The 208,477-nt window shown below is 40.0% G+C and carries 185 protein-coding genes, 2 pseudogenes and 3 riboswitches (1 of these 190 only partly in view); of the genes and pseudogenes, 137 read left to right on the top strand and 50 right to left on the bottom strand.

Features of this window, described 5'->3' with window-relative positions; genetic code table 11:
• Positions 1 to 105 precede the first annotated feature (105 nt).
• Positions 106 to 2,286: a YhgE/Pip domain-containing protein gene (locus LKW28_RS05655; protein ID WP_229139370.1), complete on the bottom strand. Its 2,181-nt coding sequence runs from the start codon at positions 2,284 to 2,286 to the stop codon at positions 106 to 108.
• A gap of 111 nt (positions 2,287 to 2,397) precedes the next feature.
• On the opposite strand from LKW28_RS05655, the gene LKW28_RS05650 reads away from it, so the two are divergent.
• From LKW28_RS05650 to LKW28_RS05640, 3 genes are all read left to right on the top strand, one after another.
• Positions 2,398 to 2,976 carry a uracil-DNA glycosylase gene (locus LKW28_RS05650; RefSeq protein ID WP_229139369.1) on the top strand — a complete coding sequence of 193 codons (579 nt, stop codon included), beginning with the start codon at positions 2,398 to 2,400 and terminating at the stop codon, positions 2,974 to 2,976.
• A gap of 249 nt (positions 2,977 to 3,225) precedes the next feature.
• Positions 3,226 to 4,479, top strand: a complete 1,254-nt coding sequence (codB, locus tag LKW28_RS05645; RefSeq protein ID WP_229139368.1) for a cytosine permease — start codon at positions 3,226 to 3,228, stop codon at positions 4,477 to 4,479.
• Positions 4,476 to 5,744: a cytosine deaminase gene (locus LKW28_RS05640; RefSeq protein ID WP_229139367.1), complete on the top strand. Its 1,269-nt coding sequence runs from the start codon at positions 4,476 to 4,478 to the stop codon at positions 5,742 to 5,744. The genes codB and LKW28_RS05640 overlap by 4 nt, the downstream gene beginning before the upstream one ends.
• A gap of 39 nt (positions 5,745 to 5,783) precedes the next feature.
• Here LKW28_RS05640 and LKW28_RS05635 read toward each other — a convergent pair whose 3' ends face one another.
• Both LKW28_RS05635 and LKW28_RS05630 read right to left on the bottom strand, forming a co-directional pair.
• Positions 5,784 to 6,644, bottom strand: a complete 861-nt coding sequence (locus LKW28_RS05635) for a mechanosensitive ion channel family protein (protein WP_324255010.1) — start codon at positions 6,642 to 6,644, stop codon at positions 5,784 to 5,786.
• 120 nt (positions 6,645 to 6,764) lie between these two features.
• Positions 6,765 to 7,955 (bottom strand): coenzyme F420-0:L-glutamate ligase, encoded by a 1,191-nt coding sequence (locus LKW28_RS05630; RefSeq protein WP_229139365.1) that lies wholly within the window; start codon positions 7,953 to 7,955, stop codon positions 6,765 to 6,767.
• 118 nt (positions 7,956 to 8,073) lie between these two features.
• On the opposite strand from LKW28_RS05630, the gene LKW28_RS05625 reads away from it, so the two are divergent.
• Positions 8,074 to 8,973, top strand: a complete 900-nt coding sequence (locus LKW28_RS05625) for a LysR family transcriptional regulator (protein WP_229139364.1) — start codon at positions 8,074 to 8,076, stop codon at positions 8,971 to 8,973.
• A 14-nt stretch (positions 8,974 to 8,987) separates the two neighbouring features.
• Here the strand turns inward: LKW28_RS05625 and LKW28_RS05620 are convergent, their stop codons facing one another.
• The 3 genes from LKW28_RS05620 to LKW28_RS05610 all read right to left on the bottom strand — a co-directional run bounded on the left by LKW28_RS05620 (position 8,988) and on the right by LKW28_RS05610 (position 11,456).
• The gene (locus tag LKW28_RS05620) at positions 8,988 to 9,689 is read right to left on the bottom strand and encodes a metallophosphoesterase family protein (protein WP_229139363.1); all 702 of its coding nucleotides are present in this window, start codon (positions 9,687 to 9,689) and stop codon (positions 8,988 to 8,990) included.
• A 372-nt stretch (positions 9,690 to 10,061) separates the two neighbouring features.
• Entirely contained in the window at positions 10,062 to 10,559 is a 498-nt protein-coding gene (locus tag LKW28_RS05615) for a hypothetical protein (RefSeq protein WP_229139362.1), read from the bottom strand.
• Between the two features lie 93 nt (positions 10,560 to 10,652).
• Positions 10,653 to 11,456 (bottom strand): metallophosphoesterase, encoded by an 804-nt coding sequence (locus LKW28_RS05610; protein WP_229139361.1) that lies wholly within the window; start codon positions 11,454 to 11,456, stop codon positions 10,653 to 10,655.
• Between the two features lie 334 nt (positions 11,457 to 11,790).
• On the opposite strand from LKW28_RS05610, the gene brnQ reads away from it, so the two are divergent.
• The 6 genes from brnQ (at position 11,791) to LKW28_RS05580 (ending at position 18,884) form a co-directional block, all read left to right on the top strand.
• The gene (gene brnQ, locus LKW28_RS05605; RefSeq protein ID WP_229139360.1) at positions 11,791 to 13,137 is read left to right on the top strand and encodes a branched-chain amino acid transport system II carrier protein; all 1,347 of its coding nucleotides are present in this window, start codon (positions 11,791 to 11,793) and stop codon (positions 13,135 to 13,137) included.
• A gap of 101 nt (positions 13,138 to 13,238) precedes the next feature.
• The gene (locus tag LKW28_RS05600; protein WP_420708818.1) at positions 13,239 to 14,543 is read left to right on the top strand and encodes an IS91 family transposase; all 1,305 of its coding nucleotides are present in this window, start codon (positions 13,239 to 13,241) and stop codon (positions 14,541 to 14,543) included.
• 356 nt (positions 14,544 to 14,899) lie between these two features.
• Positions 14,900 to 15,766, top strand: coding sequence for a Cof-type HAD-IIB family hydrolase (locus LKW28_RS05595; protein ID WP_229139358.1), 867 nt, complete (start codon positions 14,900 to 14,902; stop codon positions 15,764 to 15,766).
• A gap of 232 nt (positions 15,767 to 15,998) precedes the next feature.
• Positions 15,999 to 16,850, top strand: coding sequence for a BglG family transcription antiterminator LicT (licT, locus tag LKW28_RS05590; RefSeq protein WP_229139357.1), 852 nt, complete (start codon positions 15,999 to 16,001; stop codon positions 16,848 to 16,850).
• Positions 16,851 to 16,879: 29 nt separating this feature from the next.
• Positions 16,880 to 17,929: a lactonase family protein gene (locus LKW28_RS05585; protein WP_229139356.1), complete on the top strand. Its 1,050-nt coding sequence runs from the start codon at positions 16,880 to 16,882 to the stop codon at positions 17,927 to 17,929.
• A 244-nt stretch (positions 17,930 to 18,173) separates the two neighbouring features.
• Positions 18,174 to 18,884, top strand: coding sequence for a GntR family transcriptional regulator (locus LKW28_RS05580; RefSeq protein WP_229139355.1), 711 nt, complete (start codon positions 18,174 to 18,176; stop codon positions 18,882 to 18,884).
• Positions 18,885 to 18,924: 40 nt separating this feature from the next.
• Here LKW28_RS05580 and LKW28_RS05575 read toward each other — a convergent pair whose 3' ends face one another.
• Entirely contained in the window at positions 18,925 to 19,905 is a 981-nt protein-coding gene (locus LKW28_RS05575; protein WP_229139354.1) for a LysM peptidoglycan-binding domain-containing protein, read from the bottom strand.
• Between the two features lie 196 nt (positions 19,906 to 20,101).
• Here LKW28_RS05575 and ftsZ point away from each other — a divergent pair.
• A pseudogene (gene ftsZ / locus LKW28_RS05570) lies at positions 20,102 to 21,052 on the top strand (cell division protein FtsZ); the annotation flags it as partial.
• Between the two features lie 40 nt (positions 21,053 to 21,092).
• Here the strand turns inward: ftsZ and LKW28_RS05565 are convergent.
• The gene (locus LKW28_RS05565; RefSeq protein ID WP_229139353.1) at positions 21,093 to 22,010 is read right to left on the bottom strand and encodes an aldo/keto reductase; all 918 of its coding nucleotides are present in this window, start codon (positions 22,008 to 22,010) and stop codon (positions 21,093 to 21,095) included.
• Between the two features lie 102 nt (positions 22,011 to 22,112).
• On the opposite strand from LKW28_RS05565, the gene LKW28_RS05560 reads away from it, so the two are divergent.
• Complete coding sequence (locus tag LKW28_RS05560; protein ID WP_229139352.1) at positions 22,113 to 22,262, top strand: hypothetical protein; 150 nt, start codon at positions 22,113 to 22,115, stop codon at positions 22,260 to 22,262.
• A 46-nt stretch (positions 22,263 to 22,308) separates the two neighbouring features.
• On the opposite strand, the gene LKW28_RS05555 is transcribed toward LKW28_RS05560, so the two are convergent.
• A complete protein-coding gene (locus LKW28_RS05555; protein ID WP_229139351.1) occupies positions 22,309 to 22,815 on the bottom strand; it encodes a DoxX family membrane protein in 507 nt (168 codons plus the stop codon).
• 313 nt (positions 22,816 to 23,128) lie between these two features.
• A riboswitch (SAM riboswitch) is annotated at positions 23,129 to 23,238 on the top strand.
• A gap of 115 nt (positions 23,239 to 23,353) precedes the next feature.
• Between LKW28_RS05555 and LKW28_RS05550 the strand changes: the two genes are divergently transcribed.
• The 12 genes from LKW28_RS05550 to LKW28_RS05495 all read left to right on the top strand — a co-directional run bounded on the left by LKW28_RS05550 (position 23,354) and on the right by LKW28_RS05495 (position 38,682).
• Positions 23,354 to 25,153: a PLP-dependent aspartate aminotransferase family protein gene (locus LKW28_RS05550; RefSeq protein WP_229139350.1), complete on the top strand. Its 1,800-nt coding sequence runs from the start codon at positions 23,354 to 23,356 to the stop codon at positions 25,151 to 25,153.
• A 147-nt stretch (positions 25,154 to 25,300) separates the two neighbouring features.
• The gene (locus tag LKW28_RS05545) at positions 25,301 to 26,296 is read left to right on the top strand and encodes an aliphatic sulfonate ABC transporter substrate-binding protein (protein ID WP_229139349.1); all 996 of its coding nucleotides are present in this window, start codon (positions 25,301 to 25,303) and stop codon (positions 26,294 to 26,296) included.
• Between the two features lie 11 nt (positions 26,297 to 26,307).
• Positions 26,308 to 27,138 carry an ABC transporter permease gene (locus LKW28_RS05540; RefSeq protein WP_229139348.1) on the top strand — a complete coding sequence of 277 codons (831 nt, stop codon included), beginning with the start codon at positions 26,308 to 26,310 and terminating at the stop codon, positions 27,136 to 27,138.
• Positions 27,139 to 27,158: 20 nt separating this feature from the next.
• A complete protein-coding gene (locus tag LKW28_RS05535; RefSeq protein WP_229139347.1) occupies positions 27,159 to 27,872 on the top strand; it encodes an ABC transporter ATP-binding protein in 714 nt (237 codons plus the stop codon).
• Between the two features lie 18 nt (positions 27,873 to 27,890).
• Entirely contained in the window at positions 27,891 to 29,603 is a 1,713-nt protein-coding gene (acsA, locus tag LKW28_RS05530; RefSeq protein ID WP_229139346.1) for an acetate--CoA ligase, read from the top strand.
• Positions 29,604 to 29,760: 157 nt separating this feature from the next.
• The gene (locus LKW28_RS05525; RefSeq protein WP_229139345.1) at positions 29,761 to 30,516 is read left to right on the top strand and encodes an NRDE family protein; all 756 of its coding nucleotides are present in this window, start codon (positions 29,761 to 29,763) and stop codon (positions 30,514 to 30,516) included.
• A gap of 359 nt (positions 30,517 to 30,875) precedes the next feature.
• Positions 30,876 to 32,057, top strand: a complete 1,182-nt coding sequence (locus LKW28_RS05520; RefSeq protein ID WP_229139344.1) for a carboxylate--amine ligase — start codon at positions 30,876 to 30,878, stop codon at positions 32,055 to 32,057.
• 37 nt (positions 32,058 to 32,094) lie between these two features.
• Positions 32,095 to 33,615, top strand: coding sequence for a UDP-N-acetylmuramoyl-L-alanyl-D-glutamate--2,6-diaminopimelate ligase (locus LKW28_RS05515; protein ID WP_229139343.1), 1,521 nt, complete (start codon positions 32,095 to 32,097; stop codon positions 33,613 to 33,615).
• Positions 33,616 to 33,622: 7 nt separating this feature from the next.
• Positions 33,623 to 35,470: an asparagine synthase (glutamine-hydrolyzing) gene (gene asnB, locus LKW28_RS05510; RefSeq protein WP_229139342.1), complete on the top strand. Its 1,848-nt coding sequence runs from the start codon at positions 33,623 to 33,625 to the stop codon at positions 35,468 to 35,470.
• Between the two features lie 79 nt (positions 35,471 to 35,549).
• Positions 35,550 to 36,335 (top strand): C39 family peptidase, encoded by a 786-nt coding sequence (locus LKW28_RS05505; RefSeq protein WP_229139341.1) that lies wholly within the window; start codon positions 35,550 to 35,552, stop codon positions 36,333 to 36,335.
• 20 nt (positions 36,336 to 36,355) lie between these two features.
• Entirely contained in the window at positions 36,356 to 37,063 is a 708-nt protein-coding gene (locus LKW28_RS05500; protein WP_229139340.1) for an aspartate/glutamate racemase family protein, read from the top strand.
• A gap of 281 nt (positions 37,064 to 37,344) precedes the next feature.
• Positions 37,345 to 38,682 carry a murein hydrolase activator EnvC family protein gene (locus LKW28_RS05495; protein WP_229139339.1) on the top strand — a complete coding sequence of 446 codons (1,338 nt, stop codon included), beginning with the start codon at positions 37,345 to 37,347 and terminating at the stop codon, positions 38,680 to 38,682.
• A 337-nt stretch (positions 38,683 to 39,019) separates the two neighbouring features.
• Here LKW28_RS05495 and LKW28_RS05490 read toward each other — a convergent pair whose 3' ends face one another.
• Positions 39,020 to 39,742: a Crp/Fnr family transcriptional regulator gene (locus tag LKW28_RS05490; RefSeq protein WP_229139338.1), complete on the bottom strand. Its 723-nt coding sequence runs from the start codon at positions 39,740 to 39,742 to the stop codon at positions 39,020 to 39,022.
• A 450-nt stretch (positions 39,743 to 40,192) separates the two neighbouring features.
• Between LKW28_RS05490 and LKW28_RS05485 the strand changes: the two genes are divergently transcribed.
• The gene (locus LKW28_RS05485) at positions 40,193 to 43,042 is read left to right on the top strand and encodes a 2-oxoglutarate dehydrogenase E1 component (protein ID WP_229139337.1); all 2,850 of its coding nucleotides are present in this window, start codon (positions 40,193 to 40,195) and stop codon (positions 43,040 to 43,042) included.
• Entirely contained in the window at positions 43,029 to 44,282 is a 1,254-nt protein-coding gene (odhB, locus tag LKW28_RS05480; protein ID WP_229139336.1) for a 2-oxoglutarate dehydrogenase complex dihydrolipoyllysine-residue succinyltransferase, read from the top strand. The genes LKW28_RS05485 and odhB overlap by 14 nt, the downstream gene beginning before the upstream one ends.
• Before the next feature lie 109 nt (positions 44,283 to 44,391).
• On the opposite strand, the gene gdhA is transcribed toward odhB, so the two are convergent.
• The gene (gdhA, locus tag LKW28_RS05475) at positions 44,392 to 45,771 is read right to left on the bottom strand and encodes an NADP-specific glutamate dehydrogenase (RefSeq protein WP_420708819.1); all 1,380 of its coding nucleotides are present in this window, start codon (positions 45,769 to 45,771) and stop codon (positions 44,392 to 44,394) included.
• A gap of 334 nt (positions 45,772 to 46,105) precedes the next feature.
• Here gdhA and LKW28_RS05470 point away from each other — a divergent pair, with 334 nt between their 5' ends.
• A complete protein-coding gene (locus tag LKW28_RS05470) occupies positions 46,106 to 47,011 on the top strand; it encodes a LysR substrate-binding domain-containing protein (RefSeq protein WP_229139334.1) in 906 nt (301 codons plus the stop codon).
• A 66-nt stretch (positions 47,012 to 47,077) separates the two neighbouring features.
• Here the strand turns inward: LKW28_RS05470 and LKW28_RS05465 are convergent, their stop codons facing one another.
• On the bottom strand, positions 47,078 to 47,392 hold the full coding sequence (locus LKW28_RS05465) for a DMT family transporter (RefSeq protein WP_229139333.1): 315 nt from the start codon (positions 47,390 to 47,392) through the stop codon (positions 47,078 to 47,080).
• Positions 47,392 to 47,733 carry a multidrug efflux SMR transporter gene (locus tag LKW28_RS05460; protein WP_324255009.1) on the bottom strand — a complete coding sequence of 114 codons (342 nt, stop codon included), beginning with the start codon at positions 47,731 to 47,733 and terminating at the stop codon, positions 47,392 to 47,394. Before LKW28_RS05460 ends, LKW28_RS05465 begins: the two co-directional genes overlap by 1 nt.
• 66 nt (positions 47,734 to 47,799) lie before the next feature.
• Positions 47,800 to 47,899, bottom strand: a riboswitch (guanidine-I (ykkC/yxkD leader).
• 153 nt (positions 47,900 to 48,052) lie between these two features.
• Here LKW28_RS05460 and LKW28_RS05455 point away from each other — a divergent pair.
• The 3 genes from LKW28_RS05455 to LKW28_RS05445 are packed head-to-tail and all read left to right on the top strand — an operon-like array spanning position 48,053 to position 51,594.
• The gene (locus tag LKW28_RS05455) at positions 48,053 to 48,808 is read left to right on the top strand and encodes a DeoR/GlpR family DNA-binding transcription regulator (protein ID WP_229139332.1); all 756 of its coding nucleotides are present in this window, start codon (positions 48,053 to 48,055) and stop codon (positions 48,806 to 48,808) included.
• Positions 48,805 to 49,716 (top strand): 1-phosphofructokinase, encoded by a 912-nt coding sequence (gene pfkB, locus LKW28_RS05450; protein WP_229139331.1) that lies wholly within the window; start codon positions 48,805 to 48,807, stop codon positions 49,714 to 49,716. The genes LKW28_RS05455 and pfkB overlap by 4 nt, the downstream gene beginning before the upstream one ends.
• A gap of 15 nt (positions 49,717 to 49,731) precedes the next feature.
• On the top strand, positions 49,732 to 51,594 hold the full coding sequence (locus tag LKW28_RS05445; protein WP_229139330.1) for a PTS fructose transporter subunit IIABC: 1,863 nt from the start codon (positions 49,732 to 49,734) through the stop codon (positions 51,592 to 51,594).
• 39 nt (positions 51,595 to 51,633) lie between these two features.
• Here the strand turns inward: LKW28_RS05445 and LKW28_RS05440 are convergent, their stop codons facing one another.
• Positions 51,634 to 53,724, bottom strand: a complete 2,091-nt coding sequence (locus LKW28_RS05440; protein ID WP_229139329.1) for a hypothetical protein — start codon at positions 53,722 to 53,724, stop codon at positions 51,634 to 51,636.
• A 274-nt stretch (positions 53,725 to 53,998) separates the two neighbouring features.
• Between LKW28_RS05440 and LKW28_RS05435 the strand changes: the two genes are divergently transcribed.
• Positions 53,999 to 55,717 (top strand): ABC transporter ATP-binding protein, encoded by a 1,719-nt coding sequence (locus LKW28_RS05435; RefSeq protein ID WP_229139328.1) that lies wholly within the window; start codon positions 53,999 to 54,001, stop codon positions 55,715 to 55,717.
• A gap of 39 nt (positions 55,718 to 55,756) precedes the next feature.
• Here LKW28_RS05435 and LKW28_RS05430 read toward each other — a convergent pair whose 3' ends face one another.
• Positions 55,757 to 57,421 (bottom strand): glutamine--tRNA ligase/YqeY domain fusion protein, encoded by a 1,665-nt coding sequence (locus LKW28_RS05430; protein WP_267497881.1) that lies wholly within the window; start codon positions 57,419 to 57,421, stop codon positions 55,757 to 55,759.
• Between the two features lie 203 nt (positions 57,422 to 57,624).
• On the opposite strand from LKW28_RS05430, the gene LKW28_RS05425 reads away from it, so the two are divergent.
• The 4 genes from LKW28_RS05425 (at position 57,625) to LKW28_RS05410 (ending at position 60,349) form a co-directional block, all read left to right on the top strand.
• Positions 57,625 to 58,368, top strand: a complete 744-nt coding sequence (locus tag LKW28_RS05425; protein WP_229139326.1) for a threonine/serine exporter family protein — start codon at positions 57,625 to 57,627, stop codon at positions 58,366 to 58,368.
• 17 nt (positions 58,369 to 58,385) lie between these two features.
• Complete coding sequence (locus tag LKW28_RS05420; protein WP_229139325.1) at positions 58,386 to 58,817, top strand: threonine/serine exporter family protein; 432 nt, start codon at positions 58,386 to 58,388, stop codon at positions 58,815 to 58,817.
• Positions 58,818 to 59,022: 205 nt separating this feature from the next.
• Entirely contained in the window at positions 59,023 to 59,844 is an 822-nt protein-coding gene (gene kynA / locus LKW28_RS05415; protein WP_229139324.1) for a tryptophan 2,3-dioxygenase, read from the top strand.
• Positions 59,845 to 59,860: 16 nt separating this feature from the next.
• Entirely contained in the window at positions 59,861 to 60,349 is a 489-nt protein-coding gene (locus LKW28_RS05410; protein WP_229139323.1) for a GNAT family N-acetyltransferase, read from the top strand.
• 27 nt (positions 60,350 to 60,376) lie between these two features.
• Here the strand turns inward: LKW28_RS05410 and LKW28_RS05405 are convergent, their stop codons facing one another.
• Positions 60,377 to 61,213, bottom strand: a complete 837-nt coding sequence (locus LKW28_RS05405; protein WP_229139322.1) for a GNAT family N-acetyltransferase — start codon at positions 61,211 to 61,213, stop codon at positions 60,377 to 60,379.
• A gap of 156 nt (positions 61,214 to 61,369) precedes the next feature.
• On the opposite strand from LKW28_RS05405, the gene LKW28_RS05400 reads away from it, so the two are divergent.
• The 4 genes from LKW28_RS05400 to LKW28_RS05385 all read left to right on the top strand — a co-directional run bounded on the left by LKW28_RS05400 (position 61,370) and on the right by LKW28_RS05385 (position 66,488).
• Positions 61,370 to 62,356 carry a LacI family DNA-binding transcriptional regulator gene (locus LKW28_RS05400; RefSeq protein ID WP_229139321.1) on the top strand — a complete coding sequence of 329 codons (987 nt, stop codon included), beginning with the start codon at positions 61,370 to 61,372 and terminating at the stop codon, positions 62,354 to 62,356.
• A 129-nt stretch (positions 62,357 to 62,485) separates the two neighbouring features.
• Positions 62,486 to 63,880, top strand: a complete 1,395-nt coding sequence (locus tag LKW28_RS05395) for a sucrose-specific PTS transporter subunit IIBC (protein WP_229139320.1) — start codon at positions 62,486 to 62,488, stop codon at positions 63,878 to 63,880.
• 114 nt (positions 63,881 to 63,994) lie between these two features.
• On the top strand, positions 63,995 to 65,434 hold the full coding sequence (locus tag LKW28_RS05390; RefSeq protein ID WP_229139319.1) for a glycoside hydrolase family 32 protein: 1,440 nt from the start codon (positions 63,995 to 63,997) through the stop codon (positions 65,432 to 65,434).
• 103 nt (positions 65,435 to 65,537) lie between these two features.
• Positions 65,538 to 66,488, top strand: coding sequence for an aminoimidazole riboside kinase (locus LKW28_RS05385; protein ID WP_229139318.1), 951 nt, complete (start codon positions 65,538 to 65,540; stop codon positions 66,486 to 66,488).
• 182 nt (positions 66,489 to 66,670) lie between these two features.
• Here the strand turns inward: LKW28_RS05385 and LKW28_RS05380 are convergent, their stop codons facing one another.
• On the bottom strand, positions 66,671 to 68,044 hold the full coding sequence (locus LKW28_RS05380) for a dipeptidase (RefSeq protein ID WP_229139317.1): 1,374 nt from the start codon (positions 68,042 to 68,044) through the stop codon (positions 66,671 to 66,673).
• 353 nt (positions 68,045 to 68,397) lie between these two features.
• Here LKW28_RS05380 and LKW28_RS05375 point away from each other — a divergent pair, with 353 nt between their 5' ends.
• The 19 genes from LKW28_RS05375 (at position 68,398) to LKW28_RS05285 (ending at position 90,817) form a co-directional block, all read left to right on the top strand.
• Positions 68,398 to 70,164 carry a SpoIID/LytB domain-containing protein gene (locus LKW28_RS05375; protein ID WP_229139316.1) on the top strand — a complete coding sequence of 589 codons (1,767 nt, stop codon included), beginning with the start codon at positions 68,398 to 68,400 and terminating at the stop codon, positions 70,162 to 70,164.
• Positions 70,165 to 70,367: 203 nt separating this feature from the next.
• Complete coding sequence (locus LKW28_RS05370) at positions 70,368 to 71,537, top strand: anhydro-N-acetylmuramic acid kinase (protein WP_229139315.1); 1,170 nt, start codon at positions 70,368 to 70,370, stop codon at positions 71,535 to 71,537.
• A gap of 95 nt (positions 71,538 to 71,632) precedes the next feature.
• Positions 71,633 to 72,964, top strand: a complete 1,332-nt coding sequence (locus LKW28_RS05365; RefSeq protein WP_229139314.1) for an ABC transporter substrate-binding protein — start codon at positions 71,633 to 71,635, stop codon at positions 72,962 to 72,964.
• A gap of 68 nt (positions 72,965 to 73,032) precedes the next feature.
• Positions 73,033 to 73,953 (top strand): carbohydrate ABC transporter permease, encoded by a 921-nt coding sequence (locus tag LKW28_RS05360; RefSeq protein WP_229139313.1) that lies wholly within the window; start codon positions 73,033 to 73,035, stop codon positions 73,951 to 73,953.
• A 12-nt stretch (positions 73,954 to 73,965) separates the two neighbouring features.
• On the top strand, positions 73,966 to 74,934 hold the full coding sequence (locus LKW28_RS05355) for a carbohydrate ABC transporter permease (protein ID WP_229139312.1): 969 nt from the start codon (positions 73,966 to 73,968) through the stop codon (positions 74,932 to 74,934).
• A gap of 215 nt (positions 74,935 to 75,149) precedes the next feature.
• Positions 75,150 to 77,027 carry a beta-N-acetylhexosaminidase gene (locus LKW28_RS05350; protein WP_229139311.1) on the top strand — a complete coding sequence of 626 codons (1,878 nt, stop codon included), beginning with the start codon at positions 75,150 to 75,152 and terminating at the stop codon, positions 77,025 to 77,027.
• 15 nt (positions 77,028 to 77,042) lie between these two features.
• Positions 77,043 to 78,653 carry a beta-N-acetylhexosaminidase gene (gene nagZ, locus LKW28_RS05345; RefSeq protein ID WP_229139310.1) on the top strand — a complete coding sequence of 537 codons (1,611 nt, stop codon included), beginning with the start codon at positions 77,043 to 77,045 and terminating at the stop codon, positions 78,651 to 78,653.
• 23 nt (positions 78,654 to 78,676) lie between these two features.
• Positions 78,677 to 79,594: an N-acetylmuramic acid 6-phosphate etherase gene (gene murQ, locus LKW28_RS05340; protein WP_229139309.1), complete on the top strand. Its 918-nt coding sequence runs from the start codon at positions 78,677 to 78,679 to the stop codon at positions 79,592 to 79,594.
• Between the two features lie 286 nt (positions 79,595 to 79,880).
• A complete protein-coding gene (locus LKW28_RS05335) occupies positions 79,881 to 80,591 on the top strand; it encodes a PIG-L deacetylase family protein (protein ID WP_229139308.1) in 711 nt (236 codons plus the stop codon).
• 84 nt (positions 80,592 to 80,675) lie between these two features.
• Positions 80,676 to 82,040: an ABC transporter substrate-binding protein gene (locus tag LKW28_RS05330; protein WP_229139307.1), complete on the top strand. Its 1,365-nt coding sequence runs from the start codon at positions 80,676 to 80,678 to the stop codon at positions 82,038 to 82,040.
• A 120-nt stretch (positions 82,041 to 82,160) separates the two neighbouring features.
• Entirely contained in the window at positions 82,161 to 83,033 is an 873-nt protein-coding gene (locus tag LKW28_RS05325; protein WP_229139383.1) for a carbohydrate ABC transporter permease, read from the top strand.
• Between the two features lie 15 nt (positions 83,034 to 83,048).
• A complete protein-coding gene (locus tag LKW28_RS05320) occupies positions 83,049 to 83,945 on the top strand; it encodes a carbohydrate ABC transporter permease (protein WP_229139306.1) in 897 nt (298 codons plus the stop codon).
• A 13-nt stretch (positions 83,946 to 83,958) separates the two neighbouring features.
• Positions 83,959 to 85,062: an ABC transporter ATP-binding protein gene (locus tag LKW28_RS05315; protein ID WP_229139305.1), complete on the top strand. Its 1,104-nt coding sequence runs from the start codon at positions 83,959 to 83,961 to the stop codon at positions 85,060 to 85,062.
• A 16-nt stretch (positions 85,063 to 85,078) separates the two neighbouring features.
• Entirely contained in the window at positions 85,079 to 85,774 is a 696-nt protein-coding gene (locus tag LKW28_RS05310) for a DUF624 domain-containing protein (protein WP_229139304.1), read from the top strand.
• The gene (locus LKW28_RS05305) at positions 85,767 to 86,924 is read left to right on the top strand and encodes an exo-beta-N-acetylmuramidase NamZ domain-containing protein (RefSeq protein ID WP_229139303.1); all 1,158 of its coding nucleotides are present in this window, start codon (positions 85,767 to 85,769) and stop codon (positions 86,922 to 86,924) included. The genes LKW28_RS05310 and LKW28_RS05305 overlap by 8 nt, the downstream gene beginning before the upstream one ends.
• Before the next feature lie 12 nt (positions 86,925 to 86,936).
• Complete coding sequence (gene murQ / locus LKW28_RS05300) at positions 86,937 to 87,851, top strand: N-acetylmuramic acid 6-phosphate etherase (RefSeq protein ID WP_229139302.1); 915 nt, start codon at positions 86,937 to 86,939, stop codon at positions 87,849 to 87,851.
• 1 nt (position 87,852) lies between these two features.
• Positions 87,853 to 88,800: a GNAT family N-acetyltransferase gene (locus tag LKW28_RS05295; RefSeq protein ID WP_229139301.1), complete on the top strand. Its 948-nt coding sequence runs from the start codon at positions 87,853 to 87,855 to the stop codon at positions 88,798 to 88,800.
• Positions 88,801 to 88,916: 116 nt separating this feature from the next.
• Positions 88,917 to 89,783, top strand: a complete 867-nt coding sequence (locus tag LKW28_RS05290; protein ID WP_229139300.1) for a MurR/RpiR family transcriptional regulator — start codon at positions 88,917 to 88,919, stop codon at positions 89,781 to 89,783.
• 62 nt (positions 89,784 to 89,845) lie between these two features.
• On the top strand, positions 89,846 to 90,817 hold the full coding sequence (locus tag LKW28_RS05285) for an N-acetylglucosamine kinase (protein ID WP_229139299.1): 972 nt from the start codon (positions 89,846 to 89,848) through the stop codon (positions 90,815 to 90,817).
• A gap of 46 nt (positions 90,818 to 90,863) precedes the next feature.
• Here LKW28_RS05285 and LKW28_RS05280 read toward each other — a convergent pair whose 3' ends face one another.
• Entirely contained in the window at positions 90,864 to 93,491 is a 2,628-nt protein-coding gene (locus LKW28_RS05280; RefSeq protein ID WP_229139298.1) for a glycosyl hydrolase family 18 protein, read from the bottom strand.
• Positions 93,492 to 93,858: 367 nt separating this feature from the next.
• On the opposite strand from LKW28_RS05280, the gene LKW28_RS05275 reads away from it, so the two are divergent.
• The 5 genes from LKW28_RS05275 to LKW28_RS05255 all read left to right on the top strand — a co-directional run bounded on the left by LKW28_RS05275 (position 93,859) and on the right by LKW28_RS05255 (position 99,273).
• Positions 93,859 to 94,809 (top strand): GNAT family N-acetyltransferase, encoded by a 951-nt coding sequence (locus LKW28_RS05275; RefSeq protein WP_229139297.1) that lies wholly within the window; start codon positions 93,859 to 93,861, stop codon positions 94,807 to 94,809.
• A 14-nt stretch (positions 94,810 to 94,823) separates the two neighbouring features.
• Positions 94,824 to 95,870: a serine hydrolase domain-containing protein gene (locus LKW28_RS05270; RefSeq protein WP_229139296.1), complete on the top strand. Its 1,047-nt coding sequence runs from the start codon at positions 94,824 to 94,826 to the stop codon at positions 95,868 to 95,870.
• A 761-nt stretch (positions 95,871 to 96,631) separates the two neighbouring features.
• Positions 96,632 to 97,819, top strand: coding sequence for a glycine C-acetyltransferase (locus LKW28_RS05265; protein WP_229139295.1), 1,188 nt, complete (start codon positions 96,632 to 96,634; stop codon positions 97,817 to 97,819).
• A 33-nt stretch (positions 97,820 to 97,852) separates the two neighbouring features.
• Entirely contained in the window at positions 97,853 to 98,812 is a 960-nt protein-coding gene (locus LKW28_RS05260; RefSeq protein ID WP_229139294.1) for an L-threonine 3-dehydrogenase, read from the top strand.
• A 107-nt stretch (positions 98,813 to 98,919) separates the two neighbouring features.
• Positions 98,920 to 99,273, top strand: a complete 354-nt coding sequence (locus tag LKW28_RS05255) for a cupin (protein WP_229139293.1) — start codon at positions 98,920 to 98,922, stop codon at positions 99,271 to 99,273.
• A 34-nt stretch (positions 99,274 to 99,307) separates the two neighbouring features.
• Here LKW28_RS05255 and LKW28_RS05250 read toward each other — a convergent pair whose 3' ends face one another.
• On the bottom strand, positions 99,308 to 99,454 hold the full coding sequence (locus LKW28_RS05250; RefSeq protein WP_229139292.1) for a hypothetical protein: 147 nt from the start codon (positions 99,452 to 99,454) through the stop codon (positions 99,308 to 99,310).
• A gap of 211 nt (positions 99,455 to 99,665) precedes the next feature.
• Here LKW28_RS05250 and LKW28_RS05245 point away from each other — a divergent pair, with 211 nt between their 5' ends.
• Positions 99,666 to 100,463: a DUF817 domain-containing protein gene (locus tag LKW28_RS05245; RefSeq protein ID WP_229139291.1), complete on the top strand. Its 798-nt coding sequence runs from the start codon at positions 99,666 to 99,668 to the stop codon at positions 100,461 to 100,463.
• 94 nt (positions 100,464 to 100,557) lie between these two features.
• Here LKW28_RS05245 and LKW28_RS05240 read toward each other — a convergent pair whose 3' ends face one another.
• Together LKW28_RS05240 and LKW28_RS05235 are read right to left on the bottom strand one after the other, a co-directional pair.
• A complete protein-coding gene (locus LKW28_RS05240) occupies positions 100,558 to 102,780 on the bottom strand; it encodes a YhgE/Pip domain-containing protein (RefSeq protein ID WP_229139290.1) in 2,223 nt (740 codons plus the stop codon).
• Positions 102,781 to 102,871: 91 nt separating this feature from the next.
• A complete protein-coding gene (locus tag LKW28_RS05235; protein WP_229139289.1) occupies positions 102,872 to 103,444 on the bottom strand; it encodes a TetR/AcrR family transcriptional regulator in 573 nt (190 codons plus the stop codon).
• A 410-nt stretch (positions 103,445 to 103,854) separates the two neighbouring features.
• On the opposite strand from LKW28_RS05235, the gene LKW28_RS05230 reads away from it, so the two are divergent.
• From LKW28_RS05230 to LKW28_RS05205, 6 genes are all read left to right on the top strand, one after another.
• On the top strand, positions 103,855 to 105,159 hold the full coding sequence (locus LKW28_RS05230) for an ABC transporter substrate-binding protein (RefSeq protein ID WP_229139288.1): 1,305 nt from the start codon (positions 103,855 to 103,857) through the stop codon (positions 105,157 to 105,159).
• A gap of 114 nt (positions 105,160 to 105,273) precedes the next feature.
• The gene (locus LKW28_RS05225) at positions 105,274 to 106,134 is read left to right on the top strand and encodes a carbohydrate ABC transporter permease (protein ID WP_229139287.1); all 861 of its coding nucleotides are present in this window, start codon (positions 105,274 to 105,276) and stop codon (positions 106,132 to 106,134) included.
• Positions 106,134 to 106,955, top strand: a complete 822-nt coding sequence (locus tag LKW28_RS05220; protein ID WP_229139286.1) for a carbohydrate ABC transporter permease — start codon at positions 106,134 to 106,136, stop codon at positions 106,953 to 106,955. Before LKW28_RS05225 ends, LKW28_RS05220 begins: the two co-directional genes overlap by 1 nt.
• A 60-nt stretch (positions 106,956 to 107,015) precedes the next feature.
• Positions 107,016 to 108,035 carry a LacI family DNA-binding transcriptional regulator gene (locus LKW28_RS05215; protein WP_229139285.1) on the top strand — a complete coding sequence of 340 codons (1,020 nt, stop codon included), beginning with the start codon at positions 107,016 to 107,018 and terminating at the stop codon, positions 108,033 to 108,035.
• A gap of 16 nt (positions 108,036 to 108,051) precedes the next feature.
• Entirely contained in the window at positions 108,052 to 109,737 is a 1,686-nt protein-coding gene (locus LKW28_RS05210; protein ID WP_229139284.1) for a glycoside hydrolase family 13 protein, read from the top strand.
• Between the two features lie 11 nt (positions 109,738 to 109,748).
• Positions 109,749 to 111,431, top strand: a complete 1,683-nt coding sequence (locus LKW28_RS05205) for an alpha-glucosidase (protein ID WP_324255008.1) — start codon at positions 109,749 to 109,751, stop codon at positions 111,429 to 111,431.
• A 254-nt stretch (positions 111,432 to 111,685) separates the two neighbouring features.
• Here LKW28_RS05205 and LKW28_RS05200 read toward each other — a convergent pair whose 3' ends face one another.
• The 7 genes from LKW28_RS05200 to LKW28_RS05170 form a co-directional block, all read right to left on the bottom strand.
• Entirely contained in the window at positions 111,686 to 112,708 is a 1,023-nt protein-coding gene (locus tag LKW28_RS05200; protein ID WP_229139282.1) for a DUF3231 family protein, read from the bottom strand.
• A 102-nt stretch (positions 112,709 to 112,810) separates the two neighbouring features.
• On the bottom strand, positions 112,811 to 113,632 hold the full coding sequence (locus LKW28_RS05195) for a carbohydrate ABC transporter permease (RefSeq protein ID WP_229139281.1): 822 nt from the start codon (positions 113,630 to 113,632) through the stop codon (positions 112,811 to 112,813).
• Positions 113,632 to 114,609: a carbohydrate ABC transporter permease gene (locus tag LKW28_RS05190; protein ID WP_229139280.1), complete on the bottom strand. Its 978-nt coding sequence runs from the start codon at positions 114,607 to 114,609 to the stop codon at positions 113,632 to 113,634. Before LKW28_RS05190 ends, LKW28_RS05195 begins: the two co-directional genes overlap by 1 nt.
• 70 nt (positions 114,610 to 114,679) lie before the next feature.
• Complete coding sequence (locus LKW28_RS05185; RefSeq protein ID WP_229139382.1) at positions 114,680 to 115,903, bottom strand: ABC transporter substrate-binding protein; 1,224 nt, start codon at positions 115,901 to 115,903, stop codon at positions 114,680 to 114,682.
• Between the two features lie 222 nt (positions 115,904 to 116,125).
• A complete protein-coding gene (locus tag LKW28_RS05180; RefSeq protein WP_267497880.1) occupies positions 116,126 to 116,953 on the bottom strand; it encodes a response regulator in 828 nt (275 codons plus the stop codon).
• Between the two features lie 2 nt (positions 116,954 to 116,955).
• Positions 116,956 to 118,416, bottom strand: a complete 1,461-nt coding sequence (locus tag LKW28_RS05175; RefSeq protein WP_267497879.1) for a sensor histidine kinase — start codon at positions 118,414 to 118,416, stop codon at positions 116,956 to 116,958.
• Entirely contained in the window at positions 118,413 to 119,459 is a 1,047-nt protein-coding gene (locus tag LKW28_RS05170; protein ID WP_420708815.1) for a sugar-binding protein, read from the bottom strand. Before LKW28_RS05170 ends, LKW28_RS05175 begins: the two co-directional genes overlap by 4 nt.
• A gap of 146 nt (positions 119,460 to 119,605) precedes the next feature.
• Between LKW28_RS05170 and LKW28_RS05165 the strand changes: the two genes are divergently transcribed.
• Positions 119,606 to 119,935 (top strand): hypothetical protein, encoded by a 330-nt coding sequence (locus tag LKW28_RS05165; RefSeq protein WP_229139278.1) that lies wholly within the window; start codon positions 119,606 to 119,608, stop codon positions 119,933 to 119,935.
• Between the two features lie 64 nt (positions 119,936 to 119,999).
• Here LKW28_RS05165 and LKW28_RS05160 read toward each other — a convergent pair whose 3' ends face one another.
• Entirely contained in the window at positions 120,000 to 120,272 is a 273-nt protein-coding gene (locus tag LKW28_RS05160; protein ID WP_229139277.1) for an alpha/beta-type small acid-soluble spore protein, read from the bottom strand.
• A gap of 256 nt (positions 120,273 to 120,528) precedes the next feature.
• Between LKW28_RS05160 and LKW28_RS05155 the strand changes: the two genes are divergently transcribed.
• On the top strand, positions 120,529 to 120,807 hold the full coding sequence (locus LKW28_RS05155) for an HU family DNA-binding protein (RefSeq protein ID WP_010677267.1): 279 nt from the start codon (positions 120,529 to 120,531) through the stop codon (positions 120,805 to 120,807).
• A gap of 371 nt (positions 120,808 to 121,178) precedes the next feature.
• Positions 121,179 to 121,466, top strand: a complete 288-nt coding sequence (locus LKW28_RS05145) for a YwdI family protein (RefSeq protein WP_229139275.1) — start codon at positions 121,179 to 121,181, stop codon at positions 121,464 to 121,466.
• 190 nt (positions 121,467 to 121,656) lie between these two features.
• Here LKW28_RS05145 and LKW28_RS05140 read toward each other — a convergent pair whose 3' ends face one another.
• The 3 genes from LKW28_RS05140 to pxpB are packed head-to-tail and all read right to left on the bottom strand — an operon-like array spanning position 121,657 to position 124,056.
• The gene (locus tag LKW28_RS05140) at positions 121,657 to 122,583 is read right to left on the bottom strand and encodes a biotin-dependent carboxyltransferase family protein (protein ID WP_229139274.1); all 927 of its coding nucleotides are present in this window, start codon (positions 122,581 to 122,583) and stop codon (positions 121,657 to 121,659) included.
• Positions 122,584 to 122,588: 5 nt separating this feature from the next.
• Positions 122,589 to 123,347 carry a 5-oxoprolinase subunit PxpA gene (locus tag LKW28_RS05135; protein WP_229139273.1) on the bottom strand — a complete coding sequence of 253 codons (759 nt, stop codon included), beginning with the start codon at positions 123,345 to 123,347 and terminating at the stop codon, positions 122,589 to 122,591.
• Positions 123,334 to 124,056 (bottom strand): 5-oxoprolinase subunit PxpB, encoded by a 723-nt coding sequence (gene pxpB, locus LKW28_RS05130; protein WP_229139272.1) that lies wholly within the window; start codon positions 124,054 to 124,056, stop codon positions 123,334 to 123,336. The genes LKW28_RS05135 and pxpB overlap by 14 nt, the downstream gene beginning before the upstream one ends.
• Before the next feature lie 81 nt (positions 124,057 to 124,137).
• Between pxpB and LKW28_RS05125 the strand changes: the two genes are divergently transcribed.
• A complete protein-coding gene (locus tag LKW28_RS05125) occupies positions 124,138 to 124,509 on the top strand; it encodes a DUF423 domain-containing protein (protein WP_229139271.1) in 372 nt (123 codons plus the stop codon).
• A 49-nt stretch (positions 124,510 to 124,558) separates the two neighbouring features.
• Positions 124,559 to 124,696 carry a hypothetical protein gene (locus LKW28_RS05120; protein ID WP_229139270.1) on the top strand — a complete coding sequence of 46 codons (138 nt, stop codon included), beginning with the start codon at positions 124,559 to 124,561 and terminating at the stop codon, positions 124,694 to 124,696.
• 37 nt (positions 124,697 to 124,733) lie between these two features.
• Here LKW28_RS05120 and gerQ read toward each other — a convergent pair whose 3' ends face one another.
• The 3 genes from gerQ to hemQ form a co-directional block, all read right to left on the bottom strand.
• The gene (gene gerQ, locus LKW28_RS05115) at positions 124,734 to 125,225 is read right to left on the bottom strand and encodes a spore coat protein GerQ (protein WP_229139269.1); all 492 of its coding nucleotides are present in this window, start codon (positions 125,223 to 125,225) and stop codon (positions 124,734 to 124,736) included.
• A gap of 49 nt (positions 125,226 to 125,274) precedes the next feature.
• On the bottom strand, positions 125,275 to 125,697 hold the full coding sequence (locus LKW28_RS05110; protein ID WP_229139268.1) for a cell wall hydrolase: 423 nt from the start codon (positions 125,695 to 125,697) through the stop codon (positions 125,275 to 125,277).
• Between the two features lie 329 nt (positions 125,698 to 126,026).
• Positions 126,027 to 126,776 (bottom strand): hydrogen peroxide-dependent heme synthase, encoded by a 750-nt coding sequence (hemQ, locus tag LKW28_RS05105; protein WP_229139267.1) that lies wholly within the window; start codon positions 126,774 to 126,776, stop codon positions 126,027 to 126,029.
• Between the two features lie 281 nt (positions 126,777 to 127,057).
• Between hemQ and pta the strand changes: the two genes are divergently transcribed.
• Positions 127,058 to 128,029 (top strand): phosphate acetyltransferase, encoded by a 972-nt coding sequence (gene pta / locus LKW28_RS05100; protein ID WP_229139266.1) that lies wholly within the window; start codon positions 127,058 to 127,060, stop codon positions 128,027 to 128,029.
• Between the two features lie 116 nt (positions 128,030 to 128,145).
• Here pta and LKW28_RS05095 read toward each other — a convergent pair whose 3' ends face one another.
• Entirely contained in the window at positions 128,146 to 128,574 is a 429-nt protein-coding gene (locus LKW28_RS05095) for a MarR family winged helix-turn-helix transcriptional regulator (RefSeq protein WP_229139265.1), read from the bottom strand.
• Between the two features lie 141 nt (positions 128,575 to 128,715).
• Between LKW28_RS05095 and LKW28_RS05090 the strand changes: the two genes are divergently transcribed.
• The 8 genes from LKW28_RS05090 to LKW28_RS05055 all read left to right on the top strand — a co-directional run bounded on the left by LKW28_RS05090 (position 128,716) and on the right by LKW28_RS05055 (position 137,860).
• Positions 128,716 to 129,255, top strand: a complete 540-nt coding sequence (locus tag LKW28_RS05090; protein ID WP_229139264.1) for a CarD family transcriptional regulator — start codon at positions 128,716 to 128,718, stop codon at positions 129,253 to 129,255.
• A gap of 124 nt (positions 129,256 to 129,379) precedes the next feature.
• The gene (locus tag LKW28_RS05085) at positions 129,380 to 130,207 is read left to right on the top strand and encodes a lipoate--protein ligase family protein (protein ID WP_229139263.1); all 828 of its coding nucleotides are present in this window, start codon (positions 129,380 to 129,382) and stop codon (positions 130,205 to 130,207) included.
• 404 nt (positions 130,208 to 130,611) lie between these two features.
• Positions 130,612 to 130,768, top strand: a riboswitch (SAM riboswitch).
• Between the two features lie 158 nt (positions 130,769 to 130,926).
• Complete coding sequence (locus tag LKW28_RS05080; RefSeq protein WP_229139262.1) at positions 130,927 to 132,003, top strand: sugar ABC transporter substrate-binding protein; 1,077 nt, start codon at positions 130,927 to 130,929, stop codon at positions 132,001 to 132,003.
• 42 nt (positions 132,004 to 132,045) lie between these two features.
• On the top strand, positions 132,046 to 133,578 hold the full coding sequence (locus LKW28_RS05075; RefSeq protein ID WP_229139261.1) for a sugar ABC transporter ATP-binding protein: 1,533 nt from the start codon (positions 132,046 to 132,048) through the stop codon (positions 133,576 to 133,578).
• Positions 133,547 to 134,569: an ABC transporter permease gene (locus LKW28_RS05070; protein WP_229139260.1), complete on the top strand. Its 1,023-nt coding sequence runs from the start codon at positions 133,547 to 133,549 to the stop codon at positions 134,567 to 134,569. The genes LKW28_RS05075 and LKW28_RS05070 overlap by 32 nt, the downstream gene beginning before the upstream one ends.
• Positions 134,559 to 134,948 carry a VOC family protein gene (locus LKW28_RS05065; RefSeq protein WP_229139259.1) on the top strand — a complete coding sequence of 130 codons (390 nt, stop codon included), beginning with the start codon at positions 134,559 to 134,561 and terminating at the stop codon, positions 134,946 to 134,948. Before LKW28_RS05070 ends, LKW28_RS05065 begins: the two co-directional genes overlap by 11 nt.
• Positions 134,949 to 135,256: 308 nt before the next feature.
• Positions 135,257 to 136,276 carry an ABC transporter permease subunit gene (locus tag LKW28_RS05060; protein ID WP_229139258.1) on the top strand — a complete coding sequence of 340 codons (1,020 nt, stop codon included), beginning with the start codon at positions 135,257 to 135,259 and terminating at the stop codon, positions 136,274 to 136,276.
• 15 nt (positions 136,277 to 136,291) lie between these two features.
• Positions 136,292 to 137,860 (top strand): ABC transporter permease subunit, encoded by a 1,569-nt coding sequence (locus tag LKW28_RS05055; protein WP_229139257.1) that lies wholly within the window; start codon positions 136,292 to 136,294, stop codon positions 137,858 to 137,860.
• A 52-nt stretch (positions 137,861 to 137,912) separates the two neighbouring features.
• On the opposite strand, the gene LKW28_RS05050 is transcribed toward LKW28_RS05055, so the two are convergent.
• Positions 137,913 to 138,608, bottom strand: coding sequence for an RsfA family transcriptional regulator (locus LKW28_RS05050; protein ID WP_229139256.1), 696 nt, complete (start codon positions 138,606 to 138,608; stop codon positions 137,913 to 137,915).
• A gap of 491 nt (positions 138,609 to 139,099) precedes the next feature.
• Complete coding sequence (locus LKW28_RS05045) at positions 139,100 to 139,240, bottom strand: transposase (protein WP_229139255.1); 141 nt, start codon at positions 139,238 to 139,240, stop codon at positions 139,100 to 139,102.
• Between the two features lie 188 nt (positions 139,241 to 139,428).
• On the opposite strand from LKW28_RS05045, the gene LKW28_RS05040 reads away from it, so the two are divergent.
• The 4 genes from LKW28_RS05040 to LKW28_RS05025 all read left to right on the top strand — a co-directional run bounded on the left by LKW28_RS05040 (position 139,429) and on the right by LKW28_RS05025 (position 143,376).
• Positions 139,429 to 140,787, top strand: a complete 1,359-nt coding sequence (locus tag LKW28_RS05040; RefSeq protein ID WP_229139254.1) for a transposase — start codon at positions 139,429 to 139,431, stop codon at positions 140,785 to 140,787.
• 216 nt (positions 140,788 to 141,003) lie between these two features.
• The gene (locus LKW28_RS05035) at positions 141,004 to 141,231 is read left to right on the top strand and encodes a DUF1450 domain-containing protein (RefSeq protein ID WP_077619961.1); all 228 of its coding nucleotides are present in this window, start codon (positions 141,004 to 141,006) and stop codon (positions 141,229 to 141,231) included.
• A 321-nt stretch (positions 141,232 to 141,552) separates the two neighbouring features.
• Positions 141,553 to 142,845, top strand: coding sequence for an HD domain-containing protein (locus LKW28_RS05030; RefSeq protein WP_229139253.1), 1,293 nt, complete (start codon positions 141,553 to 141,555; stop codon positions 142,843 to 142,845).
• A 24-nt stretch (positions 142,846 to 142,869) separates the two neighbouring features.
• Positions 142,870 to 143,376: a YwgA family protein gene (locus LKW28_RS05025; RefSeq protein WP_229139252.1), complete on the top strand. Its 507-nt coding sequence runs from the start codon at positions 142,870 to 142,872 to the stop codon at positions 143,374 to 143,376.
• Between the two features lie 167 nt (positions 143,377 to 143,543).
• On the opposite strand, the gene LKW28_RS05020 is transcribed toward LKW28_RS05025, so the two are convergent.
• The 3 genes from LKW28_RS05020 to LKW28_RS05010 all read right to left on the bottom strand — a co-directional run bounded on the left by LKW28_RS05020 (position 143,544) and on the right by LKW28_RS05010 (position 146,010).
• Positions 143,544 to 144,845 carry an NCS2 family permease gene (locus tag LKW28_RS05020; protein ID WP_229139251.1) on the bottom strand — a complete coding sequence of 434 codons (1,302 nt, stop codon included), beginning with the start codon at positions 144,843 to 144,845 and terminating at the stop codon, positions 143,544 to 143,546.
• Positions 144,846 to 145,062: 217 nt separating this feature from the next.
• Positions 145,063 to 145,668 (bottom strand): LysE family translocator, encoded by a 606-nt coding sequence (locus LKW28_RS05015; RefSeq protein ID WP_229139379.1) that lies wholly within the window; start codon positions 145,666 to 145,668, stop codon positions 145,063 to 145,065.
• A 153-nt stretch (positions 145,669 to 145,821) separates the two neighbouring features.
• Entirely contained in the window at positions 145,822 to 146,010 is a 189-nt protein-coding gene (locus LKW28_RS05010; protein ID WP_229139250.1) for a 2-hydroxymuconate tautomerase, read from the bottom strand.
• 287 nt (positions 146,011 to 146,297) lie between these two features.
• Here LKW28_RS05010 and LKW28_RS05005 point away from each other — a divergent pair, with 287 nt between their 5' ends.
• The 3 genes from LKW28_RS05005 to LKW28_RS04995 all read left to right on the top strand — a co-directional run bounded on the left by LKW28_RS05005 (position 146,298) and on the right by LKW28_RS04995 (position 148,396).
• Positions 146,298 to 146,978, top strand: coding sequence for a site-2 protease family protein (locus LKW28_RS05005; protein WP_229139249.1), 681 nt, complete (start codon positions 146,298 to 146,300; stop codon positions 146,976 to 146,978).
• 219 nt (positions 146,979 to 147,197) lie between these two features.
• The gene (locus tag LKW28_RS05000; protein ID WP_229139248.1) at positions 147,198 to 147,707 is read left to right on the top strand and encodes a YwhD family protein; all 510 of its coding nucleotides are present in this window, start codon (positions 147,198 to 147,200) and stop codon (positions 147,705 to 147,707) included.
• Between the two features lie 377 nt (positions 147,708 to 148,084).
• Entirely contained in the window at positions 148,085 to 148,396 is a 312-nt protein-coding gene (locus tag LKW28_RS04995; RefSeq protein ID WP_229139247.1) for a hypothetical protein, read from the top strand.
• A 1,211-nt stretch (positions 148,397 to 149,607) separates the two neighbouring features.
• Here LKW28_RS04995 and LKW28_RS04990 read toward each other — a convergent pair.
• Positions 149,608 to 151,677 carry a transglycosylase domain-containing protein gene (locus LKW28_RS04990; RefSeq protein WP_229139246.1) on the bottom strand — a complete coding sequence of 690 codons (2,070 nt, stop codon included), beginning with the start codon at positions 151,675 to 151,677 and terminating at the stop codon, positions 149,608 to 149,610.
• A gap of 215 nt (positions 151,678 to 151,892) precedes the next feature.
• On the opposite strand from LKW28_RS04990, the gene speE reads away from it, so the two are divergent.
• The 4 genes from speE (at position 151,893) to LKW28_RS04970 (ending at position 155,954) form a co-directional block, all read left to right on the top strand.
• Positions 151,893 to 152,720 (top strand): spermidine synthase, encoded by an 828-nt coding sequence (speE, locus tag LKW28_RS04985; RefSeq protein WP_229139245.1) that lies wholly within the window; start codon positions 151,893 to 151,895, stop codon positions 152,718 to 152,720.
• A 13-nt stretch (positions 152,721 to 152,733) separates the two neighbouring features.
• Complete coding sequence (gene speB, locus LKW28_RS04980; RefSeq protein ID WP_229139244.1) at positions 152,734 to 153,609, top strand: agmatinase; 876 nt, start codon at positions 152,734 to 152,736, stop codon at positions 153,607 to 153,609.
• A gap of 162 nt (positions 153,610 to 153,771) precedes the next feature.
• Positions 153,772 to 155,667 carry a heavy metal translocating P-type ATPase gene (locus tag LKW28_RS04975; RefSeq protein ID WP_229139243.1) on the top strand — a complete coding sequence of 632 codons (1,896 nt, stop codon included), beginning with the start codon at positions 153,772 to 153,774 and terminating at the stop codon, positions 155,665 to 155,667.
• 77 nt (positions 155,668 to 155,744) lie between these two features.
• On the top strand, positions 155,745 to 155,954 hold the full coding sequence (locus tag LKW28_RS04970) for a heavy-metal-associated domain-containing protein (protein ID WP_229139242.1): 210 nt from the start codon (positions 155,745 to 155,747) through the stop codon (positions 155,952 to 155,954).
• 41 nt (positions 155,955 to 155,995) lie between these two features.
• Here LKW28_RS04970 and modB read toward each other — a convergent pair whose 3' ends face one another.
• Both modB and modA read right to left on the bottom strand, forming a co-directional pair.
• Positions 155,996 to 156,652: a molybdate ABC transporter permease subunit gene (gene modB / locus LKW28_RS04965; protein WP_229139241.1), complete on the bottom strand. Its 657-nt coding sequence runs from the start codon at positions 156,650 to 156,652 to the stop codon at positions 155,996 to 155,998.
• The gene (modA, locus tag LKW28_RS04960; protein ID WP_229139240.1) at positions 156,649 to 157,437 is read right to left on the bottom strand and encodes a molybdate ABC transporter substrate-binding protein; all 789 of its coding nucleotides are present in this window, start codon (positions 157,435 to 157,437) and stop codon (positions 156,649 to 156,651) included. The genes modB and modA overlap by 4 nt, the downstream gene beginning before the upstream one ends.
• Before the next feature lie 247 nt (positions 157,438 to 157,684).
• On the opposite strand from modA, the gene LKW28_RS04955 reads away from it, so the two are divergent.
• From LKW28_RS04955 to argS, 3 genes are all read left to right on the top strand, one after another.
• Complete coding sequence (locus LKW28_RS04955; protein ID WP_229139239.1) at positions 157,685 to 158,062, top strand: cbb3-type cytochrome c oxidase subunit I; 378 nt, start codon at positions 157,685 to 157,687, stop codon at positions 158,060 to 158,062.
• Between the two features lie 112 nt (positions 158,063 to 158,174).
• On the top strand, positions 158,175 to 158,612 hold the full coding sequence (locus tag LKW28_RS04950; protein ID WP_420708812.1) for a DUF1934 domain-containing protein: 438 nt from the start codon (positions 158,175 to 158,177) through the stop codon (positions 158,610 to 158,612).
• Positions 158,613 to 160,283 carry an arginine--tRNA ligase gene (gene argS / locus LKW28_RS04945; RefSeq protein ID WP_229139237.1) on the top strand — a complete coding sequence of 557 codons (1,671 nt, stop codon included), beginning with the start codon at positions 158,613 to 158,615 and terminating at the stop codon, positions 160,281 to 160,283.
• A 144-nt stretch (positions 160,284 to 160,427) separates the two neighbouring features.
• Here the strand turns inward: argS and cls are convergent, their stop codons facing one another.
• Entirely contained in the window at positions 160,428 to 161,630 is a 1,203-nt protein-coding gene (gene cls, locus LKW28_RS04940; RefSeq protein ID WP_229139236.1) for a cardiolipin synthase, read from the bottom strand.
• A 290-nt stretch (positions 161,631 to 161,920) separates the two neighbouring features.
• Here cls and LKW28_RS04935 point away from each other — a divergent pair, with 290 nt between their 5' ends.
• From LKW28_RS04935 to LKW28_RS04895, 9 genes are all read left to right on the top strand, one after another.
• Entirely contained in the window at positions 161,921 to 164,038 is a 2,118-nt protein-coding gene (locus tag LKW28_RS04935; protein WP_229139235.1) for a (Fe-S)-binding protein, read from the top strand.
• Positions 164,039 to 164,668: 630 nt separating this feature from the next.
• On the top strand, positions 164,669 to 165,847 hold the full coding sequence (locus LKW28_RS04930; protein WP_229139234.1) for an acetyl-CoA C-acetyltransferase: 1,179 nt from the start codon (positions 164,669 to 164,671) through the stop codon (positions 165,845 to 165,847).
• Between the two features lie 29 nt (positions 165,848 to 165,876).
• The gene (locus tag LKW28_RS04925) at positions 165,877 to 166,731 is read left to right on the top strand and encodes a 3-hydroxybutyryl-CoA dehydrogenase (RefSeq protein ID WP_229139233.1); all 855 of its coding nucleotides are present in this window, start codon (positions 165,877 to 165,879) and stop codon (positions 166,729 to 166,731) included.
• Positions 166,732 to 166,798: 67 nt separating this feature from the next.
• Entirely contained in the window at positions 166,799 to 167,932 is a 1,134-nt protein-coding gene (locus tag LKW28_RS04920; RefSeq protein WP_229139378.1) for an acyl-CoA dehydrogenase, read from the top strand.
• 197 nt (positions 167,933 to 168,129) lie between these two features.
• Positions 168,130 to 169,269, top strand: a complete 1,140-nt coding sequence (locus LKW28_RS04915) for an acyl-CoA dehydrogenase (protein WP_229139377.1) — start codon at positions 168,130 to 168,132, stop codon at positions 169,267 to 169,269.
• A gap of 186 nt (positions 169,270 to 169,455) precedes the next feature.
• Positions 169,456 to 170,076: a TetR/AcrR family transcriptional regulator gene (locus LKW28_RS04910; protein ID WP_229139232.1), complete on the top strand. Its 621-nt coding sequence runs from the start codon at positions 169,456 to 169,458 to the stop codon at positions 170,074 to 170,076.
• Between the two features lie 20 nt (positions 170,077 to 170,096).
• A complete protein-coding gene (icmF, locus tag LKW28_RS04905; RefSeq protein WP_229139231.1) occupies positions 170,097 to 173,357 on the top strand; it encodes a fused isobutyryl-CoA mutase/GTPase IcmF in 3,261 nt (1,086 codons plus the stop codon).
• A gap of 193 nt (positions 173,358 to 173,550) precedes the next feature.
• Complete coding sequence (rpoE, locus tag LKW28_RS04900) at positions 173,551 to 174,120, top strand: DNA-directed RNA polymerase subunit delta (RefSeq protein WP_229139230.1); 570 nt, start codon at positions 173,551 to 173,553, stop codon at positions 174,118 to 174,120.
• A gap of 266 nt (positions 174,121 to 174,386) precedes the next feature.
• Entirely contained in the window at positions 174,387 to 175,994 is a 1,608-nt protein-coding gene (locus LKW28_RS04895) for a CTP synthase (RefSeq protein ID WP_229139229.1), read from the top strand.
• Between the two features lie 935 nt (positions 175,995 to 176,929).
• On the opposite strand, the gene LKW28_RS04890 is transcribed toward LKW28_RS04895, so the two are convergent.
• Complete coding sequence (locus tag LKW28_RS04890) at positions 176,930 to 177,463, bottom strand: DUF2529 domain-containing protein (RefSeq protein ID WP_229139228.1); 534 nt, start codon at positions 177,461 to 177,463, stop codon at positions 176,930 to 176,932.
• Positions 177,464 to 177,921: 458 nt separating this feature from the next.
• Here LKW28_RS04890 and LKW28_RS04885 point away from each other — a divergent pair, with 458 nt between their 5' ends.
• The 8 genes from LKW28_RS04885 (at position 177,922) to LKW28_RS04855 (ending at position 185,839) form a co-directional block, all read left to right on the top strand.
• Positions 177,922 to 178,293, top strand: a complete 372-nt coding sequence (locus tag LKW28_RS04885) for a response regulator (protein WP_010677224.1) — start codon at positions 177,922 to 177,924, stop codon at positions 178,291 to 178,293.
• A gap of 338 nt (positions 178,294 to 178,631) precedes the next feature.
• Positions 178,632 to 179,489: a class II fructose-bisphosphate aldolase gene (locus LKW28_RS04880; RefSeq protein WP_229139227.1), complete on the top strand. Its 858-nt coding sequence runs from the start codon at positions 178,632 to 178,634 to the stop codon at positions 179,487 to 179,489.
• A gap of 246 nt (positions 179,490 to 179,735) precedes the next feature.
• Positions 179,736 to 179,870 (top strand): hypothetical protein, encoded by a 135-nt coding sequence (locus LKW28_RS22920; RefSeq protein ID WP_267497876.1) that lies wholly within the window; start codon positions 179,736 to 179,738, stop codon positions 179,868 to 179,870.
• Positions 179,871 to 180,388: 518 nt separating this feature from the next.
• Positions 180,389 to 181,675 carry a UDP-N-acetylglucosamine 1-carboxyvinyltransferase gene (locus LKW28_RS04875; protein ID WP_229139226.1) on the top strand — a complete coding sequence of 429 codons (1,287 nt, stop codon included), beginning with the start codon at positions 180,389 to 180,391 and terminating at the stop codon, positions 181,673 to 181,675.
• A gap of 332 nt (positions 181,676 to 182,007) precedes the next feature.
• On the top strand, positions 182,008 to 182,970 hold the full coding sequence (gene glpX, locus LKW28_RS04870) for a class II fructose-bisphosphatase (protein ID WP_229139225.1): 963 nt from the start codon (positions 182,008 to 182,010) through the stop codon (positions 182,968 to 182,970).
• Positions 182,971 to 183,334: 364 nt separating this feature from the next.
• Entirely contained in the window at positions 183,335 to 184,627 is a 1,293-nt protein-coding gene (rho, locus tag LKW28_RS04865; protein ID WP_229139224.1) for a transcription termination factor Rho, read from the top strand.
• Between the two features lie 212 nt (positions 184,628 to 184,839).
• Entirely contained in the window at positions 184,840 to 185,040 is a 201-nt protein-coding gene (gene rpmE / locus LKW28_RS04860; protein WP_057998188.1) for a 50S ribosomal protein L31, read from the top strand.
• 178 nt (positions 185,041 to 185,218) lie between these two features.
• Positions 185,219 to 185,839, top strand: coding sequence for a thymidine kinase (locus LKW28_RS04855; RefSeq protein ID WP_229139223.1), 621 nt, complete (start codon positions 185,219 to 185,221; stop codon positions 185,837 to 185,839).
• Between the two features lie 60 nt (positions 185,840 to 185,899).
• Here LKW28_RS04855 and LKW28_RS04850 read toward each other — a convergent pair whose 3' ends face one another.
• On the bottom strand, positions 185,900 to 186,472 hold the full coding sequence (locus LKW28_RS04850) for a MerR family transcriptional regulator (protein ID WP_229139222.1): 573 nt from the start codon (positions 186,470 to 186,472) through the stop codon (positions 185,900 to 185,902).
• Positions 186,473 to 186,906: 434 nt separating this feature from the next.
• Between LKW28_RS04850 and prfA the strand changes: the two genes are divergently transcribed.
• On the top strand, positions 186,907 to 187,974 hold the full coding sequence (gene prfA, locus LKW28_RS04845) for a peptide chain release factor 1 (protein WP_229139221.1): 1,068 nt from the start codon (positions 186,907 to 186,909) through the stop codon (positions 187,972 to 187,974).
• Positions 187,974 to 188,843, top strand: coding sequence for a peptide chain release factor N(5)-glutamine methyltransferase (prmC, locus tag LKW28_RS04840; protein WP_229139220.1), 870 nt, complete (start codon positions 187,974 to 187,976; stop codon positions 188,841 to 188,843). The genes prfA and prmC overlap by 1 nt, the downstream gene beginning before the upstream one ends.
• 175 nt (positions 188,844 to 189,018) lie before the next feature.
• Here the strand turns inward: prmC and LKW28_RS04835 are convergent, their stop codons facing one another.
• Together LKW28_RS04835 and LKW28_RS04830 are read right to left on the bottom strand one after the other, a co-directional pair.
• Entirely contained in the window at positions 189,019 to 189,492 is a 474-nt protein-coding gene (locus LKW28_RS04835; protein WP_229139219.1) for a hypothetical protein, read from the bottom strand.
• Positions 189,489 to 189,698, bottom strand: a complete 210-nt coding sequence (locus LKW28_RS04830) for a helix-turn-helix transcriptional regulator (RefSeq protein WP_229139218.1) — start codon at positions 189,696 to 189,698, stop codon at positions 189,489 to 189,491. Before LKW28_RS04830 ends, LKW28_RS04835 begins: the two co-directional genes overlap by 4 nt.
• 191 nt (positions 189,699 to 189,889) lie before the next feature.
• On the opposite strand from LKW28_RS04830, the gene spoIIR reads away from it, so the two are divergent.
• The 9 genes from spoIIR to glyA all read left to right on the top strand — a co-directional run bounded on the left by spoIIR (position 189,890) and on the right by glyA (position 198,165).
• The gene (gene spoIIR / locus LKW28_RS04825) at positions 189,890 to 190,609 is read left to right on the top strand and encodes a stage II sporulation protein R (protein ID WP_229139217.1); all 720 of its coding nucleotides are present in this window, start codon (positions 189,890 to 189,892) and stop codon (positions 190,607 to 190,609) included.
• A 77-nt stretch (positions 190,610 to 190,686) separates the two neighbouring features.
• Positions 190,687 to 191,133, top strand: coding sequence for a GNAT family N-acetyltransferase (locus LKW28_RS04820; RefSeq protein WP_229139216.1), 447 nt, complete (start codon positions 190,687 to 190,689; stop codon positions 191,131 to 191,133).
• Between the two features lie 340 nt (positions 191,134 to 191,473).
• On the top strand, positions 191,474 to 192,517 hold the full coding sequence (locus tag LKW28_RS04815) for an L-threonylcarbamoyladenylate synthase (protein WP_229139215.1): 1,044 nt from the start codon (positions 191,474 to 191,476) through the stop codon (positions 192,515 to 192,517).
• A gap of 230 nt (positions 192,518 to 192,747) precedes the next feature.
• Complete coding sequence (locus tag LKW28_RS04810; protein ID WP_229139214.1) at positions 192,748 to 193,311, top strand: manganese efflux pump MntP family protein; 564 nt, start codon at positions 192,748 to 192,750, stop codon at positions 193,309 to 193,311.
• 161 nt (positions 193,312 to 193,472) lie between these two features.
• The gene (locus LKW28_RS04805) at positions 193,473 to 193,907 is read left to right on the top strand and encodes a low molecular weight protein arginine phosphatase (protein ID WP_229139213.1); all 435 of its coding nucleotides are present in this window, start codon (positions 193,473 to 193,475) and stop codon (positions 193,905 to 193,907) included.
• Between the two features lie 18 nt (positions 193,908 to 193,925).
• Complete coding sequence (locus LKW28_RS04800; protein WP_229139212.1) at positions 193,926 to 195,212, top strand: methyl-accepting chemotaxis protein; 1,287 nt, start codon at positions 193,926 to 193,928, stop codon at positions 195,210 to 195,212.
• A gap of 308 nt (positions 195,213 to 195,520) precedes the next feature.
• Complete coding sequence (gene rpiB / locus LKW28_RS04795) at positions 195,521 to 195,970, top strand: ribose 5-phosphate isomerase B (protein WP_229139211.1); 450 nt, start codon at positions 195,521 to 195,523, stop codon at positions 195,968 to 195,970.
• A gap of 65 nt (positions 195,971 to 196,035) precedes the next feature.
• Positions 196,036 to 196,608: a TIGR01440 family protein gene (locus LKW28_RS04790; RefSeq protein WP_229139210.1), complete on the top strand. Its 573-nt coding sequence runs from the start codon at positions 196,036 to 196,038 to the stop codon at positions 196,606 to 196,608.
• Positions 196,609 to 196,923: 315 nt separating this feature from the next.
• Positions 196,924 to 198,165 carry a serine hydroxymethyltransferase gene (gene glyA, locus LKW28_RS04785; RefSeq protein WP_229139209.1) on the top strand — a complete coding sequence of 414 codons (1,242 nt, stop codon included), beginning with the start codon at positions 196,924 to 196,926 and terminating at the stop codon, positions 198,163 to 198,165.
• Positions 198,166 to 198,467: 302 nt separating this feature from the next.
• Here glyA and LKW28_RS04780 read toward each other — a convergent pair.
• Positions 198,468 to 198,554: pseudogene (locus LKW28_RS04780) on the bottom strand (SPFH domain-containing protein); the annotation flags it as partial.
• A gap of 245 nt (positions 198,555 to 198,799) precedes the next feature.
• On the opposite strand from LKW28_RS04780, the gene upp reads away from it, so the two are divergent.
• The 11 genes from upp to atpD form a co-directional block, all read left to right on the top strand.
• Entirely contained in the window at positions 198,800 to 199,429 is a 630-nt protein-coding gene (gene upp, locus LKW28_RS04775) for a uracil phosphoribosyltransferase (RefSeq protein WP_229139208.1), read from the top strand.
• An 82-nt stretch (positions 199,430 to 199,511) separates the two neighbouring features.
• Positions 199,512 to 201,743 carry a S8 family serine peptidase gene (locus tag LKW28_RS04770; RefSeq protein ID WP_324255011.1) on the top strand — a complete coding sequence of 744 codons (2,232 nt, stop codon included), beginning with the start codon at positions 199,512 to 199,514 and terminating at the stop codon, positions 201,741 to 201,743.
• 353 nt (positions 201,744 to 202,096) lie between these two features.
• Entirely contained in the window at positions 202,097 to 202,318 is a 222-nt protein-coding gene (locus LKW28_RS04765) for an AtpZ/AtpI family protein (RefSeq protein ID WP_229139207.1), read from the top strand.
• Positions 202,319 to 202,324: 6 nt separating this feature from the next.
• Positions 202,325 to 202,693: an ATP synthase subunit I gene (locus tag LKW28_RS04760; RefSeq protein ID WP_229139206.1), complete on the top strand. Its 369-nt coding sequence runs from the start codon at positions 202,325 to 202,327 to the stop codon at positions 202,691 to 202,693.
• A gap of 56 nt (positions 202,694 to 202,749) precedes the next feature.
• Entirely contained in the window at positions 202,750 to 203,484 is a 735-nt protein-coding gene (atpB, locus tag LKW28_RS04755) for a F0F1 ATP synthase subunit A (protein ID WP_229139205.1), read from the top strand.
• Positions 203,485 to 203,573: 89 nt separating this feature from the next.
• Positions 203,574 to 203,792 (top strand): F0F1 ATP synthase subunit C, encoded by a 219-nt coding sequence (gene atpE / locus LKW28_RS04750; protein ID WP_116352009.1) that lies wholly within the window; start codon positions 203,574 to 203,576, stop codon positions 203,790 to 203,792.
• A gap of 191 nt (positions 203,793 to 203,983) precedes the next feature.
• On the top strand, positions 203,984 to 204,508 hold the full coding sequence (gene atpF / locus LKW28_RS04745) for a F0F1 ATP synthase subunit B (RefSeq protein ID WP_229139204.1): 525 nt from the start codon (positions 203,984 to 203,986) through the stop codon (positions 204,506 to 204,508).
• Positions 204,505 to 205,047, top strand: coding sequence for a F0F1 ATP synthase subunit delta (locus tag LKW28_RS04740; RefSeq protein ID WP_229139203.1), 543 nt, complete (start codon positions 204,505 to 204,507; stop codon positions 205,045 to 205,047). The genes atpF and LKW28_RS04740 overlap by 4 nt, the downstream gene beginning before the upstream one ends.
• 11 nt (positions 205,048 to 205,058) lie before the next feature.
• Complete coding sequence (gene atpA, locus LKW28_RS04735; RefSeq protein WP_229139202.1) at positions 205,059 to 206,570, top strand: F0F1 ATP synthase subunit alpha; 1,512 nt, start codon at positions 205,059 to 205,061, stop codon at positions 206,568 to 206,570.
• A 110-nt stretch (positions 206,571 to 206,680) separates the two neighbouring features.
• Positions 206,681 to 207,538 (top strand): F0F1 ATP synthase subunit gamma, encoded by an 858-nt coding sequence (locus LKW28_RS04730; protein ID WP_229139201.1) that lies wholly within the window; start codon positions 206,681 to 206,683, stop codon positions 207,536 to 207,538.
• Between the two features lie 91 nt (positions 207,539 to 207,629).
• Positions 207,630 to 208,477: the 5' portion of a F0F1 ATP synthase subunit beta gene (gene atpD / locus LKW28_RS04725; RefSeq protein WP_229139200.1), read on the top strand. It continues 574 nt past the right edge of the window; only the first 848 of its 1,422 coding nucleotides appear in the window; the start codon lies at positions 207,630 to 207,632; its stop codon lies beyond the right edge, outside the window.

Below are 208,477 nucleotides of genomic sequence, written 5' to 3'. Positions count from 1 at the left end.
GCATAGTCATGGGACTTTTTTGTGTCTGAAAACATTATTTCATACACCAGGAAATTATAAAATTCAAGCTTGTTTCGCATATAATTTCAGCCTAAAAATCTGAGCTCAATGAAAAAGCCCAGATTTTTTTAGTTTTTGTTTAATTGGTGCACCAAGCTTATTTATCGGCTCTTTTAGCCATGCACCAATAATGATTGCTGCCGAACCAAAAATAGTGAGAATAAAGAGATCGTAGTAAACTGTTTCCCAGACAATTCCTCCTACGGCTTCCCGGGTTAGACTAATGGCATACGTAAATGGGAGGTATGGATGAATGTACTGAAAAAAGTTTGGCAATAGGACGACTGGGAAGGTGCCGCCAGAACTTGAGATTTGTAAAACCAGTAGCACAATCGCGAGTGCTTTTCCGACATTACCAAGGACAGATACAAGTGTGTAAATCATCACAACAAAAACAAGACTGATAAAAATGCTAAACAAAATAAAATAGAAAGGGGCGCTTACCTCAACCCCCAGTAGCCACATATCTCCAGCAGTTACGATAATCGTTTGCAGAACGCCAATCGTCAAAAAGGTTAATGCTTTTCCAAAATACTCATCTCTTCCTGCTATACCTTCATACCCATGTGCATCAATTGTAAGCAGGGAAATCATCAATAATCCGCCAACCCATAAGGATAAGACTGTATAAAATGGTGTCATCCCTGTTCCGTAATTTGGAATAGGAAAAAGTTTATGAGAATCCAAACCAACGGGTTCAGCGAAGAATCCTCGTTCTGCCTCCGGATCATTCCGGAGTAACTCGATAAGGTCATTTATATTGGCCTTTTGATTTAAATCGCGTATTTTATTGGCAAGTTCATTGACTTTTTGATTTAGATAAGGGTATTGATTCCTTGCGCTTGAAATGACATTTTTTCCTTCCTGGAGCTGACCGCCCGCGTTTTGCAGGATGGTTTCAATCCGTGGAATGATTTTTTGTATTTCAAGAATAATTTCCTTAGCACCACGAAGGGTATCTTTTGCATGTTGGAGCTGAGTCCGAATGTTCGTCTCAATTTCATTGTTGTATTGATTGATGAAAGTATCAACTTTAGTTCTAGTGTTATTAGAATTATTTTGGACCTCTTCCAGACTAGGGATATTATTTAACTGTTGCTGTAAGGCACCTATGTCTTGAATCGCAATATTAAGATTGTTAACTTGGTTTTGAGATTGGGTATTGTATTGTTCCTTTAGTTGATTTACTTCTGTTCGAATGTCATTAAGTTGTTCATTTTCTGGGTTTTGCAGGAGTGAATCCAATTGAGTGAAGCTTTTATGTATACCCTGATTTGTACTCTCATTTTTCAAATCCGAAAGTAATACTTTTAGTGACTCAAAATCTGTATTTGTTTTAGTTAAATCTTCAGGGTTTAGATTCACTGAATGGATAAAGTCATCTACTTCATGTGTTGCATTTTGTACTTTAACTAAATTTTGCTTAATAATTGGAGATATTTCCTTAAAGCGGGTTTCTGCCTTTGATAAGAAGGCGTCTGCATCGCCAATTGTTTGTAACGCTTGATTGGTTGTGTTTTGTGCCTTAGGAATCAACTCCTGTATGTCCCTGATTACCGAGTTAGCTTGGATTATTTCCCTGTAAGCATCATCAAGTGTCAATTTTATGGAAGGCATTTTTTCTTCCAATAAAAAGACATAGGTTTGAAATCGCTCGATATCAGGTAAATTTTGTTCGATTTCGATGCCAAGTTGATTAAATACTTCAAAAATAACCCCGTTCACGGTTGAAATGAACTGACTTGTGATTTTTTCAGTAATCACATTTGCGCCTTTTTCTGTGATTTTAGGTGATATGGCATTGACCTTTTCGTTGACATAATATTCTACTGTTGCTTTTGTTGGGTGATCACTAATGACTGTTCCCAGTTTTTTCGAAAAATCAGAGGGAATAACAATAACCGCGTATAGTTCCCCAGATTTTACCTCATCCATCGCCTGGTTGCGGTCAAGAAAATGCCATTCAAATGAGTTATTATCCTTTAATGTTTTAGTAAGATCGTCCCCTACATGAATTTCCTTATCGTCAACCATTGTCTCCTGATCCTCACTGACAATGCCAACTGGAATATGATTGGTATTTCCGTAAGGGTCCCACGAAGCTTTGATGTTGAACCAGGCATAGAGAGAGGGAAGCAGGATTAGGGCTAAGATGACAACAGCCGCAACCCAATTCGTTAATGTATTTTTAATATCATTTATAAAGATCATCCTGATATTTTTCATAGGGCAATTCCTTTCTAAAAAGACTCTTTTTATTAGTAATGCCATAATTCCTTCTGAATATCAGATTAATTCTGAGTGTTGGTTATCCTAATCTTGAGGAGTGTGAAGAATGTGAATTCATTTTGTCCGGTTATGTGGAATGAGGATCCAACGCCAGAGGATCAGAAGAATTGCAAGGAATGCGGGTTGTATCAGCAAGGGTCACGGATGATTTGGGGAGAGGGGGATCCGAAAGCACCGATCCTGATTATTTTGGATAATCCGGGTGCGCGTGAAGATCGTGAAGGAAATCCAATGATTTGTGGAACAAGGCAGACCTTACAGAAAGCTGCTCATGATGCAGGGATTGATAAAGAACAATTGTATGTGACCTATATTTTAAAAAGACAGCCGAAACGGGCCTATGATAAGGAAAAGACACGCGAAATCTGCATTAACCATCTATATGCCCAGCTCGAGCAGCAGAAACCAAAGCTAATTGTTTGTCTTGGTAATGTGGCTGTTCAATCCTTTTTTCAGAACCCTGAACTTGAAGTCAAAGGGCTTAGGGGAAACTTCTATCAGATGAATGGTTATCAAACGACTGTCGCGTACCATCCGCTTGCAGCTAGAAGAAGGCCAAATTTGTATCCGCTTCTCTTGGAGGATATGAAGCTGGTAGCTTCAGAGCTTGAAAAAATTGGTACATAAATATTTTTATTGACGTTTTAATAATTTTCTGTGATAATAAGTTTAATTTAATAACTGGTACCTTTAATTCAGTCCAGAGAGGCTGACAAGGACGGCGGATTTTATTAGAATGCGCGGGGACTTCGTGTGCGATTTTTCCTGTACATTCTAATAGATGAAGAGGCTAATTGTCAGGAAACCTGGTAATTAGTCTCTTTTTTTTCTGCTTGCTTCTGGTATCAGAAATGATAAAACAGGAGGAATCATTTTATGCAAAAAATGGATTCAGAGTTTTCATGGCAAGCAGTACCACAAACGAATCGAAACGGATTTTGGAAGACATTATCAGTCATGCTAGGCTTGACATTTTTTTCTGCGAGTATGCTTGCTGGTGGGGAAATTGGAATGGGCTTAACTTTTACTCAGTTTATCTTAATCGTGTTAGCGGGAAATCTTGCACTCGGGATCTACACAGGTACCCTTGCTTATATCGCTTCAAAGACGGGATTATCGACACATCTTTTAGCAAAGTATGCATTCGGTGAAAAGGGATCTTACCTGCCATCCTTTTTACTCGGATTTACTCAGGTAGGTTGGTTTGGAGTAGGGGTAGCGATGTTTGCGGTTCCGGTTGCAAATGCAATGGATTGGAACGTGTATGCATTAATTTTAGCCTTTGGATTAGCGATGACCGCAACTTCCATTTTTGGAATGAAAGCACTCATTGTTTTAGGCTTTGTTGCAGTACCAGCGATTGCGGTTCTTGGCAGCTATTCGGCAGTTGAAGCAACTCGCGACTTAGGTGGGTTCGCGGCTCTGCTGGAGTACAAGCCAACTGTATCAATAACTATTTCAGCAGCACTCACAATTTGTGTAGGTTCATTTATTAGTGCTGGAACGTTAACACCAGACTTCGCACGATTTGCAAAAACTTCACGCTCAGCAGTAACCGCAACCGTGATTGCCTTTTTCTTAGGTAACTCTTTAATGTTCTTATTCGGTGCGATCGGATCTATGACTTATAGCTTAGCGGATATCTCAGAGGTTATGTTCCTGCAAGGATTAATGATTCCTGCGATTATTGTACTAGGATTAAATATCTGGACAACAAATGATAATGCCCTATATGCATCAGGATTAGGGTTTGCGAATATCACGAAGATTTCTAAAAAAGTGTTTGTCGTAGTTAACGGCTTAGTAGGAACCTTACTTGCCATGTGGATGTACAACAATTTTGTTGGATTCCTAACACTTCTCGGTGCTGCAATTCCATCTATTGGTGCCATCATCATCACGGATTACTTCTTTATCAAAAAAAGAGAGTATGGCGCTTTTGAAAAAATGAAATTTAAATCAGTGAACTGGATCTCAATTGCGGCATGGGCTGTTGGTGTAGGGTTTGCGCAAGTAGCGCCTGGTATTACACCATTAAATGCACTACTTGGTACAGCGGTTATTTATTTCGTATTCATGAAACTAGCGGAAGTTAAAAAAGTTAAGGAAGCAAAGGTGATTTTAAGTTGATTATTAAAAATGCAACTTTAAGAGGAAAAACTGGACACTGGCATCTCGTTATCAAAGATGGACAGTTTGATAAAATTACACAAGAGCTTGGTGAAGTGAACGGAAATGAGGAAATTATTGATGTTGGTGGGGCGTTGGTTCTTCCTCCTTTCATTGAGCCCCATATTCATTTGGATACGACATTAACTGCGGGTGAACCTGAGTGGAATCAAAGCGGCACTCTGTTTGAAGGGATCCAGCGCTGGTCCCAGCGTAAAGAATCGTTAACTCATGAGGATGTAAAATTACGATCAAAAACAGCGCTAAAATGGCAAATTGCTCAAGGTATTCAGCATGTTCGTACACATGTTGATGTAACGGATCCAACTCTGACGGCATTAAAAGCCATGCTTGAAGTGAAAGAGGAATTAAAAGAATTTGTAGATATTCAACTAGTTGCATTTCCACAAGAAGGAATTCAATCCTATCCAAATGGAGCAGAGTTGCTGGAAGAGTCATTGAAAATGGGGGCAGACGTTGTTGGCGGGATTCCACATTTTGAATTCACGCGTGAATATGGCGTCGATTCAATGAAAACTGCTTTTGATTTAGCAGAAAAGTATGATCGTTTAATCGACATTCATTGTGATGAAATTGATGATGAACAATCAAGATTTGTTGAGGTGGTTGCGAAGGAAGCGTATGAACGCGGCCTTGGCAATCGCACAACGGCAAGCCATACAACAGCAATGGGCTCATACAATGATGCATACACGTACAAGCTTTTCCGTTTGCTAAAGCTTTCTAATATCAATTTTGTATCGAATCCACTGGTGAACATTCATTTACAAGGCCGTTTTGATACGTATCCAAAGCGCAGAGGGTTAACTCGTGTAAAAGAGTTGCTTGAAGCAGGTTTAAATGTATGCTTTGGCCACGATGATATATTTGACCCATGGTATCCACTAGGAACTGGCAATATGCTCCAGGTTCTTCATATGGGAATTCACGCATCACAATTGATGGGATATGAGCAAATCGTTAATTCTATCGATTTGATCACAGCCAATAGTGCAAAAACTTTACAAATCGAAGATCGTTATGGGATTGAAGCAGGAAAACCAGCAAACTTCATTGTGATGTCCGCTGAAAATGAATACGAAACAATCCGCAAACAAGCAAAGGTTCGCTATTCATTCAGAAATGGAAAGATCATTGCCGAAACAAAACCAAGTGAAACGATGATTACATTAGGTCAAACAGAAGTGATTGATTTTAATCGATAAAAGGAAGGGGCACCCTGTTGATTGGGTGCCCATTTCATTTTAACTTTGTCCCATTCTTTGCGGACCATCGCCATTTCGATGTATGGTGACCTGATGCGGGAGTGGAATTTCAATGCCTTTCGTTTCAAAGGCTTCTTTAATCGCTTTACGAAATGCGCGTTCAACCCCCCATTGCTCGCCATTAACTGTTTTCGCAATGACACGAAGCACAATATCTGATGTTCCAATTGCCTGAACACCAATGACATTCGGTCCTTCAACGATAACTGAATTGCCGGCAGCCACTTTGTCGCATGCCTCCTGCATCACGGTTATCGCTTGGTCAATGTCTTCACCATATGCAATCCCAATATCAACAAGGGCACGCATATTTCCGCGTGAATGATTGCTCACACTTGTAATGTCCCGGTTCGGAATATAGTGCAAGGTCCCATCAAAGCCACGAAGTTGAGTGGTTCGTAAACCAACAGCTTCCACAACCCCATCAATAGCTCCGATCGTGACATAATCATTCACATCAATTTGCTTTTCCAGCAATAGGAAAAAGCCTGTCACAACATCACTCACAAGTCCTTGTGCTCCGAATCCAACTGCCAGCCCCACAATTCCAGCACCGGCAATTAAACTTGCTACGGATATATTAAAAATACTAAAAATTGAAGCGACAAAAATAAAAATCAAGGCATAGGAGAGGACATTTTCCATTAATTTTTGTAATGTATGGGCACGGCCCAACGAAATATTTTGCTTTTCCTGTAATCTTGTAAAGGCTCGGTCAATGACTTTGTTCCCAATCTTTTTTACAATGATAAACGCAATGAAAATCCCAATTATTTTTAAGGCTTTGAATCCTACATCGATAAGTAGGGCCTCCCAATTGAAACTAAGTAAATCGAACAAACTATCATCCTTCCTCATGTCTTATCTTTTTTCCTAGTAAGAGAATACCACATAGAGCTAAAATGAAACATCCTTCCGATAAAAAAATCCCCTGAATGAATACAGGGGACTTGTTTCTACTTATTTAGTATAATTATCAAAATATCCTTGGATGAAGACGAATGGAGTACCTTTATCACCGCTTCCAGATGTTAAGTCAGAAAGTGAACCGATTAGGTCTGTTAGTCTTCTAGGTGTTGTACCTTGTGCTTCCATTTGACCCACAAGGTCACCTTCTTTGTTCGCAATAAACTCAGAGATTGCTTTTTTAAGTTCTTCACCTTTTAAATCAGCAAAATTGTTATCTGCAAGGTATTTTAATTTTACTTCATTTGGTGTTCCTTCAAGACCAGCAGTATAGGCAGGAGAAACAACTGGATCAGCGAGCTCCCAAATTTTTCCGACAGGATCTTTAAAAGCACCGTCTCCGTAAACCATAACCTCTACAATTTTACCAGTCTTCTCTTTTAGAAGCTCTTGAATTTTATCAACGATTGGTTGGCAATTACGAGGGAAAAGCTTCACGCTTTCCTCTGTTGCTTTGTTAGAGCCAAGTAGACCATATTGTTCATTAAAGCCGCTGCCATTGAACGATTCAGAAAGAATATTGTCAAGACTGTATACTTTTTCGCCGCCATTTGCTTTTAAAATTCTCTTAGTGCGGAATCTTGTGTGAATGTCACAAGTTAGCACGTTCTTTGTATAGTCTAGTATTGTTTTTGGATTGTTTGAGAAGATAACTTCACATTCAACCCCGTATTCTTCGATTAATGATTTATAGTAGTCAATATAATCAACACCAGTAAAAGGATGTTTATTGTGTCCGAACGCATCTCGGAATTGTTGTTCTGTTAAAACGTCTGTCCAAGGGTTTATGCCTTTTTCATCAAGCAGGTCAATATCCACTAAGTGGTTACCCACTTCATCTGAAGGATAGCTTAACATAAGGACAATCTTTTTCGCACCTTTCGCAATTCCGCGAAGACAGATCGCAAAACGGTTACGGCTTAGGATCGGGAAAATAACACCAACAGTGTCATCGCCAAACTTTGCCTCTACATCTTGCGCGATATCATTAATCGTGGCATAGTTTCCTTGAGCACGTGCAACAATAGACTCAGTTATAGTTACGATGTCTTTATCTTGTATAGTAAAGCCTTCAACCTCAGAAGCTGTTAATACAGTGTCAACAACGATTTGCTCAATGCTGTCCCCTTTATTGATGATCGGACCGCGTAAACCTCTTACAACTGTTCCTACTACTCTTTCCAAAACAATCACTCCTACATACTGATAAGATTAATGTAATTAGTATCCACTAGTACTATACATCTATTATGTGATATAAGTAAAATTAATATATCTAATAATGGGTATAAGGGTGATTTATATGATTGGAAAATTAGACTTATATAAAGTTTTTAGTGTGGTTGCTAAGAATGGAAGCTTTTCAAAAGCAGCAAAGGAACTTTTTATGACACAGCCAGCGGTCAGTCAGTCGATGATGCAATTGGAAAGGGAACTGGACATACGATTGTTTAATCGTACGCCCAAAGGAGTTACGTTAACAAATGAAGGAAAACGGTTATTTGAATATGTTCATTCCGCGATGAATCTCCTCAATGTTGGTGAGGAGATGATTTTAGAATTTAAAAATTTAACAAAGGGTGAATTAAGGATTGGTGTGGGAGATACAATTTCGAAGTACTTCTTGCTGACATACTTAGAAAACTTCCATAATGAATATCCAAATATCAAGTTTAAAATTGAAAACGGGACCACTCAGGAGCTTATTTCTTTATTGAAATTGGGTGAAGTGGACATAGCGATTTGTAACTTCCCAGTGGCTGACACTACCTTAGGACAAATCCCATGCATGGACATTCATGATATTTTTGTATGTGGGGATCATTACAAAAAGCTCTTACCAAAGCTAATGGGTGTAAATGAATTAGTGAAGCATCCACTCATTTTTCTTGAACCAAAATCAGTATCCAGAAAATATGTGGATGAATTCCTGATATCGAAGGGGTTAAGGATATCCCCCGAATTTGAATTGGGTTCACACGACCTACTTTTAGAGTTTGCAAAAATAAATCTGGGAATTGCCTGCGTCACCAAGGAATTCTCACAGGAATATTTAGAAAAGGGCATCTTACACGAGGTGCAGCTAGATGAAAAAATTCCAAATCGGAGCATTGGCATCTGTTACGTAAAAAACGTACCACTCTCACCAGCATCTACAAAGTTTGTGGAGATCATTAGGAACCATAAGGACGGTTTTAATTGAACCGTCCCATTGTACTAATCGATATAATATATTTCTGAATTAGTCGCATCATAGCAATACAGTCTTCCGCCATATGCACAGCCGCCATCAATGCCAATAATCTTATTTTTTCCGAAATACATTTCTTCACTTTTATGTAAGTATTTTGTTGGGGTATGGCCGAACACCACAGTCTTTTCACCTCCATAGCCATTGTGAAATTCCTCTCGAATCCAGACAAATAAATGGGGGTCTGTTGATTCCAATGGTGTTTCTGGGTGGACACCTGCATGAACAAAAATATGAGTATCCGTTTCATAGTAGTAAGGAAATTCCTTTAGGACTTCTAGGTGCGGGCAGATTTCTTCATTTGTTTCGAGAAGGTTTGGCATTTCTTCTGTTGTGTACCAATATTTGGCATCATCCTTTTCGATATGGTAGCCATAATTTTGCAAGGTTTTAATTCCACCGTTGTAAAACCATCTTTTGACGCTCATGGCATCTGCACGGAAAGCTTCTATCATCATTTTTTCATGGTTGCCAATTAACGCAATTGCTCCTTCATTTCGAAGTTGAATTACTTTATCTAGAACAGCCCTTGAGAGTGGTCCACGATCCACATAGTCCCCTAACAACAGAAGCTGATCGTATTGCTGATCATATTGTACAAGCTCCAACAGGCGCTCGAATTTGTCTAAATCGCCATGAATATCACTAATCGCAAGCATTTGCTTCACACATCACACAACCTTTATCAATGTAGGTTCTTCTATTTTATCACACCCGCCTTATCAGTGAGGAATTGCCCTTATTGAATAATTTCTTATAAGTCAAAAATAATAAAAAAATCTAAAGGAAAGAAAGTGGGGGAATGATGTATGTCGAAACTTGCTGAATTGTTTTTGTTGATAATGAAAGCGCTATCAATTATAATGAAGTCAGGTGGATGACACGTGTGGTCATCATGGTACTTGGCGAAGGTGGGGCCGGTACTGTAGTGGATTAACACATTAATGAATAACTTTCTGATGTATTATTTAAAAAGAGACCTTTTAATTCAAATGAGAATTAAACAGGTCTCTTTTGTTATGGTTTTTGAATTAATAAAGTTAAATTAAGTCAGCCTCGCTCGATTCCTGGAAATTCGAAGATTGCTTTGGAACAATGTATTTCTCGTAAAACTTATGAAATGCAAAGTTCATTAAAGCATCCGAAAAAATTAAAGTAAAAAACTTACTCGAACTAATCTTTAGTTTAAAGAAATTCAGCTTTCTAAGCAGGGAAACAATTGGGTAGGCGTAAATCCAATCTGCTACAAGATTGATAAGGGCATACGGGAGGAACTTCCCTTTTGATAGGGAGAACACCCAATAACTTGCAAAAAGATAGGGACCTAAAATGAGGATACAGGTGTCACACACCATCGAACTAACGCTGCCTTTTACCTTCCAAAGCTTATGCACCGTAAAATAGAAGATCTCAAACATTAGAATGCTAGTGGAAAATAAGGTAACAGGCAAATATTTTATGTACGATTTCTTTGGAAGCAGCACTGCCGCGGCTATCGAACAAATCACAATAAAGACCCTGATGCTATTTTTTAACATGCATAACAATCCTTTCGTATCGCTTTATCTTAATTTGTTCCAAGAAAAGGGTTCCTATTCGAAAAACAAAGCCTGCATTGCAATAATGCAGGCTTAAATTTCAATGACTTTAATGGTAGAAAATATTTCTTCTTCAGCATCCTTACTGTTCCATTCATGCGGGTAATAACCAAGCGGGTTGCAGATAATTTCAATCCCGTTATATTGTTCATGATATCTCGTATGAATATGTCCAAAAATATATTTTTTTACATGGTATTCTTCGGCTAACTCACCGAAATGCTTACTTCCCATCATGGCGTTGAAGAAATCCCAGCCGGGGTCATTTTTTATTTGAATATATCGTGAGAAAGGAACGACATGTGTGACCATTATGATATTTTTCCCCTTATAGGCCTCAAGCCAGTTCTCGAGTTTTTCAAGGTGTTGTTTCGTTTCAATTTGGTCTGAAGCCGGCCAGTGGGCGTTCATTTTATCGGGCCAAGTGAAATCATTAAACGTTCCTATTGAAAATTGTTCCTCTGTATAACCTTCAATTCCAAACGTATAGTCATACCAGCCCCCATCACCAATTACAACCCAACTGTCGTTCAATTCGACTGGCCCATTACCTAGATTGCCGGGAAATTCTAGCAGTATGTCATAAGCAGATTTAGAGTCTTCATGGTAAATATCATGATTTCCATGTACAAATAATAGCTTCATTTTTGGAAATTCCTCTTGTAACTGGTTTAGTAGGTTAAGGCTTTTTGCAGGACCAGCTGTCATGTCACCACTTATGATAAAAACCTCAGGAGAATTAGCTGCGATCCATTTGCTTAATTGTGAAATGATATCCATTCCTGTATTTTTTCGATTTAAGCCGGCATGAATATCGGATAAAACAGCAATCTTCATTTGATCATCCCCTTCTTTTCTTTTTGACCGTTACATACATAGTTCTATGTCCAGAGGTTTTTCCCTTCAATTAATATATTACGAATGGACCAATGGAATTTTCTTGTGGTTCTATGGAACTATATCCCAATAATTACATTTATTATTAAAATTATTTTGATATAATTCTATTTTCTGAAAAGTGTTGTTTTTTGGACTTTTGTGTGATATATTAGTTTCTATCAAGTTGGGATTTGTAAGCGAGTAAGTTTCTTAGTATAATTTTATGCTCTAGATATGTTATAGGAAAAGTTATTATTCATCAGATGTCTAGGGTGTTTTGGGAGGAATAGATATGTCATCATCAAGAGATTCATTTGGTAATATCATAGCGGTAGGATTTATGTTATTTGCATTATTCTTTGGAGCAGGGAATCTAATCTTCCCGGTACAATTAGGTCAATTAGCTGGAAGCAATGTTTTTTCAGCGAATCTAGGCTTTATTATCACAGGAGTAGGACTACCTGTACTTGGTATACTGGCTTTGGCTTTCTCAGGAAAAAGTGATTTGGAATCATTAGCAGGTCGAGTTAATCCGGTATATGGTATTTTCTTCACGGTTGCGCTTTATTTAACGATTGGTCCTTTATTTGCAATTCCTAGAACAAACACGGTTGCTTATGAAATTGGGATCGCACCATTTGTTGGAAACCAGGAGAGCCATCTTCCATTATTTATTTTTACAATTATCTTTTTCGGACTAACCCTATACTTTTCATTAAAATCCAGTAAGATCGTTGATATTGTAGGAAAGATTTTAACACCGATTTTATTAGTGGTTATTGCGATTCTTATTATAGCGGCATTTGTGCACCCAATTGGGGTAATTCAAGATCCGACTGAAACCTATATTTCAAATAGCTTTTTTAAAGGCTTCCAGGAAGGCTATAACACAATGGATGCACTTGCAGCTTTCGTATTTGGAATAATCATTATTAACATCATGAAAGATCGCGGTGCACGCACAAAAAAAGAAATTATGGTCTCAACAGGTAAGGTTGCTTTAGTTGCTGGAGTATTGTTAGCAGTAATCTATTCTTCACTCGCATTCTTAGGTGCAACAAGTGTAGAGGGTCTAGGGTATTTAGAAAATGGCGGCTCTGTTTTAGCGGCTGCATCTCAACATTTCTTTGGTTGGTATGGTAAATTGATTCTTGCTGTAATTGTTATTGCCGCTTGTTTAACAACTAGTATTGGACTTATCACATCATGTGCAGCTTATTTTAAAAAATTAGTTCCTGCTCTTTCTTATAAGCAATGGGCAGTTATCTTTACATTATTTAGTGCAGTTGTCTCAAACTTCGGCTTAAGTACAATTATAAGCTTTTCAATTCCAGTGTTAGTGGCACTTTATCCATTAGCTATGTGTTTAATGGTGTTAACTTTCTTACACCCTCTATTCCAGGGTCGCAAGGAAGTATACCAAGTTAGTATTTTAGTTACATTCATCCTAAGTATTAACGATGGATTGAACGCAGCAGGTGTAAAAATTGCCGCTGTTAATGAACTATTAGAATCCATTCTCCCTTTATATTCAGTAGGATTAGGTTGGATTGTTCCGGCTATTATCGGTGGAGTGATCGGATATTTAATTAGCATCATTAAACGTGGTGCTCTAAGTCCAGAGCCAATTGAGGAATAAGAAGAAGGGCTACTCGTGTCTGAGTAGCCTTTTTTAAAAAGATAAGAAAGTATAAAAATTTGGGTCTACCACAGTCATTTAAGCTGTGGTATTTTCATTTTATGGAGACCAATATATTGAGAAGAATATTTTTTGATAAACACCAACATTGGGAAGCTTTCAAAAGAAAACACGGTGCTAAAATCCGCCCTATCGTAATTAAGGAGGTTGAGAAATTTCGAGATTGTGGGGATATCAAAAATGGATTTAAGTTATTTGTGTGTGAAGGTTGTCATGATGTGCGAAAGGTTCCTTACCGATGTAAAGGTCGATTTTGTACCACGTGCTCTGTTGGAGAAAGTGAAGAATGGAGTAGGTTACTTACTGAAGATGTTCTTCAGGTTAATCATCGGCACGTAATTTTTACGATTGATGAAGGACTAAGAGATGTATTTCTCCTTCACCGACATCTATTAAAAGATTTAATGGATGCTTCTGCAAGACTACTTACTGACTTCTTCAAAAAGAAAGCAAAGGTAACACCTGGGATTATTGCTGGACTCCACACTTTTGGTTCAAGGGTCAACTTCAATCCTCACGTACATATGTTAGTTACAATGGGTGGATTAACAGAAAAAGGAGAATGGAAGCAGTATGATTTCTTGCCATTTACGATGCTTCGTAAACAATGGCAAACGGTCGTATTAAAATTAATTAGAAACGGAGTTTCACCAAGAGAAAAGAAAAGAATCCAACCAAGACTTCAAAAGGCGTTCACCAATAATGGCGAAGGCTTCTATGTGTATGCACCTAAACAGAGGGGAAAAATAAAAGAACAACTTCGTTATATTGGCCGTTATATTCGTCGACCAGCGATTGGAATCAATCGGATTGAGGCATATGATGGGCAATTCGTTACGTTCAAATATAAGGATAAAACTGACGGAAAAGACAAATCCGAAACCGTAAGTGTCGAAGAATTTATTTCACGTTTAATTCGCCATATCCCAGACGAGCAATTTAAAACTATTCGGCATTACGGTATGAATTCTAGAAGATCAAAAAACGTGTGTAAAAAAGTGTTGAGTACTTGGCAACAAAAAGCAAGACGTTGGGTTGTAAAAGTTAAGAAAACCTTACGTCGCCAGACGTGGCGTGAAAAAATAGTAGCTAGTGGCAAGAAAGACCCTCTCGTTTGTCAGAGGTGTGAATGTTACTATGAATACAAGGGAGAAGTCTGCCTTGAAAATGGTAAATTAGAAATAAAGGTAGCCTTATGCAAAACCACAAGAGCTTATTTAGAAAGGATGATTAACGATCTCACCGGTATCAAAAACCCGCAAAAAGGGAAAGAAAAAGAAGAAAAACATAAGCCTAAACCAGTCCAAGCAACAGAGCGTCAGCTATGTTTGTTTGGCGTGTCATGAGAAAGAAGAGATTCCTATTAACGTGGTAAGGGATTTCGATTTAATGGATGATGGAGATCCGACAACTCCTCCTATGTTTGCATGTGAAAAATGTGGGGGTGAAATGTATCCTGAGTATTATAAAGGGGTACATGGCATAGAGTACAAATTATCGGATATTCTCTAACCATGAAAAGGACCGGGCTATGCCCGGTTTTTCTTATGCAATAAGCATGAACTTTGTAATAAACGTTTATCTTGCTATAATTGAATCTAGGATTGTTACTGGTAAAACAGGCAAAACCTAAGTAAAGTGTTTCTTTTTTTGAGACAGTTTATTTAGGTTTTTTATTATTTATAAGAAAGAGGGATTTGGGATGAAACTGATTGCTTCTGATTTAGATGGGACACTATTAAATCAAGATAGTAAGGTAAGTGAGGCAAATGTGAAGGCGATTCAAAAGGCAATGGACAAAGGGATAAAATTTGTTGTTGTAACGGGAAGGTCCTATGATGCAGCAAATATGCCTATTAAAGAAGTAGGTATAACTTGTCCAATCATTACCTTAAACGGTGCTAGTTCATTTGATATAAATGGTAATACTTTGCGTGATATTCCAATGGAAGACTCGGTTTGTAAAAAGGTATACACTGCATGCCAGAATGGTGGGATGTATACCGAATTTTTTACAAACAAAGGTTTATTTTCATTTGGTAGAGAACAATTCATCGATAGAATGACAAGATGGTGGAAAACAGTAGATCCTGATTTAACCGAAGAGGATATTAATCAAAGAATTGAATTCCGTTTTCAGAATGAGTGTGTTCAGTTCGTGGAGAATTACGAGCAATTAGAATCAATAGAAGATCTAAAAATTTATAAGCTGTTAAGCTTTGCTGAAGATGAAGAAAGCCATAAGCAAGTGTTCGATGAGCTAAAAGATGAGCCTGGAACAGTGATTACGTCATCAGGATATTTAAATCTTGAATTTAACCATCCAGAGGCGAAAAAAGGCCTAGCACTTAAAGAATTGGCAAATAGCATGGGGATTGACATGGAAGATGTTATGTCAATGGGAGACAATTTAAATGATAAAAGCATGCTTGAAATGGCGGGACGTGGCGTTGCGATGGGAAACGCTGATCCGGAAATACTCGACCTATGTAAATTTAAGACGAAAACAAATGAGGAAGATGGGGTAGCGTTCGCAATCGAAGAGATGCTAAAAGAGTACAAACTTTAGTCTTTCAAAGTATGGGGAATTACCGACAACCGGCTTTTGGTGGCTAAGTGGATTTCGTTTATATGATATGTTTTCAAAAAAGTAGTACTGAACAATACCGTTGTTTGTACTACTTTTTTAGATTTGCTACTAGGTTTAGTTAATTGTTTGAGAAAGTGTATCAAAAAATGGTATTCTTAAACCAAATTTAGTTTTTTTTTGATGCTGCCTTGGATGAAAGTGTGGTGCTAATATGAAAATAGAGAAGGTTTTAAATAATAATGTAATTATGGCAAAGAATGAAACTAATCAGGAAGTTGTTGTAATGGGTAAGGGACTTGCCTTTCATAGAAAGGCTGGAGACACAATTGATCCTACAAAAATAGAGAAGGCTTTTATACTCCAAAAGTATGGAGTCTCAGATAAACTTGCCAAATTACTTAAAGACACATCTGAGCTCTATTTAAATATTTCATCGAACATCATAGATTATGCAAAGTTGCATTTAACACATAAATTAGATGATTATCTGTATGTTGCTTTAACCGATCATATAAGTTTTGCGGTATCTAGGTATAAACAAGGCATCCTTTTGAAAAATCCATTGTTATGGGAGATTAAAAGGTATTATAAGCCCGAGTTTCAGGTTGCACTAAAAGCTCTTGATATGATTGAAAAAGAAACCGGCTTTAGGTTTGATGATGATGAAGCTGCTTCAATAGCTCTTCACTTAGTTAATAGTCAACTTTCACAAGCAAATATGTCTGCTGTCTTTCAAATGACGGAGATTGTAAATGACATTTTAAAAATCGTCGAGGATCATTTTCAAATGGAATTGGATGAATCCTCTGTCAACTATGAACGATTTTTAATGCATCTACGTTTTGTTGCATCGGAGTTTGTTCGTAAGGAAAAAGTGACTAATACCCTTGATGAACTTTTTTACGAACAAATTCAACAAAAATTTCCTGAGGCATTTCAATGTATGCAAAAAGTAGTATCCTATTTGAAGGAAAAGGCAGATCAAGAAATATCAATTGATGATAAGGTCTATTTATCGGTTCATATTCATCGTGTTACAAATCGCCATCAAAATTCTGAATGAATGATAGTAAACAGAAAGGGGTTTATCAAATGAGCAAATTTATCGGATATGTTGGTACCTATACAAAAGGGGACAGCAAAGGGATTTATTCTTTTACATTAGATACAGATAGCAAAAAAATAGAGGATGTGAAGCTTGCAGCCGAATTGGGAAATCCTACATATGTAACAGTAAGCCAGGACAATCGTTTTCTTTACTCTGTGGTAAAAGACGGAGAATCAGGTGGCGTAGCCGCTTACTCTATTAACAGTAATACTGGTGATCTAAAGGCAATAAATCAAGATGTTACAGAAGGGGCATCCCCTTGTCATGTTAGTGTGAACGAAGCAAACAATCAAGTTGTTACGGGGAATTATCATAAAGGAACAATTGAACTTTATTCAGTAAACAGCGAAAGTGGTGGCATTGAATCTTCTCTATCAGTGGTTGCACATGAAGGGAAAGGACCACATGAAAGACAGGAAAAACCCCATACTCATTTTTCCGGTTTCACACCAGATGAAAAGTACGTTGTGGCGATTGATTTAGGAATCGACAAACTGATTACTTATGAAATCAACGAAGGTGCATTAAAAGAAGTAAGTAGTTTATCCGTAAGTCCAGGAAGCGGACCAAGACATATTGCCTTCCATCCAAATGGTACACATGCATACATCATGACAGAGATCAGCAATGAAGTCATTGCTTTATCTTATGACAGCAGTAATGGCAGTTTTACTGAGCTCCAAACTATTTCAACGATTCCTGCGGATTTTACTGAAAATAGTCAAGGAAGTGCCATCCATGTTTCAAAAGACGGGAAATTTGTCTATGCTGGAAACCGCGGACATAACAGCATTGCAGTCTTCCAGATAAATGAAGCAACAGGTGAGCTAACACTGGTAGAAATGGCTTCATCAGAGGGAGATTGGCCACGTGATTTTGTATTTGATCCAACTGAAAAATTCCTTGTGGGCTCCAACCAGGAATCAAGCAACCTTGTATTGTATGCAAGAGATGAAAAAACCGGTAAACTTTCATTAATTGACTCAGATATAACTGTACCGTTCCCAGTATGTGTGAAGTTTTTGCATGTTTAACTTTATTAAGGGACTTCAGGTACATGGTTGATGAAAACTATATTCAAATGTTTTCTTACAGGAAAATAAATAGAAAAGGTGTTAAATAAGACACGATTAAAAAGCAGCGGAATTCATTTTTCGCTGTTTTTTAATCCTTTTTCACTGAAATATAAAATTGATTAGTATATTAGTAATATGATACTATACTATTATAATAGGAAGCGTTTTCAATGGGCGGCGGAGTCACCGGGGGAGGATAAGGATGGAATACAGTCAAGTCAGAAAAAATGATAGGGGTACAAGAAGGGAGTTTGTATACTCTTTCTTATACGATAAAATTATTGAGTTTTTACTAAAGCCGGGGACTCCTATTTCGGAAAGTGAAATTGGGACCCAGCTTAATGTTAGTCGAACACCAATTAGAGAAGCATTGATGCAGCTTGCGAAGGAAAGTTTAATTGAAATACGTCCCCAAATTGGGACGTTTGTGTCATTAATTGATTCTAAAAATATAGAAGAATCACGTTTTGTGAGAAAAGCTGTTGAACTTGCGGTTATTCGCGAGGCTACTGAAAAACTAACTTCTCAAACCTTATATAAACTGGAAAAAAACTTAACCATGCAAGATATTGCTTTAAGAGAGGGAAATCATAGGGATTTTTTAGCATATGATGATGAGTTTCATGAGATCATCTATAAAGGGCTAGAATGGGACCGGATTTGGCAGGGGATTGACCAAATGAATGGACAATACAAGCGTGTTAGAATGCTTCGGTTGATAACAACAAGCGCCCCCGATTGGGAGAATGTATTGGATGAACACAGGGCTATTTATAATGCTTTAAAAAATAGGGATGTCATTGCAGCAGAATATGTTGTAAATGAACATATCACAAAAGGGATTTCCCATTTGTATGAATTTAAGAAGGAACAACCGGATTATTTTAAAAAAGAAGGCATTTCGATCTATTAGAAACATGAAAAACCACTCAATTTCGTTGAGTGGTTTTCTGTTAATCCAATTCTTTTTGAATTTCTTCCATTTTACGTGTAATGAGCGGGTAGAAGTATTTTTGTGCACTTGCAGTGGAATTTCCTCCGAAAAACCCAGTACCTGGGCAGGTCTTCACATTATAGTCAGGTCCTTTGTCCAATACTCTTTCTCCATTTCGTAAATCCCACCAATGATGGTATGTAATACTGTCAATCGAGGGAGTTAATCCAAATTTCAGGCTAAGAACAGCATTCACATAAATGATCGTGTCGTGTTGCTCTTTTGTCATGATATCATGCCCAATATCGAAATTTCCGAGATGTTCAATAGCAATCCCAACAGAGTTCGCCTTGCTCCCAATGGTGCCTTCTGGAGTTATATATAATGGCCTGGAAACTGCTACCTTACCATCTGGAAAAGTCGTAATGTTTTGAGCGATATGCTTCCATCCCATCGTATTTTTATGATAGTTTTCCATTCCGTTTAATAGCAAGAAATGGTTGGAGTGGTTAAATCGACTGTAGTCTGGGACCCATGTATGATGCTGTTGGATGAGGCTTACTTTTCGTTTGATCTTCTGATTCATGAGCCAATCCTTAAACTCTTCTTTCGTCATTAAAATATGTTCCCCTTGCATGTTCATTCGTTTCGGAACAATTTTTAGCACCTGCCCTGGAACGACCTGTTCAGATGAAAGCCCATTTACAGCTTTGATTTGCTCTAGTGATGAATGAAATTGTGCAGCAATTTTCTTTAAGGAATCTCCAGATGCTACTTCATATGTATAGGGAACCCAAAGCCTGTGCCCGACAACTAATAGATCTGATTGAAGCCCGTTGGTGATTTTTAAATCATCTACCGTCATTTCAAATTTTTTCGCGATTTCTGGTAATGTATCACCTGCTTGAATGACGTAGATATTGTCGTGGCTGTTTGCATTTGTGTTTATAGGCAAAAGTAAGATAAAGACTCCAAGTATCAAAGCAATTCTAGTTTTCATGAATGTATCCTTTCGTCACATATTGTTATTAGTTTGTAAAACAAAATTAATATTATGCGAATTAGGTACTAGGGTGTGGTTTATTTTCATTTTATAAAGGAAATCCATGACAAAAAGAGAAGTAGTATTACGAAGTATATAGTATTAATCCGACTTCTTTTAGGAAGAAGGCAATGGGCGTTTAGGAGGAAAAATTATGCTTGAGTTTGAACCATACATAGATCAATTTGCAAGGATAAAAGTAGTAGGTGTTGGCGGCGGTGGAAATAATGCGGTCAACCGAATGATTGAAGCAGGGGTAGAGGGTGTTGAATTCATTGCAGTGAATACAGATGGACAAGCCCTTAATCAATCAAAAGCAGAGGTCATCATTCAAATAGGTGCATCGTTAACACGCGGTCTGGGAGCAGGTGCGAATCCGCAAGTTGGGATGAGAGCTGTTGAAGAGAGTGAAAAAGAGATTGAGGACGCACTTAGAGGTGCGGATATGGTTTTTGTTACTGCCGGAATGGGCGGTGGCACTGGAACTGGGGCAGCCCCAGAAATTGCAAGAATTGCAAAGAAATTAGGTTCTTTAACAATCGGTGTTGTCACAAGACCATTTCGATTTGAAGGCCGGAAACGAGCCGTGAATGCTGATGCGGGTATTGATGCGATGAAGCAAGCGGTGGATACCTTAATCATTATTCCAAATGAAAAATTATTAGAGATTGTGGATAAGCGTACCCCGATGATTGAAGCGTTCCGAGAAGCGGATAATGTGCTTCTGCGTGGCGTTCAAGGGATTTCCGATTTAATTGCTGTCCCTGGGTTGATCAACCTTGATTTTGCAGATGTTAAAACTGTTATGTCTCACAGGGGAACAGCCTTAATGGGGATTGGAATGGCAAAAGGGGATGGTCGTGCAGTTGAAGCAGCGCATAAAGCGATCAATAGCCCACTTCTCGAAACGTCCATTAGTGGGGCGCGGGGTGTGATTTTAAATATCACAGGTGGAAGAAACTTAAGCCTCTTTGAAATTCAGGAAGCAGCCGAAGTGATTTCTTCTGCAACACATGAAGACTTAAATATGATTTTTGGTTCGGTCATTAATGACAATTTAAAAGACGAGATTATTGTAACCGTCATTGCAACAGGATTTACGGAAAACTAATGAGAGGCACCTATTGAGGGTGCCTCTTTGCTTTTTACGGAAGAAGATAACCGGCAGCTTGAAAAATGCTGTACCAATCTTCACGGCTTAATTGGACTTCACTTGCTTTCACGGAATCCTTTAAGCGCTGTACATTCATTGTTCCGATAATAGGTTGCATGTTTGCCGGGTGACGCAATAGCCATGCAATCGCAATCGTAGTATTGGAAACACCATATTTTTCGGCAATTTCATCAATTTTTTGATTTAATTCTGGGCATTTTTCATTTCCAAGAAATGGTCCTTCAAAATAACCATATTGGAATGGTGACCATGGCTGAATTGTAATGTCATTCAAGCGGCAAAAATCGAGCACATCTCCATCACGGTTAATGGATTGATCAATTTGCATATTTGAAGAAACTCCATTTGCAATCATATGAGCATTTGGGATGCTTAATTGAAGTTGATTCGCAACGATTGGCTGTTTGACATACTTTTTAAGTAACTGAATTTGCATAGGCTTTTGGTTGGATACCCCAAAGTGACGAACCTTTCCAGAAGATGCTAACTTATCAAATGCTTCTGCAACCTCTTCTGGTTCTACAAGGGCATCTGGACGATGTAAAAGTAAGACATCAAGATAATCAGTATTAAGCCGTTTTAATATACCATCAACAGAATTAAGGATATGCTCTTTTGAAAAATCAAACATCCCTTTCCGAATCCCACATTTGGATTGAAGAATAATATTTTCACGGACATCATCATTCATATGTATTGCATCTGCAAAGATTTCCTCGCAAGCACCACTTCCGTAAATATCAGCGTGATCAAAGAAGTTTGCGCCAATTTCTAACGCGGTTTGTACATACTTTTCCGCTTCAGCCTTTTCCAATGAATTAATTCTCATACAGCCGACTGCAACAACTGGCACCTCTAATGTACTAGTACCTAATTTAATTTTTCGCATGATTGTTTTACCTCCAATTTTAGAACTGTTATTACTGTAACCTCTTTCTAGTCTACATATTTTGATATTGATTGGAAAGTCTAGAAAAAAGGAGGTTATGTGATGAAACGGTTGTTTATGTTGTTATTATTATCATTCCCAATGTTTTTCTTAATAGGTTGTGGGGACGATGAAATGCCAGAAGAGGACGAGAAGATTGAGGAAATTGAAGAAGAGGATGAAATTGGCGATGGTGAGATTGATGATGAATAGACTATAAAAAAGTGTTCCCCCAGTTTAGGAGGAACACTTTCCTTCGTTACGCAACGTTTGCTGCTGTTTTAGTACCTTTTTTCTCGTTGATACGTTTTGTAAGGAATGGTACTGCGAATCTGTCTACACCGTAGTAGTAAGTTGCAGCGCCTGCGAATAAGAGAATGATTGCTACTGTATAAAGTGTTGGGTTAGTGCTTGTTGTACCAGCAAGTAAGAAGTTAAGGTTCATGAATGCACCTGCAAGTAATGCTGGGATTGTTGCAAAACCAACAATTAAACCAAGTCCTACTAGAACCTCACCCCAAGGAATGAGTACGTTGAATAACTCGATGTTTGGTACGGCAAACCCTTCAAGGAATGCAGCATACCAGCCTTGCACTGCTGGGTGCTCGCCACCTGCATTTGCGATTGCACCTTGGATAAATCCGCCTGCATCAAATCCGCCTGCTGTAACTTTGTGGAAACCAGCTTCTAGCCATTGAATTCCTAACCATACACGTAATACTGTCCAAATAACTGCCATTTTAGGTCCTTTTAAGAATGTTTTCATTCTAATCTCCCCTTATTATTTTATTTGTGAAACTCTTCACAAGTTGTTGTAAAAAAATATGAGTGCTTATTAGCTGCCAGCTTTGTTGTAGTTAGTTTGTGAAGTATTTCACTAACTTTCTACACTCTTAATATACAGCGGATTTGCAAATAAAGCAATAGGCTTCACAAATAAGACACAAATAATTTTTGGTCTAACATATATACAAAATTCATACAAGGTAAAATTTTCCGAAAAAGTATTTGACTTTGGATTAATCGCAGACTATAATCCTTTTATAAAGCTAAACAGGAATGTATTAATTTAATAAAGACTCTTATCCAGAGTGGTGGAGGGACATGGCCCTACGAAACCCGGCAACCTTCAAGATGATTCTTGAAAAGGTGCTAATTCCAACAGGTATGATTACCTGAGAGATAAGAGGAGGAAAAAACCCTCTTCTTATTGAAGAGGGTTTTTTATTGCTAAATAATAATGAAATTTAGTTTTGCATTAGTATAATCCTGAGTTTTCCTATAAAAATAGTGGAGGAATAAAAATGAGTAACCAATTAGAAAGCTATGATTTAGAAACAGTTTTATTACACGGAGGACAATCACCAGATCCGACAACTGGATCACGAGCAGTACCTATATATCAAACGAGCTCTTATGTTTTCCATAATTCTGAGCATGCGCGTAGTTTATTTGCGCTTGATGAACCGGGAAATATTTATTCGAGGATTGGAAATCCAACTGTAGATGTATTGGAAAAACGGATTGCGCTTTTGGAGGATGGGGTTGCGGCGGTTGCGACTTCTTCAGGAATGGCCGCGATTGCCTTAGCGGTTATGAATATCGCCGAAGCGGGTGACGAAATTGTTGCCGCTACAAATCTATATGGCGGTACATATAATTTGTTTTCTACAACACTGCCAAAGTACGGAATTAAGGTACATTTTGTAGATTCAAAAGATCCGGAGAATTTTAGAAAAGCCATTACTTCAAACACGAAGGCAGTATTTGCTGAAATTATCGGAAATCCAAGCCTGCAAGTTTTAGATGTGGAAGCAGTTGCAGCAATTGCACATGAAGCAGAAATTCCACTCATTATAGACAATACATTTGCTACTCCATATATATGTAAACCCATTACATGGGGCGCAGATATCGTCGTACATTCAGCAACGAAATGGATTGGCGGACATGGAACCACAATCGGCGGTCTTGTTGTAGATGGGGGTCGCTTTAATTGGAATAATCCTAAATTCCCTGGATTCACGGAACCTGATCGAAGCTATAACGGTGTAAGATATGCATTTGATTTTGGGACACTTGCATTTAGCCAAAAACTTCGCGTACAGCTTTTGCGTGATTTTGGATCCTGCTTGAGTCCGCAAAATGCATTTTATTTATTGCAGGGACTTGAAACTCTCCATTTACGAGTAGAAAAACATAATGAAAATGCGTTAAAACTAGCAAACTATTTAAAAAACCATCCAGCAGTTGAGTGGGTGTCTTATCCGGGGCAAGAAGATCATCCTTCCTATGAACTAGCGGAAAAATATTTAAACAATGGCTTTGGTTCAATTGTAAACTTCGGTATTAAAGGTGGGCGTGATGCAGGGAAAACGGTGATTGACAATATCGCACTCTGGTCACATGTTGCGAATGTGGGGGATGCGAAGTCCTTAATTATTCAACCAGCATCAACAACCCATCAGCAGTTAAGTGCGGAAGAGCTGGTTCAAACAGGGGTTACAGAAGACCTGATTCGACTTTCTGTTGGTATTGAGTCTGTCCGCGATCTGCAAAATGATCTTGATCGCGCGTTTTATGAAGCGACTGGTTTGTCTTTTAAGGGTGCTGAAAAGGGAGAAGTCGTCGTTAATGATGAAGGAGTAATCCGCTGGGCGTTGCAGTCACCGATTGTTCGTGAAGAGATTGATGGTGTTGAAACACAAAGACCAAAGACCTTGGCTGTTGTCGGCTTAAGTGGCAATCCTGCCCGTCCAAGCAACCGATTGGCAAGAAAAATGCAGCGCTTAGGCTATCAAATTGTACCAGTAAATCCGAGGGAAACAGAAGTCCTTGGGGAAAAGGCATACGCAAATCTAAAGGATGTTCCATTTGAAATTGATGTGGTTCAAGTGTTTAGAAGCCCTGAAGCGGCAATTGAAATTGCCAAGGAGGCAGTTGAGGTAAAACCAAGAATCTTCTGGCTCCAAGAGGGTGTCATTTCGCCGGTGGCAGCTCAAATTGCTGCTGAGGCTGGGATAGAAGTTGTTCACAACCGTTGTACGTATAAAGAGGCACAGCGATTACGAGGATCCATTGTCACATTTGCTTGTGAAATTTAATTTTTTCAGTGGGGTCCAAACCCCGACTGAATAAAGTTAAGCCTCCGGCGGATGCCACGATTTTTCAGAGGGAATTTTTCAAGCATGCTCGAAAAAAATCGGGCGCAAATACGCCAAGGCGCATTTGATTAAAAAGGGGAGAATGATATGAAAAAAATAAGTACCATTTTTATTGCTGTATTGCTGTTAGTTGGAATTGCAGGTTGTTCAAATAGCACGAGTAAAGCCAGCCAAGGAAATGAAAAACCAGAGAAAATTGTCTTGGATTATGCCTTTTACTCCCCAACAAGTCTGGTGTTAAAAGAGTTCGGTTGGGCAGAGGAAGCATTCAAAGAAGAAGGAATTAAGGTTGAGTTTGTTCTTAGCCAAGGAAGCAATAAAGCACTCGAATTCTTGAACAGTGGCAGTGCAGATTTCACTTCATCTGCAGGTGCAGCGGCTTTAATGGCGAAAGCAAACGGTGCACCGATTGAATCCGTTTATATTTACTCAAAGCCGGAATGGACAGCATTAGTGGCTAATAAAGATTCAAAGATTCAAAGTGTAAGTGACTTGAAAGGGAAAAAAGTTGCTGCAACCATCGGGACAGATCCTTATATTTTCCTATTGCGTGCCCTTGATGAGGAAGGTTTAAGTCCATCAGATGTTGAAATTGTCAATCTGCAGCACGGAGATGGTGCAGCAGCATTATCATCTGGTCAGGTAGATGCGTGGTCAGGATTGGATCCTCACATGGCAAGAGTCGAATTAGAAACAGATGCGAAGTTATTTTACAGGAATGCCGATTTTAATACGTATGGAGTCTTAAATGTCCGTCCTGAATTTGCGGAAAAATACCCGCAGTACGTAGAAATAGTAATTGAAGTTTACGAAAAAGCGCGTAAATGGACTTTAGAAAACCCGGAAGAAGCAGCAGACATCTTGGCAAAATTCGCAAATATTGATATTGAAGTGGCGAACAAGCAACTAAACGAACGAAATGATTTTTCTAATCCAGTCCCCGGGGATGCTCAAATTGAGGCATTAACGGAAGCAGGCAAGGTTCTTCAAGCACAGGAAATCATTAAAAAAGATATTGAAATAGATAAATTAGTTCAAGAATTGATTAATCCGACGTTTGCAGAAAAAGTAATCGAACAATAGGAGGAGGTCAAATGAATACAAAAAGTGAAACTTGGTCAAGGCAAGTAAAGGTCAAACCTAAACTAAAGTTTGTTGTATCTGGAAATGTAAAAATCGTTTTACTTGGGAGTATCATACCTGCCATTTTACTCGTGGTTTGGCAGTATTTGAGCTATATCGGTGTCCTAGAGGCACATCTAATGCCAGCACCGACGGTCATCCTCGCAAAAATAATTGAATTTGCCAGTGATGGAAGTCTATGGGGGCACATTGGGATTACCCTTTATCGAATCTTTTTTGGTTTTCTGATTGGAGTCGTTGCGGCTGTAGTTTTTGGTTCATTGGTCGGCTATTTTCGAATTGCAGAAGCATTATTAGATCCAATGCTTCAAGCCTTTCGTTCAATTCCATCCCTTGCATGGGTACCTCTTTTTATCCTTTGGATGGGGATTGCGGAACCTTCAAAAATTACCCTGATTGCGGTCGGTGTATTTTTCCCAGTGTATTTAAACATTGTGTCAGGCATTCAGGGTGTTGACCGTAAATTGATTGAGGTAGGTAAAATCTATAATTTTTCAGCGTTCGATTTAATTAGAAGGGTCATTTTGCCTGCTTCCCTTCCCTCTTTTTTAGTAGGAATCAGAAGTGGATTAGGACTAGGGTGGATGTTTGTTGTAGCGGCTGAATTGATGGGAGCCAGTCAAGGAATCGGGTATTTGCTCGTCGTTGGTCAAAACTCCTATTCTCCTGAAACGGTCATCGCGAGCATTGTTCTATTTGCGATTTTAGGTAAAATTACGGACTCCATTTTGAAGAAGACAGAAGAAAAAACACTTCATTGGCAGGACAGCTTTGTGAAGTAAGCCTGAAAGGATGAAAAAGGATGCTGGCAATTCAGAATGTTTCACGAACCTTTTCGAACGGTACGGCGGGGTTTCGAAATATCAGCTTTAAAACAAAACAAGGTGAAATCATTGGAGTTCTAGGTACGAGCGGATGTGGAAAAAGTACTTTATTGCGTGTCTTATCCGGATTGGACCCGGATTATTCAGGAACCGTGGAAATTAGCGGGGATACGATTAAGTCTGTTCATGAAAAGGTTGGAGTTATTTTTCAAGAATCTCGTTTAATGCCATGGTTAACAGTGTTAGAAAATATTTCGTTTGGTTTAAAAAACGATAAGCAAAAAAATGAAAAGGCAATCGAATATGTAAAGCTAGTCGGACTGCAAGGTTTTGAAAATCACTATCCAAAGGATATATCCGGAGGTATGGCGCAAAGGGTATCGATTGCGCGTGCTCTGATAACCAATCCAGAAGTACTGCTTTTAGATGAGCCATTTAGTGCGCTTGATGCATTTACGAAAATGCAGCTGCAAGATCTGCTTTTGACCATTTGGGATACATACAAATCTACCATGATTTTAGTCACACATGATATTGATGAAGCTCTTTATTTATGTGACCGGATTGTCATTTTAAAAGGGCAGCCGGGTGAAATCTATCAAACTATTCAAATTGAAGACCCGAAACCTAGGTCCCGAGGAGATGTAAAACTAGCACAATTGAAGGCAGAAATATTAACGCTACTAAGTTAACGAAAGGGGATAGGTGAATTGACAGCCACAGAATTGAATTTCATAAAACCTTTTGACGGAGACTATAATCTTCAAAACTATGATAAGGTTTTCCAGAATTTTTTCTGGGAGGATGTTGAAAAGGAATTTAGCTGGTACCAAACGGAGCAAGTAAACATGGCATATGAATGCATTGACCGCCATGTAGCAGATGGGTATGGTGACAAAGTCGCCCTTCACTATATTAATGAAGATGAAGAACAAGTTTTTACATTTAAAGATATCAAAGATAAATCAGACCATCTAGCAACCGTTTTGAAAAAAAACGGTGTTAAAAAGGGAGATATTGTGTTTATCTTTTTACCGAAAAACCCGGAAAATCATATTGCGATGATTGCTGCGATTAAGCTTGGGGCTGTTGTTGGGCCACTTTTTGAAGCATTCATGGAGGATGCGGTGAAGGACCGGATTTCAGACTGTGAAGGTCGCTTTCTCATCACTGACTCTGAGTTGGTAAAGAGGGTTCCGAAACAGGACTTACCTTCATTAGAAATAGTGTTTATTACAGAAGGGCCGGAAAAGTGTAAGGAAGCTGAAATCTCACTCGTAGAGGAATTAGCAAAAACAAAGCCCCAGACTGATATTATTGAATGGGTAGATCTTGAGCACCGCCTTAATATTCATTATACGAGCGGATCAACCGGGAAACCAAAGGGAATTGTACATGCACATCGAGCAATGATCCAGCAGTACCAAACAGGAAAATGGGTCCTTGATATAAAAGAGAATGATGTTTATTGGTGTACAGCACATCTTGGCTGGGTAACGGGAACCGTATACGGACTTTTTGCTCCTTGGCTAAATCGCGCAACAGTTGTCGTTAATGGCGGACGATTTAATGCTGATTCCTGGTATTCAACCATTGAAAAAACAGGGGTGACGGTTTGGTATAGTGCCCCTACTGCATTCAGAATGCTGAAGGCAGAGGGAGACGATGTGCTGGAAAAATACGATCTGAGTTCACTAAGACATCTTTTAAGTGTAGGAGAGCCGTTAAATCCTGAGGTCATCGTCTGGGGGATCGAGGCTTTACAGAAAAGAATCCATGATACGTGGTGGATGACTGAAACAGGAGCGCAATTAATCGTCAACTTGCCATCAGAGGTTATTAAGCCTGGCTCAATGGGAAGACCTTTTCCTGGAATTGAAGTTGCGATCCTTGATGATGATGGAAATATACTTCCCAATGGTCAGGTTGGACACCTTGGCATCAAGGCTTTCTGGCCAGCTATTATGAAAGAAGTATGGAAAAATCAAGAGAAGTTTAATTCCTATTTTGTAAATGGTTGGTATATATCAGGTGATTTAGCTGTATTAGATGAGGACGGATATGTGTTTTTCCAGGGGCGAAGTGATGATATGATCAATTCATCCGGAGAACGTATTGGTCCGTTTGAAGTTGAAAGCAAGCTAATTGAACATGAGGCAGTCGCTGAAGCAGGTGTGATTGGAAAGCCCGACACGATAAGAGGAGAAATTGTTAAGGCCTTTATCGTTTTAAAGAGGGGCTATAGTCCATCAGAGGACTTACTGGAAAATATTCGCGTGTTTGTTAAACAAAATCTGGCTGCCCATGCTGCACCAAGGGAAATTGAGGTATTGGATGAACTTCCAAAAACAAAGATCAGCGGGAAAATTTTAAGAAGAGAGCTAAAAGCACGTGAACTTCAAAATGCACATCAGGTTTCATAAGGATATATCTAGAAAGTGTAACCTAATAGAAATAAGTTTCGTCATATTAGCAGGGGTAATCGCCCTTGCTTTTTTGTATGGTGGTTTTTATCCAAGCCAAGATTTTTACGAAAATAGCAATCAAATGCTATAATTTGTGAAAAAGGCGGTGGGTAAAATGTGTTTAATTTTGTTCGCCTATAAGAAGCATCCGGTCTATAAACTCATTGTTGCAGCAAACCGGGATGAGTTCCTTCAACGACCGACGGCTCCGATTCACTTCTGGGAGGATGAGCCGAACCTATTGGCTGGAAGGGATCTCGAAAAAATGGGAACTTGGATGGGGGTCACGAAAGCTGGACGTTTTGCGGCGATCACGAACTATCGGGACCCAAGTGAAGTTTCAGAAGGAAAACAGTCGAGAGGAAAACTCGTAAAAGATGCTCTTACCTACGATGGACAGATTGCAGAATATATGAAACAGGCGGAGAAGACGAATTCACAGTATCCTGGTTACAATCTACTAGTAGGTGGCCCTGATGACCTTTATTATTATTCAAATGTCGGAAATAGCCTCGAAAAAGTAAAGCCGGGTATTCATGGGTTAAGCAACCATTTGCTCAATACGAACTGGCCCAAGGTCGAAAAAGGAAAAGAAGGGCTTTCAACCATTATTAAGGGAGAAAATTTAGTGGAGGACTTGTTCGAGTTATTGCAGAACACAGACCGGCCAAATGACAATCTACTGCCCAAAACTGGCGTGTCCCTTGAATGGGAACGAATACTATCTTCCTTATTTATTCAAACAAATGGGTATGGGACGAGAAGCTCAACCGTATTATTAATGTCGGATACCGAAATTCATTATGCGGAACGGAGTTTTTCCAGTTCAGGAACAAGCGATCAAAAATTTCACTTTCCGATTGAGCCTTAAAAGAGTGGAATTGTGGAATAGTATATAATAGAACTAAGTCGTAAAAGGGAAATGGAGTACGAAATCATATATTTACTGTACTCTATTTTTTGTTTTTATTTTTCAGTTTTGTTGTCTAGTTCAGGCGCCATCGGCTCTCTGGTCTAGCCAATCGCTTCTGAAGGCAAATTGCGCCTTCTGTCAGCGCTCGTCTTATGCTTGTCGCCTAAGGCTAAGCGCCTTGCACATTTCAATTGTTACAACCTGATAACAAGCGGGTATAAGCGGTATTTCATCTTGAAACACCCCTTATTCTGTGTCAATATTGTAATATTAGACAAAGAGTCAAATTAGGAAGCTAATCAAGGAGTCTGGTAGGAATGAACAATAAAGCTGTTGTTTTAGGAAACAACTATTATATAGGTTTAAGCACAATGAGATGTCTGGGTACAAAAGGGATCCATACAGTAGCCGTTGATTATTCTTACGAGGGTACATACGGTGCGGAATCCAAATATTGTTCGGAACGGGTAATCGCTCCCCATTATCGAAAAGAAACGGAACAATTTATATCCTTTTTAAAGGAATATGGAAGAAAACAAACGGCAAAGCCGGTGTTAATTCCATGTCATGACTCCTATGTAGAAGTGATAGATCAATATTTAGATGAGTTAAAAGAGTTCTATCTTATCCCTCAAACCGAGCAGGGCCTTTATACAAAAACGATGGATAAGGATGAATTACATAAGCTGGCCGTGGAACACGGAGTTGCGGTACCTGAAACCGTCCATCTTGGAGAAGAAAACTTTTATGAAAAAATTGAAGAAGATATTAAATTTCCATGTTTAGTAAAACCAACTGATTCACCTACCTTTGTTTCGATCTTTCGCAGGAAATTATTTAAGGTTCATAATCGTCAGGAATTAGACGAAGCCTTAAATAAAGCAAAAGAAGCGAATCAGGAAGTGATAGTCCAACGAATCATTCCAGGTTTCGATGACCATATGTATACATTTGACGCGTATTTAAATCAAGAAGCGAAGGTATCACACTGGATGACCTGTCAAAAATACCGCCAATACCCGATTAATTTTGGCGCGTCCGTATATACGGGGCAGAAATACGTTCCAGAGCTTTACGAAATTGGTTCTAAATTTTTGGAAGCGATTGGGTTCAAAGGCTTTGTAGAAATTGAGTTTAAAAAAGATGAAGAAACTGGGAAGTATTACTTAATCGAATTAAATGTAAGGATCACCAACCTGAACAGTTTGTTATATAAGGCAGGACTTAACTTTCCTTACATCACATATCGAGAATTAACAGGTAACCCGCTGCCCCCTAAGGCGATAGAACACGATACGAACCTGGTCTTTTGGTATGCATACGAAGACTTCTACGCAATCAAGGGCTATTTAAAAACAGGTCAATTAACAAAGGCACAGGTTATAAAATCCTTCTTTAAACCGAAAGCATATGCGATATGGGACTGGAAAGACCCGAAGCCTGCGTTATCCTATGCCGGTATGATTTCAAAAAAGCTGCTAAAAAAAATGAAAAGATAATGCAATAAAGTTAAGGTCATTAATTGGAGTGATAACAATGCATTTAAAATCAATTTTAAGGAATCTTGATTATACCGAAATAAAAGGAAGCCTTGAAGTAGATGTGACCTCAATCGCTTTTGATTCGAGAGAAGCAACGATGAACGGTGTTTTTGTTGCAATTTCCGGATTTACAGTGGATGGTCATAACTATATTGAAAAAGCGATTAAAAATGGTGCCTCTGTCATAATCGTTGAAAGAGATATATGGTTTGAGGACCCTGTAACAATCATTAAGGTTTCGGATACAAGATTAGCGTTAGCGCGGATTTCAGCAAACTTTTATGAAAATCCGACTGAAAAATTAAATCTGATAGGGATTACCGGGACAAATGGTAAAACATCTACAACCTATTTTGTAAAATCAATCTTTGAACAGGCAAAAAAATCCATTGGTCTGATAGGGACAATGGGTACTATAATAAACAATAGGCATTTTGAAACGAAAAATACGACTCCTGAATCATTACATTTGCAGGAGACTTTTTCAAAGATGGTAGATGAGGGCATTGAAGATTGCATTATGGAAGTTTCTTCGCATGCCTTGGATTTAAATCGTGTCGCCGATAGTAATTTTAATACAGCGATTTTTACGAATTTAACGCCCGACCACTTGGAGCTTCATAAAAATATGGAAGAGTATTTTAATGCCAAGGCTAAGCTTTTTGATCTTGCCCAGGATCATGTAGTCATCAATGTTGATGATCCATATGGAAGAAGGCTATTGGAAAAGGTAAAAGATTCGGGTAAATCGATTACGACGTATGGTATCAACCAGGAAGCGGATATATACCCAACTGATCTTCACTTTTATGCAGATTATAGTACATTTCAACTGAATACACCGACTGGTACAGCAGAAATTAAAGTAAATATTCCAGGTGTTATATTCGTCTATAATAGTCTAGCAGCCATCGCTTCAGCATACATCAATCAGATATCTTTGGAAGATATTCAAGAAGGAATAGACGCTGTAAAAGGAATAAAAGGAAGACTTGAGGTTATTTATCAGGATAAAAGTCGAAAAGTTGTCGTTGATTTTGCTCACACGGAAGATGGTTTAGAAAAAGCCCTCTCTACCTTAAGACCTTATACAAAAGGAAGACTCATTGTGGTCTTTGGTGTTTATGCTGCACCAGGAAAAGATGGCAGTGAAAAAAGAAGAGCGATGGGAAAAGTTGCAGCTACTTATGCTGATTTATCGATTGTTACTTCTGATAACCCTAAGGAGCAGGATCCAAATTTAATCGTGAAGGAAATAATAGAATCCATGAATGAAGTTGACGGTAAATATCATGTTGAAATTGATCGTAAAGAAGCGATTAAATATGCACTTGATAACAGTCAGGATGGGGATGTTATCCTTCTAGCAGGAAAAGGCCATGAAACAGCACAAGTAATTGGCAATGAGGAAATTCCGTTTAATGAAAAAGAGATTGTGCATGAACTACTAGAGAATAAACGGAAAAACAAACTTAAATTACAGACAACCAGAAAATTTATAAAACTAAAAAGGTGATAAAACTATGTGTGGCTTCGTTGGGTTTGCTGATTCAAAGCTTGAAATAGATAAAGTAAAAGTAATAAATGAGATGATGGACACAATCATTCATAGAGGTCCTGATAGTGGCAACTATTTTTCAGACGATCATACAACATTAGGCTTTCGTCGCCTAAGTATCATTGATTTATCTGATGAAGGAAGCCAGCCGATGCTCAATGAAGATGGTAGCTGTGTCTTAGTTTTCAATGGTGAAATCTACAACTATCAAGAGCTGCGGGAGGATTTGATTGAAAAAGGCCATATTTTCAAATCCGGTTCTGACAGTGAAGTTGTCGTCCATGCGTACGAGGAATATGGGGTGGACCTCTTACAAAAGGTTCGCGGAATGTTTGCTTTCGCGATTTGGGATAAAAACAATGAGTCCATGTTTTTAGCACGTGATTTCTTTGGGATTAAGCCTTTATACTATACCCAAAATACGACTGATAACTCACTGATTTTCGGCTCTGAAATCAAGTCGTTTTTAAAACAGCCAGCTTTTAAGAAAGAGTTAAATAAAGATGCGATTAAGCCTTATTTAACCTTCCAATATTCAGTGCTTGATGAGACCTTCTTTAAAGGTGTTTATAAATTAAAGCCTGGTCATTACATGCTCTATAAAAAAGGAAATATCGAAATCAAACCTTATTGGGATATTGACTTTAACGCTGAAGATAAAGGGCTTGACCACTATATCGAGGAAATTAACAATACCTTAAAGGAATCTGTGAACTACCACAAAATTAGTGACGTAAAGGTTGGTTCGTTCCTTTCAGGCGGGGTTGACTCTAGTTATATCACGGCTTTATTAATGCCTAATAAAACATTTTCCGTAGGATTCCAAGATCATGAGGGAATCTTCAATGAAACAAACTTAGCTAAGGATTTATCGGATATCCTTGAAATTGAGAACTACAAAGAACTGATGAACGCAGATCAGGCTTTTGAGATGCTGCCTACGATTCAATATCACATGGATGAGCCACAATCAAACCTATCATCGGTTCCATTGTACTTTTTATCGAAATTAGCCAGTGAGCATGTAACGGTTGTTCTTTCTGGTGAAGGGGCAGATGAAATCTTTGGCGGCTATGTCTGGTATCAAAAGTCTGGAAAGCTAGAAAAATACGAAAAGATTCCATTTGGGATCCGTCGTGCGATTTCAGGAATCAGCGCTGCACTGCCTAAAAATAAAATCACAAACTTCCTTATCAAGGGTGGTCAGCCGGTAGAAGAAAAATTCATCGGCCAAGCGAAGATATTTGAGGAAGAGGATGCTCGCAAAGTCTTAAAGGATGAATATCAAACTGGCCCTTCTATACAAAGTATTACAAAAAAAGTGTATGATAAGGTTAAAGGGAAAGATGATGTTTCGAAAATGCAGTATCTTGACCTCAAGCTTTGGCTGCCAGGGGATATCCTCTTAAAAGCAGACAAAATGAGTATGGCTCACTCGATTGAATTACGGGTACCATTTTTAGACAAAGAGGTCATGTCAATGGCTTCTCACATTCCGACGAATTTACGAGTAAATGATATTGATACAAAATATGCTCTTCGTGCTGCTTCCAAAAAGGTGCTCCCAGAGGAATGGGCAAAACGCGAAAAAGTCGGATTCCCTGTTCCAATGAGACATTGGCTTCGTGAAGAGAAATATTACAATATCGTAAAGGAAATGTTCGAATCTGATATTGCAAAAGAATTCTTTAATACAGATGAGCTTATGAAATACCTTGATGACCACTACCATGGAAGACATAACTATGCAAGATACATCTATACGGTCTATGTATTCCTTGTGTGGTATAAGAAGTTCTTTATCGAGTTATAAAATTACCTTTTTCACATATACATGATTTCTAGTGGTTTTCTAACAGTGTAAAATGGTGTTCGAAAAGGGGCAGATAGAAGTGAAAAAAATAGTAACAGCACTATTATTTTTGAATCTCATATGTGTCGTATATTTAATGCTTAATGTTGAAACCGTTAAGGGAATTGCTAGAAGTGTGCTCTCTGAAACAGATGGAGCGTTTTCTGGGCTCACAAAAGTGTATGCTCAGGAAACCAATCCATATCGTGAAGTATCGAACGGTGAAATTGAAGTGTTTATTCCAGTCGAGGAGGTACTCCAATTGCCGGAGTTACCAAACGGTTGTGAAATTACCTCCTTAACCTCGCTATTCAATTTTTTTGGCTATCGTGTTTCCAAATTGGACATGGCTGACCATTATTTGCCGAAGGAGCAGTTTAAAACAATCAACAATGTACTGTATGGGCCAGACCCACATAAGGCATATGCCGGAAACCCGCGACAAATGAGTGGATTCTTTACCTATGCCCCGCCAATTGTACAGGCAGCTAAAACGTATATTGAAGAGGTAGGGGCTCAATTAGAACCCGTCGACCTAAGCGGAAGTTCTCGTGAGGAAATCATGATGGAGCTTGAAGAGGGGAATCCAGTGGTTATTTGGGTAACCTTGGACTTGAGTAAGAAAAAAGTGAATTATTCTTGGAATATTAACGGTACCAACGAAAAGTTCGATGCGCCAACGAATTTACATGCAGTTGTCCTTAATGGCTATGTAGGCGACAAGGTACACGTTATGAATCCATTGCACGGACAAATCACATATGATGCAGATGCCTTCTTCGCAAGCTATGAAGATTTGGGAAGTCATGCAATGACAGTTAAGTAAAAGTGGAAACAGGTGTAGACATGGAACATAAAACATTAGGTGTTATCGGGGGTATGGGCCCAAAGGCAACCTCTGTTTTCTTTGATAAAATTGTCAACCGAACAGAGGCTCATAAGGACCAGGACCATCTCAATATGGTCATCCTTAATCACGCAACTCTTCCAGATCGAACCCATGCAATCCTTACAAACACAGGTGAAACGTTTATAGATGCTGTAAAAAATGATTTTAAGCTGCTAGAAGCGGCAGGGGTTGCAAACATTGCCATTCCTTGTAACACATCACATTATTTTTACGATGAGCTGCAAAAGCTGACAGAGATCCCGATCATCAACATGGTAGAAGAAACGATTAAAGAAATTCATGATATGTATGGTGAAGGCGCAAGGATTGGCATTCTTGCTACAAACGGGACGATTCGCAGCGGAATCTATGCTGATGTTTGTAAGAAGTATCAGCTGGAGCTTTTAGCTCCGAATGATCACTTACAAGAAAAGGTTATGGACATCATTTATAACAATGTTAAAAGTGATCTCGATGTTGATTCAAGTGAGCTTGAACAGTTAATTAAGCATCTTGTTGAAGAAGAAAATTGTAAAATGGTCATTTTGGCATGTACGGAATTATCCTGCATCAAATTAAATGATGAAGCCATGAAATATAGTATTGATGCGATGAATGTATTAGTGGAGAAATCCATTTTACGCTCAGGCAAGCGTCTCAAGTAAATATGTAGGGAACAATATGAAACTCGTCTAAAAAGGGGCGGGTTTTTTGTTTTTGTACGTATTCTATCTTTGTCGAAAAATCTTAACCAAAACCCAGTGTTTTCAATAGATGATGAAATGAAATTGTAATATTAGTTTGACGTTTTGAGACAATTTTTTATGTTATAATACAAAACATGAGAATATATAGCAAAATATGATAATTGTGGGTGGGAATGAATACTGTCCATGCCGATTTAAATGATAGATTGCTAGGTTGGTAGAAGGGGGATGCTATTTCGTTGAAGCGCAAACTTCTAATGGTTGGAATGGGTGTGTCAATAGGACTCGGAAGTTTATTGACAGCTATGCCCAACACTGCATTAGCGATTCAAACAAATGAAAAGCTAGAAAATGAGAAAAAAGAAGTCCAGGAAAAGAAATCAGAGCTAGAATCTGAAATCTCTCAAAAGGAAAATGCGATTGGTGAAATCAAACAACAAAAAGTTGGTGTCGAACAGGAGATTAAACGACTGGATTTTGCCGTAAATGATACACGCAGCAAAATTGAGAGTACAAAAGCGCAAATCCAAGAAACAAAAGAAGAAATTGAGCGCCTTGAGGCAGAAATGAAGGTACTTGAGGAACGGATTCAGAAGCGGGACGAGCTTATCAAAGAGCGGATGCGAAGCCTTCAGCAAAGCGGTGGAGTTGTAAGCTATGTGGATGTGTTACTCGGTGCGAAAAGCTTTAATGATTTTATTAACCGAATTAGCGCGGTATCTGCATTCGTACAAGCTGACCGTGAAATTATGAAAGAGCATGAAGCAGACATTAAACTGCTTGAGGCTAATAAAGCAGAGGTTCACTCCTTACTTGCACAGCAAGAAGACCAGCTGAAAGAGCTTGATCGGTTAGAAGTTCAGTTACAAGCCCAAATTAAAGAACAAAATAAAGTAATGGCTCAATTAGAGGCAGAAGAACAAAAGATGCATGAGGAGCTCCACTCATTAGAAGATGTCGGAGAATTATTAGCTGCACAGGAAAAAGCGATTCAGATGGAAATCAATGCATGGAACCAAAGGCAAGCAGAGCTTGAGGAACAACGAAGAAAAGCTGAAGAAGAACGGATAAGGAGCGAAGAGGAACGGAAAAAGGCTGAAGCGGAAGGAAAAACTCCACCTCCTCTACCTGATGCACCACCACCTGTCGTAAATAATGGATCATTTATGAATCCAACAACAGGACGTTTAACATCTGGTTTTGGAATGCGTTGGGGGAAAATGCATTTCGGAATTGATATAGGAAAAGGTGGTCGCGTAGGAAATGTTCTAATTTATGCAGCCGCTAGCGGCACGATTACACGTTCCCGTCTGGAAAGCAGTTACGGAAATGTCATCATGATTACCCACTATATCAATGGCCGTCAAATGACAACCGTTTATGCGCATTTAGATCAACGTTTTGTTAATCAATATGACCGAGTCGAACAAGGTCAATTGATTGGCTTCATGGGGAATACAGGAGACTCAACTGGCCCGCATCTTCACTTTGAAATCTATGATGGTCCATATAGTCCAACTCAATATAGTGGAGGACACTCAAACGCAGTGAACCCACTTCAATATGTGTCATTTTAATAATGGAGGCGCCCGACCAAGTGATGGTCGGGCGTTTTATTACTTTTTTCTAAATTTGAAAAATAAACGGAAAAATTCCACTTAAATTGGAAAATACTGGTGTTTTCTTAAAAATAAAGGTAGTTTATCCGTTTATATCATCTAAATCCTTAGATTCTGCCTTATTTTTAGCGGTTAGTCGGAATATCTACTCTTATATTAGCTTTTTAAGCTTACATATATACATTAGCAGGAAATTCTCCGCTTATACTTCTTTTACCAAAGCTAAACTTTACTAAGAATATAATAATAAAATCCTCCAACAAAAAACCCACATTTCGAATGTGGGCCACCTTTACTATGTTTTTGCCTTCTTTTTTAATCCTTCGAGGTCGAGGATGTGAATATCTCTTTGACCACTTACCTCAATCAGGTTATCTGAAATGAATTTGACAAACTTTCGGCTAATGGTTTCGGGTGTTGTACCAATAAGTGACGCTAACACCTTCTTGGTGATAGGAAGCTTAAAACGGCCATCCTTCGAGCGGACTCTGTCATTGAACAAGAGAAGTACACTTGCTAACCGTTGCTCGACTTCCATTAAGCTTAGTAAGCTCATCCACTCGTCGGCTTGATAAATCCTTTCATTTAAAGCCCGCATGAAGCGGAGTGCCATTTTATGGTTGCGCTCTAATGTTTCAAAGAAGTCCTGTTTTTGAATTATATAGATAACGGTATCGTTAATCGCAACCGCATTTGCATAATGGTTTTCCGATTGAAGCATAGCAGATTGACCAAAAAAGTCATTTGGAAATAAGAGGCGAACAATTTGTTCCTTTCCGTCTTCTGCAACTTTTGTGATTTTAATAATGCCCTCCCCGATAATATACAACGTGTCAGAAGGGTCACCCTCTCTAAAAATCACATCCCCTTTAGGGTAATCTCGAATTTGAATGACCTTTTGTAAAAGGTTCATTTCCCTCTCGATTAACCCTTGAAAAATAGGTACCAGACGAATACTGCTTGGATCATGTGGACTGCTAATCATACAGAACACTTTTTCTCCTTTCAAAATGCCCATAAAATGCGGACTCCTGTTGTACTTTAGTTTGTCTAACCTCTTGAAGACTAAACGGACTTTTGGTTCTAAAAGTGTAATGGATCAACTTTTCTAACAGTTCCTTTACTTTAAGTGGAAATTTGTACTACAATAGAGACTTCACTTTATGTTATTCCAAATCTTATTATTTTTCTTTAGCAAAAATCCTTCGAAAACTTGATTTATATCAAGGAAACTTTTTGCTTTCAATTATAAGATAAGAATAACATATTTAATCAGAATTATGACTATATAATGACTGTTATTTTGCCTATTTTTCCGGCTTTTTTCTGGAAATTTCAAATGTAAGCATTTTACTAGAAATTAACTGGAAATGGGGTATAGTATGGGGTAGACGTCATGGTTCTTTGAAACACAAATTTGTCTATATAAATATTACAACATGTAATGTAATATGGAGGCTAATTAAAAATGGATAATCAACAAAGGAAAAATGTGTGGGAGTCATTCTATGGACCGAACATGGGCTATATCTTTGACATGTATGAAAAATACAAGAATGATCCAAGTTCAGTAGACCCCTCAGTGAAAGCGCTTTTTGAGGAACTTGGGCCGCCACCGGCAGATGAGCAAGCAGCAACAGCAGAGCTAGTAAGTGGGGGTATCTCACCGAAGACAATCAAGATCATCACATCTGGAAGTAAATTAATTAAAAACATTCGTGCATACGGGCATTTAGCAGCTGATATCTATCCGCTTCGAACTAGACCGGAGCCAGATACAAGCTTTTTAGAGCCTGGTTACTATAATCTCACGAAAGCAGACTTAATGGAAATTCCAGCAACATATATTTGGGAGGAAGCTCCTCCATCCGTTCAAACAGGCTGGGATGCTTATGAACATTTAAAATCGGTATACACACAAACCATCGCTTATGAATTTGGACATGTTGATGCCGAAGATGAAAGACAATGGTTAAGACAGCAAGTTGAAATCAATGGAATAGGCTTAAAGCTTACAGCAGACGAAAAGAAAAAGCTTGCGGAACGACTTATGAATGTCGATGGCTTTGAGAAGTTCTTACACAAAACATTCGTTGGTCAAAAGCGTTTCTCAATCGAAGGATTAGATATGCTCGTTCCAATGCTTGAACGCTTAATTCAAGAAGGCAGTAATGACGGTACTGACAATATCATGATCGGTATGGCTCACCGCGGCCGTTTAAATGTATTGGCGCATGTTCTTCATAAGCCATATGAATTGATTTTCTCTGAGTTCCATCATTCACCAAACAAGGATTTAATTCCATCAGAAGGCTCAAGAGGAATTAACTATGGTTGGTCTGGAGATGTGAAGTATCACTTAGGTGCAGACCATAGTTTCAAAGGACCTAGGGAACATACCACCCATATCAATCTAGCAAACAACCCTAGTCACTTGGAATTCGTAAACCCTGTTGTATTAGGGATTACTCGTGCGGCGCAGGATAATACGAGAAAAGCTGGCTACCCTGTACAGGATAAGCAAAGCGCAATTAGTGTTCTTATCCATGGTGATGCTGCATTCCCTGGTGAGGGTGTTGTGGCTGAATCACTGAACCTAAGCAGATTAAAAGGATTTGATACCGGCGGATCGGTTCATATCATTGCTAATAATATGGTTGGTTTTACAACCAATAATACAGATTCCCGTTCAACTCGTTTTGCGAGTGACCTTGCGAAAGGGTATGAAATTCCTATCTTACGTGTAAATGCGGACGATCCGGAAAGCTGTTACGCTGCGATTCATTTTGCGTATGAGTACCGCAAACGTTTTGAAAAAGATATCTTAATTGACTTAGTTGGTTATAGACGTTTTGGTCATAATGAAATGGATGACCCAAGCGTAACACAGCCATTATTATATAAGAAGATTGCAAATCATCCTGTTATTGCTGATAAATACGGTCAAGAGCTTGTTGACCAAAATGTTATGACAGTTGAAGAACTTACCGCTAAACGTGATGAATTCATGCAAAGTCTTCAAGCGATTTATGATGATTTTGTGGAAAATGAAGAGCGTGTGAAGCCGCAGAAGCCAAAAGCTTTATCTGCTATTCCTGAGTTCGATACAACAGTATCAGCTGATCTATTACACAGTATGAATAAAGGATTATTACAATGGCCACAATCGTTAACCGTTTATCCTAAGCTTGAGCGTATTTTAAAACGCCGTGAAACTGCACTGGATGAAGAAAACAAAGTCGACTGGGCATTAGCTGAAACACTGGCATTTGGATCCGTTCTTGCAGAAGGAAAAACAGTTCGTTTAACTGGTCAAGATAGTGAGAGAGGAACATTTGCTCATCGTCATGTTGCTTTAAATGACTATGAAACTAATGAAAAATATGTTCCATTACACAATATTCCAGAGGCTAAAGCTTCATTCTCAATCTATAATAGCCCATTATCTGAAAGTGCTGTTCTTGGGTTTGAATATGGGTATAGTGTTCAAGAAGAGAATGCATTAGTCCTTTGGGAAGCACAGTTCGGAGACTTTGTGAACGTTGCACAGCCGATTATTGACCAATTCATTTCTTCAGGTCATGCGAAATGGGGACAAAAATCAGGTCTTGTGATGCTTTTACCGCATGGATATGAAGGGCAAGGTCCAGAGCACTCAAGTGGTAGAGTGGAACGTTTCTTAAATGCAGCCGGGGAAAATAACTGGATTGTTGCGAACGTAACAAGTGCTTCACAGTACTTCCATTTATTAAGAAGACAATCATTGCTTACTTCAACTGATCAAGCAAGACCATTGATTGTAATGACTCCAAAGAGTCTGCTTCGTCACCCGCAAACAGCTTCTTCACTAGCTGATTTAACAAACGGAAGCTTCAAGCCATTACTTGAGCAGCCAGGAATGGGAACGAAGAAAGAGAAAGTAACTCGCTTAGTCCTTTGTACGGGTAAAGTAGCCATTGACTTGGCAACTGAAGCTGCTAATTTACCTGCTGAACAAACAGATAGCTTGCATATTGCAAGAGTGGAACAAATGTATCCATTCCCTAAGAAGGAGTTAGAAGAATTAGTTAGTCAGTATCCAAACCTCAATGAGGTTGTTTGGGTTCAAGAAGAGCCTAAGAACATGGGTGCATGGCCAGCGCTGCAATCAGTATTAATGGACATTTTATCTGAAGAAATTAAATTAGATTATGTTGGCAGACCGAAGCGTTCAAGTCCAGCTACGGGCGACCCAGATATTCACAAACAAGAACAAGCTTGGATTATGCAAGACGCATTGTTTATAGACAAGGAGGGAATCAGCAATGATCGAAATTAAAGTACCGGAACTAGCTGAATCCATTACAGAAGGAACTATTGTTGAATGGTTAAAAAAAGAAGGCGAACTCGTTAACAAAGGTGAGTCAATCGCTGAACTAGAAACAGATAAAGTAAATGTTGAAATTAACAGTGAATATACAGGCGTTATTAAGGAATTTTTATTCCAACCAGGTGATAATGTTGAGGTAGGTCAAATTATTGCTAAACTTGATGAAAATGGTTCAGAATCAAGCGCGGCAGCACCAGAAGCTTCGCCAGCTGAGGAGCCAAAAGCTGAGGCACCGGCGCCAGAAGCAAATCAAGAGCCTGTTGCAGTTGAAACTGAAGTGAAAAAAGGAAGGCAAGCAATTGCTTCACCAGCAGCCAGAAAAAGAGCAAGAGAGCTTGGTATTGACTTAAATGAAGTTCCATACAAAGATCCACTTGGACGCGTTCGTGTTGAGGGAGTAGAGGCTTATAATCAGAAACCACCTGCTCCAGCACCAGTGCCTGCAGCAAAACAACCTGCTGCAGCACCAGCAGTAAATGACGACCCGCGTATAGAACGTATTAAAATGTCTAGACGTCGTCAAACAATCGCCAAAAAACTTGTAGAAGCACAGCACACAGCTGCTATGCTAACTACATTCAATGAAATTGATATGACAGCTGTTATGGATGTAAGAGCACGTCGCAAAGACGCTTTCTTCAAAAAACATGGTGTAAAACTTGGCTTCATGTCATTCTTCACAAAAGCAGTTATCGGGGCATTAAAGCAATATCCATTTGTTAATGCTGAGATTCAAGGAAATGAAATCCTGCTTAAGAACTTCTATGACATCGGAATTGCTGTTTCAGCAGAAGAAGGGTTAGTTGTACCTGTTGTGCGCAATGCTGACACTTTAAGCTTTGCTGGTATTGAAGCTGAAATTGGCCGACTTGCAGCTAAAGCAAGAGATAATAAATTAGGATTAAGCGACCTTCAAGGTGGTACATTCACCATCACAAATGGTGGTACATTCGGTTCTCTTAATTCAACACCAATTATTAACGCACCACAGGTTGGGATTCTAGGAATGCACAAAATTCAAAGACGCCCTGTTGTTGTTGATAATAATGATACTGTCGAAGTGCGACCAATGATGTATGTGGCACTGTCCTATGACCACAGAATCATCGATGGTAAGGATGCCGTTGGATTCCTTGTAAAAGTTAAAGAACTATTAGAAGACCCAGAAGATCTATTATTAGAGGGTTGATTATTATGGCACATGCTCCAATTTGAGGAGCATGTGCCTTTTTACTATATGGGGACATGAAAAAACGCTGTTTCCCATTTAAGGAAATACAGCGTTTGGTAGGTTTGGATTAAATTACACCGTGAACAATCATAGCGTCAGCTACTTTTAAGAAGCCAGCGATGTTAGCTCCATATACAAGGTTTCCTGGATGACCGTATTCTTCGGCAGCATCCATGCTGTGACGGTAAATGGATGCCATAATATCTTGTAGCTTGCTGTCCACTTCTTCAAATGACCAAGCAAGTCTCATACTGTTTTGAGACATTTCCAGAGCAGAAACAGCAACACCGCCAGCATTAACGGCTTTACCTGGACCGAATAGGACATGGCTTTCAAGGAATAAATCAACTGCTTCTAATGTAGAAGGCATATTAGCACCTTCACCGACCGCTTTAACTCCATTTGAGATAAGCATTTGAGCTGATTCGGAATCAATTTCGTTTTGTGTTGCGCATGGTAATGCGATATCACAAGGAAGCGACCAGATACCTGAACAGCCTTCTACATATTCTGCTCCTGGGTGCTCTTCCACATATTCCTTAATCCGTTTACGTTCAACCTCTTTGATACGTTTGATGGTTTCTAGATTTAAACCATTCTCATCGTAGATATAGCCGTTTGAATCACTACATGCCACGACTTTAGCACCAAGCTGTTGTGCTTTTTCAATTGCATAGATGGATACATTACCGGAACCTGATACGACAACTGTGCTTCCCTCGAAAGAAAGTCCTTGTTCTTTCAGCATTTCTTCTACAAAGTAGACAGTGCCATAGCCGGTTGCTTCTGTACGTACTAAACTTCCGCCATAGCCAAGGCCTTTACCAGTAAGTACGCCTGCTTCAAAGCTGCCCTGAAGCCTTTTGTATTGACCGAACATATAGCCAACTTCTCTTGCGCCAACACCGATATCTCCAGCCGGAACATCAATATCTGGTCCGATATGTCTGCTTAGTTCAGTCATAAAGCTTTGTGTAAAGCGCATGACTTCGTTTTCTGATTTTCCTTTCGGATCAAAATCAGATCCACCTTTACCGCCACCAATTGGAAGACCAGTTAAGGAGTTTTTAAGGATTTGCTCAAAGCCTAAGAACTTAATGATGCTAGAATTCACGGAAGGGTGGAAACGCAATCCTCCTTTGTATGGGCCAAGTGCACTGTTAAACTGAACACGATAGCCACGATTCACATGAATTTGGCCTTGATCATCAACCCAAGGTACTCTAAATGTAATCATTCTTTCCGGTTCAACAAGTCTTTCTAAAATGGCATGCTTCATATATTTTGGGTTTTTAGCAAATACAGGTACAAGCGAAAGGAAAATTTCTTTCACCGCCTGATGGAACTCAGGTTCATGAGGATTTCTCTTCTTAACCTCCTCATATACTTTGTTCATATAATCGGTTGCTTGTTTTAACTCAGGTACAGGAATAGACTGCTCGATCATAGCCATCGTGTATATTCACCCTTTCTTTGCTATATATTTTTAGAGGATGTTCAAAAAGTCGGCCAAAAATGACACATCGAATTTCCGGGTTGGCTTGCTCCTCCGTTCCTCACGTATTAACTACATACGCTCCGGTACTCGAAGCTGCGCCGCCTTGAAATTCTTGGTCCTTTTTAACCTCTTTTTGAACACAAATTTTCCAACCAAAATTAACGGACAATGAATTTTTTGTTAATTCTTGATATTAATTATTGTATAATGAATAATTAATCTAAACAATATAAATAAAAGATATAAACGATGCCGAAATTAGATGAATCGAGGGGGAAGCCTAGTGGAACTTAGACAACTGACCTATTTTATTGAAGTTGCAAAGCGAGAACATGTAACAGAAGCAGCAAATTCCATGCATATTGCACAATCTGCGGTTAGCCGGCAGTTATTCAATCTTGAATCCGAATTAGGTGTCGATTTATTTATACGGGATGGACGAAATGTGAAATTAACGCCGATCGGAAGAGTTTTCTTAGATCATGTCGAGCAGGCATTAAATGTAATAGATAATGCAAAACGTGAGATTGAAGAATATCTGGATCCTGAACGAGGGACGATTCGGATTGGATTTCCTAGTAGCCTAGCTGCTCATACACTGCCAACAGTTATATCTGCATTTCGAGACAAACATCCAGAAGTGAAGTTTTCCTTGTCACAAGGTAATTACTATTCATTAGTTGAGCGAGTGAAAACGGGTGAAATCGATATGGCCTTGCTTGGTCCTGTGCCAAACCAAGAAAAGAAATTGATTGGAACGACCTTGTTTACCGATAGAATGGTGGCGCTTTTGCATCGCTCTCATCCACTCTCATCCAATAAGTCATTGAGTCTAAGTCAGTTAAAGGATGAACAATTTGTATTATTTCCTAATGGCTTTGTGTTACGGGATATTATTGTAAAAGCTTGCAATCAGCTTGGGTTTCAGCCAACTGTTTCCTTTGAAGGGGAGGATATTGATGCAATCAAGGGACTAGTGTCCGCAGGACTTGGGATCACAATCATACCTGAAATAACCTTGATTGAAAATATTCCACATTCGACTGTGAAGCTTCCGGTAGTACACCCAGAGGTAACCCGTTCAGTAGGTGTTATAATTCCCAAAGAGCGAAAATTGCTCCCAACGGAACAAATCTTTTATGGCTTTTTAAAGGACTATTTCTCATTTTTAGACAAATTCCAATATTGAGGTTCGTTGTATTTCCTCGGAAATTGTCGATTAATAGGGAGCCAGATAAAAGGCTCCCTGATTGAGTTATCCCACTACTTTTAAACCAACAGCGGAACTAATGATAAGTGCAATAAAAACAAATCGTTTCCAGTCTTTTGGTTCGCCATAGAGGAGCATCCCCAAGATTGCCCCACCTGAGGCTCCAATTCCGGTCCATACAGCATATGCGGTGCCCATGGGCAGAGTTTCCATAGCGAAGCTAAGAAATAGGAAGCTTCCGCCGAAAGTGGCAAGGAGTAAGACAAGTGATTTCCAGTTTTTCTTTTTATGAAATTGGTTAATCATCATGACGCCTAACATTTCAAAAATTCCTGCAATAATAAGAGAAAACCATGCCATTATCCTTCAGCTCCTTCCGTATCCTTTTCTTTTGTAACAAGCTTAAGCCCAATGACTCCAATTAATAAAACTCCAATTAATAGAAGCTTTGTAATTTTGACTGGTTCATTAAAAAATAGAATTTCAGATATCACAGTGCCAGCTGTACCCAGCCCAACAAAAACAGCATAAGCCGTTCCGACCGGCAGTTTTTTACCAGCAGCGATTAACGCATAAAAGCTGATATAAATCGCAATAGCGGTTCCTGTCCATGTCCAAAAGCTATCTGCGTGTTTTAAACCTATCACCCAAAATACTTCAAAGAATGCAGCTAAAAAGACCTTTACCCATTCCAAGTTCATATATGATTTCCTCCTTTATTCTCTTGGATTAAAAGGAAAAGCCTAGGAGATTATAACAAATGTATAATCTCCCAGGCTTTTATCCCTCCGTGGCATAGCGAGCTCGCTATGAGTTTTCTCTTGGACCAGACTAGCTCTAAGCTACGGAACCCTAGAAAACCTTTGTATTCAATTATCCCTAGTATACAATAGAATCTTTTTTGAAGAAAGAGGGGAAAATTTTCAGGTGATTGGATTTGAATGGTAATGGATGTTTTTGATTGATTTATGAAAAAGGTTTCAATATAATGAGAGTACAATCCATTAAGGAAGTGACAGGATGTTAACTCCGGAAAGACATCAGCTTATTTTGTCGTTACTAAAGGAACAGGGTGTTGTGAAACTTCAGGAGCTGATGGATAGAGCGAATTCATCGGAATCAACAATCCGACGTGATCTCGTGCATCTTGAAAATGAAAATAAATTAAGACGGGTCCATGGCGGGGCTTCATTAGTCCACGGAAATCGAATGGAACCGACCTATATAGAAAAAGCCACAAAAAATATAAGAGAAAAACGGGCAATTGCAAAATATGCCTCAGAACTTATTCAAGAGGGTGACTCTATTTATCTGGATGCGGGGACAACAACGCAGGAACTGATTCCATTTCTTGATTATAGAGGATTAACAGTCGTGACAAATGGCGTGAATTTAATCGAACCTTTGCTTGAAAAAGGAATCACAACCTATCTAATAGGAGGAGTTGTGAAACCAGAAACGAAAGCCTTAATTGGGAGCCGCGCTTTATCAAGCTTGAACTTATATCGGTTTGATAAATGCTTTCTAGGAGTGAATGGGGTTGATGTGAAGTACGGCTTAACAACCCCCGATCCCGAAGAGGCACTGATTAAGCAAACCGCAATGGGATTAGCAAAGGAAAGTTTTATTTTAGCTGATCACACAAAATTCAACGAGGTTTCTTTTTCTAAAATCTCTTCATTAAAGGATGTATTTTTAATAACAGATGACGGTTTAACAAACAATGAACTTACATCCTATCAGGAACATATCAACATAAAGGTCGTGACAACATGATTTACACAGTTACATTAAATCCTTCTATCGATTATTTTATAGAATTAGATGATTTTAAGGTAGGAGAACTAAATCGCATCAAAAATGATCGAAAAAGTCCAGGTGGAAAAGGGATTAATGTTTCCACGGTCTTACAAAACGTCGGGGTAAGTAGTGTTGCTCTAGGGTTTATAGGCGGCTTCACAGGCAAATTTCTGGAGGATGCCTTAACTGAAAGGAACATTAAAACAGACTTTGTTTCGGTTGAAGGTGACACAAGGATTAATGTGAAGCTTCATTCAAATACTGAGACTGAAATCAATGGAGCTGGCCCTCAAATCACATCTGCTGAGCTTGAACAGCTTTTAGAGAAGTTTAATCAGTTTCAAAAAGGGGATGTATTGGTGCTTGCGGGAAGCATTCCGTCTTCATTACCATCCACCTTGTATCAACAAGTCGCCAAAAGTTTAAAAGACAAAGAAGTAAAAGTTGTCGTGGACGCTACAAAAGATTTATTAGTCGAGGTCCTTCCTTACCGACCATTTTTAATCAAACCCAATCATCATGAACTAGGAGAAATTTTCGGTGTTGAGATAAAAAGAGCAGAAGATGCGATTCCTTATGGAAAAAAACTGATTGACATGGGGGCAGAACATGTCATCGTTTCGATGGCAGACAAAGGGAGTTTGCTGTTTGTGGGAGACGAGGTCTATTTTGCTAATATTCCAGAAGGGAAGCTTGCTAACTCTGTAGGTGCTGGAGATTCTGTCGTAGCTGGTTTCATTGCTTCCTATTCAAAGAATCAGGATGTGACTCAAAGCTTTCGTTTTGGGGCGACAGCCGGCAGTGCAACAGCTTATTCAGAGGGACTTGCAACGAAAGAAAAAATAAACGAATTGATTTCACAGGTACAGGTGAAAAAAATATAGAAGGGAACATACAGCATGAGAATTACGGATTTGTTGAAGAAAGATACAGTCATTATCGAGCTTTCCTCTACTTCAAAGACTGATGTTATCAATGAGTTGGTCTCAAAGCTTGATGAAGCCGGAAGACTTCAAGATAAGGAACAATACAAACAAGCAATACTAACACGAGAACGCCAAAGCACGACTGGTATTGGTGAAGGAATTGCGATTCCGCATGCGAAGACCGCCGCGGTGAAAACACCCGCAATTGCATTTGGACGCTCAACGAACGGAATTGATTATGAATCATTAGATGGGCAACCAAGTCATTTATTTTTTATGATTGCCGCAAGTGAAGGAGCAAATAATGCCCATCTTGAAACATTATCTAGCTTGTCTTCACTATTAATGGATCCTGGTTTTCGTGAAAAGTTAATGAATGTCCAATCTCCAGATGAGCTTATGGAAGTCATTAATGAAAAAGAAAATGAGTCAAATCAAGAAGAGGCACCTGTTGAGAAAAAAGCAGGACAGAAAAAGGTTCTTGCGGTAACAGCTTGTCCAACTGGAATTGCCCATACGTATATGGCTGCTGATGCTCTAAAAGCAAAGGCAAAAGAGATGAACATTGATTTTAAGGTTGAAACCAACGGGTCGACAGGTGTGAAAAATGAACTAACCCAAGCAGAAATTGATGAAGCTGCGGCCATCATTGTGGCAGCAGATAAACAAGTAGAAATGGCGCGTTTTAATGGTAAAAAAGTAATTCAGGTCCCGGTTGCTCAAGGAATTCGCAAACCAGAAGAATTATTAACGAAGGCCATTAATCAGGATGCACCAACTTATCATGCCGAACAGACAACTAAGCAAAAAGCAGAAGGTGGAGAAAGAAGCGGCTTTTATAAGCACTTGATGAATGGTGTCTCCAACATGCTTCCATTTGTTGTTGGCGGCGGTTTGTTGATTGCGATTTCATTCGTTTTTGGAATTCATGCTTCTGACCCTGCGGATCCTTCCTATAATCCGATTGCAGGGGCATTGATGACGATCGGTAGCGCAAATGCTTTTCAATTGATGATACCTGTTCTAGCAGGGTTTATTGCCATGAGCATTGCTGACCGCCCTGGATTGGCTCCGGGTATGATTGGCGGCTTGATGGCAACAACTGGTGGAGCCGGATTTTTGGGTGGACTGATCGCCGGTTTTCTTGCAGGTTATGTTGTGCTTTTAGTGAAGAAAATATTTTCAGGTTTACCATCATCATTCGAAGGGCTAAAGCCTGTGTTGATTTATCCATTCTTCGGAATCTTGATTACAGGTGTAATTATGTATGTGCTTGTCGGGCCATTAAAGTCTGTAATGGACGGCTTGACTACTTGGCTTGAAAGCTTAGGAACAGGGAACTTGGTTGTCCTTGGCTTGATTTTAGGCGGAATGATGTCGATTGATATGGGTGGCCCCATTAATAAGGCCGCATTTACATTTGGTATCGCAATGATTGATGCAGGGAATTATGCGCCACATGCAGCGATTATGGCAGGCGGTATGACGCCGCCATTAGGTCTAGCATTAGCGACAACCCTCTTTAAAAATAAATTTACAAAACAAGAACACGAGGCTGGAAAAACAGCTTACTTCATGGGAGCATCGTTTATTACGGAAGGAGCGATCCCATTTGCGGCAGCTGATCCAGGACGTGTTATTCCATCGGCAGTGATCGGCTCTGCGGTTACGGGTGCTCTAACAATGTTGTTCGGAATCGGGTTGCCGGCACCACATGGCGGAATCTTTGTCATCCCATTCGTATCAGGCAGCTGGATGTTATATATACTTGCAATTATCATTGGAACGATTATAACTGCATTATTGGTCGGGTTCTTGAAGAAGCCAATTAAATAAAGAAGGAAACCCCGTGTGAAAGCTAGCACGGGGTTATTTTTATGAGAGTTGAATAGGAGCATAGGGGATCTCATTGTTGCTTTGCAGCAACTCATTTTGGACAGTGGTTGGAGTGAGAACGAGGTGTCCGATGTTATTGCCGGTTTCAATAATAGGACCTTGGTTTGTTGACAGATATCTGATCTTTTCTTTCCATGAAAAATTGGATGGACAAGGGTCATTTCTTTTTGGCTTCACAATATCATAGGTCTCATCACAATATCTATTTATTTCTTTATTTCTTCGTTTGGCCGCATTGATTGTAACAATCGCCTTCATCAACCCGCCTTGGAATCCAGAAAAACTCATATTGTTCATTGGACTGCTCGTAAATTGGTAGATGCGCAGCTTTTCTCCACCTTGGAATTCAATATTGGTTGTAACTGCCGATGCATAATGCACATCTCCGGATAAAATGAAACAATGTTTTGGGTTCCACTCCTTGATTTGGTAAAGAAGTTCCGTAAAGCCTTTCCCATCATACTTCCAAGATTCAAAATCAAATGCAGTCGTAACAGGCACTCCAATTGTTTTTAAGGGCTGGATATATTGTGTGAGAAAGGATTCGATTAGGCCAATCCCATATACAGGTGCCGGAGAAATAACAAGTAGCGGTTCCCCGCTTTTCCATCCACTGCTGTATAAACAATTTGTAGCCGTTTGCCAGCCTTGTTCGCCAATGAGCTGTGGAGGGCGTTCCTTTTCTTGGAAAATTCGTCCAAGAGAAACAGGAAGTGGAATGATGCCATATTTTCGCTGTGTCCTTGTATCGAGAAAAAGAGCTGTCGGATTAGTGGGTGCAACAAAATTCCATTCGTTAAAATTCCAAAGAAGCTCTTCCCAATCATGATGGGAGGATGAAGCTGAATCGTACGCTTTACTATATTTCCACATCTTACGTAAAAATGAATGATCAAATTGGCTAGGGTTATTGCCCCAGCCTTGAAACAACCAGTAAGCAAAAAGCCCGTTAGCAATCACATGTCTTCCAAGATTTGATTGGTATACGCTGTTCTTCCAATTGTGGCTAATATTCCAATCATCGGTAATATCATGGTCATCAAAAATCATATATGTTGGAATATTGGCAAGTAACCTTCGAACCTTTGAAAGAGTTTGATATGTTTTCCTTACATCTACAACATGCTCGTCATATTTTTTTTTATAAAGCCTTTCTTCCTTCTTCCGTTTATCTTTCTGTTCCTCTTCGTAAATGAAATAGATTTGTTTTTTCTTGGTGTAGTTTTCAAATGAGGGAAAATTCCCTTTATCGGCAAATGAATCCCAAAATTCTGGCGACCACGACAGTAAATATAAAGCAGCATATTCACCAAATGTCATCGCATGGTTTCGGGCATGCGAGGAGGTGAACTTGCAAAACCTTTCCATGATAAATTGTCTTCCCCGTATTTGGTAAAATGCTTCCTTAAACGGTTTCTCCTTAAGACGCGGCTCGATATCCTCTAGTTTTTCTTGTTTACCAATTAATTTGTTACCGGCCTTCGCCATTATTGGAAAAATCGGATCAGGCACATCGTCTGCATATATTTGATCCCCCATGAGAAACAAGGTGCTTGGGCGTTTCTCGCAGTCTAGGACATTCTTATCAAGTGTTTCGTCCCCTTGACTAAGAGCATCCGCACCTTTTCCATGGAGCTTTCGACATGACCCATACAGAAGATTGGTTTGTTTTTTGGAGGGGTCCGGTATAAAAAAACTCGGAAATGAAAGATCTCCGTATGTGATGGCATTTGGTTGATCCTTCCCAAGGAGACCGAAATCTTTCAGGTCAAGAATCTTAGAATTCTGTTGAAAAAGGAGATTATAGCCCAGGAGAGAATTTACTGGGAATTGATTTTCATGTGGGGTTAGTTTTATAAGACTGATATAAAGTTGTTTACCTGCACGAAAAGTGGTCGTTTCTGAATCACAATTAATTTCATGGTATATAAAATTTGCATCATCTGAATTCTCAATTTGGAAGAGCTTTGCCCCGAGTTTGAATCGTTTTCTTAATGCAATCCAAATATAGATCTGAGAAGGCTCAACACGACGCAGGATTGGCCCCGATAATATCGTCGGTATATCCATTTTGCTCACCATCCTACTTAGATTTCCTATATTCTATTCAGATACTGGGAGGACGTTCATGTGGGGGTTGGGCTGGTCTTGGGTGGCCGGGAAAAGGTGCTGGTCATGTACCGCAAGAGAGTACAGGGTATGAAATAGAATCTAGTGAGAATTTCATGATACATGAATAGGGGACACTTAAAAACAAACTATTTCGCGAGGCAAAATAATTTGTCAAATTCAGGTGATACAGCTTATAATTCCAAATAGGTAGATGTCATAAGGAGAGAGTAGAATGATTCAACGATTTTTTACATATTACAAGCCACATCGAAGGTTGTTCATAATTGATTTCAGCTGTGCGGTAATTGTAGCGCTTTTAGAGCTTTTCTTTCCGCTTGCGGTACAAAAGTTCATTGATGATCTCTTGCCAACCAATAACTGGTCCGCAATCGTTTGGGTGAGTATTGGATTGTTAGTCTTATATGTTGTCAGTTCAGGCCTGCAATTTATCGTTGGCTATTGGGGACATAAGCTTGGAATCAATATTGAGACCGATATGAGGCAGGAGTTGTTTCAGCATGTCCAACGACAATCATTTCGCTTTTTTGATAACACAAAAACGGGTCATGTAATGAGCAGGATAACGAATGACTTGTTTGATATCGGGGAGCTTGCCCACCATGGTCCTGAAGATTTATTCATTGCGATTATGACCTTTGTCGGGGCATTTTGGATTATGCTAACAATCAATGTGAAGCTCGCGTTAATTGCGATCATTGTTGTGCCATTTTTAATTTGGCTCATTGCTTTTTCAAATGTTCGTATGAACCGTGCCTGGAAGGCGATGTACAGCAACATTGCCGATGTCAATGCAAGGGTCGAGGACAGTGTGGCAGGGGCACGAGTGGTACAATCCTTCACAAATGAAGAATTCGAGATTTCCAGATTCAAGGTGGATAATCGCAAGTTTCGTCGCTCTAAGCTAGGTGCCTACAAGGTAATGGGATCAACATCCGCTGGGATTTACCTAATGACACGTTTGTTTGTGCTAATCGTTCTAGTTGTCGGAGCATGGCTAAGTTTTAACGACCAGCTGACGTACGGGGAACTAGTCGGATTTGTTCTTTACGTTAATGTTCTTTTTAAGCCAATTGATAAAATCAGTGCATTATTGGAGTTATATCCTAAGGGAATGGCAGGATTCAAACGTTTTACAGAGCTGCTCGATATGGAGCCAGAGGTGGAGGATATGAAGGATGCGGTGATAGTCCCGTATCTCCGTGGCGATATTGCATTTGACGATGTCACATTTGGTTATGATGAGAAGCAGGGTCCTGTTTTAAAGAATATTAATTTAAAGGTTCATGCAGGTGAAACAGTCGCATTTGTCGGACCATCTGGAGCGGGTAAAACGACGATTTGTTCATTAATTCCGCGTTTCTATGATGTAGATGCTGGTGCCATTTCAATTGATGGAATGGACATTCGAAAAATGACAAAGCATTCGTTACGTTCCCAAATTGGAATCGTGCAGCAGGATGTGTTCCTTTTTACAGGAACCCTTCGTGAAAATATTGCGTACGGGCTGTTAGGAGCAACAGATGATCAAATCGAGGAAGCCGCAAAGCGTGCCCATCTAGAGGAGTTCATTGCCGGACTTCCAGATGGCTATGAAACACAGGTTGGAGAAAGAGGGCTTAAGCTTTCAGGTGGTCAGAAGCAACGTATTGCGATTGCCCGGATGTTCCTGAAAAACCCGCCAATTTTAATTTTAGATGAAGCGACCTCAGCTTTAGATACCGAAACGGAACAAATCATTCAAAAAGCATTGACAGAGCTCGCCAAAAATCGCACTACACTTGTGATTGCGCATCGTTTAGCAACCATCCGGAATGCAGACCGTATTGTAGTGGTAACGGAGGATGGTATTGCCGAGCAAGGCGGACATGATGAACTGCTTGAAAAAGGCGGGATCTTCGCGAATCTGCATCAGGTTCAATATCAGTCCTAATATAAAAAAACTCGTGCCGATTATAAGGCACGAGTTTTTTTATAATTTGAATGAACTTTTCAAGGAAACAATTCGGTTAAAGACAAGATGGTCTTCTGTTGTGAGTTTAGGATCTACATTAAAGTAACCATGTCTAAAGAATTGGAACTTATCCTGTGGTTTTACATCCTTCATGTTTGGCTCAACGAATCCACTTAATATCTCAAGAGAGTTTGGATTAACATGATCAAGGAATGTTTTATCCTCTTCTTCCTCTTTTTCTTCTTCATCCAAAATAAGTGGCTCATAAAGACGGAATTCTGCAGGAACTGCTTGTGTAGCCTCAACCCAATGAATCGTACCTTTTACCTTACGGCCGGTAAATCCAGTACCACTCTTTGTTTCGGGGTCGTACGTACAACGAAGTTCGACTACATTGCCATCCTCATCTTTGATGACTTCTTCACATTTGATGAAGTATGCATGCTTTAGACGCACTTCATTACCAGGGAAGAGACGGAAATATTTTTTCGGAGGATCTTCCATGAAATCCTCTTGTTCGATATAAATTTCACGTGAAAACGGAATTTGTCTGATTCCCATTTCTGGATTTTCAGGATTAATTTCCGCATCAAGCATTTCAACTTGACCTTCTGGATAGTTCGTAATCACGACTTTAAGTGGATTGATGATTCCCATTGTACGTGGTGCTTTTAGCTTCAAATCCTCACGAACGAAATGCTCTAGCATTTGTGTATCAACCGTTCCGTTGTTTTTCGCAACCCCTAGTTCGCGACAGAAGGTGCGGATTGCTTCAGGTGTATACCCTTTTCGTCTTAATCCTGAAATGGTTGGCATACGAGGGTCGTCCCATCCGTCCACAAAGTTTTCCTCAACAAGCTGTTTCAGCTTTCGTTTACTCATAACAGTATTTGTTAAATTGATGCGGCCAAATTCAATTTGCTGTGGTGTATTTTCCATTTCACAATGCTCAACAACCCAATTGTAAAAAGGACGTTGATCCTCAAACTCAATCGTACAAATGGAATGGGTTACCCCTTCAATTGCATCTTCGACAGGGTGAGCAAAGGCGTACAATGGATAGATGCACCATTTATCACCGGTATTATGATGAGTGGTATGTGAAATTCGGTAAATAACAGGGTCACGTAAATTAATATTTGGCGACTTCATATCAATTTTTGCACGTAATACCTTTTCACCATTTTCGTACTTGCCGGCACGCATGTTTTCAAATAACTCAAGGTTTTCCTCAATCGAACGGTCACGATATGGACTTTCTTTACCTGGCTCTGTTAAGGTTCCGCGGTATTCACGGATTTCATCTGCACTTAAATCATCCACATACGCAAGACCTTTTTTAATTAATAAAACAGCACGGTTGTACATTTCCTCAAAATAATCCGAAGCAAAGAAGAGTCCGTCCCAATCATACCCAAGCCATTTTACATCCTCTTTAATCGAGTTCACAAATTCAATATCCTCTTTTAAAGGGTTCGTATCATCGAAGCGCAGGTTTGTTTTACCCTTGAATTCATCTGCTAAGTCGAAATTCAATACGATTGATTTTGCGTGTCCGATATGTAAGTATCCATTTGGTTCAGGCGGGAAGCGCGTAATGACATGATCGCGTTTACCTGTTTCTAAATCGTCGATTATGATATTTCTAATAAAATTTGAAACGTTATTATTTTCCACGGCCATAACCTCTTTCGTTATCCTGTACTGAAACTCAAAAAATCACGTTGATTCATGTCTTTTTGAAAGGTACTATAATGGATGAATATATCATAAATCCAGAATAATTTCCATTATTCCCATGTTTGCCGAAGTTTAAGTTGATTATTAGACTGTCTTTCATATAAGCTTTACTGTATGTGAATTTTTTAACCATGGAGCGGTGTATTATGGAAAAAAAGAGTGAAATTGTCGAGATTTGTTTGTTAGCGGGTAAAATTATGCTGGAAAGCGGGGCCGAGACATATCGTGTAGAGGATACGATGAACCGGATGGCCGCCGCATATGGGATTTTCACGTCCCATAGCTATGTCACGCCCACGGCGATTATGTTTTCAACAAATGGGACTGAACCTACAAATTTAATACGAATCAATGAGCGATCCACTGATTTAGAAAAAGTAACCCTTGTAAATGGCATTTCACGCAAAATTAGCAGCGGAGATTTAACGCTTCAAGCGGCAAAAGCTGAGCTAGATGAGCTTTCAAAAAAGAATCTATCATATCCCATCTGGATTCAGATTCTTGCAGCAGCCCTTGCTAGTGGCTGTTTTACAATCATGTTTCTTGGGACATGGACGGACTTTTTACCAGCGTGTATTGCTGGAGGGGTGGGATTTGCCTTTTTTATCTACCTTCACCGGTTGGTTCGAATCAAATTCTTTGCGGAGTTTTTAGCTTCCTTTTTAATTGGAATGATCGCCTATCTCTTTATCATTACAGGGGTTGGGGCTGAGCTTGATAAAATTATAATCGGCTCTGTGATGCCGCTTGTCCCTGGTTTGGTGATTACAAATGCAGTTCGTGATTTGATTGCAGGACATCTCGTGTCAGGAATTTCAAAGGGGGCAGAAGCGTTTTTAACAGCTTTTGCAATCGGAACGGGAGTAGCTGTGGTCCTTGCTATTTTTTAAGTTGAAAGGAGTTTACAATGCTTGCTCATTTGATTACAAGCTTAATTGCTTCAAGCACATTTGGCATCATCTTCAATGTTCCAAAAAAGTCACTTTTAAAATGTGGATTAGTTGGAATGATCGGGTGGATGTTATATATCTATTTATTCCTGGAGGGGGTTGATGCTGTTTATGCGACACTTGCAGCCTCCGTTTTGGTTGCGATTATCAGCCATATTTTTGCGAAAGTGTATAAAAACCCAGTCATTATCTACAGTATCGTCGGAATCATCCCGTTGGTGCCAGGTGGAATCTCATATGATGCGATGAGGAAATTTGTTGAAAATGACTATTCAACTGCATTACCACTTGCGGCAAGGGCTTTTATGATCTCTGGTGCCATTGCGTTCGGGCTCGTGATATCTGAGGTATTAAATCAGTTGATTATCAGAAGGAAAAAAAGAGTTTAACAGTAAGTTTCCGAAAACTGGCCTCCAGGAGGCTTTTTATTTTGGCTCAATTGGAATTTAGCAATTATCCTTATCGAAAATTCATGAAAGATAAAGGATTTTTTGCATATCCATAGAAAATAAGAAGTAGTACATAAACACCAACTTTCATTTTCGAAAGGAGACGTGTATGNACACCAACTTTCATTTTCGAAAGGAGACGTGTATGACCAAAAGCGACGGCATTTATGATGATTTGTCAAAGGACATGACATATGGTGATTATCTTCGGTTGGATACATTGCTTTCAAGCCAGCAACGACTTTCTGAGCATCATGACGAGATGCTGTTTATCATCATTCATCAAACAAGCGAGCTTTGGATGAAGCTCATTTTACATGAGGTCAATGCTGCCAAAGTGTCTATCTTAAAGAATGATCTTGAACCTGCTTTTAAAATGCTATCGAGGGTCTCCCGAATTCAGCAGCAATTGATTCAATCCTGGGATGTCCTTTCAACACTGACACCTTCTGAATATATGGAATTTAGAGGTAAGCTCGGAAAATCATCGGGCTTTCAATCCTATCAAAATCGGTTAATCGAATTTGCTCTGGGGCATAAAAAGCCAAACGTTCTTGGTGTCTACAAGCATCAACCTGATGTTTACAAACAGGTTGATACTGCACTTAAAGAAAAAAGTATCTATGATGCTTCTATTCTAGCCCTTTCAAAGAGAGGATTCAAAATTGATAATTCGTGCCTTGAGCGGGATTGGACCCGGGATTATAAAGCCAACGAAAGTGTCGAACAGGCATGGTTAGAAGTCTATCAAAATATCGCAAAGTATTGGGATCTGTATGAGCTGGCGGAGAAGCTGGTTGATATTGAATCCCACCAACAGAAATGGCGCTATAATCACATGATTACCGTCGAAAGAATTATCGGGCATAAGAGGGGGACAGGTGGCTCTGCCGGAGTTGAGTATTTGAAGCAGGTCATTAACCATCGTTTTTTCCCTGAACTGTGGGGTATCCGGACGAAATTATAGAGGAGTCTAGCTTATAATGGACATTCAAATTCAAGCTGTTTCAAAAGAGGAAGAAGAAGTTTTGCATAATCTCATGCAGTTTTATATTTACGAATTTACCAAGTATATGAGCAGTATAAGGATAGATGAAAATGGCTGTTTTGGAAGGTTTGATCTTGATGCCTATTGGAAGGATCGCAGCCATCATGCCTATTTTGTAAGAGTGGATGGTTTGCTTGCAGGCTTTGTATTAATGCAAAGCCAAACGGAGGAGGAGCCTAATTCGATCGAAGAATTTTTTATCATGAGGGGCCATGAGGGTAAAGGAATCGGGTCAAAAGTTGCTGAGCAAATCTTTTCTATGTTTCCTGGAAGGTGGTATGTGTGTCAGTCTGAAAAGAATGAGAGAGCACGTGCGTTTTGGAGAAACATCATTTCAAAGAGTACAGGAGGAAACTTTGCGGAACGATTTGACGAAAGAAACCGTTCCATACAGGAGTTTGTTATATATGAGAGATCGGTTTAAAAAGGAGCTCGTCATTAGGCGAACTCCTTATTTTAGGATAAACTCATCAAAAGGTAAGTAATAAACCGGATAATTCTCGAGCTGTTCAAAGCCCATTTTTCTTGCAATTACAATGGAATCTTTGCGAAAGGACTCTGTTGTCCAATGTGGGTTCCCGCCTCGACTTAAACATTCTTTGATAAAGGCTCTAGCCATTGCGGATGCAAGTCCTTTTCCCCGGTGGCTTGGATCATAAGTGTTAATTCCAATCTCGTATTCATTTTTCGATACAAAGACAGACAGACATGTTCCGATCACAGATGAACCCTGAACAGCTGCATATCCAAAGCCTTTTTGAAAAAATGAATCCAGGGATTCACCCCAAAACTTCATGATTTCATTTTTAATGACGTTGCTTTCATCCGATTCAATGAGTACTTGGTCAATCAATTTTATTTCATAGCCCTCAGGAATTTCCTTCGAACTATTCGGATTAAACCAATCTCTATGAAAAACAAAAGGGACACGTTCTCCTTTAAAGAGGGTAACTCGGGTAAAAATGGATTCGATCGTTCCATTCCATTCATGGTTTGGGTAAACTTCCAGATTTAATGTATCTTCCTCAGGGAGTGCCTCGTCGCGTATCACAGATGCAATATATTCCTCAAGCTCAAAATTAAACTTTTGATTATCAACCCTCCCGCAAAGATAGAACATCTCATTTTTCGCCCAAATAAAAGCTGTTTCGGGTTGGTTCCGATTGTCCACATAAATCTCCCCTGGATTGTTCCCATCGATCACACCATTTAATACTGGATGGTTCTCTAATCCTGGAATAAGTGGTTTTACTAGATTAAATTGAATCTGTATAAGCTTCTCGATCAATATCCCCACGACCTTTTCCTGATTCAAAAGTTTAATGTATACAAACCTATTATAATGGAACCCAACACCCTAGCAGAACAAATATTTAAAAATTCCTTTAGTCTTTGCAGGAATTGTGTAAAATAAAGAGGAATGAAATGTACGGGAGGAAATGTCATGGTGACGATGAAGGAAATTGCGAGATTGGCAAATGTGTCGAGTGCGACTGTTTCGCGTGTGCTGAACAATTCAGGTTATGTAAGTGATGACGTTCGCAAACGGATTTTAAAAATCATTAATGAAACAGGCTATATTCCAAGTGAGCACGCAAAAGCGTTGCGGACCAAGCAATCCAATGTCATTGGTGTCATTTTACCGAAGCTTAGCACTGAAACAGCAAGCAGGATTGTCAATGGAATCAGCGAAGAACTCGCAAAACATGGATATCAGATTTTACTGACTAATACAAACCTTGATCCAGAAAAAGAAATTGAGTATGTAAAGCTTTTAAAAAGTAAACAGGTAGATGGGATTATTCTTCTTGCGACCAATCGGGGCGAGGACCTGTTAAATGAAATTAAAAAACTGCGAATTCCGTTTGTCGCGACTGGTCAAGAGATGGAAGGAATACCTTCTGTTATCAACAATAATTTTCAAGCCGCAAAGGATATCACCAATCTGTTAATTGAAAAAGGCCATCGTAACATTGCCTTTATCGGAGTAGACGAGGTGGATTATGAGGTTGGATACAAGCGAAAAGCTGGGTACTTAGCAGCGCTGGAGGAAAACCAACTGCCAGTTTTCCACAAATGGATTGGAAAAGCAGATTTTTCCATTGAATCGGGTTATGCGACTGCAAAGCAGATTTTTAGTGTTTCTTCCGAAAGCCCAACTGCTATTGTTGCTGTTACAGATCGTTTGGCGATTGGGGCAATGGAATATCTGAAGGAACAGGGTCTGGAGGTTCCAAGTGATGTTGCCTTAGCCGGAATGGGTGCTTCTGTTTTATCAAAATATGTCGTTCCGAAACTAACGACTGTTGACTTGCTTAGTGAACATACAGGTGCTGAGGCAGCAAAGACATTGTTAGGAATCTTACAGGAAGGGATTTCCTTAGAAAAAAAACAAATCGAATATAGACTAATAATTAGAGATAGTATATAATCAGTTTTGTGATGGATGTGTAATCGATTACACACACTCCGTCTTTATTTTTTATTCAATGTGTAATCGATTACCTATGTATATGTAATCGGTACCATACAGACACTATATTTATAGGGGTGAAAGTAAATGTCAGAAAATCGTCGAATTGCTGAAGAAATTATCGAGGCAGTTGGTGGTAAAGAAAATATTCTTTCTGCTGCACACTGTGCAACAAGATTACGAATTATGGTTCAGGACAAAGAAAAAATCAATCAAGATAAGGTTGAAAATGTAGATAAGGTGAAAGGTGCCTTCTTTAACTCAGGTCAATTTCAGGTCATCCTGGGTACAGGAACAGTAAACAGAATTTATGAAGAGGTTGAAAAAATAGGGATTGAAACATCGACAAAAGCGGATCAGTCTAAGGAAGCAGCGAAAAGCGGAAATGTCTTGCAACGTGCCATTCGTTCATTCGGTGACGTGTTCGTCCCAATCATTCCAGCCCTAGTTGCAACAGGTCTTTTCATGGGTGTACGCGGATTGGTGATGCAGGAGCAGATTCTTGCGTGGTTTGGCTTGACACCCGCAGATATTTCACAAAACTTCATTTTATTCACACAAATATTAACAGATACAGCCTTTATTTTCTTACCGGCTCTAGTGGCATGGTCAACATTCCGTGTATTTGGCGGTAACCCTACGATCGGGCTTGTGCTCGGATTAATGCTTGTTAGCCCATCCTTGCCAAACGCATGGGGAGTTGCAGGCGGTGATGTGGATCCAATTAAATTCTTTGGATTCATTCCTGTGGTCGGTTATCAGGGTTCTGTTATTCCAGCATTTATCACTGGTATAGTTGGTGCAAAGCTTGAAAAATGGATTCGTAAACGCGTTCCAGAAGCACTGGATTTAATTGTTACTCCATTTTTAACACTACTCATTATGATTGCCTTAGCTCTTTTTGCAATCGGACCAGTGTTCCACACAGTTGAAAATATCATTTTAGATGCAACAGTGGCAGTTCTTGAGTGGCCATTCGGGTTAGCAGGATTAATTATTGGATTCCTTAACCAAATTATTGTGGTTACAGGTGTTCACCACGTCTTTAACCTTTTAGAAATTCAGCTTCTTGAGAAATTTGGCTTTAACCCATATAACGCAATTGTCACATGTGCGACCGCGGCACAGGGTGGAGCAGCTTTAGCAGTAGGTTTAAAAACAAAGTCAATCAAATTAAAAGCTTTGGCACTGCCATCTACACTATCAGCGTTTTTAGGTATCACAGAGCCTGCAATTTTCGGGGTTAACCTTCGTTATGTGAAACCATTTATCATGGGACTTATCGGTGGCGGCGTCGGAGGCTTCTTAGCTTCAATCCTTGGTCTTAAGGCAACAGGCATGGCAATCACCGTCATTCCAGGAACATTGCTTTATTTAAACGGACAAATTTTACTCTATATCCTCGTGAACGCAGTAGCCATTGCGGTTGCTTTCGTTCTTACATGGATGTTCGGGTACTCAGATAAAATGCAAGAGAAATAAGAATTGTTCAAGGTGCCCGTAAATCGGTCTATGACTTTCGAGTCGATGGCTTCTTGAACTAGACAAAAACAGAAGGCAAGTAATCACTTGCCTTCTTTACGTAAGGAGTTCATCATGAATCAGCAGGAATTAATCGTAAAAGCAAATCAGGAAGTAGCACGAAATAAGGAGAAGGTCGAAAACGATCCTTACCGCTTGAGATTTCACATAATGCCACCGGTTGGTTTGTTAAATGATCCAAATGGTTTTATTCAGTATAAGGGTATTTACCATCTGTTTTACCAATGGAATCCCTTTGAAACGGCACACGGCTCGAAATTTTGGGGGCATTATATGTCAAAAGATCTTGTCAATTGGGAACACCAGCCGATTGCGCTTGCACCAAGCGAGTGGTTTGAGAAAAATGGTTGTTATTCAGGAAGTGCGATTGAGCATGACGGAAAAATGATCTTATTTTATACCGGGAATGTAAAGGGTGAAAAGGGGGAACGTGAGACTTATCAGTGTATGGCAGTCTCAAACGATGGTTTAACTTTTGAGAAAAAGGGACCAGTCATCCATCTTCCAGATGGCTATACAGCACATTTTCGTGACCCAAAGGTTTGGGAAAAAGATGACACTTGGTTTATGGTGCTCGGTGCGCAAGATCTCCATGAACAAGGGAAGGTTGTTCTTTATTCCTCTCAGAACATAACAGATTGGGAATTTCACGGTGCAATAACAGGTTCAGAAATGAACGGATTAGGCCCATTTGGCTATATGTGGGAGTGTCCTGATTTATTCGAATTAGACGGAAAAGAGGTTTTACTCGTTTCGCCTCAGGGGCTTGAGCCGGAGGGTGATTTGTATCATAATTTATTCCAAGCGGGCTATTTTGTGGGTGAGTTCGATTATGAAACTCAAACTTACAGTCATGGCGATTTTACGGAACTCGATCGGGGCTTTGATTTCTATGCCCCACAAACTACCATTGATGAAAAAGGAAGACGACTTCTTTTTGCATGGATGGGAATTACGGATGACAATGAACAGTATCAGCCAACCATTGATAACGGCTGGATTCACGCAATGACATTGCCACGAGTTCTTTCACTTAAAGGTGGAAAAGTTGTTCAACAGCCTGTCGAGGAACTTAAGAAATTACGGAAAAATGAAATTTCGTACGAAAATGTTCAGGTTAATACAGAAATTCTTAATCTTGATAATATACAAGGAACATCAATGGAAATACTCATGGACGGAATTTCGTATCAGACTGATTCCTTTGAGATCACATTCAGAGGGGCTGCAAGCTTCTTTTATTCTGCAAAAGAAAATAAAATGAGCCTTCATCGAAAGAACTTTAAAGATGGGCTTATAGAATCGCGACATTGTCAAATGCATGGAATTAAGAAGCTGCACGTGTTTTTGGATACTTCCTCAATTGAGATATTTGTGAACGATGGAGAGGAAGTTTTTACAGCGCGATTTTTTCCAAGTTCGAATAATGAATCCGTTTCTTTTATTTCGGAAGGCAATCTTCAATTTAATATGAAGAAATGGAATTTAGGTTGAGGTCATGATCAGCATAAAGAGTCCCAAGCGTGTACCGTAAGAGTGATCTCACGGTACATTTCTGAAAAAAGCAGTCTTATTAATAACGAAAGGAAGTGAAACGATGAAACAGGGAGTTATCTGTTTAGGTGAAGGATTAATTGATTTCATTCCACTTGACGAAGAAAATATGCAATTTTTAAAAAGCCCTGGGGGAGCGCCGGCAAATGTAGCAGTTGGAGCAGCAAGGCTTGGTGTGAAGTCCTCTTTCATAGGTAAGGTTGGGGACGATGTTCTGGGCAACTTTTTAAAACAGACCTTAGGGAACTATAATGTTCAAACGGAAGCAATGTATCTTTCAAAGGAAGTACGTACAGGGCTAACGTTCGTGACACTTGGCGATGGCGGTGAGCGGGAGTTTTCATTTTACATTGAAAAAAGCGCGGATCGCTTTTTAACGCCTGAAGAGATTCCAGCATCACTTTTTGATGAGCACAATGTGTTCCACTTTGGTTCAATTTCATTAATTGATGACCCAGCAGAATCCGCGACGAAAAAGGCACTTCAATTAGCAAAGGAAAAAGGTTTAGTTGTTTCATATGATCCGAATTTACGGCCAATGCTATGGAAAAGTCTAGACATCGCGAAACAGAAAATCACATCCATGCTAAGTGAGGCGGATGTCGTTAAATTATCAGAGGTAGAATTAGAGTTCATTACGGGTGAAACGGACATTAACCGCGGTGTTGAAAAACTAGCAGAATACAAGATTCCGCTCCTATTCATCACACTTGGCAAGGACGGCGTGCATGCATTCTACAAGGGTGAGTCCATTTTTGTGAAAGCAAGAAAGGTAAAAAGCGTGGATACGACAGGTGCGGGAGATGCCTTTGTGTCCGGATTGTTGTACCAGTTCAGTGAACGAGATACACAAATTACAGACTATACACTTGATGAAATCAAAGAAATTACTACATTTGCAAGTGTTTCTGGTGCGCTGGCCGTCTCGCAGAAAGGCGCCATGAGCGCATTGCCGACAATTGAACAGGTTCGGGCATTTTTAGCTGAAAAATAAGTGGGACAATCGTTGGATTGCGCTTTATTTCTCGGAATTGCGTTTTATTCTTGAGATATGCGCTTTAGTTTGTGATAATTGCGCTTTAATCTCGGGAATTGCGCTTTAGTTAATGATAATTGCGCGATAGGGTGCCCTATAACAAAAAAGGTGGATCCCCAAGCGGGAATCCACCTTTCCTTTTACAACGACTTTTCCAATTCAAACCAATATGTACAAAGCGTTTCCAAGCCTTTATCGAAATTCTCAAGGTGGAAATGCTCGTTAGGTGCGTGGAAGTTTTCAGTCGGAAGTCCAAAGCCCATCAACACAATTGGAGCATGAAGAACTTCATCTAAGGTCGCAATAATCGGCAATGATCCACCTCCGCGAGTAAATGATGTTGGCACCTTGTACACTTCTTCATATGCGCGACCTGCTGCTTGAATCGCTGGATGGTCAAATGGTGTCACATATGGTGCACCTTTGTCAAAAATCTGAAGGCTAACGTCAACGCCAGTTGGTTTGTTTTTCTCAATATGCTGTTTTAACTGTTCAACAATCACATCAGGATCCTGGTTTGGTACAAGGCGACATGTGATTTTTGCATGAGCCTCTGAAGGGATAACTGTCTTAATCCCATCACCCTGGAACCCGCCATAAATCCCGTTAATATCAAGAGTCGGACGGACCCATGTTCGTTCAAGATAGCTAAATCCTTTTTCTCCATAAAGAGCGGGAACGCCAAGCTCTTGACGTTGTTTTTCCTCATCGAAGTTTAATGCCTCATAAGCCTGTTTTTCTTCATCCTTTAATGGAAGTACATCATCATAGAACCCTTCAACGGTTACTTTGCCGTCTTCGCTATGGAAGGAGTCCAATAATTGAACAAGTGCATTGATTGGATTATGTACACCGCCACCGTAAAGCCCAGAATGTAAGTCACTGTTTGATCCTTTTACATCAATTTGAAGACCTGCAAGTCCGCGTACACCATAGCAAATTGTAGGTTTTCCGCGTTCATTCATGCTTGTATCAGAAATTACAATGACATCAGCAGCAAGCAGCTCTTTATTTTCCTTAACAAAAGCAGGGAGGTTCGGGCTTCCAACTTCTTCTTCGCCTTCAATACAGAATTTGAAATTAAGCGGTAAGGTCCCTTCTGTCTTAAAAATGGCTTCCAATGCCTTTACATGCATAAAGGTTTGACCTTTGTCATCACTTGCTCCGCGGGCGAAAATTTTATCGTCACGAACTTCAGGTTCGAACGGAGGGCTGTCCCATAAATGAAGGGGATCAACTGGTTGGACATCATAATGCCCATAAATTAAGACTGTTGGCTTACCCTCTGCATGAAGCCAGTCCCCATAAACAACGGGATGGCCTTTAGTAGGATGAATGCTGACATTTTCCATGCCGATTTTACGGAGTGCTTCAGCTACCCATTCCGCAGTCTGCGTTACATCTCCTTTATGGTCGGGTAATGCACTAATGCTTGGGATTTTAAGAAATTCAAAGAGTTCTTGTAGATGAGATTCTTTATTTTCAGTTAAGTAGTTTTGAATATTTTGATTCAAAGTATGTTCCTCCTTATGTTGAATACACTATTTATTTCTATATTAATCGAAAAAATCCTTTATTAAAACCTTCCGACGCTTTGCAAGATCTGCTGCAATAACAATCATCCTTTCTTGTATTCCCAAAAGGGTAGATTTTATGTTCAAATCTTTTGTCCAAACATACTAGTATTGCCTTTTTCTTAACGAATCATGAAACGGGATTATAAAATTTTATTTTAAAAAATAGTAAAAAAGTATGAAGGGATATTTTGTTAGCCTAAAGAAATAAAGAATAGAGCAAAACTAGCAATTTTTTCAATTTACTAAGAAAACTTGCTGGTAATAAAAACACTATGGGAGTGGGGGATATTTTGCTGATTAGAATGGGACGTAATTTTGTAAGCGCTTTGGCAATGATTGTTCTTATTACTGGCCTTTTTTCACAAGGGGGACAGGCATCTGCTGCGAAGGATAACCGGTCATGGGTTGAATACAATGAAAAAATTATGGCGAAGGATAACGAAAATGGAACTTTGGAACTAGAGCTTCAGGGCACTATAAAACTTGCAAAGAATTACAAGGTCACCCAAAGAGGGGAAAACAGAGTGTACCAAAAATCTCTAGCTGATGTAAGAGTTGGTGCGGAAAATGTCACGGTTCGAGTTAATCACAAAAATGAAATTACGAAAGTTTTTATTGATGGTCCAACCCCGATTGAAACAATGCGGGTGGGGATAATGACAACGGGCTTTGCAGCTGTTGATCACGATACGATTGTACTAAGCTCTCAAGCTGGACTTGAAATCATTGATAAAGTTGCAGAAAAAACATTTACGGCTGGGGAGAAAGTTACTTTTTCATCATCTTCAAATGAAATCATTGTAACCAACGCTTCGGGTGAGGCGTTGTATACGACGCCAAACAGACTTTATGCATTTACTGATGAGGGTAGCAAAATTAAAGTCGAAAATATCACAAGGGCGAGTGGAGACTCGTCTTACCGTGGGTTTTTTGAAATTACGACATCTTCAACAGGAGACAAACTAAATTTAATTAATGAGGTTGATATGGAGCATTATCTATATCAGGTGGTTCCAAGTGAAATGCCAGCTTCCTTCGGCTTAAATGCACTAAAAGCACAGGCCGTAGCGGCTAGAACCTATGCATTAGGTGACTACTTAAGTGACCGTTTTGCTAAAGAAGGATTCTTTGTATTGGATAGTGTTATGAGTCAGGTGTATAACAATACCCCTGAAAATGCTATCACAACACAAGCTGTGAATCAAACAGCGGGAATCATCATGATAGGACAAGATGCTAGTTTAGTAGATGCAAGATATTATTCAACCTCAGGGGGCTATGGAGCGTCGAAGCACCAAGTATGGGCTGAAGGGGATGGCACATTCCCAAGCAACGTAGTACCATACTTAATTGCATTAAGTCATACGTTTGATCCAAATGATCCTAGTAAAATGCTAGAAATTGATACACAAAGTGAAGAGGAAATTCTTGAATTCTATAAAACATTATCTCATACAGGCTATGATGGAAATTCTCCATGGTTCAGATGGAAGGTGGGCCTATCAAAGGAGGAATTAGAGAATACAATCAATGCGAACCTTGCAGGTAGACAAGCCGCTGACCCTAAATTTGTGTTAAATCAAAATGAAGCCGGAGAGTTTGTAAGCCAGCCAATCCCTACTGAAGGTATTGGGGAGTTCGTTGATATGTACGTTGCGAAACGTGGTGATGGTGGAAACATTATGGAGCTTGTCATTGAAGGCACAACAGGAACATACAAAATCATAAAAGAATACAATATTCGTTTCACGATTAGGCCAAGTAATGCCTTTACACAAGGAGAAACGGTTGTTTTACACCGTGCTCCTGCAGGTAGCACAGAATACACAGGTACATTGGATAACTATACCATCTTGCCATCAGCTTTCTTTGGTTTTGAGTTTGATGAGGAGAATGGTGTTACTTTCTACGGGGGAGGAAATGGCCATGGTGTTGGTATGAGTCAATATGGTGCGTATTATCTCGGAACAACATTAGGGTATGGGTTTGAAAGAATTCTAACTTCCTATTATCCAAATATGTCATTACAGAAATCTTCCGTTTTAAACAAAGAATAAAATCCCGAAACTGCTGTTCAAAAAAAGGGCAGCAGTTTTGTTCTATATTTTACGTGAAATATTAATTTATCTACCGAAAAAAGTAATTAAAATTATATTTCTTCTATACCCACATAATAATGTATTAACTGTAGCTTTAGAACTATTTGGAAAATAGACCTTTTTAAAAAAGCATTGAACTTAAGATAAAAGGAGAGTTTGAAGTGGCTCAAAAGATAGTTGTGGGTTTAATGTCTGGAACATCACTTGATGGCATCGATGCTGCTGTTGTTAAGATTTCCGAAACCGATAATCAGGAAATCAAAATAAAATTAATTCGTTTTACAACACTTCCGTATTCAGAATCAATGAGGGAAAGAATTTTAGCATTGTGTGATCCAGACAGATCCCGGCTTGAGGATATTTCCTTATCAAATATGTTACTTGGCGAATTGTTTGCAAAAGCCACGAAAAAAGTCATTACGGAAGCGGGTCTTGAGATGAAGGACGTCGATCTAATTAGCTCGCACGGTCAAACGATTTTTCACCAGCCAGAAGGTAGACAGGTCGAAGGCTATAATCTTAGATCTACCCTACAAATTGGTGATATCGCAGTTATTGCGGAACGGACAGGTATCATGACAGTAGGAGACTTTCGAACACGTGATATGGCAGTTGGTGGCCAGGGTGCTCCGTTGGTTCCATATGCTGATGACCTATTATTTAGGGAGAATTCGAAAGGTAGAATCCTAGCTAATATTGGCGGAATTGCCAATCTAACCGTTTTACCTCCTGCCGAGAGTAATGAACAAGTGCACGCATTTGATACAGGTCCAGGGAATATGCTAATAGATGCTTTTACGACGTGGGCAACGAATGGGAAACAAACCTTTGATAAAAATGGGGAAATAGCTGCAAAGGGAAAAATCGATGAGAAATGGCTTGAAGAACTTTTAGATCATGACTATTATCGTTTACTAGCGCCAAAAAGTACTGGTCGGGAGCAGTTCGGACTTGATTATGCAAAAGACCTCTGGAATAAAAAAGCCGACTTGGCCCCAGAGGACAAGATTGCAACCATTACTGAACTAACAGCACGGACGATTGCAGACGAATGTAAGAGATTTGTAGATTCCTATAAAATCAATGAGGTTATTATTAGCGGTGGTGGCTGGTACAATCAAACACTGCGAAGGAAATTGCAGGCTCATCTGCCTCCATCCTACAAACTAGGTAGTACAGATGAATTAGGTATTCCAGCTGATGCCAAGGAGGCGATTGTTTTCGCTTTACTAGGATACCAATGCATTAACAAAAGACCTAATAATCTTCCATCAGCAACAGGAGCAAAATCTCCAGTAATTATGGGGAAAATCGCTCTAGCATATAAATGACGAAATTAGGAAGGGAGGCGAGAGCTACTTTTTAATGCTAATGCAGGGACTAGAATGAAAACAATGATGAAAGATACGTAAGGGGGAAAAGGAAGATGAAAAAATGGCTAAGTCTTTTTCTGATAGGTATTTTGGCGATTGGTTTGTTGGCGGCTTGTAGTAAGAAAGAAAACACTTCAAAAGACGAAAACGGCGGTAAAGAGTGGACAGGTACAATCACTGTGTGGGATGGACCACGTTGGCCAGATGATAAAGACAATAAATTTCACTGGATGGAAAGTAAAATTAAAGAATTCGAAGCAGCACATGAAGGGGTAAAAGTGGATTTAGTTCAAGTACCATGGGCAGAGCTTCCTGATAAATTAGGTGTTTCGATCGCTGGTCAATCATGGCCTGATGTTGCGCCTGTTGATATTAGCGGAAGTGCTATAAGTATTGACCATATTGAACAAGGTGTAATTGAGTCAGTCGATGATTTATTTACTGAAGAAGAGTTAAAAGATTTCTATGAAAATGCACTGGATGCTTACACATTTGATGGAAAATTATATGGTGTTCCAAACTCCTTAACCGTACATGCAATGCTTCTAAACTTAGACCTATTTGAAGAGCGTGGTGTTGAACCCCCTGCAAATGGTGAATGGACATGGGATGAATTCCTTGCAACAGCTGAAAAGTTAACATTTGACAGAGATAACGATGGTAAGACGGATGTATATGGTTTCTCAACCTATATCCTGCCGGGTTACTATGAAGCATGGCCATTCTTCTACATCAATGGTGGAAGTCCACTAAATGAAGATTTGACGAAGTTTACGTTTACAGAGCCAGAAGCAGTAGAAGCCATTCAACAGCTTGCAGATTTAAAATTTAAACATAACGTATCACCGGAAACATCGGGTGGTCAAGATGTTGGAGGCACATTCCAAGCATGGGCAAACGAAGAGCAACGTACAGTTGCAATGCAACCGTGGGCGACATGGGCTATTAGTTCGGCACAAACAAAATATCCAACTAACTTTGCAGTAGCAAACTATCCAACAGGTAAATCAGGTGAGGCTGTAACAATCGGTGGTGTTGGTGGCTGGACAATGTTCCATCAAAAGGATGAAGGAAAAAAAGAAATGGTTGGTGAATTTATCAAGTTTATATCCACAACAGATGAGCAGTATACAATGGCAACTGAGTATGGAACTTTCCCAGCACGTAAGAGCACCGCGGACATGGATCCATATAAGGACAATCCTGAAATGAAGCGTGCACAAGAAATGTCCTCACAAGTAGTTATGCTTCCACGTCACCCTGAATGGAAGAAGATTGATGAAGCCATTCAAACAGAGCTTCAGTTAGTATTCAATGGTGAAAAGACAGCTGAAGAAGCAATGAAAGCTGCTGAAAAGAAGGTCAATGAATTGTTAGGTGAGTAGAAATTAGTCAGGAAGGTAGTCCATGGCGGGTTGCCTTCCTTGCCAAATGAAAGATTGGGGGAATCGCGTTGAAACCCGTTCATCAAACTGCAGAGGCAGTAGTACTGACAAAAAAATCGACTATATGGCAACAAATAAAAAAGAACTATCCTGCATATTTATTTTTACTTCCAAAACTGATCCTGTTTACAGCATTTATTGCAATCCCGGTGGTGTGGGCATTTGTGATTTCCTTTCAAGAATACAAAATTTTCGGGAGTGAATGGGCTGGTCTGGATAACTATATAAAGGTATTTAAAAGTGATGCCTTTTATGATGCATTAGGGAATACATTCCTTTTTACCGTTGTAACGGTACCTTTTAACGTAATAAGTGCCCTTATCATTGCTTCCCTCATCCATCCTCTTGGAAAACTATCTCAAAGCTTCTTTCGAGGAGCTTTTTATTTACCGACTGTTACTTCGATGGTAATTGTGGCGATGGTCTGGCGCTGGATGTATAACTATGATTTTGGGTTATTCAACTATGTGTTAGGTTGGTTGGGTATGGAGCCGCTAAACTGGTTAGGGCAATCATCCTCAGCACTTTGGGCCTTAATCATCATGCAATGTTTAATTCCGTTTGGAGTCGGGATTATTCTCTACCTTGCTTCAATGGGTTCGATTTCAAATACATTATATGAAGCTGCAACAATTGATGGGGCAAATAGCTTTCAAAAATGGTTTCATATTACATTGCCGCTGTTAAAGCCGTCAACACTATATTTAGTTTTACTAAGTACGATTGGTTCGTTTCAGGTGTTTACACAAATCATTATGATGACAGGTGGAGGACCAGGAACGGCAACTGAAACCCTTGTTCACTTAATCTATAAAACAGGTTTTAGGGACTTTGAATTTGGGTTTGCAGCAGCACAATCTGTTATTTTGTTCTTTATCATTCTACTATTTTCTGTCATTCAATTTCGATTACTTCGATACGACGACTAGGAGGGAAGCAGTATGACAACAGGTATTCAAAAAGTAAACAAGCTTATTATTTATGTGCTCTTGTCGATTTTCGCGATAGTTTCCCTTTTACCGTTGTATTGGGTTTTTAGCACATCTCTGCAGCTAAGCAGCTACCAGGATGAAGAACTAGAACGTCAAGTTTCATATGTTGATTCAAATCCACCCAAAATGTACCCGATGGGAATCACAGAGTACTTTGAGCGCTGGGGAAAAGCCCGAGATGCTGAAAATTCAGGTGAGACTGAAGCAGCGGCCTACCACCGCGAAGTCATGGACCATATCATAGAAGACACATTTTCAGGGTTTACAACATTGTTTAAAAAAAATAATGTAGGAATCTGGTTTTTTAATAGTTTTTATATCGCAGTCGTCGTGACGATTGGTATTCTCCTCTTTGACTCGATGGCCGGTTACGTCCTCGCGAAAAAGCGATTCCCGGGGCGGAATCTTATTTTCTGGTCAATTATTGCCACGATGATGATACCTGGTCAGGTTACCTTAGTACCGTTGTTTATCATGGTTCGAAATTTTGGAATTATGGATACACACTGGGCTCTCATCTTCCCAGATCTAGCAATGGTTTTTGGGGTGTTTTTAATGAGACAATTTATGCACTCGATTCCAGATGAGCTTATAGATGCAGCGAAAATCGATGGTGCTAGTGAATGGAAAACGTATTGGAAAATCATCCTTCCACTAGCCAAACCCGGTCTAGCGGCACTTGGCATTTTTACGTTTATGAATGTCTGGAACTCCTTCCTATGGCCAATCATCGTATTAAATGATGCAAATCTTTATACATTGCCAGTCGGATTAAAAACATTACAGGACGCAAACTTGGCAAGCTTCAAGCTTTTAATGAGTGGAGCGGCAATCGCATCCATCCCGATGATTATCGTGTTTATGTTGTTCCAACGTCATTTTGTAAAAGGGCTGACACTTGGTGGTGTAAAGGAATAATTAGGGGGAAAATTGATGCTGCTGTTCAAAACGAACAGCGGCGTTTTTTTAGTTCAATGACTAATGATTGAAATAAATATACATAAATTAATTTAATTAATTAAAATAATATTTTAAAAATAACTCTTTTATGATATCTTTATTAGTAGAAACGATATTAGGAAAATATTGATTTGGAAACGTTGTCAAAAATGAACAAGGAGGATATTTTCAATATGAATATTAGGTTTACCGGTGATATCGAAAATATCAAATCTGGTATACAAATACTTTCCCATGAATTTTCATTTCAAGAGGCGAATGATGGCTACCATGTTCATATTGTTCAAAGAAAAGGCCCGATATTTGTTAAAAATGAATCAAATAAAGCAGAAATTCAATTTCAGGAAAATATTCATTTCTTTCGTGGGCTGGGTCTATGGCTCGAAAACATCAAAAAAGGTGGAGCCTTTGAAATAACAGAAGAACCACAGTTTGAAATGACGGGAGCGATGTTGGATGCTTCTAGAAATGGCGTTTTGACAGTTAATGAGATTAAGAGCCTGTTACGAAAGATGGCTGTAATGGGATTGAATGTTCTTATGGTGTATACAGAAGATACGTATGAAGTAAAGGAATTACCCTATTTTGGTTACATGAGAGGGCGTTATACAGAGGAAGAGCTTAAAGAATGTGATCAGTATGCTGGGGCATTAGGCATTGAAATGATTCCGTGTATCCAAACACTTGCACACTTAACTGAAGCCCTCAAATGGAATTACGCATCAAATATAAGAGACACAGCTGATATTTTATTAGTAGGGGAGCCTGAGACCTATCAATTCTTAGAAAAAATTATTACGGCTGCAACAAAGCCGTTCCAATCAAAAAGGATCCATATAGGAATGGACGAAGCACATCAGTTAGGACTAGGCCGATATTTAGATAAAAACGGCTATGAAGAGCGCTTTGAAATTATGAACAAACATCTTAAAAAAGTAGTAGAAATCACTGGGGAACTTGGATTAAAGTCAATGATTTGGAGTGATATGTACTTCCGCTTAGGTTCAAAATACGGTGGGTATTATGATCTGGAAGCGAAAATACCTCAGGATGTAATTGAGTCTATTCCTAACACTCAGCTTGTTTATTGGGACTATTATCATTCAGAAGAGGAGTTCTATCAGACTTTTATTCAGAAGCACAAAGAACTTGGCTCTGATCCCATTTTCGCTGGTGGGGTTTGGACATGGAATGGTATATCACCCAATTATGGAAAGGCGATAGCCACGACAGAGGCGGCTTTAAACGTCTGTAAAAAAGAAGGGGTAAAAGAAGTGTTTGCAACCATGTGGGGGGACAACGGTGCGGAGACGCCTTTAGCCACTTCATTACCCATACTACAGCTTTTTGCTGAGCACTCCTATCATAAAACCGTAACGGAACAAGAGGTTGCGGAACGATTTTATTTTTGTACAGGTGGAACTTACAGTGATTTCATGGTTTTAAATCTTTTTGATGAAACACCTGGTGTATCCAAGAATAATTTACACGAGTCGAACCCATCGAAAATTTTACTTTGGCAGGATGTGTTGATTGGTTTATACGATCGGAATATCCATGGTCTTCCAATGAATCAGCATTACGGAAAATTGATTCCTAGATTAGAAGAGGCGAGGAAAAACAATCAGGAATGGAAGGAAATGTTTGAGTTTTATTTGCAGTTGTCACGAGTACTAAGTGTGAAGTCCGAAATTGGAATTCAGCTTAAAGCGGCATATGATTCGGTAGATAAAAAGAAGATGGAATTAATTCATGAACGACTAGCTAGTTTAATAGAAAGTACACAAGAATTACGTATAAAGCATAGACATCTCTGGTTTTCGATGAATAAGCCTTTTGGCTGGGAGGTCATTGAACTCCGATATGGTGGATTGCTCGCACGTATAGAAACAGCACAATTCAGAATCAAAGAATGGCTAAAGGGAAATATCAGTCGAATTGAAGAGCTTGAAGAAGAACGTCTTTATTTTGAAGGTCCATATAAGATGCCTGAAGGGTCTGTCGGTCGAAATATTTATCGGAGAATCGTTACAGCAAACAATCTAAGCTAAGGGAGAGGTGTAGAAATGGAAAATACAACGCTAGCAAAAAAAGCAGGGCAATTACTTGTTATTGGGTTTAATGGAATTAAGGTGCCACAGGAGGTACGGGATTTAATCCACGACTATCATATTGGTGCAATAATTTTATTTGGTAGAAATATAGGAACTCCTAAGGAGGTATTAGCACTTACGACGGATCTCCAGCGTGAAGCAAAAAGAGCTGGGTATAAACACCCGTTATTAATATGTGTGGATCAGGAAAATGGAGTGGTCCGACGATTAGGTGAAGGAACTACGATCTTCCCGGGTGCAATGACACTAGGTGCCACAGGTAATCCTAATCATGCCTACAATGTGGGAGTTGCTACAGGTAAAGAATTAAAGGCATTAGGAATTAACTGGAACCTTGCTCCAGTTCTTGACGTTAATAATAACCCGGAAAACCCGGTTATAGGAGTACGTTCATTTGGAGAATCCGCCGAAAGTGTATCAAGCTTCGGCCGAGCATCCATGAAAGGAATGCAACAGGCTGGAATTGCTACAACATTAAAGCATTTTCCAGGTCACGGGGACACGAATGTCGATTCCCATTTGGATTTACCAGTCATCCCGCATGGGTTGGCACGCCTTGAGGAGATTGAATTAAAACCATTTAAGGATTGTATTGCCGAAGGTGCAGATACCATTATGTCTGCCCATGTTTATTTTCCATCAATTGAAACAGAACCAGGTGTACCTGCAACGATTTCCGGGAAGGTCATCACAGGATTATTACGTAAAAAACTAAAGTTCAATGGTGTTGTTACAACAGATTGTATGGAAATGAACGCAATTTTACACGGAATCGGAACCGAAAAGGGCGCTGTTGCAGCACTTAAAGCGGGGATAGACTATATCATGATTTCCCATACGCTTGAAAGGCAAGTAGGGGCGATTCAGGAGATTTTGAAGGCAGTTGAAAGTGGAGAGTTAAAAGAAGAGGAGATTGACCAATCAATTCAAAGAATCAATACACTTAAAGAAAAGTATCTAAGCTGGGATGACCTTTCCTTAGACGAAGAACTAGATGTACCTGAAACAGTAGGAAGTAAGCAGCATGAGGAAATTGCACACGAAGCATATAAAGATGGTGTGACCATTTTAAAAAATGATGGAATTCTTCCACTCTCTACGAATAGCTCACGCATTCTTGTGGTGCATCCTGATAATGGCACAACGATGCAAGTGGAGGATAAGCGATATGCCAATCTTTCATTAGGAGAAGCAATCAAAGAATATGAGCCCGATGCAGATATCTATCAGTTTTCAAGCTCGCTAAATGAAATAGAGGTTGAGGAAATTGTTGAAAAGGCGGGCCTCTATGACACGGTCATTGTAGGTACTCTCACCATTACGCCTAATAGTAAACAAATTACTTTGATTGAGAAGCTGATAAAAGAAAAGGATTCTATCATTGTGATTGCAATGAGAAGCCCATATGATTTTGGTTATTTGCCAGATGTTCCGGTTTATATGAATACCTATGAATTCACTTATCCCGCATTAAAGGTGGCGGCTGGTGCCATTTTTGGGAATGAAGAGGTTAAGGGGAACCTGCCGGTAACTGTTAAAAAGAGATCAGCGGGAGGCAAATAATCTCAAAAAGGGATGGATGATACATGTTAAAAATTGCAGCATTAACAACAGAATCGAGAAATGAAAATAGTACTACTATCGATAAAATGTCGACCGGAGAGATATTAAGGACGATTAACGACGAGGATAAGACGGTTGCCTATAGTGTAGAAGCAGTATTACCCGATATTGCGGCGACTGTCGATATAGTCCATACATCGCTTCTTAATGGTGGCAGATTATTTTATGTAGGAGCTGGGACAAGTGGGCGACTTGGTATTCTTGATGCAGTGGAATGTCCACCAACCTATAGCACTCCACCCGAGCTTGTTCAAGGAATAATGGCGGGGGGAATGATCGCTTTGGTGGAGGCTGTCGAAGGGGCAGAGGACGACACTCATCAAGGCGCAAAGGATTTAGCAGAAAAAAAGCTCACCCGCCTAGATGTAGTAGTCGGAATTGCAGCAAGTGGGAGAACACCGTATGTGATCGGCGTCCTTCAATATGCAAAAAAGATTGGGGCAAAAACAATCAGTTTATCGAGTAATCAGGATTCAATGATTAGTAAATACGCAGATGTTGTAATTGATGTAGCGACAGGCCCAGAAGTGGTCACAGGCTCAACACGTATGAAAGCGGCAACTGCCCATAAACTCATTTTGAACATGATCACAACCTCAACCATGATTAAACTCGGTAAGGTATATGAAAATTTAATGGTGGACGTGAATCCAAGTAATGTGAAATTAAAGGAACGTGCAAAGAACATTGTGTCTACAATTACGAATGAATCATATGAAAGGGTGGAAGAAGTATTAGAACATTCGAATTTTGAAGTAAAGCCAGCTATTGTGATGATCAAAGCGGGTGTCAATTTCGAAACTGCAAAAAGTTGTATTCAAATGTCAAATGGGTTTGTTCGAAATGCAATTGAAATAGCGAAACGCGGAGTTTTAGGTTAATAAAAAAGTTAAAAGTGGCTGACTCATTCACGAGTCAGCCATACGTTTGTAAGGTAAGTGAAAGTGATGGATTATTGAAATATAAAAACAAGGTAATATATTTTTTATTAAAATTTGATTTCATTTATATTATTTCCGTGATATACTATTGGTAGTTCTTAAGTTTAGTATAAAGCATTTTTATATTTTTTTATCTGCATTGAAAGCGTTATCTTTATGGTAATTTCTTCTTATCATTTTTAAAGAAGAATTTCATATTGGCAAAAAATAAGAGAGGTGTAACGAGATGGAAAAAAAGAAGCATTTAGTCCTGGTAGGGGCACACTGCGGGGATGTTGAAATTCAAGGTGGGGCAATTGCACATAAATATGCAAAAGCCGGATGGGATGTAACTTTTGTTCATTTAACAGCAGGAGAAAAAGGAAACCCTCCACATATTTCAGTTGAAGATTATCGCAAGCAGAAGATCAAAGAAGCTGAAAAAGTGGCTGAGATTTTAGGTGGAAAAAGTATAACACTAGATTATAAAGATGCAGAATTAAAAATGGACGATGAAATTGTTACGCGCGTTGCTACATTAATGCGTAAGCTTCGCCCAACTGTAGTAATCACTCACTGGGTAAACAGTATGCACCCTGATCATGCACTTTGCCCGCGAATTGTAGAAGCAGCTCAATTAAAGGCAGGTCTTCCCGGATTTGATCTAGAAGGTCTACCAGCTCATTTCTATCCATTCTATCATAGTGAAAACTGGGAAGACATGGAGGGGTATGTTCCTGATATTTTTGTAGACGTATCAGAAGAATTTGACACATATCTGGAAGCATTGTCACATTATTGGTTCATCATGAATTCAACTTCATTCCGTTACCATGATTATTACAAAGCGCTCGGAACGATAAGAGGCTGTGTGAGTCGAGCAAAATATGCACAGACCTTGAAATTCCCAACTGGCGGTAATGTAAGAAGGGGATTTATTCCAGGACACGAAATCTAATTGCATAAACCAGGTTTTACCTTTGACTCTATTAAAAAGGTCAAAGTAAACATATAAACTAACAAAAACAGGGGGAAAACAAGCATGAAGAAGTTATTAATTTTATGTATCGCACTACTTCTACTAGTAGCGGCTGGCTGCTCGTCAAAAGAAAGCGCTGGCGAGGGTGAGAAAAAAGATGCAAAAAAAGGCAAAGACGAAATAACAGTTTGGACATATCCTCACTACCAAGGAAATGAAGAAACAGGTGCAAATAGCTATGAACAAGACTTGCAGGCTTTAGTCGAGGATTTTGAAAAGGAAAATCCGGATATTAAAGTTAAATATGAAGTTTTATCATGGGCTGAAGGTGAAAAGAAATTTACAACTGCATTAAATGCTGGTAACCCACCAGATATCATGTTCTCATTGCTTAATGCAAAATTTATCAACACTGGATTAGCACTTCCTTTAGATGAATATATGAATGACGATGAATTAGCAGATATCGAGCAATATGGTAAAGATGTATACACATATGAGGGTAAACTATGGGGTATCCCGCATTACCTATCTGTCCACACTTGGGGTGGAAACCGTGCATTACTTGAAGCTGCAGGAGCAGACGTTGAAAAGATACAAAACGAAGGCTGGACTTGGGACGAGTTCTACGAAATCGCTAAGACCGCAACGCATGGGGATACGTATGGTTTTGTAACTCAAGGACAAAACGAAGAAACGTTTACACATCTATTAATGAACAATGGTGTTCGTAACCAAGTTGAAGAAGATGGTTCGTTCACATTAACAGGCGAAAAATCATTAGAAACTTTGAACTTCATAGCAAAGCTTAGAGATGAAGGGATCATGCCAAAAGAAACTGGTGGAATTGATGCGGCAAAAGCAGATGAAATGTTCAACAATCTTCAAGCAGCGATTTATGGACGTACAGGCCCATACAAAATCAATGAGGTTAACCAAAGAAATGCAGATATTGACGCTGGTAAAGTAAAAGGCGAAAAAATCGACTTTGTATTATTACCAATGCCACATAAAGATGGCGAAAAAGAGTCGGCTTACGGTGGTGCCGGTGGTTTAATGCTATTTAAACAAAAGAATTACCAAGGTGACGAGCACACTGCAAATGCGGCTAAAGTTTTAAAACACTTAACTGGTACTGAATCAAGTATTACTGCTGCAACAATGTTCTTACCACCTGCATTAAAAACAGGTCAAGAGAAATTCTCTGATATGCTTCAATTAGATACTCCAAACGGTAAATTTATTCAAAGATACCTTGGCAGTCTAACACCTGCAGCAAAATTAACTGAAGATCTACCAGATAAAGCATGGAAAGTTAGAATGGAAGTTGTTATTCCTAATTACCAATCATTCATTATCGGTGATGCTACAGCTGAAGAAACGATCGAAGCTTGGAAAAAAGGTGCAGACTCAATTGGTCTTAAGTAGGTAGTATTTCTGAGCTTCCGCAGGTATGTGGAAGCTCAGAAATGTAAAGGAGATGAAACAGTGGAAACATCAGCAAATCCTGGGAATGGAAACGCAAAAAAATATTCATGGTCAAACTTTATACAGTTCATCAAAGACTATGGTTGGTGTTACGCCTTTATTGCAGTTCCGCTACTATTATTTTTATTCTTCACAGTCTATCCAATCTTCATGTCCTTTATATACAGCTTTCAAAAGTACGGTGTTATGGGCTCCGAATGGATTGGGTTGGACAATTATAAAACATTATTAAACAACGATATTTTCTGGAAAGCGATGAAGAATACCGTTATTTACACAGTTGGTACAGTGCCAGTTAACATCATTATCACGCTTTTCTTAGCAATGATGATTTTCCCGCTAAATAGTAAATCGCAAACATTTTTTAAAGCTTCTTTTTACTTACCAGGTGTTACGTCTGGAATTACAATGTCATTAATTTGGTTGTGGATTTTTGATCCAACAGGCGCAGGATTATTTAATGCAATCTTAGGATTTTTTGGATTTGACTCACAAATGTGGTTGGCAAACCCAGACACTGCATTATTCTCTCTCATTCTAATGACGTATATTGGTGGTCATGGAACCGGAGTATTATTATATTTGGCAGCAATGGGCGGGATTCCAAAATCGTTATATGAGGCCGCAGATATTGACTCTGCCAGCTGGTGGTCTAAATTAAAAAATATTACATGGCCATTATTAAAGCCTACAACATTATACATGTTAGTCATGGGGATCATTGGATCATTCCAAGTGTTTGAACAGGCATATGTTATGACACAGGGTGGACCAAACTTTGCAACTACAACAATCGCATATTTAATATTCGACCATGCATTCCAAGCATTTGACTTTGGTTTAGCAGCGGCAGAATCATTTGTTCTTGGTTTTATTATCATTGTCATTTCTATACTACAATTTAAATTCATGTCTAGTGATGTGGAATACTAGGAGGAATTGATAGATATGAATACAAACCCCGTCACTAATTTTGAAAAACAATTATTAGAGGATGAGAGAAAAGATAGAAATAGAAAGACCGTCAAGCAAATTGGTAAAGTTTTAATCTATATTGTCCTAACCATTTGGGCAATCTTAACGTTTATCCCACTTTTATGGATGATCACTTCCTCTTTTAAGGATACAAGTGCGATTACACAAGTACCACCACAATTAATTCCAACACAGCCGACTCTTGATGCGTATAAGCGAGTATTTGAAGTTGGTGGTTTTGGTAGATGGTTTTTTAATAGTGTTGTAGTTTCTACAATTCTTACATTATCAAATGTTTTCTTTGCATCCCTTGCTGGTTATGCATTTGCCAAGCTGCGTTTTCCAGGGAGAAATACGATATTTTGGATTTTACTTGCATCTATGATGATACCGAGCCAAGTAACATTAATTCCGTTATATATTTTAGTTGTTAACACATTCCAAATTGCTGATACGTATACAGCTCTAATCGTTCCAACTTTGGTAACAACTGCAAACGTGTTTTTGGCGAGACAGTTTATGCAATCTTTACCGTCAACATTAATTGATGCTGCACGAATTGACGCTTGTTCAGAACCAATGATTTTCTGGAAGGTTATGCTGCCAATGGCAAAGCCGGGGCTAGCCGTTCTTGGGATTTTCACATTTGTTGCGAACTGGAATAGCTTCTTCTGGCCATTCCTAGTAACAAACTCAAATGCGATGAGAACGTTACAAGTTGGTTTAACTAGCTTTAGATATCAGTATACAGCCGATTATGGAGCAATGATGGCAGGTGCTGTTTTAACAGCACTACCGATGTTTATTATATTTTTAGCATTGCAAAAATACTTCTTACGTGGAATTACAATTGGTGCAGTGAAAGGATAGGAGGCTCTTACGTATGGCAGAAGTTAGGTTTGTCGATGTAGTGAAAGAATTTGAAGATGAAAGTAAAGGAAAAGTAAAGGCTGTTAATAATTCAACCTTTACTGTTAAAGATAAAGAGTTTCTCGTGTTTGTTGGGCCGTCTGGCTGTGGTAAAACAACATCATTACGTATGATTGCAGGGCTGGAAAGACAATCATCAGGAGATATATTCATCGGTGATCGCTTAGTCAATAAAGTCCACCCGAAAGAAAGAGATATTGCCATGGTGTTCCAGGATTATGCATTATATCCACATATGACAATTAGGGAGAATCTTTCCTTTGGATTGAAAAATTTAAAGGTTCCGAAACAAGAAATTGAGAAAAAAATCAAGGAAGCATCTGAAATATTAAACATCGAATCATTATTAGAAAGAAAGCCAAGGGAACTGAGCGGAGGTCAAAGACAACGTGTTGCAGTAGGCCGTGCGATTGTTCGAAATCCTAGTGTGTTCTTATTTGATGAACCATTAAGTAATCTGGATGCAAAATTACGTGTACAAATGCGTATTGAATTAGCAGAGCTTCATAAGAGGCTGGAAGCAACGATTGTCTATGTAACGCATGACCAAGTTGAGGCTATGACGTTAGGAGAGAGAATTGTTGTCATGAATCAAGGTGAAATTCAACAAATTTCTTCCCCTGAAGAACTATATAACAATCCAAAGAACATGTTTGTAGCTGGATTTATTGGATCACCTCCAATGAACTTCGCAAAGGCAAGACTATCAGGAAATCAAATTGTTACAGCTGATTATACATTTACAATCCCTGAGTCTTTAGTTAAGAAATACGATGCATACCAAGGTAAAGAGGTTGTCTTCGGTATTAGACCTGAGGATATTATTAATACAGACGCAATGCATACAAAGCCTGAAAAAAATATCATTGCACCAATCATAAAAGCAGTTGAACATTTAGGCTCAGAGCTATTGCTTTATTTCTCAATTGGTGAAGAAACGATTACAGCGAAGGTATCATCGGAATATAAAGTTGAATCACTTCAGAAGAAAGAATTGTATTTCAACCTTGAAAAAATGAGTTTGTTTGACCCCGCAACACAATTAAGAATCGTCTAAAAAAGGGAGTAATAAAATGTTAAGTATAAGTAAACTATTAGTCAAAACAGGTAATCAGATTTTTACGAACATCACAACGGTTTTAGGTGTTAGTGTTCTGTGGTCACTATTATTAGTTCCGGCTATCTTTATATTACCGCTTCCGAGTGCGATAGTTTATCTATTTTTAACATTATTTCCGGCAACAGTCGCAGTACTTGTAGTGATGAAGCAAGTTTTAGAGAAGAAAAGAATAAGAGTCATACCTGGATTTTTTTCTTCTTTCGGCCGCTTCTATAAAAGGTCATTAATTATTGGGTTCTTCTATTTAGTTGCACTTTTAATCCCAGTATCTACATGGTGGTACTATTTTGAAATAAATGGTGGGTATGGACTCTTTATTTTTAGCATCTTCCAAACCTATTTTTGTTTCATGTTCTTAGTCTCTCAAGTATATGCGATTCCACTTCTTGTTAACGAAGATAGCAAAATCTTTACTGTGATGAATAAGTCCATCCGAATATTTATGGCGAAACCGGTTTATTCATTTGGATTATTTATTCAAATTGCTTCGATTACTGTGTTATTATCGCTTACCATTATTGGCTTTCTATTGTTATATGTCGGTATCATGGCTGTCTTCACTCTTAATGCAGCAGCCAATATTCAGTTGGCCAACCGAAAGACAGATAGGGCAGTTGTTTCTGCCCCAATGAAGGATGTGAATGGATAAAATGAAGCTAGGACTTGATGTTTTTTTGGAAACGAGAGTACAAGAGTTTAAAGGAAAACGGATTGGACTTGTTACAAATATGACAGGTGTCAATCATCAGCTCATTCCTACCATCGATTTATTCCATGAACACCCAGACATTCAGTTAACGGCCCTTTTCGCTCCGGAGCATGGGATTCGAGGGGATGCTAAAGAAGGGGAAAAGGTAGAGTCGACAATAGATCCATATACAGGTTTACCTGTTTTTAGCCTATATGGGGAAAGCAGAAAGCCTAGTAAGGAAATGCTTGAGACTGTTGATGTTGTTGTTTTTGATCTCCAGGATATCGGCTCAAGGTATTATACCTTCATTTATACAATGGCCTATGTGATGGAGGCTTGTGCCGAGCAAGGTAAAGAATTTATCGTATTAGATCGGCCTAATCCTGTTTCAGGAGAAAAGCTTGAAGGGAATTTAGTTGAAGAAGATGTAAGGTCCTTTGTTGGTTTACTGCCAATTCCGAACAGACATGGGATGACTGTCGGGGAACTAGCTTTATTGTATAAGCATGAATTTGGGTATGATTGTGAGTTAACGGTGGTTCCAATGCAAGGCTGGAAAAGGGATATGTATTATGACGAAACAGATCTTTTTTGGGTTCCGCCTTCACCGAACACCACGAACATTGATATGAATATCTTATATCCTGGAATATGTCTAGTGGAAGGAACGAATCTTTCGGAAGGAAGAGGAACAACTAGGCCCTTTGAATATATTGGTGCCCCATTTATTGATGGGCACAGGTTAGCAAAGACATTTAACCAAAATAAGGTTTCAGGTGTGCTAGCACGCCCTACATCGTTTATTCCTACTTACCAAAAGCATAAAGACGAGGTTTGCGGAGGAATACAACTGCATGTAGTAGATCGACGAAAATTAAATTCTTTAGAAGCGGGAATTTTACTTATAGAAACGATAGCTGAAATGTATCCAAATGATTTCAGTTTCATTAGTAATCATAATGGAAAATACTTTTTTGATTTATTAGCAGGAACGAAAAAATTAAAAAAACATATTTTAAATGGGACTTCAAGTGACTTTTTGGAGACATGCAATAAGCAGGTCGCTTCTTTCAAAAAACAAAGAGAACCATATCTTTTGTATAAATAGGATGGTAAACATATGACTAATATATCAGCTTTAACAACTGAGATGAGGAATAAGCATTCTGGACATATTGATAATATGTCCACAATGGATATCTTAAAAACAATTAATAATGAGGACAAAACGGTTGCTTATCGAGTAGAAGATGTCCTGCCTGAAGTAGAAGCAGCAGTGGAATTAGTTTATCAATCTTTAAGTCAGGGTGGCAAATTATTTTATATTGGGGCAGGAACAAGTGGAAGAATTGGTATTTTGGATGCGGTTGAATGTCCACCAACCTACAGTACTCCTCCTGACCTTGTGCAAGCAATTATTGCGGGCGGAAACAATGCTTTTATTCAAGCGGTAGAAGGTGCAGAAGATAATATTCATTTAGGTGCGACGGATTTAGAAGAGCGAAATCTGACACACATTGATGTCGTTATTGGGATTGCAGCTAGCGGAAGAACGCCTTACGTAATTGGTGCCCTTCAGTATGCAAAGCAAATTGGTGCAAAGACTGTTAGTCTATCTAGCAATAAAAATTCCAAAATCAGTCAGCATGCTGACATTGCCATCGAGGTTGAAACAGGACCTGAGGTCGTAACGGGTTCAACTCGAATGAAGGCTGCGACTGCCCATAAACTAATTTTAAATATGATTACGACTTCAACGATGATCAAAGTTGGAAAAGTCTATGAAAATCTAATGGTCGATTTAAAAGTAAGTAATATTAAGCTGCAGGAACGAGCTAAAAATATCGTCTCAACAATCACGAATGTGCCTTATAGTAAAGCGGAGGAAGTATTGGAGATAACAAATTATGAGGTTAAGCCAGCTATCGTCATGATTAGAGCAGGTGTTTCCTTTGAAGAGGCAAAAAAGCATATTCATTCAGCTAATGGATTTGTTCGAAAGGCAATCGATTTAGCAACTAAGGGAGTGAATTAGTATGGTGGAATATAGACATTATCAATCAGGTGATGAAAAACAAATTGTAGAACTATGGAATCAATCTTTATGGAAGGACCCGATTACATCAAAGCGTTTCCGTAATCTTGTTTTATTAGATGCAAACTTTGATCCAGCTGGAATGCGGCTCGCTTTTGAGAATAATAAATTAGTAGGCTGTGTATACGCGGTTAGAAGGCTGTTGCCAATGTTTGGTACAGATCTAGAACCAGATAATGGGTGGATTCCATTCTTTTTCGTTGATAAAAATCACCAAAGATCTGGTGTTGGTGCGCAATTAATGTTAGAGGCGGTTGAATTTTTAAAAGAGAATAATAGAAAGCATGTCTTTTTCTCTTCATATGCGCCAAATTATATCATGCCCGGTATTGATGAGGATGCTTATCCGGAAGCCTTTCAATTCTTACAGGCACAAGGATTTACAAAGCTATATTCTCCAATCGCGATGGATCGTAATTTAGTAGATTTTAAGCTTTCAGATGAAATAAAAGAGCTTGTGAAACAAAGGGAAGAAGAGGGATATACCTTTACAAAAGCTGAGGATAAAGATCTTTACGAGGTCATTCAATTTGCGAATTTGAAGTTTAACCCTGATTGGGGTAGAGCTATCCGTGAAGGAGTTTTACAAGGGTTGCCGATGGAGCGAATTCTTGTTGCAAGACAAGGTGATAAAGTTGTGGGATTCTGTATTTATGGTGGCTATGAGCAGGTACCAGACCGATTCGGTCCTTTTGGGGTTGACCCTGAACAGCAAGGAAAAGGATTAGGAAAAATTTTATTGCATTTATGCTTACAAAATATGAAATCAGAAAGCTTACATGGTGCCTGGTTCCTCTGGACAGGAGAAAAAACATCTGCGGGGTATCTTTATAAAAAGACAGGATTCGAAATCACTCGTACATTTCACGTGATGAAGAAGGACCTATAATTTCATTGAAAGATTTGCCCTCTTTCAGTTAAAATTAAAGATTAGAATAAACTATTTATAAATGGGATTGTTTTTCAAAATCCAGTTTAGATAAAAAGAAATGAGCTGATACATGTATGTCTACAAATGGAGGACTTGTCATTCTTACCGAAATGCTTCCAAGCTTACCGCCTTCTGAGAAGAAAATTGCTTCTTATATTATTGAAAACCCACAGGAGTCTATTTCCTTGACTGCAAACGAATTAGGAAAAAGAAGCTCAACAAGTGGTGCAGCCGTTATTAGGCTTTGTAAATCTCTTAATCTAAAAGGATTTCAGGATTTAAAACTGCGCATCGCAGGGGATCTTCAGAAAACAAATGATTCGGGATTTAGTGATATTGAGCCAAATGAGTCGATTGTTTCTGTTGTAGAAAAAATGACAAATAATAGCATACAAACGATTCGTGAAACGGCTGAACTACTAAGTGTGGATGAGCTGGAAAAGGCGATTGAGGTAGTACGAAATGCAAGAAAAATCCATTTTATTGGTGTAGGGGCATCTAGTATTATCGCTCAGGATGCACAGCAAAAATTTCTTAGAATAAATAAAATAGCTTATGCTTTTGCAGACATGCATATGGCGGCAACACAGGTTGCCAATGCAGAAGAAGAAGATGTGGTGGTAGGAATTTCGTTTTCAGGGGAAACAAAAGAGGTTGCAAGGGTATTACAGTTGGCGAAGGAGAAAAATGCCACAACTATCAGCTTAACAAAGTATGGCAGTTCAATTGTTACCGATTTCGCAGATATAAAGCTATATACTTCCGTAACCAAGGAAACTACTTTTCGAAGTGGGGCTACATCTTCTCGTATTGCACAACTACAAGTAATTGATATTCTATTTATGTGTGTAGCCTCATTACAATACGATGACACGCTTATGCATTTAAATGCTACTCGTGAAGCAGTAGAATTTTTAATGGATAAGAAAAAGCACAATTGAAATCAAGGGCTAACTCGAAAATGGGTTAGTCTTTTTTATAACAAATAATGGGGGAATCATGAATGTATATCCTAGGCATTGATGGTGGTGGAACAAAAACAAAAGGGGTTATTGCCACTGAAACGGGAAAAATCATCGCTGAAGCTACGGTAGGGGCGTCGAACCCAAATAACGTGAAAAAGGAAGACTTAAAAATAGAGCTTGGCAAGTTAATAGAAAGATTAAAAACCGAGAGCAAGGATGCCTTTTTAGAGGTGAAAAGAGTGTATGCAGGGATGTCCGGAGTTGATCATCCATCAGCGCGGAAAGAGATGAAGCAACTACTAGAATCCTTATTGCCTGGGTCCATTCCAGTAACGGTTAATAACGACGCAATCACAGCCCTATATTCAGGTACTTTAGGAAAACCAGGGGTTGTTCAAATTGCAGGTACTGGCTCGATTACCTTTGGTTTAAACAGTGAAGGTGTTCTTGACCGTGTGGGTGGCTGGGGTTACTTGCTGGGTGAGGGTGGAAGTGGTTTTGCTGTGGGCAGTGAAGGATTACAAGCAGCTTTTCGGGCACATGATGGATTAGGAGAAAGGACAGAGTTAACTACATTAATATGTGACCATTTTCATGCGCTGGCCCTTCCGGATATCATCCATACCATCTATAACGCAGTAAATCCAAAGGAATTGATCGCTTCTTTAAGCAGATATGTTTTTACAGCAGCTGACCATGGAGACCCGGTTGCCCAAGCAATCATACGAAAAAATGCAATTCATATCGGAGAAGCAGTGAGCTGTTTAACAATCAAACAATTTTCCGGATCGGAAAGAGCGGATGAAATACCTGTCGTCCTTGCGGGAGGGCTTTTTAACCGACTTGATTTATTTAAGGGGCCAATGGAAGAGATTTTTGGAAAGTATTCAATCCATGCCAAGCTTATTAGACCAGGGATTGAACCAGTTGGTGGAGCGGTAATTGCTGGGCTGCTTGAGGAAAAAGTAGAGGTCGAAGAGGTTTTTATAGGGAATTTTAGTAAAGAGTGAATATAAAAAGGTTTTCTAGTCGCCTAGAAAACCTTTTTTAATGTGATTACTTCATAAACGATTGTTCAATCGATTTGACATTAGTCTCCAGCATCGCTTTTACTTCAGCCGATACATCACTATTATTTAGATGTTTTACAAAATCAGCAAGATGTTTAATTGCTTGTTTGCTGTCACCTTTTTGATAATGGTGTTCTGCCTGCTTTAATCGATTTGTTAGTTGTTTAGATAAGGAATGTTTAATCTCACCATTTTCTTCTAGGCTAGTGATTTGTTCAGTTAGTGTTTCAACTGTTGACTCAACCGTGATGGTAATGATGTTCGATTTAACCTCTTTTCCTTTGTAAGAAACAATTGCGTAAATCTCTGTTGTTCCTGCATTATTTGCAGTTAATTTGCCATCTTCAATGGCTGCTACATTAGAATCGGAGCTAAACCATTCAATTCCCGCATCTGTCAGGTCAGCCTCTTGGTTGTTAGCTAAGATGCCTTCAAGACTAAACTCCTCATTTTGGTTTTGTTGCAAGGTTTTATTCGTGATAGATATATTAACTGTGTCTAAATCAATTTGAATTGGATCCTTTAACACTTGATATAAAGAGTCTAGTAGATCGATACCATGGTCTTGGCTGATCTCCCAGATCATCGCTCCACCAAGTCCTCTTTCACGGATATAGTTAGCTTTAATTTGTAAAGACTCTGGATCATCATATGTGATAAAAATGGATTGTTCTGCATTAAATAAATATGGTGTTTGAGTTCCTTCATCCCAGAAGCGCTCATATCCGTTATTTACATAATCTTCACGCATAATTTTTCCGTATGTTGCTGAACCACTGCCTTGGTATGGTTGACGAAGCCCGTTATTTTCACTGGATGTAACATTGTAACGATATCCGTAGAATGGAACTCCCATTACGATTTTTTCAGCAGGAACACCCGCATCTAAGTAGGCCGTTATCGCCTTATCAACACTCCATGTTTTACCGTTGTCATCATATAGTGGTGCGTTCAGGTCCGCAAGCGGTTCCCAAGTACCATGGATGTCGTAAGTCATGACCTGTACATAGTCTAAATATTGTTGGGATAGCCCAATTGTTGTATTTTTTACAAAGCCTGTATTAGCGGCACCAGCAATGGAAAGCGAATAATGCCTGCCATCTTTTTCTCCTTGTTCATCAAGCTTTTCACGAATCTTTTCTAAAAGAAGCGGGTAGTTATCCTTATCAGCAGGGTTCGGATATGTGCCAGGACCTCCGCCACTAACCGGATACTCCCAATCCAAGTCAACACCATCAAAGCCATGTTCAGTAATAAAATCTACTACACTATCAGCAAATATTGTACGTGCTTCATCGGTTGCGGATGCTTCAGAAAAACCTCCGGAACCACCCCAACCGCCGACAGCGATAGTAGTTTTTAAATGTGGATACTTTTCCTTCAATTTGCGAAGTTCCGCAAAATTAAGGAGGTCATTTGTTGGATTTTCCATTTTGATTTTATGGTCTTGTCCAACAAGTCCGAATGCGTAATTGACATGTGTAAGACGGCTAGCATCTAAATCATGCATGATACTAAATCCGCTTAATGTTGCCCAGCCAGCTAAATAGGCAATGATGTAATTCCCGGGTGGTGTATCGGCAGGATCCCACTCAGGCGGAATATACCCTTCAATCACATTGTCTACTAAGAATACTCTTGAAACCGTTGTCTTTTGCCCGTTGGAATCTGTAGCAACTGCTTTTATAATCGCGGTCCCTTCAGGAGCAGATGTTGTAACCCAATCAACGCTATAAGTTTCCCCATCTTTTTTCGTAATAGGAAACTTCCAATAATCACTTTCTGGTGCAGCTGTTGTTTTTACAAAAAGCTCCACATTTTCTACACTTGGGTCTTCAACAGTCACTGAAACAGTAATCGTTCCAGAGTATCCTTCACTTCTAGGTGAAGCCCCATTAGGCTCAGGCGCCTGGATTTCACTAATAAATGGTTGGGATGTAACTGTTTCATTCGTTAATACAGTAATCGAATTATCATCAATGGCTACATTATTATAGATATCTTTTGCCTTCACCCTAAATTGGTATAAAGTATCGGCATCAAGACCTTCGATCACATAAGACGTATCTTTTGTCTCAGCAATTTTTACGCCATCTTGATAGACTTCGTAATTAAATAGTTTTGTAGAAGTAGAGGTAGTCCAGGCTAAATCAACACTTGAGGCTGTTCGTGATGTTACCTGTAAATCTTTTGGTGATTCAGGAGATGTTGGCTCCGCGTAGTTTTGAACAAAGACGTTCCTTTCTACAGTTTCAACCTCTCCAGAAGTGTAAGTAATATCAACTCGTAAGCTATATTCACCATCTGGAACCCAAGGGTCACCTGTAGCCCAACTCCATGAAAAAGGAGCTTTCGATAATGGAGCATACGGGTAATACACAGAATCAGGCTCATTTACAGCCTTTGCAAAAAATTGTACTTTCTGAACTAGCTTTGATGGATCAGGTACAACTGTAACTAATGGACTTCCTTTTACAGCATTTCCACCTGGTTCAATAGTAGTAACATCAATATAGGATGCGGAATTAGAATTTCCTTCTTGTGCAAACGCACTAGGGAAAACGCTTCCAAAAAGAATGATAGAAAGGCAAAATATTCGGAAAAATTTTGACAAACTCCTTCAGCTCCTTAGCGATAAGTACAAACGTTAATAACATTAAAATGAATGCATGATGTTTAATCTTGAGGAAGGTGGTAGATAATGTCGTGGTGTGAAATCATGGTGTGCATATTGCTATTTAGTGACCTTTATTAAATCACCTCCTACTGATTCTATCAACCTAGGAAAAAAGGATTGAATTAAATCTAGTTTATCATCGTTGATTTTTTGTTTCAATAATACTTACGTAGGATTAAACTAATATTTTAAAGCTATCATCTATAAAATGTGGTAACATATAATTTATAATTAAATGAAATTATATTTTATTACTGTAAACCGCAATATCCTTACAAAAACCTAAAGTAAAGGAGATAAATGTATGGAATACAGGAGTTGGAATATTGATAGGTTAGAAGAGTTGGTAGGTCTTTGGAATCGGGAGATAGGTCATGACTTTCCGATGGGAAATGATTTATTCAAGCAAAATAGTTTTGTCGATTGTAATGTTTTTACAGAAGGGTCCCTTATGGCTGTAAATGAGGACAATCAAGTAGTAGGATTTGTTGTGGCAAAAAGATGGCAGGATGAAATCAATGTAGGGATTAGTAAGGAAACAGGATGGATCCAGGTATTGCTGGTGGACCGAAATTACCGTAACCAAGGAATTGGTAAAAAGCTGCTTGACCATGCTGAGAGGAAATTAAAAGAGAGTGGAGTCAATCATATATGGCTTGGTAAGGATACATGGCATTACTTTCCGGGAATTCCATCCCAATTTGGTGAAGTCGCTGAATGGTTTGAAAAGCATGGGTACATCCAAGGTACAAAGGAACATGACTTAGATTGTCATTTTGAAGATAATGAAATGGTGGCTCCTTCTCTAGATGGAGTTGAGCATGGCCTCCTTAAAATCGAGGAAAAGGACGAGTTTTTATCGTTTATGCATCGTTGTTTTCCAGGAAGATGGGAGTACGAAGCGGTTCAATATTTTCAAAAGGGCGGTCACGGCAGGGAGTTTGTCGTCCTCAAAAAGGATAATCGGATAATCGGTTTTTGCAGGATAAATGATTCGAAATCACCTGTGATTGCTCAAAATGTCTATTGGTCACCATTATATCAACAGGAACTGGGCGGGATTGGTCCCTTGGGTATTGATTCGAATGAACGAAATCATGGATATGGATTGTTCATTGTCAAAGCTGCCGTTTTGTACCTGCATAAGCGCCATATTCGCTCGATGCTAATCGATTGGACGGGATTAGTGAAGTTTTATAATAAACTGGGGTTTGAGGTTTGTAAAAGCTATGATTCCTATTTTAAAAAGGTTTAAGGGGGCAAATTTGAATGAAGGATAAGATTCTGGCATTTCTTCAGAAAGAAATTGACTTACAACATATTCCGGGAGCCGTTATTAGTGTTTCACATAATGGAAAAGTCCTTTTGGAGGAGGCTATTGGAAATCGTGCAGTTTATCCGGGAAGAGCACCAATGAAAAGCGATACAGTATTTGATCTCGCATCTTTAACAAAGGTAGTTGCAACTTTACCGGTTGTGTTAAAGTTAATCGACAATGGGGAAATTCGATTAGATGATACAGCGGCTTTTTTCCTTCCGGAGTTTGCGCAAAATGGTAAAGAGCATATAACATTAAGAAACTTGTTAACGCATACATCAGGATTGCCAGCGCATAAGCAATATTATTTAGAAGATCTATCCACCGAACAAATTCTTGAAAGAATAGTTGAAGAGTCGCTTGAAGTACCAACTGGTAGCAAAGTTATTTATAGTGATTTGGGATTAATTACACTTTATAAAATAATCGAGATGGTTACAGGGCAACCATTTGAAAGATTTGTAGAAAAAGAGATTTTTACTCCACTTGAAATGGTGGAGACAGGATTTAACCCGACCTTTGAAAAAGAAAGATATGCTGCAACGGAATATAGTGAGAAGCTGAAAGCATACAAAAACGGAATCGTCCATGACGATAACACAGAATCAATGGGTGGAATTAGCGGCCATGCTGGATTATTTTCTACTATACAGGACCTGCAGAAGTATGCTGAAATGATTGAGAACAACGGGGTGTATAAGGGAAGGAGGATACTGTCAGCGGCATCTCTTCGGTTGTCCAGACAAAACCACACCTCATTTGATAGCGAATATCGTGGATTAGGGTGGATTTTAAAAAGCCCAGTCTTGTCATCCTGTGGTGATTTATTTTCTGAAGGGTCATATGGACATACCGGATTCACAGGTACAAGTATTTGGTTTGATCCTTCGGTAAACCTTAACGTCATTCTTTTAACAAATCGTGTTCATTTTGGAAGACAGCCGCATATTTTACGACTAAGACCAAGGTTGCATAATATGATTCGGGCGTATTTTTAGGTAACTTAAAATGATAAAAAGACCAGAAATGGTCTTTTTTGTGTTTTAGATAGTTTGTTAAAAATGCGGGGGTGCTGGCCTCCTCGTTTTATCCAGTTGGTGATAGTCCAGAGGCTCTGGAAAGATACCAACCTCCTAGAAATAACCAGATGATTGTGCTTCAGCGGGTTTAGAGTGCCATCACGCTCCTAAAAAAATCCATTTAGTGGTAGCCAGAGACTCTGGAGAGTAACCAACCTCCCAAAAAAAACCAAATGGAGGCACTCCACAAGCTTATTATATAGTTTTCTCCAAATTGTCCAAAAGCAGTAACATATTACGCCTATATATGATGGGTTTTTCCTCAAATATCCAAAAGTGGAGTAATATTATACTTTTATACGAAGGGTATATCCATAAATGCCCAAAAGTGAAGTCTTATTTTGCTTTTATATGATAGGTATTTCCATAAATGCCCAAAAGCGAAATCAAATTATGCTCTTTTACTATAACCTTTTCCTAAATTCTCCAAAAGCGTACCCAAAATCCCATTATCCAAGAAACCAGAATAATAACGATAAAAGCAATCCTTTGAATCACAAATCCCAAACAAACAAATAATATAATAATAATAAGAAAAAGTGTCCACTTGGTATAAACATTTGATGAATAATGTGGTAAAGTATGAAGTATAAATGTTGATATAAAAGGGTTTGTAAAAATGATTTTGTATTTATGGAAAATACACTTGTGTTTTACAAACATACAAAGGAGGATTTCCGATGTCGAAAGTTTTGGACTCATTTTTGCATGAAAATCTGGAGGATTTAAAGAGTAAAGGTCTTTATAATGTGATCGATCCTCTTCAAGGTGCAAACGGACCGATGATTAAAATCAATGGGAAAGAGCTAATTAACCTTTCCTCTAACAACTACTTAGGCTTGGCTACTGATGAACGCCTAAAACAGGTTGCGAAGGAGGCAATCGACAAGTACGGGGTTGGTGCAGGTGCGGTTCGAACTATCAACGGGACACTTGATCTTCATCTAATATTAGAAGAAAAGCTTGCAGAGTTTAAGCATACTGAAGCAGCGATTTCATATCAATCTGGCTTTAACTGTAACATGGCAGCAATTTCTGCCGTGATGGATAAAAATGATGCCATTCTATCTGATGAGCTAAATCATGCTTCAATCATTGATGGATGCCGTCTTTCAAAAGCAAAAATCATTCGTGTGAATCACTCTGATATGGATGATTTGCGTAAAAAAGCGAAGGAAGCAACTGAATCAGGATTATATAACAAAGTCATGGTCATTACTGATGGTGTTTTCTCCATGGATGGCGACATTGCAAAGCTACCTGAAATCGTACAAATCGCAGAAGAATTTGATCTCATTACATATGTAGATGATGCACACGGTTCAGGTGTTTTAGGAAAAGGAGCGGGTACGGTTAAGCATTTTGGCCTTTCCGATAAGGTTGATTTCCAAATTGGAACTCTCTCTAAAGCGATTGGTGTTGTTGGCGGTTATGTAGCGGGTAAAAAGGAATTAATTGACTGGCTTAAGGTTCGAAGCAGACCATTCCTATTCTCAACTGCAGTGACACCGGCCGACGTTACTGCAGCAACAAAAGCTATTGAAATTCTAATGGAAAGTACTGAGCTTCACGATAAGCTATGGAATAATGCTAACTATTTTAAGCAACAGCTAAAAGAACTTGGGTTTGATATTGGTCACAGTGAAACACCGATTACACCAGTTATTGTTGGGGAAGAAGTGAAAACACAGGAATTCAGTAAGAGGCTAATTGAAGAAGGCGTTTATGCAAAATCAATCGTATTCCCAACTGTCCCACAAGGAACAGGAAGGGTGCGTAATATGCCGACTGCTGCTCATACGAAGGAAATGCTTGATGAAGCCGTTGCGATATACGAAAAAGTAGGCAAGGAAATGAACATTATCTAAAAGAGGTCGGTTGACCACTTGGGGGAATGAATAATGGAGAAAATCGTTGTAACCGGAGCCCTTGGCCAAATTGGGTCAGAGCTTGTCACAAAGCTTCGCAAGGTATATGGTGCCGAAAATGTTGTTGCGACAGATATTCGTAAAACGGATTGTGAGATTGTTCAATCTGGTCCGTTTGAGCTATTAGATGTAACGGATGGCAAAGCAATGTATGACATTGCGAGAAAGTATGATGCGGATACGTTAATTCATTTAGCTGCATTGTTATCAGCAACGGCTGAAGCAAAGCCGCTTTTAGCTTGGAATTTAAATATGGGCGGACTTGTCAATGCATTAGAGGTTGCTCGTGAATTGCGCTGTCAATTGTTCACGCCTAGTTCAATTGGTGCATTTGGTCCATCTACGCCAAAGGATGGAACACCGCAGGATACCATACAGCGCCCAACGACAATGTACGGGGTGAACAAGGTTTCGGGTGAATTGCTCTGTGATTATTATAATCATAAGTATTGTGTGGATACGAGAGGGCTTCGCTTTCCTGGACTTATTTCGTATGTGACCCCTCCTGGTGGCGGTACAACGGATTATGCAGTGGAAATTTATTATGAAGCTCTTAAAAATAAAAGCTATACTTCTTATATCGCAGAAGGAACATATATGGATATGATGTATATGCCAGATGCGCTTCAAGCCATTATTGATTTGATGGAGGCAGACGAGTGCAAGTTGAAACACCGGAATGCTTTCAATGTAACAGCGATGAGCTTCGCGCCTGAGCAAATTGCGGCAGAAATCAAAAAGCATATTCCTGAATTTGCGATGAAGTATAAGGTTGAACCAGTTCGCCAAGCTATCGCCGAGAGTTGGCCAAATTCAATCGATGCCACAGCTGCAAAGGAAGAATGGGGCTTTAAGGCACAGTACAATCTTGAAACAATGACAAAAGATATGCTTGATCAATTAAATATGAAACTTATAAAAAACGCAGGATGATTAATAGGGGTATGAATCTAAGAGAGGATTCATACCCCTTTTTGATGGAAAAAAAGAGGGAATTCAATATGTAGTACTGAATAATAATGAGTAAAGGGGGTCATAACATGGAATTTTATAAATTTGATAAAAATTGCGGTAAACATATATCACAGTTTAATTCTGATTTTATGATGTCTCGTATTATTCAGATGGATAAACCAGCACATATTAGTTGTATGCACCTTGGTGAAAATGGGATTGTGGGGTATCACCAAGCTGTTACACCACAGCTGCTTTTAGTGGTGAACGGTGAAGGATATGTTCGTAATGAAAAAGAAGAGTACGTAAAAGTATCGTCCGGTGATGCTGTTTTTTGGGAAAAGGATGAATGGCACGAAACAAAAACGAAGACTGGATTAACAGCAATTGTCGTTGAAAGTGAAGAACTATATCTGTCATTGTTCATGCCTGTAAAATAGTACTAAGAAAGAAAAAACCACTTTAAGTGGTTTTTTAATCACGCAATGCTCCAGCTTCGCGGGAGGTGATGTCACCTTGTCCTTGGCTTACATCACTTTGTATTTCTTGTTTCACTTTTTGTGGATCGGTTCCAGAGACATTCGTCCGCGTTGTGTTCTTATTGGGTTGTTCCTTAGGCACAAGGACCCTCCTCCATATCAATTTTTACATTCTTATTATTTACAAAATGTCCCGTAAGATTCAGTTAAATAGTTTGTGAAAATAAGCATTTCTCTAATGAGGAATGCTTATTTTAATTTATATCAATAATACTTTATTGCAAAACGATAAATTTTATATTAGAATCAATATAAAAATGATCAGCAAACCACAAAGAAAGGAGACACAATTGATGAAAGCAGTAAAACAGTTAATTCAGTTTGGTTGGGAGCAGGCCCTATCGTGTTTGTTTCCTGTTGTTATTTTTGCCTCATTGGCTTTAACTCAAATAATCCCACTTCCTTTCCTGCCTCGTTATGACTGGTTGCTCATTATCTGTCTTCTCATGCAGTGGATGATGGTGCGGTCTGGACTTGAAACACGGGATGAATTGAAGGTCATAACATTGTTCCACTTGATTGGTCTAGCTTTAGAGATCTTCAAGACACATATGGGGTCCTGGTCCTATCCGGAGGAAGGATTTTTCAAAGTGTTTGGAGTGCCTATGTATAGTGGATTTATGTACGCGAGTGTAGCAAGTTATCTCTGTCAGGCGTGGAGGAGGCTTGATGTCGAGCTAGTGAAGTGGCCGCCATTTTTGATAGTGGTACCTCTTGCAGCTTCGATATATTTAAACTTTTTCACACATCATTTTTGGATTGATGTCCGTTGGTGGTTATCGGCTCTTGTGATTATTGTTTTTTGGAAATCATGGGTCACGTACGAGGTCGGTGGAACACGCTACCGGATGCCGCTAGCGCTTTCTTTTGTACTCATCGGATTTTTTATATGGGTAGCTGAAAATATCGCAACTTTCTTTGGGGCATGGCAGTATCCAAATCAAACTCAAGCGTGGAGTCTCGTCCATCTTGGAAAAGTGAGTTCGTGGCTTCTGTTAGTAATTGTAAGCTTTCTGGTCGTTGCGACGTTAAAACTAGTTAAAGGGAAGGACTTGGAAAGTATTGACACTAGCAATTTTTTTAAGGGGTAGGTTGGATTAACACCTGAGAAGGTTAGGAAAATAAAATCTGAAAATAATACAAAGAAAAGCTAGGGACCAGCATCCCTAGCTTTTCGCATACCCTTTAATTCATTTCAACCTGAACATTTTCCTTTTTCATCTTAACTGCAAAATACCCAATTGTAATTGCCATGAAAGCTACCATATAGGTTAAGAGAATCAAGTTGTTGTGCCACATGTAGGCAAAATCACCGCTTGATATTACCGCCTTAAAGGACTGAACGGAATAGGTCATTGGCAACAATGCGTTGAGTGGTTGTAATACATTTGGAATTAACTCAAGCGGGAAGGTTCCAGCACTTGTTGTTAATTGTAAAATTAAGACCACAATTGCAATGAAGCGTCCAGGGTCACCCATCATGGAAACAAGCATTTGAACTAACGTTAAGAAAACAAAGCTTGTAATCACGGATGTGACAAAGAATAATGGCAAACTTGCGACCTCAATTTTTAAACCCGTTAGTAAAATGACATCGACCAGTGCTGCTTGAACGACCCCAATAATGGCCAATACACCAAATTTACTAAAGAACCAGCGGAATGCATTTTTAGGTTGAATCACAGGTTCTTTAAGTTTGAACACAATAGACATTAGCAATGCGCCAACAAATAAACCAAGTGAGATAAAATAAGGTGCGAATCCTGTTCCATAGTTAGGCACGGTGTTAATTTCCTGCTTTTTAACCGTAACAGGATCACCCATCATGTCATACGTTTCGTCGTTAGCTTCAACCGAATTTGCCTGCTCTGCACCTTCTGACAATTTTTCAGCAAGTTCAGTCGAACCATCAGCTAGTTGAACGGTACCTTCTTCTAATTGCTTCGATCCGTCTGCAAGCTGTCCGGCACCATTTTGTAATTGACCAGCGCCGTTTGTTAATTGGCCCATACCAGTTGTTAAATCATGGGCACCGTTATTAAGTGCAACAGACCCATTATACAGTTGGCCAATTCCTTGTTGTAAACTGATTTGACCATTATTCACCTTTTGAAGTCCGGCTAATAACTGGTTAAAAGAAGGACTTGTTTGTGTTTTTAATTGGTCTTCTAAACCAGCTGTTGCAGCACCGAATTGTTGATGAAGACCCGTTTTGAATTGGCTAAAACCTTGATCTAATCCACTTGCAACTCCAGATGAGATGCCTGGTTTAAGTTGCCCCGCTAATTGTTGTTCCAGCTGTTGTTGTAATTGTTCTTTCGTCGGCTGTCCTTGAGCCATTTGGGCCATAATTGCAGAAGCCTGCTCGTTGCCTAATGAACTTTCAAGTGCAGCTTTTAACTGTTCCATTTGCCCAGTTTGTGAAGCGATCATTTGGTCAGCTAACTTTTCAGACAGGTTAGCCGCAATTCCATTTGTAAGCTGTTCAGATAGTCCAGTGCCAAGCTTTGTTTCTAGCTCATCAAGACCAACGTCTATTTGGTTAACACTTTCGTTAAGCTGAGCAGAAACACCCGCAGCAATTTGTTTGGGAAGTTCTTCCTTCATAAGGGCAACTCCGTCTTGAACTTGGTTTGTACCATCTACTAAAGTTGGAAGTTTCCCGTTGATTTCCTCAAGCCCAGCTTTTACTTGATCTGTTCCAGAAGCAAGGTCAGTTGCGCCGGAAGAGGCCTTTTCCACACCGTCAGTGAATTCAATAGATTTTGAAGCTAATAAGGCTAAATTTTCTTCCAATGTTTTCGAGCCGTCATTTACTTTTGCTATACCTTCAGCAAGTTGCTCGGACCCATCACTTGCTTGAGTTAACCCGTCTGCTAAAACTTGAACCTTATCAAACATTGTCTCAGCATAGGTAGCTGTGACATTCTTTGAAATTTCAGCTTTGATTTTTTCAATCGCTGTTTCTCCAATTTGTGAAGATAAAAAGTTTGTGCTTTCGTTTGGCACATATTTAAGTTCTAATTTTTGCGGTTGGCTATCTAACAAAGTCGTTGCATTCGTTGAAAAGTCTTCAGGAATCTCAACGAGCAAATAATAATCTCTGTTTTCAAGCCCTTTATAACCTTCTTCCTTTGATACCATATGAAAATCAAAGGTGGCATTATCAGAAAGCTTATCGGTCAGCTCTTGTCCAAGCTGTAATTCGTCCCCTTCAAAATCAGCTCCAGCATCCTGATTTACAATCGCAACCGGTAAATCCTTCATATGGTCATACGGATCCCAAAAGGCCCAAAGGAACATTCCGGCATATAGGACCGGTACAAAGGCCACTGCTAAAATCGGAATAAGGATTTTTCGATTGGAAAGGATGTTTTTTAATTCAGCAAAAAAGGATGATCCCTTCATATAAAATTCCTCCTAAATAATTGACTGTTTTGTTCGAATGGTCATTTTTGACCAAATAAATGGGTCCTCAAATTGAGTACCCTTGATATGGCTATTTTTCTAATCCATTGAAGAAATACAGCTTAAATAAATGTGATATTTCTTCTTTTTCAAGCGGTTTGTGATTTCGTTCCCAGTCAAAAATTAACGAAACATACAGCTTTAACATGACAAAAGCAGTGATTTCAGGGTTGCATGGCTTAATCTCATCACGGTCGATCGCTTCTTGAATGATGCCCTTCATATAGTTGATGATTGCTTCCTCAACACGTTGTACGACTTCAACAACAGCTTGCGTCCCGATATCCCTTTCTTCTTGAAAAAGCTTAATTGTTAACTGATGGGATTTACGAAATTCGAGCAATCGAAAGAGCACCCGGTGTGCATTATCATAAAAGGTACTGTTTTTATCCATCGCTTCCTCGGCTACGATCTTCATGTCCTGAATGAGCGTACTGGTGATCTCGTCGAATAATTCCTCCTTATTTTTAAAAAAGGTATAGATTGTGCCTTTTCCGACATTTGCAAGCTTTGCAACTTGATCCATTGTCGTTGCCTTGTACCCGAATAAAGAGAATGATTTTGTAGCAGCTTCAATGATGAGTTGTTTTCTATCAATCGCCAACGTAGATCACCCCATTCTTAGCAATTTGACCAAATGAGGAAATTGGTCATTTGGTTTACAACGAAAAATATATCACAACAAAAACTATATTGCAAGTATCCATTCAAAAGGAATGATCATGGAAATTATGAAAACGATTAAACTTTTTTGTTGTAATTCAATTTGCCCCATGCTAATATAAATCTTGTAAGAGGGATGCAACCGTTTGCGCAAAGTTGCGCAAAGCAATGAAATGATGGAAAGTGTAGTGTTATCAACAAAGTCTGCTTTTTGTACACAATGATAGTTTATAAAAAGTAGAGGGTTATATTCATAATTTCGACAAAATTGTCTAAAATTATGCAAGCGATTGCCGAAATCCGGTGCAACGGTTCCTTCCTTTTAAAAAATAAACAAATGGGGGTTTTACCATGAAGGCAAAGAAACTAATTCCTACAGTAATGACACTCTTATTACTCTTAAGTGTTGCTTTAGTAGGATGTTCTTCAAAAGAAGAAGGCTCAAGCGGAAATAAAAGCGATTCAAAAGCAACAACAGTGGATATCTTCCAATTCAAAGTAGAGTTTAAAGATCAATTTGAAGCAGTTGCAAAGCAATATGAAGAATCACATGAGGGTGTTAAGATCAACATCACAACTGTTGGTGGCGGAGAAGATTACGGAGCAGCACTTCGTTCAAAGTTTGCTTCTGGTGAAGAACCAACTATTTATAATATTGGCGGTCCTCAAGACGTTGCGGACTGGGCGGATAGTTTAGCAGATCTTTCTGACACAGCAGCTGCTGGTGTTGCATTAGAAGGAACCCTTGAAGGTGTTACAAAAGAAGACAAAGTATTAGGACTTCCTTTTAACCAAGAAGGGTATGGCTTAATTTACAATACTGCAGTATTTGAAAAAGCTGGAATCAATCCAGACAAAATTACAACTTACGCTGCTTTAGAAGAAGCGGTTAAGACATTAGACAGCAAGAAAGATGAACTAGGTTTAGATGCTGTGTTTGCCTTACCTGGTAAAGAAAAATGGGTGACAGGCTTACATTTATCAAATGCATTCTTATCACCTGAATTTGAAGGAAATGTATTAGGAACATTTGATGCTAAATCTGTAGACTTTAAATATGGTGATGCATTTAAGAAAGTATTAGATTTACAAAATGAGTATTCTGTTCAACCGACAGTAAGCTTAGATTATGCAATGCAAGTAGAAGAGTTATTCTCTACTGGACGTGTGGCAATGATTCAACAAGGTAACTGGGTATATGGTTCAATCGCAGGTATCGATGAAGAGCTTGCAAACAGTGGCGTTAGCATCCTGCCAATTCCTGTTGAAGGCTACAAAGAAGATTCAATCCCAGTTGGTATCCCAATGTACTGGGCTGTCAACAGCAACAAAGATGATGCAGAAGTGAAGGCTGCAAAAGATTTCCTAGACTGGTTATATACGTCTGAAGATGGAAAAACAGCTGTGTTAGAAGACTTTAAATTTATCCCTGCTTATGAAGGATTTGACGCTTCAAAAGTATCTGATCCACTAGGTAAAGCAGTATATGAGTATGCAACTGAAGGAAGAACAATTCCTTGGGTATTCATGGGCTACCCTACTGGTTGGGGAGAGCAACAGCTTGGTGTTAATATTCAAAAATACATCAGCGATGAAATGAGCTGGGATGACCTTGTGAAGGAATCTCAAAAATCTTGGGAAGACCTAAGAAAATAATAGATTGACCTAACAATAGAAAACAAGGCAGCATGGGGTTGCTTTGTTTTCTATTTTTAAAAGAACGTAAATAAAAAATGTTTCGGGACTTCGGGCAATTGGAGGAATTAAACTATGCGAAACCGGAATCTATGGTATTGGTTATTTTTAGCCCCAACGCTAGTAGCACTTGGTGTGGTCGTAATCTTACCATTAATTTTTGGAACCTATTACTCTTTTACAGATTGGAATGGAATCAAGATTACCGAGTTTGTCGGTCTTGAACACTATCAAAAGCTAATTCATGATAAGGAATTCATTAACTCTTTATGGTTTACCGTGAAATTTTCGGTGGTATCCATTTTCCTCATTAACTTTTTTGGACTTTCATTAGCTTTACTTGTTACGCAAAAGCTTAAAACAAATAATCTTTTACGAACAATCTTTTTCATGCCGAACTTAATTGGGGGACTAATCCTCGGATTCATTTGGCAGTTTATTTTCATGAAGGTATTTGCGAGCATTGGAGATTTAACGGGTATTGCGGCTTTCAAAGGCTGGTTATCAACGGATACAACTGGTTTTTGGGCATTGGTTATTCTCATGAGTTGGCAAATGGCAGGATATATCATGATCATCTATATTTCCTACCTTGAAAGTGTTCCACAGGAATTATTAGAAGCAGCGGAAATAGACGGAGCAAGCAGCTTCCAGCGTTTTAAAAATATCACGTTCCCACTTGTGGCACCGGCTTTTACAGTAAGTTTATTCTTAACCTTATCAAATACGTTTAAGCTGTACGACCAAAACCTAAGTTTAACAGGTGGCGGACCTTATAATTCAACACAAATGGTGGCAATGGAGATTTTTAAAACAGCCTTTTCGGTAAATCAATATGCATACGGACAGGCAAAAGCCATTATTTTCTTTATCATCGTAGCGGCTATTTCATTAACGCAAGTGTACATCAATAAGAAACGGGAGGTCGAGATGTGATGAAAAGTAAAAAAAGAAAATTATATTTGCTTGAAATTCTAGGCATTGTACTTGGCCTGATTTGGCTCTCCCCTTTCTACTTGATGGTTGTAAACTCGTTCAAAACAAAACGTGAAATTTTTACAGATACCCTAAAGCTGCCGGATGTTTTTACATTCGATAACTATGTTCAAGCCTTTGAAGAACTTGACTTTATCCGCACCTTCTTTAACTCGGTACTTATTACGGTTTTAGGTGTTGCGGTCATTATTCTTTTTTCATCGATGGCAGCATATGCTTTAAATCGTCGCAAAGGAAAAGTCAGTGGTCTGGTTTTCTTCCTATTTATCGCAGCGATGCTGATTCCATTCCAATCAGTTATGATTCCTTTAGTGTCTTTGTTTGGTAAAATGGATTTATTAAACCGATTTGGAATTGTTTTTATGTATCTTGGCTTTGGCAGCAGTTTATCAATTTTCTTATATCACGGATCTTTACAAGGAATTTCAAAATCATTGGATGAAGCAGCCACAATTGATGGCGCGAACAGATGGCAAATTTTCTGGCACATCATATTCCCGATGTTAAAGCCAATTTCAGTAACAGTCGCGATTTTGAATATTATTTGGATTTGGAATGATTATTTATTACCATCCCTTGTCATCAACCAAGAGGGAATGCACACAATCCCATTGAAAATGTTCTTCTTCTTTGGTCAATATACGAAACAATGGCATTTAGCCCTTGCAGGTTTAACGATTGCGATTATTCCGGTGATTCTTGTGTATTTCTTCATGCAAAAACACATTATCAAGGGAATCGCGGAAGGCTCTGTAAAATAAACATGGAAAACCAAGGGGCCAGGCTCCTTTTATATAGTACTTAGTTTTCGGAGGGTATGTATGGCTATCACTATTAAAGATGTAGCAAAAGAGGCAAATGTATCGCCTTCCACTGTCTCAAGGGTCATTGCAGATAACCCTCGAATTAGTGAAGAAACGAAAATACGTGTACGGGAAGCGATGGAAAAGCTTGGGTATCACCCTAATTTTACAGCACGCAGCTTAGCAGTAAAAAGCACGGCAACCATTGGGGTTGTGATGCCATTCTCGGCGTCCCATGTACTCCAAGACCCCTTCTTCCCGGAAGTCATTAGAGGAATCAGTGTTCAAGCGCGTGAGCATAAGTATGGGTTATATCTTTCAACCGCTGGGACTGAGGACGAAATATTTGAGGAAGTCGTAGGAATGGTACAGGGCCGACGTGTGGATGGATTAATCTTACTCTATTCTCGTACAGATGATCGTCTCATTACCTATTTACAGAAAATTGATTTTCCGTTTACAGTCATTGGTCGCCCGGTACTTGGTGCAGAACGTGTGATACATGTGGACAATGACAATATTTACATTACGAAGGTCGTAACAGATCACTTGATTGAATTAGGACACAAGAAAATTGCTTTTGTCGGGTTTGATGGTGACTTTGTGTTTATGCTCGACCGCCTTAAGGGCTATAAGCAAGCACTAAGTGAAGCTGGAATTGCTTTTCGTGAAGACTATATCATTCACAAAAGCACACTTAATGAGGGAAAAGAGGCAATCAAATCTTTTATCAGATCGGTTGAGCCACCTACTGCATTAGTTTGTACGGACGATTTTATCGCGATTGAGCTGATGAGTCATTTTGAAGAAATAAATATACGAGTGCCAGAGGATGTTTCGATTGTAAGCTTCAACAATGTGCTCCTTGCCGAATACTCTAAGCCTCCCCTCACTTCAGTGGATATTGATATTTTTCAACTCGGGATGGAAGGCGCTAGCTGTTTGATTGAAAAGATTAAAAATCCGAATGTCCTGCCGAAACGGATTACGATACCGGCGAAGTTAATCGAACGAAAGTCGTGTACGAGAATTAAGTAGAAAGTGGGGTAATGGAATGCAAAACAAAACGTGGTGGAAAGAAAGTGTTGTCTATCAAATTTACCCAAGAAGCTTTAAGGATACAAATGGGGACGGAATTGGAGATTTAAAAGGAATTACGGAAAAACTGGATTATTTAAAGGAACTTGGTGTTGATGTGATCTGGCTATCTCCTGTGTATGAATCCCCGAATGATGACAATGGCTATGATATTAGCAATTATCGTGAAATCATGAACGAATTTGGAACTATGGCGGATTGGGAAGAGCTACTTTCAGAAATGCATAGCCGTGGGATGAAGCTCATGATGGACTTGGTCGTCAATCACTCCTCCGATGAGCATGAGTGGTTCGAACAGTCACGAATCTCCAAGGATAACCCATATCGCGATTACTATATTTGGCGCCCTGCTAAGGATGGGAAGGAACCGAATAATTGGGAGTCCTTCTTTAGTGGATCTGCTTGGCAATATGATGAACAAACCGATGAATATTTTTTACATCTATTTAGTAAAAAACAGCCTGACTTAAATTGGGAGAATCCGAAGGTTCGTCAGGAAATCTATGACCTAATGACCTTTTGGCTTTCCAAGGGAATTGACGGTTTTCGCATGGATGTGATCAATTTTATTTCAAAGGTTGATGGTTTGCCTGATGGGGAGTTTCCGGAAGGTAAAAAATATGCATCTGGTGCTCCGTTTTATATGAACGGACCGCGAATCCATGAATTTTTACAGGAAATGAACCAACAGGTTTTATCGAAATACGACATTATGACCGTTGGTGAAATGCCAGGTGTTGATGTCGCTGAGGCGAAAGCTTATACCGGCGAAGATCGCAATGAACTCAACATGGTCTTCCAATTTGAGCATATGGATTTGGACTCAGGACCAACCGGAAAATGGGATTTGCGTCCATTAAATTTACTAGATTTGAAACAAAGTTTTACGAAATGGCAAAAAGGTCTCGAAGACAATGGCTGGAATAGCTTGTATTTAAACAATCATGACCAGCCACGGATGGTATCACGGTTTGCAGATGATGGAAAGTATTGGCTCGAGTCTGCGAAAATGCTCGGAACGTTCCTTCATATGTTGCAAGGAACTCCATATATATATCAAGGTGAAGAACTTGGGATGACGAATGTTCAGTTTGATACCATTGATGATTACAAGGACATTGAAACCCTTAATATGTATAGGGAAAAAGTTGAAGCGGGGATTGATCCGGAAGAAATCATGCAATCCATCTATGCAAAAGGAAGAGACAATGCGCGTACCCCGATGCAGTGGGATGAAAGCGAAAATGCTGGTTTTACAACAGGAACACCTTGGCTTTCAGTGAATCCGAATTATCGGGAAATTAACGCGGCAAAGCAAGTTGAAGATCCGAATTCAGTATTTAGCTATTATAAAAAATTAATTGAACTTCGAAATCAGCATGAGATTATTGTGTATGGCACCTATGATTTGCTGTTGCCGGAGCATCCAACGATTTATGCGTATACTAGAATATTAGGTAGAGTAAAATTGCTTGTGGTATTGAATTTTTCAAGTGAGAATTCGTTATTCGAGCTGCCGGATGGGTTTGGCTATCAAACACAGGAATTATTAATTGGAAATTATGAAGTAGACCGAAACGATTCAATTGAAACAATAGAATTAAAGCCTTATGAGGCAAGAGTGTATAAGTTAACGATCTAAAGGTGCAGAACATGAGAAAAGAGGATACAAATATGACGCAAGTATGGTGGAAGGAAGCTGTCGCCTATCAGATTTATCCTAGAAGCTTTATGGATTCAAATGGTGATGGAATCGGTGATATACAGGGGATCATTTCAAAATTAGATTATGTAAAAGACCTAGGCATTGATGTCATTTGGATTTGCCCTGTTTATAAATCACCCAATGATGATAATGGATATGACATCAGTGATTATCAGGACATCATGGCTGACTTTGGAAATATGGCTGATTTTGATGCACTTCTTGAAGAAACCCATAAGCGTGGGATGAAGCTGATTATTGATTTGGTCATCAATCACACAAGTGATGAACACCCTTGGTTTGTTGAATCACGTTCTTCAAAGGACAATCCGAAACGCGATTGGTACATATGGCGTGACGGAAAAGACGGAAAAGAACCAAATAACTGGGAAAGCATTTTTAGTGGTCCAGCTTGGGAATTTGACGAGGAAACTGGGCAATATTATATGCATATTTTCTCAACCAAGCAGCCTGATTTGAATTGGGAAAATAAAGAGGTTCGTGATGAGCTGTTCAAAATGGTCAATTGGTGGCTAGACAAAGGGATTGACGGTTTCCGCGTCGATGCCATTAGTCATATTAAAAAGGTTCCGGGCTTTCCAGACATGCCAAACCCAAATGGCTTAAAGTATGTTTCTTCTTTTGACGGTCACATGAATCGTCCAGGGATTCAGGAATTTTTACAAGAATTGAAGGAAGAAACATTTAGTAAATATGACATTATGACCGTTGGTGAAGCAAATGGTGTAAGTGTTGAAGATGCAGAGGAATGGGTTGGCGAGGAAATCGGAAAATTCAATATGGTGTTCCAGTTTGAACATTTGGGACTTTGGGATGAAGAGAAACAGGAACTTGATGTGGTTGGTCTCAAGAAGGTCCTTACAAAATGGCAAAAAGGATTAGAAACCAAGGGCTGGAATGCATTATTCATCGAGAATCATGATCAAACACGTGTCGTTTCCAGGTGGGGCAATGATCAGGAATATTGGAAGGAAAGTGCAACGGCTCTAGGTGCAATGTACTTTTTTATGCAAGGAACTCCTTTTATTTACCAAGGACAAGAAATTGCGATGACCAATGTTCAATTCCACTCCATTGAAGAATATGATGATGTGGCAACAAGGAATTTGTATCATGAAAAGCGTTCCGAAGGTGTCCCGCATGAGAAAATCATGGAGAACATTTGGGCGACAAGCCGTGACAACTCACGTACACCAATGCAATGGTCTGATACGGAGAATGCCGGTTTTACAATAGGTAAGCCATGGATGGGCGTAAATCCGAATTTTATGGAAATTAATGTTGAAAAACAACTGGCTGACGAGGATTCCGTGCTCCACTTTTATAAAAAAATGATTGCGTTGAAAAAGAGCAACAAGGTGTTCACATATGGAGTGTATGATTTGCTATTGGAAGAAGATCCACAGTTGTTTGTGTACACCAGAACCCTTGGCGACGAAAAGGTGGTCGTTGTTGCGAACTTGTCTTCGGCGAATGCGGTTTGTCATTTGCACGAGGGTGAGTTTAAACATGACGATCTGATGCTAGCTAATTACCCTGTTGAGGCGCATGAGGCATCTGATGAGATTGAATTAAGCCCGTATGAAGCGAGAGTGTATCGTTTAGCTTGATTTCGGTTGGTGAACCTCTGTCGTTAAGGTGAACAGAGGTACCTGTATGGTGATTAATGTCATCTTAGGGTAGTGCAAAAGATTTTTCAAATTGATCTTACATTATAAATCCCTTTCAGGGGCTTAGAGTCATAAATACTCTAAGTCCTGCTTTTTACAATAACCAAATCTGTCTTTTCGTATACCCCTTCAAGAGAATAAACACATTAAAAAAAGTCCTTATGCTTTTATGCAAAAGGACTTTAACAGGGTATCTATAAATGATTCATCTTTCTTATTAATTTATCTCGATCGGATGCCATTGGAGGTTGTTCCATCCATCCATTTTTTATCAGAATATTAGCTCCATCTTCAGAATACAACTGGACTTCCAAGGATAGCCTGTTATACATGGCAGCAATATCACCTCTCGGACTTTGGCTGATGGCTGTACCGTAATAGCCAATGCTTAAAGAAATCAAACCAGAAGTCATGAACATCATCAGTTTATCCGAAAATGTATGCGTGGTACTATTGGTTATTTCGGAATCCCACCCCATCGGCGAAGGGAGTTTGCTTTCCTCTAGCTTACCTCGAAATAATTTTATATGTTTATTTCCAATTTCTAAACCTTTTAAAAAGAATTGTTTAACATCTTTATTTTGTGCAACCTGACTAAATCCTGTAAGTGTGGCAACTCCCAAAGCGTTTCTTTGAAGGTTACCAAATAAATTAGTGACTTCAGCTGCTGTTAATGGTCTTTTCTCACCAATCACATCTAACATAAACCATTGTTTTTTCACAAATTCAACCTTTTCCAAATTAGGTAAGTTGGGTGTCCTGGCTAACAATCCTTTAGACAGTAATAGGTCCGTTGAATTGTTATATAAGTTCATGGTTTCAGTAAGGCATTCCATGTAATAGGTTCTAATATCATCTCTTACAGAGGCTGCTACACTGCCTGCATATGATGTAAGTCCAATCTTAGCCATTTGGTTAATAAAATTTAGTACAAAAACATCTGAATAAAGCCTAGGTGCCGTTAAATCTACATCCTCTTTAAGACTGAAACCATATGGAACAACATTCTTTTCTTCCTGTAAAATATCTGTAATTTTTTGAATATGTGATTGAGATAAATCTAAAGCGTATTTGATGATCGACTTAATTTCTTCATCCTCTGCTTTTTCAAAAAAATACGAAAGAACACAGATGCTCCCACTATCATTTAAGTACTGAATCCAAAGTTGAGCAATTTCACTTGCTGTAAGCCTAATTTGGCTTCCCTTACCCTCCATAATTACCCTCCAAAAAGATATACTATAATCTACATTTCCCACAAAATGCTTATAGTATGTATGGAGAAGCTTTTGGGGGTCAGGATTTTTTCTGCTTCATTACTACCCCTTCACCGATCCAGCTAGAAGACCGCGTACAAAGTATTTGCCGAGGAAGATGTAGACGAGCAAGGTAGGAAGAGCGGCAAGTAAGGCTCCTGCCATTTGGACGTTCCATTGGACAATTTGACTGCCTGATAAGTTTTGTAAAGCAACCATGATTGGTTGTTGGTCTGATGTTGTAATCGTAACCGCAAATAGGAACTCATTCCAAATGTTTGTGAATTGCCAAATGGCCACAACAACAAATCCTGAAATAGAGAGAGGTACCATAATGTATCTGAAAATGCGAAGGAAGCCCGCTCCGTCTATTTTTGCCGATTCAATCATCTCATCCGGAATATTCGCGTAAAAGTTCCGAAACATTAGTGTGGTAATTGGAATCCCATACACGACGTGGACAAAAACAAGTCCTGTAATGGAGTTATAAAGTCCGACCTCACGTAAAAACTGAATCATCGGTATTAAAATACTTTGGTATGGAATAAACATTCCGAATAAAATCAAGGTAAATAACGTATTAGCCCCTTTAAATCGCCATTTTGATAGGACATATCCGTTCAGTGCCCCTAATAAAGCGGACAATATAGTAGCGGGTACGACTAAATAGATGGAGTTAAGAAAATTAGGGACAAGCTTTTCAAAAGCGACCTGGTAACTGCTAAAGTCAAGGGTAGCAGGTATTTTCCACATCTCGCTTAATGAGATTTGATCAAGCGGCTTCAGGCTAGTTACGATAATCACGTAAACAGGCATCAAATAAAAAAGGCTGAGGCCAATTAAAACAAGGTATAGGAATGGTCTGGTCACTGTTTTAATTGTCATTAGGCTTCACCCTTTCTGCTTGAAATCAAATAAGGAACAATAAAGATGGCAACTGATAAAAGCATAATAATCGCAATTGCCGCTCCGTTGGCATAGTAATTACCGCGGAATGTTGTCTCAAACATATATACACCAGGAACGTCCGTAACAAAGTTTGCCCCTGGACCGGTCATCGCATAAATTAAATCAAATATCTTAAGTGAGATATGGGCCATAATAATCACGACACTCACTGTAATTGGACGCAGCATTGGAAGAATAATCTTTGTGTAGATTTGAAACTCTTTTGCACCGTCCATACGTGCTGCTTCTCTAACTTCATCAGGTATTCCGCGAAGCCCCGCAAGATACATTGCAAGTGAGAATCCAGTCATTTGCCAAACTGCGGCAATGATGACAGCGATGATAGCAAATGGAATCCCAAACTCAATTTTTCCCCAATTAAATCCAAATAGGATATCGGTATTGGTATACCATTTGGAATCAAGCCCGATTTTTTCTAAAAATAAGTTCACACCTGTGGATGGATTTAACAACCATTGCCACACAACTCCCGTTACAACAAAGGATAAGGCCATTGGAAAAAAGAAAATGTTACGGAAGATTGACTCCCCTTTTAATAGACTTTGATCTAGTAATATGGCTAAAATCTGTCCAATTACAATTACTGCTCCTATAAATAAAACAGTAAAGACAAGCGTATTTCGCAAATCCGCTTGGAAGCGGAAGTCTCCAAATAAATAAATATAGTTTTTTAGTCCGGCAAAAGACATATCAGGAACAAGTGAATTCCAATTACTAAGGGAAACGTATCCAGTCCATCCAATAAACCCATAAACAAAAATGACAATTAGGAGAATAGAGGGTAAAAGGAAGCCAATTGCAAGCAACTGATCAGCATTGAATACATGTTTCTTTTTCGGAAGGATTTCGGCTTGTTTTTGAGTGGATTTCTTCGACTGTTTCGCTAGTTCCATAGATAATCCTCTCCTCTTGTATTTTAATAGTGAAAAAGGGGGTGAGAGAGCTCTCATCCCCTGAATTGGCTTATTTCAACTCAGCAGCAGCTGAAGTAAGTGAATCTGTAAATTGAGCGACATCCTGTTGTGTAACGAAGATGTTAATAGCTTGGTTTACCTTTGTTAAGAAGCCTTCCGCGGCAGCAGATCCATGTGCCAAGCTTGGTGCAAGTTTCGCAGATTTGAAGTCTTCCATTGTGTCTTTTCCGTATTCATCATATTTGGATACATCAGCATCCACACGTGCTGGGATAGACCCTTTTAATGGGTTAAATGCATCCTGACCTTCCGTCGAACCCAATACTGACAAGAATTTCTTTACATCTTCAGAATTTGAGAGTCCCTTTGGTAAGCCAAATGTATCTGTAATAACCATGAACATCCCATTTGTTTCAGGAGTTGGGATATAGCCAAAGTCCTCATTGACGCCAAGCTTTAAGTCGTTAACGAAGTAACCCTTCGCCCAGTCACCCATGACGTTCATAGCAGCCTCACCATTTGCAACTAACTGTGAAGCATCCTGCCAGTTACGAGAAGCATGGTCTTCGTTAATATAACTAAGCATTTTCTTGAAAATCTCGGTAGCTTCAACAACCTTTGCATCATCAAAAGCTAATTCGCCAGTCCAAAGCTTGTTATAATCATCTGTTCCAAGGACGCCTAATAGAACTGTTTCATAGAGATGTGTAGCTGTCCAAGGTTCTTTATCTCCTAACGCTAATGGTGTTATTCCTTTTGCTTTTAAAGCATCTGCAACCTCAAAGAATTCATCAAAGGTAGTTGGTGCTTCAAGACCATTTTCTTCAAACACATGCTTGTTGTACCAGAGCACGTTTCCACGATGAATATTCACTGGTACAGAATAAATACTTCCGTCTTTACTAACCATTTCAATTAAATCTTGCGGGAATTTATCATTCCAGCCTTCCGCGTCATAAAGATCGTTTAGCGGTTCCATTTTTCCAGCGGCAACCCAACCCTCATTAAGTTCAGCCCCACCATGGACCTGGAATGTGGCTGGAGGATCATCCCCTTGCATCCGGCTAGCAAGAACAGCCTTTGCGTTTGTTCCAGCCCCACCTGCAACAGCGGCATTTTCAATAGGGACATCTGGATATTTTTCTTTAAACAATGCGATTAAAGCCTTTAATCCATCTTCTTCACCAGCACCCGTCCACCAGCTGAAGATATCGAGCTTTGCTTTGTCTCCATCACTTTCCTTTGTGCCGGTATCAGAGCTGCATGCAGTCATTGCAAAAACAAATACAAGTAACAGTGACATGAGAAAACCTTTTTTCATGTAAAATCCCCCTTGTTTTTTGTTGGAAGCGTTAACAAATTAAATGTAACATGGATAAAAGAGACAGAGAGAAATTACTATCTGCACTTTTTTGCGAATACCTTCACTTTTTTGTGCTAGTTTTTTAAGGGCATAAAAAAATCAGCTTAGCTTAAGCTGATTTTAAGGTTATTTTCATGTTATACTTCGATATTCTGACGGGGACATACCTGTGTATTTTTTAAACACCCGGCTAAAATAATTGGGGTCCTTGTAGCCAACGGAGAAACAGATTTCCTTGAAGCTTTTGCTTGGGTCATCCATTTCCCTTTTTGCATGGTTGACCCTTATGGTTGTGACATAGTCGATGAATGTGACACCCATTTTTTCTTTAAAGAGCTTACTAAAATGATGCGGGCTCAGCTCCACATACTCCGCTACTTCCTCGAGTGTTACAGATTCACGGTAACGCAAATCTATATACTTTTTGGCTTTTGCTAACAACCCGTGGATTTGTTTGTTTTTCCAAAGCTCGGTTGAATGCGGGTGCTCCTCACTGATTGATGTGATACCTTCCTTTTGAGCGAGAGCCAGTAATTCCTTCATTCGACTTTTAAGCTCGGTTTGCGCTTCTTCCTCACGTCGTTCTTCCTCAATCTCCGCCTTCACTCGACCGATTGCTGCTAAAATATCTGCTTTGCTACTTGGCTTTAAAATGTATTCCTTTACACCCTGCTGCATCACTTCTTTTGCATATTCGAAGGTATTAAAGGCGGATACCATAATGAATTTTATGTGAGGGTGTAATTGTTTAATTCGCCGCACAGCCTCAACACCATCAATCCCTGGCATTTTGATGTCCATAAGCATTATGTCTGGCTCGTGCTGTGTTGCCTTTTCAATCGCAATTCTTCCATTTGAAGCCTCATCGATGACCTCTACATCTGCACATTCAGTCTTAATAATTTTTGTAATCGCCTTTCGTTCAAATAATTCGTCATCAACTACAATCACTTTAATCATAATCAGTTCCCCCCTTTATGATCATAAGGAAGCAAAAGTCGAAAAGTGGTTCCACTCTCTTTTATTGACTCAATTTCGATGATGTCGGTTTGCTTGTAAAATAGCTGAAGTCGTTGAATGACATTTTTTACCCCAATCCCAGTTGAATGCCCGGTTGATTTTTCAAGCTGGACACTATCCTCAGGTGAGGTTCCTTTTGCTATTTGTCTAAGCTTCATTAACGTGTTCTCATCCATCCCGGCCCCATTGTCCGTAATCTCCACAATGATCCGGTCATGTTTCTTAAAAACCTTTAGCTTAATAACTCCACCCTCCTCTTTCGATTCAATCCCATGAATGAAGGCATTTTCGATGATGGGCTGGAGGGAAAGTGACGGTATCTCGATATTCAAGCAATCAGGATCAACCTCTGTTTTAAAATCAATCCGTTCGCCAAAGCGGGTACGTTGAATATAAAAGTACTCTTTGACAATCTTGACTTCGTTTAAGAGAGTTGAAGATTTATGTAAATAACCCAAATTATAACGAAGCAAGGCAGCAATGGCTTCGATTAACCGAGACGTATTTTGAGCCTCTTCTATGTAAGCCATTTTGGAAACCGTATTAAGTGTATTGAACAGGAAGTGAGGATTAATTTGGTTTTGCAGGCTTTTTAACTCCATTTCCTTCAGCAGCTTGTCAAGCTCGGATTGTTGCTTGATTTCGCTTACCAATTGACGAATGTTAAGTCTCATTTGATTAAAGGTGTTTGTTAAAAGCTTCAACTCATCATTGGTTGTAACCTTGATTTCATCCCCCGAAAAATTCCCTTCTGAGATTTCAGTAGCAGCCTCAGATAATTGGCGAATCGGTTTTGTAATTCCGCCCGATAACAACAGGGCTAAAAGCAAACTCAATAAAAAGGTTGAACTAAATAAAGACATCCCCATTAATGTGAAATTTCGATTCTGATTTTCGATTTCTTCGTAAAATAATTGATAGTCAGTTAGCTCATTATTGACTAGGGACAGTGTTGTTTCTTGAATAAACCCAGCAAACTTTGTAACCTCATTTAAGTGTGAGGAGTACTGATTAATCTCTTTTTGTTGGAAGGTGCCAACCGTTAAATCAGTAGCCTCAATGTAGCTGCTAATCATATTTTTATAATTCGATAGAGTAATGGCGTTATTTTCGTTTGAAAGCTCATTGGTTAATTGTCCTTGGTAGGTTAACAGCTGTTTTCTGGCTCGAAAATAATCTTTTAGAAAGCCGTCTTCTTCTTCCACGATATAGGATTGCAATTTTTCATTGACGAGATTGACCTGCTGTGAAATATCATTCAATAATAGAAATTTTTCAAAGCTATCATCATATTCCGACACAATTTTCTCACTGCTTTTATAAAACAAAAAAGCAACTGCATTCAAAATAATAAAGACAATCATAAAATAGAGGAGTAATTTCGTCCGAATTTGAATGATCATGATGGATCCATCCTTATTATGCTCCTTGAATCCAGGGGCAGATCTTGAACCCGAATGACCCTAGTCTTTGTATGTACTGTATTAGGAACGCTTCGTCTTTCGATTAAGTCAATCATCATTTGGACGGATTGATACCCCATTTTATAAGGCTCTTGCATGACAGTAGCGTCTATTGTGCCTCTTCTCATATATTGAATCGTATCCTCAATGGTGTCGAAGGCTAGAATATAGACTTGATCTTGTTTTTGATAATGTTCTACAACCTGCGCAATTCCTATGCCATCTAAGGCACTTGTTCCATAAAAGGCCGTGATTTCTGGATGTTCTTTAAGGATTCTATTAGCCGCCTCCGCAGCGCGAACCCTTGTGATATTTGACTCCTCAATCGCAATAATATCGATCCCTTCCGCATGCTGAATCGCATCTTTAAAGCCTTGAACACGAAGCTGCTGATGAGAAGCGTTGAAGTTTCCGGTAATAATCGCAACATTTGCGTTCCCGCCTGTATCTTCAATCAATGCCTGACCCGCAATAAAGCCCGAATAGTAATTGTCAGTGCCAACATAGGATAATCGCTTACTTGTTATTGCATCGGTATCTACAGTAATTACCGGAATTCCCTTTTCGACAATCTGGTTAATCAGCGGAGTAAATTGTTCTTCCTGAAGACCTTGTGTTAAAATACCATCCACCCTTGAGACGGCGGCCATTTCGAGAGTCCTAATATGTTCTTCTGTATTTGCTTGTTTTGGACCAATATATTCAAGAACGACATTCAGATCCTTGGCTGCCTCTTTCGCTCCATTTTCAACAAGTCGCCAATAATCATTATCGAGCTCCTCGGGTACGAGCACAAAATGATAGCGGGGCTTACTGGCTGTTGCTGTTTCCGCTTTGTTGCCGAAATTGAAAATTTGATAGGCATAATAACAGGTGATGGAAAAGGAAAGTAGAAATAACACTGCTCCAATGCTATATAAGAATTTAGAAAATGAAGACACCGTAAAATTCCACCTCCATAGTGAAAGCGTTTGTATACCCATTTTATCGATAATTGATTGGGCTGTATATGAAATTCTTGGTAATAGGAAAAACTGCCCATTTCCTAATATTTCAAGTGATGTAATTAACAGAAAAGAGAGTAAGGTGTGTGTTATACTAAATTTATTATAATCGGGAGCTGATAATTATGGAGGAAATCCTAAAACAAATTTTATCAGAGATTAAAGGCTTAAAAGAGGATGTATCGGGCTTAAAAGAAGACGTAATAGGCTTAAAAGAAGGGCAAGGGCGTATTGAAATAAAAGTCGATAATCTTGAGACAAGAATTGATAGTCTTTCATCAGAACTGCGTAGCAATTCCAAATATACCAACGACAAATTAGATGAGCAACGCAAAGTTTTTGACGTTGTATCTTCGGAAATAAAAGGTGTGAAAATTGATATTGAATATCTGAGTTCTAAAACGGGCAGGCATGATACGGAACTCAACCAAATTATAACCAGCCTTCGGGGCTAGCTTTTTAGAAGCGATAAAATATAAAGCTGCGCCATCCTTTTTTTGGATGAAGCAGCTTTTTTATCTATTTATTTAAGTTTTCTTGAGCCATGCGAACCATTTCTTTGACCATATTCCCACCAATGTTACCGCCTACTTTGCCGGCTTGTTTGGAAGTGAGGTTGCCATTGTAGTCATCATTTAATGGGATTCCCAATTCCCTTGCTACCTCATATTTTACCTTGTCTGGATTGGCTGGGTCTGTTTTATACCCTTGTTTTCTCATGACATTCGCTTTTAGCTGGTCAAGTCCTTCTCGTGCCTCTGGAATGAGTGGCCGGCGTTTTCTTCGAGCCATGTTGGGCCCTCCTTTCATCCTGTATTTTTTTTAGTATTTCCAAGTATAAAAACAAGAGGTTCGGTAAAACTTGGTAGTAACAAAGTTTTTTTAAATATTTATGGAAATTTAGTTTGAAATGCTTGTTTTTTGGCTAATCTAGTGATGTAATAGCTTATACGCAAGTTTAATAGGACGAATTTAGCCGAAAATCTTGCGAACCTATGAAAAAAGTGGTAAAAAGAATATGTGCTTATTTGGAGAGGAGAATTGAACAATGAACAAAACAGAACTAATCAGTGCAGTTGCTGAAAGTGCAGAGCTTTCTAAAAAGGATGCAACAAAAGCTGTTGACGCAGTATTTGAAGCTGTTCAAAATGCATTAAGTAGCGGAGATAAAGTACAATTAATCGGATTCGGTAACTTCGAAGTTCGTGAGCGTGCAGCTCGTAAAGGCCGCAACCCACAAACTGGTGAAGAAATTGAAATCGCAGCTAGCAAAGTACCTGCATTCAAACCAGGTAAAGCTCTTAAAGACGCAGTTGCTGGTAAGTAATTTTACATAAATCCTGCGTGAATCCCCTCAGAGACGAGTCTCGAGGGGGTTTTTTCGTATTATTGCTAGAATGTAAAAATGTGAGTTTGACGCTTATCCTTGCTCGTGGGAAAATGGAGGTATCGATTTTACAAAGGTAGTGAAGGGATGCAAAAGAAAGTCAATTGTTTAAAGTGCAAGCATTTTTACACGACATGGGACCCAAAATATCCACGTGGCTGCCGCGCGTTTAATTTCAAGACGCAGGCAATGCCCTCCATCACGGTATTCAGATCCTCTGGGGCACATTGTATGAAATTTGAAGAAAAGCAGCTAAAGACGACGCAGAAGCCTTCCTACAACGTAGATATCCGAGCTTAGGAGTGAAATTTGTGAATATATCTGTGGATAAGATTTTAGATAAAATGCAGCAGGAATTACAGACGGCAAAGAGTCAGGCGAGTGAACAAAAGGTGAGAGAGCGGTTAATGGCCATTCGAACGCTATGTGACCTCGTTTTGGAAGAATCGCCAGCCGAGGTAAGGCACGTTCCGGCTATGCCGGTGCAGCCGGTGCAACAGGTTATACAACCTATTCCAGCGATGCAGCCAACAACGATTCAACATACCGCAAAATTAAAAGAAGACGATGCAAACGGAGACTCTCTATTTGATTTTTAGAGGGTCTTTTTTTGTGGGAATTTTGACTTTGTCCTATATACCTTGATTAATGTCCGATATAATTCGCATTTCGTCCGATATCCAAGATTCTTCGTCCGATAAAATATGATTAATGTCCGATATATTCAAAAGTTTGTCCGATATCCAATAAAAAGAACTCGGCAGCAAAGAAAAAACCTCCAGGACACCGTTATCCCTGAAGGCTTTGGAGAAAGATTTCTCTTTTTTTATAAAGTTCGTGGGCGATTTCAATGCTGCAACGTTCAAATCGAATCTTCCCGCCGGGCGGAAGCTGGGCAATTTTATAAATATCAACCGAAATGACCGTTGCGATTCGAGGATAGCCTCCAGTTGTTTGTCGATCAGCTAACAGGACGATTGGTTCACCATTACTTGGCACCTGAATGCCGCCAAGCGGGATGGCGTCTGATGCAATTTCGGCCTTGTCTTTATGCTGTAACGGCTTTGTCCCTTTTAATCGGTAGCCCATTCGGTCACCTTGGACAGTCTGGTAAGTATCTGAAAAAAATTGCTTAACAGCATCCTCTGTAAAATAATTTACATGTGGCCCTGGGATGGCACGTACTTTTACTTCCTTATCGAAGCTAGGAATAAGGTGATGCGAAAGCCCTGTATTTTTTCGAAAAATACTAACCTGCCCAAAAAGAATATCCCCGTCTTTGATTTCTGTTCCAAGCTTTGCCTTCGCGTAATACGATTTACTTCCAAGTACTGCCTCTGCATTAAAACCGCCAGCAACTGCTAAGTATGTGCGAGTACCTGATACGGGTTTGCCAAATTGAATCATATCCCCTTTTTTCACAACAAAGGATTTCCAAAGTGGTGCTATGTTTCCGTTCACGGTCATGCTCAGATCGGCACCACAAACAGCGATTGATATCGCATCTGCCTCTACTCGTAATGCTGGACCAAGCATGGTGATTTCAAGCACAGTCTCATCTCTCGCATTACCGACAAGAATATTTGCAAGCTGACTTGAATATGAATCCATCGCACCGCTCGTGACAACTCCAAATTGCTGATAGCCGTAACGGCCTAAGTCCTGAAAAGTAGTATAGAGCCCTTTTTTAAGAACAGTAAAAAGTGGTTGTCCCATTAAAATCACCTGATTGCCTTTATTGTGATGCCTTCTTTGGTTAGTGCGTGACGCAGTTCTTGCACAAATTGAAGAGCATGGCTGTTGTCGCCGTGAACGCAAATCGACTCTGCCTTGATTGGAATCACTTCGCCAGTAATAGCTTGAACAGTTTGTTCTTTTACCATTTGCAGGACTTGCCTGATGGCATCATTACTGTCATGAATGATGGCGTTTGGCTGGTTCCTCGGTGTCAAGGTTCCGTCAGGTTGATAGGTTCGGTCAGCAAAAACTTCCGAAACCGTTTTTAGTCCGTATTTTTCCCCTGCCTCGATAAGCTTGCTGCCGGCAAGGCCATACAGAGCCAAAGAACGGTCGAAATTGACTGTTGCCCTAGCGATAGCTTCGGCAAGGTTACTATCAACCGCAGCCATGTTATAAAGGGCACCGTGTGGCTTTACGTGTGAGAGCTTTACATCATGCACCTGAGTAAAGGCAGTAAGTGCGCCAATTTGATAGAGAACGAGATCATAGACATCAGTTGGTGAAACGGCTATCGCTCGCCTGCCGAATCCAGCAAGGTCCTGGAAACCTGGGTGAGCCCCAATAGCCACGCCATATTTTTTCGCAAGCTGGACGGTTTGATTCATCACATGAGGGTCCCCAGCGTGAAATCCGCATGCAATGTTGGCACTCGAAATATGCAGGAGAACCTGCTTGTCGTTGCCAATTTTATAGCCGCCAAAGCTTTCCCCTAAATCACAATTCAGATCAATTGTTTTCAACTTTTTTCACCTCGACCATGTATTTATGTTTTTTTACGAGACTTTCAATTTCCTTATATTCAGCGGAAGTGATCGGCTTAAAACGCAAGTAATCCCCTGCTTTGAGTAAAAATGGTTCTGGTTTTTCAGGGTCAAATAAGGGTACGGGGGTTCTGCCGATGAGATTCCACCCACCCGGTGACTCGAGTGGGTAAATCCCAGTTTGGTCACCGCCGATGCCCACGGCACCTTTAGGAACCTTTAGCCGTGGGTTGGCTAGACGTGGTGTGGCAAGTCTCATTGGAAGCCCCTTTAAATAAGGGAAACCCGGTAGAAAACCAATCATATAGACGAGATAATCGACACTGCTATGCAGGGAAATGACTTCTTCGTTAGACAGGCCATTCCCGCGGGCAACACCGCTAAGATCTTCACCATCGTAACAGGTTGGAATTACAATAACCTGTTTTAGCAGGGATGTTGTTTCCGCGGCAATCCCTTTGCAAATCTCAGAAACCTGTGTTGAAAGATTTTTATAAGATATGAGAATCGGATTATAGTAAATCGTAATGGATTGATACGCGGGGACGAGCTCGATGATCCCTAGTACATTCGTTTTTTCAATTTGTTTGGTAGTTTGCTGGATTTGGCGCTGTAAGGCATCGGAAGCAGGATCTTTATAAAAAATCTGCAATGCCGTGTCTCCAACAGGTAAAATGTCAAAGTTCATCGCAATAACACCTCTTACTACTATCTTATATTGAATATGGTAAAATAAAAATGGAATTTCGAAAAAGGATGGAGAATACGAATGAAACTATTTTTAATATTGGGAGCGGTTAACGCCTTTTTGGCGGTTGCGCTTGGTGCCTTTGGTGCACATGGATTAGAGGGAAAGATTACGGAAAAATATTTAAAAACATGGAACACAGCGGTACAATATCAAATGTTTCATGCGCTTGGCTTATTTGTGGTGGCGTTTTTAGCAGATAAGTTTTCACAAGTGAGTCTGATTACCACAGCTGGCTGGAGCTTGTTCGTCGGGATTATTTTATTCTCAGGAAGCTTGTACATTTTAAGTGTGTCAGGTATTAAAATTCTGGGTGCTATTACACCACTTGGCGGTGTGGCCTTTTTACTGGGCTGGGTTTTATTGATGGTGGCTGCAGTTAAACATTTATAATGAGAAAAGTGCAAGGCGCCCCAATTCCAGCTAAAGGCGGGCACGTCCTGTGCCCAACGCTGGAATCCTAGCCATCCTGGCATGGGCGACAAGCATAAGACGAGCGCTGACAGAAGGTGCACTTTACCTTCCGAAGCGATTGGCTTATGACCTCGATCCGATGGCGCCTGGAACTAGACAGCGTTAATCGAAAAAAGGAGCGTCTGCGGACACTCCTTTCTTTTTTAGCGTGGTGGGTAGTTTACAAGTCCAGGACCAGCGGCACCTGAGAATGGATATTCATAATCAATTTCTTCATCAAATGTAATATATTGCAAGTAGACCATTAACAATAGGTAGCGCATGCCTGATTGCGGGTCACTCAAAATAATATGGTCACGACCTGCCGCCTCAATGAGACCTTTGAACACTTTTTGTTGGTTGGTGTTATCAAATCCCATGTATACAGTGGCAAGTTTACCTTTGTTTAAGCGTAGAATGTTTTCAATATAGGATTCTTGTAGTGGAAGCATACCTGGTACATTTTCCGCGATACCCCCAGCAGGGAATTGTGATGGCATTTGCGGTACCTGAAAGCCCCCTTGTTGCTGCTGAACGGGATACGTATATCCTCCGAATTGCCTAGGGTCCATATAGCTGCCATACTGTTCATAGCTTTGGGGGATATACCCGTACGCTGCATATGGATTTTGCATTTGTTGATTGTCTTTACTCAATGTAAGCCCTCCTCAGAATGTTTTAATCTCTTTCTATAAGGCGAATTCCTTAGAATACGCCAGGACAATCTTCCTGTGTAGGCTGGTAGAAGCAATGCGCTTTAAACCTTCCCACGTTCCACTGGTTATACCATTGTGCCGGACAGTTTCCTGATGGTTCAAAAAACCATAAAGAAAACCTTGCAGGGTGGAATCTTTCCCCTTTTAGTACTCTTCGTGCAAGTGCAATTTCAGTTGGTCGAGCTGCCTGGTAAAAATAGCCTTTTTGGGTTGCTTCAAAGCCCCCGGGACTTTGAAAGACCATTTTTCGAATGGTGGTAATGTCTTTAAAATCAAGACAACGAGATCTCGCGCGATTTACCCCGACATTCCCTACTAACAGCATGCCTTGCTTGCCTTCGCCTTCAGCCTCTGCGCGCAACAGTCTTGCTAACAGCTTTACATCTTGCTCCGTGTGCGCAACTACTGCCATCTTTTCACCTCACTTACAAAAGAAAAAAGTCTCTTTACTAACGTATTGTTGAGGTGAAAAATGGGTTCCTGCTTTTTGAGTATTTTTGGGATTTTTCATTAGACTTCTGGTGGATATGTTTTGCGGATTCATCATTGCATTGTATGAAAGAGGAAAAAGGATTATGAATGTGGACGAAAAAAAAAGAGAGGATGCCCTCTCTTTTTTCATTGTCTAGTTCCTGTCGCCATCGGCTCTATGGTCTAGCCAATCGCTTCGGAAGGTAAAGTACACCTTCTGTCAGCGCTAGTCTTATGCCTGTCGCCGATAAGCAGGCGCCTTGCACTTTTCTAATTAATATGTAAAAACTGTGGAACTTTTTCTTCTGTTAAAATGTTTCCTACGAAGAATGCCCCGAATTCACCGTAACGTGCACTTGCTTCATCAAAGCGCATTTCGTACACGAGCTTCTTAAATTGAAGTACATCGTCTGAGAATAGGGTTACGCCCCATTCATAATCATCAAAACCGACAGAGCCAGTGATGATTTGTTTTACGATTCCAGCATATTGGCGACCGATCATACCGTGGCTTCGCATAAGCTCCTTGCGCTCATCCATTGAAAGCATGTACCAGTTGTCATTGCCCTCACGGCGCTTGTCCATCGGATAGAAGCACACATATTTGTTCTTCGGCAAGGTTGGATAAAGCCGCCCGCGTACATAAGGATTTTGGTATGGATCCTCACCACTTTCATTCACATAGTTACTTAATTCAACAACAGATACATAAGAATATGTAGGGATTGTGTATTCAGCAAGCGTTGTTTTGTTGAATTCATTTTCGATTTCATTCAATTCTTCCATTGTTGGTCGAAGAATCATCATCATAAAATCGGCTTTTTGACCAACAACAGTGTATAATGCATGACTACCTTGGCTCTCGCTCTGTGTCTTATTCCATTTCTCCACTAAACCAAGAAATTCATGAATTGCTGCTTGGCGCTCATCACTTGAAAGAGTCTTCCAAGAGGTCCAATCGATAGATCGGAAATCATGAAGGCAATACCAGCCATCAAGCGTTTTTGCTGCTTCAGCCATAATTATCACTCCTTGTATGTGTTTACAAACATTACTATATCATAGTTTCCCCTACAACCATGTGAATAAACCTGAGACAATTTTGTGAACGGAAGCAAGTATGAGTAATTTGTCAGGTTGTTGGGAAAATTGAAGTTAGTGTCATAATACTGTCACAGGACTTCTGAGGCTTTTTGGTTTTCAAATTGTGAAAAAAGCCGTATCCTTATGGTTGGCAGTTTTTAAGGGTATAGAACCCATTTTACATAAAAGCATTTTTGATTTACAAGGAGGATATTAACGTGAGCGATTTATTCACAGAATTAAAACAAAAAGTAGCTGGGAAGAACATGAAAATTGTATTTCCTGAAGGACTGGACGACCGAATTTTAACAGCAGTAAGCCGTTTAGCAAGTGAGAAAGTGCTAATACCAGTCGTAATTGGTGAAAAGTCTGCGGTTGAAACGAAAGCAAATGAGCTTGGGGTTTCTCTTGAAGGTGTAGAAATCTATGATGCAAGCACATACCCAGAGTTCGAGCAGCTGGTAGCTTCGTTTGTTGAAAGACGTAAAGGAAAGGCAACAGAAGAGGATGCGCGAAAGATCCTTAAGGACGAAAACTATTTTGGAACAATGCTTGTATATACGGGCAAAGCACACGGACTTGTTAGTGGTGCTGCACATTCCACTGCGGATACAGTTCGCCCTGCTCTTCAAATCATCAAAACAAAGCAAGGCGTGAAAAAGACTTCAGGTGTGTTCATCATGGTTCGTGATGATGAGAAATATGTATTTGCTGATTGTGCGATTAACATTAATCCAGACAGCCAGGATTTAGCGGAAATCGCAGTTGAGAGTGCAAATACTGCCGATATGTTCGATATTGAACCAAGAGTGGCTATGCTTAGCTTCTCAACAAAGGGTTCTGCAAAGTCTCCTGAAACAGAAAAAGTTGTAGACGCGGTTAAGCTTGCAAAAGAAATGAATCCTACACTGGTATTGGACGGAGAATTCCAATTTGATGCGGCATTTGTTCCATCTGTAGCGAAGAAAAAAGCGCCGGATTCCGTTATCAAAGGTGACGCAAATGTATTTGTCTTCCCAAGCCTTGAAGCGGGTAATATCGGGTACAAAATCGCCCAACGCCTAGGAAACTTTGAAGCAGTGGGTCCGATTTTACAAGGCTTAAATCAGCCAGTAAACGATCTTTCACGCGGATGTAATGAGGAAGATGTATATAAGCTTGCTTTAATCACAGCAGCGCAAGCTTTATAAGAATGTAAAATGGCCATGTCGTAGGACATGGCCATTTTGTATGGGTATATCTGTTAGTGACAGTAAATCCAGTTTAGTGGCAGTAATCCACCTGCGCATGCCCAACAAAACCAAATTTATATGCCCCACTCCATTTTTAGTACGCTTTTAAGAAGTTCAATTTGTTCTTCTCCTATTTTTTCAGCAAGTTGCTTTTCAATCTTTGCTTTAAGAGCCTCATTTTTTTCGTAGCATTCTTCCCCAAGAGGAGTTAATTGAATTGATTTTACCTTTTTGTTGTTTTCGACGTTCATAACATCGACTAAGCCCTTTGATTTTAAACCCTTAATGAATTTATGGGTTGCTTGCCTAGTTATATCCACATTTTTAGAAACATACGCAATGGTAGGTTGTTTTTTATAGATGCGGGACATGATGTACCATTCGGAATTAGAAATGGCGATATCACTATGATTGTTCCATAACTCTTCGGAGAGCTTTCGAAGTTGGTTATGTCGTTCGCTTATAGAGTCTAGTAAGTCTAGTTTATCTAGTTTTTGATCCATACGGTTCACTTCCAAAGTAGTAATCGCAATTACTATACAATTAGCCTCTCAAAATGTCAACTAAGTTGACGTTTTCTGGAATATGGGGTATAATGAGTATAGTCAACTAAGTTGACAATCCATTGATAGGAGACTGGTATTATGTATAATATTGGGGATTTAGTTATTTATTCAACAATGGGAATTTGCCGAATAGATGACATATGTGAGAAAACATATGCTGGCACGACTCGTAATTATTATGTGATGCACCCAATTGAAGATGACACTTTGATTATCCAAAACCCAGTGGATAATAATCGAATCATGATGAAAAAAATTATCGGTCGAAGCGAGGCTGAAGAGGTTTTAGAATCCTTCAAACTGCCAGGAATTCAGTGGATTGAAAACGGAAATGAACGCAATAAAAGTTATTCTGATATAGTTTCATCTGGTGATAGAAGGGGAATTTCAAACATTATCAATACTTTGATGAGTAAAAAGTATGAACTTGAATTGGAAGGTAAGAAAATAAGTGAACATGACCGTAAACTTCTCCTTCATAATCAAAAAATATTGTTTAAAGAATTAGCCATCACGTTGGATACATCAGTTGATGCCATTTCGAAAAAGATAAATCGAATGATTGGTCATAAAATGAGTAAATCGTCACCACATGAAATCGCGAAATTTATAAACTAAGAAAACATCGAAACTGAGCTATAATGGCTCTTTTTTTGTTTGTTTCACAGTGTAGGGTCGTATATAGAAGAATCACCGATATATGTTATAATAAGGTGATTTTTACATATTAGGAGTATGCCTTATGACCGAAAGTCTTTTACACCAGCCAAGCTGGCGGATTATAGATCAATCTAGTCTGGGCTATCAATTTGATGCCTTACAATCATTTGCGATAGATGATACACTTTGTGCATTTGTTGGAAAAGGGGAGTCGCCAGCTACTGCACGTTCATGGGTTCACCACCAGACCATTGTACTTGGGATTCAGGACACGAAACTGCCTTTTCTTGAAGAAGGGATAGAGCTCCTTAAGTCAAAGGGCTATCGTACAATCGTACGGAATTCCGGTGGACTAGCCGTGGTGCTTGATGAAGGAGTGTTAAACATATCACTCATTTTTCCTGAGACTGAAAAAGGTATTGATATCAATCGCGGCTACGATACAATGCTAGAGTTGATTCGAAAAATGTTTGAGGGATATGAAGTCGACATTGTGGCACGGGAAGTTGTCGGTTCGTATTGTCCAGGCAGCTATGATTTAAGTATAGATGGGAAAAAATTTGCGGGTATCTCCCAGCGTCGCCTCCGGAACGGGGTAGCGGTGCAAATTTATTTAGGCGTGACCGGAAGCGGATCAGAGCGGGCAGAAACCATTCGCCAATTTTACGAGGTGGGGCTGCAAGGAGCAGATACAAAATTTGTCTTTCCGGATGTGAAGCCGGAAACAATGGCGTCTTTAGCAGAATTAATAGACCCAAACATCACTGTTCAAACCGTCATGCTGCTACTTCTTCAAACATTAAAAAAAGAAAGTGAGCATATCTTCTCATCACAGCTTTCGGCAGAAGAAATGCCGTTATTTGAACAGAATTTTTTGCGAGTGCTTAACCGAAATGAGAAGGCATTATAAGAATCCAGGATTCCCTGGCCTTTTTTTTATGGAAAAATAACAGGTGTATATGTAATTGCGCGATAGCCGGCAGGAAATGCGCGTTATTTTTGATAATTGCGCTTTAGCATGTGGGAATTGCGCTTTAGATTTGATAATTGCGCGATAGCCGGCCATATTTGCGTTATCGTAAGTTTTCACTATTCTAATATTTTTTATAATAAAAATATTGAATTTTGTTTTTGGGCATGATATGATTCTCGTCAAGTAACAAAAATCGAACTTCATTTAGCCGGGATTTATATCCCGACCAAATAAAGTTAGCCTCCGGCGGATGCCTCGATTTTTTTAAGGAAATTTCGAGCATGCTCGAAAAAATCGGGCGCAATTACGCCAAGGCATAATTGAATATAATGCTGTATTTTCTCTTATCAAGAGTAGGCGGAGGGATTTGGCCCGATGACGCCCAGCAACCGACCGTAATACCATTGTGAAATGGGGCGAATTTTTTCGCCGGGTAAATGACCCGCAAGGCACGGTGCTAATTCCAACAGAAGGATTATTCCTTCTGGCAGATAAGAGGTGAGAAGACTTTTGCATGCTTCAAGCCTCTTTCTGATAAGAAAGAGGCTTTTTTATTTTTTTAAAAGAAAGCCTCATAAAAACAGGAGTGTGATTGTCTCAACTTGAGTAAACAGATTTGAAAAATAAGATTACATACAAAATAAGGGGAGAAAACAATGAAACTAACAAAACTAGTATTCACTATCTTTTTAATTATCGCGGTATTGGTTGGTTGCCAACCGAAAGTGGCTGATGAATCAACGAAAACAGACAGCACAGAAGTAAAGAATTCTAATCATCCGTTAGCAGGTAAAAAAATTGCTTTAATCATGCAACAAAACTTAGGAACTTTCTCAGCGCAGTATATTGAGGGTGTAGAGGAGCAAGTGAAAAAGTTCGCAGGCGAAACAACGGTTTTTACATCTGATGGTGACCTTGCAAAAATGGCATCAAACGTTGATGCAGCGGTAAACCAAGGCTTTGATGCGATTTTAATCGACCATGGAACAAAGGAAGCACTTCAAAGCTCCGTTCAAAAAGCAGTCGAAAAAGGAATTCCTGTCGTTGTATTTGATGCAGAAGTGGAAGTTGAGGGTGTAACGGTTCTTGAACAAGGTGACCAGCAGATGGCACAGATGACACTTGAAAAATTAGCAGAAGATGCTGGTAATGAAGCAAATATCGTAAAAATTTGGGTAGCGGGCTTCGCTCCAATGGAACGTCGTCAGGTTGCCTATCAAGAGTTTCTTGACAATAACGAAGGCATTAAAGAAATTGCAACATTTGGTGCTGCAACAGCTAACACGGCTCTTGATACACAAGCACAGATGGAAGCTCTTTTAAAGCAATATCCTGAAGAAGGTCAAATTACAGCGGTTTGGGCTGCATGGGATGAGTTTGCAAAAGGTGCTGTTCGTGCGATTCAACAAGCAGGACGTACTGATATCAAGGTATATGGAATTGATATGAGTGATGAAGACTTACAAATGATTCAAGCGGACAACAGCCCATGGGTTGCATCGGCAGCGGTTGATCCAAAGGATATCGGACGCATCCAAGTTCGTTTTGCTTATCAACAATTAAACGGTGACGAAACACCTGAACGCGTAAAATTAGAGCCAGTTTTCGTAACGAAGGATGCACTTCCAACGGAACAAATTACAACAGCAGATCTTGACCAGTACATTGAAGGCTGGGGTAAAAGCGAACAGGGCTACACAGACGAGTTGAAAAAGCTTGAAGCTGGTGAGTAAAACAGAGGGCCATTAAGGTCCTCCGTAAAGGAGAAGATGTAGATGCCTTTACTTGAAATGAAGGAGATAACAAAAAGCTTTGGAAGGGTAGTTGCGCTTGAGCAAGCTTCTTTTGAATTAAAAAGTGGCGAGGTTCACGCACTGCTAGGAGCAAATGGAGCGGGCAAAAGCACGCTGATGAAAATTCTATCAGGTGCTTATGAGCTTGACACAGGGGTGATTACCCTCGAAGAAGAGACAATAGAAATCCGTTCTCCGAAGGATGCGAAATTATACGGTATTCACTGCGTCTATCAAGAAGTCGACACTGTGATCGTGCCACAGCTCACGGTAGCCGAGAATATTTTACTTGATACCTTCTCGACTGAAAAAAGCTTATTCATCAATAAAAGAAAGCTTCGTGAAAAAGCGGCATCAATCTTAAAGCTTTTGAATGTAACAGATATACCAATGACAAAACAAGCATTGGAGCTGTCACTAGCCGAAAAACAATTGGTGCTAATCGCAAGAGCTCTTGCTCATGAGGCGAAGGTCATCATCTTTGACGAACCAACAGCTCCTTTATCAATTGAAGAGACAAAGCATCTGTTTGAAATCGTAAAAACGCTGAAGGAAAAGGGAGTCGGCTGTATTTTTATCTCACATCGACTACCTGAAGTGTTTGAAATCTGTGATCGGTTAACAATTATGCGTGATGGAAAGACGATCACCACATTTTCTACCAAAGAGGTTACCCAGAAAACAGTTGTTGAAACGATGCTTGGTAACAGCTTTACTGAACAATCCGTGAAACGGAAGGCGGTGAGAGGTGACCTGCTTTTAGAAGTGAACGGGCTTAATGATGGGGAAAAGCTAAACGATGTATCATTTACTGTTTCTGAGGGAGAAATCGTAGGGGTTGTCGGATTAGTTGGTGCCGGAAAAACGGAGCTTGCGAAAACATTATTTGGCCTTCGTTCCTACGAACAAGGTGAAGTAAAAATAAAGGGAAAATCGTATCATTTTACCCATTCACAGCAGGCAATTGAAGCAGGGATGGCACTTATTTCAGAGGAGCGTCGTAAGGAAGGCTTATTCATTCACGAGTCAATCTCTACGAATCTATCCTTTGCCAATTTGAAGAAATTCTCACCGCTTTTAGTCATGAATCGCAAGACTGAAAAAAGCTACGCCAGCTCTATCATCGAACTGCTTGGAATCAAGGCGAATGACACGGAAGTTTTGGCAGAGCATTTAAGCGGAGGAAACCAGCAAAAAGTTGCGATTGGTAAATGGGTATCACGCAATGCAAGTCTCTACTTGTTTGATGAACCGACAAAGGGAGTGGATGTCGGTGCAAAGCAGGATATTTTCAAGCTTATCTATTCCCTTGCCGATGAGGGGAAAGGGATCCTGTATTTTTCCTCTGAGATTGATGAAATCATCCGGATCTCGGACCGGATTCTCGTCATGTATGACGGGGAAATTGTGAAGGAACTTTCAGGGGAAGAGGCAACACAGGATAAAATCCTCTTATATGCGAGCGGTGGAAAGGAAGACGTACATGAAAGGAAATATCATCAGCTTCCTGTTTAAATACGGGGCAATTGTATTAATGGGCTTTATCTTAATTTATTTTAGTTTTATTAATGATGCATTTTTTTCATATGGGAATCTATCCGATATCCTAAGATCAATCTCGATTGTGACACTTCTTGCATTGGGGGTTACCTTCACACTTGTTGTCGATGGCTTTGACTTATCAGTTGGGTCAACAATGTCATTGTCGGTTGTAATCACGGCATCATTAATGGTATGGTATGAGCTCCCGCTTTGGGTGGTCCTGCTTTTGCCACTATTAGTCGGAGTTGCAGTAGGGCTTGTAAATACCCTTTTAATCGTAAAAATAGGAATACCAGATTTACTCGCAACACTTGGCATGATGTATATCGTGTCAGGCTTACACCGGACGTATACGGAAGGGTACTCCATCTACAATCACATGCCCTTAACAAGTGGCGGGACCGCACCTGGTGAATTTAGTTCCGCGTTTTTATGGATTGGGCAAGGGGAGATGCTTGGACTGCCAGTTCCGGTTTGGATTATGTTCGTTTTCGTACTACTTGCGTATGTAATTCTTAACCATACAAGATGGGGACGGATTTTATATATGACAGGTGGAAATGCAGAGGCTGCTAGATTATCAGGAATTAACACAAATAAGGTGAAGCTGATTGCCTATACAGTATCGGGAGTGTTTGCATCCATGGCCGGGATTTTGTTTACTGCACGTGTAGGTTCAGGTCAAATTGACGCAGGTGCTTCTTTGCTAATGGAATCTGTTGCCGCCGTGTTTGTTGGATTTTCTGTACTTGGTGCCGGAAAACCAAACGCACTTGGAACATTCTTTGGAGCAGCCCTTATCGGGGTTCTTTTAAATGGACTAACAATGCTCAATCTACCATACTATGCATTTGAAATTGTAAAAGGCGCAGTGCTTGTCTTAGCACTAGCTGTGACGTACATCGGAGTGAAATATCGGCCAAAGGTCATTCGAAAAAGGAGGGAGCAAAAGAATGCCGCTTAAAAAACTAGAACATGTTGGAATTCAAGTAAAGGATTTAGATACAACGATAGAATTTTATACAAGAGTGCTAGGATTGGAATTGCTAGAAAAGCAGGACCATGTCGATCCGTCATTGAAACTGGCTTTCTTAGGATTCAGTCATTCAGACGAAACCGTAATTGAGTTAATTTCAGGCTACAACCCAAACCTTCCAACAGAAGGAAAGGTTCACCACATCGCGTTTACTGTTGATAATATTGAAGAAGAAATTGCAAGGGTGAAGGAACATGGCGTTCAGTTTGTTGATGAAAACATTACAACCCTTCCAAGTGGAGCGAAGTATGTATTTTTCAACGGACCAGACGGCGAATGGATTGAGTTGTTTCAAAAACAAAAATAATAGAGTTGATTTATGACCAGGGGAGATTCCTCTGGTTTTTTTTATGTTCCGGGGCCTTTGATTGCGTCAGGATGCGGGGTTTTGCGTCGAATTCAGGATTTATGCACCGGATCCCAGAAATATGCGTCGGATTCAGGATTTATGCGTCATCCCTAAAATAATTGTACAACCCAATTCCAGTGAGAAATGAAACCTTTTATAGTCCCTCCCGTCTTATATTATGGGTATTTTCTGAAAATAGCATATATGGTAGACTGGTGGTATGTATTCCTATTTTTTACAATTAATACTGGTAAGGGGAGATTTGGTTGCTTAAAAGATTAAGAGTGTTTAATGGACGAGATTTGATATCGATTTTATATTTCGGCCTTGTGGTCCTTGGCATTGCTTACTTTTTAGGGAATGGGGATATCTCAAAATTTTTCTCAACGATAAAAACAATGCTGCCAGTTTCTGAAAGCGTGGATACGATCAAGCAATTTATTAGCAATATTCAGGCTGAGGGCAGCTTAGGGGCAACGAAAAATAAGGAACCCTATGAACAGATTGTCCTTGAATATTTTCCGAGAAGTTTATCCGTAATTGCGACATCTTTTACGTTAGCGATTTCCCTGGGGATAACAAAGGGGATTTTTGACTATCGAAATCGGTATACATACCTGAACTTCTTAGGAACAGGGGTAACCTCTATCCTCAATTCTTTACCAGATTTTTTCATGATCATTGTGCTGCAATGGGTGATTTTGATTCACTTTAATTTTATTGATTTTTTTGGTCATGATCAGTGGTTTAACTTCATTTTACCGGGGATTCTTGTGTCTCTGTACCCGATGATGTATTTCGCGAGAATCACCTTTGCAGCCCTTGCTAGTGAAGATGGGGAGATGTATATCCAATATGCTCGTGCAAAGGGCTTGGCAGAAAGGTTTGTTATACAAAAGCATATTCTGAAAAAATGCTTCCGTTCGATCTTACAGCATCTTGGAGTGGTTATGACATATGTCGTTTCGAATCTATTCATTGTGGAGTGGCTGATGGAGTATAAGGGTGCAGCCTGGCGAATGATGGTGTCAATCAAACGGTTAGATTTAAAAATTCCGCAAAGCCAACCATTTGTTGATTTTCCGGAAATCGGTTTAATCGTAGAAATTTCTTTCTGTTTTGTTGTACTCCTATTAATCACTCAAATCGTGTCTGTAATTTGGCAAAATAAATACGTGGTTGAAAAAAGAAATATTTGGACCCAAATCACAAAAGTATTTTTTCAATATATATTTATCTGGTTCTTTGTGCTGTTTATTATTTCGTACTTAAAGCCAGGATACTAGGAAGGAGGGGGGCTAATGAAAAATTGGTCGCTTTGGACAGGTTTAGTTCTTTTCGGATTGATGTTATTTATAAGCTTTGTGGGACCACTTTTACCATTTGTTGATGACACCATCCCCGAACACCGAATGAGATTCTACGAGGATGGATCAATTGGAAGAGCGCCATTTCCTCCTTCACTGGAAGACCCATTAGGAACGGACCGTGAAGCTGGAGATCTATTAAGTATGCTTGTGAATGGTGCGAAGGACACGTTAAAAATTATCGTGTTGATTACGTTGATCCGGTATATGATTGCGATTCCGATGGCATTCTTGGCCTCTACGAAAAAGGGAATTGCTTATATGGTGTCAAATGGTTGGTATTCCTTATTTGGAAGTATTCCTACAATTATTGCAGCCATTTTGCTGTTGGAGATTATACCTTCGAATGGCTTGGATAATGGTGTGTATTGGAAGGTCCTCTTAATTGCGCTAATTGAAGTTGGACGGGTTAGCTATATTTTTGCACATGAAATCTATGAAGTATCTCAAAAAGAGTTTGTACAGGCGAGTGTGACGGTGGGAAGTACTCCCTTCCAGCTAGCGGTAATGCACTATCTCCCATCTGTTTCCCAAAGCTTAGTCGTGAACTTTTTTAATGATTTGGCACGTGTCACTTTACTATTGGGGCAGCTTGCGTTATTCCAGTATTTTATAGAGCATACCATTATCTATATTCCTGGTGGTGGGGCTTTTCAAGATGAATCCGGTTATTACTCTGTAACAGGTTTGTTTGACTGGCCAGGGTTATTGTCAGCAGCGCGGTATGAGGTTATGAAAGCTGTGTGGATTCCGTTGGCTCCAGCGATTGGGTTAACTTTGCTCCTGCTAACATTTCAATTATTGAGTGAGGGCTTTAGGAAGTTGTTTGAAAGACGGACGTCGAGTGAAGAACATCGAGCAGTGAGACGCTTGACTGAACGAGTAAGTGAGATGTTTGTTACTAGTAAAATGGCGGGAACCGTGACCCTAGTTTTGTTTGTGGTTGTAGTTGGAACGGTTATTGTGACTGGGGTAGATAGAAAGGCAACGGATGTAACTGCACCAGCAGAAGAAGAGGCTGAGGAAGAAGCAGTCGAGGAAGTCAATGAAGGATTACCGTTTGATGAAGATAAATATGTGTATGAAAAGGGAAAACTTGTAGCGACAACGGTAGCAACCACTGCAAAAGGCGGGTTTTACGATAAATTAGAGCATCTTGAACTCAATATGGAGAAGAAATCAGATCGGGATTACGAGACTGATACCTTAATGCTAAAATGTAGAACAATCGGAGCGGGTCGTTGTGAACTGCCCGTGATTACATTTAAAGAACCTATTGCCAATATGGAGGAAGCTTATCAACTATTGGTGGATCATTTGCCAGTAGATGCAGTGAAAGACGGTGAGTTTCAAGACAACGGAAGATATGCTTACACTGTACAAAGTTCCCTATTGGAAGAGAGCTATGTAGAGGTTGATATTCAGTCGATATTTGTTATGTTCTATTTCACACCAGAAAAAACGATTGAAAAAGTAGAACTTGTAGGAGTAGGCCCTTGGTAAAACAAAACCCCTGTGCCATTTGTAAAAACAAACAGCCAGGGGTTTATCTAAATTATTCCGCCATCTTCTCCAAATTTCCATTTCGATCCATTTTAAAAGAAGTAGCTGGGCGCTCTTCTTCTTCAAATAAGACGAGTTTTCGTGCCCTGTTCATGATCTTCATTAATGTTTCGTAGTCCTCTTGGATGTTCACAGCGCTTTGTTCAATCTGTGTAATTTTCTTTTCAAGCTCTTGATTTTTAAGAAGTATCTCATTCTTTTCTTTTTTCAATCTCTCATTCTCAGATTTAAGTGCTTCCATTCCAAGATTGTTGCTGCCCATGGATTGAAGATAGGAGATCACAGATTCCATCGTCAATGTTGGTCTAGCAGCAGAATACTGCGGTGTCCGAACGACTTCCTTACGAACACTGGTAGATTCAGATGGAAATAGCGGGAACTCATCTGCAAATTCTTCGAGATTTGGAGTAGGTGGTGTATACAAAAGCTGTTTTTTCACAGGTTGGGTTTTACCAAGCGCACGCTGGCGTTGTTTGCGGTGCTTTTTCGCAAGTTGTAAATCCTTCTCATAACTATGGCGCACAACCGCGTTCCAGCGGAATCCACATGCTGCAGACGTTCGGTTTAATTTGTCACCAACCTCTTCAAATGCATTTAATTGCGTACTCCCTTCTCTTACGTGTTTTAATACAGTTTCTGCTAATAAGAGGTCATTTTCCTCTGTCCAAGCGTCTTGTCTTTCCTTCATATTTATTCATCTCCCAATATATATGTTTATATTTGCGTTAGGTTATTACATATATTGGTCAATTAATGAAAGTTTTATACCACTTACATAAAAGGATAATAGATTAATTTTATTCAGCATGGAGCTGAATAAAATTAAAGCTTCCGGCGGATGCCACAGATTTTTAAAGGTAACTTTTCGCGCTAACGCGAAAAAATCTGGGCGCAAATACGCATTGGCGTATTTGATTCTAAAAATATTTCAATATCGCAAACTCGTACTTGTGGAGATTTTTTGAACAAAAATTAGCGGCGCATTCCCCTTCAAAATCTTTGATTTAGTGGGGGTTAGGCGCTAAGGTCTTAATGACCTTGATTTTCAATCTCCTTTTTTATTACTTCTATGGTCACTCCTCCAGTAGTAAAGATCATATTACTGTAGGCTCCAAAAATATGGTTTCTAATAAAAATTTGAGAGTCCTTTCTGGGCCATTTTTTCAATATATCAAGATGTCACTGTTTAATAGTTATTTCTTGTATGGGGTTAATTTGTGGTGACTCATCAAATAAAATATGGATGTGGTCTTTCTCTCCATTCATTTCAATAAGCGTGAAATTCCATCTTTCAAAAAGATTATTTGTTATTTCAATCAACCTAGACGTGATATCATCCTGAATACATCAATGCTTATATTTTGTAACTACGACAGATAATATGACAATTTATAATGAGCATGTCTAATCTTGTTATAATCAATCATAATTTTTTTCCAAATTTACAAACAAATCAACATATAGTATAATTTAAAGCAGAACATGTGTTTCGGAGAGGAGGGTTTGATATGAAAGTAGCTAAAACTTTGAGCCATAAAATTATGAATCACTCAGGCATCTTTGATGCGACATTAAATGTTTATAACAAAGCAATGACTTATATCATTAAAGTAATTGATAAGGAAATTGGTGACTTAGAAACATTTTCTTCAAGTTCAATAGTCGCCCCGGTCGAAAAGCTAATTCATACAACTAAATCAAATCCTTCACCTAAATATAAGGAATTTAATCGAAATTTTTATAAATTTCCTTCGTACTTTAGAAGAAACGCAATTGCTACTGCATTTGGTAAAGTAAAGAGTTATCGTTCTAACTATCAGAATTGGGAAAAAGAAAAGGTAATCGCTGTTTCTGAAGGAAAGAAATTTAGAAAAAATCCACCTAGACTACAACACGAACATAAAGAATTCCCTGTTTTTTATAGGGGAAATATGTTTGTAAGGACATCTGGAACTACTGCTCAAATTAAGGTGTTTCATAACAATGATTGGGTATGGGTAGATATCGAATTTAAGGGTCAAGATTTATACAAACGTGATGTTTGGAATTGGAAAGAACACAATCCCAAACTTGTTAAAGTTGGGAAGAAATATTTTCTAAATATCAGTTATTCAAACAAAGTTAGATTAAGCAAAACGGATATAAAGAATCAAAAAATATGTGCAGTAGATCTGGGGATCACCAACTCTGCGGTTTGTTCTATTGTCGACGCAAAGGGAACTGTCTTGGCTCGTAGATTTATTAACCAAGCCAAAGAAAAAGACCGATTGTATCGATTGACAAATAAACTTCGTAAAGTTCAACGTGTTTCAGGTTGGGTATCGGCACCGAACTACTGGCGACAAATAAACGGATTACAAAAACACATTGTAAATAATACTTCTCATGAAATTGTGGAGTTCGCGAAAGAACATAGTTGTGATGCGATTGTGTTCGAATACCTCAATAAAATGAGGGTACCAAAAGGTTTTTGGGGAGCAAAGAAACTTCGTTTCAAATTAAGGTACTGGCGGAAAACTGCTATCCAAAACAAAGTAACGGAAATGGCTCACTATGTAGGGATGCGAATTACTAGAATAAATGCACGCAACACTAGTGCGTTAGCATATGACGGTTCTGGGGTTGTGGAACGTAACAGGAAAAAAGACCTTGCAACATTTACTACAGGCAAGGTGTATCATGCAGACCTATCAGCCAGTTACAATATAGCGGCTCGATATTTTATTCGAGCATACCAAAAATCCATGTCTGAAAAGTCATGGTTGTCCTTACAGGCAAAAGTTCCTGTATTGGCAAAACGAACATTTCAAACCTTGTCTTCACTCATTAGTCTTATTCAGGCACTAGAGGCACAGAGGGTGGCTTAATTGCTTGGTTTGTACTGTATTTAAGATAAGGGATGATCCATCAAATTGCATTTGCAATTAGTTGGAGAGGTTCACACTTATTTTCGTTCCCTTGCAAAACGAATAGGGGAAGAGTAAAATACCGTGTAGTGTAAGTAAACAGGTAAATCGGCATGTTATACATGAACGATCATATAGAACGACCTAGAATTACAAGATGAAGGGATTGTACGCAAAATGGCAAACGAATTTCGCATTTGTGATGATTGCCAGGCAACGAATATTCAAACCTTAGTGCCACGCCTAAAAGAAGTGGATGGAGACGCAACAATTGACATTCGCTGCCAGTCATACTGTGGCCCAGGCCGAAAAAAATCATTCGCATTTGTCAACAATCGCCCTGTTTCAGCTCCAACAGAAGACGAATTAATTGAAAAGATTGAAAAAAAGCTGAAAAAGGACTAATATCGCCTTTCTCTCTCAAGAGAAAAGGTGTTTTTTTATTTTTTAGGGGAAAATTATTTCCGCTGTTTCGATGTCTAGCTCAAGAAGCCATCGGCTCGAGGTCTTAAGCCAATCGCTTCGGAAGGTAAAAGGCACCTTCTGTCAGCGCTCGTCTTAAGCTTGTCGCCGATTAGCGGGCGCCCTGCGCTTTTCTTTTTTGTCGAAAAATTTTCCAACCGTTGATATGACTCGGTTCAATGAGAATGATGAAGAATTTTAGGTTTTTTTGTCATAGATAAATATATATAATAGTAGCATGCCAGTATGGAAGAGGTTGAATACATGACAAATTCCAATGGAAAATTAAGTGAAGAAAAGGTGTTTAAAGACCCTGTACATCGATATGTCCATGTTCAGGATCGAGTGATTTGGGACCTCGTCGCAACATCAGAGTTTCAACGGCTGCGACGAATTCGTCAATTAGGGACAACCTATTTTACCTTTCATGGGGCGGAGCATAGTCGTTTCAACCATTCATTAGGTGTGTATGAAATCGTTCGAAGGATTATTGACGATGTGTTTCGTGATCGGCCATTGTTTGATGAAGAGGAACGGCTCTTAGCCTTAAGTGCGGCACTTCTTCATGACCTAGGCCACGGACCATTTTCACATTCCTTTGAAAAAGTATTCCATTATGATCATGAGGAATTTACACAGGCAATCATCGTCGGGGACACGGAGGTCAATCAAGTCCTGAAACATGTAGGGGCAGATTTTCCGAAAAAAGTGGCAGAAGTGATTGCAAAAACATATAAAAATAAATTAGTTGTGAGTCTCATCTCCAGTCAAATTGATGCAGACCGTATGGATTATTTACTGCGGGATGCATATTACACGGGCGTTAGCTACGGAAACTTTGACATGGAGCGGATTTTGCGTGTGATAAGGCCACAGGAAGACCAGGTTGTTTTTAAAAGCAGCGGGATGCATGCGGTTGAAGATTACATTATGAGTCGCTACCAAATGTATTGGCAGATTTATTTCCATCCTGTTACACGAAGTGCAGAAGTCATTTTAACGAAAATTCTCCATCGTGCAAAACAGCTGTACAAGGAAAACTACGAATTTCAAACGGCCCCTGTTCATTTTGTTTCCATTTTTGAAGATACGTTAACACTTGAGGATTATGTGAGACTTGATGAAGGGATTTTTTCCTTTTATTTTCAAGTTTGGCAGGATGAGAATGATCCGATTTTAAGTGATCTATGCCGTCGTTTTCTTAATCGCAATCTGTTTAAATATGTGGAGTTTGATCCAAGTACACAGTTGATGAAGATGATGGAGCTAAGGACGCTTTTTGAGAATGCGGGGATAGACCCGACATATTATTTAGTGGTCGATTCATCATCCGATTTGCCATATGACTTTTACCGGCCGGGAGAGGAAGAGGAACGGCTTCCTATTAACCTGTTGATGCCAAATGGCGAAATTCGTGAACTGTCAAGACAGTCCGAAATCGTAGAGGCCATTTCCGGAAAAAGGCGTACCGATCACAAGCTTTATTTTCCACAAGATATGATTGAAAAACTACCAGAAAAAGACAGACAAAATATAAAAGAAGTACTAGGTCTATAAGTTTGGTGAGGAGATGAAGGGGTTTTGTTAACAGAACACGCAAAAGTAATGAAGGCATTTGCTGCTGCCGGGGAAATTACAGGTCGAAAAAAATTGCAAAAAATGATTTATATCGCGAAAAAAATTGATTTTCCCTTTTACGAAAAATACAACTTTCATTTTTACGGACCATACTCAGAGGAGTTAACGATACGAGTAGAGGAGCTTTGCAACCTCGGATTTTTAGATGAGGTTAAAGAGAAAAAGGGCGGCTATTACCAATATCGGTACTCCTTAACTGAAAAGGGCGAGCAGTTTTTGGGTCATTATCAGTTGGACATGCCTCCATTAGATGACTGCATGCAAGCCTTAAACAACGAGTCCGCACGCTTTTTGGAGCTTGTGTCTACTGTATTATATTTTGAGGGGCTTGAAAAAGAAGAGGTTAAAGAAAAGGTATTTACATTAAAAGCAAAGCAGCGCTACACAGACGAAGAGGTAGAAGAGGCTTATCAATATATTGATTCACTTCGTAATCAAGTCAAACATTAAAAAGAAACTCGGCAGATACACGTCTGCCGAGTTTTTTGGCATAGTCCAGTTCCAGCGCCTAGCCCCTCGAGGTCATAAGCCAATCCTTCAAGAAGGATAAACTACATCCTTCTCGCCGGCTTTTCTTATGCTTGTCGGGGCTGAACAAGGCGCTTGCACATTCTGTATCAATGCGGTAAATATGCAAGCTGGTAGAAAAACAGGACTGCAAAGAGATAAACGAGCGGGTGAACCTCTCTCCATTTTCCTTTAACAACTTTCATAATCGGGTATGAAATAAAGCCTAGTGCAATCCCTGTTGCGATGCTTGAAGTTAGCGGCATGCTTAGGATGATTAAAAAGGCAGGAAAAGCTTCATCAATCTCATTCCATCTAATATCCTTAATGCTTCCCATCATCAGGGAGCCTACAATAATTAAGGTAGGTGCTGTAATCGCGGCAATACCAGAAACGGCACTCACTAAAGGTCCGAAGAAAGCAGCTAGAACAAAAAGGACCGCAACCGTAACTGAGGTTAGACCAGTTCTTCCTCCAGCAGCAACTCCTGTTGACGATTCAATATATGCACTTGTAGGGCTTGTTCCAAACATAGCTCCAACCGTTGTACCAACTGAATCGGCAAGTAAGGCTTGTCTTGCGCGTGGCATGACATTTCCCTTCATAAGCCCGGCTTGCTCAGCAACCCCAATCATCGTTCCAGTCGTGTCAAAAATAGTCACAAGTAAAAACGAGAAAACAACTGCATATAGACCGTACTGAATGACATCGCCTATTGCAGCAAATGGATTGGCAATTATTAACCCTTCAGGAAGGGAGGGAGTATTCACGAATCCTTCTTTAAACTCAAGCTGACCAGTAAAATAAGCAATAATGGCGGTGATGATCATCCCGAAAAATAAGGCGCCATTTACATTTCGTGACATGAGTATAAGGGTGATGGCTAGCCCAACCAGCGCTAAAAGGACCGATGGCGAGTGTAAATCACCTAAAGTCACTAAATTGGTTGGGTGTGCAGTTATAATTCCAGTTAGTCGCAGACCGATAAATGCAATAAATAATCCAATTCCAGCAGTGATTCCGTGCTTAAGGTTTGGTGGAATGGCCTCAATTAATTTTTCCCGAAACGGTGTTAATGACAAAATTACAAAAATGATACCTGCTACAAATACAGCAGCAAATGCAGTATGGTAGGTGATATTTTCATTTGCTCCAACAACCGAATACGCAAAAAAGGCATTTAAGCCCATTCCAGGGGCAATCGCAATCGGATAATTTGCAAATAGTGCCATCCAAAGCGTTCCAACGACAGTTGCGATAATCGTTGCTAAAAATACTTGCTGAAAGGGCACTCCTGCATCAGATAGTATAACGGGGTTGACGACAACTACATAGACCATTGTTAGAAAGGTCGTAATCCCTGCGAGTACTTCCTTTTTAACACTAGTATTAAGCTCTGATAATTTAAACATAGTTTGTGTACCTCCAAAAGACGAACAATTTAAAAATCCTTTTCTATAATATTCGTTTGTAATGAAGACTGCAAGACTTATTTGAAAATGTTTTAGGTTAGTTTTCCCCAGAAAGGGGTTTAATCATGTGGAAAACAAATAGGAAGAAACGAATGTAATTCGATAGGGGATAAAAAAAGGATTGTTCCAACTTCGAAACAATCCCCCTTTTGAATATTTAATGATGCGCTTTTTCTAGGGCTAGTTTAATACCAAAACCGATCAGGATTGCACCTGTAATACCTTCAATCATATTTTGTGCTTTTGGTTTTTTCATAAAAGTACTAATTTGATTGAGTAAATACACATAAAGGAAAAACCAGATGGCAGTCAATACAGTATACGTGAAGCCCATTATAAGAAACGGTAGAAAGGTATTGCTCCCAGCGTCCACAAATTGAGGTAAAAACGTTAAGAAAAAGACTGCAACCTTGGGGTTAAGGAGATTGGTTAGAAATCCTTGTTTAAAGCAAGATTTGTTTTCAAACTGGCTTGCTGTGTTCACCTCAACACTTGCGGCTACTTCCTTTTTCCGCAATGCTGCTAGTGTCTTAATCCCTAGATAAATTAAGTAAATAGTACCAACGTATTTGAAAATGGAAAATAATAATGCTGATTTCACAATGATGGCTGATAGTCCTAATACGGCAGCCGAAGTATGGATAAGCAGGGCGCAACAAGTCCCTAGGGCTGTTTTGAGACCGCCAATTCTCCCAACAGTGAGAGTGTTTTTCGTAGCGATAGCAGTATCGGGACCAGGTAAAATAATCAGTAAAATACACATAAAGACAAACAAATAAAAGTTTTCCACTTTATGCACCCCTCGGCTTTTAATATGTTTTTCTTATTATATATAAATGGAGTTACGAATTGTACAAATTTTTTAATAAAAATGAAAACCCGCAGTTCATATCCCGCGGGTTGGTTTTCCAGCTTATTATTCTTGATCGATTAAACGTTTGCCGGCTACTGCATAATGATTTTTTGTCATTTCCTCAATGAAAACAACAATTTTCTCTTCTGCTGCCCCAGTTGTTTCAGATACAGCTGCTGTCACTTTTTCAACGAGCGCCTTTTTTTGTTCCTCAGTGCGTCCTTCTAGCATTTTAACTGTTACGTATGGCACAATTGATCTCTCCAATCTGTGTTTTCTAAAGCTTTAAAGGATGTCAAAAAAGTCGGACGAATATGACACATCGAATTTCTTTGTTGGCTTGTTTCTCCGTTCCTTGGAAAAGAAAGCCACTTTTCCGGCGTGCAAGATCGTCTGCTCACGTATTAACTGCATACGTTCCGCTACTCAAAACTGCGCCGCCTTGAAATTCTTGGTCCTCTTCATCCTCCTTTTTGAACAATGGTTTAAATGTATTGTATACTGAAAATAGTAACTTTTCTAGGAAAAGGAGAAATTCGGTGGAACAATTAAGTAGATATTTACATTATGACCTAAGCTTGATTCCGTATGTTGTCATCTCACTTTTAGTTGCTTTTACGGTGCATGAATTTGCGCATGCCTATGTTGCATACAAGTTTGGCGATGATACGGCGAAACGGCAAGGGAGATTGACCTTAAATCCCATTGCTCATCTAGATCCATTTGGGACGATTCTTATTTTTCTTGCCGGGTTTGGCTGGGCGCGTCCTGTACCAGTAAATCGATTTCACTTTAAAAAGCCACGGCTTGCAGGAATCCTTGTTTCAGTTGCAGGTCCATTAAGCAACTTGGTTGTTGCAGCATTAGCTTTGCTTATGTACATCATCCTTATACGGATCGGTGCTTTTGCTGTTATTCCGGAGGCTGTTGGGGAAGGTCTTGAAACATTCTTTAACCTATTTGTACGCCTTAACATTGTGCTGTTCATTTTTAATCTATTGCCGTTTCCGCCACTTGACGGTTATCGCATCATTGAAGACCTTGTGCCGGCACGGATTCGACCAAGATTAACACAATATGAAGGTCTTGGAATTGTACTCTTTTTAGTATTGGTGATTACACCACTTGGAGATCGGTTTTTATTTCCGATATTATATGGTGGGGTCTATGCTATCACAGATATCTTGGTCGCGATTTTCAGGCCAATCCTTCAATTATAAAATTAGACATTCATATGATAAACTAGTTGGTAATGATTAGAAGTGTGAGTTCTAAAGGAGGGTGAAAAGGACCGAGAATTTCAAGGCGGTGCAGCTTTGAGTACCGGAGCGTATGCAGTTAATACGTGAGGACCGGAGAAGCAAGCCAACGCAGAAATTCGATGCGTCATTTTCGGCTGACTATTAGAACATCCTCTAAAAGGGAAAGGTGGATGTACGGTGGATCAAAATAAGAAAAAAGTAGCCTTCAATATCATTAAAAATGATCCAACAGATGGACACAAAGGATATGGGATCGGAGCACTTAGCCTCGAAAATATTTCACCCGTATTCGTCGATATAGAAGATGAAGATGTTTTCGTTGATGTGGGTGCGATGCATGCAAGAAGCGTCGTCGAAAAAGGGATTAAGTTTCTTCCGAATAAAGAAGACGTTCCAAACGGCAAGCCTTATTGGCTTGTTTGGGTAACGATTGATCGGAAGGAAGAGGGGCCATATTATGCAGGTGTAACGGCTTGCTACATGACAGTCGACCGCTCAATTCGCCGCGGCTACAAATCATTACCAGAGCATGTGAACAGAATGGATAAATCATTAAAACGTCACATTATGGTTGATTTTATGGACGACAAATCCAAGAAGCTGTTGACCGACTTCTTAATAAACCATAATAAAGAGATTTGGGATAATTCGGGTGATGAGTTAAAAGAGGGATTAAAGGTAGAATAAAGCATTCTATTTGTGACATTTTGGTGAACAAACGCACTAATGCTTGAGCTTTTTTGGCAAAATAAAGTACACTAAATTTACAATGTACACACATTGAAACTAGGACATAGAAACCCCCAGGACCTATCCAGCCTGGGGGTTTCGCTTTTTTTGTTGTCCAGCTATGACTCGATTGTTCGGACGCGCCGATCGCCCAAAATGACAGATGAAGACCATTCAGAGCAAAAATTACGCTCGAAAAGTCCTTCATGGACGGTATGAAGACCATTCTGAGAGAAAAACATGCTCGAAAAGTCCTTCATGGACGGTATGAAGACCATTCTGAGAGAAAAACATGCTCGAAAAGTCCTTCATGGACGGTATGAAGACCATTCAGAGTGAAAATTAAGCTCGAAAAGTCTTTCATAGGCGGTATGAAGACCATTCTGAGAGAAAAACATGCTCGAAAAGTCCTTCATGGACGGTATGAAGACCATTCAGAGGAAAATTACGCTCGAAAAGTCATTCATAGACGGTATGAAGACCATTCAGAGGAAAATTACGCTCGAAAAGTCATTCATAGACGGTATGAAGACCATTCAGAGGAAAATTACGCTCGAAAAGTCATTCATAGACGGTATGAAGACCATTCAGAGGAAAATTACGCTCGAAAAGTCCTTCATAGGCGGCATGAAGACCATTCTGAGTGAAAATTAAGCTCGAAAAGTCCTTCATGGACGGTATGAAGACCATTCTGAGAGAAAAACATGCTCGAAAAGTCCTTCATGGACGGTATGAAGACCATTCAGAGTGAAAATTAAGCTCGAAAAGTCTTTCATAGGCGGTATGAAGACCATTCTGAGAGAAAAACATGCTCGAAAAGTCCTTCATGGACGGTATGAAGACCATTCAGAGGAAAATTACGCTCGAAAAGTCCTTCATAGGCGGCATGAAGACCATTCAGAGTGAAAATTAAGCTCGAAAAGTCCTTCATGGACGGTATGAAGACCATTCTGAGAGAAAAACATGCTCGAAAAGTCCTTCATAGGCGCATGAAGACCATTCAGAGGAAAATTATGCTCGAAAAGTCCTTCATAAGTGATATGAAGACCATTCAGAGTGAAAATTAAGCTCGAAAAGTCCTTCATAGGCGGTATGAAGACCATTCTGAGAGAAAAACATGCTCGAAAAGTCCTTCATAGGCGCATGAAGACCATTCAGAGGAAAATTAAGCTCGAAAAGTCCTTCATGGACGGTATGAAGACCATTCAAAGGAAAATTACGCTTGAAAAGTCCTTCATAGGCGGCATGAAGACCATTCAGAGTGAAAATTAAGCTCGAAAAGTCCTTCATGGACGGTATGAAGACCATTCTGAGAGAAAAACATGCTCGAAAAGTCCTTCATAGGCGCATGAAGACCATTCAGAGGAAAATTATGCTCGAAAAGTCCTTCATAAGTGATATGAAGACCATTCAGAGTGAAAATTAAGCTCGAAAAGTCCTTCATAGGCGGTATGAAGACCATTCTGAGAGAAAAACATGCTCGAAAAGTCCTTCATAGGCGCATGAAGACCATTCAGAGGAAAATTAAGCTCGAAAAGTCCTTCATGGACGGTATGAAGACCATTCAAAGGAAAATTACGCTTGAAAAGTCCTTCATAGGTAGTATGAAGACCATTCAGAGTGAAAATGAAGCTCGAAAAGTCCTTCATGGACGGTATGAAGACCATTCAAAGGAAAATTACGCTTGAAAAGTCCTTCATAGGTAGTATGAAGACCATTCAGAGTGAAAAACACGCTTGAAAAGTCCTTCATAGGTGGGTTGAAGACCATTCAGAGTGAAAATCACACCCAAAAAGTCCTTCATAAGGTAACTGTATAGCACAAATGGGACAAGGAACCTGTCCCTGCCCCATCCAAATTAAAACCAATCAAACATCTTCTTAAAGAAGCCTTTCTGCTCTTTTTCTTCGTCTTTCTTTGATTTATCCTTTTTCACATCTTCCACATTCTTCGAGCAGTATTCCGTTGGCTCAGTTCCTGCTTTATAATACGTGAGCCTTGAAACAGGGCAATCCTTTGTTGGGAGCAAGCCTGTGTCTGGATTTACATACACACCGACAACACCTTCTGTCGGTTTGAATGGTTTTGGCGCACTATCCTGATGGGCTTCCTCCATGAACCCGGCCCAAATATTTTTTGCATATTGTTTATCTGCGACAAGTGTCAGTGGTTCATTATTGTCATATCCAGTCCAAATGCCAGCGACGAGCTGTGGAGAGTATCCAATCATCCAGCTATCAGTGTCAGTTGAACCTGATTTCCCAGCGTAATAGCGGGTCAGCCTATCACTAATTGTTGATCCTGTTACAGCTGTGTAGTCATTTAGTTTTTCATCAAACATCCCTGTCATGAGCTGAGTTGTCACAAAAGCCAGGTCCTCATCAAGCACCTTTTTTGGCTTAGGTTTATTTTCATAGATGACTTCACCTTTGTAATTTTCTACTCTCGTAATAAAAATTGGCTTATGAAGCGTTCCGCCATTATCAATCGTGGCATACGCATTTACCATTTCAAGTACGCTAACCCCGGAAGTACCTAACGCAAGTGAAGGCACATCCTTAAGTTTGCTTGAAATTCCAAGCTTTTTCGCCGTATCGACAAGCTCACCATCACCAAGGAAGAGGTGTGTTTTCACAGCATACACATTGTCGGACAAAGCAATTGCTTGAGCCAACGTAATTGAGTCATTTGCATAGTAATTTTTATAATTTCGTGGTGTATATTTAGAGCGATCATCGTCATATGAAAACGTTGTGAGCTCACTCCGGATTTGAGTCGAAGGCGTGTAGCCCTTTTCTAGTGCTGCATAATATAAAAATGGTTTGAAGGTTGAACCAGGTTGACGTTTTGCTTGGGTTGCCCTGTTATATGGACTTTCCTCAAAATTCCGTCCGCCAATTAACGCCCGTACTTCACCATTTTTTGGATCAATCGCAGCAAACCCAAGTTGAATCTTAGAATCTTCCTTTATAAAGTTTACGACTTTTTCCTCAGCTATTTTTTGCAGGTCTGGATTAAGAGTGGTGTAAACGCGCAAGCCGCCTGTTTCGATTGTTTTTTGATCAAGCTTCAATTTTGAATAAAGCTCTTTTTTAACAACATCCTGGAAATAAGGTGCAATATCCTCACGTCCAATGACTTTGTTGCCAGTAAAAATTAATTTTTCCGCACGTGCTTGTTCAGCAGCTTGCCTTGAAATAGCGCCATTTTCTACCATCGAATTGAGGACGACATTTTGCCGTTGTTTTGCTTTTACCTCGTTTACTAATGGTGAATAATGGGTTGGACCCTTTGGAATCCCAGCTAGCATTGAGGCTTCCGCAAGTGACAGCTCGCTCGCTCTTTTTCCGAAATAGTAATTTGCTGCCGCTTCAACTCCATAGACGCCATGTCCATAATAAATGGTATTTAAATAGCCTTCTAAAATTTCTTTTTTGGAATAGTTTAGCTCAAGTCGAATCGTATATAAGGCCTCAGTGAGTTTTCGATTCCATGTTTTTTCATGCTCCAAAAACAGATTTCTGGCATATTGCTGGGTAATCGTACTTGCCCCTTGAACCTTTGCCATTGCTTTAATGTCGGCAATGATCGCACCGCCAATTCGTTTGTAGTCAAAGCCATGATGGTCAAAATAGTTACGATCCTCAATGGATACTGTCGCATCAACTACCGCCTCTGACATATCATCAAGCGATACCCAATAGCGGGTCTCCCCCTGATGGCGTTCTTCTCCAATTAAAGTCCCATCATCCGCGTAGAATAAGGTTGAGAGTGGTACGGCAAGAGGAGGCGCTCCCTGAGTTTTCGCATAGGCAAGCACGCCTAAAATACCGACTGCCACAAGGACACAGCCAATTAAGCTAATAAAAAGACATGCACGCAATATTTTCATTGTAATTTTAAACCGATCATTTCTAATAAGCTCCACCAGGGTTCACCTCCATTTATCGTAGGCATATATCAACCAGTATGAAAAGATTTCTCCTGTTTTAAACGTTTATTTTCTAAATGGTGAAAAAATTTCTTGCAATTTTGGCAGGTTGCCTTATACTTTTTGAAGTTGACACCGATTTTTTTATGGAAATAGGGAACGATAAAGGGATAAAATCCCTGAATTTTTTAGGTAGAAAGGATGTTATGAACATGGAATTATGGTTTACGGAGAAACAAACAAAAAGCTTTGGTATTACAGCAAAAATTAAACAAACCTTACATACAGAACAAACGGAGTTTCAAAAGCTCGATATGATCGAAACTGAGGAATTTGGCAACATGCTCGTTCTTGATGGCATGGTGATGACCACTCAAGTGGACGAGTTCGTGTACCACGAGATGGTTGCGCATGTACCATTATTTACACACCCAAATCCTGAAAACGTACTAGTCGTTGGCGGCGGTGACGGTGGGGTAATCCGTGAAGTGTTAAAACACCCAAGTGTGAAAAAAGCGACTTTAGTTGATATTGACGGAAAAGTAATTGAGTATTCAAAGAAGTACCTTCCTGAAATTGCAGGTAAGCTTGAGGACCCGCGCGTGGAAGTAAAGGTTGGCGATGGCTTTATGCATATTGCCGAAAGTGAGAACGAATATGACGTCATCCTGGTCGACTCCACTGAGCCTGTTGGTCCAGCAGTTAATCTGTTCACAAAAGGCTTTTATGCGGGCATTTCGAAGGCATTAAAAGAAGACGGCGTATTTGTTGCACAAACGGACAACCCTTGGTTCACACCAGACTTAATCCGTAACGTGCAACGTGATGTGAAGGAAATCTTCCCAATCACACGCCTATATCTTGCGAATATCCCAACATACCCAAGTGGTCTATGGACATTCACAATTGGTTCGAAAAAATATGATCCATTAGAGGTAAGCGAAGATCGCTTCCATGAGATCGAAACAAAATACTATACAAAAGAAATCCACAAAGCAGCGTTTGTATTGCCTAAATTTGTTGCGGACTTAACGAAGTAATGGGGGATTTTCGATGAGATTTGATGAAGCTTATTCAGGAAATGTGTTTATCAAAAGCCATCCGAATTTTGAGGAGAGCGAAGCGGTCATTTATGGCATGCCGATGGACTGGACAGTAAGCTACCGTCCAGGCTCACGTTTTGGTCCTAGCCGAATTCGCGAAGTATCAATTGGCCTTGAGGAATATAGCCCATATCTTAATAAAGAATTGGATGAAGTGAAGTACTATGATGCGGGCGATATTCCGTTGCCATTTGGAAATCCACAGCGCAGCATTGAAATGATTGAGGATTTTGTCGATCAGGTATTAGCTGCTGGAAAGTATCCACTTGGCATGGGAGGCGAGCATCTCGTTTCTTGGCCAGTAATGAAGGCTGTTTATAAAAAATATCCAGATCTAGTGATCATTCATATGGATGCCCATACCGATTTGCGTGAAAATTACGAGGGAGAGGCGCTTTCTCATTCAACACCCATTCGTAAAATTGCAGAGTTGATTGGACCAGAAAATGTCTTTTCATTCGGAATCCGTTCAGGGATGAAGGAAGAATTCCGATGGGCAAAGGAAAACGGCATGCATATTTCAAAATTTGAAGTGCTTGAACCGTTGAAGAAGATTCTTCCAAAGCTAGCGGGTCGCCCTGTATATGTAACGATTGATATTGATGTATTGGATCCTGCACATGCGCCTGGAACAGGTACAGTGGATGCTGGTGGAATTACGTCGAAGGAATTACTAGGAGCCATTCACGAAATTGCGAAATCTGATATTCGAGTGGTTGGATCTGACTTGGTGGAGGTTGCACCAATTTATGATGTGTCTGAGCAAACAGCGAATACTGCAAGTAAGCTGATTCGTGAGATGATTTTAGGGTGGATTCAAAAATAATGCAAAGGTCATGGATTCAGGAAGAGTCCATGACCTTTTTTAGTACTCCTCAAAGGTTTGGGGAGTTTTTTATTTGAAATAGTCAATTTTGACTGCGGTCAAATAAAAGTTCCCGACTTCCCTTTATTATAAAGATATAGAAGGAAAGGGGAGAAAATTAAAATGATCAATTGGATAAATAAACAAAAAACGAAAATAACAGCTGTTTCAGGATCCTTGCTTGTTCTCACATTGATTTTTCATTTAACAGGATATGAATTTTTAAAAGCAGCTTCCCTTATCATTGTGACAGTCATCGCGGGAATCCCGATCTTCATTAAAGCATTTCAGGCCTTAAAAATGAAGACATTCAGCATTGAATTGCTCGTCACGATCGCCGTGATTGGTGCACTGTTTATCGGTGAATTTGTCGAGTCAGCGGTCGTTACCTTCCTATTTTTATTCGGCGATTATTTAGAAGCACGTACATTGGAAAAAACACGTTCATCTCTTAAAAACCTAGTCGAAATGGCACCACAGGAAGCGGTTGTTGTCCGAGATGGCAATCAAGTCACAATCCCAGTTGAAGAAGTTCTCGTTGGCGACCGTGTGATTATCCGCTCCGGTGGAAAGGTTCCGGTTGATGGCAAGATCGTTTCAGGTCAAGCTTCTCTAAATGAAGCAGCTATTACGGGTGAGTCTGTACCAGCATCAAAGAGATTAGAAGACAAAGTATTCAGTGGAACCATCGTCGACAATGGCTATATCGAAATGATCGCGGAAAAAGTGGGAGATGATACGACTTTTGCCAAAATTATTGAGCTAGTGGAGGAAGCGCAGGAATCCAAATCAAAAACAGAAAAATTCCTGAATAAATTTGCGAATATCTATACGCCAGCAGTCGTTGTTTTATCTGTACTTGTCTATCTTTTCACTAGAGATCTCCATATCGCGATTACCTTCCTTGTGATTGCTTGTCCTGGTGCACTTGTGATTGGGGCCCCGGTGTCGAACGTTGCCGGAATCGGAAATGGGGCGAAAAACGGTGTTTTAGTGAAGGGTGGAGAAGTCATGGATGTATTCTCTAAAGTAGACACACTCGTTTTCGATAAAACAGGAACACTGACAAAAGGGAAACCAGAAGTAACAGATATCAAGACATTTGGCAGCTTCGAACCAAATGAATTATTGCTGCTCGTAGCACAGGCAGAAACTATTTCTGAGCATCATCTGGGACAAACGATCGTAAAAGAAGCAAATGCAAGAAAACTAGCTTTAGAGATTGAACCAGAAGACGGCGAGGTCATTAAAGGAAATGGGATTCGTGCAAAGGTTGCAGGTCATATACTTGCAATCGGAAATCGCAAACTGATGGATTCAGAGGGCATCGAAATTCCAGGTGCTGTTGGTGCCTATGCGATTGACCGAGAAAAAGCGGGTAACACCGCAGTCTTTGCTAGTGTTGATGGGGAAGTTGCTGGTATTTTCTCAATCGCGGACCAAATTCGGGAAGATGCGCAAAGAGCTCTTGCGGCAATGCGAAAAAACGGCATTAAGAAAATTGTCATGCTGACCGGTGATAATAAGCATACAGCGGAGCTTGTCGCAACCACCTTAGGCTTGGATGAATTCCATGCAGAGTTACTTCCAGAAGATAAAGTAGATTACGTAAAAAAATTAAAAGCTGCGGGTCATGTCGTTGCCATGGCAGGAGACGGAATCAACGATGCACCCGCAATCGCAACAGCAGATATCGGTCTTGCAATGGGTGAGGGCGGTACAGATATTTCAATGGAAACAGCAGACATCGTCTTAATGGCGGATAAGCTCATGCAGTTCTCACATGCTTACTCACTATCAAAAGCAACCATCCGCAATATGAAGCAAAACACATACTTTGCAGTTGGAATTGCCTTCGTCCTCTTAACGGGGGTACTCATGGGAACCGTTCACCTCGCATCAGGAATGTTCATCCATGAAGCAAGTGTCCTTCTTGTGATCCTGAACGCTATGAGATTAATGAGCTTCAATCGCAAAACAATGAAGAAAGAACATGGATTGCGATTCGCAACTGCCTAAAATTTGACCAAGGTCAAAGAAGGTCATGAAAAATCAGCTTACAATAATAATAGAAAAAGAAAAAAGGAGAGATTAATATGGAAACCATTAAACTACAATTAGAACCTCTTACTTGCCCATCTTGTATTAAAAAGATCGAAACAAAGCTTGGAAAAATGGAAGGGGTAGAAGAAGCAAAAGTATTATTTAATTCTAGTAAAGTGAAGGCAACATTTGATACAGACCGAGTTACAAAAGCACAAATCGCAGAAACGATTGAAAAGCTTGGTTACCAAGTGATGCATTAATGAAAAGGTCATGGATTCGATAAGAGTCCATGGCCTTTTTGCTAAGCTTTTATAAAATGCACAAGAAACAGCATAATAAATGAAATCCCAATCATACAGGCGACCCACAACCAGGCTAATTGCATATTCCCTGTATCAATTGCCAAATAAATGGCGACTGAGGTAGTTTGAGTTTTTCCAGGGATATTGCCGGCGAACATGAGTGTCGCTCCAAATTCACCTAAGCCTCTTGCAAAGCTTAGGATTCCGCCCGAAATAATCGATTTCATAGCAAGTGGAATGGATACGAAAAGAAACAGCTTCCATTTCCCAGCACCGTCTACACGTGCTGCATTCTCAATGTCCACATCAATACTTTCAAAGCCGACCTTCGCTGAGTTGTACATAAGCGGAAAGGAAACAACAATGGAGGCAATTGCCGCAGCCCACCATGTAAACATGATCGGTTGACCAAAGAACCACTCGATTCCTTGACCAATCACACTGTTTCTCCCAAAAATAATAATTAATAAGAACCCAACAACAGTTGGGGGTAAAACTAATGGTAATAGAAAAAGAGTTTCTATAATAGCCTTCCCCTTGAATTTTGTATGGGCCATTACTCTTGCTAAAAGGAGCCCTGTGATTAACACAATAATGCTAGAAAATGCAGCTATTTCAAGTGAAAGTTTAATCGGTGACCAAAAATCGGTAGTCATTTTGCTTCAATCAGTCCTTTGAATCCAAATTCTTCAAATGTCTTGATGGTGTTTTTAGTTTGAAGAAATTCATAGAATTTTAGTGCTTCATTTCGATGTTTGCTATCTTTAATGACACCAACCGGGTAAATAATCGGTGGGTGGCTATCAGCATCCGCTGACGCAACAATTTCCACTTTATTAGAAGAAACAGCATCGGTTTTATAGACAATTCCTGCATCTATATTATTTGTTTCTACATATGTAAGCACTTGGCGCACATCTTTCGCATAGACAATTTTATCCTCAATCTCATTCCAGATCTCCATGTTTTCTAATGCTTCTTTCCCATATTGTCCAGCAGGTACAGATTCGGGTGTGCCGATGGAAATTTTGGATGCATTTGAAAGGTCATCAAAAGATGTGACTCCATTTTTATGATCCTTAGGAATGACTAGTACAATTTCATTTCCTAATAATTGTACACCATCTTCTTCGTTAATAAGACCTTCATTTATTAATGTATCGAACTTATCTGTGGCAGCTGAGAAAAAGAGATCAGCCGGAGCCCCTTGTGAAATTTGTTGTTGAAGAGCACCAGAGCCTCCAAAGTTAAATACTAGTTTAATAGTTGGATATTTTTCCTCAAACTCTTTTTGAATCGGGACGAAAGCATCCTGTAAGCTTGCGGCAGCAGAGATGATCAACTCGACTTCTTCAGGAGTTTGATCCTTCATTTCATTTGAGCATGCCGTTACAACAAAGAATATCATCAAAAGAAGGAGGAAATGAATTGTTTTTTTCATTTCAATGTTCTCCTTTGCATAATTGGTTATTACCAATTATAGCTAGATATAATTAGAAAATAAATAAGAGTAATTTGGAGATGACGATATTTCGGAAACTAGTAAGGTTCTTTTTGAAAGCTAATATGGGTCCATTTTCTCAGCGAAATCCCAATGGAAAATAAATTTCACGATTATGACAAATCTTTCGGTTTAGGTGAATATAATACATTTGAACTACATTTTCACCTAATAAAGGGGGAGTTCGATGGTTGGGGTTCGCTTTTTGAAAATGGCGGCATTGTATTTTGTGATTGGTGTTTTAATCGGGATGGGGATGTCGATGTCACACAATTACACGCTAACGGGTGTCCATGTTCATATTAACTTATTAGGCTGGGCTTCCATGGGGCTAGCAGGAATTGTGTACTATTTATTCCCGCAGGCAGGAGAATCAAAGCTTGGAAAGATCCATTTTTGGCTTCATAACATCGGGTTGCCAGTCATGATGATCGGACTGACGATGTTACTACTTGGCAATGCAGCAGTTGAACCCGCAATCGCAGTTGGCGGAACGGTTACAACCCTCGCAATTATCCTTTTTGCAATCAATATCTTCTTGAACGTCAAAGTTACTAAGCAATAATACCTTCATATAACTTTACCTCTTACTCGGCCTAAGCCGGGTTTTCTTTTTTAATTTGAAATCCCCTCATAAAATGCCGTATACTAGTAAAGTTAAAGACTTATAAGGAAGTGTGGAAATGAGTCAAGAAGGAGTACCTATTGATCTCAAATTTGTAACTGAAATTAAAGATGGCCGTCGGAAAGAAAATGTTGCTTTTGACGCAAATGGTCTATACTACATAAAGGGTAACAACACATACTTGCAGTTTGATGAAAAACAAGAAACGGGAACGGTTAAAACGGTCATTAAAATCTCAGAAAAAGAGGTTCTCATCCTTCGATCGGGACAGGTGAAAATGAGGCAGGTTTACCGAAAAAATGAAACCACGGACGGTTCATTTCAAAACCAGCTTGGAACGTTTAACCTCACAACAAAAACAAATAATATCGAATACAAATGGTACAAAAACTCTCGAAAAGGGACGTTGTTTTTAGCATATGAGCTTTCACTTCACGGTGAAAAGTCTGGATTACATAAAATAACCATTACATTTAAGGAGCGAAACTAGATGAACGTTGTTGATCAGGTAAAAGAACGCTTAAAAGCGGAAATTAAAGAAGCAGTACAAAAAGCTGGACTGGCTACTAAAGACCAGATTCCTGAGGTTGTATTAGAGCTGCCAAAGGATAAGGCGCACGGGGACTATGCGACAAACATGGCAATGCAGCTGGCACGTGTAGCAAAAAAGGCGCCTCGAATGATTGCTGAGGAACTCGTTGCGAACTTCGATAAATCAAAAGCATCGATTGAAAAAATTGAAATAGCGGGCCCAGGGTTTATCAACTTTTATATGAACAATTCCTATTTAACAGACTTAATCCCAACAATATTAACAGCTGGTGATGGGTACGGCGAAACAACCGTAGGCAATAAGCAAAAAGTGCAGGTTGAGTTTGTTTCCGCAAACCCAACAGGTGACCTGCACCTTGGACATGCTCGCGGGGCAGCTGTTGGTGATTCATTAAGTAATATTTTAGCTAAAGCAGGCTACGAAGTTTCCCGTGAGTATTACATCAATGATGCTGGAAACCAAATTAATAACCTGGCGAAATCCGTTGAGGCTCGTTACATGCAGGCGCTTGGTAAGGATGCAGAAATGCCAGAGGACGGCTATCATGGCCAAGATATAATTGGAATTGGAAAGCGACTTGCTGAAGAGTTTGGCGATAAATATGTCACTGTCGATGAGCAAGAACGCTTTAACTTTTTCCGTGAATATGGCTTGAAATATGAGATGGCCAAGCTTCAAAGGGATCTAGAGGAGTATCGCGTTCGTTTTGATGTATGGTATTCTGAAACATCTCTCTACCATAATGGAAAAATTGATCGTGCCCTTGGTGCGCTTCGCGAAGCGGGTCATATTTACGAAGAAGACGGTGCGACATGGTTCCGTTCAACTGCATTTGGTGACGACAAAGACCGTGTATTAATTAAAAATGACGGATCGTATACGTATTTAACACCGGATATTGCTTACCACCAGGACAAGCTTGAGCGGGGCTTCGAAAAATTAATCAATGTATGGGGAGCAGACCATCATGGCTATATCCCTCGTATGAAAGCAGCAATTCAAGCATTGGGCTATGATGAAGATACGCTAGAAGTTGAGATCATTCAGCTTGTTCACCTCTTTAAAAATGGTGAAAAAATGAAGATGAGTAAGCGTACCGGTAAGGCTGTTACGATGCGTGATCTGATTGAAGAGGTTGGTCTGGATGCCGTTCGTTACTTCTTCGCAATGAGAAGCTCAGATACTCATCTAGATTTTGACCTTGATTTAGCGGTTTCACAATCAAATGAAAACCCTGTGTACTATGCGCAATATGCACACGCAAGAATTTGCAGCATGCTGCGCTCTGGCGATGAAATGAATATTGTTCTAGACGGAGATTACGCTCTTGAACATATTAGTTCAGAAAAAGAAGTAGACCTATTGAAAAAGCTTGGTGAATTCCCAGCCGCAGTCACAGAGGCAGCTGAAAAACGAATTCCGCATCGAATCACAAATTACATCAATGAACTGGCATCTGCCCTTCATAGCTTCTACAATGCAGAAAAAGTGCTTGACCAAGACAATCGAGAGAAAACAAAAGCCCGTCTTGCGTTAATGAAGGCAACTCAAATCACATTGCAAAACTCATTAAAATTAATTGGTGTATCTGCACCTGAGAAAATGTAAATATGAAAAGGCACCCTTTGCCAGGGTGCCTCATTTTGTTAGTGGCAGTATTTTTCGAATAGTGGCAGTAAATCTGAATTAGTGACAGTATTTTTCAAATAGTGGCCGTATTTCTAAATTAGTGGCAGAATTTTGTGCCAGCCCCTATAAAAAAAACGAAATCCATGTCGCTATTTTAATTTTGAACTTCTTCTCTGCCTTTAGTTCATCGATACGGTCACGGGTGAGCCGATTAGATGTTGTAAAATCCTCTTCCACGACTTTTTTCACTTCATTCATCACGTCTATATCATGGATATAACAGTTAATTTCATAATTCGAATAAAGACTTCTTTTATCAAAATTGGCAGTACCGATATCGCAGAGCTTGTCGTCGATACAAATGACTTTTGCATGATAAAAACCTCTTGAGTACATATAAAATTGAATTCCAATCTTTGAAAGTTCGTCCATATATGGAATGGCGGCTTCTTTTACAAACGGGTGGTCCGGTTTTTTCGGTAAAAGGACTCGTATCTTTACATTTCGTTTTGCTGCATTAATTAATTCCTCTTTCAATTGATTGCTCGGTACAAAATAAGGCGAACCAATAATAATTTCTTTTTCTGCCTGCTTAATCATACTGACAAAATCATCTTCAAGATCAACCCCATTTGTTGCAATAAACCTTGTTGGGGATTTGCCTTTTGGAAGAGGCGGAAAATAAGAATTTCGGTTTTCGATGGCTTCCTCTGTGGAATCATGCCAATCCGTCAAAAACTGTGTCTGCAGGTCTGTGACTCCTTCACCTGTCAGTTTTAAATGGTAATCGCGCCAGAAGCCAAATTTCGGGTCCTCGCCGAGATATTCTTTTCCAATATTGAAGCCGCCTATATACCCCGTTTTTCCATCAATAACGGAGATTTTTCTGTGATTACGCTCATTTAGCTTGTAAAACAGGTAAGGAAAATTGGGCTTGTTAGCATAGGCAAATGAAACACCTGAGCGGGACAAGTCTTTTTCCATTTCCTTTGTGACCTTGTGGGCTCCAACCCAATCAAGAAGCAACCGTACTTTCACACCTTGTTCCGCTTTTTTCTTTAAAAGGGAAACAAAATCCTTGCTGATGTCATCGTCCTTCAAAATATAAAATTGGACATGGATATGTTCGGTTGCATTTTCAATGTCTGCAAAAAGATCGGAGAAGAGGGATTCCCCTGTGTCATAAAAGGAAATATCACTGTTCCGCAATGGAAACTCTTCATCAACTTGTTTTTTTAAGTGATTTTTTCTCCCGAGACTGTAATCAAGGCGGAGTAACAGTAATAGAATAATGATAATAAGGACAATCCAGAAGATAGCTCGCAAATATACCCCTCCTTATGTTGTGAACTTAGTGTATACGAAAATTGGAATGTTTATTTGAGATTTTAAAATAAAAAGCATTGACTGAATGCTCATTCATTATATAATGGTGATATGGACATTATATTCAGAAAGTAAACTTAATTCAGGCAGTATTGCTGGATTTAGTAGTTTAGCCCCGGCGGATGCCACAGATTTTTTAGATGAAATTATCGAGCAAACTCGATGAAAATCTGGGCGCCGTTCGCTTTGCGAATTGATCTTATTATAAATGTTAAGAAAGGAGTTTAAACATGAATACCCTCTTATTTATTAATCTTCTAGCATTCCTAGCTGTAACCGCTTACGCAATTTATCTTTTTGTTTACCTAATTAAAACAAGAGTTGCTTATATCAAGCTTGGCAAAAAGGTCGAGTTTGATGGGAAAGTAAAGGAACGTCTTGAACGAATTTGGGTTAATGTATTCGGACAGAAAAAACTTTTAAAGGATAAAAAGAGTGGAGCCATTCACGTCATGTTCTTTTATGGGTTTCTGCTTGTTCAATTTGGTGCAATCGATTTTATTTGGAAAGGCCTAAAGCCGGGTTCCCATCTTCCACTGGGACCATTATATCCAGGCTTTACCTTTTTCCAAGAGATTGTCACATTTACCATTTTAGTTGCTGTGGTATGGGCATTCCATCGTCGTTATGTGGAAAAGCTGGTGCGTCTAAAAAGAGGCTTTAAATCAGGACTTGTTCTCTTATTTATTGGTGGTTTGATGCTTTCTGTTTTACTTGGAAATGGAGCTGGAATCGTTTGGCATGGTCACGATCCATCATGGACTGAGCCAATTGCATCCCTGATTTCACTTGCTTTAGGCGGGCTAAACGAAACTGCCGCAATTGTGATTTTTTATATCGCATGGTGGATTCACTTAATCTTCCTGTTAAGCTTCCTCGTCTATGTGCCGCAATCCAAGCATGCGCATTTAATTGCTGGACCTGCGAATGTGTATTTAAGCAGACAAACAAGCCCAGGAAAGATTGAGAAAATTGATTTTGAAGATGAAACACAAGAAACCTTTGGTGTTGGAAAAATTGAAGATTTTAAGCAAACACAATTAGTTGATCTGTATGCATGTGTTGAATGCGGTCGCTGTACGAATATGTGTCCGGCAACAGGCACTGGTAAAATGCTTTCTCCAATGGATTTGATTGTAAAACTACGCGATCATTTAACAGAAACAGGTGCAGTCGTGACTTCACGCGTACCTTGGGTGCCAGCTGTTGCATTTTCACATACAAAAGGAAATCAGCTTGCTCTTGCGTCTGCTAGCCAGAGTGCAAATGAAACAGCCGCAACGGCTGAATTAGCATATAGTCCAAGCCTAATTGGCGATGTTATCACAGAGGAAGAGATTTGGGCATGTACAACCTGCCGTAACTGTGAGGACCAATGTCCAGTAATGAACGAGCATGTTGATAAAATCATTGATTTACGCCGTTATTTAGTTCTTACCGAAGGAAAAATGGATGCGGATGCTCAGCGTGCCATGACGAATATTGAGCGTCAAGGAAATCCATGGGGCCTTAACCGTAAGGAAAAAGAAAACTGGCGTGACGTACGTGACGATGTCCATGTACCAACTGTAAAAGAAATGAAAAAAGCTGGCGAAGAGTTCGAATACCTATTCTGGGTTAGTTCAATGGGTGCATTTGATAACCGAAGCCAAAAAATCGCGCTTTCCTTTGCGAAGCTGATGAACGAAGCAGGCGTGAAGTTTGCGATTTTAGGAAACAAGGAGAAAAACTCTGGTGACACACCGCGCCGTCTTGGAAATGAATTTTTATTCCAAGAGCTTGCAACAAACAATATCGCTGAATTTGAAAAGGCAGAAGTGAAGAAGATTGTGACAATCGACCCGCACGCCTACAATATTTTTAAAAATGAGTATCCGGATATGGGTCTTGAAGATGTCGAGGTTCTCCACCATACAGAGCTCCTGTATGACCTTGTAAAAGAGGGCAGATTGGTTCCGAAACATGCGGTGAATGAGGTCATTACATGGCATGATTCCTGTTACTTAGGACGCTACAATGATGTGTATGACCCGCCACGTGAAATTTTAAAACAAATTCCAGGTGTGCAGCTCGTTGAGATGGAACGTAACCGTGAAAAAGGGATGTGCTGTGGCGCTGGTGGCGGTCTGATGTGGATGGAAGAGGATACTGGAACTCGCATTAACGTAGCTAGAACAGAGCAAGCAATTGCTGTTAGCCCAACCACGATTGGTTCTGGTTGCCCGTACTGCTTAACCATGCTTAGTGATGGCACGAAAGCGAAGGAAGTCGAGGATCAAATTGGCACATATGATATTGCTGAAATCCTGGAAAGATCAGTTATCGGTGAACAACAAGTTGCATCTTAACGGAAATTAAGTATTTATTTTCCATTATTGACATTGTAAAATAGGAATATAGGAAACAAATAAAATGTTTTTAATAGTATAAGAGAAATAGGCGAGGTGTACATTGGTACGCCTCCCTCTTTCAGACAAGATTGAGCGAGCGTTCAGTCGAAAAAATGTAAGCGATTTCCTTTATTTGAAGAAACGTGCCCGATTCAGGGTGTTTCCAACGAACAAAGTAACGCAAGCATGGGAATCGTACCGATTAGTGGCAAGTTGCAAAGAAAAGGGTAAAGCAAACGAGGGAATCGTGCCCAATTCGAGGTAGTTGCAGAGAAAAAGGTAAAGCAAACGAGGGAATCGCGCCCGATTCGAGGTAGTTGCAAAGAAAAGGGTAAAGCAAACGAGGGAATCGTACCCAATTCGAGGTAGTTGCAGAGAAAAGGGTAACGCAAATGAAGGAATCGTGCCCGATTCGAGGTAGTTGGAAAGAAAAGGGTAACGCAAACGAGGGAATCGTACCCAATTCGAGGTAGTTGGAAAGAAAAAGGTAAAGCAAACGAGGGAATCGCGCCCGATTCGAGGTAGTTGCAAAGAAAAAGTAACGTAAATGAAGGAATTGTACTCGATAAAAATCAAGGAGGTTGGAGCATGGGGAAAACAGTCATTGTCAGTGGTGTTCGTACTCCATTTGGAAAATTAGGGGGGAGTCTTAGTTCATTAACTGCATCTGAACTTGGCGGAATTGCTATTAAGGAGGCCTTACAGCGTGCAGGCATTGAAGGAAACGCAGTAGACGAAGTGATTTTCGGAACTGTTTTGCAGGGAGGCCAGGGCCAAATTCCTTCACGTCAGGCAGCACGTAACGCGGAAATCCCGTGGGAAGTTAAAACAGAAACCATTAATAAAGTATGCGCATCAGGACTTCGCAGTGTCACGCTCGCCGATCAAATCATTCGTGCTGGAGACGAGGAAGTGATTGTTGCTGGTGGCATGGAATCAATGAGCAATGCACCATACTTTTTGCCAAAAGCGCGCTTTGGACTCCGAATGGGAGATGCAAGCTTAAAGGACTTAATGGTACATGATGGCTTAACCTGTAGTTTCCAAGGTGTGCACATGGGGACTTACGGAAATGAAGTTGCATCGGAATTGGACATTTCACGTGAGGAACAGGACGAGTGGGCACTGCGCAGCCACCAACGTGCGGTTAAAGCCATTGAGTCAGGCAAGTTTACGGAAGAAATTGTTGCAGTTGAAATAAAAGGACGTAAAGGCGCAGTTACAGTTGTAGACCAAGACGAAGCACCGCGAGCAGATACAACACTTGAAAAATTAGCAACGCTAAAATCAGTGTTCAATGCAGACGGAACAATCACGGCAGGAAACGCACCTGGAGTGAATGACGGCGCAGCTGCACTTGTCCTCATGAGTGAGGAACGGGCAAAGCAAGAAGGAAAAGAGCCATTTGCGACAATTCTTGCTCATGCTGCAATTTCTGTTGAAGCAAAGGATTTTCCAAAAACTCCCGGGCTCGTAATCAATGAACTTTTAAAGAAAACAGGCAAAACAGTTGAGGAAATAGATTTGTTTGAAATCAATGAAGCCTTTGCAGCAGTCGCATTAACGAGTGGAAAGATTGCCAATCTTGATCCTGAAAAAGTGAATGTCAATGGTGGGGCGGTGGCACTTGGCCATCCAATCGGAGCAAGTGGAGCAAGAATTATCATTACACTGATCCATGAATTAAAACGTCGCGGCGGCGGCATCGGGATTGCGGCCATCTGCAGTGGCGGAGGCCAGGGAGACGCGATAATGGTTGAAGTATAAATTTCGAGTAAACATTGGAGGTATGTTGAATGAACGTACAAAAAGTAATGGTAATTGGTGCGGGGCAAATGGGATCAGGGATTGCACAGGTTTGTGCGATGGCCGGCTATGACGTGCTGCTCCATGATATAAAGCAGGAATACCTTGATCGCGGATTCGCGACAATCACGAAAAATCTTACTCGCCAAGTGGATAAAGGGCGAATGAGCGCCGAAGACAAGGCAGCAACATTAGAAAGACTCACACCATCTCTGGATCTGCAAAATGCAAGTGATGTTGACCTTGTAATTGAGGCAGCCGTTGAAAATATGGACATCAAAACAAAGCTTTTCTCACAACTAGATGAAATTGCACCTCAGAACGCTATTTTAGCAACAAATACTTCCTCACTCCCAATTACGGAAATTGCGGCAGCAACAAAGCGCCCGGAAAAAGTAATTGGTATGCATTTTATGAATCCAGTTCCAGTTATGAAATTAGTTGAAATTATTCGCGGCTTAGCGACAGCCGATGAAGTCTATCAAGTGATTGAAGATATGACAAAAACGCTCAACAAGGTTCCAGTTGAAGTGAATGACTTTCCAGGGTTTGTGTCAAACCGCATTTTAATGCCAATGATCAATGAAGCCATTTACACCCTATACGAAGGTGTTGCCACAAAAGAAGCGATTGACGAAGTAATGAAGCTTGGGATGAATCACCCGATGGGACCGCTGACACTAGCTGATTTTATTGGACTTGATACATGTCTGTATATTATGGAAACCTTGCACGAAGGCTTTGGGGACGACAAATACAGACCATGTCCATTGCTTCGTAAATACGTGAAGGCAGGTTGGTTAGGTAAAAAATCAGGTCAAGGATTTTACACTTACGAAGGATAGGGGTGAGAATTGCATGACAACTCTTACAAACCCACATCATCTAGATCCCGCATTGGAGGGAAGCAGCATGAATTTTCATTTTACAGAAGAACAAGAAATGATGCGAAAAATGGTCCGTGATTTTGCGAAAGAGGAAATCGCGCCTTTTGTAGAACGCATGGAGAATGGGGAGTTCCCACGAGAAATTCTCACAATGATGGGAACGCTTGGACTCATGGGCATTACAACCCCTGAAAAATATGCTGGAGCCGGAATGGATTTTACGTCTTATATTATTGCGATCAATGAACTGTCTAAGGTGAGCGCAACAATCGGGGTTATTTTATCAGTGCATACCTCTGTTGGGACACACCCCATTTTATATTTCGGAACAGAAGAGCAAAAGCAGAAATACATTCCGAAGCTCGCAAGTGGAGAATATCTGGGGGCTTTTTGTCTCACAGAACCGAGCGCTGGCTCAGATGCCGCAAGCTTAAAAACAAGGGCCGTAAAGCAGGGTGACCATTATGTGCTGAATGGTTCAAAGGTCTTCGTCACAAATGGCGGGGAAGCCGATGTGTATATAGTGTTTGCACGTACAAATCCTGCTGTGACTGGTAGCAAGGGGATCACGGCATTTATTGTAGAAAAAAACACTCCGGGCTTCGTGTTCGGTAAAGATGAGCATAAAATGGGCCTTCTCGGTTCTCGGACCCTCCAAATTACGCTTGAGGATGTAAAGGTCCCGGCTGAAAATATTCTAGGAGTCGAAGGAGAAGGCTTTAAGGTTGCGATGGCAAATCTAAGTGTTGGTCGAATCGGCATCGCTGCCCAGGCCCTTGGAATTGCGGAGGCAGCTTTAGACCACGCAGTGGATTATTCAAAGAGTCGTTATCAATTCGGCAAACCCATTGCCTCGTTGCAGGGTGTCGGCTTTAAGCTTGCCGATATGGCGACCGCTGTGGAAGCGGCGAGGCTCCTCGTCTATCGCGCGGCATTTTTACGAGAACAAGGATTGCCTTGTACCAATGAATCCTCGATGGCAAAGCTGTTTGCATCTAAAACGGCGGTGGAGGTCACCACAGAGGCGATTCAGGTCTATGGTGGCTACGGCTATACGAAGGATTATCCGGTTGAACGATTTTTCCGGGATGCGAAAATCACGGAAATTTACGAGGGCACCAGCGAAATTCAAAGGATTGTCATAAGTAAGCATTTGTAATGATTGGTGGAAATTGATAAAGCGCAATTATGGCTTGGTATCGCGCAATTGCAGCATGCTATCGCGCAATTCCCATCCAAGATCGCGCAATTCAACTCAAGAATCCACACTTTCAGCCAAGAACGACACAATTAGAACACGGAGACACGTTACTCATCATACAAATTATCATTCTACTAAAAACGGAGGTACCATCAATGTACTTTAAATTATCAGAAGAGCATGAAATGATTCGTAAAATGGTTCGTGATTTTGCCAAAAATGAAGTGGCACCAACTGCGGCAGAGCGTGACGAAGAGGAACGTTTTGACCGTGAAATTTTCGATAAAATGGCAGAGCTAGGCTTAACCGGAATTCCGTGGCCAGAGGAATATGGCGGCATTGGCAGTGACTATCTAGCGTATTGTATCGCCGTTGAGGAGCTGTCAAGAGTGTGTGCATCAACTGGTGTAACCCTTTCTGCCCATACGTCTCTTGCAGGCTGGCCAATCTACAAGTTTGGCAGTGAAGAGCAAAAGCAAAAATTTTTACGACCGATGGCACAGGGAGAAAAAATCGGTGCGTACGGCTTAACTGAGCCTGGATCCGGTTCTGATGCAGGTGGAATGAGAACAACTGCTAGATTAGAAGGCGACCATTATGTCTTAAACGGTTCTAAAATCTTCATCACAAATGGTGGGATTGCCGACATCTATGTCGTGTTTGCACTAACAGATCCAACCTCTAAGCATAAAGGAACGAGCGCGTTTATCATCGAAAGCGATTTCCCTGGTTTCTCAGTTGGAAAAAAAGAAAAGAAAATGGGCATTCGTTCGTCACCGACAACTGAAATTATGTTTGAAGAGTGCCGTGTACCTAAGGAAAACTTGCTTGGCGAAGAAGGAGAAGGCTTTAAAATCGCAATGATGACACTTGATGGCGGCCGTAATGGAATTGCCGCCCAAGCAGTTGGTATTGCTCAAGGTGCGCTTGATGCTGCAACTGAATATGCGAAGGAACGTGTCCAGTTTGGAAAACCAATTGCTGCGCAACAAGGTGTTGGCTTTAAGCTTGCGGATATGGCAACAAATGTTGAGGCAGCCCGTCTATTAACCTATCAAGCGGCATGGCTAGAATCAGAAGGGCTTCCATATGGAAAAGAATCGGCAATGTCGAAATTATTTGCTGGGGACACTGCGATGAAGGTGACAACAGAAGCTGTTCAAGTCTTTGGCGGATATGGCTATACAAAGGATTACCCGGTTGAGCGTTACATGCGTGACGCAAAAATCACTCAAATCTATGAAGGCACCCAAGAAATCCAACGACTAGTAATCTCTAGAATGTTAACGAAGTAGGTCTCGACAAAACTTGGTAGGTCACTGTGCGACCATCGATAATACCTTAGATTACGTTGGAAATATATGGGGGAACAGAAGAACCGTCCCCATGTTTCCACATGTTTCCAGACCTTAAATTACATTGGAAATAAATAGGGAAACGGAGGAACCGTCCCCATGTTTCCCTGTGATAGGGGTGATGAGATGCGAAGGAATGATGTGCCGGCTTCGGTGAAGGATGAGCGGCTGATTAAGAAACGGCGGGATCAGATGATAAAGGGGGCGGTGACTCTTTTTAAGGAAAAAGGGTTTCATCGCTCGACGACGAGAGAGATTGCGAAAGCAGCTGGTTTTAGCATCGGTACGCTTTATGAATATATCCGTAAGAAGGAGGATGTTCTCTACTTGGTTGTAGACAGCATTTATGATCAGGTTCAGGAACGCCTCCAGCAAGCAATCAACACGAAGGAAGGCAGTATTGAAAGCTTGAAGCTTGCGATACGTAATTACTTTCTTGTTATGGATGAGATGCAGGATGAGGTTTTAGTTCTCTATCAGGAGGCGAAGTCCCTTTCGAAGGATGCACTCCCATATGTGCTGAACAAGGAAGTAGAAATGGTCGGCATGTTTGAAACGGCAATTGAAGACTGTATCGCAAAAGGAGAGTTCCAGTTACCGAAAAAGCAGGTCGAGCTTGTTGCTCATAATATTTTTGTGCAAGGCCAGATGTGGGGCTTTCGCCGTTGGGCGATGCGCAAGCTTTTCACGCTTGAGGAATATATTGAGATGCAAACAGAGCTTTTATTGAAGGGAATCGAAAAATAAGCACGACTGGGGGAGTAAAAATGAGCACGGTGGAAATATATCGTCCAAAGCATCATGTACGGTTTGTGACGGCTTCGAGCTTATTTGATGGGCATGATGCATCGATTAATATTATGCGCCGCATCTTGCAGGCGAGCGGTGCTGAGGTTATTCACCTTGGGCATAATCGCTCGGTTGAGGAAGTGGTCAACGCGGCGATTCAGGAGGATGCGCAAGGGATCGCGATTTCCTCCTATCAGGGTGGCCATGTGGAATATTTTAAATATATGTATGACCTATTAAAAGAGCGCGGCTCATCCCATATCCGCATTTATGGCGGGGGTGGCGGTGTCATCATCCCTCGTGAAATTAAGGAGCTTCAGGAATACGGGATTGCAGGTATTTTTTCGCCTGAAGATGGCCGAATTCTTGGGCTTCAGGGAATGATCAATAAAATGCTGCAGCAATGTGATTATCCAACAAGAACCGAGCTTACAGATGAGCTTGAGCTTCTTCAAACAGGGGATTACAAAACGATTGCAAAGCTAATCACGATTGCTGAACATCAAATTGGCAATACGGATGAAACGGCAGCAGCAGCGGAAACAATCATTCAAAAAATAAAAGACCTTGAGAAAAAGGTTCCCGTTGTTGGAATTACAGGTACAGGCGGAGCGGGAAAAAGCTCGCTCACAGATGAACTCATTCGCCGTTTTATTAATGAATTTGATGATAAAAAGGTAGCAATTCTATCCGTTGATCCTACAAAGCAAAAAACGGGTGGTGCCTTACTTGGTGACCGAATCCGGATGAATGCAATCTTTAATCCGCGGGTTTATATGCGAAGTCTGGCAACGAGGGGATCAAAAACGGAGTTATCACTTGCAATTAAGGATGCGATTGCGGTTGTAAAAGCAGGCGGCTTTGACTTAATCATTGTTGAAACGAGCGGAATTGGGCAAGGGGATGCTGAAATTACTGAGGTCTGTGATGTATCCATGTACGTCATGACGAGTGAATTCGGTGCACCTTCACAGCTCGAAAAAATTGACATGATTGATTATGCTGACCTGATTGTGATTAATAAATTTGAGCGCAAGGGTTCAGAGGATGCAAAGCGTCAGGTTCAAAAGCAATACCAGCGCAGCCATCTTTTATTTGAAAAAGACTATGAAGAAATGCCGGTATTTGGTACGATTGCGAGTCAATTCAATGACCCTGGAACGAACGCCCTTTTCGCTAATCTAGTCGATCGAATCAATGTAAAAATGGGCTCTGATTGGGAAACATCCTTTGAAAAAACCGCAGATGTTCAAAAGCAAAACGTAATTATCCCGAATGACCGCCGTTATTATTTGCGTGAGATCTCGGATACGGTTCGGAACTATCATAAAAAAGCAGCTGAACAGGTGGAGATTGCTCGAAAGCTTTTCCAAATTACTGGCACTATTGAAAGTGTGCAGGAGCTTGGAAATGTGGATGTCATCCCAACCCTGGAAGCCTTAAAAACTCAATACGAAGCAAAGCTTTCAGATGAATCGAAAAAGATTCTTGCAGACTGGGAAACGACAAAGGAAACCTATAAGGGTGAGAAGTTCATTACGAAAATCCGTGATCGGGAAATTGTGACAATTTTAAAGACGAAAAGCCTATCTGGTTTATCCATACCGAAAATTTCACTACCAGGCTTTAAGGACTTTGGGGAAATTTTACGATGGGTGTATAAAGAAAATGTTCCGGGTGCATTCCCGTATACGGCAGGTGTTTTTCCATTCAAACGAGAAGGGGAAGATCCGAAGCGCCAGTTTGCTGGAGAAGGGACGCCTGAACGAACAAACCGCCGTTTCCACTACTTATCAAAGGATGATGATGCGAAACGCTTAAGTACAGCATTTGATTCCGTAACTTTATATGGGGAAGACCCAGCTTATCGCCCGGATATTTACGGGAAAGTTGGAGAAAGTGGCGTCAACATTTGTACCTTAGATGATATGAAAAAGCTGTACAACGGCTTCGATCTATGCGCGCCGTCAACATCCGTTTCGATGACAATCAATGGTCCAGCACCGATTATTCTTGCAATGTTTATGAATACGGCGATCCACCAGCAGGTTGAAAAGCGCGAGCAGGAGCTCGGTCGTATTTTAACAGTAGAGGAATTTCAAGAGGTCCGTAGGAAAACGCTCCAAACGGTACGTGGAACTGTTCAGGCTGATATTTTAAAAGAAGACCAAGGTCAAAATACATGTATTTTCTCAACCGAGTTTGCCCTAAGAATGATGGGGGACATTCAAGAATATTTCATCGACAACAAAGTACGTAACTATTATTCCGTTTCGATCTCGGGCTACCATATCGCTGAAGCGGGTGCAAATCCGATTTCCCAGCTTGCCTTTACATTATCAAATGGATTCACATATGTGGAGTACTACCTAAGTCGCGGCATGAATATTGATGATTTTGCTCCAAACCTTTCCTTCTTCTTCAGTAATGGATTGGACCCGGAATATACAGTGATTGGCCGCGTAGCGCGCCGCATTTGGGCAACGGTTATGAGAGAGAAGTATGGTGCAAATGAGCGCAGTCAAAAATTGAAATATCATGTTCAAACTTCAGGTCGCTCCCTGCATGCCCAGGAAATTGATTTTAATGATATTCGTACGACCTTACAGGCGCTTATGGCCCTTCAGGATAACTGTAATTCGCTCCATACAAACGCATATGATGAAGCGATTACAACACCGACAGAGGAATCTGTAAGACGTGCAATGGCAATTCAGATGATCATTACGAAAGAGCATGGCTTAACGAAAAATGAAAATCCGCTGCAAGGTTCCTTTATTATTGAGGAACTTACGGATTTAGTCGAGGAAGCCGTCCTTCAGGAATTTGACCGGCTGAATGACCGCGGTGGGGTACTTGGGGCGATGGAAACACAGTACCAGCGCGGAAAAATTCAAGATGAGTCCATGTATTATGAAATGAAAAAGCATACGGGTGAGCTTCCGATTATTGGGGTAAACACGTACCTCAATCCAAATCCGCCAAAAGAGGAGGATTTAAATAATATCGAGCTTGCACGTGCAACAAAAGAAGAAAAAGAACTCCAGATTCATAATTTAAAGGAATTTCAAACCCTAAATAAGGATAAAGTAGACGAAGCATTGAAAAATTTAAAACAGGTTGCCATTAATAATGGAAATATTTTTGCGGAGCTTATGGAAACAGTAAAGGTTGCAAGTCTTGGCCAAATCACTCAGGCACTTTATGAAGTGGGCGGACAATATCGGAGAAATATGTAGAAAAAGCACGAGGCTGGGTCAAAAACAGATGACCCAGCCTTAAAAAATGATTAGATTGGCATAAAGTGGTTGATTTTGTTTATAATGAATGATATGTATTTTACAGAACTCTTTTTTATTTTTTATCTAGCAGTTCAAAGCTTAAAATATTATCCACCACATTTATCAGGATACATAGAAAGGGAGTGCCTTGATGAGTCTTGATCAATACTCACCAGAGCAAATAAAAGAAATGTCAATGCTTGAAGTAGCGTATGAGATTTTTTTAGGGAGAAAAGATGCGATTACATTTAACGAGCTAGTTGACGAAATTGCAAAAACATTAGAGCTATCAGAAGATGAAATTCGCAGAAAAGTTTCTCAGTTTTATACAGACCTAAATATCGATGGTCGTTTTATTACATTAGGTGATAACCGTTGGGGACTTCGTACATGGTATCCATACGAGCAAATCGATGAAGAGGTCATTCATACCGAAAAACCGAAGAAGAAGAAAAAGAGCAAGAAGAAGAAGGACGAGGATGAAGATCTTATCGACTTTGATGATCTTGATGATGATGATCTTGATTTCGAAGAAGATTATGATGAAGAGGACGAAGATCTTGATGATGTCGATGATGAAGACGAAGAAGATGAAGATTTCGATGACATCGATGACGAGGATGAAGATTTCGAAGAAGACGATGAAGAGATATTAGACGACGAAGAATATGAGTTAGATGAAGAAGACGAAGAACTAGAGGAAGAAGAGGAAGAAGACTAATACATTTGGGTCGAATTCACACAATTCGACCTAAATTTCGTATTGACTTTTTAATCCTAACTCGGTAGAATACTTTTTGGGCTCTAAAAAAGAGTATCTACGAAACAAAATGACAAGTTTCGCTCCCTTACATATTGTAAGAGGAGCTTTTTTATTTTTAAAGGGTTAATAAAAAAGATAAACCCCCGCATCGAGAAGATTTCTTTATACAATTTAATATATTTGCACAAACTTTAACTAATTACATGAATGGGGGAAAAAGAAAGATGACTAAATATATTTTCGTAACAGGTGGGGTTGTATCGTCCTTAGGAAAAGGGATTGTTGCCGCATCTTTAGGGCGTTTATTGAAAAACCGTGGAATGAATGTAACAATTCAAAAATTCGATCCATACATAAATGTGGATCCAGGAACAATGAGCCCGTACCAGCATGGGGAAGTGTTCGTTACGGATGACGGCGCTGAAACTGACCTGGACTTAGGTCACTATGAACGTTTTATTGATATTAACCTTAATAAATATAGCAATGTAACTACAGGTAAAATCTATTCAACGGTGTTAAAGAAAGAGCGTCGCGGTGATTATTTAGGTGCAACCGTACAAGTTATCCCGCACATTACGAATGAAATCAAGGAAAGAGTATTCCGTTCAGGCCATGAAACAAATGCAGACGTCGTTATCACTGAAATCGGTGGTACGGTAGGTGACATCGAGTCACTTCCATTCTTGGAGGCAGTTCGTCAAATCAAGAGTGATGTGGGCTCCCGCAATGTGATGTATGTGCATTGTACACTTGTTCCATATATTAAAGCTGCTGGAGAAATGAAGACAAAGCCAACTCAGCACAGTGTAAAAGAGCTTCGTAGCCTTGGAATTCAGCCAAATATCATCGTGGTTCGTACAGAAATGCCAATCTCAGAGGATATGAAGGAAAAAATTGCGCTATTCTGTGACATCGATCCTAAAGCGGTTATTGAGAGCCGTGATGCGGAAACACTATATTCAATCCCGTTATCGCTTCAAGAACAAGGCATAGACCAAATTGCATGTGAGCATCTTCAACTAGATTGCCATGAAGCTGACATGACAGATTGGATCAATCTCGTTGAGAAAGTGACACACCTAACTAAAACGACAAATATTGCGTTAGTTGGAAAATATGTTGAGCTTCAAGATGCGTATCTATCTGTTGCTGAAGCATTAAAGCATGCCGGCTACGCATTTGATTCAGATATCAATATCAACTGGGTTAATTCTGAAGAAGTTACAAATGAAAATGTGGCGGAGTTACTTGCAGGCTCAGATGGAATTCTTGTTCCTGGCGGCTTCGGTGACCGCGGCGTGGACGGAAAAATTGAAGCCTTAAAATATGCGAGAGAGACAAAAACGCCATTACTAGGGATTTGCCTAGGTATGCAGCTAGCATCTGTTGAGTTTGCACGAAATGTACTAGGTTTAGAAGGTGCACATTCTGCTGAACTAAACCCAGATACGCCTCATCCAATTATTGACCTGTTACCAGAGCAAAAGGATGTTGAGGATTTAGGCGGAACATTACGTCTTGGACTATTCCCTTGTAAAATTGAAGAAGGAACTAAGGCATATGAGGCATACAATGATGAAGTAGTATATGAGCGCCATCGTCATCGTTATGAATTTAACAACCATTATCGTCAAGCAATGGAAGAAGCAGGCTTTGTCTTCTCAGGGACAAGCCCAGATGGACGTCTAGTGGAAATCATTGAGCTGAAAGACCACCCATGGTTTGTGGCATCACAATTCCACCCGGAATTCAAATCAAGACCAAACCGTCCACAACCATTGTTCAGAGAATTTATTAAAGCATCTTTAACAAATGCTGAAAAAATGTAAGATATGTGAAATGGCGAGTGAATGCACACTCGCCATTTTTTTTGATCGATGAAAGGGTTTTGGTCCGAGAAACTGATGTGAAATCCACTTCATCCGGGTTATGAAGGGGAATTGGTCCGAGAAACTCATGCGAAATCCTCTACATGCTGGTTATGAAGACCATTCCGATCGAAAGAAATCACATTCAGTCCTTCATCAAGGTTATGAAGACCATTCCGACCCAAAGAAATCCTCGTTTAGTCCTTCATCAGTGCTATGAAGACCATTCCAATCGAAAAAAATCCTCGTTTGGTTCTTCATCAAGGCAATGAAGACCATTCCGATCAAAAGAAATCCTCATTCAGTCCTTCATCAAGGTTATGAAGATCATTCCGACCCAAAGAAATGCTCGTTCAGTCCTTCATCAGTGCTATGAAGACCATTCCGCACGAAAGAAATACTTGTTTAGTCCTTCATCAGTGCTATGAAGACCATTCCAATCGAAAAAAATCCTCGTTTGGTTCTTCATCAAGGCAATGAAGACCATTCCGATCAAAAGAAATCCTCATTCAGTCCTTCATCAAGGTTATGAAGACCATTCCGACCCAAAGAAATCCTCGTTTAGTCCTTCATCAGTGCTATGAAGACCATTCCAATCGAAAAAAATCCTCGTTTGGTTCTCATCAAGGCAATGAAGACCATTCCGCACGAAAGAAATACTTGTTTAGTCCTTCATCAGTGCTATGAAGACCTTTCCGATCGAAAGAAATCACATTTGGTACTTCATCAGTGCTATGAAGACCTTTCTGATCGAAAGAAATACTCGTTCAGTCCTTCATCAGTGTTATGAAGACCATTCCGATCAAAGAAATCCTCATTTGGTCCTTCATCAGAACTATAAAGACCATTCCGATCAAAAGAAATCCCCATACAGTCCTTCATCACATTCCATTTCCTTATTCAAATTCCTCGACCATTTCTTTGATTGTAAATTTTAGTCCGAAATAGGCATATAAAGCTGTCATCACGCTTGGAAAACCAAAGCGGGTGCCGACATCGTCTGGAATGAGCGGTTTTGTGAGCTTGCTATCAATATGGATATCAACGATCTCATCAAGCGTGCGTACCCCTTCCTTTTTTTCAATCGCTGAAATTGCAACCGTTTGGATGCCTTTATCATGAAGTTCTTCCGCAAGCTTGATAGCTTCTTCATCAGTTGAAAATCGAGTGATTAACAACACGGAGTCAACATCCTCCACCTCCTCCATATTTCCATTCGTATATAAGGACTTAGCAGAATTTAATGGTTCAGCGCCAAACAATGCCTCGGTAACAACGGCAGCCATTTCACCGAAACCATGAATGAGAATGGAACCGTCGCTAATCACGGACTGGGCAAGGATTCTAGCGCCATCCTCCATATTCATTTCCTCTTGTTCCATAATCCGTTTAAACTGTCCTTGAAGCTGTGTAGTAAAAATTTTCAACATAAATGTCAAATTCCTTTCTAATTTTAATCAAATGCGCCCTTGGCGTATTTGCGCCCAGATTTTAGGCTCACAGGAAGTGGGTCATAAAGACGTTGCCACAGGATGTGGCGTTTTTAGTCTTTGATCTTACTGCTCGAAAAGCTTCATTTGAAAATCTGTGGCATCCGCCGGAGGCAGTAAATTCATTCAGCAGAATGAATTACGTTTTTCCATATATTATCATTATAACGTTATACAAAAAAAATAAGAAATCATGTCGAATATTGTTGATATAAATACTTCGAGCTTGGAAATAAAAGTTTTCTGCGTAAAAAGAAGGAATCTTGTAACATATGGTAGAATTAAAAATGAATAACGATATAATAATATTCGAAAAAACGAACGTAGCAAAAACGATCGTAAAAAACAAAGTAATTGATTTTTTATTTTTAACTATTTTAAGGGGGGTTTTAAACAGAATGTCAGAAAAAATCTTAATTGTGGATGACCAATACGGAATACGAATACTGTTAAATGAAGTTTTTCAAAAGGAAGGTTACAAGACATTCCAGGCAGCTAATGGAGTACAAGCAATCGATATTGTTCAAAAACACTCTCCAGATTTAGTTTTACTAGATATGAAAATCCCAGGGATGGACGGGATTGAAATTTTAAAGAGACTCAAAAAAATCAATCAGGATATTCGGGTCATAATTATGACGGCTTATGGTGAGCTTGATATGATACAGGAAGCCAAGGATTTAGGAGCAATTACCCATTTTGCGAAACCTTTTGACATCGACGAGTTACGTGAAGCCGTTAGAGCGAATATCCCATTAAAATCTGAATAAAAATCGTAAAAAATACAAAACCGCATTGTTATTAGAATGTAACCGCTTCAAGGGGAAAAACGCGAAACAATGATGTATTGCGAAATCAAAATCTTGTGATATGCTTAGTACTGTATTGTTGCTATTCCTTCGTGCAAGAGGCATTTTTGTGTGCTTTTTGTCTGTTGTTTCTATCTTGTTTTACATATTATGATTTGTTTCGGTCATTCTATTTAATGATACGAAATCTCAGGAATAGGTTAACAATAAGCCCCGGCGTTTCATAGCCGTGGTTCTGTGCGTATAGGGACTAAATCCTTACATTCACAATAAAAACGGTACAAAAGGAGGAAATTCACATGCCTTTGGTTTCAATGAAAGAAATGCTTGAAAAAGCAAAAGCAGAAGGTTATGCAGTAGGGCAATTTAACTTAAACAATCTTGAGTTTACACAAGCTATTTTACAAGCTGCACAAGAGGAAAATTCACCAGTTATTCTAGGTGTTTCTGAAGGTGCTGGCCGATATATGGGTGGATTCAAAGTTGTCGTTGCAATGGTAAAAGCGATCATGGAAGAATCAAACATTACGGTTCCAGTAGCAATCCATCTTGATCACGGTTCTTCATTCGAGAATTGTGCAAAAGCGATTCATGCTGGATTCACATCTGTTATGATCGATGCTTCTCATCACCCATTTGAAGAAAACATTGCGATTACATCTAAAGTTGTTGAACTTGCACACTTCCACGGAGTTTCAGTAGAAGCTGAGCTTGGTACTGTTGGTGGACAAGAAGACGACGTTATTGCTGAAGGTGTTATCTATGCGGATGTTAATGAGTGTGTTGAGCTTGTAAACCGCACAGGTATTGATTGCTTAGCGCCTGCTTTAGGTTCTGTTCACGGTCCTTACAAAGGTGAACCAAACCTAGGATTTAAGGAAATGGAAGAAATCGGACAGAAAACTGGTCTGCCACTCGTACTTCACGGTGGAACTGGTATTCCAACAAAAGATATTCAAAGATCCGTTTCTCTAGGAACAGCTAAAATCAATGTAAACACAGAAAACCAAATTTCTTCAGCGAAAGCAGTTCGAGAAAGCTTAGCTGCTAAGCCAGAAGAGTATGATCCGCGTAAATACTTAGGTCCTGCTCGTGAAGCAATTCGTGAAACTGTAAAAGGCAAAATGCGTGAATTCGGTTCTTCTGGAAGAGCGTAAGAAACTTTTTTAACTTTTGAACGTCTAATTAAATAGATTGGAGATTCGTCTCCAAACCATATAGAAAAGCCGCTTATTTCCTGTTATTTATAACGTGATTTGGAGATAGCGGTTTTCTTGCGTTATAATAAGAAAAGCGCAAGGCGCCCGCCTATCGGTGACAGGCATAAGACGAGCGCTGACAGAAGGTGCAGTTTACCTTCCGAAGCGCTTGGCGTATGACCCCGAACCGATGGCGCCTGGAGCTTGACATTAAGAAAAGCGCAAGGCGCCCGCCTAGCGGTGACAGGCATAAGACGAGCGCTGACAGAAGGTGCAGTTTGCCTTCCGAAGCGATTGGCTTATGACCCCGAACCGATGGCGCCTGGAGCTAGACATTAAGAAAAGCGCAAGGCAGATTTAAAAAACCTTGCCAACGAAATGGGAGTCTAGGGGTAATTGCAGATCAACAACACATAAAAAAGTGGAAGGAGCTGATTTGTATACCTACCCAATGATTTTTATTACTTAGACGAACCTTGCAATGAATATGACAAAGACCTTCAACCAGAATCACTTCCAACATACTAAAAGCAGTAGTGTAACTTTAGTCCTATGGAATTTTCCTTAAAGAATTATCCTCAGTTAGGCGAATTTGATTGTTTTGATGAAAAAGGATAAAATGATACATGATTTTCATTTTTTCTTGTAAACTAAGAATTAATACTTGTACAATCATGCTGTAAAATTGTGTTAAAATATACCAATTCAAGTGAAGTGCTGTTACATCGCGTAACGTAATAAGGGAATAGAATGCTGCCAAAGATTTTATTAAGTCAACGATCGCCGGACAGGTTGTATCCGTGGCAAGTCAAAGTTTCCCTTACAAAACCGTCATCTTCGCTAGAAGGGAGCCACATATGGAAAAACTAAAAATAGCAGGCGGTTATCCACTAAAAGGATCAGTAAAAATTAGTGGGGCAAAGAATAGTGCAGTTGCCCTTATCCCAGCAACAATCCTAGCAGAATCGCCAGTTACAATTGAAGGTCTGCCGGATATTTCGGACGTGCAAATTTTAGGTGATTTGCTTGAAGAAATCGGAGGCCATGTTGAGATAAATAAAGAAGAAATCTTTGTTGACCCTAGTAATATTGTGTCAATGCCATTGCCGAACGGAAAAGTGAAAAAGCTTCGTGCATCCTACTACCTAATGGGTGCGATGCTCGGTCGTTTTAAAAAGGCTGTCATTGGCTTGCCTGGAGGCTGTCACCTTGGCCCAAGACCAATTGATCAACATATTAAGGGCTTCGAAGCACTGGGTGCAAAGGTAACGAACGAACAAGGTGCAATCTACCTTCGTGCAGATGAGCTAAGAGGCGCTCGTATTTATCTGGATGTTGTAAGTGTGGGAGCCACCATTAATATCATGTTGGCAGCCGTACGTGCAAAAGGGCGTACAGTTATTGAAAATGCCGCGAAAGAACCGGAAATTATTGATGTTGCAACATTATTAACAAGTATGGGTGCAAAAATTAAAGGTGCCGGAACAGATGTCATCCGCATCGATGGCGTCGATTCCTTACAGGGCTGCCGTCATACTATTATTCCTGACCGCATTGAAGCAGGTACATATATGATTATAGGTGCTGCTATGGGTGAAGGTGTATTAATTGATAATGTCATCCCACTCCACTTGGAATCTTTGATAGCTAAATTTCGTGAAATGGGTGTAATCGTTGAAACAAGCGACGACCAAATTTGGGTTGCTGGAAATAAGGATTTAAAAGCTGTTGATATTAAAACACTTGTGTATCCTGGTTTTCCAACCGATCTTCAACAGCCTTTTACATCCCTGCTCACTAAAGCAAATGGAACGGGTGTTGTTACGGATACGATTTATGGTGCACGATTTAAGCATATTGACGAGCTCCGCCGCATGAATGCACAAATTAAAGTTGAAGGGCGTTCTGCAATTGTTACTGGACCTGTTCAGCTTCAAGGTGCAAAAGTAAAAGCAAGTGACTTACGCGCAGGTGCAGCACTTGTGGTTGCGGGCCTTATGGCAGAAGGAGTAACGGAAATTACGGGCCTTGAGCATATCGACCGCGGGTATAGCCATTTAGAAGAAAAACTGACAGGCTTAGGTGCAACGATTTGGAGAGAAAGCCTGACAGAAGAAGAAATCGAACAGGTGCAAAATTCATAGAAAAGTGCAGGCGGCTTGCCCGGAAACTGGAAAACTGGCCGACTAGAAACGCCACGTCCTTATGTCTTCGTCGGAACTAGCACTTCCTGTGCGTCGGAGACTCCGACAACAGAGACGTATTTTGTCTCTGCAGGCGGAGTAGAAGTTTCTCAAGTTTCTAGCCGTCGGAACTAGACAAATTAAAATAAAAAGTTCCTAACTCCCACTACAAATAGTGGGAGTTTTCATGTATTCTTAAAAGGAAAAGTAGAGAGAAAGCGTTTTTATGTTATGTATGAAAAGATAAAGGTTTTAACTTTAAAAGAGACTGCTATCAGCAAGGGGGAAGGATCATGGAAAGAAGCTTATCAATGGAGCTTGTACGTGTAACAGAAGCAGCCGCATTGGCATCAGCCCGTTGGATGGGTCGCGGGAAGAAAGACGATGCAGATGGTGCGGCAACCTCTGCTATGAGGGATGTATTCGATACAATCCCAATGAAGGGACAAGTTGTCATCGGAGAAGGGGAAATGGACGAAGCGCCAATGCTCTACATTGGGGAAAAGCTTGGAAATGGTTATGGACCAAGAGTCGACGTTGCAGTTGACCCACTTGAAGGAACAAATATTTTAGCGTCCGGCGGTTGGAATGCGCTTTCCGTATTGGCAGTGGCGGATAATGGAAATTTGCTGCATGCTCCAGACATGTATATGGAAAAAATCGCTGTTGGCCCGGAAGCAGTCGGACTAATCGACATCAACGCACCAATTATCGATAATTTAAAAGCGGTCGCAAAAGCGAAGAATAAGGATATTGAAGATGTTGTGGCTACTGTATTAAATCGCCCAAGACATGAGCATATCATTACACAGCTGCGTGAAGCAGGTGCTCGGATTAAATTAATTAATGACGGTGATGTAGCTGGAGCAATTAATACAGCATTCGATCATACAGGTGTAGACATTTTGTTCGGTTCTGGGGGAGCGCCTGAGGGTGTCCTTTCAGCGGTTGCGTTAAAGTGCTTAGGAGGAGAAATCCAAGGAAAGCTACTGCCGCAAACGGATGAAGAGTTAGCTCGCTGTATCAAAATGGGACTCGATGTTTCAAAAGTTTTTGGAATGGAAGACTTAGTCCGCGGTGATGACGCCATTTTTGCAGCAACAGGTGTTACAGATGGAGAGCTTTTACGAGGTGTTCAATTTAAAGGTTCAATCGGGACAACTCATTCTCTAGTTATGCGTGCGAAATCCGGAACTGTAAGATTCATAGATGGTAGACATAGCTTGAAGAAAAAGCCAAATTTAGTAATTAAATAGAGTAGAGGCAAGCTTTTGTGCTTGCTTCTCCTGATTTTATAAGCAGTTTGACATCGAAACGTCATAACTCTATCAAAGAAGCTATTGATTAATAACATGAGAATAGGGTAAAATAAAGAAGACTAATCAGACTAATCATAGTCTGTTTACTTCTCACTAATTCCAATTAACAAGAAAACTTCTATTGATTCCTCATAATGCATCTACATCATTCCATCCATGACGTTTCATCTATCTCCATATTTTCAAGGAGAGAAAATACGAAACCGCTTTTTTTAATGGACGAATGAACCAAATTCAAAACCGCAGTTAGAGAGCATTTACGAGAAATAGAAAATAACAAAAAACAAAGAGTGGTGTACGAATGAGTATTACAATTTCTAGCCTGGAAAACATGAAGCTAAAAGAGTTATATGAATTAGCACGTGAATTTAAGGTTTCCTACTATAGCAAATTAACGAAGAAAGAGTTAATTTTTGCAATCCTTAAGGCACGCGCTGAGCAGGATGGTCTTTTATTTATGGAGGGTGTTCTTGAGATTATCCAATCAGAAGGATTCGGATTCCTACGACCTATTAACTATTCTCCATCCTCAGAGGATATCTACATTTCTGCCTCCCAAATCCGTCGTTTTGACCTGCGAAATGGGGATAAGGTATCTGGTAAGGTACGTCCTCCAAAAGAAAACGAACGTTATTATGGTCTTCTTCACGTAGAAGCTGTAAACGGCGATGACCCAGAATCTGCGAAGGAACGAGTTCATTTCCCTGGTTTAACACCTCTTTATCCAGATCGTCAAGTGATTTTAGAAACAAAGCCGAATCATATTTCCACACGAATCATGGACATTTTGGCACCAGTTGGTTTCGGTCAGCGTGGTCTAATTGTGGCGCCTCCAAAGGCTGGTAAAACAATGCTAATTAAGGAAATCGCAAACAGCATTACAACAAACCACCCTGAGGCAGAATTAATTGTTCTGCTTATTGATGAGCGTCCAGAAGAGGTTACAGATATTGAACGTTCTGTCGCTGGAGATGTCGTAAGTTCAACTTTTGACGAGGTGCCAGAAAACCATATTAAGGTTGCTGAATTAGTGCTTGAAAGAGCGATGCGCCTTGTTGAACATAAACGTGATGTCATCATCCTTATGGATAGTATCACACGTCTTGCAAGAGCTTATAACCTTGTTATTCCACCAAGTGGTCGTACATTATCTGGGGGGATTGACCCAGCAGCATTCCACCGTCCAAAGCGCTTCTTCGGGGCAGCGAGAAACATTGAAGAGGGCGGAAGCTTAACAATCCTTGCGACTGCACTTGTTGATACAGGTTCACGTATGGATGATGTCATCTATGAGGAATTTAAAGGTACAGGTAACATGGAGCTACACTTAGATCGCTCATTAGCAGAACGTCGTATTTTCCCTGCCATTGATATTCGTCGCTCTGGTACACGTAAAGAAGAGCTGCTTATTGAAAAAGACAAGCTTGATAAAATCTGGGCAATCCGTAAAGCTATGTCAGATTCACCAGATTTTGCAGAGAAATTTTTACGCAAACTTAAGCAAACTAAAACAAATGCAGAGTTCTTTGAAATGCTTGAAGCAGAAAAGAAAGCGGCAGCCGCAAGAAGAAATAACAGCAGATCTGATTCGTAAGAATTGTGCAGTGTCCGTGAGTCCACGCTGAAATAACTGTTGGAAAAATTAACGATTTTTAACAACAGGATTAAGTTGCAATTCACGGCTTCACTTGTTATAATTTCAACATGTGCGTTTTAGGTTTTCAAAATTGTACATGCAAATATGCAATTTTGCTAAAACGTAACTCTGTTTCGATAGATGATTCAGGGCGGAAGGAGATGAGACGAATGAAATCAGGAATTCATCCAAACTATAAAAAAGTTATGGTGAAATGTGCTTGTGGAAATGAATTTGAATCTGGTTCTGTAAAGGAAGAGTTACGCGTTGAGGTATGCTCAGAGTGTCACCCATTCTATACAGGCCGTCAAAAATTCGCTGATGCAGGTGGACGTGTAGATAAATTCAATAAAAAATACGGTATTAAATAATAATATCGATTTGAAAAGCCAAAAACAGGCAAGTTTTTTCCTCTTGCCTGTTTTTTGTGCTAATTCATCTATTTTTTCTCGCAATTATTCTATTTTTACCTCATATAAATAATCCTCTTACCCACAGTCAATTCGTTGGCTCAATAGAAACAACCCGAGGAAAGGAGACCTTCGTTTCATGTATATTATGAAGCAAAGTGGCTGGCTTGAAGTAATTTGTGGAAGCATGTTCTCAGGAAAATCCGAAGAGTTGATTCGACGTGTACGTCGTACTCAATTTGCCAGACAATCTGTTCAGGTTTTTAAGCCTCAAATTGATAATCGTTATAGTGAAAGTTCTGTTGTCTCTCATAATGGGACATCCTTTGTCGCAAAACCAGTTGCAACGTCAGCTGAGATTTTGGAACAGGTTTCAGCCGATACAGATGTAGTCGCCATTGATGAAGTGCAATTCTTCGATGATGAGATTGTAAAGGTTGTCCAAATTCTTGCTAACCGCGGCCATAGAGTCATCGTCGCAGGATTGGACCAAGACTTTCGTGGTGAACCGTTTGGAAAGGTTCCGGAGCTGCTTTCGTTAGCTGAACTAGTAACGAAGCTTCAGGCTGTTTGCTCAGTGTGTGGTTCTCCTTCAAGCAGAACACAGCGTTTAATCAATGGACAACCAGCATCCTATGATGATCCGGTTATTTTAGTTGGCGCATCTGAATCATACGAGCCACGCTGCCGTCACCATCACGAAGTACCAGGAAAACCGTTACTAAAGCCAGTCATACAAAAGGATACAATGAAACTATAAGGCGCTCCTGTCGGGGTGCTTTTTTGAATATGAAAATAGACCAGGCAGTTTGTCCTGATCTTAAAATAGAAATCCGAGTACTTTTTTACGTTTTCTGGAACCCTCCACTTTTTCAAGGGTAATGGCTGTTTGTTTTTGAAGCTCTTCTTTTTCCCTTTCAAGCTGTTCGATGTACGCCTCCATTTTCTCCAACCTTTTTTGAAGCTCATCAATTTCCTTGCGATGCTGAAGAAGCTGGTAGGACACAACATCACTTGCTTTTTCCTCAATCCGTCTTTCGTTCTCCTTGATCCGCTCCATCATCGTATTTAATTTTTCCGAGAGTGTTTTATCTGAAGCTTGTACCATTTTCCGTGCGGTCCCCTTCCTAGGCTCTGGTGGTGATAGTTCGATTTTATCAGATGGCACTCCAGATTTCACTTGATTCCGTATACCTTCAAATAGTGGCAGGTCTGTTTCCTCAAATACATAATGTCCATATTCATTTTTTCCACAAGCTAAATCAAAATTTTTTATCCATTTCCGAACAGTTTTTGTAGAAACCCCTAATTTTTTTGCAAACTCCGCCGTATTCACACCAACCAATCCCCCTTTTTCCGAATCTTTATATAGTAGTACGATTCTCCCTAACATAGGTAAAATCCTGCCGGTAGACAAAACTAGTACCTTTTCGTCAAAGATAGAAGCAAACCAACATAAAATCAATAATTCGACAGCGAAATTTGGAAGAATGACAAAAAAGTCTTATGTCTAGCTCCAGCGTCTAGCCCCTCTTTGGTCTAGCCAATCCGTCAAGAAGGATAAAAGGCATCCTTCGTGCCGGCTTTTCTTATGCTTGCCGGACTTGCACAGGACAAGGAAGGCTTCGTCAGCATAATCATCGCACGAAGAAAATGCATAGCATTTTCGAGGAAGTGCTGACATCGATGTTCGCCACAGGACGTGGCAGTAGTTAGTCGATGTACCCCTTACAAGACGCTTGCGCTTTTCGGTGTAATTTGCTTTGACCTATATGGGTACCCTATACTATAATTATACTGTTATGGACTAAATTTGAGGTGAAGAGCGTGTTCGATCGTTTAGAGGCTGTTGAGGCTCGTTATGAAAAATTAAATGAACTACTAAGTGACCCTGATATCGTAAGTGACACAACAAAATTACGTGAATATTCAAAAGAACAATCTGATATAGCAGAAACAGTTGAAAAGTATAGAGAGTACAAAGAAGTTAAGGAACAATTAACCGATGCGAAAGCAATGCTTGAAGATAAGCTCGATGCAGAGATGCGTGAAATGGTGAAAGAAGAAATCAGCGAGCTTGAGGACCAAATGGAGGAGCTTGAGGAGCGTCTTCACGTGCTTTTATTGCCGAAGGACCCGAATGATGACAAAAACGTAATCATGGAGATCCGCGGTGCTGCTGGCGGGGATGAGGCCGCTTTATTTGCTGGTGACCTTTATCGCATGTACAGCCGTTTTGCCGAACATCAAGGCTGGAAGATCGAGGTTATGGATACGAACTCAACTGGTGTTGGTGGGTTTAAAGAAATTATCTTTATGATTAACGGAAAAGGTGCATTTTCCAAATTGAAATTTGAAAATGGAGCCCATCGTGTGCAGCGTGTTCCTGAAACAGAATCGGGCGGACGTATCCACACATCAACTGCGACTGTTGCGGTATTACCTGAAGCTGAAGAGGTCGAAGTCGAAATCCATGATAAAGATATTCGTGTGGATACATTTGCATCCAGTGGACCTGGGGGACAAAGTGTTAACACCACAATGTCCGCTGTTCGTCTAACGCATTTGCCAACTGGAACTGTGGTATCCATCCAGGATGAGAAATCTCAAATCAAAAACAAGGAAAAAGCAATGAAAGTGTTGCGTGCGCGCGTGTATGATAAATTTCAACAGGAAGCGCAAGCGGAATACGACCAAAACCGTAAACAAGCAGTAGGTACAGGGGACCGTTCTGAACGTATCCGTACGTACAATTTCCCGCAAAACCGTGTGACCGACCACCGTATTGGCTTAACGATTCAAAAGCTTGATCAAATCCTAACTGGAAAACTTGATGAAGTCATCGATGCTTTAATCATGGAAGACCAAGCAAGAAAAATGGAGCAAGCCGAATAATGACTGAATTTCATAAAGTATTCGAAGCCCTCAAATGGGCTTCTTCTTTTTTACGGGAAAAGGGTCGGGACGAAAATATTGGGGAACTGCTTTTGTGTCATTATTTAGGAATGAACCGGGCGAGGTTGTTTGCGGAGCTGCGTGAAGAGCTTGATCCTGCAGTGAAAGAAAAGTTTGTCGAAGCCGTTGGTCAAGCTGTAAGCGGAATTCCAGTACAACACATCATTGGCTATGAGGAATTTTACGGACGCAGGTTTTGGGTAAATGAAGAAGTCTTAATCCCGAGACCTGAGACGGAAGAGTTGGTTCAAGGGTTGTTAACAAGGGTTGAGCGTTTATTTGGTAAGGACAATGTTATTAATGTTGTGGATGTCGGGACAGGAAGTGGGGCGATTTCGATTACACTTGCTCTTGAAAATCAGCAGCTGGATGTAATGACTGTGGATATTGCCAAAGCTTCGATTGATGTAGCCCGTGAAAATGCGAATCAGTTAGGCGCGAAAGTAAGGTTCTTTGAAGGGGATTTATTGGGACCGTTAATAGAATCAGGAATAAAGGTTGATGTGGTTGTTTCGAATCCACCCTATATTCCGGAGGGGGATATTAACAGTTTATCCACAGTTGTGAAAGATCATGAACCTCTCCGGGCTTTAGTTGGCGGCAAGGATGGATTGGATTTTTATCGCAGATTTATGAACGAGATTCCTGATGTGTTAAATGAAAAAGGAATTGTGGCCTTTGAGGTCGGGATTGGGCAAGGAGAAGCCGTTGCGGAAATGCTGCGTTTGGCCTTTCCTGGCGCAAAAGTGGAAGTCGTCAACGACATTAATGGAAAAGACCGAATGGTGTTTGCGGAAATAGGGTTTTAGAGAAGGCTTGGGGCAGCGATCCCAAGCCTTTTTTTATGGATTGCGCGATAGCACGGGCGAATTGCGTCTTAAATCACCGGAATTGCGTGATCTCATTCAGCATTTGCGTTTTAATTTTGATAATTGCGCGATACGGACCATTAATTGCGCGATAGCACTTTTCAAATAGCTAGTTTCAGTAGTTCCGCTTCCACGAAATAAAATAGGTGACAATCTGAATCAACGGACAAAGCAGAAATAAGATAATCGGATAGTACGGTACGGAATCTGAGATGAATGGATAGAGTAAAAACAGGGCTGTGATAATTGGGAATGCGTACCACATACTAATATAAGAAGCTCGACATGCTTTTCCGGTGAGTTCCTTTTCACGCTCGTCACCTTCTTCAAATTCGAGAGGCAACAGAAATACATTTTTCCATGATTTGCGATTCTTTTTTAGCTGTGGATACATAAATGCTGTAAAAAAGATTCCCACTACAATTGCAAGGAAAACAGGCAATATGTTAATTTCGACGCTCCAAGGTGGTTCCTGATTTGTTTTTACGATCTTGGCAAAATCCATTTGTGCATAATACATTGACGATATGGCCCAGCCCAACAGCCCGATTGAGATAATTGAATACATGACATTTCGAAAAATACTCATCCTTCCTCATCCTCCAAATAAAAAATTTCTTCAATTGGCAAGTTAAATGTCCGTGCGATATTCATTGCGAGTAATAGTGAAGGGACATAGCTTCCTTTTTCCAATGCTACAATGGTTTGCCTTGTTACATTGACCTTTTCAGCAAGTGCGCCCTGTGTAAGGCTATGCCTTGCGCGGAGCTCCTTCACGCGATTTTTAATCTCCATTTACAATATCCTCCAATTGTTCTTACTTATATTGTAAAGCGGACCATACATTTTGTAAAGTCGACTTTACATTAAAATTCAAAAATATGTAAAGTGCCTATAAAAAAATAGTTTAATAGATTTTTCAAATTTGGTAGTTTAGGAATTTATTTTTTTGGCGAGAATGGTTTGTGAAGGGATGGTGTTAGAAAGTGAGTAAACAAATTGCGATTGTATCATTTATATTTTTAATGTTAATTGGGGCGAATAGCCATTTATTGATAAAAGAAACAAGTGCAGCGGGTCAACAGGTAATTCCGGATGAGGCAATTCGACTTCGCATTTTAGCGAACAGTGATTCTGATGAGGATCAGGCGCTAAAACGCAAGGTACGTGATGCAGTAAACGCGGAAATTACAGTGTGGGTGGCAGAATTAACTTCAATTGAAGCAGCAAGAGAACTCATTCAAGAGAGACTGCCAGAAATCGAGAAAATTGTTGCTAGAGTGTTAGAAGAGGAAAATAGTAATCATTCATATACAGTCGATTACGGACGAAATGTTCAATTTCCAACAAAGCTTTACGGGCAATTCCTATATCCAGCGGGTGAGTATGAAGCTATTTTGATTTCATTAGGAGAAGCGGAAGGTGCAAACTGGTGGTGTGTGTTGTTCCCGCCATTATGTTTCTTAGATTTCTCAACAGGTGACGCAATTGAAGCATCTAATGAAAAGGGAAAAGATGTCGCGATCGAGCAAGAGGTCGAGAAGGAAGACAAGGTAGTCAAGGAGGACAAGAACGATAAGAAGGACAAGGAAGTTAATGAAGAAAAAGTAGAAGAAAAAGAAGAAAAAGAAGAAAAAGAAGAAAATGAGGATGAAGTCGAGGTCAAATTTTTCTTAGTTGAATTTTTTACATCATTATTTAGCTAAAAGTCTAGCATTTGGTTCTATTTTTCAGGATGCCTCATAGAGTAGTTACTAGTTAACGAAATAGATGGGGTGGGAAAATGAAACAAATTAGAACGGCAAATGAGCAGGATATTGAAAAGGTCACTTCCTTTTTAGGACAAGCTGAAGTCAGTGCGGTTGGAATCGAATCGATTATTGACCACTTTATTTTATTGGAGGATGACGAACAGAAAATCCTCGCAACATTAGGGATTGAGAAAATTGAACAAGATGGCCTGCTACGATCACTCGTTATTTCTCCTGATGTGGACCAAACGAATTTATTAACACTATTTAAAAGTGCCATTTCACTTGCAAAGCATAAGGAATTGCAGCGTCTCTATTTAGCGACGAATAAGCAGGCCTCGATTCAATTTTTCGCTATGCTTGGTTTTGGGCAGGTAGAAAGTAGAGAGCTTCCAGATCATATTAAAGACTCAAATCATATCACACAGCTTCTCGGCAAAACGGATCCAATGCTCATGGTTTCGCAAATTGAAAGATAAATAATGTTTTCAAACCTCTATTTGTGGATGGAATTTGCCCAAATAGAGGTTTTTTCCTTTCATTTTGTGGATAATGTGGATAATGAATGTTGTTAAAATGCGGATAAATGTGATAACCTGTGGAACGTAATGAAAAATATGGGCTGTGGATGAATTATTTCCTCTTGATGTGGAATATGGTAAAACTGGTTATATCCACAAAACTATCCACATTTTCGGCTTAATTGTCCACAAATTGTGGATAACACTGGTTTTATAACCCTCTGCAACCTATATTTTTTTATATTGCGATAATAAAAGAACAACATAAATAAAGGAATTTATATAGGAGCTGCATAATATGGAAACAAAACGATGGGTTGTGGATAAACATCAACAAAATTTAGAATCTTATCCACAAATAGAAGAGGCGGCACGTCTCTTGCGGAAAAATGAAGTGGTCGCATTCCCAACGGAAACAGTGTATGGGCTTGGGGCAAATGCTTTATCTGATGAGGCCGTTGCGAAAATTTATGAGGCAAAGGGGCGCCCGAGTGATAATCCACTGATTGTCCACATTTCCACAATTGGGCAGTTGCATAAGATTGTACAGGATATTCCCAAGCAGGCAGAGCGCTTGATTGAAAAATTTTGGCCGGGTCCGTTAACGCTTGTATTAAAGAGAAAAGAAAACGCGGTGTCAAAAATAGTGACAGCAGGATTAGAAACCGTAGCAGTTCGTATGCCAAGTCATCCGGTTGCATTGGCGTTAATTGCAGCATCTGGTCTTCCGCTTGCAGCACCGAGTGCGAATACTTCTGGAAAACCAAGTCCGACACTCGCCAATCATGTGGCTGATGATCTGACTGGAAAAATTGCGGGGATTCTTGATGGAGGAGCAACTGGCGTTGGACTTGAATCAACAGTTCTGGACTGCACTGGTGAGGTGCCAGTCATTTTGCGACCAGGTGGAGTGACAAAGGAACAGCTTGAGGAAGTGTGCGGTGTGATTGAGGTCGACAAGGCCATTCTAACAGAAGGCGAAGCACCTAAATCACCTGGAATGAAATATAAACATTACGCACCCACTGCGCCACTAACAATCGTGAATGGCCGTGTTGAATTTATTCAGTCTCTCGTAACAGAAAAACAAAACGATGGCTTGAAGGTTGGCGTCCTCACAACGGCAGAGCGTGAAAATCATTATGAAGCTGATAAAATTATTGCCTGTGGATCGCGTGAGGATTTAGAGTCAGTGGCAAGCAGGCTCTATGATGTGTTACGCTTATTTGATGAAAGTGGTGTCGATATAATTTATAGTGAAAGCTTCCCAAATGAAGGAATTGGACAAGCGATCATGAATCGATTAACGAAAGCAGCAGGACATAAAATAATAACAGAATAATGGAATTCCATCTTTTAATATGTGTTCAAAAAGGAGGATGAAAAGGACCGAGAAGTTCGAGGCGGTGAAGTTTTGAGGAATGGAGCGTATGCAGTTAATACGTGAGTACCGGAAAAACGAGCCAACGAAGAAATTCGATGTGTCATTTTCACCGGACTTTTTGAACATTCATCTTCTATTTGGAGCGGTACATGCATATGTTGAAATAGGCACGTCCAAGGAGGTAGAAGATGGATATTACAGCATTTCTCGGAGAACTTATAACCTTATTTATCATGGCGTTTGCTTTAGGAATGGACGCATTTTCTGTTGGACTCGGAATGGGATTAATCCAATTGAGACTCAAGCAAATTTTTTCAATTGGAATCACCATTGGTCTGTTTCATATGTGGATGCCTTTGGCTGGAATGATGATTGGCCATTTTTTATCAGATACATTTGGAGCTATTGCTACCTATGCAGGCGGCGGGTTGCTCTTATTTTTAGGCATCCAAATGATTATTTCCTCCTTCAAGGACGATGATAAGCAGCGCATGATTACACCGGTTGGATTCGGCTTATTTATTTTTGCTTTAAGTGTGAGCTTAGATAGTTTTTCAGTTGGACTTTCGCTCGGGATTTACGGAGCGAAAACAGTCATGGTCATTCTTATGTTCGGAGCCGTCAGCATGGCTCTCACTTGGATTGGACTGCTAGTAGGTCGAAAGGTCCAAAACTGGCTTGGTACATATAGCGAGGTGTTGGGAGGAAGTATTCTCCTCGTCTTTGGAGTGAAACTGCTTTTTCCTTTATAAAAAAATAGTACAAAACTGTGAGTGCGGTGGAGAATTCCGTACTCTTTTTTTATATAGGCTATGTCTTTCCTGCGAATCTCGATTATAATGGGAGTATATCGAATTTTGTCTAAAGATGCAGGTCGAAAGTAGCATAAGGGCAATTATGAAGAGGTGATAAAATGATACACGTTTTATTTGTTTGTACAGGAAATACATGCAGAAGTCCGATGGCAGAGGTTATCTTACGAAATAAGTCCGGCGAAAACATAGAAGTCAAATCAGCAGGAATTTTTGCGGGAAACGGAAGTCCTGCATCAGCTAATACGGCTCAAGTGTTACAGGAAAATGGAATGGAGTGTCAGCATTCTTCTTCAATATTAACACAAGACCATATTGAGTGGGCCACTTATATTTTTACAATGACTAGTCATCATAAACAGGCAATCCTTCACAGTTTTCCAGAAGCACACGACAAGGTGTTTACATTAAAGGAATATGTGGATGGAAATGGGGATGTTTCTGACCCCTTTGGAGGACCGGTTGAAATATATAGAGAAACATACGCGGAACTCGAACCATTAATTGATCAAGTACTTTCTAAACTAAAAAGGTAGATTCAGGGGGGAAATCGGGTGGAAAAAAGGCGCTACAAATTTGGTCTTAGGTTAAAATTAGTACTCTTTACAACCATTTTAGCTGTTGTCACGTATTCAACTTCGGCTTTATTCATTTATTTTGTGTATCCATTCGTTGAAGAAATGGTGAGTCAGCAAATTTTTGTGATAGGCACATTAGCATTAGGGATTATCTGGTCTGGGATTCTTGCTTACTTTGCGGCATCCTTCATTACTAAGCCACTTCAACAGCTTGAACAGGTGGCTATTCATGCTGCAAACGGGGATATTCGAGAGGATGTTCCTGTTTCAAATTCAGATGACGAGATTCGCAGTTTAAGCCTTGCGTTTAATAAAATGCTACAAAATTTGCGTGAAATGGTTCAAAATATTGAAGAAAACTTTGGAAATACGAATGAAAAAGTGATTGAGATTACGAAAGCCTCGGGTTTAGCCTCTGAACAGGCAGAAAATATTAATCGAACCATTTCTGAGATTTCTAAAGGGGCTGACAGCTCTGCAATATCGATTCAGGAGACGGCGGAGTCAGTTGAGGATGTCATTCAAATTGCGGAAGAGGTTCAACAAAATGCTAAAACCTCACAAAACCTATCGGTTGAAATGGTTGATACGTTGAATGACAGTAAAGAGCTTGTGCATTCCCTCATCTCGGGAATTAATAAACTCGTTGATAATAACCAAACCTCACTGGAGGCGGTAAATCGCTTGGAGACAAATGCAAAGGAAGTAGAACATATTATTTCACTTGTTGGCGATATCGCTGGCCAAACGAACTTGCTAGCATTGAATGCATCCATTGAAGCGGCACGTGCGGGTGAGCATGGAAAAGGCTTTGCGGTTGTGGCAGAAGAAGTGAGAAAGCTTGCGGATGAAAGCTCCAAGGCGGTTCAAGGGATTTCTGAGTTAATCAAAAACATCCAGCAAGAGGTTCGAAATGTTGTCGTTCAAATTTCAGAACAAGTGGCGGTTGCAAACGAAGAGGCGAAAAAAGGATCGATCACTAATGAGTCTATTGCTGAAATGACATCATCTGTCCATGAAGTAGCAGATGCGGTGAAGCAAATTGCGGTGTTGGTAGAAAAACAAATGGATCGTATTCAAGCAACCTCCCTGCAATCACAAGAAGTAGCAGCAATTGCAGAACAAACGTCTGCAGGTGCACAGGAGGTTAGTGCTGCAACCCAGCATCAAACAAGCGTCATTTGTGAAGTGGATAATTTAGCGCAGGAACTTGCCACCCAAGCAGGACAATTAAAGCAGACCATTCAACGATTTACATTATAATTTTTAAAATAAGGAACTCCTATTTTGGTTCGGGAGTTCTTTTTTAGGTATAATAAAGGTAAATATTTGTCTTTTGGCCGGGAATCCTGCCAAGGCGCATATAACTTTATTCAGCAGAAGTCCCCTACTTCTACAAGTGGGGATGAATGCAAAAAGAGTATACAATTCAGTCGGGGTTCAAACTCCATCTGAATAAAGTTAAGCCTCCGGCGGATGCCACGATTTTTCAAAGGTAACTTTTCGAGCAAGCTCGAAAAAAATCGGGCTCAAATACGCCAAGGCGCATTTGATTTATAGGGGGATTTACAATGAAAGTGGCAATTGCTTCAGACCATGGCGGCTTAGTATTGCGTGAGGAAATTAAAAATTTATTGGACGAACTTAAGATTGAATATGATGATTTCGGGTGTGATTGCTCGACATCTGTTGACTATCCGGATTATGCCCTGCCGGTTGCGAAAAAAGTGGCGGATGGAGAGTATGATCGCGGCATTTTAATTTGCGGAACTGGAATTGGAATGAGTATTGCTGCAAATAAGGTTCATGGCATTCGGTGTGCCCTTTGCCATGATGTTTTTAGTGCAAAGGCAACCCGCGAGCATAATAACAGCAACATCCTGGCGATGGGCGAGCGGGTTATTGGACCTGGACTTGCTTTGGAAATCGCAAAAACATGGCTTACAACCGAATTCTCAGGCGGTCGCCATGCAAACAGAATTAATAAAATCACAGAATACGAAAACAGTTCTGAAGAGTAATAGATGATGCGCCTGAGGACTTTTTTTAATCAGGCGCATTCAATTTACATGAGGAGGTTTTGGGAATGGTAGCGGACATTGAAATGTGGCGAGGACAGCTTCGGACGATTCTTTCGGATTTTGCGGAAAAGGCTTCGTTGACAAAAGGAGAACTGCTCGTAGTCGGTTGCAGTACGAGTGAAGTCATCGGTGAAAGAATCGGAACAGCTGGATCTGAAGAAGTGGCAGAAATGATTTTTAGTGAGTTGGCTTTGCTTCGTAAAAATGTGGGTGTAGAGCTCGCGTTTCAGTGCTGTGAACATTTAAACCGTGCATTGGTTCTTGAACGGGAAATCGCAATACATAAAAATTATGAGCAAGTAACAGTAGTCCCGGTCCGAACAGCAGGCGGCGCAATGGCAACCTATGCCTACGGACATTTTAACGATCCGGTTGTGGTTGAATTTATTAAAGCAGAAGCTGGAATTGATATTGGTGACACCTTCATCGGCATGCATCTAAAGCATGTTGCGGTACCAATTCGAAGTTCAATAAAAGAACTTGGCGGGGCACACGTCACAATGGCCAAAGCCAGACCCAAGCTCATCGGCGGCGAACGAGCAGTCTATCCGGATAAAAAAGAAAATAAAAAGTGCTAATGGTGCCACAGGGAGCCTAGGAAAAAGAGGACGATTCCTGTGGTTCTTTCGTTGTGAAGTTAATAAAATAAGTGAACGATATTAAAATAAAAAATGATAAATGTTCGTGTTTTACAAAAAAATGAAAATTATTTGAGTTCACATAAAACCCAATAGCAGCACTGCCGCAACTGATCTCAACCTCATTTTAAAGCGTTTTCCACACAATTCCAATCAAAAACTAAACTTCCTACTACCGAATAAAAGTGTTACAATGAAAAAGTATTTTTCAAATTAGCAGAATATTTCATACATCGAATAAAAGGAGGATTCCAAATGAAACATTTATCGGAGCAAGATCAACAAGTATTTCATGCAATACAAGATGAACTGCAAAGACAACGTACTAAAATTGAACTGATTGCATCTGAAAACTTTGTAAGTGAAGCAGTCATGGAAGCCCAAGGTTCTGTATTAACAAACAAATATGCAGAAGGGTACCCTGGTCGTCGTTACTATGGTGGCTGTGAGCATGTGGATGTTGTGGAGAACATTGCAAGAGACCGTGCGAAGGAAATCTTCGGCGCAGAGCACGCAAATGTGCAGCCGCACTCTGGGGCACAAGCAAATATGGCCGTATACTTTACAATCCTTGAGACAGGTGACACTGTACTTGGGATGAATCTTTCCCATGGTGGACATTTAACACATGGCAGTCCGGTAAACTTCAGTGGAATTCAATATAATTTCGTGGAGTACGGAGTCGATCCAGAAACACATCAAATCAATTACGACGATGTACGTGCTAAAGCGCTGGAGCATAAGCCAAAGCTTATCGTTGCCGGTGCGAGTGCATACCCGCGTGCAATTGATTTTAAAAAGTTCAGAGAAATCGCGGACGAAGTGGGCGCATACTTAATGGTTGATATGGCTCATATCGCAGGTTTGGTGGCAACAGGTCTTCACGAAAACCCAGTTCCATATGCGGATTTCGTTACAACAACAACTCATAAAACATTACGTGGCCCACGTGGTGGCATGATTCTTTGTAAAGAAGAATTTGCGAAGAAAATCGATAAATCGATCTTCCCTGGAATCCAAGGTGGCCCATTGATGCACGTAATCGCTGCAAAAGCAGTAGCGTTCGGAGAGGCACTTACAGACGAGTTCAAGCAATACACAAAAAATATCGTGGCCAATGCAGTTAGATTAGCAGAGTCTCTACAAAAAGAAGGCTTACGTCTAGTATCTGGCGGAACTGATAATCACTTGTTACTAGTTGATGTACGTTCATTAGGTTTAACTGGTAAAGTGGCTGAAAAGGTTCTTGACGATATCGGTATCACAGTTAACAAAAACACAATTCCATTCGATCCAGAAAGCCCATTTGTAACAAGTGGTGTCCGTATCGGTACAGCAGCTGTAACAAGCAGAGGCTTTGGTTTAGAGGACATGGATGAAATTGCGTCCATCATTGCGTTTGCATTGAAAAATGCTGAAGACGAAGTGAAGTTAGCAGAAGCAAGCCAGCGTGTAGAAGAACTAACTAGCAAGTTTGTACTTTATAAAGAGTATTAAGAAGTTAGAAGGCAGGACTCCCATTATGGAGTTCCTGCCTTTTTTAGTTAAACCGTCGCCAGCTGCTTTTGTCCGATATATTTAGATTTAAGTCCGATATCCAAAATTCAATGTCCGATATATTTAAAAATTGGTCCGATATATTCGATTTTATGTCCGATATTTTTAAAATGATCCAATCAAAGCCCCCTGGTAAGCCTAGAAAACCTAAATATCAACCATCCCAAACCCCAAAAAACGCCAGGACCTTAATCCGGGCGCACAACCCAAATTACTGTTTATTTTTCGGAATTCTGCCTGCTTTTTTGCTTGAGTTGCTTGATTGCCATTTGTGCCATTCCAACAGCACCTTCGACAATTTTTTGACGGGCAGCAATGATAGCCGTGGCTCCTTTCATGCAATCGACCTCATTTCAATATATATTTTATATGATTGTGATATCATTTTGTATAAAATTGTAAATGAATTCACTGAACATTTTAAAATGTAGTTTCATCTTGAACATGCTTTGTTTTTTCTGTAAAATTTATTGAAGTGAGAAAAATACAGTTCGTGGTGTTATTTTTTCAGCTGATGGAAATTCTAAAAATGCAACATCTAAAAGAAGCATACTCAAAAAAGGAGAGATGAACGATGGGGAAAGTGTACGTTTTTGATCACCCACTTATTCAACACAAGCTTACATACATACGTGATATGAACACAGGGACAAAGGAATTCCGCGAGTTAGTTGATGAGGTCGCAAGCTTAATGGCATTTGAAATTACTCGTGATATGTCACTTGAGGAAGTAGAAGTACAAACACCTGTTGCTAAGGCAAGCTCAAAGGTTTTATCTGGGAAAAAGATTGGGATTGTGCCAATTCTTCGTGCTGGTTTAGGTATGGTGGATGGAATTTTAAACTTGATCCCTGCTGCTAAGGTAGGCCATGTTGGGCTCTATCGTGATCCTGAAACATTGCAGCCAGTTGAGTATTATTTTAAAATGCCTTCTGATATTAAAGAACGTGAATTTATCGTGGTGGACCCGATGCTTGCTACAGGTGGTTCAGCTGTTGAAGCAATCAATGCGATGAAGAAACGTGGCGCTACAAATATTAAGTTTATGTGTCTTGTTGCTGCACCAGAGGGTGTTGAAGCGATGAAAAATACCCATCCGGATGTAGATATCTATATTGCGGCTCTTGATGAGAAGCTAAACGACCATGGATACATCGTACCAGGTCTTGGAGACGCTGGGGACCGACTATTCGGAACAAAGTAAACCGAATTGTTACTAGACAAAACATTCATATTCGACCACCTTTTGAGAAATGCTATCTCAAAGAGGTGGTTTTTTTGTGAGAATGTTACTGGCAATTTGTTTGTGTATGACCCTCCTATTATCAACCATTCCTGCCCATGCACATCGCTATCCGGACAGGCCCCCATTGCCTCAAGAGGATATGGACAAACAGGTGCATGAAATCATCATCACGGACGAAAATCAATTAAAGACTTTAATTGAAAAAATAAAAACAACCGATTCCTCCATAAAAATTAACCATATATACAAGCATGTGTTTCCTGGTTTTTCGGTAACAGGAAAAAGACGTGATATTCAAAAATTAAAATCGGAATCTGGCATTAGGCATAGTTCCCCCGTTGCGACCTATCAAGCTTCTGTAGAGGAGAGTGTTCCTTTTATTGGAGGGGACGAGATTCGCAGTCACTTTGACAAAAAGGATCATCGGTTAACGGGAAATGGCGTGAAGGTCGGGGTGATCGATACGGGTGTTGATTATACACATCCAGACCTTAGAAGAAATTATGCAGGTGGCTATGACCTCGTTGATGGGGATGACGACCCAATGGAGACAAGGGGAGTTGAAGGGCGAAACACCTCGCACGGAACCCATGTTGCAGGCATAATTGCCGCGAATGGCAAAATTAAAGGGGTTGCACCTGAGGCTGACATAATAGGCTACCGTGCACTTGGGCCAGGGGGGATGGGAACCTCTGAACAGGTAATTGCAGCAATTGACAAAGCAATTGAGGATAAAGTGGATGTCATTAATCTTTCGCTTGGCAATACCATCAATGGGCCGGATTGGCCAACAAGTCTCGCGCTGGATAAAGCAACAGAAAAAGGAATTGTTGCTGTTACATCAAGTGGAAATTCAGGGCCAAATGTTTGGACGGTAGGTTCCCCAGGAACATCATCTAGGGCAATATCTGTTGGCGCATCGACGCCGCCCATGACCTTGCCATATTTAACAATCGGATTTGCTGATCGAAAAATACAGCTCCAACCCCTTCAAGGCTCAATACCATGGAAACTGCAAAAGAAATATGAAATCGCTCAAGCGGATATTGGGAATGAAGAAAACTTCCCAAAGGTAAAAAACAAAATTGTCTTGATGGAAAGAGGGGAAATAACTTTTACAGAAAAAGCCGTTCGCGCATTTAAGGCAGAAGCGATTGCAGTGCTAATCTATAACAACACGGATGGAAACTTCGCGGGTTCACTTGAACAGGAGCTTCCCATTCCAGTCGCGTCACTTTCAAAGGCTGACGGAGAATGGCTAAAAAAACAAATCAAGTCCCAAAACAATGTTGTCAAAACCTCATATCAGCAAATAAAAGATACTATTGCATCATTTAGTTCACGAGGTCCTGTTACGCACACATGGGCGATTAAGCCAGATGTGGTAGCGCCTGGTGTTGCGATTGACAGCACGATTCCAAATGGTTACGAGGAAATGCAGGGAACGAGTATGGCGGCACCGCATGTGGCTGGGGCAAGTGCGCTTTTAAAGCAGGCACACCCTGATTGGACACCTGACCAGGTAAAAGCGGCACTGATGAACACGGCACGACTTTTAGAAAAAGAGGATGGAACTCTGTACAAGCCGTATGAACAGGGAGCGGGCAGAATTCAACTCCACGAAGCCATCCACTCGGAAACGTTAATCTATCCAGGCTCATTTTCGGCCGGAATGCTTTACCACCAGGATAAACGTACGGAAAAAAGGATAAAAATAACGATAGATAATCAGTCAGATAAAGAAAAGATGTATTCCTTTGAAATTCCAAAAAACAAAAAAGGAATCCAATGGGACTTACCAATTCCCTTTACAGTCGAACCAAGACAAAAAAAGGTCATCACAATTGGTCTTGATATTACGCCGAGTATCATTGGTGCTGGACTGCACCACGGAAATTTATTTTTAAAGGAAGGGAAGAGCCGCTACCATATTCCCTATATGTACGTAATTGAAGAACCTGATTATCCCCGAATTATGGGTTTTCAATTTGGAAAAGGGGATAAAGAGGATATGTTTCGATATGAATTATACCTGCCAGGCGGAGCAGATGAATACGGGATTGTGCTTTATGATCCGGACAGCTTAAGGTTCGTCGCGTTTTTAGATTGGAGCCGTGATGTTGCTAGAGGGTTGGTAGAGAAAGAAGTAAATCGGAAAGAACGGAACTTAAGCGGGGTCTTCAAAGCGATCATATTTGTTAGAAAAGCTGGACAAGAAGATATACTGGAAACAGAAATATCATTTGAAGATACAATGATAGGCAGCCATTAAACGTCATTCAGCAGAAGTCGGGAACTTCTGCTGAATGAAAAGTTTATACTATTTGTCACCAAGAGTAATTATGAAAGTTTTGTGAACGAAGAGTGAATTTTTGAATTAATACTACGCTAATAGGACTATCAAATTCATGATTAAAACGCGTTTTGTAAGCGGATGTGGAACACTGTAAAATCGCTTGTGAGAAGGTGAACTTTTTCCTTACAAACAATTGACATTAATAGGTGCCTATTGTATGCTTACAAAGGGTATAAATGAGAAGGTTTACATGGCAGAATTACTTGAAAAATTAAGTATTTTCTGACATGTCTACAACCTCCCTTTAAAGCCAAAAGCGGGGTATGCTGATGCCAAAAAATGACAAGCATCCTTTACGGGCCTATGGGCTTATGTCTGGTATTCTATCTCAGTTAGTTGGGTCAATTCTAGTAGGTATTTTCCTCGGCAGATGGGTTGATCGAATATGGGACACCGAACCACTCTTTTTAATTCTTGGCCTTCTATTAGGACTAGCAGCAGGAGTCTATGCGACACTTCGTCTAGTCAATCATTTTTTCTCAGGAGATTAACTTGATATGCTGGATCTATCCATAGCGTTTACGAGGTATCGTAAATACATATTCTACTTACTTGCAATCTATGTACTAGGCTGGGGATTCACTGCATATAAATCCGTCTTCTTAGGATTAATACTAGGAACACTAGGAAGTTTGTGGATTTTATTTACACTAGCCCGAAAAAATAAGCAATTTACAAAAGCATTTGAAGAGGGGCGAACAGTTCGCTCACTTGGAACGATGTCACGCATGGCGGTTGCTGGTTTAGCGGTCTTGGTTGTAATGGAATATCCTGAAAAGTTTCACCTAGGTAGTATGATTATTGGATTAATGACAGCCTATTTTGTCATTATGATAGATTTCTTTTTTCAAAAACTTCAAAAATAGACTAAGCGCAGGTCACGTACAAGCGCTACACAATATGGGAAGAGAGGTGAATACTGTTGGGTCACGAAGCTCCTACGTTTCAACTGTTTGGTCTTTGGTTTAGCGCATCTAATATGATAATGATCACAATCGCGAGTGTGATTGTATTCATTATCGCGGTTCTTGGAACTCGTACCCTTGCAATGAAGCCAACCGGTGCTCAGAACTTTATGGAATGGGTCATGGACTTTGTTCGAGGAATTATTAATAGTTCAATGGACTGGAAAACGGGTGGACGCTTCCAAATACTAGGAATTACATTATTAATGTATATCCTTGTATCAAACTTTCTAGGGTTGCCATTTGCGATTATTTTTAATCATGAATTATGGTGGAAGTCCCCAACTGCTGATCCAACGATAACGTTAACACTAGCTGTTATGGTTGTTGGTTTATCGCATTACTATGGAATTAAGATGAAGGGTGCTAAGGAATACGGTAAAGATTTCTTTAAACCTATGTCATTTATGTTCCCACTGAAGATTATCGAGGAATTTGCAAACACATTAACTCTCGGACTGCGTCTATTTGGTAACATCTACGCCGGTGAAATCCTGCTTGGATTAATCGCTGGTATGGCAGTGAGCAGTTACGAAGGTGGCATTCTCGGAGGAATTCTAGGTACAATCGGAGCCTTTATTCCGATGATTGCATGGCAAGGATTTAGTATCTTTGTTGGTGCTATCCAAGCGTACATCTTTACAATGTTAACAATGGTTTATATTTCGCACAAAGTGAGTACTGACCATTAAGAATAAAACCTTGTCCGAAATGAGACTTTTTGGGCAAACAAAAATAAATTACTATTAATTTTTTATACAATTAAAGGAGGACTTTTTCAATGGGTTTATTAGCAGCAGCAATTGCAATTGGTTTAGCGGCACTAGGTGCTGGTATCGGTAACGGTCTTATCGTATCTCGTACAGTTGAGGGGATTGCTCGTCAACCAGAAGCACAAGGTAAACTTCAAACTACTATGTTCATCGGGGTTGCACTAGTTGAGGCGATTCCTATCATCGCAGTAGTTATCGCGTTCATGGTATTCGGCGCTAACGCATAAGATGATTTCTCGAAGCGTTCCTTTTTAAAAGGAAGGCTAGATAACAAAATGGCGAAGATCATTCCAAGAGAACCTTCGCCATTGCTTTGTATAATCAAATTTTATTATAAACTAATGTGCATGTTTGCACTTAAAGATGAAAGTAAGGACTTCCATTCGACTTGGAACTCGCGAAAAAGGAGGGAATATAGGTGTTAGATCTTTTTGTCTTAGGCGCTGCCGCTGGTAAATTGCCTGTTAACCTTGGAGATATCATTTTCCAACTGGTTGTATTCATCATTTTAATGGCGTTACTAAAGAAATTTGCGTTAGGTCCAATCATGAACATCATGAAACAACGTGAAAGTCATATCGCTAGTGAAATTGATTCCGCAGAGCAAAATAACCAAGAAGCGAAAAAATTAGTAGAAGAGCAACGTGAGTTACTTAAAAAATCACGTTCAGAAGCTGCTGAATTAATCGAAAATGCACGTAAATTAGGTGATGAGCAGAAGGAAGGTATTATCCAAGCTGCTCGTGACGAAGCTAATCGTTTAAAGGAAGCTGCAAAGAAAGAGATCATTACAGAAAAAGAACAAGCTGTTATTGCATTACGCGAACAGGTTGCATCACTTTCTGTGTTAGTTGCTTCTAAGGTTATCGAAAAGGAACTTAGCCTTAAGGATCAAGAGAAGTTAATTAACGAATATATTCAAGAGGTAGGAGAAGGGCGATGAGCAAAGGAATCGTAGCAAAGCGATATGCAGTAGCTCTTTTTCAATTAGCAAGTGAACAAAATGCACTTGATCAGTATGAAGAAGAAATTCGTACAGTGAAGCAAGTGTTTACAAATAGCGATGATTTTCAATCTGTATTAAGAAATCCAAAGCTCTCTATTGATAAGAAAAAAGCCATTGTGACTGAAAGCTTCCAAGGTTTTTCGCAATGGACATTAAACACTTTGCATCTATTAATTGATCGTCATCGTGAAGATATCATTGCAGACGTTGCGGATGTATTTATTGAACTTGCAAATGACAAGCGCGGAGTTGCGGATGCTACAGTTTACTCTGTACGTCCTCTAACAGACTCAGAGGAAGCAGGAATCTCAAGCGTATTTGCAGTCAAGGTTGGAAAATCTTCACTACGTATTCAAAACATTGTAGATCCAAGTCTGATTGGCGGCGTGAAGCTTCGAATCGGAAATCGTATATATGACGGAAGTGTAAAAGGTAAGTTAGACCGTATTGAGCGTCAACTTATTGCGAAAAGATAGGGGTGAAATTCATGAGCATCAAAGCTGAAGAAATTAGTGCGCTGATAAAAAAGCAAATTGAAAACTATCAGTCTGAAATACAAGTGAGCGAAGTTGGTACAGTTATCAGTGTCGGTGACGGTATCGCACGTGCTCATGGCCTCGACAATGTCATGGCTGGAGAACTCGTTGAATTTTCAAATGGTGTCATGGGTATGGCACAAAACCTTGAAGAAAACAACGTGGGTATTATCATCCTTGGTCCTTTCACAGAAATTCGTGAAGGTGACGAAGTACGTCGTACAGGACGTATCATGGAGGTTCCAGTCGGTGAAGCATTGATCGGCCGTGTTGTTAACTCTCTAGGACAACCAGTTGATGGTCTAGGTCCAATTGAAACTACAAAAACTCGTCCAATCGAAAGTCCAGCTCCTGGTATCATGGACCGTAAATCTGTTCATGAACCATTACAAACTGGTATCAAAGCGATTGACGCATTAATTCCAATCGGTCGCGGTCAGCGTGAATTGATCATCGGTGACCGTCAAACAGGTAAAACAGCTGTTGCAATCGACACAATCCTTAACCAAAAGAACGAAAATATGATTTGTATTTACGTTGCAATTGGTCAAAAAGAATCAACAGTTCGTGGTGTTGTTGAAACATTACGTAAAAACGGTGCATTAGATTACACAATTGTTGTAACTGCTTCTGCATCTCAACCAGCTCCAATGTTATTCCTAGCTCCATATGCAGGAGTAACTATGGGTGAAGAGTTCATGTACAATGGCAAGCACGTTTTAGTTATTTATGATGACTTAACAAAACAAGCTTCTGCATACCGTGAACTTTCATTACTACTACGTCGTCCTCCAGGTCGTGAAGCGTATCCAGGGGATGTATTCTACCTTCACTCTCGTCTATTAGAGCGTGCTGCGAAGCTTTCTGACGCAAAAGGTGGCGGATCTATCACAGCTTTACCGTTCATTGAAACACAAGCTGGTGACGTATCTGCATACATTCCAACAAACGTTATCTCGATTACTGACGGACAAATTTTCTTGCAATCTGACTTATTCTTCTCAGGTGTACGTCCTGCCGTTAACGCAGGTTTATCCGTATCACGTGTTGGAGGATCTGCGCAAATCAATGCGATGAAGAAGGTATCAGGTACATTACGTCTTGACCTTGCTTCTTACCGTGAGCTGGAAGCATTTGCTCAGTTCGGTTCAGATCTTGATAAAGCGACTCAAGCGAAGCTTAACCGTGGTGCGCGTACAGTAGAAGTATTAAAACAAGGTCTAAACAAGCCACTAGCAGTAGAAAAGCAAGTTGCAATTCTATATGCATTAACTCGTGGATTTATAGATGATATTCCAGTAGAAGACATTTCTCGTTTCGAGGAAGAATACTACGTATGGTTAGAGCATAACCGTAAAGCTGAAATCTTTGATCACATTAAGTCAACTGGCAAACTTCCGGAAGACGAAGTATTTGCTTCTGCGATCAATGACTTCAAAAAGACTTTTGCTGTTTCTGAGTAATAAATAGAATCATAAAGCGACGTGCATCGCGTGCGTCGCTTGTCTGAATAAGCTAGATGACTCGGTTCCAAAGCGTTTACGAAAAATCGAGGAAAAGGTGGTGAGAACCTTTGGCATCCTTACGTGATATAAAAACTAGAATCACATCAACAAAGAAAACAAGTCAAATTACAAAAGCGATGCAGATGGTTTCAGCGTCTAAGTTTAGCCGTGCTGAAGCAAATGCAAAATCGTTTGTTCCATATATGGAAAAAATTCAAGAGGTCGTTGCGAATATCGCAGTGGGCAGCTCTGACGCAAGTCATCCAATGCTACTTCACAGACCTATCAAAAAGACAGCTTATATCGTCATCACATCTGACCGTGGATTAGCTGGTGCATATAACAGTAACGTGATTCGTGGTGCATACCAAGCCATGCAAAAACGTCATAAAAGTACTGACGAATTCACAGTGATCGCAATCGGTCGTGTCGGCCGTGACTTCTTTGTAAAAAGAGGTATTTCTGTTAGCTTAGAAATCGCTGGTTTATCTGATCAGCCTTCTTTTGCTGAGATTAAGGATATTGCAAATGCGACTGTAAATATGTTCACAGATGGCACGTATGATGAGCTTTACATGTGGTATAACCACTTCGTAAGTGCGATTCAACACGATGTAACTGAGAAAAAACTTTTACCATTAACTGATTTAGCAGCAAACAATAAAAAAACTTCTTATGAATTTGAACCTTCACAAGAAGATATCTTAGAGGTATTGCTACCTCAGTATGCTGAAAGTCTCATCTACGGAGCACTTTTAGATGGAAAAGCAAGTGAACATTCAGCTCGTATGACTGCGATGAAAAATGCGACAGACAATGCGAAAGACCTTATTGATTCACTTAGCATTACGTATAACCGTGCTCGTCAGGCAGCAATTACACAAGAGATTACCGAAATTGTCGGTGGAGCTGCAGCACTCGAATAGGAATTTTACAACATTAGATAGACATATTTAGGCATTCAAAGTATGTGAAAAAATTTGAATGACCGCGAAAAGTAAGTTAGGAGGGAAAACGATGACAAAAGGACGCGTTACCCAAGTTATGGGCCCTGTTGTAGACGTACAGTTTGACAGCGGACATCTTCCTGAAATTTATAACGCCCTTACAATTAATAATAAAGCGCGTACTGAAAATGAAGTAGATATCACTATAACACTTGAAGTTGCGCTTCACTTAGGTGATGACACTGTACGTACAGTTGCGATGTCATCAACAGACGGTCTAGTACGTGGATTAGAGGTTACTGACACTGGTAAGCCAATTTCTGTACCAGTTGGGGATGTAACTCTTGGACGTGTATTTAACGTACTAGGTGAGAATATTGACCTTGATGCACCAGTAGCTGCTGATGCACGTCGTGATGCAATTCATAGGGAAGCACCAACATTTGAACAACTTTCAACTGAGGTTGAAATTCTTGAAACAGGTATTAAGGTAGTAGACCTTCTTGCTCCATATATTAAAGGTGGTAAAATCGGTCTGTTCGGTGGTGCGGGAGTTGGTAAAACGGTTCTTATCCAAGAACTTATCAACAACATCGCACAAGAACACGGTGGTATTTCCGTATTCGCTGGTGTAGGTGAGCGTACTCGTGAAGGAAACGACTTATACTACGAAATGAAAGACTCTGGAGTTATTTCAAAAACAGCAATGGTATTCGGTCAAATGAACGAACCACCAGGAGCTCGTATGCGTGTAGCTTTAACCGGTCTTACAATGGCGGAATACTTCCGTGATGAGCAAGGCCAAGACGTGTTATTCTTCATCGATAACATTTTCCGATTCACTCAAGCAGGTTCTGAAGTATCAGCCCTACTTGGACGTATGCCATCTGCCGTTGGTTACCAACCAACACTTGCAAC

The organism is Bacillus sp. REN16 (genome assembly GCF_020731355.1).
Lineage (GTDB): Bacteria > Bacillota > Bacilli > Bacillales > Bacillaceae_L > Ferdinandcohnia.
This window is presented reverse-complemented; position numbering and strand designations above follow the sequence as displayed.

Bases quoted from the DNA above. Each gene is read 5' to 3' on its own strand.
- LKW28_RS04880 (WP_229139227.1), top strand. From the start codon at position 178,632: ATGCCTTTGGTTTCAATGAAAGAAATGCTTGAAAAAGCAAAAGCAGAA.
- LKW28_RS05035 (WP_077619961.1), top strand. From the start codon at position 141,004: ATGGCAAACGAATTTCGCATTTGTGATGATTGCCAGGCAACGAATATT.
- LKW28_RS05155 (WP_010677267.1), top strand. From the start codon at position 120,529: ATGAACAAAACAGAACTAATCAGTGCAGTTGCTGAAAGTGCAGAGCTT.
- LKW28_RS05565 (WP_229139353.1), bottom strand. From the start codon at position 22,010: ATGCGAAAAATTAAATTAGGTACTAGTACATTAGAGGTGCCAGTTGTT.
- LKW28_RS05020 (WP_229139251.1), bottom strand. From the start codon at position 144,845: ATGTTTAAATTATCAGAGCTTAATACTAGTGTTAAAAAGGAAGTACTC.
- LKW28_RS04920 (WP_229139378.1), top strand. From the start codon at position 166,799: ATGAATTTTCATTTTACAGAAGAACAAGAAATGATGCGAAAAATGGTC.
- LKW28_RS05205 (WP_324255008.1), top strand. From the start codon at position 109,749: ATGAGAAAAGAGGATACAAATATGACGCAAGTATGGTGGAAGGAAGCT.
- LKW28_RS04790 (WP_229139210.1), top strand. From the start codon at position 196,036: ATGGTAGCGGACATTGAAATGTGGCGAGGACAGCTTCGGACGATTCTT.
- LKW28_RS05540 (WP_229139348.1), top strand. From the start codon at position 26,308: ATGAATACAAAAAGTGAAACTTGGTCAAGGCAAGTAAAGGTCAAACCT.
- LKW28_RS05390 (WP_229139319.1), top strand. From the start codon at position 63,995: ATGAATCAGCAGGAATTAATCGTAAAAGCAAATCAGGAAGTAGCACGA.
- LKW28_RS05525 (WP_229139345.1), top strand. From the start codon at position 29,761: ATGTGTTTAATTTTGTTCGCCTATAAGAAGCATCCGGTCTATAAACTC.
- icmF (WP_229139231.1), top strand. From the start codon at position 170,097: ATGAGCACGGTGGAAATATATCGTCCAAAGCATCATGTACGGTTTGTG.
- LKW28_RS05615 (WP_229139362.1), bottom strand. From the start codon at position 10,559: ATGTTAAAAAATAGCATCAGGGTCTTTATTGTGATTTGTTCGATAGCC.
- LKW28_RS05160 (WP_229139277.1), bottom strand. From the start codon at position 120,272: ATGGCTCGAAGAAAACGCCGGCCACTCATTCCAGAGGCACGAGAAGGA.
- LKW28_RS04895 (WP_229139229.1), top strand. From the start codon at position 174,387: ATGACTAAATATATTTTCGTAACAGGTGGGGTTGTATCGTCCTTAGGA.
- LKW28_RS05555 (WP_229139351.1), bottom strand. From the start codon at position 22,815: ATGAAAACATTCTTAAAAGGACCTAAAATGGCAGTTATTTGGACAGTA.
- LKW28_RS05600 (WP_420708818.1), top strand. From the start codon at position 13,239: ATGGAGACCAATATATTGAGAAGAATATTTTTTGATAAACACCAACAT.
- LKW28_RS05350 (WP_229139311.1), top strand. From the start codon at position 75,150: ATGAATATTAGGTTTACCGGTGATATCGAAAATATCAAATCTGGTATA.
- LKW28_RS05420 (WP_229139325.1), top strand. From the start codon at position 58,386: ATGCTTGCTCATTTGATTACAAGCTTAATTGCTTCAAGCACATTTGGC.
- LKW28_RS05320 (WP_229139306.1), top strand. From the start codon at position 83,049: ATGAATACAAACCCCGTCACTAATTTTGAAAAACAATTATTAGAGGAT.
- atpE (WP_116352009.1), top strand. From the start codon at position 203,574: ATGGGTTTATTAGCAGCAGCAATTGCAATTGGTTTAGCGGCACTAGGT.
- LKW28_RS04830 (WP_229139218.1), bottom strand. From the start codon at position 189,698: ATGGAGATTAAAAATCGCGTGAAGGAGCTCCGCGCAAGGCATAGCCTT.
- LKW28_RS04850 (WP_229139222.1), bottom strand. From the start codon at position 186,472: ATGTTAGGGAGAATCGTACTACTATATAAAGATTCGGAAAAAGGGGGA.
- LKW28_RS05430 (WP_267497881.1), bottom strand. From the start codon at position 57,421: ATGGCCGTGGAAAATAATAACGTTTCAAATTTTATTAGAAATATCATA.
- LKW28_RS05070 (WP_229139260.1), top strand. From the start codon at position 133,547: ATGAAAGGAAATATCATCAGCTTCCTGTTTAAATACGGGGCAATTGTA.
- LKW28_RS05195 (WP_229139281.1), bottom strand. From the start codon at position 113,632: ATGACAATTAAAACAGTGACCAGACCATTCCTATACCTTGTTTTAATT.
- LKW28_RS05355 (WP_229139312.1), top strand. From the start codon at position 73,966: ATGACAACAGGTATTCAAAAAGTAAACAAGCTTATTATTTATGTGCTC.
- LKW28_RS05210 (WP_229139284.1), top strand. From the start codon at position 108,052: ATGCAAAACAAAACGTGGTGGAAAGAAAGTGTTGTCTATCAAATTTAC.
- LKW28_RS05065 (WP_229139259.1), top strand. From the start codon at position 134,559: ATGCCGCTTAAAAAACTAGAACATGTTGGAATTCAAGTAAAGGATTTA.
- LKW28_RS05625 (WP_229139364.1), top strand. From the start codon at position 8,074: ATGATTGGAAAATTAGACTTATATAAAGTTTTTAGTGTGGTTGCTAAG.
- LKW28_RS05240 (WP_229139290.1), bottom strand. From the start codon at position 102,780: ATGAAGGGATCATCCTTTTTTGCTGAATTAAAAAACATCCTTTCCAAT.
- LKW28_RS05260 (WP_229139294.1), top strand. From the start codon at position 97,853: ATGGAGAAAATCGTTGTAACCGGAGCCCTTGGCCAAATTGGGTCAGAG.
- LKW28_RS04890 (WP_229139228.1), bottom strand. From the start codon at position 177,463: ATGTTGAAAATTTTTACTACACAGCTTCAAGGACAGTTTAAACGGATT.
- LKW28_RS05395 (WP_229139320.1), top strand. From the start codon at position 62,486: ATGTCAGAAAATCGTCGAATTGCTGAAGAAATTATCGAGGCAGTTGGT.
- LKW28_RS05095 (WP_229139265.1), bottom strand. From the start codon at position 128,574: ATGGATCAAAAACTAGATAAACTAGACTTACTAGACTCTATAAGCGAA.
- brnQ (WP_229139360.1), top strand. From the start codon at position 11,791: ATGTCATCATCAAGAGATTCATTTGGTAATATCATAGCGGTAGGATTT.
- LKW28_RS04810 (WP_229139214.1), top strand. From the start codon at position 192,748: ATGGATATTACAGCATTTCTCGGAGAACTTATAACCTTATTTATCATG.
- LKW28_RS05490 (WP_229139338.1), bottom strand. From the start codon at position 39,742: ATGGGCATTTTGAAAGGAGAAAAAGTGTTCTGTATGATTAGCAGTCCA.
- rpoE (WP_229139230.1), top strand. From the start codon at position 173,551: ATGAGTCTTGATCAATACTCACCAGAGCAAATAAAAGAAATGTCAATG.
- LKW28_RS04935 (WP_229139235.1), top strand. From the start codon at position 161,921: ATGAATACCCTCTTATTTATTAATCTTCTAGCATTCCTAGCTGTAACC.
- LKW28_RS05315 (WP_229139305.1), top strand. From the start codon at position 83,959: ATGGCAGAAGTTAGGTTTGTCGATGTAGTGAAAGAATTTGAAGATGAA.
- LKW28_RS05040 (WP_229139254.1), top strand. From the start codon at position 139,429: ATGAAAGTAGCTAAAACTTTGAGCCATAAAATTATGAATCACTCAGGC.
- LKW28_RS05215 (WP_229139285.1), top strand. From the start codon at position 107,016: ATGGCTATCACTATTAAAGATGTAGCAAAAGAGGCAAATGTATCGCCT.
- odhB (WP_229139336.1), top strand. From the start codon at position 43,029: ATGATCGAAATTAAAGTACCGGAACTAGCTGAATCCATTACAGAAGGA.
- LKW28_RS04815 (WP_229139215.1), top strand. From the start codon at position 191,474: ATGGAAACAAAACGATGGGTTGTGGATAAACATCAACAAAATTTAGAA.
- codB (WP_229139368.1), top strand. From the start codon at position 3,226: ATGCAAAAAATGGATTCAGAGTTTTCATGGCAAGCAGTACCACAAACG.
- LKW28_RS04805 (WP_229139213.1), top strand. From the start codon at position 193,473: ATGATACACGTTTTATTTGTTTGTACAGGAAATACATGCAGAAGTCCG.
- LKW28_RS05110 (WP_229139268.1), bottom strand. From the start codon at position 125,697: ATGGCAGTAGTTGCGCACACGGAGCAAGATGTAAAGCTGTTAGCAAGA.
- LKW28_RS05425 (WP_229139326.1), top strand. From the start codon at position 57,625: ATGGAAAAAAAGAGTGAAATTGTCGAGATTTGTTTGTTAGCGGGTAAA.
- LKW28_RS04855 (WP_229139223.1), top strand. From the start codon at position 185,219: ATGTATATTATGAAGCAAAGTGGCTGGCTTGAAGTAATTTGTGGAAGC.
- LKW28_RS05575 (WP_229139354.1), bottom strand. From the start codon at position 19,905: ATGAAAACTAGAATTGCTTTGATACTTGGAGTCTTTATCTTACTTTTG.
- LKW28_RS05050 (WP_229139256.1), bottom strand. From the start codon at position 138,608: ATGAAGGAAAGACAAGACGCTTGGACAGAGGAAAATGACCTCTTATTA.
- kynA (WP_229139324.1), top strand. From the start codon at position 59,023: ATGACCAAAAGCGACGGCATTTATGATGATTTGTCAAAGGACATGACA.
- LKW28_RS04975 (WP_229139243.1), top strand. From the start codon at position 153,772: ATGATCAATTGGATAAATAAACAAAAAACGAAAATAACAGCTGTTTCA.
- modB (WP_229139241.1), bottom strand. From the start codon at position 156,652: ATGACTACCGATTTTTGGTCACCGATTAAACTTTCACTTGAAATAGCT.
- LKW28_RS05245 (WP_229139291.1), top strand. From the start codon at position 99,666: ATGAAAGCAGTAAAACAGTTAATTCAGTTTGGTTGGGAGCAGGCCCTA.
- glyA (WP_229139209.1), top strand. From the start codon at position 196,924: ATGAAACATTTATCGGAGCAAGATCAACAAGTATTTCATGCAATACAA.
- LKW28_RS05435 (WP_229139328.1), top strand. From the start codon at position 53,999: ATGATTCAACGATTTTTTACATATTACAAGCCACATCGAAGGTTGTTC.
- LKW28_RS05290 (WP_229139300.1), top strand. From the start codon at position 88,917: ATGTCTACAAATGGAGGACTTGTCATTCTTACCGAAATGCTTCCAAGC.
- LKW28_RS05255 (WP_229139293.1), top strand. From the start codon at position 98,920: ATGGAATTTTATAAATTTGATAAAAATTGCGGTAAACATATATCACAG.
- LKW28_RS04925 (WP_229139233.1), top strand. From the start codon at position 165,877: ATGAACGTACAAAAAGTAATGGTAATTGGTGCGGGGCAAATGGGATCA.
- glpX (WP_229139225.1), top strand. From the start codon at position 182,008: ATGGAAAGAAGCTTATCAATGGAGCTTGTACGTGTAACAGAAGCAGCC.
- LKW28_RS05275 (WP_229139297.1), top strand. From the start codon at position 93,859: ATGGAATACAGGAGTTGGAATATTGATAGGTTAGAAGAGTTGGTAGGT.
- LKW28_RS05230 (WP_229139288.1), top strand. From the start codon at position 103,855: ATGAAGGCAAAGAAACTAATTCCTACAGTAATGACACTCTTATTACTC.
- LKW28_RS04875 (WP_229139226.1), top strand. From the start codon at position 180,389: ATGGAAAAACTAAAAATAGCAGGCGGTTATCCACTAAAAGGATCAGTA.
- atpA (WP_229139202.1), top strand. From the start codon at position 205,059: ATGAGCATCAAAGCTGAAGAAATTAGTGCGCTGATAAAAAAGCAAATT.
- speB (WP_229139244.1), top strand. From the start codon at position 152,734: ATGAGATTTGATGAAGCTTATTCAGGAAATGTGTTTATCAAAAGCCAT.
- LKW28_RS05090 (WP_229139264.1), top strand. From the start codon at position 128,716: ATGTATAATATTGGGGATTTAGTTATTTATTCAACAATGGGAATTTGC.
- LKW28_RS05385 (WP_229139318.1), top strand. From the start codon at position 65,538: ATGAAACAGGGAGTTATCTGTTTAGGTGAAGGATTAATTGATTTCATT.
- LKW28_RS05080 (WP_229139262.1), top strand. From the start codon at position 130,927: ATGAAACTAACAAAACTAGTATTCACTATCTTTTTAATTATCGCGGTA.
- pxpB (WP_229139272.1), bottom strand. From the start codon at position 124,056: ATGAACTTTGACATTTTACCTGTTGGAGACACGGCATTGCAGATTTTT.
- prmC (WP_229139220.1), top strand. From the start codon at position 187,974: ATGACTGAATTTCATAAAGTATTCGAAGCCCTCAAATGGGCTTCTTCT.
- nagZ (WP_229139310.1), top strand. From the start codon at position 77,043: ATGGAAAATACAACGCTAGCAAAAAAAGCAGGGCAATTACTTGTTATT.
- LKW28_RS04955 (WP_229139239.1), top strand. From the start codon at position 157,685: ATGGTTGGGGTTCGCTTTTTGAAAATGGCGGCATTGTATTTTGTGATT.
- LKW28_RS05465 (WP_229139333.1), bottom strand. From the start codon at position 47,392: ATGGCATGGTTTTCTCTTATTATTGCAGGAATTTTTGAAATGTTAGGC.
- LKW28_RS05550 (WP_229139350.1), top strand. From the start codon at position 23,354: ATGAGTAACCAATTAGAAAGCTATGATTTAGAAACAGTTTTATTACAC.
- LKW28_RS05220 (WP_229139286.1), top strand. From the start codon at position 106,134: ATGAAAAGTAAAAAAAGAAAATTATATTTGCTTGAAATTCTAGGCATT.
- LKW28_RS05460 (WP_324255009.1), bottom strand. From the start codon at position 47,733: ATGAACTTGGAATGGGTAAAGGTCTTTTTAGCTGCATTCTTTGAAGTA.
- gdhA (WP_420708819.1), bottom strand. From the start codon at position 45,771: ATGATCGAGCAGTCTATTCCTGTACCTGAGTTAAAACAAGCAACCGAT.
- LKW28_RS05075 (WP_229139261.1), top strand. From the start codon at position 132,046: ATGCCTTTACTTGAAATGAAGGAGATAACAAAAAGCTTTGGAAGGGTA.
- LKW28_RS04770 (WP_324255011.1), top strand. From the start codon at position 199,512: ATGTTACTGGCAATTTGTTTGTGTATGACCCTCCTATTATCAACCATT.
- LKW28_RS05085 (WP_229139263.1), top strand. From the start codon at position 129,380: ATGACCGAAAGTCTTTTACACCAGCCAAGCTGGCGGATTATAGATCAA.
- LKW28_RS05520 (WP_229139344.1), top strand. From the start codon at position 30,876: ATGAACAATAAAGCTGTTGTTTTAGGAAACAACTATTATATAGGTTTA.
- rpmE (WP_057998188.1), top strand. From the start codon at position 184,840: ATGAAATCAGGAATTCATCCAAACTATAAAAAAGTTATGGTGAAATGT.
- LKW28_RS05225 (WP_229139287.1), top strand. From the start codon at position 105,274: ATGCGAAACCGGAATCTATGGTATTGGTTATTTTTAGCCCCAACGCTA.
- speE (WP_229139245.1), top strand. From the start codon at position 151,893: ATGGAATTATGGTTTACGGAGAAACAAACAAAAAGCTTTGGTATTACA.
- asnB (WP_229139342.1), top strand. From the start codon at position 33,623: ATGTGTGGCTTCGTTGGGTTTGCTGATTCAAAGCTTGAAATAGATAAA.
- LKW28_RS05030 (WP_229139253.1), top strand. From the start codon at position 141,553: ATGACAAATTCCAATGGAAAATTAAGTGAAGAAAAGGTGTTTAAAGAC.
- LKW28_RS04765 (WP_229139207.1), top strand. From the start codon at position 202,097: ATGCCAAAAAATGACAAGCATCCTTTACGGGCCTATGGGCTTATGTCT.
- LKW28_RS05535 (WP_229139347.1), top strand. From the start codon at position 27,159: ATGCTGGCAATTCAGAATGTTTCACGAACCTTTTCGAACGGTACGGCG.
- LKW28_RS05610 (WP_229139361.1), bottom strand. From the start codon at position 11,456: ATGAAGATTGCTGTTTTATCCGATATTCATGCCGGCTTAAATCGAAAA.
- LKW28_RS04835 (WP_229139219.1), bottom strand. From the start codon at position 189,492: ATGAGTATTTTTCGAAATGTCATGTATTCAATTATCTCAATCGGGCTG.
- LKW28_RS05270 (WP_229139296.1), top strand. From the start codon at position 94,824: ATGAAGGATAAGATTCTGGCATTTCTTCAGAAAGAAATTGACTTACAA.
- LKW28_RS04915 (WP_229139377.1), top strand. From the start codon at position 168,130: ATGTACTTTAAATTATCAGAAGAGCATGAAATGATTCGTAAAATGGTT.
- LKW28_RS04970 (WP_229139242.1), top strand. From the start codon at position 155,745: ATGGAAACCATTAAACTACAATTAGAACCTCTTACTTGCCCATCTTGT.
- LKW28_RS05410 (WP_229139323.1), top strand. From the start codon at position 59,861: ATGGACATTCAAATTCAAGCTGTTTCAAAAGAGGAAGAAGAAGTTTTG.
- LKW28_RS05015 (WP_229139379.1), bottom strand. From the start codon at position 145,668: ATGTGTATTTTACTGATTATTTTACCTGGTCCCGATACTGCTATCGCT.
- LKW28_RS04820 (WP_229139216.1), top strand. From the start codon at position 190,687: ATGAAACAAATTAGAACGGCAAATGAGCAGGATATTGAAAAGGTCACT.
- LKW28_RS05365 (WP_229139314.1), top strand. From the start codon at position 71,633: ATGAAAAAATGGCTAAGTCTTTTTCTGATAGGTATTTTGGCGATTGGT.
- LKW28_RS05200 (WP_229139282.1), bottom strand. From the start codon at position 112,708: ATGGAGGGTAAGGGAAGCCAAATTAGGCTTACAGCAAGTGAAATTGCT.
- LKW28_RS05330 (WP_229139307.1), top strand. From the start codon at position 80,676: ATGAAGAAGTTATTAATTTTATGTATCGCACTACTTCTACTAGTAGCG.
- LKW28_RS05545 (WP_229139349.1), top strand. From the start codon at position 25,301: ATGAAAAAAATAAGTACCATTTTTATTGCTGTATTGCTGTTAGTTGGA.
- licT (WP_229139357.1), top strand. From the start codon at position 15,999: ATGAAAATAGAGAAGGTTTTAAATAATAATGTAATTATGGCAAAGAAT.
- LKW28_RS05440 (WP_229139329.1), bottom strand. From the start codon at position 53,724: ATGGATATACCGACGATATTATCGGGGCCAATCCTGCGTCGTGTTGAG.
- LKW28_RS04740 (WP_229139203.1), top strand. From the start codon at position 204,505: ATGAGCAAAGGAATCGTAGCAAAGCGATATGCAGTAGCTCTTTTTCAA.
- LKW28_RS05190 (WP_229139280.1), bottom strand. From the start codon at position 114,609: ATGGAACTAGCGAAACAGTCGAAGAAATCCACTCAAAAACAAGCCGAA.
- LKW28_RS04760 (WP_229139206.1), top strand. From the start codon at position 202,325: ATGCTGGATCTATCCATAGCGTTTACGAGGTATCGTAAATACATATTC.
- argS (WP_229139237.1), top strand. From the start codon at position 158,613: ATGAACGTTGTTGATCAGGTAAAAGAACGCTTAAAAGCGGAAATTAAA.
- LKW28_RS05170 (WP_420708815.1), bottom strand. From the start codon at position 119,459: ATGGGTATACAAACGCTTTCACTATGGAGGTGGAATTTTACGGTGTCT.
- upp (WP_229139208.1), top strand. From the start codon at position 198,800: ATGGGGAAAGTGTACGTTTTTGATCACCCACTTATTCAACACAAGCTT.
- LKW28_RS05335 (WP_229139308.1), top strand. From the start codon at position 79,881: ATGGAAAAAAAGAAGCATTTAGTCCTGGTAGGGGCACACTGCGGGGAT.
- LKW28_RS05585 (WP_229139356.1), top strand. From the start codon at position 16,880: ATGAGCAAATTTATCGGATATGTTGGTACCTATACAAAAGGGGACAGC.
- murQ (WP_229139302.1), top strand. From the start codon at position 86,937: ATGACTAATATATCAGCTTTAACAACTGAGATGAGGAATAAGCATTCT.
- LKW28_RS05125 (WP_229139271.1), top strand. From the start codon at position 124,138: ATGAAACTATTTTTAATATTGGGAGCGGTTAACGCCTTTTTGGCGGTT.
- LKW28_RS05165 (WP_229139278.1), top strand. From the start codon at position 119,606: ATGGAGGAAATCCTAAAACAAATTTTATCAGAGATTAAAGGCTTAAAA.
- rho (WP_229139224.1), top strand. From the start codon at position 183,335: ATGAGTATTACAATTTCTAGCCTGGAAAACATGAAGCTAAAAGAGTTA.
- LKW28_RS04930 (WP_229139234.1), top strand. From the start codon at position 164,669: ATGGGGAAAACAGTCATTGTCAGTGGTGTTCGTACTCCATTTGGAAAA.
- LKW28_RS05180 (WP_267497880.1), bottom strand. From the start codon at position 116,953: ATGATTAAAGTGATTGTAGTTGATGACGAATTATTTGAACGAAAGGCG.
- LKW28_RS05500 (WP_229139340.1), top strand. From the start codon at position 36,356: ATGGAACATAAAACATTAGGTGTTATCGGGGGTATGGGCCCAAAGGCA.
- hemQ (WP_229139267.1), bottom strand. From the start codon at position 126,776: ATGGCTGAAGCAGCAAAAACGCTTGATGGCTGGTATTGCCTTCATGAT.
- LKW28_RS05560 (WP_229139352.1), top strand. From the start codon at position 22,113: ATGAAACGGTTGTTTATGTTGTTATTATTATCATTCCCAATGTTTTTC.
- LKW28_RS05055 (WP_229139257.1), top strand. From the start codon at position 136,292: ATGAAAAATTGGTCGCTTTGGACAGGTTTAGTTCTTTTCGGATTGATG.
- LKW28_RS04885 (WP_010677224.1), top strand. From the start codon at position 177,922: ATGTCAGAAAAAATCTTAATTGTGGATGACCAATACGGAATACGAATA.
- LKW28_RS05455 (WP_229139332.1), top strand. From the start codon at position 48,053: ATGTTAACTCCGGAAAGACATCAGCTTATTTTGTCGTTACTAAAGGAA.
- LKW28_RS05445 (WP_229139330.1), top strand. From the start codon at position 49,732: ATGAGAATTACGGATTTGTTGAAGAAAGATACAGTCATTATCGAGCTT.
- LKW28_RS05515 (WP_229139343.1), top strand. From the start codon at position 32,095: ATGCATTTAAAATCAATTTTAAGGAATCTTGATTATACCGAAATAAAA.
- LKW28_RS05400 (WP_229139321.1), top strand. From the start codon at position 61,370: ATGGTGACGATGAAGGAAATTGCGAGATTGGCAAATGTGTCGAGTGCG.
- LKW28_RS05655 (WP_229139370.1), bottom strand. From the start codon at position 2,286: ATGAAAAATATCAGGATGATCTTTATAAATGATATTAAAAATACATTA.
- LKW28_RS05310 (WP_229139304.1), top strand. From the start codon at position 85,079: ATGTTAAGTATAAGTAAACTATTAGTCAAAACAGGTAATCAGATTTTT.
- modA (WP_229139240.1), bottom strand. From the start codon at position 157,437: ATGAAAAAAACAATTCATTTCCTCCTTCTTTTGATGATATTCTTTGTT.
- LKW28_RS05485 (WP_229139337.1), top strand. From the start codon at position 40,193: ATGGATAATCAACAAAGGAAAAATGTGTGGGAGTCATTCTATGGACCG.
- LKW28_RS05185 (WP_229139382.1), bottom strand. From the start codon at position 115,903: ATGACTGCATGCAGCTCTGATACCGGCACAAAGGAAAGTGATGGAGAC.
- LKW28_RS05595 (WP_229139358.1), top strand. From the start codon at position 14,900: ATGAAACTGATTGCTTCTGATTTAGATGGGACACTATTAAATCAAGAT.
- LKW28_RS05265 (WP_229139295.1), top strand. From the start codon at position 96,632: ATGTCGAAAGTTTTGGACTCATTTTTGCATGAAAATCTGGAGGATTTA.
- LKW28_RS05295 (WP_229139301.1), top strand. From the start codon at position 87,853: ATGGTGGAATATAGACATTATCAATCAGGTGATGAAAAACAAATTGTA.
- LKW28_RS05285 (WP_229139299.1), top strand. From the start codon at position 89,846: ATGTATATCCTAGGCATTGATGGTGGTGGAACAAAAACAAAAGGGGTT.
- LKW28_RS05580 (WP_229139355.1), top strand. From the start codon at position 18,174: ATGGAATACAGTCAAGTCAGAAAAAATGATAGGGGTACAAGAAGGGAG.
- LKW28_RS05175 (WP_267497879.1), bottom strand. From the start codon at position 118,416: ATGATCATTCAAATTCGGACGAAATTACTCCTCTATTTTATGATTGTC.
- LKW28_RS05140 (WP_229139274.1), bottom strand. From the start codon at position 122,583: ATGGGACAACCACTTTTTACTGTTCTTAAAAAAGGGCTCTATACTACT.
- murQ (WP_229139309.1), top strand. From the start codon at position 78,677: ATGTTAAAAATTGCAGCATTAACAACAGAATCGAGAAATGAAAATAGT.
- rpiB (WP_229139211.1), top strand. From the start codon at position 195,521: ATGAAAGTGGCAATTGCTTCAGACCATGGCGGCTTAGTATTGCGTGAG.
- LKW28_RS05305 (WP_229139303.1), top strand. From the start codon at position 85,767: ATGGATAAAATGAAGCTAGGACTTGATGTTTTTTTGGAAACGAGAGTA.
- LKW28_RS04910 (WP_229139232.1), top strand. From the start codon at position 169,456: ATGCGAAGGAATGATGTGCCGGCTTCGGTGAAGGATGAGCGGCTGATT.
- pfkB (WP_229139331.1), top strand. From the start codon at position 48,805: ATGATTTACACAGTTACATTAAATCCTTCTATCGATTATTTTATAGAA.